General features: G+C 65.4%; 160 protein-coding genes, 1 other RNA gene, 2 pseudogenes and 1 riboswitch. Of the genes and pseudogenes, 95 read left to right on the forward strand and 68 right to left on the reverse strand.

Translation table 11 applies throughout. The features are described 5' to 3' along the window. Positions 1-31: 31 nt before the first annotated feature. The 4 genes and pseudogenes from CH276_RS11295 to CH276_RS28185 all read right to left on the reverse strand — a co-directional run bounded on the left by CH276_RS11295 (position 32) and on the right by CH276_RS28185 (position 3,536). Positions 32-1,021: a DUF3644 domain-containing protein gene (locus CH276_RS11295; RefSeq protein ID WP_094631632.1), complete on the reverse strand. Its 990-nt coding sequence runs from the start codon at positions 1,019-1,021 to the stop codon at positions 32-34. A gap of 203 nt (positions 1,022-1,224) precedes the next feature. After that, positions 1,225-1,651: pseudogene (locus tag CH276_RS28940) on the reverse strand (5,10-methylene tetrahydromethanopterin reductase); the annotation flags it as partial. Positions 1,652-2,137: 486 nt separating this feature from the next. Then, positions 2,138-2,533 carry a hypothetical protein gene (locus tag CH276_RS11300; protein WP_094631633.1) on the reverse strand — a complete coding sequence of 132 codons (396 nt, stop codon included), beginning with the start codon at positions 2,531-2,533 and terminating at the stop codon, positions 2,138-2,140. Between the two features lie 616 nt (positions 2,534-3,149). Then, positions 3,150-3,536 carry a hypothetical protein gene (locus tag CH276_RS28185; protein WP_141214696.1) on the reverse strand — a complete coding sequence of 129 codons (387 nt, stop codon included), beginning with the start codon at positions 3,534-3,536 and terminating at the stop codon, positions 3,150-3,152. Between the two features lie 251 nt (positions 3,537-3,787). Between CH276_RS28185 and CH276_RS28945 the strand changes: the two genes are divergently transcribed. Beyond that, positions 3,788-4,021 carry a hypothetical protein gene (locus CH276_RS28945; RefSeq protein ID WP_254924377.1) on the forward strand — a complete coding sequence of 78 codons (234 nt, stop codon included), beginning with the start codon at positions 3,788-3,790 and terminating at the stop codon, positions 4,019-4,021. Here the strand turns inward: CH276_RS28945 and CH276_RS11305 are convergent. Beyond that, positions 3,934-4,762 (reverse strand): annotated as a pseudogene (locus CH276_RS11305) (LLM class flavin-dependent oxidoreductase); the annotation flags it as partial. The gene CH276_RS28945 and the pseudogene CH276_RS11305 overlap by 88 nt on opposite strands. 170 nt (positions 4,763-4,932) lie before the next feature. On the opposite strand from CH276_RS11305, the gene CH276_RS11310 reads away from it, so the two are divergent. The 4 genes from CH276_RS11310 to CH276_RS11325 all read left to right on the forward strand — a co-directional run bounded on the left by CH276_RS11310 (position 4,933) and on the right by CH276_RS11325 (position 8,327). Further along, entirely contained in the window at positions 4,933-5,940 is a 1,008-nt protein-coding gene (locus CH276_RS11310; RefSeq protein WP_094631634.1) for a methionine ABC transporter ATP-binding protein, read from the forward strand. Further along, on the forward strand, positions 5,937-6,641 hold the full coding sequence (locus CH276_RS11315; protein WP_032394457.1) for a methionine ABC transporter permease: 705 nt from the start codon (positions 5,937-5,939) through the stop codon (positions 6,639-6,641). Before CH276_RS11310 ends, CH276_RS11315 begins: the two co-directional genes overlap by 4 nt. Positions 6,642-6,667: 26 nt before the next feature. After that, positions 6,668-7,555, forward strand: coding sequence for a MetQ/NlpA family ABC transporter substrate-binding protein (locus tag CH276_RS11320; RefSeq protein WP_094631635.1), 888 nt, complete (start codon positions 6,668-6,670; stop codon positions 7,553-7,555). Positions 7,556-7,652: 97 nt separating this feature from the next. Further along, entirely contained in the window at positions 7,653-8,327 is a 675-nt protein-coding gene (locus CH276_RS11325) for a nitroreductase (protein WP_094631636.1), read from the forward strand. Here CH276_RS11325 and CH276_RS11330 read toward each other — a convergent pair. Beyond that, complete coding sequence (locus tag CH276_RS11330) at positions 8,324-8,752, reverse strand: hypothetical protein (protein ID WP_094631637.1); 429 nt, start codon at positions 8,750-8,752, stop codon at positions 8,324-8,326. The two genes, CH276_RS11325 and CH276_RS11330, sit on opposite strands and share 4 nt — an antisense overlap. A 44-nt stretch (positions 8,753-8,796) precedes the next feature. Next, a complete protein-coding gene (locus tag CH276_RS11335) occupies positions 8,797-9,738 on the reverse strand; it encodes an NAD(P)/FAD-dependent oxidoreductase (protein WP_094631638.1) in 942 nt (313 codons plus the stop codon). Between the two features lie 104 nt (positions 9,739-9,842). Here CH276_RS11335 and CH276_RS11340 point away from each other — a divergent pair, with 104 nt between their 5' ends. Beyond that, positions 9,843-11,252, forward strand: coding sequence for an amino acid permease (locus CH276_RS11340; protein ID WP_094631639.1), 1,410 nt, complete (start codon positions 9,843-9,845; stop codon positions 11,250-11,252). Here the strand turns inward: CH276_RS11340 and CH276_RS11345 are convergent. After that, entirely contained in the window at positions 11,249-12,415 is a 1,167-nt protein-coding gene (locus tag CH276_RS11345) for an iron-containing alcohol dehydrogenase (protein ID WP_094631640.1), read from the reverse strand. The two genes, CH276_RS11340 and CH276_RS11345, sit on opposite strands and share 4 nt — an antisense overlap. 88 nt (positions 12,416-12,503) lie before the next feature. After that, on the reverse strand, positions 12,504-13,997 hold the full coding sequence (locus tag CH276_RS11350; protein ID WP_094631641.1) for a CoA-acylating methylmalonate-semialdehyde dehydrogenase: 1,494 nt from the start codon (positions 13,995-13,997) through the stop codon (positions 12,504-12,506). A gap of 112 nt (positions 13,998-14,109) precedes the next feature. Between CH276_RS11350 and CH276_RS11355 the strand changes: the two genes are divergently transcribed. From CH276_RS11355 to CH276_RS11365, 3 genes are all read left to right on the forward strand, one after another. Then, entirely contained in the window at positions 14,110-15,006 is an 897-nt protein-coding gene (locus CH276_RS11355) for a LysR family transcriptional regulator (RefSeq protein ID WP_094631642.1), read from the forward strand. A gap of 191 nt (positions 15,007-15,197) precedes the next feature. Beyond that, positions 15,198-15,323, forward strand: a complete 126-nt coding sequence (locus tag CH276_RS28950; protein ID WP_254924365.1) for a hypothetical protein — start codon at positions 15,198-15,200, stop codon at positions 15,321-15,323. A gap of 46 nt (positions 15,324-15,369) precedes the next feature. Beyond that, positions 15,370-16,338 carry a cobalamin biosynthesis protein gene (locus CH276_RS11365; RefSeq protein WP_094631644.1) on the forward strand — a complete coding sequence of 323 codons (969 nt, stop codon included), beginning with the start codon at positions 15,370-15,372 and terminating at the stop codon, positions 16,336-16,338. On the opposite strand, the gene CH276_RS11370 is transcribed toward CH276_RS11365, so the two are convergent. From CH276_RS11370 to CH276_RS11380, 3 genes are read right to left on the reverse strand one after another with little or no spacing between them, the layout of a single operon-like run. Then, the gene (locus tag CH276_RS11370) at positions 16,279-17,217 is read right to left on the reverse strand and encodes an SURF1 family cytochrome oxidase biogenesis protein (RefSeq protein WP_094631645.1); all 939 of its coding nucleotides are present in this window, start codon (positions 17,215-17,217) and stop codon (positions 16,279-16,281) included. The genes CH276_RS11365 and CH276_RS11370 overlap by 60 nt on opposite strands. 18 nt (positions 17,218-17,235) lie before the next feature. Beyond that, on the reverse strand, positions 17,236-17,709 hold the full coding sequence (locus CH276_RS11375) for a low molecular weight protein-tyrosine-phosphatase (RefSeq protein ID WP_176459219.1): 474 nt from the start codon (positions 17,707-17,709) through the stop codon (positions 17,236-17,238). After that, positions 17,706-18,398 (reverse strand): HAD-IA family hydrolase, encoded by a 693-nt coding sequence (locus CH276_RS11380; RefSeq protein WP_094631646.1) that lies wholly within the window; start codon positions 18,396-18,398, stop codon positions 17,706-17,708. Before CH276_RS11380 ends, CH276_RS11375 begins: the two co-directional genes overlap by 4 nt. A 55-nt stretch (positions 18,399-18,453) precedes the next feature. Here CH276_RS11380 and cobC point away from each other — a divergent pair, with 55 nt between their 5' ends. The 4 genes from cobC to CH276_RS11400 all read left to right on the forward strand — a co-directional run bounded on the left by cobC (position 18,454) and on the right by CH276_RS11400 (position 22,584). Continuing rightward, positions 18,454-19,491, forward strand: a complete 1,038-nt coding sequence (gene cobC / locus CH276_RS11385; RefSeq protein WP_094631709.1) for an Rv2231c family pyridoxal phosphate-dependent protein CobC — start codon at positions 18,454-18,456, stop codon at positions 19,489-19,491. A 14-nt stretch (positions 19,492-19,505) separates the two neighbouring features. After that, entirely contained in the window at positions 19,506-20,627 is a 1,122-nt protein-coding gene (locus CH276_RS11390) for a Nif3-like dinuclear metal center hexameric protein (protein WP_094631647.1), read from the forward strand. Positions 20,628-20,731: 104 nt separating this feature from the next. Beyond that, a complete protein-coding gene (locus CH276_RS11395; RefSeq protein WP_094631648.1) occupies positions 20,732-21,469 on the forward strand; it encodes a zinc ribbon domain-containing protein in 738 nt (245 codons plus the stop codon). Positions 21,470-21,474: 5 nt separating this feature from the next. Further along, positions 21,475-22,584, forward strand: a complete 1,110-nt coding sequence (locus CH276_RS11400; RefSeq protein ID WP_094631649.1) for a bifunctional RNase H/acid phosphatase — start codon at positions 21,475-21,477, stop codon at positions 22,582-22,584. A 17-nt stretch (positions 22,585-22,601) separates the two neighbouring features. Here CH276_RS11400 and CH276_RS11405 read toward each other — a convergent pair whose 3' ends face one another. After that, positions 22,602-23,564 (reverse strand): helix-turn-helix domain-containing protein, encoded by a 963-nt coding sequence (locus tag CH276_RS11405; RefSeq protein ID WP_254924366.1) that lies wholly within the window; start codon positions 23,562-23,564, stop codon positions 22,602-22,604. On the opposite strand from CH276_RS11405, the gene CH276_RS11410 reads away from it, so the two are divergent. After that, entirely contained in the window at positions 23,563-24,261 is a 699-nt protein-coding gene (locus CH276_RS11410; RefSeq protein WP_176459220.1) for an SDR family NAD(P)-dependent oxidoreductase, read from the forward strand. The genes CH276_RS11405 and CH276_RS11410 overlap by 2 nt on opposite strands. 90 nt (positions 24,262-24,351) lie before the next feature. Beyond that, positions 24,352-24,954, forward strand: a complete 603-nt coding sequence (locus tag CH276_RS11415) for a hypothetical protein (RefSeq protein ID WP_141214697.1) — start codon at positions 24,352-24,354, stop codon at positions 24,952-24,954. A 7-nt stretch (positions 24,955-24,961) separates the two neighbouring features. Here CH276_RS11415 and CH276_RS11420 read toward each other — a convergent pair whose 3' ends face one another. Both CH276_RS11420 and CH276_RS11425 read right to left on the reverse strand, forming a co-directional pair. Then, positions 24,962-26,212, reverse strand: a complete 1,251-nt coding sequence (locus CH276_RS11420; RefSeq protein ID WP_094631651.1) for an SLC13 family permease — start codon at positions 26,210-26,212, stop codon at positions 24,962-24,964. Next, positions 26,209-26,733 carry a DUF1697 domain-containing protein gene (locus CH276_RS11425; RefSeq protein ID WP_094631652.1) on the reverse strand — a complete coding sequence of 175 codons (525 nt, stop codon included), beginning with the start codon at positions 26,731-26,733 and terminating at the stop codon, positions 26,209-26,211. The genes CH276_RS11420 and CH276_RS11425 overlap by 4 nt, the downstream gene beginning before the upstream one ends. A gap of 71 nt (positions 26,734-26,804) precedes the next feature. On the opposite strand from CH276_RS11425, the gene CH276_RS11430 reads away from it, so the two are divergent. The 5 genes from CH276_RS11430 (at position 26,805) to CH276_RS11450 (ending at position 30,926) form a co-directional block, all read left to right on the forward strand. Next, complete coding sequence (locus CH276_RS11430; RefSeq protein ID WP_254925919.1) at positions 26,805-27,383, forward strand: TetR/AcrR family transcriptional regulator; 579 nt, start codon at positions 26,805-26,807, stop codon at positions 27,381-27,383. Further along, positions 27,380-28,783 (forward strand): MFS transporter, encoded by a 1,404-nt coding sequence (locus CH276_RS11435; protein ID WP_094631653.1) that lies wholly within the window; start codon positions 27,380-27,382, stop codon positions 28,781-28,783. The genes CH276_RS11430 and CH276_RS11435 overlap by 4 nt, the downstream gene beginning before the upstream one ends. Positions 28,784-28,808: 25 nt before the next feature. Then, an RNA gene (gene rnpB, locus CH276_RS11440) (RNase P RNA component class A) lies at positions 28,809-29,250 on the forward strand. Between the two features lie 60 nt (positions 29,251-29,310). Then, positions 29,311-29,493 (forward strand): hypothetical protein, encoded by a 183-nt coding sequence (locus CH276_RS11445; RefSeq protein WP_045194843.1) that lies wholly within the window; start codon positions 29,311-29,313, stop codon positions 29,491-29,493. 2 nt (positions 29,494-29,495) lie between these two features. Continuing rightward, positions 29,496-30,926 carry an RNB domain-containing ribonuclease gene (locus CH276_RS11450; protein WP_094631654.1) on the forward strand — a complete coding sequence of 477 codons (1,431 nt, stop codon included), beginning with the start codon at positions 29,496-29,498 and terminating at the stop codon, positions 30,924-30,926. On the opposite strand, the gene pip is transcribed toward CH276_RS11450, so the two are convergent. From pip to CH276_RS11470, 4 genes are all read right to left on the reverse strand, one after another. Beyond that, positions 30,916-31,872: a prolyl aminopeptidase gene (pip, locus tag CH276_RS11455; protein WP_094631655.1), complete on the reverse strand. Its 957-nt coding sequence runs from the start codon at positions 31,870-31,872 to the stop codon at positions 30,916-30,918. The genes CH276_RS11450 and pip overlap by 11 nt on opposite strands. Before the next feature lies 1 nt (position 31,873). Then, on the reverse strand, positions 31,874-32,323 hold the full coding sequence (locus CH276_RS11460; protein WP_045194848.1) for a hypothetical protein: 450 nt from the start codon (positions 32,321-32,323) through the stop codon (positions 31,874-31,876). Positions 32,324-32,364: 41 nt separating this feature from the next. Continuing rightward, positions 32,365-33,216 (reverse strand): 3-methyl-2-oxobutanoate hydroxymethyltransferase, encoded by an 852-nt coding sequence (panB, locus tag CH276_RS11465; RefSeq protein ID WP_094631656.1) that lies wholly within the window; start codon positions 33,214-33,216, stop codon positions 32,365-32,367. A gap of 118 nt (positions 33,217-33,334) precedes the next feature. After that, positions 33,335-35,065 (reverse strand): NAD+ synthase, encoded by a 1,731-nt coding sequence (locus CH276_RS11470; protein ID WP_094631713.1) that lies wholly within the window; start codon positions 35,063-35,065, stop codon positions 33,335-33,337. An 80-nt stretch (positions 35,066-35,145) separates the two neighbouring features. On the opposite strand from CH276_RS11470, the gene CH276_RS11475 reads away from it, so the two are divergent. The 3 genes from CH276_RS11475 (at position 35,146) to CH276_RS11485 (ending at position 41,332) form a co-directional block, all read left to right on the forward strand. After that, a complete protein-coding gene (locus tag CH276_RS11475) occupies positions 35,146-36,714 on the forward strand; it encodes an alpha/beta hydrolase (RefSeq protein ID WP_094631657.1) in 1,569 nt (522 codons plus the stop codon). A gap of 102 nt (positions 36,715-36,816) precedes the next feature. Next, positions 36,817-38,157: a type I glutamate--ammonia ligase gene (gene glnA / locus CH276_RS11480; protein WP_032379097.1), complete on the forward strand. Its 1,341-nt coding sequence runs from the start codon at positions 36,817-36,819 to the stop codon at positions 38,155-38,157. A 127-nt stretch (positions 38,158-38,284) separates the two neighbouring features. Continuing rightward, the gene (locus tag CH276_RS11485) at positions 38,285-41,332 is read left to right on the forward strand and encodes a bifunctional [glutamine synthetase] adenylyltransferase/[glutamine synthetase]-adenylyl-L-tyrosine phosphorylase (RefSeq protein WP_032394433.1); all 3,048 of its coding nucleotides are present in this window, start codon (positions 38,285-38,287) and stop codon (positions 41,330-41,332) included. Between the two features lie 9 nt (positions 41,333-41,341). On the opposite strand, the gene CH276_RS11490 is transcribed toward CH276_RS11485, so the two are convergent. The 5 genes from CH276_RS11490 to glnA (CH276_RS11510) all read right to left on the reverse strand — a co-directional run bounded on the left by CH276_RS11490 (position 41,342) and on the right by glnA (CH276_RS11510) (position 46,559). After that, positions 41,342-42,325, reverse strand: a complete 984-nt coding sequence (locus tag CH276_RS11490; protein WP_045194853.1) for a glycine betaine ABC transporter substrate-binding protein — start codon at positions 42,323-42,325, stop codon at positions 41,342-41,344. After that, on the reverse strand, positions 42,325-43,110 hold the full coding sequence (locus CH276_RS11495) for an ABC transporter permease (RefSeq protein ID WP_032394432.1): 786 nt from the start codon (positions 43,108-43,110) through the stop codon (positions 42,325-42,327). The genes CH276_RS11490 and CH276_RS11495 overlap by 1 nt, the downstream gene beginning before the upstream one ends. Continuing rightward, positions 43,107-44,303, reverse strand: coding sequence for an ABC transporter ATP-binding protein (locus CH276_RS11500; protein ID WP_032394431.1), 1,197 nt, complete (start codon positions 44,301-44,303; stop codon positions 43,107-43,109). Before CH276_RS11500 ends, CH276_RS11495 begins: the two co-directional genes overlap by 4 nt. Beyond that, complete coding sequence (locus tag CH276_RS11505) at positions 44,296-44,946, reverse strand: ABC transporter permease (protein ID WP_094631658.1); 651 nt, start codon at positions 44,944-44,946, stop codon at positions 44,296-44,298. Before CH276_RS11505 ends, CH276_RS11500 begins: the two co-directional genes overlap by 8 nt. Positions 44,947-45,122: 176 nt before the next feature. Continuing rightward, complete coding sequence (gene glnA / locus CH276_RS11510; protein ID WP_032368128.1) at positions 45,123-46,559, reverse strand: type I glutamate--ammonia ligase; 1,437 nt, start codon at positions 46,557-46,559, stop codon at positions 45,123-45,125. A 167-nt stretch (positions 46,560-46,726) separates the two neighbouring features. Between glnA (CH276_RS11510) and CH276_RS11515 the strand changes: the two genes are divergently transcribed. Then, the gene (locus tag CH276_RS11515; protein WP_032394429.1) at positions 46,727-47,191 is read left to right on the forward strand and encodes an RDD family protein; all 465 of its coding nucleotides are present in this window, start codon (positions 46,727-46,729) and stop codon (positions 47,189-47,191) included. 39 nt (positions 47,192-47,230) lie between these two features. Here CH276_RS11515 and CH276_RS11520 read toward each other — a convergent pair whose 3' ends face one another. From CH276_RS11520 to sucB, 5 genes are all read right to left on the reverse strand, one after another. Further along, complete coding sequence (locus CH276_RS11520; RefSeq protein ID WP_032394428.1) at positions 47,231-47,986, reverse strand: DUF4191 domain-containing protein; 756 nt, start codon at positions 47,984-47,986, stop codon at positions 47,231-47,233. 61 nt (positions 47,987-48,047) lie between these two features. After that, the gene (gene lipA, locus CH276_RS11525; RefSeq protein WP_176459221.1) at positions 48,048-49,061 is read right to left on the reverse strand and encodes a lipoyl synthase; all 1,014 of its coding nucleotides are present in this window, start codon (positions 49,059-49,061) and stop codon (positions 48,048-48,050) included. A gap of 10 nt (positions 49,062-49,071) precedes the next feature. Beyond that, the gene (gene lipB, locus CH276_RS11530; RefSeq protein ID WP_032394426.1) at positions 49,072-49,857 is read right to left on the reverse strand and encodes a lipoyl(octanoyl) transferase LipB; all 786 of its coding nucleotides are present in this window, start codon (positions 49,855-49,857) and stop codon (positions 49,072-49,074) included. A gap of 21 nt (positions 49,858-49,878) precedes the next feature. After that, the gene (locus CH276_RS11535; RefSeq protein ID WP_032394425.1) at positions 49,879-50,769 is read right to left on the reverse strand and encodes a TIGR01777 family oxidoreductase; all 891 of its coding nucleotides are present in this window, start codon (positions 50,767-50,769) and stop codon (positions 49,879-49,881) included. 149 nt (positions 50,770-50,918) lie between these two features. Then, positions 50,919-52,694 (reverse strand): 2-oxoglutarate dehydrogenase, E2 component, dihydrolipoamide succinyltransferase, encoded by a 1,776-nt coding sequence (sucB, locus tag CH276_RS11540; RefSeq protein ID WP_032394424.1) that lies wholly within the window; start codon positions 52,692-52,694, stop codon positions 50,919-50,921. Between the two features lie 377 nt (positions 52,695-53,071). Between sucB and CH276_RS11545 the strand changes: the two genes are divergently transcribed. Then, positions 53,072-53,413 (forward strand): hypothetical protein, encoded by a 342-nt coding sequence (locus tag CH276_RS11545; RefSeq protein ID WP_032394423.1) that lies wholly within the window; start codon positions 53,072-53,074, stop codon positions 53,411-53,413. 49 nt (positions 53,414-53,462) lie between these two features. On the opposite strand, the gene CH276_RS11550 is transcribed toward CH276_RS11545, so the two are convergent. Beyond that, on the reverse strand, positions 53,463-54,986 hold the full coding sequence (locus tag CH276_RS11550) for a leucyl aminopeptidase (RefSeq protein WP_032394422.1): 1,524 nt from the start codon (positions 54,984-54,986) through the stop codon (positions 53,463-53,465). Between the two features lie 117 nt (positions 54,987-55,103). On the opposite strand from CH276_RS11550, the gene gcvT reads away from it, so the two are divergent. Both gcvT and CH276_RS11560 read left to right on the forward strand, forming a co-directional pair. Then, positions 55,104-56,204, forward strand: coding sequence for a glycine cleavage system aminomethyltransferase GcvT (gene gcvT / locus CH276_RS11555; protein ID WP_094631659.1), 1,101 nt, complete (start codon positions 55,104-55,106; stop codon positions 56,202-56,204). A 41-nt stretch (positions 56,205-56,245) separates the two neighbouring features. Further along, positions 56,246-57,349, forward strand: a complete 1,104-nt coding sequence (locus CH276_RS11560) for a branched-chain amino acid aminotransferase (protein ID WP_032394421.1) — start codon at positions 56,246-56,248, stop codon at positions 57,347-57,349. Here the strand turns inward: CH276_RS11560 and CH276_RS11565 are convergent. From CH276_RS11565 to CH276_RS11580, 4 genes are read right to left on the reverse strand one after another with little or no spacing between them, the layout of a single operon-like run. Further along, entirely contained in the window at positions 57,346-58,107 is a 762-nt protein-coding gene (locus tag CH276_RS11565) for an adenosylcobinamide-GDP ribazoletransferase (protein WP_094631660.1), read from the reverse strand. The genes CH276_RS11560 and CH276_RS11565 overlap by 4 nt on opposite strands. A gap of 2 nt (positions 58,108-58,109) precedes the next feature. Next, positions 58,110-59,201, reverse strand: a complete 1,092-nt coding sequence (cobT, locus tag CH276_RS11570) for a nicotinate-nucleotide--dimethylbenzimidazole phosphoribosyltransferase (protein ID WP_441344237.1) — start codon at positions 59,199-59,201, stop codon at positions 58,110-58,112. A gap of 2 nt (positions 59,202-59,203) precedes the next feature. Further along, positions 59,204-59,773, reverse strand: a complete 570-nt coding sequence (gene cobU / locus CH276_RS11575) for a bifunctional adenosylcobinamide kinase/adenosylcobinamide-phosphate guanylyltransferase (protein ID WP_094631662.1) — start codon at positions 59,771-59,773, stop codon at positions 59,204-59,206. Positions 59,774-59,778: 5 nt separating this feature from the next. Further along, on the reverse strand, positions 59,779-60,438 hold the full coding sequence (locus tag CH276_RS11580) for a DUF3043 domain-containing protein (protein WP_032394419.1): 660 nt from the start codon (positions 60,436-60,438) through the stop codon (positions 59,779-59,781). A 100-nt stretch (positions 60,439-60,538) separates the two neighbouring features. Here CH276_RS11580 and CH276_RS11585 point away from each other — a divergent pair, with 100 nt between their 5' ends. The 3 genes from CH276_RS11585 (at position 60,539) to CH276_RS11595 (ending at position 63,122) form a co-directional block, all read left to right on the forward strand. Then, the gene (locus CH276_RS11585; protein WP_094631663.1) at positions 60,539-61,612 is read left to right on the forward strand and encodes a glycerate kinase family protein; all 1,074 of its coding nucleotides are present in this window, start codon (positions 60,539-60,541) and stop codon (positions 61,610-61,612) included. A 65-nt stretch (positions 61,613-61,677) separates the two neighbouring features. Next, positions 61,678-62,043 carry a HesB/IscA family protein gene (locus CH276_RS11590; protein ID WP_032394417.1) on the forward strand — a complete coding sequence of 122 codons (366 nt, stop codon included), beginning with the start codon at positions 61,678-61,680 and terminating at the stop codon, positions 62,041-62,043. A 104-nt stretch (positions 62,044-62,147) separates the two neighbouring features. Beyond that, on the forward strand, positions 62,148-63,122 hold the full coding sequence (locus tag CH276_RS11595) for a carbohydrate kinase family protein (protein ID WP_032394416.1): 975 nt from the start codon (positions 62,148-62,150) through the stop codon (positions 63,120-63,122). A 47-nt stretch (positions 63,123-63,169) separates the two neighbouring features. On the opposite strand, the gene asnB is transcribed toward CH276_RS11595, so the two are convergent. Then, the gene (gene asnB, locus CH276_RS11600; protein WP_094631664.1) at positions 63,170-65,098 is read right to left on the reverse strand and encodes an asparagine synthase (glutamine-hydrolyzing); all 1,929 of its coding nucleotides are present in this window, start codon (positions 65,096-65,098) and stop codon (positions 63,170-63,172) included. 224 nt (positions 65,099-65,322) lie between these two features. On the opposite strand from asnB, the gene ctaC reads away from it, so the two are divergent. Together ctaC and CH276_RS11610 are read left to right on the forward strand one after the other, a co-directional pair. Next, positions 65,323-66,402: an aa3-type cytochrome oxidase subunit II gene (gene ctaC, locus CH276_RS11605; RefSeq protein WP_032394712.1), complete on the forward strand. Its 1,080-nt coding sequence runs from the start codon at positions 65,323-65,325 to the stop codon at positions 66,400-66,402. Between the two features lie 18 nt (positions 66,403-66,420). Beyond that, entirely contained in the window at positions 66,421-66,837 is a 417-nt protein-coding gene (locus CH276_RS11610; RefSeq protein ID WP_032394414.1) for a cytochrome c oxidase subunit 4, read from the forward strand. Between the two features lie 168 nt (positions 66,838-67,005). Here CH276_RS11610 and CH276_RS11615 read toward each other — a convergent pair whose 3' ends face one another. The 5 genes from CH276_RS11615 to ctaE all read right to left on the reverse strand — a co-directional run bounded on the left by CH276_RS11615 (position 67,006) and on the right by ctaE (position 72,026). After that, positions 67,006-67,281 carry a helix-turn-helix domain-containing protein gene (locus tag CH276_RS11615; RefSeq protein WP_094631665.1) on the reverse strand — a complete coding sequence of 92 codons (276 nt, stop codon included), beginning with the start codon at positions 67,279-67,281 and terminating at the stop codon, positions 67,006-67,008. Between the two features lie 227 nt (positions 67,282-67,508). After that, complete coding sequence (gene qcrB / locus CH276_RS11620; protein WP_094631666.1) at positions 67,509-69,281, reverse strand: cytochrome bc1 complex cytochrome b subunit; 1,773 nt, start codon at positions 69,279-69,281, stop codon at positions 67,509-67,511. After that, positions 69,278-70,486 carry a cytochrome bc1 complex Rieske iron-sulfur subunit gene (gene qcrA / locus CH276_RS11625; protein WP_230596647.1) on the reverse strand — a complete coding sequence of 403 codons (1,209 nt, stop codon included), beginning with the start codon at positions 70,484-70,486 and terminating at the stop codon, positions 69,278-69,280. The genes qcrB and qcrA overlap by 4 nt, the downstream gene beginning before the upstream one ends. Beyond that, positions 70,483-71,331 carry a cytochrome bc1 complex diheme cytochrome c subunit gene (qcrC, locus tag CH276_RS11630; RefSeq protein ID WP_032394411.1) on the reverse strand — a complete coding sequence of 283 codons (849 nt, stop codon included), beginning with the start codon at positions 71,329-71,331 and terminating at the stop codon, positions 70,483-70,485. The genes qcrA and qcrC overlap by 4 nt, the downstream gene beginning before the upstream one ends. An 83-nt stretch (positions 71,332-71,414) precedes the next feature. Then, a complete protein-coding gene (ctaE, locus tag CH276_RS11635) occupies positions 71,415-72,026 on the reverse strand; it encodes an aa3-type cytochrome oxidase subunit III (protein WP_032394410.1) in 612 nt (203 codons plus the stop codon). Positions 72,027-72,177: 151 nt separating this feature from the next. On the opposite strand from ctaE, the gene CH276_RS11640 reads away from it, so the two are divergent. Further along, a complete protein-coding gene (locus CH276_RS11640) occupies positions 72,178-72,654 on the forward strand; it encodes a hypothetical protein (RefSeq protein WP_094631667.1) in 477 nt (158 codons plus the stop codon). 53 nt (positions 72,655-72,707) lie between these two features. After that, on the forward strand, positions 72,708-73,769 hold the full coding sequence (trpD, locus tag CH276_RS11645) for an anthranilate phosphoribosyltransferase (protein WP_094631668.1): 1,062 nt from the start codon (positions 72,708-72,710) through the stop codon (positions 73,767-73,769). A 12-nt stretch (positions 73,770-73,781) separates the two neighbouring features. Here trpD and CH276_RS11650 read toward each other — a convergent pair whose 3' ends face one another. Continuing rightward, a complete protein-coding gene (locus CH276_RS11650; RefSeq protein WP_027497377.1) occupies positions 73,782-74,057 on the reverse strand; it encodes an Lrp/AsnC family transcriptional regulator in 276 nt (91 codons plus the stop codon). Between the two features lie 54 nt (positions 74,058-74,111). Beyond that, positions 74,112-75,911, reverse strand: a complete 1,800-nt coding sequence (locus CH276_RS11655; protein ID WP_094631714.1) for a DEDD exonuclease domain-containing protein — start codon at positions 75,909-75,911, stop codon at positions 74,112-74,114. A 147-nt stretch (positions 75,912-76,058) separates the two neighbouring features. Between CH276_RS11655 and CH276_RS11660 the strand changes: the two genes are divergently transcribed. The 5 genes from CH276_RS11660 (at position 76,059) to CH276_RS11680 (ending at position 81,090) form a co-directional block, all read left to right on the forward strand. After that, on the forward strand, positions 76,059-76,340 hold the full coding sequence (locus tag CH276_RS11660) for a hypothetical protein (RefSeq protein ID WP_032394407.1): 282 nt from the start codon (positions 76,059-76,061) through the stop codon (positions 76,338-76,340). A 115-nt stretch (positions 76,341-76,455) separates the two neighbouring features. Then, a riboswitch (cyclic di-AMP (ydaO/yuaA leader) is annotated at positions 76,456-76,619 on the forward strand. Between the two features lie 16 nt (positions 76,620-76,635). Beyond that, complete coding sequence (locus tag CH276_RS11665) at positions 76,636-77,190, forward strand: C40 family peptidase (RefSeq protein ID WP_032394406.1); 555 nt, start codon at positions 76,636-76,638, stop codon at positions 77,188-77,190. A 382-nt stretch (positions 77,191-77,572) separates the two neighbouring features. Further along, positions 77,573-78,559 carry an NlpC/P60 family protein gene (locus CH276_RS11670; RefSeq protein ID WP_217901427.1) on the forward strand — a complete coding sequence of 329 codons (987 nt, stop codon included), beginning with the start codon at positions 77,573-77,575 and terminating at the stop codon, positions 78,557-78,559. 30 nt (positions 78,560-78,589) lie between these two features. Further along, positions 78,590-79,942, forward strand: coding sequence for a hypothetical protein (locus CH276_RS11675; protein ID WP_094631669.1), 1,353 nt, complete (start codon positions 78,590-78,592; stop codon positions 79,940-79,942). Between the two features lie 23 nt (positions 79,943-79,965). Continuing rightward, positions 79,966-81,090 (forward strand): glycosyltransferase family 4 protein, encoded by a 1,125-nt coding sequence (locus CH276_RS11680; RefSeq protein WP_094631670.1) that lies wholly within the window; start codon positions 79,966-79,968, stop codon positions 81,088-81,090. A 25-nt stretch (positions 81,091-81,115) separates the two neighbouring features. On the opposite strand, the gene CH276_RS11685 is transcribed toward CH276_RS11680, so the two are convergent. Continuing rightward, positions 81,116-82,921: an AMP-dependent synthetase/ligase gene (locus tag CH276_RS11685; protein WP_094631671.1), complete on the reverse strand. Its 1,806-nt coding sequence runs from the start codon at positions 82,919-82,921 to the stop codon at positions 81,116-81,118. A gap of 270 nt (positions 82,922-83,191) precedes the next feature. On the opposite strand from CH276_RS11685, the gene CH276_RS11690 reads away from it, so the two are divergent. The 6 genes from CH276_RS11690 (at position 83,192) to CH276_RS11715 (ending at position 87,878) form a co-directional block, all read left to right on the forward strand. Then, entirely contained in the window at positions 83,192-83,584 is a 393-nt protein-coding gene (locus CH276_RS11690; RefSeq protein WP_082073966.1) for a polyketide cyclase / dehydrase and lipid transport, read from the forward strand. Positions 83,585-83,735: 151 nt separating this feature from the next. Beyond that, positions 83,736-84,170 carry an SRPBCC family protein gene (locus CH276_RS11695; protein ID WP_032394401.1) on the forward strand — a complete coding sequence of 145 codons (435 nt, stop codon included), beginning with the start codon at positions 83,736-83,738 and terminating at the stop codon, positions 84,168-84,170. 29 nt (positions 84,171-84,199) lie between these two features. Next, entirely contained in the window at positions 84,200-85,426 is a 1,227-nt protein-coding gene (locus CH276_RS11700; protein WP_094631672.1) for an ArsA family ATPase, read from the forward strand. Positions 85,427-85,466: 40 nt separating this feature from the next. Continuing rightward, positions 85,467-85,940 (forward strand): hypothetical protein, encoded by a 474-nt coding sequence (locus tag CH276_RS11705; protein ID WP_094631673.1) that lies wholly within the window; start codon positions 85,467-85,469, stop codon positions 85,938-85,940. Positions 85,941-85,995: 55 nt separating this feature from the next. Next, positions 85,996-86,970, forward strand: a complete 975-nt coding sequence (locus tag CH276_RS11710) for an ROK family protein (protein WP_094631674.1) — start codon at positions 85,996-85,998, stop codon at positions 86,968-86,970. Between the two features lie 179 nt (positions 86,971-87,149). Next, positions 87,150-87,878 (forward strand): lysophospholipid acyltransferase family protein, encoded by a 729-nt coding sequence (locus CH276_RS11715; RefSeq protein WP_032394397.1) that lies wholly within the window; start codon positions 87,150-87,152, stop codon positions 87,876-87,878. Positions 87,879-87,899: 21 nt separating this feature from the next. Here CH276_RS11715 and CH276_RS11720 read toward each other — a convergent pair whose 3' ends face one another. Further along, positions 87,900-89,192: a glycosyltransferase 87 family protein gene (locus CH276_RS11720; RefSeq protein ID WP_094631675.1), complete on the reverse strand. Its 1,293-nt coding sequence runs from the start codon at positions 89,190-89,192 to the stop codon at positions 87,900-87,902. A 79-nt stretch (positions 89,193-89,271) separates the two neighbouring features. Here CH276_RS11720 and CH276_RS11725 point away from each other — a divergent pair, with 79 nt between their 5' ends. Both CH276_RS11725 and CH276_RS11730 read left to right on the forward strand, forming a co-directional pair. Continuing rightward, positions 89,272-89,763: a polyadenylate-specific 3'-exoribonuclease AS gene (locus CH276_RS11725; RefSeq protein WP_032394707.1), complete on the forward strand. Its 492-nt coding sequence runs from the start codon at positions 89,272-89,274 to the stop codon at positions 89,761-89,763. Between the two features lie 45 nt (positions 89,764-89,808). Further along, positions 89,809-91,194, forward strand: coding sequence for a class II 3-deoxy-7-phosphoheptulonate synthase (locus CH276_RS11730; RefSeq protein ID WP_032394396.1), 1,386 nt, complete (start codon positions 89,809-89,811; stop codon positions 91,192-91,194). On the opposite strand, the gene pknB is transcribed toward CH276_RS11730, so the two are convergent. Continuing rightward, positions 91,195-93,177, reverse strand: coding sequence for a Stk1 family PASTA domain-containing Ser/Thr kinase (pknB, locus tag CH276_RS11735; RefSeq protein ID WP_094631676.1), 1,983 nt, complete (start codon positions 93,175-93,177; stop codon positions 91,195-91,197). It lies immediately after the preceding gene. 218 nt (positions 93,178-93,395) lie between these two features. Here pknB and CH276_RS11740 point away from each other — a divergent pair, with 218 nt between their 5' ends. Then, the gene (locus CH276_RS11740) at positions 93,396-93,767 is read left to right on the forward strand and encodes an Rv2175c family DNA-binding protein (RefSeq protein WP_032394395.1); all 372 of its coding nucleotides are present in this window, start codon (positions 93,396-93,398) and stop codon (positions 93,765-93,767) included. Here the strand turns inward: CH276_RS11740 and CH276_RS11745 are convergent. The 4 genes from CH276_RS11745 to CH276_RS11760 all read right to left on the reverse strand — a co-directional run bounded on the left by CH276_RS11745 (position 93,764) and on the right by CH276_RS11760 (position 99,191). Further along, complete coding sequence (locus CH276_RS11745) at positions 93,764-94,729, reverse strand: phytoene/squalene synthase family protein (protein ID WP_094631716.1); 966 nt, start codon at positions 94,727-94,729, stop codon at positions 93,764-93,766. The two genes, CH276_RS11740 and CH276_RS11745, sit on opposite strands and share 4 nt — an antisense overlap. Positions 94,730-94,739: 10 nt before the next feature. After that, positions 94,740-96,380 (reverse strand): alpha-(1->6)-mannopyranosyltransferase A, encoded by a 1,641-nt coding sequence (locus tag CH276_RS11750; RefSeq protein ID WP_094631677.1) that lies wholly within the window; start codon positions 96,378-96,380, stop codon positions 94,740-94,742. Between the two features lie 157 nt (positions 96,381-96,537). Further along, entirely contained in the window at positions 96,538-98,121 is a 1,584-nt protein-coding gene (gene crtI / locus CH276_RS11755; protein ID WP_176459222.1) for a phytoene desaturase family protein, read from the reverse strand. An 11-nt stretch (positions 98,122-98,132) separates the two neighbouring features. Continuing rightward, entirely contained in the window at positions 98,133-99,191 is a 1,059-nt protein-coding gene (locus tag CH276_RS11760) for a polyprenyl synthetase family protein (protein WP_094631678.1), read from the reverse strand. A 247-nt stretch (positions 99,192-99,438) separates the two neighbouring features. On the opposite strand from CH276_RS11760, the gene metF reads away from it, so the two are divergent. Continuing rightward, entirely contained in the window at positions 99,439-100,365 is a 927-nt protein-coding gene (gene metF, locus CH276_RS11765; protein ID WP_032394703.1) for a methylenetetrahydrofolate reductase [NAD(P)H], read from the forward strand. A gap of 5 nt (positions 100,366-100,370) precedes the next feature. On the opposite strand, the gene CH276_RS11770 is transcribed toward metF, so the two are convergent. The 5 genes from CH276_RS11770 to CH276_RS11790 are packed head-to-tail and all read right to left on the reverse strand — an operon-like array spanning position 100,371 to position 105,350. Then, positions 100,371-101,540: a glycosyltransferase gene (locus CH276_RS11770; protein ID WP_254924368.1), complete on the reverse strand. Its 1,170-nt coding sequence runs from the start codon at positions 101,538-101,540 to the stop codon at positions 100,371-100,373. Further along, positions 101,537-102,292: an LppM family (lipo)protein gene (locus tag CH276_RS11775; RefSeq protein WP_179272919.1), complete on the reverse strand. Its 756-nt coding sequence runs from the start codon at positions 102,290-102,292 to the stop codon at positions 101,537-101,539. The genes CH276_RS11770 and CH276_RS11775 overlap by 4 nt, the downstream gene beginning before the upstream one ends. Before the next feature lie 10 nt (positions 102,293-102,302). Beyond that, positions 102,303-103,124: a carotenoid biosynthesis protein gene (locus tag CH276_RS11780; protein ID WP_032394392.1), complete on the reverse strand. Its 822-nt coding sequence runs from the start codon at positions 103,122-103,124 to the stop codon at positions 102,303-102,305. Further along, complete coding sequence (locus CH276_RS11785; protein WP_094631679.1) at positions 103,121-104,728, reverse strand: phytoene desaturase family protein; 1,608 nt, start codon at positions 104,726-104,728, stop codon at positions 103,121-103,123. Before CH276_RS11785 ends, CH276_RS11780 begins: the two co-directional genes overlap by 4 nt. A gap of 4 nt (positions 104,729-104,732) precedes the next feature. Further along, complete coding sequence (locus CH276_RS11790; RefSeq protein ID WP_045199645.1) at positions 104,733-105,350, reverse strand: GNAT family N-acetyltransferase; 618 nt, start codon at positions 105,348-105,350, stop codon at positions 104,733-104,735. 196 nt (positions 105,351-105,546) lie between these two features. Here CH276_RS11790 and CH276_RS11795 point away from each other — a divergent pair, with 196 nt between their 5' ends. From CH276_RS11795 to CH276_RS11915, 25 genes are all read left to right on the forward strand, one after another. Then, the gene (locus CH276_RS11795) at positions 105,547-106,002 is read left to right on the forward strand and encodes an SAV_6107 family HEPN domain-containing protein (protein WP_045194895.1); all 456 of its coding nucleotides are present in this window, start codon (positions 105,547-105,549) and stop codon (positions 106,000-106,002) included. A 227-nt stretch (positions 106,003-106,229) separates the two neighbouring features. Further along, on the forward strand, positions 106,230-106,667 hold the full coding sequence (locus tag CH276_RS11800; protein ID WP_094631719.1) for a DUF3040 domain-containing protein: 438 nt from the start codon (positions 106,230-106,232) through the stop codon (positions 106,665-106,667). A 508-nt stretch (positions 106,668-107,175) separates the two neighbouring features. Then, the gene (gene mraZ / locus CH276_RS11805; protein WP_027497352.1) at positions 107,176-107,607 is read left to right on the forward strand and encodes a division/cell wall cluster transcriptional repressor MraZ; all 432 of its coding nucleotides are present in this window, start codon (positions 107,176-107,178) and stop codon (positions 107,605-107,607) included. Between the two features lie 219 nt (positions 107,608-107,826). Continuing rightward, a complete protein-coding gene (rsmH, locus tag CH276_RS11810; protein WP_094631680.1) occupies positions 107,827-108,858 on the forward strand; it encodes a 16S rRNA (cytosine(1402)-N(4))-methyltransferase RsmH in 1,032 nt (343 codons plus the stop codon). Further along, on the forward strand, positions 108,855-109,682 hold the full coding sequence (locus tag CH276_RS11815) for a hypothetical protein (protein ID WP_230596643.1): 828 nt from the start codon (positions 108,855-108,857) through the stop codon (positions 109,680-109,682). Before rsmH ends, CH276_RS11815 begins: the two co-directional genes overlap by 4 nt. Then, a complete protein-coding gene (locus CH276_RS11820; RefSeq protein WP_045194901.1) occupies positions 109,679-111,535 on the forward strand; it encodes a peptidoglycan D,D-transpeptidase FtsI family protein in 1,857 nt (618 codons plus the stop codon). Before CH276_RS11815 ends, CH276_RS11820 begins: the two co-directional genes overlap by 4 nt. 158 nt (positions 111,536-111,693) lie before the next feature. Next, positions 111,694-113,295 (forward strand): UDP-N-acetylmuramoyl-L-alanyl-D-glutamate--2,6-diaminopimelate ligase, encoded by a 1,602-nt coding sequence (locus tag CH276_RS11825; RefSeq protein WP_094631720.1) that lies wholly within the window; start codon positions 111,694-111,696, stop codon positions 113,293-113,295. Beyond that, the gene (locus tag CH276_RS11830) at positions 113,292-114,800 is read left to right on the forward strand and encodes a UDP-N-acetylmuramoyl-tripeptide--D-alanyl-D-alanine ligase (protein ID WP_094631681.1); all 1,509 of its coding nucleotides are present in this window, start codon (positions 113,292-113,294) and stop codon (positions 114,798-114,800) included. The genes CH276_RS11825 and CH276_RS11830 overlap by 4 nt, the downstream gene beginning before the upstream one ends. Further along, the gene (mraY, locus tag CH276_RS11835; RefSeq protein WP_032394385.1) at positions 114,797-115,882 is read left to right on the forward strand and encodes a phospho-N-acetylmuramoyl-pentapeptide-transferase; all 1,086 of its coding nucleotides are present in this window, start codon (positions 114,797-114,799) and stop codon (positions 115,880-115,882) included. The genes CH276_RS11830 and mraY overlap by 4 nt, the downstream gene beginning before the upstream one ends. A gap of 3 nt (positions 115,883-115,885) precedes the next feature. Further along, entirely contained in the window at positions 115,886-117,358 is a 1,473-nt protein-coding gene (murD, locus tag CH276_RS11840; protein ID WP_094631682.1) for a UDP-N-acetylmuramoyl-L-alanine--D-glutamate ligase, read from the forward strand. Further along, a complete protein-coding gene (gene ftsW / locus CH276_RS11845) occupies positions 117,355-118,941 on the forward strand; it encodes a putative lipid II flippase FtsW (RefSeq protein ID WP_094631683.1) in 1,587 nt (528 codons plus the stop codon). The genes murD and ftsW overlap by 4 nt, the downstream gene beginning before the upstream one ends. Next, a complete protein-coding gene (murG, locus tag CH276_RS11850; protein WP_217901423.1) occupies positions 118,938-120,080 on the forward strand; it encodes an undecaprenyldiphospho-muramoylpentapeptide beta-N-acetylglucosaminyltransferase in 1,143 nt (380 codons plus the stop codon). Before ftsW ends, murG begins: the two co-directional genes overlap by 4 nt. A gap of 63 nt (positions 120,081-120,143) precedes the next feature. Continuing rightward, positions 120,144-121,649: a UDP-N-acetylmuramate--L-alanine ligase gene (gene murC / locus CH276_RS11855; RefSeq protein ID WP_045194912.1), complete on the forward strand. Its 1,506-nt coding sequence runs from the start codon at positions 120,144-120,146 to the stop codon at positions 121,647-121,649. Continuing rightward, a complete protein-coding gene (locus CH276_RS11860) occupies positions 121,646-122,440 on the forward strand; it encodes a cell division protein FtsQ/DivIB (RefSeq protein ID WP_094631684.1) in 795 nt (264 codons plus the stop codon). The genes murC and CH276_RS11860 overlap by 4 nt, the downstream gene beginning before the upstream one ends. A gap of 171 nt (positions 122,441-122,611) precedes the next feature. Beyond that, entirely contained in the window at positions 122,612-123,886 is a 1,275-nt protein-coding gene (gene ftsZ / locus CH276_RS11865; RefSeq protein WP_045194914.1) for a cell division protein FtsZ, read from the forward strand. Next, a complete protein-coding gene (gene pgeF / locus CH276_RS11870; RefSeq protein ID WP_032394381.1) occupies positions 123,883-124,650 on the forward strand; it encodes a peptidoglycan editing factor PgeF in 768 nt (255 codons plus the stop codon). The genes ftsZ and pgeF overlap by 4 nt, the downstream gene beginning before the upstream one ends. A 19-nt stretch (positions 124,651-124,669) precedes the next feature. Continuing rightward, positions 124,670-125,425 carry a YggS family pyridoxal phosphate-dependent enzyme gene (locus CH276_RS11875; RefSeq protein WP_094631722.1) on the forward strand — a complete coding sequence of 252 codons (756 nt, stop codon included), beginning with the start codon at positions 124,670-124,672 and terminating at the stop codon, positions 125,423-125,425. 83 nt (positions 125,426-125,508) lie between these two features. Continuing rightward, positions 125,509-126,156, forward strand: a complete 648-nt coding sequence (locus tag CH276_RS11880; protein ID WP_094631685.1) for a cell division protein SepF — start codon at positions 125,509-125,511, stop codon at positions 126,154-126,156. A gap of 82 nt (positions 126,157-126,238) precedes the next feature. Continuing rightward, a complete protein-coding gene (locus tag CH276_RS11885; RefSeq protein WP_032394379.1) occupies positions 126,239-126,526 on the forward strand; it encodes a YggT family protein in 288 nt (95 codons plus the stop codon). Positions 126,527-126,686: 160 nt separating this feature from the next. Beyond that, positions 126,687-127,538 (forward strand): DivIVA-like cell division protein Wag31, encoded by an 852-nt coding sequence (gene wag31, locus CH276_RS11890; protein ID WP_032394378.1) that lies wholly within the window; start codon positions 126,687-126,689, stop codon positions 127,536-127,538. Positions 127,539-127,619: 81 nt separating this feature from the next. Continuing rightward, positions 127,620-127,796, forward strand: a complete 177-nt coding sequence (locus CH276_RS28460) for a hypothetical protein (RefSeq protein WP_032394377.1) — start codon at positions 127,620-127,622, stop codon at positions 127,794-127,796. A 292-nt stretch (positions 127,797-128,088) separates the two neighbouring features. Beyond that, the gene (ileS, locus tag CH276_RS11900) at positions 128,089-131,226 is read left to right on the forward strand and encodes an isoleucine--tRNA ligase (RefSeq protein ID WP_094631687.1); all 3,138 of its coding nucleotides are present in this window, start codon (positions 128,089-128,091) and stop codon (positions 131,224-131,226) included. Continuing rightward, complete coding sequence (locus tag CH276_RS11905; protein WP_094631688.1) at positions 131,223-131,873, forward strand: peptide deformylase; 651 nt, start codon at positions 131,223-131,225, stop codon at positions 131,871-131,873. The genes ileS and CH276_RS11905 overlap by 4 nt, the downstream gene beginning before the upstream one ends. A gap of 62 nt (positions 131,874-131,935) precedes the next feature. Further along, positions 131,936-133,237 carry a DNA polymerase IV gene (locus tag CH276_RS11910; protein WP_441344238.1) on the forward strand — a complete coding sequence of 434 codons (1,302 nt, stop codon included), beginning with the start codon at positions 131,936-131,938 and terminating at the stop codon, positions 133,235-133,237. A 197-nt stretch (positions 133,238-133,434) separates the two neighbouring features. After that, entirely contained in the window at positions 133,435-133,920 is a 486-nt protein-coding gene (locus CH276_RS11915) for a hypothetical protein (RefSeq protein ID WP_176459229.1), read from the forward strand. Positions 133,921-134,016: 96 nt separating this feature from the next. Here CH276_RS11915 and CH276_RS11920 read toward each other — a convergent pair whose 3' ends face one another. Both CH276_RS11920 and CH276_RS11925 read right to left on the reverse strand, forming a co-directional pair. Continuing rightward, a complete protein-coding gene (locus CH276_RS11920) occupies positions 134,017-134,760 on the reverse strand; it encodes a hypothetical protein (protein WP_094631689.1) in 744 nt (247 codons plus the stop codon). Beyond that, positions 134,757-135,719, reverse strand: a complete 963-nt coding sequence (locus tag CH276_RS11925; RefSeq protein ID WP_254924369.1) for a hypothetical protein — start codon at positions 135,717-135,719, stop codon at positions 134,757-134,759. The genes CH276_RS11920 and CH276_RS11925 overlap by 4 nt, the downstream gene beginning before the upstream one ends. Positions 135,720-135,808: 89 nt before the next feature. Here CH276_RS11925 and lspA point away from each other — a divergent pair, with 89 nt between their 5' ends. The 4 genes from lspA (at position 135,809) to dnaE (ending at position 141,712) form a co-directional block, all read left to right on the forward strand. Further along, complete coding sequence (gene lspA / locus CH276_RS11930; protein WP_094631690.1) at positions 135,809-136,441, forward strand: signal peptidase II; 633 nt, start codon at positions 135,809-135,811, stop codon at positions 136,439-136,441. After that, on the forward strand, positions 136,438-137,364 hold the full coding sequence (locus tag CH276_RS11935; RefSeq protein ID WP_032394372.1) for an RluA family pseudouridine synthase: 927 nt from the start codon (positions 136,438-136,440) through the stop codon (positions 137,362-137,364). The genes lspA and CH276_RS11935 overlap by 4 nt, the downstream gene beginning before the upstream one ends. After that, entirely contained in the window at positions 137,364-138,029 is a 666-nt protein-coding gene (locus CH276_RS11940) for a hypothetical protein (RefSeq protein WP_094631691.1), read from the forward strand. The genes CH276_RS11935 and CH276_RS11940 overlap by 1 nt, the downstream gene beginning before the upstream one ends. 146 nt (positions 138,030-138,175) lie before the next feature. Then, complete coding sequence (gene dnaE / locus CH276_RS11945) at positions 138,176-141,712, forward strand: DNA polymerase III subunit alpha (RefSeq protein WP_032394370.1); 3,537 nt, start codon at positions 138,176-138,178, stop codon at positions 141,710-141,712. On the opposite strand, the gene CH276_RS11950 is transcribed toward dnaE, so the two are convergent. Continuing rightward, positions 141,683-141,952: a hypothetical protein gene (locus CH276_RS11950; protein WP_094631692.1), complete on the reverse strand. Its 270-nt coding sequence runs from the start codon at positions 141,950-141,952 to the stop codon at positions 141,683-141,685. The genes dnaE and CH276_RS11950 overlap by 30 nt on opposite strands. A gap of 157 nt (positions 141,953-142,109) precedes the next feature. On the opposite strand from CH276_RS11950, the gene CH276_RS11955 reads away from it, so the two are divergent. Both CH276_RS11955 and ilvA read left to right on the forward strand, forming a co-directional pair. Then, positions 142,110-142,544, forward strand: coding sequence for a nitroreductase family deazaflavin-dependent oxidoreductase (locus CH276_RS11955; protein ID WP_032394369.1), 435 nt, complete (start codon positions 142,110-142,112; stop codon positions 142,542-142,544). Between the two features lie 70 nt (positions 142,545-142,614). Next, complete coding sequence (gene ilvA, locus CH276_RS11960; RefSeq protein WP_094689111.1) at positions 142,615-143,970, forward strand: threonine ammonia-lyase IlvA; 1,356 nt, start codon at positions 142,615-142,617, stop codon at positions 143,968-143,970. 29 nt (positions 143,971-143,999) lie between these two features. On the opposite strand, the gene CH276_RS11965 is transcribed toward ilvA, so the two are convergent. Further along, positions 144,000-144,524, reverse strand: a complete 525-nt coding sequence (locus CH276_RS11965) for a TetR/AcrR family transcriptional regulator (RefSeq protein WP_032394688.1) — start codon at positions 144,522-144,524, stop codon at positions 144,000-144,002. A 132-nt stretch (positions 144,525-144,656) separates the two neighbouring features. Between CH276_RS11965 and CH276_RS11970 the strand changes: the two genes are divergently transcribed. After that, positions 144,657-146,204: an MFS transporter gene (locus CH276_RS11970; protein ID WP_094631693.1), complete on the forward strand. Its 1,548-nt coding sequence runs from the start codon at positions 144,657-144,659 to the stop codon at positions 146,202-146,204. Here CH276_RS11970 and treZ read toward each other — a convergent pair. Genes treZ through CH276_RS11990 form a run of 4 tightly spaced genes read right to left on the reverse strand, consistent with a single transcriptional unit; the run spans position 146,177 to position 154,802 of the window. Continuing rightward, positions 146,177-147,937 (reverse strand): malto-oligosyltrehalose trehalohydrolase, encoded by a 1,761-nt coding sequence (treZ, locus tag CH276_RS11975; protein WP_254924370.1) that lies wholly within the window; start codon positions 147,935-147,937, stop codon positions 146,177-146,179. The genes CH276_RS11970 and treZ overlap by 28 nt on opposite strands. Further along, complete coding sequence (gene treY, locus CH276_RS11980; protein WP_094631694.1) at positions 147,934-150,309, reverse strand: malto-oligosyltrehalose synthase; 2,376 nt, start codon at positions 150,307-150,309, stop codon at positions 147,934-147,936. Before treY ends, treZ begins: the two co-directional genes overlap by 4 nt. Before the next feature lie 3 nt (positions 150,310-150,312). Continuing rightward, positions 150,313-152,610, reverse strand: coding sequence for a glycogen debranching protein GlgX (glgX, locus tag CH276_RS11985; RefSeq protein ID WP_094631695.1), 2,298 nt, complete (start codon positions 152,608-152,610; stop codon positions 150,313-150,315). A gap of 56 nt (positions 152,611-152,666) precedes the next feature. Continuing rightward, a complete protein-coding gene (locus tag CH276_RS11990; RefSeq protein WP_094631696.1) occupies positions 152,667-154,802 on the reverse strand; it encodes an acyltransferase family protein in 2,136 nt (711 codons plus the stop codon). A 293-nt stretch (positions 154,803-155,095) separates the two neighbouring features. Here CH276_RS11990 and CH276_RS11995 point away from each other — a divergent pair, with 293 nt between their 5' ends. Further along, a complete protein-coding gene (locus CH276_RS11995) occupies positions 155,096-156,310 on the forward strand; it encodes an MFS transporter (protein ID WP_094631697.1) in 1,215 nt (404 codons plus the stop codon). 529 nt (positions 156,311-156,839) lie between these two features. Here the strand turns inward: CH276_RS11995 and CH276_RS12000 are convergent. Further along, the gene (locus CH276_RS12000) at positions 156,840-157,637 is read right to left on the reverse strand and encodes a MerR family transcriptional regulator (RefSeq protein WP_094631698.1); all 798 of its coding nucleotides are present in this window, start codon (positions 157,635-157,637) and stop codon (positions 156,840-156,842) included. A 147-nt stretch (positions 157,638-157,784) separates the two neighbouring features. Here CH276_RS12000 and CH276_RS12005 point away from each other — a divergent pair, with 147 nt between their 5' ends. After that, the gene (locus tag CH276_RS12005) at positions 157,785-158,648 is read left to right on the forward strand and encodes a GGDEF domain-containing protein (RefSeq protein ID WP_094631699.1); all 864 of its coding nucleotides are present in this window, start codon (positions 157,785-157,787) and stop codon (positions 158,646-158,648) included. A gap of 9 nt (positions 158,649-158,657) precedes the next feature. Here CH276_RS12005 and CH276_RS12010 read toward each other — a convergent pair whose 3' ends face one another. After that, positions 158,658-159,254 (reverse strand): CHAP domain-containing protein, encoded by a 597-nt coding sequence (locus CH276_RS12010; protein WP_032394360.1) that lies wholly within the window; start codon positions 159,252-159,254, stop codon positions 158,658-158,660. A gap of 47 nt (positions 159,255-159,301) precedes the next feature. Here CH276_RS12010 and CH276_RS12015 point away from each other — a divergent pair, with 47 nt between their 5' ends. After that, a complete protein-coding gene (locus tag CH276_RS12015) occupies positions 159,302-160,078 on the forward strand; it encodes an SIR2 family NAD-dependent protein deacylase (protein ID WP_082073681.1) in 777 nt (258 codons plus the stop codon). A 157-nt stretch (positions 160,079-160,235) separates the two neighbouring features. Here the strand turns inward: CH276_RS12015 and CH276_RS12020 are convergent, their stop codons facing one another. Then, positions 160,236-160,616 carry a helix-turn-helix transcriptional regulator gene (locus tag CH276_RS12020; protein WP_217901424.1) on the reverse strand — a complete coding sequence of 127 codons (381 nt, stop codon included), beginning with the start codon at positions 160,614-160,616 and terminating at the stop codon, positions 160,236-160,238. 62 nt (positions 160,617-160,678) lie between these two features. On the opposite strand from CH276_RS12020, the gene CH276_RS12025 reads away from it, so the two are divergent. The 3 genes from CH276_RS12025 to CH276_RS12035 all read left to right on the forward strand — a co-directional run bounded on the left by CH276_RS12025 (position 160,679) and on the right by CH276_RS12035 (position 163,839). Further along, positions 160,679-161,068, forward strand: a complete 390-nt coding sequence (locus tag CH276_RS12025; RefSeq protein WP_032394357.1) for a hypothetical protein — start codon at positions 160,679-160,681, stop codon at positions 161,066-161,068. A gap of 67 nt (positions 161,069-161,135) precedes the next feature. After that, entirely contained in the window at positions 161,136-163,439 is a 2,304-nt protein-coding gene (gene secA2 / locus CH276_RS12030) for an accessory Sec system translocase SecA2 (RefSeq protein ID WP_094631701.1), read from the forward strand. Beyond that, positions 163,432-163,839 (forward strand): META domain-containing protein, encoded by a 408-nt coding sequence (locus tag CH276_RS12035; protein ID WP_176459224.1) that lies wholly within the window; start codon positions 163,432-163,434, stop codon positions 163,837-163,839. Before secA2 ends, CH276_RS12035 begins: the two co-directional genes overlap by 8 nt. Before the next feature lie 4 nt (positions 163,840-163,843). Here CH276_RS12035 and CH276_RS12040 read toward each other — a convergent pair whose 3' ends face one another. After that, complete coding sequence (locus CH276_RS12040) at positions 163,844-164,431, reverse strand: TetR/AcrR family transcriptional regulator C-terminal domain-containing protein (RefSeq protein ID WP_094631703.1); 588 nt, start codon at positions 164,429-164,431, stop codon at positions 163,844-163,846. Positions 164,432-164,556: 125 nt separating this feature from the next. Between CH276_RS12040 and bioB the strand changes: the two genes are divergently transcribed. From bioB to CH276_RS12055, 3 genes are read left to right on the forward strand one after another with little or no spacing between them, the layout of a single operon-like run. Further along, positions 164,557-165,549, forward strand: a complete 993-nt coding sequence (bioB, locus tag CH276_RS12045; RefSeq protein WP_045194949.1) for a biotin synthase BioB — start codon at positions 164,557-164,559, stop codon at positions 165,547-165,549. A gap of 22 nt (positions 165,550-165,571) precedes the next feature. Continuing rightward, positions 165,572-165,796, forward strand: coding sequence for a biotin synthase auxiliary protein BsaP (gene bsaP / locus CH276_RS12050; RefSeq protein WP_094631704.1), 225 nt, complete (start codon positions 165,572-165,574; stop codon positions 165,794-165,796). Positions 165,797-165,802: 6 nt separating this feature from the next. Then, the gene (locus tag CH276_RS12055) at positions 165,803-166,393 is read left to right on the forward strand and encodes a DUF2567 domain-containing protein (protein WP_094631726.1); all 591 of its coding nucleotides are present in this window, start codon (positions 165,803-165,805) and stop codon (positions 166,391-166,393) included. A gap of 10 nt (positions 166,394-166,403) precedes the next feature. On the opposite strand, the gene CH276_RS12060 is transcribed toward CH276_RS12055, so the two are convergent. After that, entirely contained in the window at positions 166,404-167,102 is a 699-nt protein-coding gene (locus CH276_RS12060; RefSeq protein WP_032394685.1) for an NUDIX hydrolase, read from the reverse strand. Between the two features lie 79 nt (positions 167,103-167,181). Here CH276_RS12060 and nadA point away from each other — a divergent pair, with 79 nt between their 5' ends. The 5 genes from nadA to CH276_RS12085 all read left to right on the forward strand — a co-directional run bounded on the left by nadA (position 167,182) and on the right by CH276_RS12085 (position 171,338). Continuing rightward, positions 167,182-168,240, forward strand: a complete 1,059-nt coding sequence (nadA, locus tag CH276_RS12065) for a quinolinate synthase NadA (protein ID WP_045194953.1) — start codon at positions 167,182-167,184, stop codon at positions 168,238-168,240. Further along, the gene (locus tag CH276_RS12070) at positions 168,237-169,805 is read left to right on the forward strand and encodes an L-aspartate oxidase (protein WP_094631705.1); all 1,569 of its coding nucleotides are present in this window, start codon (positions 168,237-168,239) and stop codon (positions 169,803-169,805) included. The genes nadA and CH276_RS12070 overlap by 4 nt, the downstream gene beginning before the upstream one ends. A gap of 1 nt (position 169,806) precedes the next feature. Then, positions 169,807-170,682: a carboxylating nicotinate-nucleotide diphosphorylase gene (gene nadC / locus CH276_RS12075; RefSeq protein ID WP_094631706.1), complete on the forward strand. Its 876-nt coding sequence runs from the start codon at positions 169,807-169,809 to the stop codon at positions 170,680-170,682. A gap of 33 nt (positions 170,683-170,715) precedes the next feature. After that, a complete protein-coding gene (locus CH276_RS12080; protein WP_032394350.1) occupies positions 170,716-171,090 on the forward strand; it encodes an RNA-binding S4 domain-containing protein in 375 nt (124 codons plus the stop codon). Positions 171,091-171,155: 65 nt separating this feature from the next. Further along, complete coding sequence (locus CH276_RS12085; protein ID WP_094631707.1) at positions 171,156-171,338, forward strand: hypothetical protein; 183 nt, start codon at positions 171,156-171,158, stop codon at positions 171,336-171,338. 49 nt (positions 171,339-171,387) lie between these two features. Here CH276_RS12085 and CH276_RS12090 read toward each other — a convergent pair. Next, positions 171,388-171,876 (reverse strand): HNH endonuclease signature motif containing protein (locus CH276_RS12090; RefSeq protein WP_141214698.1); only part of this gene is annotated, 489 nt, incomplete at its 5' end.

Here is a 171,876-nt window from a genome sequence, read left to right on the forward strand (position 1 = left end):
AGGGCTTGTCACACCAGTGGAGGCACCGGCATCATGAACCTGCCGGACACCGACACGTCAGGTCGTACACAGACCGACACGTGAGGTCGTCCACCGATAACTCTGGTTCATCGGATTTAGATGACGGCCTCCAGTTCTGCTTACGCCAGGCCGCGGCCATTTGGGATGAAGCGCCAAAGCGGTACGGGATGGCCTCAGAAACTTTTTTGGCTACAGCACCAGCTCGGTGCTTGCCGATATTCGACACCGGTACTGTCTTCTGCTTGGTGATCACGTAACCCTTGTCGGCTGAGATCTTCTGCATCACCTGGCGTTCTTCGTCCGTCAGATCCTTGTCGTTAACAAACTGGAGCGACAGATCGCCCTTCCGGTTCCCGCTTTCGAGCAGAATAGTGAGCCGCATGCAGTAGCGGGGATCGCGTGAAACAGCGTCATCCAACCCGGCGTCGTACTCAGCCAGGAACGTCCTCAAGTCTTTGGGGAGGCTCTTGCTGAGTTTGAGTAGGTCACTCTTGCCCTGGTCGGTGAAGCCCCCGATGAACACCGGAAAGTGCAGACGATGGGCCAGGGAGGATTCGACTCCCGCAAAGTCAGTTACGAACTCCTCGTAGTTCAGCAACATGGAGTGGCATTCGCCGTTCACGACAGTCATGAGTGCAACATCCGTGCCGGTGTGCCTGTGCTCGATTTTGTTGCGCAGCTTTATGAAGAACTCCAGGTTTGCGCGTGCTCCGGACTGTTGAGCCGGCCACTCCTCGCCGACGAACCACTCCAAAGGTTGCGACATTCGCTCGCCGTTGATCTGCTTGTAGCGCCGAGGCCTTTCTGACCGCAGTACGTGGTAGTTTTTAACATCACGAAGCCACTTGGACTGAAACGCGTAGAGCCAAGCGATGTGCATGTGGATGATGAAGCCTTCGAGTGCCCGGTCGCGGCCAGGATCGTTGAACAGGCTGACAGCGAGCATCGCCTCTTGCTGAGACGCCCTCAGCAAGAGCTTCCAACGTTGCGGACGTGCCATCTGATACTTGATCTCCAATCGACGCCGAATCGCCCGCCGTGAGCGTCAACTGTGGCGCAGATCAATCCTGCCAGACGACAGACTTAAATCACGAGGATGCTGAGGCGCGTCCGCCGCCGCTAGCCAGCCAAGCAACAGCCTCGGGGGACGGGGTTCGCTGAGGAGACGGCTCAGCCAGCTATTCCCGGCACCGTAAAGTGCTAGCCGCGGTGGCGCATTCGATGGACCTTGGCAGAGTCGGTAAACACCGGTCTCGCGATCACGGACCACGGCATCGTCGTCCCACGACGCCTCTGACAACTTTTAGAGCACCTCGAGAAATTCGTCGGCGTGGTCCTAACGATACGTCGCGCTTCAGCTGATCGTCGGATCCCATGTATTGCGCCGCCGAAGGCGGATAACCGGTGACACGTTCCACTCGATGCGGCCGTTGTCCGATGGTCAAGCGCAAGAGGGAGCGACGTGCGAACGGATACTAATGGTCGATACCGGTACCTGCAGTGATGCCCAAGGCCCCAAATGCTGGGTGACCGCGGCCTGCGCACTGACGAGCAGGAGTGGGTCTGACACCGTTATCCGCGCACCGTGCCGGACGGCGGCGGCGTCACTGCCGCCGTATACGTCGTTTGTACAAGGCCGAACCGTCGGCGACGAAGGCCGGTTCGATGGGTGGTAATCATCAATAGGTAGCGCCGCCTCCGCCTGACTCATCGATAGGAACGAAGATGCTGTTTAGATCACAGGTTATCTCCGCAGGGTCCGTCTCGGGGAATTGGTAATTGGGAAATTCTCTTTTCAATCCGATCGCAGCTTGACGTTCGTTCGCGCAATCGATTGGCGAACTGCTGGTTGGTTCTGCGGGTTCCTGTGTATCATCCTCGCCGGTTGAATAACCGAGAAATCCTGCCCCAGCGAGAAACGCTAGGAACGGGATAGCTATAACACCGGCGAAAGACTTACTCCAGTCGCGGTGTTCCTTCGCTTGGGATACCGGCTGTGGATTCTCGTGTACAACAGTGCCGCTGGAATAGCGGAGGTCATAGACGATCGGTCGCTGCCCAGTCGGTTGAAGTCCTTGGCTTTGGCGTGGTCGACCAGCTAATCGACTGTGGCGGCTCACCGATCATCGTCTCCGCGACCAAGCTGCCGCTGGTGACGCTTTTCGATACTTTTTCTCAACTGGTCGGCGGCCTCTCTAGCGAGACGCGTCTGTACCTCGCTTACCTGCTCGTCTAGTAGGTCATGTTCAAACTTTCTCCGCCTTGTCCTCTCCTGTTGGCGTGAATGCAGGGTAAGCAGTACGGAGTAGATCACCAGTCCTAGGGCGATCGCGATTCCGAAGAAGAAGTAAGGACGCCGGTCGGGGTTCAAGTTGACGTAGGCAATTGTGCTCAGGGACAGTAGAGTTAAGCCGAGAAGGCCGGGAATCAGGAGTAGGTAATTTATGACAGGCATGTACCTATAAGTTGAGCTGTCAGCCGCCCGGTGGTAGTCGGGCTCGTCTTCTTCCATGAAAGGATCGTACTCGATCGTCGGGTGTTCGTCACGAGCTAAGCCTGGTCGCTAACTGCTTGGCGCAGCGCTCGCAACGCTCCCGGCCGACCAGGAATGCTTCGTATTCACGGCTTAGGTGAGATCCGAGGTCGAGTCATACATGTATGTGTCGTGATTCAGGCACGTTGGGTTCTTGCAGTCTTTGCACAGCCTCCTGGCCTGCATGCCGCACTCGCAGTAATCAGTCATGCTCATACCTTGCAGCGCGCTTGCTTTGGTTCGATGTCGTTCGAACAGGCTAACGCCGATTGTTGTTGACAATCCCGTCCAGGTAGTAGAAATTTGAACACAGATATGAATAGAGGTTTTCGCAGCTAGTAAAGATATAAGCCGATGCGTCGGGTTCAGCGCCTAATGCAATCGAGCTATTGGCAAAGCTCAAGAGGCTGCCGACTCGAAGGTCAAGGAGGCCGACGGCCTACTGGTCGCCACCAAGTCTGAGGCGGAAGGCGTCGTGAAGGCTGCTCAGGAAGCTGCCAGGATGGCGCACAGGCCAAACCGACTACTCCGTCGAGGTAGACGCTAGGCCACGACGCAACGCACGAGACCGTCTGATGAGGGCGGTCGTCGTATTTCACCCCGTTATTGTTGCAACTCCGTAGATCTGAATCATGAGTAGCAGTGAGTTTAAAACCCCCAATCCGATCGCCACATTTCTTCCGTGTTTTGACTTTGAAGCGGGGTCTGCCGGATCGGTTATCGTGATCGCAGTAATAAAACCGCCGACGAGAAGAGCGACCACGATAGCAACTATCTTAGTAACGAATGAGTTTCCGTCCGGGCTGAAAAATTTTGTGATGACTCCTGCCCCAACCGCGACACCTGCAAAGGTTAGGGTCTTCGTGGTGACGAATTGATTTGACTGAGTAGTTAAAGTGCTCACCACATTGGACTCGCCGGGGCCATTCCGCTGTACATAGGTCGTAGGAGCTGCAAAGAACTTGCGGATTTTGGTGAGCATGGCGAACCTTCCGTCAGGTTAGAGCCGATGAACCACTGGTGGATGCTGGAGCTTAGCATTCCCAATTGGGGTGGCGTGTGGTTAATTAGAGATAGATAAAGTATTTCGATAGCCATATTAACCTTTTGATCGGAATGGTCCAGATAGCACCGACCCCGGCAACGACTGGGGAGATTTTCAAATTTATTTCTGGTGATGTGACCAGGTTCCAGCCGAACATGATGACCACCCACTTCCCTCCCAATGTCGAGATGCCTACACACGACAACGCGGAGATCGGCTACGTCCGCGCCATCAGCGGCAACGACCTCACCATCACCCGTGCTCAAGAGGGCTCGCTACTCAAGTCTGTCGCTGCAGGCTGGCAGATCATCGGGGGAGTGACAGCGGAGACCCTTCCCGACGTCGAGGAAGCGCTTGGTCCCTCGTCGTGCTTGGCATGGGCGAGTTCGGATGTCTCATCGGTGACGATGGTGAGTAGCTGACAGATCCGTACCGAGTACGATCGCGGCCGGCACGACGGATGTTCAAAACCGTCTGCGCCAGAATTTCGTTGGTGGGCGCGCCGACGAAGATCGCTTCGGCGTTCTGCGCCGCGAACCGAACGCCACGCGGCGACGCCCCGGCCTGAAAGATCACCGGCGTTCGCTGCGGCGATGGTTCGGCCAGATGGATACCCGGCACTCTGAAGTGCTTGCCGCGGTGGCCGATTCGATGCACCTTGGTTGGGTCTGTGAACACGCCGGTCTCGCGATCGCGGACCACCGCGTTCTCGTCCCACGAGGCCTCCCAGAGTTTGTAGAGCACCTCTAGATATTCGTCGGCGTGGTCGTAGCGATCGTCGTGCTTCAACTGGTCGTCGTGGCCCATGTTGTGCGCGCGAACGGATACGGATGCTCGAAGCCGGTACCTGCAGTGATGCCGAAGCCCAGATGCTCGGTGACCGCGGCCTGCGCACAGACGAGCAGGAGGGGGTCCGACACCGGGATCTGCGCGCCGTGCCGAATGGCGGCGTCGTGATTACCGCCGTACACGTCGTACGTGCCGAGGACGTCGGCGACGAACAGACCGTCGAACAGGCCGCGCTCCAACAGCTTCGCCAGATCGGTCCAGTAGCCGAGTTCCTTGTATCGCCACGATTGATCCAGCGGATGACGCCAGAGACCGGGGGACTGATGCGCGACGCAGTTCATGTCGAAGGCATTGAAACGGATCTCGCGTGACACGGGGGAACTCCTTCGGCGGGACGATCTGTCTTCGATATCGACAGCGGTGCGACGCTACCGACGACCTAGGCCGGTGGGAACAGTTCGGATCGTGATGAGTCGATAGCTGGTCATCGAGTCGCCGGTAGCTCATCGTTGCGCCGTCACATCAGCGAAAAGAGCGTTGGAGCATGATCGAAATAGCGCAATTGACCAAGACGTACGGGACGGGGGAGAACACGACCGTCGTCCTCGACCGGCTGGATTTCACGGTGCAGTCCGGCGAGATCCTGGCCGTCGTCGGCCCCAGTGGTGCCGGCAAAAGCACGCTGGCCCAATGTATCAACCTCTTGACGCGGCCCACCTCGGGCTCGGTGATCGTCAACGGGGACGATCTCGCGCAGTTGAACGCCAAGCAGCTTCGGGTTGCGCGCCGGCGCATCGGCACCGTGTTTCAGTCGTCGAGTCTGCTCTCGCGCCGAACCGTGGCCGAGAACGTCGCATTGCCCCTCGACTTCCTGGGGGCGACTAAAGCCGAGACGGCCCGAAGGGTGGGTGAGCTTCTCGACCGAGTAGGGCTGTCCGACAAAGCCGCTCGCTATCCGTTTCAACTCTCGGGCGGGCAACGCCAAAGAGTGGGAATCGCGCGCGCACTGGCGCTCAGGCCGTCGGTGTTGCTGTCCGACGAGGCGACATCCGGCTTGGATCCGCAGACCACCGAATCGGTGGTCGAGTTGCTGCGTGAACTGCGTCGTGATCTCGACCTCGCCATCGTGTTCATCACCCACGAAATGGATACCGTTCTGCGAGCTGCGGATTCGGTGGCCAGGCTCGATCACGGTCGTATCGTCGAATCGGGGAAGCTGGTCGATCTGTTGACCGACCACCGCTCGCGGCTCGGCAACGAGCTGCGCCCTCGGCGTGACGACGCACAGGCTGCAGCCGGCGACGTGCACTGGAAGGTCACCTACGATTCGCCCGATGTTCCGCAGGACTGGATCGGGAGGCTGGGTCAGGATCTGGGCGTGCAGGTCGCGTTGTTGGGCGCGTCCGTGCAGGTTGTGGCCGGAGTGACGGTCGGCAGCGCGTCGATCGGCGTCGGTGGCCACCTGAGTGCACGCGTCCCTGATGCACTCACGGCGCTGGGGTTGTCCGGCTCCGTCGACGGGAATCATCCGGTATTGGAAGTCGCGTCGTGATCGCGGTACTCGCGGCAGGAAACAAGGTTCCGGTCGACGAACTGCCGGCTCTACTGTTGCCCGCGTTGGGCGACACCCTCACGATGGTCGGGATCGTGATGTCCATCGTGGTGATCGTCGGTGTTCCACTCGGAGCGGTGCTGTTCAACCTCGGTCCCGGCGGACTGTTCGAGAACCCGGTGCTGCACACGCCGGTCAGCTGGATCGTCAGCATCGGACGATCGTTGCCGTTCCTGATCCTGATGGCCGCGCTGGTTCCGGTGACCCGATGGATCACCGGAACCAACATCGGCATCGCAGCGGCAGTGGTACCGATGTCGTTGGCAGGCATCGCCTTCTTCACCCGCATCGTGGAGAACTCTCTGCGCTCGGTTCCGACGTCGGTGGTCGACGTCGCTCGGGCATCCGGTGGTTCCACACTGCAGGTCACCACCACGCAGCTGTCCGAGGCGGTTCCGTCGATCATCGGCGGGCTGACCATCAACGTCATTGCCATGATCGAATACTCGGCCATCGCCGGCACCATCGGCGCAGGCGGAATCGGTTATGTCGCAGTTACATACGGATACCAGCGATTCGATCACACCGTCATGATCGCCACGATCGTCATCCTGATTCTCACCGTCGCCGTCGTACAGCTCGTCGGCGATGCACTCGTTCGCTTCACCACACCTCATCAGCGCGCTGTGCGCACTGCCTGAACCACACCCGAAAGGTTCCATCCACCATGACAACGTCCACCGAAGCGCACGGCTTCGAGCTGAAGAACCGCCGGAAAGCGCCCTGGATCATCGCTGCCGTCGTAGTTCTGATCGCCCTCGCCGTGATCGTCCGCATCGCGTTCTTCGGCGACACCGCATCGGCCAACGACACCGAGGGAGCAACACTCGTCGTCGCCACAGCAGAGGGCAATGCGTCCGAACAGGCGCTCGTCGAATTCGTCGCAGACCAGGTTGCCCCCAAATACGGCATCACGGTCGCATTCCGCGGACTCGCAGACAGCAACACCATCAACCGCGCCGTCAGCGAAGGTGAGGTGGCCGCAACCGTCTACCAACACAAGCTGTGGCTCGGTCAGGTCCTCGAAGCGAACCCCGACTTCCAGGAGGAGGCCGCAACGCCGGTGTTCCGGTGGGGATTCGGCCTGTGGTCCGACAAGTACTCGGACCCAGCTCAATTGCCGGACGGCGCAACGGTTTCGCTGTACTCCGACCCGGCCAACGAGGCCCAAGGCCTGTGGGTACTCGAGCGAGCCGGCCTGATCACGCTCGATCCCGCTGTCGACAAGTCGACGGCCACGCAGAAGGACATCGTCGGAAACCCGAAGAATCTGAAGTTCACGCTGCTGGACTTCGCTGCGCAATCGAGGGCACTGCCGGATCTCGATGCGGCGGTGGGCTACACCGAGTACTACCTCGCCGCAGGCATTCCCGTCGAAAAGCAGATCTTCGCCCCGCCGGCACCGGACGAGTTCGCAGGCCAGCTGACCATCGGTAGCCGGTGGGCAGATACGGACAACATCAAGAATCTCGTCGCCGCATTCAAGGACCCGGCGGTGCAGGAATTTCTGGCGACCGACCCGCGTGTGAAGGACATCCTGCTTCCTCTCCAGTAGACCGGGCCGCGCCCGACGGTCCAGCACATGACCGTCGGGCGCAGCCGTGGTGTTACCTTCGACCCGCACCCGACAGCACTGACACGAGGCGGACGACGTGACCCGGTACGACGCGCTGACAGAACTACTCGACGAGCGGTACTCGTGCCGGCAGTTCCTGCCGAAGCCGGTCCCTCACGAGGTCCTCGAGCAGCTACTCACGGCCGCCCAGCGAACTCCCTCCTGGTCCAACACCCAGTCGTGGCAGATCATCGTCACCGAGGGCGATGCCACCCGAAAGTTCTCCGAGGCCTTGGTCGAGCACGTGGCGTCCGGGGCACCGCAACCGGACTTCTCGTTCCCGGCGAACTACAACGCTCTGCACCGAGCCAGACGACGCGAATGCGGTGGCGCACTCTACGAGAGCATCGGGGTGGTCAAATCCGACACCGAGGCAACGACGCGTCAGTTCATCCGCAACTACGAGCTGTTCGACGCACCGCACGCGGCCATCATCACCACCGACGCCGATCTGGGCGTGTACGGGGCCGTGGACTGCGGGTTGTACCTCCAAACCTTCCTGCTTGCTGCGCAGAGTCTCGGTCTCGGGGCCATCGCGCAGGCAGCATTGGCGGCGTACTCACCGTTTCTGCACGAATGGTTCGACATCCCGGACACCCGAAAAGTGGTGGCCGGCATCTCCTTCGGTTACCCCGACGACACACATCCGATCAACGGATTCCGTACCAGCCGAGCGCCTCTGGACGAGACGGTGACATTCGTCAGCAGCTAGGGAGCGAGCTGCGGGCCGAACTTCGTCTCGATCTCGGCGAAGAACGCATCGGCCAATGCGACGAACTGCTTCTCGTCGAGCGCGATTCGATCGCCGACGGTGTATCCGAGAATGCTTTTCGCAGGATCGAGATTTATGGTCGGATCGCTGGTCATGATGTCGTCGGCAGTCGTCATCGACGCCGCCAGGACTCGGACCTCGTTGAGTGGATTGCCGTTCTTCTTCTCCTGGCCGCGCATGCGGTGGAGAAAATAGACCTCGAGCGTCAGGACGAGATTGTTGAAGAAAGCGACGTCGAATGCCTCGTCCACGGCAGTCGTCGTCGTTCGATTCGACGCGACCGCACGGTATGCGGCGAGCTGAGAATCGAGGCGCGATTGGCAGGCGTCGATGTATTCGCGGGAGTACGACTTCACGGACAGCACGCGGGCGATCTTAATCCGGCTCGTGGTCCGACGCCGGGCAAACGTCAGTGCGAAAGGCGGCGCACGAGTTCTCTGCCCACGTCCGTCCCCGAACGCCAGGCGCTCTCGACCCGGGGCACTCCGGATTCGCACCACTGATCGCCGGCCAGTCCGACGAAGCGTCCGTCCCGGTGCTGAAGCTCGAAGTTGGAATCGTGTTGCGCCGCAGGCTTGGCGAATGTCCACCTGTGGGCGTGGGTCCACGCGGGGTCCGCCGAGACGACGGACAATTCGCGTAGCGCGTCGAGAACCGGGGCGATCGCCCCGTCGGGGTTGTCCAGATGCTGCTGCGCGCGCCCCGACGTCGTGTGCACCACGAGAACCGGAGCGCCGTCGCCGCGCCGGGCACCGTCGTCGACGACGAAGTCGATATCGGGATGATCGTTGACGAACGCCGCGTCTCGAAAGGGAATGTCGAGTCCGTCGAATCCACACGCCACCGCGATGACCGGGTCGTAGTCGACGGCATCGGGAACGGCGGTCAGTCGCGTCGCCTGCGGATCCGGCATCGCCACCACGACATGGCCGTCGGGAAGGTCGGTCAGCTCCGTGGAATGTTCGATGTCGAAGCCGTCGAGCATGTTTCGCACCAACGATCGAAGCCCGTTCGGGGTCGCCCAGCGAACCGGGCCGGTCGTCGTGCACGGAACCGTTTCGGGTTTGAGAATGCCGAACGTGTTGGCCCACTGACGCGCCAATCCACCCGACTCCCAGTCGGCCACGACCGTCGCAAATTCTTGATCTCGGACGGTGAAGTAGCCCGCTCCCAGATCGACGCGACGGCCGTGCAACTCGGGCGAGGACATCCGCCCACCCGGAGCGCGGCCTCGGTCGACGATGCGAAACGGTACGTCCGCGTCGCGGAGAACCCGCGCGCAGGCCGCGCCTGCTATGCCGGCACCGATGATGGTGACCGGATCGGAGATGATGTCCGCTTCGGAGTTCATCCGTCCAGTATGCCGGGATTCGTCCGAATATCTCTGTACCACCGGCTGTCTGGACATATCGGTCACCCGCTGCGTCTGCGTTCACTTTGTGTTCGACTACAGGGATGGCCATTACGGAGAAGCCGGATACCGGCGAGAACGGACTCGGCACCAGCCTCAAGCCACGGCACGTGACGATGATCTCGATAGCCGGAGTCATCGGCGCAGGTCTGTTCGTGGGTTCGGCCAACGCCATTGCGACGGCAGGCCCAGCGGTGCTGCTGGCGTACCTGTTCGCGGGAACACTCGTGATCCTGGTGATGCGCATGCTGGGGGAGATGGCGACGGCCAATCCCGACACCGGCTCGTTCTCCACCTATGCCACTCGCGCCCTGGGGCATTGGGCCGGATTCTCGGTCGGATGGCTGTACTGGTGGTTCTGGGTGTTGGTGATCCCGGTCGAAGCCACCGCGGCTGCATCCATTCTCACGAACTGGCTCGGCGGCGCGCAATGGATGTGGGCACTGCTCATCGTCGTTGCCCTCACCGCGACCAACCTGATCAGCGTCGGCAACTACGGCGAGTTCGAGTTCTGGTTCGCCCTGGTGAAGGTCGTGGCCATCATCGCGTTCATCGGCCTCGGGATCGCGGCGATCTTCGGGTTGCTACCCGACTCGGAAGTCAGTGGTGTCGACCAACTCTGGGCCTCGGGTGGTTTCATGCCGGGGGGCTTCGGCGCGGTGATCGCGGCCATGCTGACGACGATGTTCTCGTTCATGGGCTCGGAGATCGTCACCATCGCCGCTGCCGAATCCAAGGATCCGGCCAAGGGAATCACCCGCGCCACCAACTCGGTGATCTGGCGAATCTCGATCTTCTACTTCGGTTCCATCTTCGTCATCGTCGCATTGGTGCCCTGGAACGAACTGGATCCCAACACGGGCTCGTACCAATTCGTCCTGTCCAAGATGGGGATCCCGCACGCCGAGACCATCATGGACATCGTCATTCTGACCGCGGTTGCGTCGTGCCTGAATTCGGCGCTCTACACAGCGTCGCGCATGCTGTATTCGCTCGGCGATCGAGGTGACGCACCGAGGGCGGTCAAGAAGATCACGACGAACGGGGTGCCGTGGGTTGCGGTGATCGCCTCGATGGTGCTCGGGTTCCTCGCGGTGGTCGGAAACTACATCCTGCCCGAGAAGCTCTTCACCTACCTGCTGGCGACCACCGGCGCCGTCGCGCTGTTCGTCTACCTGGCCATCGCCAGTAGCCAGCTGGTGCTGCGGCGTCACCTCGACCGCGACGGCGAACGCCCCGCCGTTCGGATGTGGCTCTACCCGTGGCTGACGTACCTTGCCATCGGGTTCATCGTCTTCGTGCTGGTGATGATGGTGGTGCGGCCGGAGCAGCGGTCGTCCATTCTGCTGTCGGCAGTGCTGGCGGCCGTGACCGTGATCGGTGGAATTGCGGTGCAACGCCGAAATACGCGGCGCGACACCGTGGCCGCCCGAGCATCCGGTTCTCCCGACTAGATTCCCGCGTACACCTGCCGGTACAGGTCGACGATCTGCTCGGCTGTCGGCACCACCGGATTGTTGCCGGGGCTACCCGAGGCGAGCGCCTGCTCGGCCATCAGCGGCAACAGCTGGTCCCACTTCGCCTTCTCGATCCCGAAGGTCTCCGGCGTCGGAACCTCCACCTCACGGCACAGCGTGACGATCGCATCCTGCAACTTGCCACCGGCAAGCTGATCCGAATCGCTTTCCGACGCCGCGCCCAGTGCGCGGGCGCAATCGGCGTAACGCGCCTGGGCCCCGTCGATCGAGAATGCCGTGACGGCAGGCAACAGCATCGCGTTGGAAAGCCCGTGTGCAACATGGAAATGCGCGCCGATGGGTCGACTCATACCGTGCACCAAACAGACGCTGGCATTGGAGAAAGCCATTCCCGCCTGCGTCGAGGCATGCATCATCGCCTCGCGCGCCTGCCGGTCGTCGCCGTCCCGATAGGCCCGCAGCAACGACGTCCCGATCGTGCGAATCGCACTGAGGGCCAAACCGTCGGAAATGGGGTTGGCCTTCTTGCTCACGTACGCCTCGATGGCATGAGTGAGCGCATCGACGCCGGTATCGGCCGTCAAGCGCGCCGGCATCGACATCGTCAACTCGAAGTCGATGATCGAAGCGATCGGCAGAAACGACAGCCCGGGGCACAGCATCTTCTCGTCCGATGCCACGTCGGTGATGATGGTGAACTGAGTTGCCTCCGAACCACTTCCGGCAGTGGTTGGGATGGCGATGATGGGTAGCGCGGGGCCGGTCGACAGCACCGGGGCCTTGAAGTCCCGCATCGTGCCGCCCTGCACCGCGAGAATCGCCAGCGCCTTGGCCGTATCCATCGGACTGCCGCCGCCGAACCCGATGATCGAATCGGCCGAATGCTGCTGCACCGCGTCGAGGCCCGCGACCAACGAATCGGTCGTCGGATCGGGAACGGTGCCCGAGAACAGAGCCGGTGTCTTCCCGGCCTCGGTCATGATCTTCATCAAACGATCCGCCGAGCCGTTACCGGCCATGAACGCATCGGTGACGAGCAAGGGCCGTGACACGTCGAGATCGGTCAGCACCGTCCCCAGCTCTTCGACGGCACCGCCGCCCAGCTTGAGGAACCGAGGAAACGAGATGTTGGAAACCATGGTGTGCTCCTTCGCGAGGTGACCATGTGCGCGGAACTTCGTAGCCTGCTACGAAGTTCCGCGCACATGGGCTGGCTGTTTTCGGAACTCAGCTGTTCTCAGGGAAGCCGAGGTTGATGCCGCCGTGGCTCGGGTCGAGCCAGCGGCTGGTGACGGCCTTTCCTCGGGTGAAGAAGTGCACTCCCTCGGTGCCGTGGGCGTGGCTGTCGCCGAAGAGCGAGTTCTTCCAACCGCCGAAGCTGTAGTAGGACATCGGAACCGGGATGGGGACGTTGATGCCGATCATGCCGACCTCGACCTCGTTCTGGAAGCGTCGGGCCGCGCCGCCGTCGTTGGTGAAGATGGCGGTGCCGTTGCCGTAGGGATTGTCGTTGATCAGCTGCAGTGCGTCGTCGTAGGTGTCGACGCGAACGACCGACAGGACGGGTCCGAAGATCTCGTCGGTGTAGATGCTCATGTCGGGAGTCACGTGGTCGATCAGGGTGGGGCCGAGCCAGAATCCGTCGGTGCCACCGTCGGGCTGGACGGTGCGGCCGTCGACGACGAGGGTGGCACCTGCCGCTTCGCCTGCATCGACGTACGAGGCGACCTTGTCACGGTGTGCCTTGGTGACGAGCGGGCCCATGTCTGCCCCTCGGGTGCCGTCGCCGGTGACCAACGGTGTTGTCCGCTCGGCGATCTTGGCGACGAGTTCGTCGGCGATGTTCCCGACGGCGACGAGGGCGGAGATGGCCATGCAGCGTTCGCCTGCGGAACCGAAGCCCGCATTGACCATGGCGTCGGCGGCGAGATCGAGATCTGCATCGGGGAGGACGACGGCGTGATTCTTGGCACCGCCCAGGGCCTGGACGCGCTTTCCGTGGGCGGTGCCGGTGGCGTAGACGTACTGGGCGATGGGGGTGGAGCCGACGAAGGAGATCGACTTGATTTTCTTGTTCTCGAGGAGCTCGTCGACGGCCACCTTGTCGCCCTGCAGGACGTTGAAGACGCCATCGGGTAGGCCCGCCTCGGCCCAGAGCTCGGCGAGCCAGATACTGGCGCTCGGGTCCTTTTCGGACGGTTTGAGGACGACGGTGTTGCCTGCCGCGATGGCGATGGGGAAGAACCACATCGGGACCATGGCGGGGAAGTTGAAGGGCGAGATGATGCCGACCGGTCCGAGCGGTTGACGGATGGAGTAGACGTCGACGCCGGTCGACGCGTTCTCGGTGTATCCGCCCTTGAGCAGATGTGCCATGCCGCAGGCGAATTCGACGACCTCCTGACCGCGGCCGATCTCACCCAGGGCGTCGGAGAGAACCTTGCCGTGTTCGGCGGTGATGATCGCGGCGAGCTCGTTCTTCTTGGCGTTCAACAGCTCTCGGAAGGAGAACAGGATGGAGGTGCGCTTGGCCAGTGAGGTGTCGCGCCACGCCGGGAATGCGGCTGCGGCGGCGTCGATGACCGCACGGGCATCGTCTGTGTCGGCCAGGGTGAGCGTTCCGGTGACCTCGCCGGTGGCGGGGTTGGTGACGGGGGCGGTCCGGTCGGAGACGCCGGAATAGGTCTTTCCATCGAGCCAGTGCGTGATGACGTCGGTCAACGTTCGATCCTTCCATCGGTGTGTCTCGAGTCTCACTTGTACGGATGCACATGTCAAAGGCCAAAACCGCAGATCGCTGTGCAGAAATGCACACCGGCGATAGTCTCGGTGGGTGTTCAACGCAGACCATCTCCGCTACTTCCTCGAAGTGTCGAGGACCGGGCGTCTGACCGACGCCTCGCACACTCTCGGTGTCGACCACACCACCGTCGGTCGGCGCATCACGGCTCTCGAGAAGTCGGCCGGGCAGCGCCTGTTCGACAGAACGCCGTCGGGTTGGCGACTGACCGAGGCGGGTCGACGCCTCGTCGCATACGCCGAGACCGTCGAGTCGACACTCATCGCGGCGTTCGAGGATCAGACCTCGGACACCGGCTCCCTGCGAGGAACCGTGCGCATCGCTGCCCCGGACGGTTTCGGAGCGTTCGTGCTGACACCGAAACTGGGAGTACTCCGAGACAAGCACCCCGATCTCGACATCGAACTGGTCACCGCCACCGAGCACAACTCGCTGGCCACCAGGGAGTTCGACATCGCAATCACGTTGGAGCGGCCGTCACCGAGGTTCGTCACTACCCGCAGGTTGGCGACGTACTCCTTGGGGCTCTACGCCTCGGCCGAGTATCTCGCCGCGATGGCACCGATCAGGACCGTCGACGAGCTGCGTGAACACACACTGATCTCGTACGTGGACGCGCTGCTCGATGTGGCACCGCTGCGCATCCTGGATGCGATCCTGCCGGAGGGCCGCGCGCAGATTCAGACCAACAACATCACCGGGCAGTGGATCGCGGCAAGATCCGGTGTGGGGATTGCGCCCCTGCCCAGCTATATCGGTGAGCCGGACGGGTCCCTCGTGTCGGTCCTGCCCGGTGTCGTCTCGGTCGAGCGGACGTATTGGACGGTGGTACCGAGAGAGCTGACCGGACTCGCGCGGGTGAAGGCCGTCGACGAATTTCTCCGGTCGGTCGTGACCGACGAACAGCATCTGTTTCCTGTGCCGCAGTAACGACGGGACAAACGCACATCCCGAGAGTGTCGGTGGCCGTTGATATTTGGACGATCCGATGAGACCGACGTCTCGTGACCACGGACACACGTGACGCCGACCTCAAAGGCGTGGGAATCGCCTTACTCGCGGGTAACAATCTGTTACGCCCACATCCGCTCGGCGGATCCACACGAGATTCTGGGGGAATCATGACGATGTTCGTAATGACAGCAGTCGGCTTCGTAGGAATGGCAATCGCCTTGCTCAACGACGGAAGCGACATCGACTTCCGCAACCGTCAACTGGCAGGTGCGTACCGTCACCGCTGGGCCTGACAGTCCGGTGTCCTGAGCCCGGTGTGCAGTTGGCAAGATTCGTGGGATGTGGACACACCCCCGAGCGATCGGCTTACTGGTCGGCTACGGCCTCGATCGAGTGTTCGCAGACCCGAGACGCTGGCACCCGGTCGCAGGATTCGGGACCACGGCACTGCGCGTCGAACGCGCCCTCTACCGCGACAGTCGAGCCTCGGGCGTCGTCCATGCGGCCGCGCTGATCGGCTCGATGACCGCACTCGGCGTCGCGTCGAGTCGCGTGGCCGCCCGTGTGGGTGCACCTGCTGAAGTCGCTCTGGTGGCGGCGGCTACCTGGGCCGCGCTCGGAGGCACGTCACTGTCGAAGGTGGGCCGGCAGATGGCCGACCATCTCGACAACGACGACCTCGAGAGTGCACGCGCACTGCTGCCGTCACTGTGCGGTCGAGATCCGGAACCACTCGACTCCGACGGCCTCGCACGCGCCGCCCTCGAGTCCATCGCGGAGAACACCTCCGATGCGACGGTCGGCGTGTTGGTGTGGGGAGCGCTGGCCGGGGTGCCGGGAATTCTGGCCTACCGAGCGAGCAACACGCTCGACGCGATGGTCGGCTACCGCTCGCCGAAGTATCTGCGCTTCGGTTGGGCCGCAGCGCGAATCGACGACGTTCTTAACCTGCTGCCGGCCCGCGTCACCGGCCTGGCGACGGTCGTCGCAGCTCCGTCGGTGCAGGGTTCGCCCACCCGAGCCCTGAAGATGTGGCGACGCGACGCCGCGCAGCACCCCAGCCCCAACGCAGGTGTCGCGGAGGCGTCGGCTGCCGGGGCACTGGGGCTGCAACTGGGTGGCAGAACGCAGTACCGACACGGCGTCGAGATCAGGCCGACACTCGGTGACGGACACGCGCCGACCGCACGTGATCTTCGCCGATCGGTCGCACTGTCGAGCCGAGTACAAGAACTGTCGGCTTTCGCGTCAGCGATTCTTGCCGTAGCGATCGGCCAGGCGAGGATCCGACGGCGTCGTCTGGCGTGACGCCGCTCGCGCCCTGGCTCGCTTCTCGCGACGCGTGGGCAAGGTGAACTCTTCTTCCTCGTCCGGACCGGCCTTATCCGGACCGGCCTCGTTCTCGCCCTCGGGCTCGGTATCCGGCTCGCCGGGGATCGCGTCCGCGAGTTGTGCACGTGCATTGCGGCGTTCCCGTATCTCCGCGCGAGCGAAATACGCCAGACCCAACGGTGCCATGATGCCGAACGCCAGCCACTGCAGACCGTAGGACAGATAGGGGCCTGCGTCGGTCTGCGGCAGTTCGATCAAGCCGAGACCGCCCGGCTGACCGTCGTCGAGCTGGAGATATCCGTCGATGGCGTCGACTCCTACCGCCGCGCCGATCTGTTCCGGGTTGATGTTGTAGACCTGCAGTCGACCGTCGTCCTCGACGGGCTCGCGCGAGGTGCCCTCGGCTTGTCGTACCCGCGCGTTCAGTGTCACGTCACCGGTGGGGGCCGCCTCGAACTCGGGCGCTCTGGTTCCTTCCACCGGCAGTACGTATCCGCGGTTGACGAGCACGGTGGGCCCGCCGTCGATCACGAACGGGGTGATGACCTCGTATGCGGGCTGATCACGGATGCTGCGCAGCCGCACCAGCACGTCGGAATCTGCGACGTAGGACCCGGGGGCGATGACCCGACGCCACTCGTCCTCGGCCGGAAACCCGTCAGCGGTGAGAACGTCCGAGATCGGTACCGGATCCGCGTCGACGGATCGGGTGATCAGATCGTTGCGCTCGGACGTCGAGGTGTTCTTTCCCAACTGCCACGGAGCGAGCACGCTGAAGCACAGGAACGCGAAGGCCAGCACCACCGCAGCCAGCACCAACCACTTGGGTCGCAGCAAGAACGCTAACTTGTCCACGCCACCACGGTAGCCGGGTCAGCGAGGGAGCCGAGACCGTGCCCAGTCCAGCAAGCCGGGCACGGCACCTTCGATCTGCTCGCGCACCTCGGTGAATGCCGAATCGGATGAGTAGTACGGATCGGCCACCGACGAGTCGTCGGCATCGGGGTCGAACGACCGCAGCAAGGCGACACGATCGGCCGGAGCACCGAGCTGCAGCAGGGCGCGAGCATGGCCGGTATCGAGTGCGACGATCAGATCCGCTGCCAGATGATCCGGCCCGACCTGCGCCGCCGCGTGCTCGCTGTCGTATCCGTGGGCATCGAGCTCGGCGACGGTTCGAGGATCCGCGCCGTCGCCCACATGCCAACCGCCGGTCCCGGCGCTCGAGACGCGCACCGCCTCGCTCAGGCCGGCGTCGCGCAAATGACCAGCGAAGACCTTCTCGGCCATGGGCGATCGGCAGATGTTGCCGGTGCACACGAACGTCACGTGCAGTGGCTCGGTCATCGCACGGCCGCCGTGTTCTGCTCGAGCACGGCGGCCAGCTCGTCCATGCTCGACGCGGTGAACGCGGCGTCGTCGCTCTCGCCGTCGACGCCGTAGCCCCACTCGACGTACACCGTGGGAATGCCGAATCGGGCGGCGCCGTGCACGTCGTGATCACGATCACCGATCATGATCACCCCGGCGGTGCCGCCGTCCGCGGACTCCACCGGGTCGATGCCGAGGTTGGTCAGCGAGTGCGCGATCACGTCGGACTTCGCCCGTCGGGTGCCGTCGTTGCTGGCACCGCCGATGAACTCGAAGTACCGCGACAGGCCGAAGTGGTCCAGAATCCGGACCGCGAATCGCTCCGACTTCGACGTCGCCACACCGAGCCGGACGCCGCGATCCTGCAATCGCGTCAACACCGACTCGATGCCGTCGAACGCGGTGTTCTCGGCCCAGCCCCGCTCGTCGTAACGCTGGAAGTACGCCGCCAGGGCACGCTGCGCCGCATCCTCGTCCAGGCCGAGGCCGCGCAACGTGTCGATCAGTGGTGGTCCGACGACCATCGACAGCTGTTCCTCGGTCGGTTCGGGGGCATCCACCGACGCCAGTGCGTGGCGAAAACCGGCGTGAATTCCCGGTGCGGAATCGGTCAACGTCCCATCGAGATCGAACAGGACAACGGACGCGGGAGCATCGACAGACATGGTCGGAGCCTATCGGTGCGGGCTGTTCGGTGACGGCGCGGCTACGCTCGTCGCGATGTCCGACACAGCTGCCGATCCCGATGCGCTCCTCCGTCACCACGGAGACGTCGAGGTCGATTCCGGATTCGTCGACTTCGCCGTCAACGTACGCGGCGACGGACCGCCGGCATGGCTTCGCGATCGGCTCGGCGCGGCACTGAGTTCGTTGGGTTCGTACCCGAGCGCGGCCGCCGAGACGGCCGCGCGAGAACAGGTGGCCGAACACCACGGCCGCTCACCGGACGAGGTACTGCTGCTCAGCGGCGGGGCCGAGGGTTTCTCGATGCTGCCGCGGCTTCGGCCCCAGCTAGTGGCGACGATCCACCCGTCGTTCACCGAGCCCGACTGGGTGCTGGAGCAGGCAGGCATTGCGGTGCACCGAGTGATCCTGCCGCCACCCTTCGAGCTCGACCCGACGCTCGTACCCGACACCGCCGACATGGTGATCCTCGGCAACCCGACCAACCCCACATCGGTTCTGCACCCCCGTGAGGCGGTCCTGAGTCTGCGTGGATCCGGACGCATGCTGGTAATCGACGAGGCCTTCGCCGACGCAGTGCTCGGGGAGGGGGAATCGGTGGCGTCACAGAGCCTGGACGATGTGCTGGTTCTGCGCAGTCTGACCAAGACGTGGGCGTTGGCGGGATTGCGGTGTGGATACGCACTGGGGCACCCCGACGTCCTCGCGCGACTGCAGTACGGCCGTGCGCACTGGCCCCTGGGGAGTCTGCAGATCGAAGCGATACGCGCCTGCACCGAACCGTTCGCCGTCGATCGGGCACGCGTCGAATCGGAGCGCATCCACCGCGAACGCACCGCGATGACCCAGCGCCTCGAGGCCTTGGGCCTGGACATCACCGGCCCGGCCCGTGCGCCGTTTCTGCTGCTGCGCGTCGACGGAGCCGATGTTGTTCGAGAACGTCTGCGCACGATGGGTATCGCGGTGCGGCGCGCGGACACGTTCCCGGGGCTCGACCGGCACCACCTGCGCGTCGCGGTACGGGACTCGCAGCGGGTCGACATACTGGTGGACGCGTTGAAGACCGTTCTGTGAGGAGAGCAGCGAACATGGCAGTGACACTGGCCGACGTCATCGAGGTGCTCGACGACGCGTACCCACCCCGTCTTGCGGAGAGCTGGGACTCGGTGGGCCTGGTGTGCGGAGATCCGAAAGCTGTTGTGCAGCAGGTCGTGTACACGGTCGACGTCACCGACGCCGTGGTCGACGACGCCATCGCCCGCGGTGCCGATCTCATCGTCGCCCACCATCCGTTGCTGCTCAAAGGCGTCGACACCGTCGCGGCCGACACCGCGAAAGGATCGGTGATCCACCGTCTGATCAAGGCCGACTGCGCGCTGTTCACCGCCCACACCAACGCCGACTCCGCAGATCCCGGAGTCTCCGACGCACTCGCATTCGCGCTCGGGGTGATCGACACCCGGCCACTCGATCCCATTCCGTCTCCCGCACACGACAAGTGGGTGGTCTTCGTGCCCACCGCCGACTCGGCGGCGGTGCGACAGGCCCTGTTCGACGCCGGAGCCGGGCAGATCGGCGAGTACAGCGAAGCGAGCTGGCAGAGTGCGGGTCTCGGCCGATTCCGTCCGGGCCCGAACGCACACCCGACGCTCGGCGTTCTCGGTGAGGTGCACACCGAGGCGGAGGATCGCATCGAGGTCGTGGCCCCCAAAGGGCTACGTGCTCAAATACTTTCGGCGATGCGTCGGGCACACCCGTACGAGGAGCCCGCGTTCGACGTATTCGAATCCGCGGCTCTACCGTCGTGCACCGGCCTGGGCCGCATCGGAAAACTACCGAATCCGATGACAGTGGCCGAGTTCACCGAGGTCGTCCGCGAGGCGTTGCCCGCCACGACGTGGGGAGTACGCGCAGCGGGAAACCCCGCCGCCATGGTTTCGGTGGTTGCGATGTGCGGGGGAGCGGGTGACTCGTTCCTCTCCGCGGTGGCGCGCACCGACGCCGATGTGTACGTCACCTCCGATCTGCGGCACCACCCGGTCGACGAGCACCTGCGCGCCGGCGGCCCCGCGGTGATCGACACCGCACACTGGGCCTCTGAGTTCCCGTGGTGCGCACAGGCGCGAGGCATCGTCGACGCCGCGTTCGGTGACACCGAGGGATGGAACAGCTGGGTCACCGAGGTGCGTACCGACCCGTGGACACTGTGATCATCGAACCCACGACCTGCCATCGAGTGGATCCGGCTCACTCATTTTCCTGCAGCCGGTAGGGTAATCCGAATCAACTTCCATAGTCGCAGGAGTCATCAAGCGTGAACGTCGATCCCAAAGTCCAGGCCTCGCTGCTCGAATTGGCCGGTGTGGATACCGAACTCTCGCAGATCGCCCACCGCCGCAAGAGCCTCCCCGAACAGCAGGAGGTGGACAAGCTCGAGACCGAGCGCACCACGCGCAAGGATGCCGCGGTGACGGTGCAGATCTCGATGGACGACCTCGACCGGGACATTCGCAAACTCGAAGGCGAGGTCGACGCGGTTCGGCAACGCGAAGCCCGCGACAAGAAGATGCTCGAGAGCGGCACCATCGCACCGAAGCAGATGACCGAATTGCAGCACGAGCTCGGCAGCCTCGAACGTCGTCAGGGCATCCTCGAAGAGGAACTGCTCGAGGTCATGGAGCAGCGTGAGGCCAGCGAACGTGACTACGAGCACGCCGGTGCGCAACTGACGCAGATCGAGGACGAGTTGGTCGACGCCGGCCGCCGCCGTGACGACGCCGTCGCAGACCTCGATGTCGCCGAGAAGCGCAGCGCGGAGCGCCGCGAATCGTTGGCCTCGGGATTGCCCGCGGATCTGCTTGCGCTCTACGAGAAGCAGCGAGCGCTCACCGGCCGCGGTGCGGCACTGCTGCAGGCTCGTCGATGTGGAGCGTGCCGAATCGAACTCGATCGCAACGAGATCGCGAGCATTGCCAGCAAGCCCGCGGATGCTCTGATTCGTTGCTCCGAGTGCAACGCAATCCTGGTGCGCACCAAGGAATCCGGAATTTGAGTCAGGTGTCGAGAGTCGTTGCCGAGGCCGACGGTGGATCGCGTGGAAATCCTGGGCCCGCCGGCTACGGCGCGGTGGTGCTCAGTGCAGATCGCTCGCAGGTGCTCGCCGAGCGTCGGGCGTCGCTGGGCGTGGCGACCAACAACGTGGCCGAGTACAACGGACTGATCGCCGCACTGACCGCGGCCCGCGACGTCGGTGCCCGTGAGGTTGCCGTCCGGATGGACTCCAAACTCGTCGTCGAACAGATGTCCGGACGCTGGAAAGTGAAGCACCCGGACATGATTCCGCTTCAGCGACAAGCGGCCGAACTCGCCCGCGGCTTCGATTCCGTCACCTACGAGTGGATTCCGCGTGCACAGAACTCGCACGCGGATGCGCTGGCCAACGAGGCGATGGACGCGGCGGCCGAGGGCGTGGACCTGTCGGATCGGCCCGACGCCGAGCCGGTAGCAGCGAAGCCCGCGTCGCCTGGATGGACCGGTGCGATGGGGGAGCCGACCCGCCTGCTGCTGTTGCGACACGGCCAGACCCCCATGTCGGTCGACCGTCGATACTCCGGCCGGGGCAATCCCGACCTGACCGAACTGGGTCGACGCCAAGCAGATTCTGCCGCAACGGTTCTCGGTGCACGGACGGATATCGACGCCATCGTGGCCTCGCCGCTCGCGCGCGCCCAACAGACTGCTGCGGCGACAGCCGACCGTCTCGGTTTGCCCGTCACCACGGTCGACGGTCTCATCGAAACCGACTTCGGCGACTGGGAAGGGCTCACCTTCACCGAGGCCATGGAACGTCACCCCGAGGTCCACAAGGCGTGGCGAGGCGACACCTCCGTTGCACCGCCGAACGGTGAGAGCTTCGACGCAGTACGCACGCGCATCGAAGCGACCCGCGATCGATTGCTCGCCGAGTACGCCGGGAAGACCGTCCTGGTGGTCACCCACGTGACACCGATCAAGATGCTGCTGCAACTCGCACTCGACGTCGGCCCGTCGCTGCTGTACCGACTGCACCTGGATCTCGCGTCCCTGAGCATCGCCGAGTTCTACCCCGACGGCGGGGCCTCGGTGCGCTTGGTGAACGACACCTCGCACCTGGCCTCGTCGGCCTGAATCGCGGCTAGGTTCCGTTAACGGGATCCGGGCGACAACAGCGACAACAGTCTCGACTCGTCTCGCGAGCCGGGTGCTGCGGTGTAGACGATCACCCGCACGTCGGAGCCGGCAGGCCGAAACACGTCCCCATCGAGGACCATCGACCCAACCAGGGGATGGTCGATGCTCTTGCGTGCTCCCCGGTAGACGGTCGGACGTGCAGAGCGCCAACGATCGGAGAACTCGTTGCTGCGGGCCCGAAGGTCACGGACCAGACTGTCGAGCTCGGCGTCGTCGGGATGCGATATCTGTGCCACACGGAGGTCCCCGACCAGCGCGTCCCGATACTGCTCTCGTTGTCCGGGATCGACCCACATTGACGACGTGTCCTCGGTCATCTCGAACCAGACCTGGTTGCGTGAATGTCCGGACAGGTCCATCGGATCGCCCATCAGCGCGGACCACGCCGCGTTCCATCTCAGCAGCCACCAATCCGCCGCGTACACCGCCGTAGGCCAGTGGTCGGCTCGGGCCAGCAGTCGATCGACACTGTCCGGTACCGATCGATCGACAGCCGACGACGGTGCCGCGAGTCCGGCAGCTCGATACAACACCCCGGCATCGGCGAGGTCGAGACCCAAGGCCCGAACCAGAGCAGCGACCACCGCCGCCGACGGATTCGACGCACGGCCCTGCTCGAGTTGAACCAGATAGTCCACGGAGATCCCGGCGAGGGTGGCGAGTTCTTCGCGGCGCAGACCCGACGAACGCCGAGGTCTGACGGTCGAGTCGGACGGAACGGGTGCGCTGCAGTCACGCCAGCCACGGAGCACCGACGAGAAACCCGCCGGTCGGCGTCCCTGCTGCTCTACGCTCATCTCCCCACTGTGCCACTCGGCCACGTGCGTCTCCTCGACGACGACGTGGGTGGTACCGGCAGACCTACCGACAATCGGCATCTTCTCCATTGGATCGCCGAGCCCTAGCGTCGACGTCATGAGCACAATCACGATGATCACCGGCGGCAACAAGGGAATCGGCCACGAGACAGCACGGCGCCTACAGCGTGCCGGCCACACCGTGATCATCGGTGCCCGCAACCGTGAGCTCGGTCGTGCTGCTGCCGCCGACCTCGGCGTCACCTTCGTCCAACTCGACGTCACCGATCAGGGCAGCGTCGACGCTGCCGCACACCAGGTGCGTGTGGACCACGGACGGCTCGACGTCCTGATCAACAACGCCGGCATCACCGGGGCCTTCGTGCCGCTCGAGGAAGGATCGGCGGACGACGCCCGAGATGTCTTCGACACCAATGTCTTCGGCGTGGTTCGAGTGACCAACGCATTCGTGCCACTGCTGCAGATCTCGAAGAATGCACGAATCGTCAACGTTTCCTCGGGCGTCGGATCGATCCACGACACCATCGAGCAGGGCTGGTTCGACTGGCAGGTGGTGCCGCCGATCTACGCGTCGTCCAAGACGGCACTCAACATGCTCACGGTGAAGTACGCGCACGCACTCCCCACGATGCGAGTCAACGCTGCCGACCCCGGCTACACCCGTACCGATCTGAACGGCGGCAAGGGAGCACACGACGTCGCGCAGGGCACCGACGAGATCGTTCGACTCGCCACGATTGCCGAGGACGGACCGACCGGCACCGTAGGAAACAGTCAGGGTCTGCTTCGCTGGTGAGTCATCGACCGAGAAGGCACTGAGCGCCTTCCGACAGGTGGGGCGTCGGACCGGCATGTCGCTCGGGTCGAGTGGGGGATGATGCGTTGCGTGTTCACTGACGCCGTGCGCGAGCCCATGGCGGCGCGCTGGATGGCAATCGCATCGCCCGCATCGGCCGCCGCAGGGCTGGCAGTTGCCTTCACCTGGCGATACTGCGTGCCCCGGATGTGGATCGATGCCGATGCCCCACCACCTGTGAATCCGGGCGACTCCGGGTACTTTCGCGTGTACGACTACGTGCAGTACGTGTCGGGACCGCCGTGGTGGCCGATCACGTTGGTCGCTCCGGTCGCGGCACTTCTGGTCGGGACCGTCGTCTCGATCACGGTCGGATGGATTCTGCGCGCCCGATCGCACGGCCGGGCGTTGCACATGTCGGCCCCACTCGTGGCGGGAGGCCTCGTAGGCGCGGGGGCAGCATGGTGGGCACGACGTCGACCTCCCGAGATCCGCATCAGGATGGTCGCGGATCCCTACTTCGATGACCTCGGGCCGACCGGCGCTGCACGCCAGGAGATCTACGGCGGACCGCCGCTGTTCGACACCGTGCATGCCGGGCTGCTGTTGCCGGTGGTGGGGGCGGTGGTCGGTGCCGTGGTCTTCGCTGTGGGCTTGGCGATCACGACACTCCGCGTACGGCGCTCGATCTGACCGAGGCTCAAACCTGCAGTGCAAGCCACAGGCCTGCCACCGCACCGACGATCGTCAGCGGTGTCGTGATGACGCCCAACACGGTGAAGGTTCGCAGATCTGCCGGCTCGTCGTTGGCCGATGCGACGCGTCGCCACAGCATGATCGCAAGCGACCCGACGTAGGTGAGGTTGGGGCCGAGGTTCACCCCGATCACCATGGCCAACAACAGTGCCGGGGGAGCGTCGGCCCCGAATGCGGCCAGCAGCAGCAGCGTCGCGGGCAGGTTGTTGACGATGTTCGACGCAACCGCCGCGATGGCGGCCGCGGCCAGCAGCGAGGCGAAGCTGGTGTCGGACGGCAGAATTCGGGACAGCCAGTCGCCGATCGGGCCTGTGGTGACACCGAGAACGACGATGCCGAGCAAGAAGACGAAGCCACAGAACGGTAGATCGGCACCGCGCAGAATGGCGCGAGCACTGGTGTGACGTCCTCGAAGCGCGGGGATGGCCAGTGCCACCGATCCCACCGCGGCCACCCAGAACGGTTCGACGTCGAACAGCCCTGCCACCGCGAAGCCGACGAGTGTCGCGGCGAGGATGACCAGCGTGGTCCGGGGTGCAGGGACGTTCTCGGCGCTCTGCAGGGTCGAGCTCTTCGGCGGTGTGGCGGTGCGAGTCAGATCCTTGCGGAAGAAGATCAGGAACACCGCCAACTCGATGGCCACCGCGAATATCCAGGGCAATGCCATCAGAGCGGTGAAGTGCAGGAAGGTGAGTCCGGTCGCGGCGAAGGCGAGCAGGTTGGTCAGGTTCGATACCGGCAGCAGCGTCGACGCCGAATTGGACAGGTGCGCCGTGGCGTAACTGTGTGGACGCGGCGACATTCTCAGGACGCGAGCCGCACCGATGATGGCCGGCGTCAACAGCACCACGGTGGCGTCGAGGCTCAGTACTGCCGTGGTCGATGCGGCTGCTGCGAACACGAGTGTCAACAGTCTGCGGGGGCTGCCCTTCGCACCTCGTCGCAGCTTCGCCGCGATCCAGGTGAACACTCCGAGCGCGTCCGACAGATGCGCCAGGATCAGGATGAACGCCAGAAACACGACGGTCGGAGCGAGTTCGAGTACCTGCTCGCGTGCGGCGTCGAGGCTGACGAGGCCGACGACCAGGACTATCGCGGCAGCCGGCAGCGCGGCGACGATCTCGGGCAGACCCCGGGGTCGGACGATCGCGAAAACGAGCACAGCTGCGACCAGTGCCGCGGCGAGAACGGTCACGCGAGAATCTTCACGAGAGTGCGCAGATTTCGAGTGGTGGTCGTCGGCTTGAATTTCGCCTTGGCCGTCGCTTTCCCGAAGCGACTCGTCGTCGTGCTCCCCGCGCGGACCTCCCAGTACACGACATCACGTCCGGCAGCGACACGTTCGAGCTCGACATCGAGTTCGTCTGCGAGAGCGGACAATTCGGTCAGATGGGTGGGGTCGGTTCCGAACACCACGTAAGGATGCCACCCTTGCCGTTCGGCGTCGAACGGGTAGCACTCCACGATCGCCCGAAGTGTCGGCACGTCCAGGACGACAACCCAGGCCTGATAGCCGAACGCCTGGGCAAGCGTGTTCTCCACCTGTTCCTTCACGACGACGGAAGTCAGCGGGGAGTTCAGCAGGACATTGCCGGTCGCGAGAACAGTGCGGACATCGGTGAAGCCGGCCGACGTCAGGGCCGCACGAAGATCGGCCATCTTGATGTTGATGCCACCGACATTGATGCCACGCAGCAACACGACCCACTCACTCATGAAGGGAACTGTAGTGAAGCGCTCCACAATCGCCCTTGAGTAAGTAGTTAGTAACCAGTAACTTAATTGTCATGGCGCAGCGAGAACGTATGACCGGACCCGACCGTCGCGAGCAGATCCTGCGGATCGCAGCAGACGAATTCGCTACGGCCGGACTCCACGGCGGTTCGACCGAGGCGATCGCCCGCGCAGCCGGGATCACACAGGCCTACATCTTTCGGATATTCGGAACCAAGAGGGCGCTGTTCTCCGAATTGGTCGTCGCGTCCTTCGACCGGTTGGCGAACGGAATGCGCGAAGCGGCGGGAACGGAAACCGGGCAACAGGCGTTGGCGTCGATGGGGGAGCGCTACTACAGCATGCTCGAGGATCGAACCTCACTGTTGCTGCAACTACAGGGGATCGCAGCATGTGGCGACCCCGAGGTCCGAGACGCGGTGCGGTCCGGCTTCGGCCGGATGTGGAACACCGTCGCGGAGATCACCGGGCTCGATGCCGTGACCGTCAAGGCGTTTCTCGCGTTCGGCATGCTGCTCAACAGTGGTGCGGCCCTGCAGATCGACGACGTCGACGCACCGTGGGCGAACGGAGTCGGCACTCGCATCCAGGCCGGACTGTTCGACCACATCACGAGCGATACGAACCGATGACCGCCGACGCCGAGTGCCGCGACTCGCGACTGCTCGTGCTCGCGTTGGTGTTCGTCGGAGTGGTCGTGGCCGCCGTCGGCAGTCTCGGTGCTCCGTTGATCACCAGTGTTGCAACCACTTTCGATGTCTCGCTGTCGAGTGCGCAGTGGACGCTCACGGTGGCACTCCTGACCGGCGCTGTCGCGACGCCGATTCTGGGCCGTCTCGGATCGGGTCCGCATCGACGAGCGGCAATTCTGGGAACACTCGGCGTCGTCTCGGTCGGTGGACTTCTGACCGCACTGCCATTGCCCTTTTCGTGGCTACTACTCGGCCGAGCGGCCCAGGGAGTGGGGCTGGCGCTGACCTCGATGCTGATGGGCGTAGCGCGAGATCATCTGTCCGACAGGCGCGCTGGATCGACCATTGCGTTGTTGTCGGTTGCATCGACGGCGGGCGTCGGCGTGGGCTACCCGTTGTCCGGGTTTCTGACCGACCACGGTGGGATTCGCGCCGCATACGGCCTCGGTGCCGCTCTGACAGTGATGGCGTCGGCTGTTGCTCTGAAGGTGATTCCACCCTCGCCGCAGAAGTGTTCGACTCGAATCGACGTTCCCGGTGCAGTGCTGCTCGCGCTCGCTCTGTCCCTGGTGCTGATTCTCGTCAGTGAAACGGCGCTGTGGACGAGCCACCCATGGGCGGTGGGGATACTGGCCACAATCGCGGTTGTCAGCGCGGGAATGTGGGTCCGCGTCGAACTCAGGAGCTCGGCACCGCTCGTCGAGCTCCGGTTGCTCCGCCGTAGGGCCGTGGTCGGAGCGAACGGGGCGATGTTCCTGGGCGGCATAGGCATGTATCTCCTGCTCACCATCGTGACGCGATACGCGCAGACACCTTCCGCTGCCGGCTACGGCTTCGGGCTCGATGTCTTCACGGCAGGGCTGGTCCTCGTTCCGTTCTCCGTGTCCGGGTTTCTCGCGGGCAAGCTGGTGCCCCGCGCACTACGTCGGCTGGGGCCCGCCCATGCGCTGACGGTCAGCGCGCTCGTCGTTCTCGGAGCTCTCGCCCTGTTCGCCGGGACCCGCACCAGCGTTCTGGAACTCGGTGCGGCAACGGCAATTCTGGGCTTCGGCGTAGGTAGCTTCTCGGCTGCGATCCCGGCTGTCGTTCTGCCGGTCGTGCCTCCGGCGGAGACGTCGAGTGCCATGAGTATCAACCAGGTGGTGCGCAGTGTCGGGTTCGCGTTCGGTAGTGCGATCGGTGGTCTGGTACTTGCCGCCGGAACGAATTCGGGTTCGACCTCTCCCGCAGAGGGGTCGTACACGTCGGCCGCCTGGGTCGGCGCAGCCGTCACCGCTGCCGCGGCCGTCACGACTGCCACCGTCCTTCGTGGCCGGGCAGCCGCCGAGCCGTCGACGTGAGACGAGTAGAGTACGCAACCGCGAACGAGTTGGCCGGACGGCTGCGGCTCGAAGGACGGGCGAACGAGTGTCGTCGCGCTTCGAGCCGAGGAAAGTCCGGACTCCACAGAGCAGGGCGGTTGTTAACGGCAACCCGAGGTGACTCGCGGGACAGTGCCACAGAAAACAGACCGCCTGCGGATCGGTTCTTCGGAATCGAACGGCAGGTCAGGGTGAAACGGTGCGGTAAGAGCGCACCAGCATCCCAGGTGACTGGGATGGCTAGGTAAACCCCGCCCGGAGCAAGGTCGAAGGCTGCACCCCGAAAGTGGTGCAGCTGCGCAGGTGCTCGAGGGCTGCTCGCCCGAGCCTGCGGGTGGACTGCTCGAGGTACCCGGCAACGGTGTGCCCAGATGGATGGTCGTCGACGTCGAACCCGCGAAAGCAGGAACGGCAGACAGGATCCGGCTTACAGGCCGACTCGTTCGCACTCACTATTTCTTCCGCAGTTCTCCTGCGGTGTCGCTCCATGGGGCACACTGGAAGTCATGACCGACGACGACACCTCCTGGTACTACGACATCAGCACCAAGCAGGTCGTACAGGGCAAGCAGACCAATGCCCTCGACCGCATGGGCCCGTATCCGGACAAGGCCACCGCGGAGCAGGCGCTGAAGATCGCCGCGGCGCGCAACAAGGCCGCCGATTCCGACGACGACTGGAACAACTGACGGTGCTGCTCACCCGGCTGAGGGCCCCGGGCTTCGACTTCGAGGCCATCAGATCCGAGTTCGCACTGAACGAAGCGTTCGACGCAGACGTGATGCGCGAGTCGGTCGAAGCCCGAGACCTGCACGCCGACAGCAGAATCGACCGCACCGACATCCCGTTCGTCACCATCGACCCGCCCGGCTCGAAGGACCTCGACCAAGCCGTACACATCGAGAAGACGTCCAACGGATTGGTGGTGCACTACGCAATCGCCGACGTGGGCGCACTGGTGACGCCCGGGGGAGCGCTCGACACCGAAACCCGTCGACGCGGTCAGACGTTCTACCTTCCCGACGGATCCGTACCGTTGCATCCACGAGAGCTGTCGGAGGGCTCGGGCAGCCTGCTCGAGGGCCAGACGCGTTGCGCCGCGCTATGGACCATCGAACTCGACGACGTCGGCGAGGCGGCCGCGTGGACCGTCACCCGCGCGCTCGTTCGATCGACCGCCCGGCTCGATTACGCCGCAGTGCAGGCCGATGTGGACGCGGGGACACCGCATCCGTCCATCGCAGCGTTGGCCGAATTCGGGGCCCAGCGCGCAGCTGCAGCGAGACGGCGCGGAGCCGTCGACATCACCCTGCCCGAGCAGGAAGTGGTGCCGGACGGGCGAGGCTGGCGCATCGTGCTGCAACCACGCACCGCAGTGGACGGGTGGAACGCCGAAATATCGCTGCTGACGGGAATGTGCGCCGCCAGAGTCATGCTCGACGCCGGAATCGGTATCGTGCGCACCCTCCCGCCTGCCTCGTCCGAATCCGTGGACACACTGAAGAAGACGGCAGCAGCCCTCGGAATCGACTGGCCCGCAGGCGCATCCGCCGGGTCTGTGCTGGCGGGTCTGCCCACCGACGAGCCGTCGACACTGGCGATGATGACCCAGGCGACCGGTTTGTTGCGCGGTGCGGACTACCTCGCGTTCGACCGCACGACGAACCCTGTGGACAGTGATACATCGGTCGAGCATTCGGGAATCGGCGCGCCGTACGCGCACGTGACGGCACCACTGCGGCGGCTGTCCGATCGCTTCGCCACCGAGGTGTGCCTGGCCGTCGTGGCCGGAGTGCCGGTACCGGACTGGGCGGCGCAGGCGCTGCCGGAGTTGCCCGCCATCATGCGTGGATCGGATTCCGCGGCGTCGAAGGTGGACCGGGCCTGCATCGACCTCACCGAGGCGCACGTACTGGAAGACAGAGTGGGCGAGCATTTCTCGGCCGTCGTGCTGCGCGGTGCCGAGGGGAAGCGGGACGCCGAGGTGTTGGTGTCGCAGCCGATCGTTCTCGGCAAGTGCGACGGAGAACCGCCCGCGGGAGAGTCGGTGAAGGTCCGGTTGACCCGGGCCGACACCGACTCGCGCACAGTCCGGTTCGACTACCCGGCCGTCACTGCCTGAAACGATCCGTCGCCTCGACGAGGTGATGCACGATGCCGGGTTCGGCTGCAGAGTGCCCGGCGTCGTCGACGATCACCAGGTCTGCCGAGGGCCAGGCCTTGTGCAGCGCCCACGCGCTCGTCGCCGGGCACACGACGTCGTAGCGGCCCTGCACGATGACACCTGGAATGCCGTCGAGCAAGTGGGCATCACGTAGCAGTTGATTCTCTTCGAGAAAGCAGTTGTTACGGAAGTAGTGGTTCTCGATACCGGCAAATGCCAGGGCGAACCGCGAGTCCGAGTTGTCTTGCACTGCATCCGATTTGGGCAACAGGTAACTCGTCGCCGCCTCCCAGGTGGACCACGCCACCGCGGCTTTCGTAGCGGCCTCGCGGTCGTCGGACGTCAACTGCCGGTGGTATGCCTCGACGAGATTGCCGCCGCGCTCGTCCTCCGGAACAGGTTCGAGAAACTTCTCCCACAGATCGGGGAAGATGTGGCCTGCCCCGCCGCCGTAGTACCAGTCGATCTCCGACGGCCGCACCAGGAAAATCCCCCGCAGAATCAGTCCTCGCACGCGATCCCGGTGCGACTGTGCGTACGCCAGCGACAGCGTCGAGCCCCAGGAACCGCCGAACACCAACCACGTGTCGATGCTCAGATGTTCCCGCAGCTTCTCCATGTCCGAGATCAGCCGGTCGGTGCTGTTGACCGACAGATCGGCGCCGTCGGCGATGTGCGGGGTCGACTGCCCGCAGCCCCGCTGATCGAACAACACGATTCGATAGGCCTGCGGGTCGAAATACCGCCGTTGCAACGGATTGGTGGCCCCGCCGGGACCGCCGTGTACGAATACCACCGGAGCGCCGTCGGGATTACCGGAGACTTCCCAGTAGATCTGTTGTCCGTCGCCGACATCGAGGTGTCCGGTGTCGACAGGATCGATCTCGGGGTACAGAGAACGCATCCTAGAAGCCCACCAGACCGGATGCGAGGTCCGGAATGTCCAGCGAGCGGATGGCCTCGTCCCGCACGTCCGAGCACGTCTCCGTCGTGATGTCGTCGACGATCGCTCGGTTCTGCACCACCTGCAGGTTGATGACGCCGCTCTGCGCCGCCCAGGTCTGCACCAGGATGTTGAGCCCGCCCCGGCCGAGCGTCGGCCCCTGGACGCGCCAATTGGACAGCTGCGCCTCGAGATCGGTGCACAGCTGTTGCTTCTGGGCATCGGTGATCACTGCTTCCGCCGGCGGTGCGGTGACCGTGGTGGTCGGCACGACAGTCGTCGTCGTCGACGACGAACCGGTGTTGGTCGTATCCGTGCTGCACGCACCGATCAGCGTGAGGAGCGCAGCCGCGCCGACTACTGCGACTGCGCTTCTCCGTGCCTCGAAGGTCGAACCTCGTCTGAGTTTCATGGTCCGAGTGTGCCATCCGCACCCGACGGAGACGGTAACGATCAGTAGCTGTGTTCGGGCCCGGGGAAGACACCCGACCGCACCTCGGACAGGTACGTCGTTGCCGCGGTCCGCAAGGAGTCGCCGACGTCGGCGAACTTCTTCACGAACTTCGCGGTCTTACCGTTGGTGTATCCGGCCATGTCCTGCCACACCAGAACCTGCGCGTCGCATTCGTTGCCCGCACCGATGCCGACCGTGGGAATGGTCAGCTTGCGGGTGACCTGGCCGGCAATGTCGGCGGGAACCATCTCCATGACGACGGCGAATGCTCCCGCTTCCTGGACTGCGATGGCGTCGGCCACCAGCTGCTCGGACGCGTCTCCGCGACCCTGAACGCGGAAGCCACCGAGGGTGTTGACACTCTGCGGGGTGAAGCCGACGTGGGCCATCACCGGGATGCCCGCGGCAGTGATCGCGGCGATCTGAGCGGCCACGCGCTCGCCGCCTTCGAGCTTGACTGCGCCCGCGAGACCCTCCTTCATGAACCGGACAGCGGTTTCCAGTGCCTGCTGCGGCGAGGCCTCGTAGGTGCCGAAGGGCAGATCTGCGACGACGAGGGCGTGCGGTGCGCCCCGGACCACTCCGCGGACCAGCGGAAGGAGCTCGTCGACGGTGATCGGCACGGTGGTGTCGTAGCCGTAGACGACGTTTGCCGCCGAGTCGCCGACGAGGAGAACCGGAACTCCGGCTTCCTCGAAGATGCGGGCGCTGGAGTAGTCGTAGGCGGTGAGCATTCCCCAGCGCTCACCGTCGGCCTTCATCTGCAGAAGGTGGTGGGTGCGGGTCTTGCGGGTCAGCGCGGTGGAGGGTGCTTCCTGAGCGGATCCGCCGTACACAGCAGTTTCGGACATCTTTGTCCCTTTCTGGTCCTCGAGGCCCGCTCGGCGGGTCCCCGGGATGGGGTGTGATGACGTGGGCAAGTCTGCCACTGCTCACGACCTGCCGGACCGCTACCGGCAGTGCAATTCGTCACACCCCGCCGCGCGCCGCGTAGTTCCGCCAGCCGTTGGTGATCGGCATGCGGCGGTCACGTCCGAACGCACGAGAGGTGACCTTGGTGCCGATCGGATACTGACGCCGCTTGTACTCCGACGCGTCGACCTTGCGCAGGATGTCCGCGACCACCGCGGCCTCGAATCCGGCCGCCACGATGTCCTCGAAGCCCTGGTCGTGGTCGACGTACCTGAACAGGATGGCGTCGAGCTCGTCGTAATCGGGCAACGAGTCGGTGTCGAGTTGCCCCGGCCTGAGCTCTGCGGACGGCGGCTTGTCGATGCTCGACTCGGGGATTGGAGGAATGTCCCCACGGTCGGCCGCGGACTTGTTTCGCCACCGCGCCAGATCCCACACGAGCGACTTCGGCACGTCCTTGATCGGCGCGAAGCCGCCGACGGCATCCCCGTAGATCGTCGAATAGCCAACGGCCAGTTCGGATTTGTTGCCGGTGGCCAACACCAGATGGCCGAAGCTGTTCGACAGTGCCATCAGCACCATGCCCCGGCACCGCGCCTGGATGTTCTCCTCGGCGAGCCCGGTCAGATGCAGCTGGTCGACGTAGCGGGCGACCATGTCGGCAATCGGCTCGACGCGGAAATGAACACCCGTGCGCGACGCGAAATCCTCTGCGTCGGTGCGAGAGTGAGTCGACGAGTACGTCGAGGGCATCGACACTGCGTGTACCGCATCGTGGCCCAGGGCGTCGACGGCGATCGCGGCGACCACCGCCGAATCGATTCCGCCGGACAATCCGAGAGCCACCGAACGAAAACCGTTCTTGTGCACGTAGTCTCGTAGACCCGTCACCAGTGCGCCCCACACCTGTTCCTCGGTGCTCACGATCTCTGCGAGGAACGGCTCGGCTCGCTGCCAGCCGGTGACCGCCACGTCGGGGAGCGTGACCCGATCGATGGTCCAGCCGGGTACCTCGGCGGCATCCGGATGTGGTGCCGTCGGAGCATCGACGTCGACGATCAGCAGATGCTCGACGAATTGCGGGGAGCGACCCCAGGTGGAGCCGTCCGGACCGACGACGAAACTCGCCCCGTCGAACACCAACTCGTCCTGGCCGCCGACGACGTTCACATAGGCGATCGGAGCGCCGATCTCGGTGGCCCGTCGCAGGGCGATGGAGCGACGCACCTCGTCCTTCCCCTGCTCGAAGGGGCTGGCGTTGAGGCAGAGCAGCATGTCCACCCCGGCCGCGGCATAGGCGGGCACGGACCCGCCCGGTTGCCAGATGTCCTCGCAGACAACGACGCCGAGCCGCAGGCCGTTCACCGTCGTGATGCTCAGGCCGGATCCCGGAGCGAAGTAGCGTGCCTCGTCGAACACTCGGTAGGTGGGGAGCGAGTGCTTGTCGTACCGAGTCGTCACCCGTCCGTCGGTGATCACTGCCGCGCTGTTCCGCGAGCCCTCGGCGTCGCGATCGAGGTAGCCGACCACGACGATGCGATCGCCACACCCGGCAGCGTCGAGGGCTGTCGCCAACTCGGTGAGGCAGTGCGCCGACGCGGCGGCGAACGACGGTCGCAGAGCCAGATCCTCGACGGGGTATCCCGTCAGCGCCATCTCGGGAAACACCACCACGTTGGCACCGTCGTGAGCTGCGCGGACCGTCCACTCGACGATCGCTGCGGAATTCGCTGCAAGATCGCCGACCACGGAGTTGATCTGGGCGAGGGCGAGTCGAAGTGCCTGCACGGCATCCACGCTAGTGCTCGCACGACGTCCCCGCCGGGCAGCGGGAGCGGAGGGTCCGAAAGACCTGGCACGATCGTGCCATGAGAACGCGCACCAGGAGCACGGCCGTGGCACTGTCCACGGTCGCCGTGTTGGCCGTCGGCTGCTCCACGTCCGAGCCGACAGCCACTCCCGAGAACTCCGGTGCGTCGGACAGCTCCTCATCGGCATCCGCCGTCGGCCCGATCCCCTCGGGGCTCGAAACGTTCTACACCCAGACGCTGGAGTGGGAAAGCTGCGACCGGTACAACACCGACGGCAGCGAACTGGGAAGTGCCGTCGAATGCGCGATGGTGACCGTGCCGTTGGACTACGCCGACCCCGAGGGCAGGACGATCGAGGTCGCCATCTCACGGACGAAGGCGACGGGCGAGAAGATCGGATCGGTACTGATGAACCCGGGCGGGCCCGGATCGTCGGGCCTCTACCTCGCCGGGCAGGCCGAAGGCACCGCCGTCGCCGATCGCTTCGACCGCATCGGCTTCGACCCACGCGGGATCGGAGCATCCGAGCCGGAGGTCCGTTGTCTGACGTCCGAGGAGGTCGACCAGGAGCGTCGCGAACCCGATGTGGACGTCAGCCCCGAAGGCATCGCGGCGACCGAGGCCGAACATCGGGACTACGCCGCGCAGTGTGTGGAGCGGACCGGGGCGGACGTGCTCGAGCACGTCGGCACCCGCGAGGTGGTGCGGGACATGGACGTCATCCGCGCAGTTCTGGGCGACGAGAAGCTGACCTACATCGGGTACTCCTACGGCACGCGAATCGGGACCGCGTACGCCGAGGAGTTCCCGTCGAACGTGCGCGCGATGGTGCTCGACGGTGCGCTCGATCCCGACCAGTCACCCGTCGACGAGGCCGTTGCCCAGGGGGCGGCATTCCAGACCGCGTTCGACGCTTTCGCCGCGGACTGCGCACAGACCGAGACCTGCCCGCTCGGAACCGACCCGACGCAGGCCGTCGCGCAGTTCCGGTCCCTGGTGGACCCACTGATCGACCGACCCGCCGACACGACCGATCCCCGTGGCCTCAGCTACGACGACGCGATCACCGGAGCCCAGCAAGCGCTGTACTCACAGCAACTGTGGCGTCTGCTCCGGGCCGGGTTGAACGAATTGCGCGACGGTCGGGGCGACACGCTGCTCCGGCTCGCCGACACCTACTCCGGCCGGCTCGAGGACGGTAGCTACACCAACATCGACGACGCATTCAATGCGGTTCGTTGCGTCGACGGCCCACCGACCACCGATCGCGCAGCGGCCGACGAGGCGGACGCCCGGTTCCGTGCCGCCGCGCCGTACCTGGACGACGGTCGGGCGACGGGCAGCGCGCCACTGGACCTGTGCGCCTTCTGGCCGGTGCCGAACACGAGTGATCCGCACATCGTCGACGTCGAGGGACTGCCGACGCTGGTGGTCGTCTCGACGACCAACGACCCGGCCACGCCCTACCAGGCAGGTGTCGAGCTGGCGGCGCAGCTGCGCGCGGATCTGGTGACGTACGACGGAACGCAGCACACGGTCGCCTTCTCCGGCGTCGACTGCATCGACGAGCCTTTGGTGAACTACCTCGTCGAGCTGGTGCCGCCGGAGGACGGATTGCGGTGTTGACGTGCTGGCTCACGTCCAGCGAAGTGCGCAGAGAGTTTCACGAAGTGAGACCGAATTCACGATGTAACACAGATTTAACTCCGTTTGCTTACTCTCGCGTTCATGGATCGTCAAAAGGAATTCGTGCTCCGGACCCTCGAAGAGCGCGACATTCGTTTCGTCCGCCTCTGGTTCACCGACGTTCTCGGGTACCTCAAGTCGGTGGCCATCGCCCCCGCCGAGCTCGAAGGGGCTTTCGACGAGGGGATCGGTTTCGACGGTAGCGCCATCGAAGGATTCGCCCGCGTGTCCGAGGCCGACACCGTGGCCAAGCCCGATCCGTCGACGTTCCAGATTCTGCCGTGGTCCACCAGCAAGGGGCACCAGCACTCGGCGCGGATGTTCTGCGACATCGCCATGCCCGACGGCTCGCCGTCCTGGGCCGACTCACGCCACGTGCTGCGTCGCCAGCTCAGCAAGGCCGCGGACCTGGGATTCAGCTGCTATGTGCACCCCGAGATCGAATTCTTCCTGCTCAAGGACGCTCCGCAGGACGGCTCACCGCCGACCCCGGCCGACAACGGCGGCTACTTCGATCAGGCCGTACACGACTCGGCCCCGAACTTCCGCAGGCACGCCATCGACGCGCTCGAGTCGATGGGAATCTCGGTCGAGTTCAGCCACCACGAGGCCGCACCGGGCCAGCAGGAGATCGACCTCCGCTACGCCGACGCACTGTCGATGGCCGACAACATCATGACCTTCCGCTACGTGGTCAAGGAAGTCGCCATCGAAGAAGGCGTGCGCGCGACGTTCATGCCCAAGCCCTTCAGCGATCAGGCCGGCTCGGCGATGCACACGCACATGAGCCTGTTCGAGGGCGACGCCAACGCCTTCCACAACCCGGACGACCCGATGCAGCTCTCGGAGACCGGCAAGTCCTTCATCGCAGGCATCCTCGAACACGCCAACGAGATCAGCGCCGTGACCAACCAGTGGGTCAACTCCTACAAGCGGCTCGTGCGCGGCGGCGAGGCACCGACGGCGGCGTCGTGGGGACCGGCGAACCGCTCGGCACTGATCCGCGTGCCGATGTACACCCCGAACAAGGCATCCTCACGCCGAGTCGAGATCCGCAGCCCTGATTCGGCCTGCAACCCGTACCTCGCCTTCGCGGTTCTGCTGGCCGCCGGTCTGCGCGGTATCGAGAAGGGCTACACCCTGCCGCCCGAGGCCGAGGAAGACGTGTGGGCACTGACCTCCGCGGAACGTCGCGCCATGGGATACAAGGAACTGCCGGGCAATCTCGATCAGGCACTGAACGCGATGGAAGGCTCCGAACTGGTCGCCGAGGCACTGGGCGAGCACGTCTTCGACTTCTTCCTCCGCAACAAGCGTCGCGAGTGGGAGGAATACCGCAGCCACGTCACGCCGTACGAGTTGAAGGCCTACCTGGGTCTTTAACAGCACGGCGTCGTCATGGGCTACGTTCTAGTCGATCGTGAATGGTAGTTCCGATGCCGGCGCGGGCACCCTCGCGTCGCATTACAGACGACGGGGTAAAACTGTGGCACGCCGAGGTGGATTCTAGATGGTGCGTCCTCCTACTTCCAGATCCGTCGTTCCCGGACCGGGCCGACTCGGCCTGGTCGAAGAGACTGCGCCGTCCGATCTGCGCACTCTCGGTTGGACGGACGAGGACAGCCTCGAGCTGCTCTGGTCGCTCTCGCGTGCGCCCAATGCCGATCTCGCGCTCCGCACCCTCGTGCGGTTGTACGAGTTGCTCGGTTCCGGTTGGTCGGAGTTCGACACGGCGCTGCGCACGGACAAGGGATTCCGCGGGCGCATCCTCGGACTCGTCGGTGCCTCGAGTGCGCTCGCCGATCACCTCGTGGCCGACGACAGCACGTGGCGTCTACTGCTGACCAAGGAAGGTCAGGGCACCGGGGTCTCGGCGAAGATCGAACTCCCCAGCAAGGCGACATTGGTCGCGGAACTCCTCGAGGTGGTCGGGGCAGAGCCCGAGACCGGACCCAATGCCGCGCCCGACCTGTACCGGGCGTCGATCACCGGACCGCCAGCCGTGATCGCCCTGCGCAAGAAGTACCGCGACCAGATCATGGTCCTGGCGGCGTACGACCTCGCCGCAACCGTCGAGAACGAACCCGTCCTGCCGTACACGGTGGTCGGATCGCAACTGTCCGACATGGCCGATGCCGCGCTCACTGCGGCACTCGCCGTCGCCGTCGCCACCGTGTGCCCCGACGCCCCGTGCCCGACGCGCTTGGCCGTTGTCGCGATGGGCAAATGCGGTGCGCGCGAACTCAATTACGTCTCCGACGTCGATGTCGTGTTCGTCGCCGAGCCTGCCGACTCGCAGGCGAGTCGCATCGCCGGCGAGATGATGCGCATCGGATCCTCGGCCTTCTTCGAGGTCGACGCGGCGCTGCGTCCCGAGGGCAAGCGCGGCGAGTTGGTAAGGACCCTCGACTCGCACGTGGCCTACTACAAGCGCTGGGCCAAGACCTGGGAGTTCCAGGCGTTGCTCAAAGCACGCCCGATGACCGGCGACATCGCGCTCGGCAACGATTACGTCGACGCGGTCAACCCGATGGTGTGGTTGGCCAGCCAGCGCGAGGACTTCGTGCCCGAGGTGCGCGCGATGCGGCGTCGAGTCGAGGAGATGGTGCCGCCGGAGCTCCGCGAGCGCGAGATCAAACTCGGCCGCGGAAGCCTGCGGGATGTCGAATTCGCGGTCCAGCTCCTGCAATTGGTGCACGGTCGAACCGACGAATCGCTGCGCGTACTCGGCACGACCGACGCACTGACCGCACTCACCGAGGGCGGCTACGTCGGCCGCGACGACGCCGCGAATCTGACGGCCTCCTACGAGTTTCTTCGGCTGATCGAGCACCGCCTGCAGCTGCAGCGAATGCGGCGCACGCACACCCTGCCTCCGCAGGACGACGAGGAAGCTCTGCGGTGGCTGGCCCGGTCGGCGCACATGCGACCGGACGGCAACCGCGACTCCCTCGGGGTGCTGAACGCCGAGATCAAGCGCAACGCACAACGCATCAGACGGTTGCACGCCAAGCTCTTCTACCGGCCGCTGTTGGACTCGGTGGTCAAGTTCGACTCGGAGACAGTGCGGTTGACGCCGGACGCCGCGACGCGTCAGCTCGCAGCGCTCGGCTACGCGACTCCCCAGAACGCATTGGGCCACCTTCGTGCGCTCGTCGGCTCGGGTACCCGTCGTGGTCAGATCCAGGCCGTGTTGCTGCCGACGCTGCTGGAGTGGCTTGCCGACACACCCGATCCCGACGCCGGACTGCTCAACTACCGCAGGCTGTCGGAATCGGCGGGGGAGCAGACGTGGTTCCTGCGGGTGCTGCGCGACGAAGGCGCAGTGGCTCAGCGGCTCATGATCGTGCTCGGCTCCTCGGCGTACGTGCCGGACCTGCTGATCAAGGCCCCCGAGGTCATTCGGTTGTTCGCCGACGGACCCACCGGCCCTCGGCTGCTCGACGTCGAGCCGGAGGAGACGTACCGCGCGATCCTGTCGTCCTCGGCCAGGTACGAGGACCCGGTACGAGCGATCAACGCCGCCAGGGCTTTACGACGCCACGAACTGGCCCGGGTGGCCTCGGCAGACATTCTCGGCATGCTCGACGTCCCTCAGGTGTGCCGCGCGCTGTCCTCGGTCTGGGCCGCGGTGATCAACGCAGCGCTCGCCGCTGCAGTGCGAGCCAGCGAGAAGGAACGCGGAGAACCTGCACCGGCAACTCTCGCCGTCATCGGTATGGGACGCCTGGGCGGCGGTGAGCTCGGCTACGGCAGCGACGCAGACGTGCTGTTCGTCTGCGAACCGGTGGACGGCGTCGACGAGACCGTTGCGGTCAAGTGGGCCAACACCATTGCCGACCGCATCCGCAAACTGCTCGGCGCGCCCAGCACCGATCCGCCGCTCGAGGTCGACACCGGTCTGCGGCCGGAAGGCCGCAACGGCCCGGTGGTGCGCACCCTGGCGTCCTACGCCGCGTACTACTCGCAGTGGGCTCAGGCCTGGGAAGTGCAGGCTCTCCTGCGCGCACACCAAGTGGCCGGCGACCAGGATCTCGGCATCCGATTCCTGCTGATGGCCGACAAGGTGCGCTACCCCGAGGGCGGTGTGTCCGCCGATGCGGTCCGCGAGATTCGACGCATCAAGGCGCGCATCGATTCCGAGCGTCTGCCCAAGGGAGCCGACCCATCCACCCACACCAAGCTCGGACGTGGGGGACTGGCAGACATCGAGTGGACCGTTCAGCTGATCCAGCTCAGGTACGCGCACAAGGTCCTCGCGCTGCACAACACCTCGACCCTGCAGTCACTCGACGCCATCGGTGCGGCCGAGCTCATGAGCGAAACCGACGTCGAACTGCTCAGGGAAGCCTGGATCCTGGCGACGAAGGCACGCAACGCGCTGGTGCTGGTCCGCGGCAAGCCCACCGATCAGCTGCCGCGACCGGGAGCTGTGCTCTCCGCAGTTGCGCAAGTGGCGGGCTGGGAGAACGGCGACGCCGGAGCATTCCTCGACAACTACCTGCGCGTGACACGTCGAGCGAAGGCAGTGGTGGAACGGACCTTCGGCGGAAGCTAGTCCCCGTCTCTAGTCGCTGCCGACGGTGACGAACCCCTGCTGAACCATCCAGTCCCGTGCGACGTCCGCGGGCTCGCGGCCGTCGATGTCGACCTGCTTGTTCAACTCGGAAATGGCCTCGTTGGTCAGCGCCGCCGAGATCGGTGCGGTCACCTCGGCGATCTCGGGGTACTGATCGGCGACCTCCTGACGGATGATGACCGTCGCGTTGTAGCGCGGGAAGAATGACTTGTCGTCTTCGAGCACGGTCAGATTCAGCCCCTTGATTCGGCCGTCGGTGGTGAACACCTCGCCGAATCGGCACTGCGAACCGTCCGCGGTCGCCTGATAGATGACGCCGGTCTGCAGGATCTGCACCGGGATGGCGTTGGCGTCGAAACCGTAGGTGGCGGCGAGGCCGGGGAGCCCGTCCTGGCGACTGTTGAACTCGGTTTCGACGCACAGAGCGGCAGCGGCTGGATCGCGGTTCACCAGAGCGGCGTAATCCGAGAGCGTGCGTACGCCGGTCTCCTGTGCTACCTGCTGATTCATGGCCAGGGCGTACGTGTTGTCCATCGGCGCAGGATTGACCCAGTCGATACCGTTGGCCTTGTCGGCGTCACGCACTGCTTCGAACTGTTCGGTCGCATCGGGAATGGGTGTCTCGTTGCCCAAGTAGTTGATCCACCCGGTTCCGGTGTACTCGTAGGCAAGGTCGACCTGGCCGCTCTGCATGGCCAGCCGGACGCTCTGCGAGCCGACGATATTGGTGAGGTCCCGGACGTCGGCACCGGCTGCACTGAGAGCGAATTCGAGGATGTAGCCGAGGATGATCTGCTCGGTGAAGTCCTTCGATCCGACGGTGAACTCGGCACCCTCCAGCCCGGGGAGCGGAGTGATGCTGCCGGCCTCGACCGACAACGGCATAGCGCCGCCGGACTGCAACCCGCACCCCGTCAGCGCGAGAGCAGTGGTGGCGCACAGCGCAGCGAGTCGTCGAGTGGTGCGTCGCATCAGCGGAGTCCTTTCGGTCCGAGGTAAGCCTCGGCGAGTGCGCCCAGCCAATCCACCAGCAGCGCGAGTGCGACCGCGAGAACGGCACCCACCACGAGAATGAGTGGCTGGTTGAGCTTGTAGCCGGTGTCGATCAGGACGCCGAGGCCACCCGCACCGACAAGGAAGCTCAGCGTCGCCGTGCCGACGGCGAGAACCAGAGAGGTACGCAGGCCTGCCAGTATGAACGGCACCGCAAGCGGAAACTCGATGCGGCGCAGAATGCCCATGTTCGACATGCCCTGACCACGAGCTGCATCGATGTACGTCGGTTCGACGGTCTGGAAGCCCAACATCGTATTGCGCAGAACCGGGAGCAGCGAATAGAACGCGATAGGGAGCACGCCGGTCCAGAAGCCCGTTGCGCCCGTCCAGAGGAACAACAACACCAGAAGTCCGACGGCGGGCGCGGCCTGCCCGATGTTCGCGATACCGATGAACAGCGGCGCGGCCTTGCGATACCCGTTGCGAGTCAACAGAATTCCCAGCGGTACGGCGATGACGAGTACCAGCGTCGTAACCACGAAGGTGATCAGTACGTGCTCGAGAACCCGGGTGGAGATCGTGTTGATGTTGATCGTCTCGGCCTGTGTCGCGGTGAGATCTCGGGTCAACGCATAGACCAACAGAATTGCCACGATGAGCAGCACGACGGCCGGTTGGATGAGCAGACGAATTCGCTCTGCGCGTTTGGCTGCGCGCGCAACGTCCTTGGTCTCGTCGCCGGTATCGGCGAGGGTCGTCACGACGGTGTCCCGACGTCTGTGCGCGCCTCGTCGTGATCGTTGGCGTGCTGCGATCGCAGAGATTTGATGGTGTCGATCAGTACGTCGATCGTCACGGTGCCGACGTATTCGCCGCGATTACCGGTGACGGTGGCCGTCGCGTTGCCCTCGGAGAGCAGAGCTTCGAGTGCGTCCTGGAGGGTCGATTGCGTCGAGACCATCTCGCCCATCGGCACACCGACGTCGCGCAGGCTCCCGACTCCGACGAGGTGGCGTCGATCGGTCCACCGAAGCGGGCGCTTGCGCGAGTCGAGGATGATTCCCCACGCCTCGGGATCGGAGCCGAGTGCCGAGTTCATCGACTCCACCGAGTCGTCCTCGCCGAACACCGGCACATCGGACAACTCGATGTCGCGAACTCGCATCAGCGTCAGCTGCTTCAACGCGGCTCCGGCCCCGACGAATCCCGCGACGGTGTCGTCCGCGGGGTTGGCGAGGACGGCCTCGGGAGTGTCGTACTGGAGGATCGTGGACTGGTTCCCGAGTACCGCGATTCGGTCACCGAGCTTGACGGCCTCGTCGAAGTCATGGGTCACGAAGACGATGGTCTTACCCAGCTCGGCTTGCAGGCGCATCAATTCGTCCTGCAGCAGTCCTCGGGTGATCGGATCGACCGCGCCGAAGGGCTCGTCCATCAACAGCACCGGGGGATCGGCGGCAAGTGCGCGGGCGACGCCGACACGCTGCTGCTGGCCACCCGAGAGCTGACGCGGATAGCGCTCGCGGTAGACCGCCGGATCGAGCCCGACGAGATCGAGCATCTCGTCGGTGCGATCGTTGATGCGTTTCTTGTCCCACCCGATCAGCCCGGGCACCATTCCGACGTTCTGCGCGATCGTCATGTGGGGAAACAGGCCCGCCTGCTGGATGGAGTAGCCGATGGTACGGCGCAGCTCGTTGGGGTCGATCGAGAGCGCGTCCTTGCCGCCGATGGTGATGCGGCCCGATGTCGGCTCGATGAGCCGGTTGATCATGCGCATCGTCGTCGTCTTGCCGCAACCCGAGGGCCCGACCAATACGACGACCTCGCCGGCCGGAATCGTCATGGACACGTTGTCCACGGCCGCGAGCTTCTGCCCCGGGTAGCTCTTGGTGACGTTCTCGAGCACGATTTCCGCGCCGGAGACGTTCGATGTACGGGTCGAGTCACTCACGAATACCCCTCGAGGTGGTCAGTTTGCCGATCAACACGTAGATCCCGTCCAGGATCAACGCCAGCAGGACGATCAGGACAGTGCCGGTGAGGGCCTGCGGTAGCGCAGTGGGGCTACCGACTCGGGCGAGACCGGAGAAGAGCAGATTGCCCAGGCCCGGTCCTTTGGCGTATGCGGCGATGGCGAGAATGCCCATGGCCATCTGAGTGCTGATGCGCATTCCGGTGAGAATGGACGGCCAGGCGAGTGGGATCTCGATGCGCCGAAGCACCAGGGTGCGGCTCATGCCGATTCCGCGGGCGGCGTCGGAGACGGCGGGATCGACGGCCGCCAGGCCCACCACGGTGTTGCGGATGATCGGCAGCAGGGAATAGAGGACCAACGCGGTCACCGTGGGTCGAACGCCCAATCCCATGATGGGGATGAGGACACCCAGCAGCGCGAACGAGGGGATGGTCAGGATCGTGCTCGCGAGAGCCGTCGCGATCGCCGATCCAGCGGGGCTGCGGTAGACGAGAACTCCTATCGCGACGCCGATGACCGTCGCTAGCACGACGCACTGCACGACGGCCGAGACGTGCAGATAGGAGTCGATCGCCAACTGTCTTCGCCGTCCGACGATGAATTCCCACAGTGCATCCATGCAGTTGTCGTCCTCTGTTCGCCGTGAGCGGATAAATACCTTTACCCTCCGTGCCAACTATCAAACGCCGACCGGTCCGGATTTTTTGCCGATCTGCACCAGAATTCGGCGGCGAAGAACGCGAAACGCCCGGCCGAAAAGATTCGGCCGGGCGTTGTCGATGAGAAATCAGACGATCACACGTCGTAGTACAGCGAGAACTCGTACGGGTGCGGACGCAGGTTCACCGGAGCGATTTCCTGCTCACGCTTGAGCGAGATCCAGGTCTCGATCAGGTCGGTCGTGAACACGCCACCCTCGGTGAGGTAGTCGTGATCGGCCTCGAGACGGTCGATGACCGCGTTCAGCGAGGTAGGTGCCTGAGGAATGTTCTTGGCTTCCTCGGGCGGCAACTCGTAGAGGTCCTTGTCGACCGGTGCCATCGGCTCGATCTTGTTCTTGATTCCGTCCAGACCGGCCATCATCTGAGCGGCGAAGTTCAGGTACGGGTTACCCGAGGAGTCCGGCGCACGGAACTCGAGGCGCTTGGCCTTCGGGTTGTTGCCGGTGATCGGGATACGAACCGCGGCGGAGCGGTTGCGCTGGCTGTAGACCAAGTTGATGGGGGCTTCGTAGCCCGGCACCAGACGGTGGTACGAGTTGATCGTCGGGTTGGTGAACGCCAACAGCGACGGTGCGTGATGCAGGATGCCGCCGATGTAGTGGCGCGCGAGATCCGACAGTCCGGCGTATCCGGCCTCGTCGTGGAAGAGAGGCTTGCCGTCCTTCCACAGCGACTGGTGCACGTGCATACCCGAGCCGTTGTCGCCGAAGAGCGGCTTCGGCATGAACGTAGCCGACTTGCCGTTCTGCCATGCGGTGTTCTTGACGATGTACTTGAACAGCTGCAGGTCGTCTGCCGCACGAAGCAGCGTGTTGAACTTGTAGTTGATCTCCTGCTGGCCGCCGGTGCCCACCTCGTGGTGCGCACGCTCGAGCTCGAAGCCGGCGTTCTGCAGGTTGGTGGAGATCTGGTCGCGCAGGTCGACGTAGTGGTCGTACGGAGCGACGGGGAAGTAGCCACCCTTGAAACGCACCTTGTACCCGAGGTTCGGGCTGCCGTCGGCCTCGGTCTCGGCTCCGGTGTTCCACCAACCCGAGGACGAATCGACCTCGTAGAACGCACCGTTCGCCTGCGAATCGAAGCGCACGGAATCGAAGATGTAGAACTCTGCCTCGGCACCGAAGTACGCGGTGTCTGCGATGCCGGTGCTGGCCAGGTACTCCTCGGCCTTACGGGCAACGTTGCGCGGGTCGCGGCTGTAGGCCTCACGCGTGAACGGATCGTGAACGAAGAAGTCGATGTTCAGCGTCTTGGCATTGCGGAAGGGATCGACCTGAGCGGTGGCGTAGTCCGGAAGCAGAATCATGTCGGACTCGTGGATCGACTGGAAGCCGCGGACCGACGAACCGTCGAACGCGAGGCCGTCCTCGAGCGTGTCTGCCGTGAACGCCTTGGCGGCGATCGAGAAGTGCTGCTGTGCACCCGGCAAATCCGTGAACCGGATGTCGACGTATTCGATTCCTTCATCTGCGATGAACTTGATGACCTCTTGGGCCGTGGAAAACGCCACGCTTTTGCTCCTTTGTTGAGTCCGTCAACCTGACGGTATGGACTTGGTGTTGCCCGCCCGTCAAGCTCGTGTTTCGCCCGTGTTACGCGTCCTGGCTCACGACTGGCACGGACAACAGTACGTCCAGGTGTTTTCCCGTGTGCCCGACCGCGCCTATCCTGGAAATCATGGCACGAATGACAGGGTCCTGGTTGTCCGGACCGGCCTCCGCGAACCCACGTGAACCCCAGAACTTCCGCGGGGAGGAGTTGGGCCTACCGCAGCAGGGTGTCGGCGCGTTGGCAGGTACCGGACGCCGGGTTCTCGCGTTGGTGCTCGATTGGACGATGGCCACCGGCGTGGCATCGCTCGTTCTCGGTGGATACACCACGAGCGGACTGATCTCGACGATCGTGCTGGCCGTGTGGTTCGGCGTCGGACTGGTGAGCGTCTCGCTGTTCTCGTTCACCCCGGGGCAATTCATCGCCGGTATCCAGGTGGCACGCATCGACGCACCCGCGCGGGTCGGCTTCGTGCGCGCGCTTGTTCGGCAGCTCATCCTGCTGTTCGTGGTGCCGGCCGTCGTCACCGACATGGACGGCCGGGGAATGCATGATCGTGCAACGGGAACAGCCCTGCTGCGAACCCGCTGAGGGTCTGCGCACCAGGGCTGTTCGAGCGGTCGTGAGTTGTCAGCGGCGCTTCATGGTCCGCTGAACGCCCTTCATCTTGGCTCCGCCGGGAATGGGTCCCTTCGGCATGGCAGGTCCACCCTTGGTACCCAGAGCCGAGAGTCGCGACTCGATGGTGTCCATGCGCTTGCCGTCGATGTTCTTCGGCAACTTCGACAGGTACTTCTGCAGACCCGAGAGCGGAATCTGGTTCTCTTCGTTTCCGACGATGATGTCGTAGATCGGAGTGTCGCCCACCAGGCGTGCGGTTTTCTTCTTCTCCTGAGCCAACAGTGACTTCACGCGATGCGGTGCACCCTCGGCAACGAGAATGACACCGGGCTTGCCGATGACACGATGCACGGCGTCGAGGTGGGTGGTTCCGGCGATCGCATTGGTCACCCGCCACGACCCCTGCAGGTTGTCCAGCGCCCATGCAGCCGCGCCTGCCTGCCCGTCTGCCTTCTTGTACACCGACTTCTGCACACGGCGACCGAAGATGATGAACGCAACCAGGACGCCCAGGAGCAGTCCGATGGGGAGCAGGAACCACTGGAAACCGAAGGCCAGGCCGATGAGGAACCCGAGGAGTCCGAGCCCGACCACCGATCCGATCATCAGCGGAAGGAGTGCCTTGTCGTCCTTGCGCTGCATCTGAAACGCCTGCCAGAGCTGCTTGCGCCGTTCCCTCGATGCCTGCTTGCGCGCCGCTTTCGCAGCCGCCTTTGCTTCCTTGCTGGGCTTTGCTGCTTTGCCAGCCTTACTGCCGTTCGCCATACCTCACAGGATACGTGCTGTGCCGACGCTCACGTGCACCGCGCCGGGTTGGCAGACAGGATCAGCGAGCCGCCAGACGCGCCATCAGCGAACTGGCCTCCTGAGAGGCTTCGCCACCGTCGGTCAGGTGACTCATGCTCTCGGGAAGTTCACGGCCGTGATGAGCCATGGCCTGCGCGTAGAGGCGTCCGGCGCGGTAGGAGGAGCGGACCAACGGCCCGGCCAGCACACCCGCGAAACCGATTTCGGTTGCGTAATCGGAGTGCTCGACGAACTCCTCCGGCTTGACCCAACGCTCGACCGGATGGTGGCGCGGCGACGGGCGCAGGTACTGGGTGATGGTCAGGATGTCGCAACCGGCCTCGTGCAGGTCGCGAATGGCTTCCTGCACCTCTTCGGGCGTCTCACCCATGCCGAGGATCAGGTTGGACTTGGTGACAAGACCGTCGTCGCGGGCCGCGGTGATGACGTCCATCGACCGCTGGTATCGGAACGCGGGACGGATGCGCTTGAAGATGCGCGGCACCGTCTCGACGTTGTGGGCCAGCACCTCGGGACGCGACGAGAACACCTCGGCCAACTGATCGGGCTTGGCGTTGAAATCCGGGATCAGAAGTTCGACGCCGGTGTTCGGATTGAGTTTCTTGATGTATCGAACCGTTTCGGCGTACAGCCACGCGCCGCCGTCCTCGAGATCGTCCCGAGCCACGCCGGTGATCGTGGAGTAACGCAGACCCATGGCCTGCACGCTCTCGGCGACCCGGCGGGGCTCGTCACGATCGAGATCCTCCGGCTTGCCGGTGTCGATCTGACAGAAATCGCACCGGCGGGTGCATTGCTCACCGCCGATGAGGAAGGTCGCTTCGCGATCCTCCCAGCACTCGTAGATATTGGGGCAGCCGGCTTCCTCGCACACCGTGTGCAGACCTTCACGCTTCACAAGACCTTTGAGCTCGGTGTACTCCGGGCCCATCTTGGCTTTGGTCTTGATCCAATTGGGTTTGCGTTCGATGGGGGTCTCCGCGTTTCGGATCTCGAGGCGGAGCAGCTTGCGTCCTTCTGGGGCCACAGTCACAGAAACGATGCTACGCGCCGAAGCGAACCGTGGTGAACTGCGGGTTGACAGACGCGCCGTTCGGCGACGGATGCTCGATCTCGTGATCCTGTACGGACAACGATCCGTCCAGCGCGGCAAGAACGGCCTCGGTGACCGCAGCGATGACCTCACCTGTGCCGACCTCTCGGCCGAGCTCCAGCGACAGCGACGTCACACCGGCATCGGCGATGCCACACGGCACGATCGCGTCGAAACCGGTCATGGCCGCGTTGCAGTTCAGTGAGAAGCCGTGCAGGGTGACCCCGCGTTGCACGCGGACCCCGATCGCAGCGATCTTGCGTTCGGGCAGCCACGTTCCGTCGCGGGTCTCGGCGGCGAGCCATACCCCGGATCTACCGTCCACGCGTCCGCAGGAAATACCGTAGGCAGACACCACGGAGATGAGCGCCTCTTCGATGCGACGTACGTATCTGACGACGTCGATGGGCTGCGCCAATTTGACGATGGGATAGCCCACCAATTGACCGGGGCCGTGCCAGGTGATCTTGCCGCCACGGTCCACCTCGACGACGGGCGTACCGTCTCGCGGCATGTCCTCCTCGGACGTGCGTCGACCCGCGGTGTAGACCGACGGATGTTCGAGCAGCAACAGGGTGTCGGACCCGATGTCGTCCGCCCGGGCACCGGCCAGTTCGCGCTGCAGTGCCCAGGCCTCGGTGTACTCGACGGTGCCCAACTCGCGCACCACGACCGGCTCGGTGCTCGCGCGCGCCGATACCGGAACCTGGACCGTAGGAGAGTTCGCGTCACTCATGAATCGAAACGGTACGCCGAGTCACTTACCGACAGCTACCCGCAGTGCCTCCCCGATCGTGTTGTGCTCGAAGGCGTACCCGGCGTCCTCCAATGCCTTCGGGATCGCCCTCGGCCCGGTCAGGATCGCCTCCTCGGCGAACTCTCCGATCACGGCCTTCAACGCGAAGCCGGGCACAACCCATGGGGCCGGTCGATGTACCGCTCGCGACATCGCACTGTTGAACTGGGCGTTGGTCACCGGAGTGGGGCCGACCATGTTGACCGGTCCCCGGAGTGCGTCGTTTTCGATGCCGTGCACGATGGCCCCGATCTCGTCCTCCAACGAAATCCACGGGAAATACTGACGGCCGCTGCCCAACCGCCCGCCGAGGGCGAACAGGTACAGCGGTCGAAGCTTGCCCAGCATGCCGCCGCGCTGCGACAGCACCACACCGCTGCGCAGAAGGATGGTTCGGACACCGGCCTCCGACGCCTTCGACGTTGCGTTCTCCCAGTCGCGACAGACCTCGGCCAGAAATCCCTCACCGACCGGTGCGCTCTCGTCGACCACCCGGTCGCCGGTGTCGCCGTAGAAGTTGACGCCGCTGGCATTGATCAAGGTGGGGACCCCGGCGTCGGCCGCAGCCGCAGCGAGTACCTCGGTCGGGGCGATGCGACTGTCTCGTACCAACTGCTTGTATGCACCGGACCATCTCTTGTCGCCGATACCGACGCCGCAGAGGTTGACGATGGCGTCGGCACCGTCGAGCGTGGCCGCGTCGATGCTCCCGCGCGACGGATCCCACTGGGACTCGTCCGGTCCGGCAGGCGTGCGTCGAACGAGCCGGGTGACGTCGTGGCTACGACCCCGCAGTGCTGCGACGAGAGCGGTGCCGATCAATCCTGATGAACCTGCAATGACTACGCGCATGTGAACGAAAGCCTCCTTGACGCAAACGGGGCATCATTCGCGAACGAATGATGCCCCGGATGCACGGTTCGTGCCCCTCTTTTCGAGACTCCGATGCGAATGTTTCGCGCTCTCACCAGAATACGTGAGCGGCGCGATTCGCCGGTTGCCTACAGGCCGAGATCGGCCTCGAACGATGCAACTTCGAGACGCTGCTTGATCGTCGTGAGGAAGCGACCCGCATCGGCCCCGTCCACCAGACGGTGGTCGTACGTCAACGGCAGGTAGCACATCGAGCGAACACCGATCGACTCGTTGCCCGAGTCGTCCTTGACGACGACCGGACGCTTGACGATCGCTCCGGTGCCCAGCATGGCCGCCTGTGGCGGAACCAGGATCGGGGTGTCGAACAAAGCGCCCTGGCTGCCGATGTTGGTGATGGTGAACGTTCCACCGGACAGCTCGTCGGGCTTGAGTCCACCCGAGCGTGCACGAGTGGCGATGTCGTTGATCGCCCGAGCCAGTCCGGCGAGCGACAGGTCGCCCGCATTGTGGATGACGGGGGAGAGCAGACCCTGCTCGGTGTCCACGGCGATACCGAGGTGGACGTCGGCGTGGTAGGTGATCTCCTTGGCGTCCTCGTTGATGCTCGCGTTGACGTTGGGGTGTGCCTTGAGAGCCTCGACGACGGCCTTGGCGAAGAACGGCAGGTACGTCAGGTTGACGCCCTCGTTCTCGGCGAACTTCGCCTTCGCCTTGGTACGTAGACCGGCGATCTTCGTCACGTCGACCTCGAAGGTCTGCGTCAGCTGTGCGGAAGTCTGCAGGGACTCACGCGTCTTCTTCGCGGTGATCTGACGAATCCGGTTGATCTTCTGCGTGGTTCCGCGAAGATGCGCGAGCTCGGGGCGAACACCAGCGGTCGCCGGGGCAGCGGGCTTCGATTCGGCGGCGGGCGCAGCAGCGGCGGCCGGAGCTGCAGGAGCCTTCTTGGCCTCGGCTGCGGCGAGCACGTCCTGCTTGCGGATGCGGCCACCGACACCGGTGCCCTTCACGGTCGACAGATCGACGTCGTTGTCCGACGCCAGCTTGCGCACCAGGGGAGTGACGTACGGGCTGGAATCACCCGACGGTGCCGACTCCTTGGCGGGAGCAGCCTTGGGTGCCTCCTGCTTGGGCTCAGGCTTCGGCTCGGCCTTCGGGGCTTCCTGCTTGGGAGCCTCCTTCTTCGGCTCTTCCTTCTTCGGCTCTTCGGCCTTCGGGGCCTCGGGCTCCGGGGTGGCCTCGGGCTCGGGGGCCTTCTCGGCGGGCGATCCCGAACCGATGACGGCGAGCTGGCCACCGACGGCGACCGTGTCGTCTTCCTCTGCGGAGATCTCGAGCAGAGTTCCGGCGACCGGAGACGGGATCTCGGTGTCGACCTTGTCGGTGGAGACCTCGAGCAGCGGCTCGTCGACAGCAACCTCGTCACCGACGGCCTTGAGCCATCGAGTCACGGTGCCTTCGGTGACGGACTCGCCCAGCTCGGGCATCGTGACCGGCGTGCCGGATCCGGACGAGTCGGACGATGCACTCGCTGCGGGTGCCTCCTCCTCGGCCTGCGGCTCTGGTTCGGCAGCGGGAGTGGGCTCCTCGGCAGCTTCCTCGGGCGCAGATTCCTCGGCGGGCGCGGAGTCCTCGGCCGGTGCGTCGGACGAGGGGGCCTCGCCTGCGTCACCGATCTGGGCGAGCTCGCCACCGATCTCGACGGTGTCGTCTTCCTGAGCGACGATCTTGGTCAGAACACCGGCTGCAGGCGACGGGATCTCGGTATCGACCTTGTCCGTGGAGACTTCGAGCAATGGCTCGTCGACTTCGACGGTGTCGCCTTCTTGTTTGAGCCACCTCGTGACAGTTCCCTCGGTGACGCTCTCACCAAGAGCTGGCATCTGGACGGAGAAGGCCATGTCTGTTGACTCCTCGACAGTTGTGTGCGGGTGATGTAGTTCGACGACTCGTGGTCGCAGACCATTGTGCTGGCGGAACAGGGTTCATGGACGAGAGTTGCGTGATTCGGTTCGACGGGGGCGCCGGTGCACACGGCACCGATCGAGCTTGCTCGGCTCGACACAGCGCCCACGTAGACACTCCCTCTCGGCAATTCACTTACTCACTTCACGAGCCTTGGTTCACTATCAAGAGAGCTGAACCCTCTAATGTCATCCTTCCATTGTTATCGCCTCGCCGTTCCCCTAGGGCGTGCAACACGCCTGGCAAACTGGCGGGTAACAAAATTCCGGTACCAGAACCGGTGACCCATCGGCCGTACGAAAAGGATGTTCTCGTGGGATTGTTCGATCGACTCAAGCGAAGCGGTGGGGGCGCGAAACGGGCTCCGGAAGGGTCGGTTGCCCAGTACCTGGCCGATTGGACCGACGCGCGAATCGGTGTCGAGGCCTACGTCGAGCCGAAGACGACCGTGACCCCGCTGACCGTCGTACTGGTCGCGAACGACGGCGAATGGACCCGTCGGCCGCTCGATGAAAAATATGTACGAAAGATCGGATCCGACCTGAAGATCCCGGTGTACGACGTGCGCAAGACCGGCTACCCCCAGCGCATGCGCGATCACGACGCCCGCCAGAAGGTCATCAGGAAGCGCGAACAGCAGCAACGCGATCTCTGACCTGGCCCGTGCGTGCGGACGCCGAATCCGCACGCACGGACTCTCGTGATCAGCCGTTCTCGACGATGTCCTCCAGGACCGCGAACATCGTCCGTACGGGAACGCCGGTGCCGCCCTTGCCGGTGTACCCGAAGGGGCCACCGGTGTTGTACGCCGGGCCCGCGACGTCGATGTGAGCCCATTCGACGCCGTCGGCGACGAATTCTTTCAAGAACAAAGCGGCAGCGAGCATTCCACCGGCCCGGCCGTTGGTGACGTTCGCCAGATCGGCCACCTTGGAATCGAGTTCGCGTCGAATCTCCTTCGGCAACGGCATCGCCCATGCGTTTTCGCCGATGGCTTGGGAGATCTCCGCGACGCGGTCGCGGAAGTCCTCGGTGCCCATGACTCCCGGCGTTCGATTGCCGAGCGCGACCACCTGAGCTCCGGTCAGTGTCGCGGTGTCGATGAGGTAATCCGGATCGTCCTCGCAGGCCCGCACGATCGCGTCGGCGAGTATGAGGCGGCCTTCGGCGTCGGTGTTGATGACCTCGACGGTGATGCCGCCGTACTGGGTCAGTACATCGCCCGGACGCTGCGCAGTGCCCGACGGCATGTTCTCGGCCATCGGCACCGTCGCGATGACGTCCAGTGGCAGATCGACCTTCGCGGCCAGGATCACCGTCGCGATGACCGCAGCGGCACCGCCCATGTCCGAGGTCATGTTCTCCATGCCCGCAGCGGGTTTGATGGAGATTCCGCCGGTGTCGAACGTGATTCCCTTGCCCACCAGGGCGACCTTCTTCGCGCCTCGCTTCCCACCCGAGTGCGTCAGGCGAACAAGCCGCGGCAGGCGCGAAGAACCCTTGCCGACGCCGTGAATGCCGCCGTAGCCGTCCTTCTCCAGTGCCTTGTCGTCCATGATCTCGACCTTCAGGCCCGCTGCCGTGCCGAGGGCCTTGGCCTGCGCGGCGAACTCCTCGGGGTAGAGGTGGCTCGGCGGGGTGTTGACGAAATCGCGTGCTACGGCGACGGATTCGGCGATGGCGAGCGATCGTGCCAGCTCGTTCTTGGCGTCCTTGGAGCGGGTGTCGGGAACGAGCAACTCGACGCGCGCGAGTGGGAGCGCGTCGGACTTCGGTGCCGAGAGTGCCGATTTGAACTCGGTGAACTGATACGCGCCGAGAAAGAACCCTTCTGCGGCGGCACCGAGATCGAGCGCCGACAACGTGGTCGCTGCAGTGTCGACCCCCTTGAGCGAGCGTGCCGCGGTACCGGCCGACTGCCGGATCCGCTCGCTGTCGATGTCGGCGGCGCTGCCGAGGCCGACCGCCAGCACGCTGTCCACCGACAGGCCGGACGGCGCCGGAATGCGCACCAGCTCGTCGGCCTTTCCGGTGGCACCGACGGATTCGAAGGCGTCGAGTAGCGCAGCGGCGACGGCGTCGTCGGAAATGTCGTCGGTGATGGCGAGTTCGAGGCCGTCGTCACTGGTGCTCAGCGCGACTACGAGAACGTCGACTTTCTTGCCGAGCTTGCCCGCGAGGACCAGGTCGGGTCCGAGAGTGCGGGAAGGCGTCGAGGGTGAAGGCACGTGGCTGCTCCTGTAGGGGTTGACGTGTACGTACCTCGATCCTAGTGACGACGCGTCGAGGGACGCAGTCGGTCTGCCGGGCCCGCTACGGCCGCGATGTGAGCTAGCGTGACCGCCATGACCGACACCGAGCTGATCGAGGGACCACTTCACGCCGTGCACACCGAATTGGGCGCGACGTTCGCACCTTTCGGCGGCTGGACGATGCCGGTGTCGTACGCCGGAGTCGTCGTCGAGCACACGGCGGTGCGAGAAGCCGTCGGCCTGTTCGATGTGGGGCATCTCGGCAAGGCGTCGGTGACCGGGCCCGGAGCCGCCGCGTTCGTGAACTCCGTGCTCACCAACGATCTGGACCGAATCGATCCGGGCAAGGCGCAGTACACGTTGTGCTGCACCGAATCCGGCGGTGTCGTCGACGACCTGATCGCGTACTACGTCTCGGACGAGAACGTCTTTCTGGTGCCGAACGCAGCCAACACTGCGGCCGTCGTCGCGGCGATGGCCGAGCAGGCACCCGAAGGCGTGTCGGTGGTGAACCAGCACCGAGACTTCGGAGTGCTGGCCGTGCAGGGACCGAAATCGAGCGAGGTCCTGCAGGAGCTGGGCCTGCCGACCGACATGGACTACATGGCGTTCGAGGACGCCACCTGGAATTCGGTGGCGGTGCGGGTCTGCCGGACCGGATACACCGGCGAACACGGCTACGAGCTCGTTCCCCCCGCCGGAGATGTGGAACCTCTCTTTCGGGCACTCGTTGCTGCAGTGCGATCGCGCGGAGGGCAGGTGTGCGGGCTCGGCGCACGCGATACGTTGCGCACCGAGATGGGGTACCCGCTGCACGGACACGAACTGGCACTGGACATCTCGCCGCTCGAGGCGCGCTGCGGCTGGGCGATCGGGTGGAAGAAGGATGCGTTCTGGGGCAAGGAAGCACTGTCCGCCGAGAAGGCGAGCGGGCCGGCGCGCGTACTGCGCGGACTGAAGGCCCTCGACCGCGGTGTTCTGCGCCCCGGTCTCACCGTGCGTGTGTCGGGGCAGGACATCGGGACGACGACCTCCGGAACGTTCTCGCCGTCGCTGAAGATCGGAATCGCCCTCGCCCTGCTCGACGCGCAAGCCGCTCCGGAGGTGGGCACGGAGGTCGAGGTCGACGTTCGTGGGCGAGCGTTGCGCTGCGAAGTGGTCGCGCCGCCGTTCGTCGCAGCGAAGACCAGGTGACCGCGCGAGAGCGCAGCGACCTTGACGATAGTATCTCCGGCATGACAGGTGTTTCCGAGTTCGCGTACGTGCAGCATCCTTCTCCCGCCACTCCGGTGGAGCGCGACGCGGTGCTCGCTGCACCCGGTTTCGGAAAGCACTTCACCGACCACATGGTGTACATCGACTACACCCGTGACGGCGGATGGCACGATGCGACGATCGCGCCCTACGGACCGATCGAGCTCGACCCGGCCGCGATGGTGCTGCACTACGGCCAGGCCATCTTCGAGGGACTCAAGATCTACCGTCAGCCGAACGGCGACCTCTCGACCTTCCGGGTGCACTCCAACGCCGAGCGCTTCCGCTCGTCCGCCCGCCGCCTGGCGATGCCGGAGTTGCCGGACGAGCTGTTCATCGGATCGATCGAGAAGCTTCTCGAATTCGACCACGAGTGGGTCCCCGCAGCAGGCGGCGAAGACGCGCTGTACGTCCGGCCGTACATGTTCTCCACCGAGGCCGGGCTGGGCGTGCGCCCCGCCGACTCGTACCGCTACATGTTGATCGCCTCGCCCGCCGGCGCGTACTTCCCTCGAGGCGTCAAGCCGGTGAGCGTCTGGCTGTCCACCGAATACGTCCGGGCGGCGCCGGGCGGGACCGGTGCGGCGAAATTCGCCGGCAACTACGCCGCATCGCTTCTGGCGCAAGCACAGGCCAGCGACGAGGGATGCGATCAGGTGGTCTGGCTCGACGCCACCGAGCGCCGCTACGTCGAGGAAATGGGCGGTATGAACCTGTTCTTCGTCTTCGGCTCGGGCTCCGATGCCCGCCTGGTGACCCCGTCGCTGTCCGGATCGCTTCTGCCCGGCATCACCCGCGACTCGCTGCTGGCCCTGGCGACCGACGCAGGCATCCCCGTCGAAGAGCGGCGGATCTCCACCGAGGAGTGGCGCAAGGGTGCCGACTCCGGCGAGATCACCGAGGTGTTCGCCTGCGGCACAGCAGCCGTCATCACACCGGTGGGCAGCGTCAAGTCCACCGAGGGCACGTTCGAGATCGCAGGCGGTGAGCCCGGCGAGATCACTCTCGCACTACGTGACACGCTCACCGGCATTCAGCGCGGAACGTTCGCCGATACTCACGGCTGGATGACCACGCTCCGCTAGCTCCCCAGGAGCAGGCCGACCGCGGCCAGTGCGGTGGTGGTCTCGATTCCGGCTCCGAGCACGTCGCCGGAGAGCCCGCCGAAGCGTCGGACGCAGTGACGAGTGAGAATCACCGCGACGGCGAGTGCGGCGATCACCACCAGCGCTCCCTGCCACGGTCGGTCGGGCAAAATGTACGTGAACATGGCCGTTGCCACGCCTGTCCACAACGCCACCACCGCGGTCGACTGAGTGCCTGCCACCAGCGCGCCGAAGCCGCTCGGTGTCGCCGCGTCGATCCCTCGGCGGCACGCGACCACTGCCGACACCCGTGCGATCACCGAGACGCACACGATGGCCCACCACATGTGCAACTGCGCGAGCTGGCCCAGGCTTGCGGCCTGTATCCCCAACACCAGAACGAGTGCTGCCACACCGAACGGGCCTGCACTGCCGGATTTCATGACTTCTCGCGCGCGCTCGGGAGGCCCGTAGCAGCCGAGTCCGTCTGCGGTGTCGGCCAAGCCGTCGAGATGCATACCCCGGGTGAGCAATGCCGAGGCGCCGACGGCGATCAGTCCGCCGAGCAGTGGTGACAGTCCGGCCGCGATCGACACCCACAGCAGCGCGGCGGAGATGCCACCGAGGGCGAGGCCGACGAGCGGCGCGAACGCGATCGCGCGTCCCGCGGAGTGTCTGTCGACGTCCTCCGGGCCGCGCACGGGCAGTACCGTCAGCCAGGAGAACGCGAGCAACACTCCATCGGCGCGCCTGCTCACGGTCAGGGATTTTCGGTACTGCTGTGAGCTTCGCTGTCGCCGGTGCTGACCCCGGCGTCGGCGAAGGTCGCCATCGAATTCAGAGTGCCGACACCCGCACGAACCAGAGACAACGCCGCCAGCGCACCCGAGCCCTCGCCGAGACGCATCTCGAGCTCCACGAGCGGTTCGAGACGCAAGTGCCGCAACGCAAGCGAATGGGCAGGCTCGGCCGAACGATGTCCGGCAACCCACCAGTTGCGCGCTCCGGCCGCTGCATCCTCGGCCACCAGAGCGGCCGCGGTCACCACGAGGCCGTCCAGAATCACCGGGGTTCGCCGATGCGCAGCCTGGGCGAGAAAGCCGGCGAGAACCGCGATGTCGGCACCGCCCGCGACCCGGAGCAGGTCGGTGGGGTTCTTCGCGACCGGACGAGCCCTACGCATCGCATCCCGGATCGCCGCGGTCTTCCTGATCCACCCCGCATCGTCGATTCCGGTGCCGCGGCCGACAGCGGCAACCGGTTCGGTGTCGGTCAGGGTGGCGATCAAAACCGTTGCAGGAGTGGTGTTTCCGATGCCCATGTCGCCTGCGATGAGAAGATCCGCGCCGGCGTCGACTTCCTCGTCGGCGATGGCGGCTCCGGCAGCGACGGCGGCCCGAACCTCATCCTCGGTCAGCGCGTCCTCGCGGTCGATGGATCCGCTGGACCGTCGAATCTTGAACGCGGACACGGAAGAATCGGTATCGGCGTCGACTGCGATGTCGACGACCCGAACCGCCGCTCCGGCGATATCGGCGAGCACGTTCACCGCGGCACCGCCGGCGCGGATGTTCTCGACCATCTGGGCCGTGACCTCGGGAGGGTAGGCGGAGACCCCGTGCGCAGCGACGCCGTGATCGCCGGCGAAGACGACGACACGCACTCGTTCGAGAGACCGCGGCGGGCAGGCGTCCTGGCAGGCCGCGATCCACTCACCGAGCGTCTCGAGGCGACCGAGGCTGCCGGCGGGCTTGGTCAATTCCCGTTGCCGGTCCGCCGCAGCCGATCTGGCCGAGTCCGACGGAGCCGTCACCGGACGAAACGGCGTCGCCGAATCCTCTTCCGAAAGAATTGTCACACTGTGCCTTTCGCGGTTGTGAAGTCCGCCGGAGGTTCCTTGAGGGTCAGCGCGAGTCCCGCAACGACCAGCAGAACCCTGTCACACACTGTCGCGAGCCGAGAATTGAGCGAGCCCAGCTCGTCTCGGAAGAGGCGACCGGAACGGGATTCGGGCACCACGGACAGGCCGACCTCGGGGCTGACGAGTACGAGAGGCGACGCGCATCGCGCGATCGCCCCGACCAGGTCGTCGACTGCCGGTGCGACGGTGCCGCGGGGGAGCTCCCAGGCCTGCGCGTCGTCGAGCATTCCCGTCAGCCACGTTCCGAGGTCGTCGACGACGGTGGTGCCGTCCCACGGCTGCGCGATGACACCGGCCAGTGACGTGACGGTTTCGACGGTGGACCAGTGATTGGGTCTCGACGCGCGATGAAGGTCGATACGGCGTTGCCAGTCCTCGTCGGTGGTGTCCCGCCTACCGGTGGCGAGGTAGCGAACCGGCTCGAGAACGGCAAGCGATTCGGCGTGCCCGGACTTGCCGGATCTGGCCCCACCGAGCACGAGAGTTCGAGTCGGTACGCCCACCGACGTCAGACGGCCTCGCCGGCGCTGACTCGCGGCTTGGGGGCGCGCATCTTGCGGATCTGGGACGCGCGGACGAATGCGTACCACCCGATCTTGAAACCACCGTCGGTGGTCTCGGGGAACCGCACCCGGATCTTGTTGTTGATCATCTTGCCGAGGTAGATGCCCTCACCGACCATGAAGAGCATCATCACGAACATGCCGAGGGTGACGTACTGCTGCACCTGAGGCTGCAGGAACAACGCGAAGATCAAGATCAACGCGAGCGGCATGAACAGTCCGACGAGGTTGCGCCGCGCGTCGACGATGTCGCGCACGTATGCGCGGACCGGACCCTTGTCGCGGGGGAGCAGGTACTTGTCGTCGCCCGCGAGCATGCGTGCGCGACGCTCGGCTGCGGCGGCGCGTCGCTCGTTGGAGGCGGCCTTGCGGTCTTCCTTGCTGCCCTTGTTCGCCTTGCGGCGCTCGCGTGCCTCTTTGCTCGTCAGCGGAGCAGGAGCAACCGGTCCACGACGCCGCGCCTCGGCGTCACGACGCTTGGGGGTCGGTCGGCCCTTACCGAGAGACACCGAAGAGGTCGCGTCGCTCCCGGCCGTCGTCGACTCGGATTCGTTCGAGTCGTTTCCGTCCGAATTGTCAGAGTTTCCACGGCGTAGCAGCTTCACGCACTCAGAGTATGGGATGGCTCGTCGGATTCGAACACCGGCCAGGTCAGCGACGAAACAGCGGATGCCGTTCCGTCGCTGCAGCCCTAGACTTCCGACGATGCGAGTGATGATTGCGCCGGATTCGTTCGGAGACACCCTGACTGCCGCGGCCGCGGCCGACGCCATCGCCAGGGGATGGGCGTCGGTTCGGGAGACCGACGAGCTCGAACTCGCCCCTCAATCCGACGGTGGCCCCGGCTTCGTCGAAGTACTGGCTTCCCGCATCGGCACCGCGCAGTTCGCGGATGTGGACGGGCCGCTCGGTAACCCGGTCCGAGCCGAATGGCTGCTCGACGGCACGGCGGCATACATCGAATCGGCTCAGGCCTGCGGACTGCATCTGCTCGACGGGCCGCCCACCCCACTGTCCGCATCGAAGGCGAGCAGCTACGGCGTCGGCCAGTTGCTCGGCGCGGCACTGGACAGCGGAGCCGAAACGATATTCGTCGGACTCGGCGGAAGTAGCTGCAGCGACGGTGGCCGCGCGATGATTCGTGCGCTGGGCGGACTCGGATCGGCAGTCGCCCGGTTGTCCGACATCGACCTCGTCGCCGCGTCGGACGTGGAGAATCCGCTGCTGGGCGACGCCGGTGCAGCCCGAGTCTTCGGTCCACAGAAGGGTGCCGACGCAGAGACCGTTGCTCGGCTCGAGGAGCTGAACGCCGACTGGGCGGCGGTCCTGTCCGCCGCGGGTCACGACGTGGCGGACCGGCCGGGTGCCGGGGCCGCCGGTGGTCTCGGGGCGGCGTTGTTCGCACTGGGCGGCAGGCAGCAGCCCGGGGCGGCTGTCGTGGCCGAGCGGACCGGCCAGCAAGAACTGTTGGACTCCGTCGACCTGGTGCTCACCGGTGAGGGCAAATTCGACTCGCAATCGCTGCGGGGCAAGCTGGTGACGAGAATGGCTGCCGCGGGCGGCGCGACCGGTATCGACACGATCGTGCTCGCGGGACAGGTCACATTGTCCGAGGACGAACTGGAATCGGCGGGTATCTCCGCTGCGCACTCGATCAGTGAGTTCGCAGGATCGGTGGAGCTGGCGATGTCCGACGCGGCGAACCAGCTCGAACAGCTGGCCGCGCGCGTAGCGGCCGACGTGGACGACACTGCCGTACAACCGAGGCGGCGAGCGTGAGGAATAGAGCCACCGGGAGTACGGTTGAGTAGTTCACGGGTTTGTACGACTGATAGGGAGAGCCCATGACCGTCTCGAACGAGGCCACAACGACCGAAACCACAGCGCACAAGGTCACCATGACGGAGACCGCGTCGACCAAGGCCAAGGCGTTGCTGGACCAAGAAGGCCGCGACGACCTCGCGCTGCGCATCGCGGTGCAGCCAGGTGGTTGCGCAGGACTGCGCTACCAGCTCTTCTTCGACGACCGAAGCCTCGACGGCGACCTCGCGGTCGACTTCAACGGCGTCACGCTCGCAGTCGACCGGATGAGCGCCCCGTACGTGGAGGGTGCATCCATCGACTTCGTGGACACGATCGAGAAGCAGGGCTTCACGATCGACAACCCGAACGCCACGGGATCGTGCGCGTGCGGCGACTCGTTCAACTGAGCTGACTCGTACTCGACTGTGACCGGTACACGCGTGCGTGTATCGGTCACAGTCGTGTCTGCCCAGCAGCTCTCCAGCACTCAAGAACCGAAAGGCCCTCCTTCGTGACTCTCGCGGTATCCGGCTCGATAGCGACCGACCATCTGATGCGATTCTCCGGACGGTTCGCCGAGCAGATAGTCGCCGACCAGCTCTCGAACATCTCGCTGAGCTTCCTGGTCGACGATCTGGTGATTCGCAAGGGAGGCGTCGGCGGAAACATCGCGTACGCACTCGGAGTTCTCGGCGGTGCGCCTCTTCTCGTCGGGGCCGTGGGACCGGACTTCGCCGAATACCGGACCTGGCTCGAGGAGCACGGCGTCGACTGCAGTGGTGTGAGCGTGTCCGCTACCGCGCACACCGCCCGCTTCGTCTGCACCACGGACGAGGACATGGCGCAGATCGCGTCCTTCTACCCCGGAGCGATGAGCGAGGCCCGTGATATTTCCATCGAGACGCTCGCGGCGCAGCACGAGATGGACCTGGTTCTGATCGGCGCGAACGACCCCGACGCCATGACAGCGCATACGGCCCAGTGCCGCGCTGCGGGTATCCCGTTCGCGGCCGACCCGTCGCAGCAGCTCGCCCGGCTCGACGCAGCGCAGGCGACCGACTTGATCGACGGTGCCGCGTACCTGTTCACCAACGAGTACGAATGGGCACTGCTGAAGCAGAAGACCGGCATGTCCGACGCGGACATCGCTGCGAAGGTGGAGCTACGTGTCACCACCCTGGGTAAGCGCGGCGTCGACATCGTGGCCAAGGGCGGCGAACACACCCACATCGGCGTCGTGCCCGAGACGAGCAAGGTCGACCCGACCGGCGTCGGCGATGGCTTCCGGGCAGGTTTTCTCACGGCACACATGGCCGGAGCCAGTATCGAACGCGCAGCGCAACTCGGTTCGCTCGTGGCCGTGCTGGTGCTGGAGACCACCGGCACTCAGGAGTGGGAGCTCAATCGCGACGACGCGATCAAACGTCTGACCGCGGCGTACGGTGCCGACGCGGGCGAGGAGATCGGGGCATTGCTCCCCGTCTGATGCCGATCTCGCCGCCCCGAGCCATCGGGGCGGCGAGGTGACCTCGATCAGATGTTGACCGGGTACTCCGGTTCGGCGATCTTCGGCACGATGCGTTTCTCCACGAAGATTCCGTGCCACACCATGAAGATCAGCAGGGTCCACAGTCGACGGCTGTGATCGGACCGGCCGGCGCGGTGGTCGTCGAGCATTGCGACGACGGCTGCCTTGTTCAGCAGGTGATCGGTCTGCGAGTCGGCGATCTGCTGGTGCGCCCAGTCGAAGAGTTCCGTGCCGCGGAGCCAATGGCGCAGTGGCACCGGGAATCCCAGCTTGGCGCGGTGCAGGACATGACCGGGAACGATTCCCTCGAGCGCCTGACGCAGAGCGTACTTGGTGGTGCTCTTGGTGATCTTCTGCTCGAGTGGGAGCTTCTCGGCAACCTTGTAGACCTCGGAGTCCAGGAACGGGACTCGCAACTCGAGTGAGTTCGCCATGGTGATCTTGTCGGCCTTGACCAGAATGTCGCCACGCAACCAGGTGAACAGATCCAGATGCTGCATGCGAGCCACCGGATCCCATCCCTGCGACTGCGCGTAGATCGGGGCGGTGACGTCCTGGTGGGTCCATTCGGACCGGAACTCGCGCAACACCGAGCGCAACTGCGCGTCGTTGAAACTGCGAGCGTTACCGTAGTACCGCTCTTCGAGGGTCATCGATCCGCGGTTGAGCAGGCTCTTGCCGCGCGTGCCCTCGGGGATTCGCTCGCTCAACGAGCCGGCCGCTCGTCGAAGGAAGGCGGGCAGCGACTCGAACGGCTTCAACGACAGCGGTTCGCGGTAGATGGTGTATCCGCCGAACAATTCGTCCGCACCTTCACCGGACAGCACGACCTTCACGTGCTTGCGTGCTTCCTTGGCGACGAAGTACAGCGGCACCAAGGCGGGGTCGGCCACAGGATCGTCCAGATACCAGACGATCTCGGGAATGGATGCCGCGAATTCTTCGGGCCCCACGACCTTCACGATGTGCTTCGCTCCGATGGCGGCCGCGGACTCCGCCGCCACGTCGACCTCGGAGTAGCCCTCGCGCTCGAATCCGGTGGTGAACGTGATCAGGTCGGGATTGTGGCGAATCGCCAGAGCTGCGATGGCCGTCGAATCGATGCCGCCGGACAGGAACGAGCCGACGGTGACGTCGGCGCGCATGTGTTTGGCCACCGAATCTTCGAGTGCCTCGGCGATTTCCTGGTACCGCGCCTTCTCGGTGCCCGGCGTGAACGGCTGCACCGGGAACTTCGGTGTGAAGTAGCGGGTGATCTTCGGCGTCGTACCGGGGGACAGGGTGGCGTAGCAACCGGACTCGAGCCGCCGAACGCCTGCGTGCAGGGTCTCGGGCTCGGGGACGTACTGCAGAACGGTGTAGTGCTCGATGGCGCGCGGGTCGAGACCGGTGTCGACACCGAGCAACTCCATCAGCTCGAGCACGCTCTTCTTCTCACTACCGAACGCGGTGCCACCCGGACCGGTGGCCAGGAACAGCGGCTTGATGCCGAAGGGATCGCGAGCGACGAACATCTCACGGGTCTCGGTGTCCCAGACGGCGAATGCGAACATGCCCCGAAGCCGCTCCACAGCGGCAGCACCCCAGTAGTGAAACGCTGCGACGATGGACTCGCTGTCACCCTCGGTGCTGAACTCGGCACCGTGGTCGCGTGCCAGTTCTGCGCGCAGTTCCAGATAGTTGTAGATCTCGCCGTTGAAGACGAGCGCATACCGGTTCGGCGACTCCGGCGGACCCCAACGCATCGGCTGATGCGAGTGTTCGATGTCGATGAAGGACAACCGATTGAAGCCGTAGACGACGTCGTCGTCGTGCCAGGTGCCACCGGGCTCGTCCGGGCCGCGGTGTCGCATGCAATGGGTCGCCGAAGCGACGAGTTCGACTCCGGCGGCGGTCGTTCCGTGAGACGTGAGTACTCCGAGCAGTCCACACACGGCGTCTGCTACCTCTTCTCGCAGTTGGGGACAGTGCAGGGGTCCTGGTCTCCGCGAGCGTCGTCAGCGGGACTGTAGATCAGGATCCGAGTATGCCGCAGACACGCTCGGACGTAGGTAACGACCCAAGGGTGGTTCTCCTCCGGCTTTGGTCTACGCTGCGTAGTACTCGGGCATCTCCATGTGGAAGCCCTTATTCTTCAGTGGTGGGCAATCAGGAAGGCGTGAACGTGGCGCAGAGTCGGATCCTTCGGCGAGCGGGGCTGACAGCATTTCTCGGTGTAGCCGCGTTGATGCTGTCGGGCTGTTCCATCAGCAGCGACAACGTACTCAATTTCGGTTTCGCCTCGGGCGTCACCCCTCAGGGGCGACGCATCGGCGACCTGTGGACGTGGTCGGTCATTGCAGCCCTGGTCATGGGCATCATCGTGTGGGTTCTCATCTTCTGGGTGGTGCTGTTCCATCGTAAGAAGAAGAGCTCACCGGAGTTCCCTCGCCAGACGGCGTACAACGTTCCGCTCGAGCTGTTCTACACGGCGGTTCCGTTCGTGATCATCGCGGTGCTGTTCTACTTCACGGTCGTGGTGCAGAACTACGTCGACGAGAAGCAGGCAGATCCCGATGTCCAGGTGGATGTCACGGCGTACCAGTGGAACTGGAAGTTCGGATACCGGACCATCGACCTCAAGGACGGTGCCGCCAAGTACGAGGGCACCGACGAGGAAGAGCAGGCTGCAGCCGAGGCCGCGGCAACCCCGGGCGAAGGTGCCGAGGGCAGCGAGGACGGCGAATTCGTTCCGGGACCGATCAACGGAGCTTCCACGCAGGATCTGTCGTACCTGCACTACAACAAGATCGAAACGGTCGGATCCAGCGACGAGATCCCGGTTCTGGTTCTGCCGACCGGCAAGCGCATCGAGTTCGTGCTCGCGTCCTCGGACGTCATCCACGGATTCTGGGTTCCGGAATTCCTGTTCAAGCGCGACGTCCTCCCGAACCCCGAGGAGAACCACTCCGACAACGTCTTCCAGATCAGCGAGATCGAACGCGAAGGCTCCTTCGTCGGACGGTGCACCGAGATGTGCGGCACCTTCCACTCGATGATGAACTTCGAGGTTCGTGCAGTGTCTCCGGAGCGGTTCGAGCAGTACATCGAGCTGCGCAAGCCCCTGTCCGAGGGCGGAGATGCGCTGACCAATGCGCAGGCACTAGAAGCCATCGGCGAAAGCCCCCTCGCAACGAGCACCTCGCCGTTCTCTACCGACCGCACCCTCCGAACAGCCGCTGTCGCTGAAGGCAACTGACCAAGGAAGCATGCTGATATGAAAATCGAAGCCAAGATCTTCGAAATCCTCACTGTCTTCTTCCTCCTGGTCGGCATCGTGTACACGTTGTTCACGGGCCTGAGCCGCACAGGAGTGGAGTGGGCCGGAGTCACCGCGATCTTCCTGTCGGTGGGTCTGACCCTGATCATCGGTACCTACTTCAGGTTCGTCGCCCGACGCCTCGATACGCGCCCGGAAGACTTCGACGACGCCGAGGTGAGCGACGGTGCAGGCGACCTGGGATTCTTCAGCCCCGGCAGCTTCTGGCCGATCGTGCTGGCAGCCTTTGCAGCCGTCACTGCCATCGGCTTCGCCTTTTTCCAGCCGTGGCTCATCGCTCTGGGCGTCTTCTGTGTCATCGCCGCGGCCGCAGGTTTGGTCTTCGAGTACCACGTAGGTGCCGAGCGCCACTGACTCCACCAGCTCCACCCGACAAGGGCCCTGGTCGTTCTCACGAACGACCAGGGCCCTTGTCTGTTGTACACGCACAGGCCGGTCCGGATGCTCGGCTCACGGCGGCTGTGACGTCGACGGAGCTATGAACTCGGGAGGTGTAAGCGGGAGGCGCACCACGGGGGACAGTCAGGAGACGTCGGCCTCCGAGTGGGTCCGACCGGAACAGGACGTCGAATCGGCAAGAGAGTCGAGGGAGATGTCCAGCGCACCGCACAATGCGGCGACGGTGAAGAACGCCGGCGTCGGAATCCGGCCGGTCTCGATCTTCCTCAGAGTTTCGACCGAGATGCCGGCCTTGTCGGCAACATCGGTCATGGTTCGGCCACCACGGGCAAGACGGAGCGCAGAGCCGAGCCTGGCACCTCGGGCGAGTTCGCCGGGGGTGAGGGGAATGCGGACCATGAGACCGATAGTAATACCGGTTCGTCGAGAACCCGCGAGCCGAGATCGGCCGATACAGCGAGTGGGTCGTCCGCCGGTGGGGGAGGGGAGGGCCGCTCGGGACTCTCGCGGATCCTCAGCCGTCATGCTCAGGACAGCGAGCCCAGGTTTTGGGTCCATGTGTCGGCAGACAAGAAAAGAGGGCGACACCGTTGCCGGTGTCGCCCTCTTTCGGACTCTGTCAGATGTCAGTGTTCTCTGTCGTTGTCACTTCGGCCCGAAGCAATAGCAGCGTCCTCGTCCGAATGGAGTCCATTGCCGTTGCCGTTCGCGTGGCCATTGCCATTGGCATGGCCGTTCGAGTGACCGTTGCCGTTCGAGTGACCGTTCCCGTTCGAGTGGCCGTTGCCGTGAATGCCCGCCTGGTAGTTGCGGAGCATCGTGAGCTGTTCGTGTTCACCCTTGTGGAGGGCATCTTCGAGAGCCTTGCTCTGTGCCACCGGATCCGGACTGAACAGCGATCCCGAGCCAGGCTTTCCGGCCGAGCCGAGCTTGTTCATCTTCTTCGGTACGGGTGCGCCCTGGTAGTCGAGGGGGATCGGGTGTCCGTGATCGTCGACCGGTCCGAGCGGCTGGTGGACTTCCACGTACTGGCCGTGCGGGAGGCGCTTGATGATTCCGGTTTCGATGCCGTGCTCGAGAACTGCCCGGTCACTGCGCTGCAATCCGATGCAGAATCGGTACGCGATGAAGTAGGCGAGCGGAGGCATGGTGAGAATTCCGATACGACCGATCCACGTCATTGCGTTGAGCGAGATGTCGAACTTGTACGCGATGAGGTCGTTGATGCACGAGAGCGTGAGGATCACGTAGAAGGTGAGAGCCATTGCGCCGATCGCGGTACGCACCGGAACGTCGCGGGGACGCTGCAACAGGTTGTGATGCGCAGTGTCTCCGGTGAGACGCTTCTCGATCCAGGGGTAGGCGATCATCACGGTGAAGACGAGACCCATGATCACTGCCACCCAGAACACTGCCGGGATGGTGTAACGCCCAGCGATGTATATCTCCCAGGCAGGCCACAGACGGGCCATGCCGTCGGTCCACATCAGGTAGAAGTCGGGCTGCACTCCGGCCGACACTTGCGACGGGTTGTACGGTCCGAGATTCCAGATCGGGTTGATCTGGAGCAGTCCGCCCATTGCTGCCAGGATGCCGAAGGTGACGGCGAAGAAGGCACCGGACTTGACTGCGAAGACCGGGAGGATACGAACGCCGACGACGTTCTGTTCCGTGCGGCCCGGTCCGGGGAACTGGGTGTGCTTCTGGTACCAGACCAGAGCCAAGTGGGCCGCGATCAGGGCCAGGATGATTGCCGGCAGCAGAAGAACGTGAGCGACGTACAGGCGCGGGATGATGATCGTGCCGGGGAAGTCGCCGTCGAAGATGAGCCAGTGCATCCACGTACCGATGATCGGGATGCTCATCGTGATGCCACCGAGTGCGGCGCGGAGGCCGGTGCCGGAGAGCAGATCGTCGGGCAGCGAGTAGCCGAAGAAGCCCTCGAACATCGCGAGGATGAGCAACAGGCAGCCGATGACCCAGTTGGCCTCACGCGGGCGACGGAACGCGCCGGTGAAGAAGATGCGCATCATGTGCACGATGATCGAGGCGGCGAACATCAGAGCCGCCCAGTGGTGAATCTGTCGCATGAACAGACCGCCACGAACCTCGAACGTGATGTCGAGAGCCGTTGCGTACGCCCTGGACATCGTCACACCGTTGAGCGGGGTGTACGCACCGTCGTACACGACCTCGCTGAGCGAGGGGTCGAAGAACAGGGTGAGGAACACGCCCGAGATCAGCAAGATCACGAAGCTGTACAGCGCGATCTCACCGAGCAGGAAGGACCAGTGGGTGGGGAACACCTTGTTGATCTGGCGCCGTAGCCCAGGTGCCAGGTGATAGCGACTGTCTACGCCGTCGGCCTGCTTGGCGGCGAGGTTTTGCAATGTACTCATGAGTCACGCTCCGGACGACGTTCCCAGAAGGCGGGTCCCAGTGCTTCGGTGAAGTCTCCCGAAGCGACGAGGAATCCCTCTTCGTTGACAGTGATGGGAAGTTGGGGCAGCGCACGCGCAGCCGGTCCGAAGATCGGCTTGCCGTACTCGAGCGCGTTGAACTGCGACTGGTGGCAAGGGCAGAGAATTCGGTTGGTCTGCTGCTCGTACAACGATGTCGGGCAACCCAGGTGCGTGCAGATCTTGGAGTAGGCGAAGTAATCGCCGTAATTGAAGCTTTCTTGACCCTTGCGCTTGACGACGTTGCTGGCGGCGTCCGGGCGAAGGCGGATGAGCATCACCGAGTTGCGAACACCACGCAGGGATACGAGCAGGTCGTGCTCGCTCTCGCGATCCGCTTCGCGGAACGGGAAGACGGTCTCCATGGCACCAGCGTCCAAGTCCTCGGGCCGAACGAGAACGACATCTTCCGGTCGCCCGGTGTCTCGTCGGAGGTAGATGGTCTCTCCATCGTAGCGAGGAGTCCAGCCGGATACCCACAACGGCGAATCTTCGCCCTTCGCCCACGGGTTCTTGATCAGGCCGCCCAGGGGGAGAAGCGCCATCACACCGAGTGCGCCACCACCGAAGACCAGCGACCGCTTGATCACCTTGCGACGACCGATGGTCGACGTGTCGAGGGAGTCACCCAGCTCCGCCACCAGCGTCTTGCGGTCCGTCTCCGACGAACCGCCGTCGTGACGGTCCTGGATGGAGACCTCTTCGGGGATGAACTTCTTGGTGAACTGCACCGCGCCGACACCGACCGCGAGGATCGCCAGACCCATCGTTGCGCCGATGAGCGGGGTGTAGAGCGAGTAGGCAATGTAGTTCTCTTCGCCGATACCGGCGTACTGCCACGGCCAGAACAGGTAGATACCGATGAACGCGACCGCAGCGAGACCGGCGATCGAGAACCAGATGGCGACGCTGCGCTCGGCGCGCTTCTCGGCGCGGGTCCCTTCCACTGCCCAACGGTTGCGGCGGAAAGCGACGTCGACACCGTCGAGGTTGGTGCCCAGTTTGACCAGGTCGTCGCGGCTGAGTGCGGCGAGTTCCTCGTCGGTGTACTTCTTGTCCGCGTTCACGCCTTCGGCACCGGGCGCATCCTTGCGTCCGGATTCGTCGTTGTTCGCGTCCTTACGGCCGGAATCGCCGTCGGTCATGATCTAGCTCCGATCCACAAAGTTGCTCCGACGACGGCGATGATGCCGACCGTCCAGATAGCGATCATCTCGGTACCGGGACCGAAGCCGCCGATGCTCCATCCGCCTGCAGGCAGCGTCTCGGTGGACGACTTGATGTAGGCGATGATGTCGGACTTCTCTTCCAGCGTCAGCTGGCGATCGGAGAACTTCGGCATGTTCTGAGGACCCGTGACCATCGCGGTGTAGATCTCCTGCTCGTTCGCGGGTCCGAGCGGGGGTGCGAACTTACCCGAGGAGAGAGCTCCGCCGAGGCCCGTGAAGTTGTGGCAGGAGGCGCAGTTGAGTCGGAACAACTCGCTTCCGCGTCCGATGTCGTCGCCGCGCAGTGACTCCTGAGCGATCTCGCCGTTCTCGTCGAGGATGACCGTCGGTCCGCCACCGTTGGCCTGGATGTAGGCACCCAGCGCGTCGATCTGCTTGTCGTTGAACTTCGGCGGCTTGCGCAGCGCCTGCGCCTCGTTGCGGACGGCAGGCATGCGGCCGCTCGACACCTGGAAGTAGACAGCCGCTTCGCCGACGCCGATGAGGCTCGGTCCGCGATCCTGAACACCCTGCAGGTTGGCTCCGTGGCACGTGACGCAGGACGTGTCGTAGAGCTGCTTGCCCTCGCGGATCAGCGCTGCCGAATCGGTATCGGCGGTCGCGACCTGCGGAGCCGGCGTCAGAGCCGAGGCGAGGAATCCTGCGCTCAGAAGGCCCATCATCAGAACGAGCGCACCGGTGATGCGTCGGCGCGTCTTACGCTGCCGTCTCGTCTTGGAGGCGGCGTTGTCGTCGGATGCTGCTGGGGGAGATGAACTCATCTTCTATCCCTTGTCGTGTCGGGACGGACCGAACGTCGGGGGCTGAATCCGTTCGCTCGTTATCTTTGGCGTGCTGACTGTCACTAGCGGATGAAGTAGATCGTTGCGAAGAGGGCAATCCAGACGATGTCGACGAAGTGCCAGTAGTACGAAACGACGATGGCGGCGGTGGCCTGTGCTGGCGTGAACTTGCTGACCAACGTTCTGGTGATCAGGAAGACGAAGGCGATGAGTCCGCCGATCACGTGCAGTCCGTGGAAGCCGGTCGTGATGTAGAAGACCGAGCCGTACACGCTGCTCGAGATCGTCGTGCCCTCGTGCACCAGGTGGTAGTACTCGTACGCCTGGCCGGCCACGAAGAACGTGCCCATCATCAGAGTGATGATGTACCAGCGGCGGAGTCCGAAGACGTCACCTCGCTCGGCGGCGAACACACCCAGCTGGCAGGTGAACGACGATGCGATCAGCACCGCGGTCACCGGCACAGCGAGAGCGAGGTTCAGCTCCGTCGGCTCGGGCGGCCAGATTCCATTCGCCTGGGCGCGTGCGACGAAGTACATCGCAAACAGTCCGGCGAAGAACATGAGTTCACTCGACAGCCACACGATCGTGCCGACGCTGACCATATTGGGACGGTTCAGCGAGTGCACGCGTTGGGTGATTGCCGATCCTTGAGTCCCTACAGCGCTCGTCACAAAGAGAAGTATGACCCGTCGTAGTACGGAAGGCATATCCGGGTCCGCTCTTGGCGCGTCGTGTCGGAACGAATCCGGGTCCGTCCTTGTTCCCGTGCTGGTGAGAGCCCCTGTACGGGCCGGTAGGGTCCAGTCGTGCAAGGCTGGCCTCATGGCAAAGCGCACCGAGGGTGGATGGTTTCGGAGACTGTTCTCGCGATCGACGGCAGAACCTCTGGACCCCACCCGTGACGACCTCGTGACAGTGGCGAGTTGCTTCGACGATGCACAGGCGTGTTCGGCCGTGCTCGACGAAGCAGCGAGGACCCAGCCGGTGTGGACGGAATCGGCGGACGTGGTGCTCCGGCATCATCTGGTGTTGCCCTCGGACCAAGTCGAGGACGCTGCGGCGGTCGCGGCTCAGGACGGCTACGAGGTGGGACCGGTCGTCGATCTACCGGAGAGCTCCGGTTACCGCCCTCGGGTCGACGACGGCGTGCCTCTGGTACTGCAACGTGTTCAGGTGCTCGACGCCTTGCACTGCTCACAGGAGCGTTCTCGCATGGCCGGGCTCGCCCAGCGACGAGGGGGAGCGGTACTCGGGTGGGACGCACTGCAGCCTGCGCAGCCCGGGGCAGCGTCTGGCTAAGCTTCCACCGCACCGTACGGGCATCGACGGCAGAAGGGCACGGCACAACCACCATGACCGCACCGACCAGTGACGAGCAGCCGCGAACGTGGCGTCGAATTCTCGGAGCGTTGACCACGTACTCCGACCTGTCGAGCGCCGACACCGGTTGGGTGATGGACGAGATCATGTCCGACAACGCCACAGCCGCGCAGATCGCCGCCTTCGGGGTGGCGCTGAAGATGAAGGGCCCGACGCCTGCGGAACTGGAAGGTCTCGCCGAGTCGATGCTCTCGCACGCCCTTCTCGTCGAGACCGACCGTGACGCCGTCGACGTCGTCGGAACCGGCGGTGACGGAGCAGACACCGTGAACATCTCCACGATGGCCGCCATCGTCGTCGCCGCCAGTGGTGTACGAGTGGTCAAACACGGCAACCGCGCAGCGTCGTCCAAGAGCGGAACGACCGATGTGCTCGAAGCGCTGGGAGTGCACGTGAACCTGGGCGCTGCCGGAGTCGCGTCGAGCGTCGAGCAGGTCGGTATCGGGTTCTGCTTCGCCCCGATCCATCACCCCGCGCTGCGTTTCTCCGGTCCCGCTCGCAAGGAGATCGGGATCCCGACGGCGTTCAATGTGCTGGGCCCGCTGACCAACCCCGGCCGCCCCCGCGCCGGACTGATCGGCTGCGCCTTCGAGAATCTTGTCCCCGTCGTCGCGGGCGTATTCGCCCAACGCGGCAGTTCGGTGCTCGTCGTGCGCGGTGACGACGGCCTCGACGAGATCACCCTGTCCACCACGACCACCGTGCACGTGGTGTCCGACGGGGCCGTCACGGTCGAGACGATCGACCCGGTCGACTACGGAATCCCCCGAGCGCCCATCGACGCACTCAGAGGCGGAGACGCAGAATTCAACGCGGCCGTGGCGCACCGAGTGTTCGCCGGTGAACACGGCCCCGTCCGCGACGCGGTACTGCTCAACGCTGCCGCAGCACTGGCAGCGCACCACGGCGTGTCCGACGACCTCCACGCCCGGATCGAAGCCGGATTGGTCACCGCCGCAAAGACAGTCGATTCAGGCGCGGCAGCACAGCTACTCGCCGACTGGGGTCGATGCACCACCGAACTCGCCGACTGACACCGAACGCGCCTATTCGCCTATCGAGAACCCCGCATCGACATCGGCACTCGAATAGGACTGGAACGCAATGTGAGTGGTGGTGCTGCGCACACCCCTCACTCGATTGATGTGCTTGGTGATCACCTCCGCGATCGAAGCATGATCGCGAACCTTGACGATGGCGATCAAATCGACATCCCCAGCACACGAATAGACCTCCGACACCCCGTCGACATCGGCGACGGCCTGCGCCGCCTCCGGAATCAGATCGGCCTCGGCGTCGATCAAGACGATGGCATTGATCATCTGTGCTCCTCCAGCATCTCGAGCTCGGTGTCCGACGCGAGCTACCCCCAAACCCTAATGGCTGCCATATCCCGAGAGCCGTTCCGCAGGCTCCACTCCTGCCCACACTTGTCGTTCCGCAGGCTCCACTCCTGCCCCGAACGGTCGTTCCGCAGGCTCCACTCCTGCCCTCGCTGCTTCTCTCGCCGTCCGACACCACGACTCCCACGAACCCGCCGACCGTGCCGGGCTGCAGTACCCGCTGCTCGTGCGCACGATCCGGACTCCGTCCGTGCGCAACCACGCCGCGATCAGTCCCACTTCTTCCGGCGGCGCACCGCGAAGCGGCGTCGTATCGGGCAGCACCGTTTCGGCCGACGCGGTGATGGCATCGACGACAGGCATCGGATGCACTCCGCGCGGTGCGACGGCAGCGCCGGCCAGACGGCCGAAGCGCACCACGATCAACTCCCACCCGCCGTCGGCCGTTCGTTTCGCCGCAACGAGTTCGGCAATGGCGGCCACCGCCGCCGATCGGTGCATCCTGCGTAGTGCATCGACGGTGATCGCGATTCGATCACGCAGACGAGCGGCCGTCTCGAACAGCTCCTTGTCCGCGAGCTCGGCGACGCGGCGGCGCATGGAGTACAGCACGGCATCGTCCTGACCGCACACGAGCGCGAGAAACTGCCTCGGGGCATCCGAGTACTCGTCGGCCGTCAACGGGCCGCACAGTGCCGCAGGGCAGCCTCCGACGTCTGTTGCCGGGCACTGGTCGCCGTGTCGAACCGAGCGCGCGAGTCGGCGAGTGCAGGTTCGCAGGCGGCAGAACTCGGCGACGAGCGCAGCGGCCTCTGCGGCGTCGCCGCGAACCGAGAACGGTCCGAGACTGTTCGGTGTCGGTGTGCGGACGATCGACAGGCGGGGGAACGCCTCGTCGGTCAGGGTGATCCACCACCCCTTCCTGGGGAACTTCGAGCGGCGGTTGTACGGCGGGACGTGCGCCGAGAGCAGACGTAACTCGCGGACCCCGGCTTCGAGCGCGTGCGCACACTCGACGTGGTCGACGCGAGTCGCCAGTGCGACCATCTCCTTCATCCGGCCTCTCGTCTCCGAACCGGTGAAGTAGTTGCGCACACGCCGCTTGAGGTTGTTGGACGTACCGACGTACAGCACCTCGTCGGACGGGCCGCGGAACAGATAGACGCCGGGCGTACCGGGAAGGTGAGCAGCCAGCCCGCGTTTGGCGCGCTGGCCGGCCGACACTGCGGGTAGGTAGTCGACCAACTCGGCGTAGCTGTGAACCCCCTGATTGCCCACCCGTTCGATGAGTCCGTGCAGAACGTCGACGGTCGCTCGGGCGTCGTCGAGCGCGCGGTGGGTGGGCCTGGTACCGGATCGGAACAGTGTGGAGAGCGCCGACAGCTTCACCGAAGGTGCCTCGTCGCGCGTCAGAACTCGTCGAGCCAGCTTGACCGTGCACAGCACCTGGAACCGCGGCCATGCGATGTCGAGACGACTGGCGGCGGCTCTGAGGAATCCCGTGTCGAAGCCGGCGTTGTGCGCCACCAGCACCGAACCGCGTGCGAACTCGAGGAAACCGGGAAGAACCCGTTCGATGCGCGGCGCGCCGATGAGCATCGCCGATGTGATGCCGGTCAGTTCCACGATGTACGGCGGGATGGATCTGCCCGGGTCGATCAGGGTGGCGAATTCGCCGAGAATTTCGCCGCCTCGTACCTTGACCGCCCCGATTTCGGTGATGGCCTCGGTATCCGCGCTCCCGCCGGTGGTCTCGAGGTCGACGACGACGAACGTGGTCTCGTGCAGCGGGGTATCGAGTTCGTCGAACGTCAGCTGGATGGGCAGGCTCACCGCGACGACGTTAGGGCCGACCCCCGACAAGAACGTTCATGGTGCCGTCGAACGTCGCCGTGTCACGAAACCTGTCGGTGCCCGTCGCTATCTTTCGCTTCGTCGGCCGATTCGGCCGCCGGAAACCGCAAAGAGACAAGGATCACAATGATCATCGACTGCAGTGACTGCCTGGTCCGTGACATCGCCTGCGCGGACTGCGTCGTGACGGTGCTTCTGGGGGCTCCGGGGATGCCCTCGAGATCGGACGGCCGGTGGGTCGGGCCGCCGTCTCGTATCACGCTCGAGCAGGAAGAACTCGGTGCCATGGGTGTGCTCGCCGATGTCGGCCTCGTGCCCGCACTCAAGCTCGTTGTGAACGATGACGACACCGCCGAGGTTCCTTTGTTATCGACTCGTGACACACCGGGGGATCAGCGCGCCGGCTAGTGAGAATCGAGCCGAATCCGCTCGCCTCGGCGAGTTGGGGTCGACACGGGGGTATGCCATTTCGTAACCTTCCTGAGACCTTGCGGAGTCTCGCCAGTCCAAACCGGAGTGGCGTCGCAAGTCACCGCCTAATCGTTCACTCGCGAGAGTGTTCGTACCGGGAACCCGATATCTACTGGGGTGAATCCCGCTGAGCCACCACACGGTGGCCGGTGGGTAGGGCTGCTCTTCCCAGCCCGAACCCGTCAGCTAACTCGGTCGGCGGACGATAGGAAGAAACGGAGCACCATCTTTCGTGGCGTCACAACTTTCCAACCGATCATTGCGGCGAGTCCTCGTAGCCGGAGCGCTCACTGCAGGCGTGGTCATCCTTCCCGCTGCACCCGCAATGGCGGCCCCCCTCACCATTCCCGGCGTCGGAACCTTCGAGATTCCTGACATCCCGGGCCTCCCTCCCCTCAACATCCCGGGTGTGCCTGCACCGGGTGCGCCGTTGGCACCCCAGGTCACCCCGGCAGCAAAGGCCGTTCAGGCCGCTGAGTCCAAGATCGGAGCACCGTACGTGTACGGCGCTTCGGGTCCGGATTCGTTCGACTGCTCGGGCCTCGTCCAGTGGGCGTACAAGCAGGCCGGCATCAGCCTGCCCCGTACCAGCTACGACCAGGCGGCCGCGGGCACTCCGGTCTCGCGCGACAGCCTGGTTCCCGGCGACGTCGTGTCGTTCTACGGCGGCTCGCACTCGGGTATCTACGTCGGCAACGGCAATGTCGTGCATGCATCCACCTCCGGCGTGCCGGTCAAGGTTGCTCCGCTTGCCTCGATGCCGTTCGACGGTGCTCGCCGTTACTGATTCGAGCGAGCGACGTCCGCTGTGATCGACCGACAGGGTCGAGCCGTCCATCGGCTCGGCCCTGTCGTCGTATCCGGACACCGGCCGCGCGACACGCCGGTCCGGTGGACAGGGAAGCCCCTTGTTCGTAATCTGATCGAGACCTGGTCGATGTTTACTTTGTGACCTGTCACCTCGAATCCCCATCGATTTCGGGCCGTGTTCACGTCCGCGCCCGCAAGAGCATGGGTATGGTTCGGTTTCGGTCCACTTTTCCAACCGTTGCCTCGCTCGAGGCAACACGTGTGAGGACGGAGAGTCGCTTTCCGTGGCCCTATCGAGATCTACCCGAGCGTTGCGGCTGGCCCGCAACTCGGTGGTTGCTGTCGCACTGACCGCGTGCATGGTCGTGGTCCCGATGACGACGGCGACCGCGCAGCCGGGATTCGACTCGGCGTCCGACGCGCAGACCGAACTCGCCGAGCTCTCTCGCCAGTCCGAGCAAACCAACGAAGCTCTGCACAACGCGCAGATCGATCTCGACGCCAAGAACCAGCAGCAACTCGACGCACAGGTCGCCGTCGACCGGAGTCGTGCCGCACTGGAGGCAGCGCAGGCGCAGTTGGCGCAGCTCAAACCGGCCATGGACAAGGTCGCCAACGTCAACTACCAGGGTGCGCGGACCAATCGACTGTTCGCCGTGATGGTCAGCGATTCGCCGCAACAGTTGCTCGACCAGATGTCTGCACTGGACGTGATCTCTGCCGATACCGCCGACCAGGTCGCTCGATTCAAGCAGGCGAGCTCTGATGCCGTGACGGCCGAGCAGGCCGCAACGACGGCCGCCGACCAGGCACGTGTCGCGGCCGAACAGGCCAAGGCCGTCAGCGACGACCTTCAGGCCAAGCAGAGTGAGCTGCAGGGTCAGATAGCCGAGGTCATGGCTGCCTACAGTGCGCTCTCGTCCTCCGAGCAGTTGGCTCTGGCCGGATCGGCCCTGCCCGAAGGATTCGATCCCACCACGATTCTGCAGAATCTGACGCCGGGATCGGGTGCCAGTGCGTTGCAGGCCGGCCTGACGCAGATCGGCAAGCCGTATGTCTGGGGCGGCACCGGTCCGGACGGCTTCGACTGCTCCGGTTTGGTCGTGTGGGCCTACAAGCAGGTGGGCAAGACATTGCCGCGGTCGAGTCAGGCGCAGGCAGCGGGCGGAACGCCGGTGGATCAGAAAGATCTGCAGCCGGGCGACGTCGTCCTGTTCTACCCGGACATCTCTCACGTCGGGATCTATGCCGGGAACGGCAACGTGCTGCATGCCTCCACCTTCGGTGTTCCTGTGAAGGTTCAGTCGATGGCATCGTTCCCGTACTACGGGGCGCGTCGATACTGAGGTGCGCCTCGACGATCGACGAACGCCTGCATGAGTGGCTCGAACCGGCGCTCCGGATTGCGTGTTCTCGCCCGATCGCTACGAGTGCGGTTGCTCGCCGTCGTGCTCGTGGCCGCGGTGGCTGTCTCGGTCGGTCTTGTTCACCGATTCGACAGCACGTCCAGCGCAGGTACTGCCGACTCGACAGTCGAGGGAAACCCACCGACCTACGATCAGCAGCGTCGCGCCGAGGTGACCGTTCTCCTGGACCAGTGGGCCCGTGCGGTTCGCTCCGGCGATCTCGATGCACTGCGGGAGTCGGTGGATCCTCTGGCCGCCCCCGACTTCGTGGAGGCGCAGGTGCGCCGGGCCGCAGTGGTGCCGGGCGTGCCCTTCTCCGAGTTCGACTACGAGTTGGGTGACGAGCCCGAAACTCCGGTGCCGCCGCAGATCGCCGAGGCGCTGGATTCGACCGACGTCTGGGCACCGGCGGTGTATCTGAAGTACGCGGTCGCCGGGCCGGACGCGTCGCCGACGCGTCGGCCGGTCTCATTGGTGGTAGCCGAGCGGGACGGTCGCTGGCGGCTGGTCGACGACGCGGACCTGACCGAATACCGACGCCACACCTGGCGTGGGCCGTGGGATTTCGGGCCCTTGAAGGTGCGCTCGGTGCCCACCGCAGCCGGGACATCGGTGGTCATGGGGCATCCGGACCGCGAGCAGTTCGTCGAGAGCCTGGCCGCCGAACTTCCGTCGGCAACCGCGGCCGTCACCGACTTCTGGGGGGACGATTGGGCGCGCGACGGGCTGGTGTTCGTCGCGTCCTCCGCGGAGGAGTTCGCCGAACTGACGGGGTCCGCGCCGTCCACCGAGGTGGCCGCAGTGACGGTGTCCGACGCGGTGGTGGGCGACGGCTCCCGTCCGACGGGTCAGCGGGTGGTGTTCGGTCCCGACGCCGCGACGCGGTTGACGCCCTTCACCGTGCGCTCGGTTCTGCGCCACGAGTTGACCCACGTGGCGGCGAGGGCGAAGACGTCCGACGGTACCGAGTTGTGGGTGTCGGAAGGGTTCGCCGACTATTCCGGGTATCGAAATTCCGGTGCCGAGTTCGTGCAAGTCGCCCCCACTCTCGCGGCAATCGTGGCGGCGGGCGGGCCGCCGACGGTGCTGCCGAAGAACGAGGACTTCGGTGCAGGCGGGGCCAGATCGAGTGTGGCCTACGAATCGGCGTGGTCGGTGTTCGCATTCGTGGCCGACAGATTCGGGGAGTCGAGGCTGCGCACCCTGTACGAGTCGCTCGCCTCCGACAGCTCCACCGATTCTGTCTTCGCGTCGGTGTTGGGAACGAGCCGCGCACAGTTCGTCGCCTCGTGGGGCGACTGGGTGGCTCGCCAGGCCGGTTGAGACGGGGCGCTACGGTTGTCGCCATGCGTCGTACTCTGCTCGTGACGAACGACTTTCCTCCTCGCCCGGGTGGTATTCAGTCCTATCTCCACAGCTTCGCCTCGCAACTGCCGGCCGACGAGCTGGTGGTGTACGCACCGCGGTGGCGGGGCGACTCGCACGAGAAGTTCGATGCCGCGCAGCCTTTCGAGGTGATCAGGCATCCGACGACCCTGATGTTGCCGACTCCGCTCGTCGCGCGTCGCGCAGCTCGAATCCTGAAGTCCCGAGGCTGCGATTCCGTGTGGTTCGGTGCGTCGGCTCCGTTGGCGGTGATGTCGTCGTACCTGCGCAAGGCCGGGGCCGATCGCATCGTGGCCAGTACGCACGGTCACGAGGTCGGTTGGTCGATGGTGCCGGGCGGGCGTGCGACCCTGCGCACGATCGGCGAGAACACCGACGTGGTGACCTACGTCAGCAAGTACACCCGGGGGCGCTTCAGCTCGGCGTTCGGGCGGACTGCCGCCCTCGAACACCTACCGCCCGGTGTCGACACCGATCGCTTCGTGCCCGACGACGCGGCGCGAACGGACCTTCGCGCGCGCTACGGCCTCGGTGATCGCCCCACCGTTCTGTGCCTGTCCCGGCTCGTTCCGCGCAAAGGGCAGGATTTCCTGATCCGTGCGCTTCCGGGGATCCGCCGGGCCGTCGACGGAGCGGTCCTGGTCATCGTCGGCGGCGGACCCTACGAGAAGACCCTGCGCGAGCTCGTTCGATCCACCGGAATGGAGCAACACGTGGTGTTCACCGGCACCGTGCCGTCGGCGGAGCTCGCCGCCCACCACACCATCGCCGACGTGTTCGCGATGCCGAGCCGCACCCGAGGTGCCGGTCTCGATGTCGAAGGTCTCGGCATCGTCTACCTCGAAGCGTCGTCCTGCGGCGTACCGGTCGTCGCGGGCATGTCCGGGGGTGCGCCGGAAGCGGTGCAGCACAACAAGACCGGTGTCGTCGTCGACGGGACGTCGGTCTCGGAGATCACGGACGCGATCGTGCGAATCCTGTCCGATCGCACGCTGGCAACGCAGATGGGCAATGCCGGCCGCGCGTGGGTGGACGCGGAATGGCGCTGGGACGTGCTGACCGAGAAGCTGCGGTCACTGATCTGACGCGCGTCATCGCGATGCGGTGCACCTACCGGGCGTAGATCGATTCGATCTCGTCGGCGTAGGCGGCGGTGATGACGTTGCGCTTGAGCTTCATGGTGGGAGTCAGCTCACCGCTCTCCTCCGAGAAGTCGTGGGGGAGGAGTCGATACTTCTTGATCGACTCCGCATGTGAGACGGACTTGTTCGCGTCGGCAACGGCGGCGTCGATCTCCGCGACGAGTTCGGGGTCGGTCTGCAGATCGGCTGCGGTGGCGTCGGCGGCCTTGCCGTGGGAGGACTTCCAGCGATCGAACGCATCCGGATCGAGGGTGATGAGCGCACCGATGAAGGGCTTCTGATCGCCGACGACGACGGCCTGGCTGATCAGCGCACCCGCCCGCAATTGGTCTTCCAGTCCGGCCGGTGAGACGTTCTTGCCTCCGGCGGTGACGATCAGTTCCTTCTTGCGACCCGAGATCGTGATGTACCCGTCTTCGTCGACCGAACCGAGGTCTCCGGTGCGGAACCAGCCGTCGTCCAGCGACTCGGCGGTCGCGACCTCGTTGCGCCAGTAGCCGTCGAACACGACCGGTCCGCGGAGTTGGATCTCGCCGTCCTCGGCGATGCGCACGGTGTTGCCGGGCAGTGGACGCCCGACGCTGCCGACGCGTTGGAAGCCGATGGTGTTGACCGCGAACGCCGCGGTGGTTTCGGTCAGGCCGTAGCCCTCGTAGATCGTCACGCCGATGCCCCGGTAGAAGTGGCCGAGACGGGAACCGAGAGGCGCTCCGCCGGAGATCGCGAGCTCGCACTTACCGCCGAGCGCTGCCCGCAGTTTGCCGTAGACCAACTTGTCGAACACGGTGTGCTTGGCGCGCAACACGATTCCCGGTCCACCGGTGTCCTGCGCCTCACTCCACGCCACTGCGCATTCGGTGGCGAGGTCGAAGATCTTGCCTTTGCCGTCGGCGTGCGCCTTCTGTTTGGCGGTGTTGAACACCTTCTCGAACACTCGAGGCACCGAGAGGATGAAGTCCGGTTGGAACGTGCCGAACGTCGCGACGAGGTTCGGGATGTCGTTGGTGTGGCCGAGCGTGACTCCGGCATCGAACGACGCGATGCTCACTGCGCGGGCGAGGACATGCGCGAGCGGCAGGAACATCAGGGTGCTGCGGCCCTGCCTCATCAGTGATTTCAGCGAGGTCTCGCGAATGCCGAGTGATTCGGCGAGCAGATTGGCATGGGTCAGTTGGACGCCCTTGGGACGACCGGTGGTTCCGGAGGTGTAGATCAATGTGGCCGGGTCGGACGAGGCGAGAGTCGAAACACGTTGATGTACCTGATCTTCGGTGAACTCGGATCCGCCGTCGGTCAGGGCCTGCACGGCGTCGGACCCGGCGGAGTTCTCGATCACGAACGTCTGCCGCACCGACGGCGCAGCTGCCACAACGGTTTTCGTTTCCCGCACGTGTGCGTCGTTCTCGAGTATCAGCAGGACGGGCTCGGCGTCTTCGAGGATCCATTCCACCTGCCCGGCGGAGGAGGTCTCGTAGATCGGCACCGTGACACCGCCTGCGGCCCAGATCGCGTAGTCGAGAACCGACCACTCGAATCGCGTCGACGACATCAGGGCGACGCGATCGCCCTGCTCGATGCCGGCGGCGATGAGGCCCTGTGCCACTCCGACCACCAGTTGTTCGAACTCGGCGGCGGTGACGTCGAGCCACTGCCCATCGACCTGGCGGCGGAACACTGTCGCGTCCGGTGAGTTACGGGCGCGGACGAAGACGGTGTCGACAGCCGAGTCGGTGTCCGCGATGTCGTATTTTGCGGCGACGGTGAACTCGCGCACGGGATTACCTCCGGATAGAACGGGGAGAACGAAAGTCGATAGCTCGGCTTCACAGATACTCTAGACCCGGGCTCGCGGCATCGAAATGCGCCCGGAGTGGAGCCTGCAGGAACGACCCGGGAACAGGGGAGTGGAGCCTGCAGGAACGTCCCGAGAACAGGGGAGTGGAGCCCGCAGGAACGACCCGGAAAGAGGGGAGTGGAGCCTGCAGGAACGACCAGGGAAGAGGGGACGCGCACGGCCGGGGAACCGATGTGTGAAGCTCTGTCGATGAGCAGTATTCAAGTTGCGGATCAGACGTTCGTGGCCGCCTCGGGCGAGCGGGTTGCGCATGCGTTCGCATCGCCCGCTCGGTGGCGTCGATGGTGGCCGGATCTGAACCTGACCATCACCGAGGACCGGGGCGAGAAGGGGATCCGCTGGGCGGTGCGTGGTGGTGTGGTCGGAACGATGGAACTGTGGCTCGAGCCTGCGCTCGACGGTGTGATCGTGCATTACTTCCTGCATGCCGAACCTGCCGCAGGCACCGACGTCGCGGCGCACCAGCATGCCCGTCGGGTGGCCGGACGCGCGATGACGTTCGAGCTCAAACGAGAGCTCGAGGCCGGTCGGTCTGCAGGTGAGGCACCCCACCACGTAGCGTCGACTTCGGCTCGTGAATGAACCGCGCGGTACGGTCGGCCGGTTCGCGTTGTGCGGCGGCGGATCGATCGTGTGAGATAGGCCTGCGCGAGTTCGACGGCACCGAAGCGAACCGAGCTGATCGAAGTACCCGAGCTGATCGAAGTACCCGAGAGGAAGCGGACCAGTAGTCATGGCGGAGAAAACCCAGAGGTCGATCGTCGTCGAAGCCCCACCGAGTCGGGTCATGGACGTCATCGCCGATTTCGACGCGTACCCCACGTGGGTGTCGGCCGCGAAATCCGTCGAGGTCCTCGAGGTCGACGAGGACGGCCGTGGTAAGCGCGTCAAGTTCGTGCTCGATGCGGGAATGGTCAAGGACACCTACGAACTCGAGTACGACTGGGCGGCGGACGGCAGTTCGGTCTCGTGGAATCTCGTGTCCGGTGAGATGCAGAAGTCTCAGAACGGCTCGTACACGTTGAAGGAGACCGGCGGCGGCACCGACGTGACGTACGAGCTCACCGTCGATCTGAACATTCCGATGATCGGTCTGTTCAAGCGCAAAGCAGAAAAGGTCATCACCGACACCGCGCTCAAGGAATTGAAGAAGCGGGTCGAAGGCTGACCGACGCTCGCACCGAAGCCCGCACCACGGTGTTGCTGTTCCTCGGCAAAGGTGGCGCGGGTAAGACGACGTTGGCGGCTGCGTCGGGTCTGCGACTGGCTCAGGCCGGTGAACGGGTGCTGATCGCCTCCGTCGACCAGGCGCACTCGCTCGCCGACGCATTCGCGGGGGACGCAGAGGCCGAGGATTCGTCCGGTGTTCGTTCGATCGCTCCTGGTCTCGACATCGTCGAGATCGATACGTTGGCGTTGCTCGAAGCGCGGTACCGGGGGCTGGGCTCGCTGATGGCCGTGGCGTCCGCGGGACACGAGCACGGGGTGAGTTTCGGGGCGATCGAACCGGAGGAGCTGCTCGGTCTTCCCGGAGTCGAAGAGCTGCTCGGCATGCACGAGATCGTCCGTCTCGCCGACGAGAATCGCTGGGACACAGTGATAGTCGATCTTCCCGCATCCGCGGATGCCCTGCGGACGCTGCAGCTGCCCGATACCGTCGCCGCGTACGTCGAGCGGATCTGGCCCCTGCATGCTCGGATGGTCTCGGGCACCGGCTCCGATGTACGTCTGACCCTCGTGGTGGCGATGATCGAGCGAATCCTCGCTCAGGTCGGCTCCGTCCGGTCCCTGATCACCGACTCCGCTCGTACCGGGGCGACCGTCGTCGTCACCGCCGAACAGCTGTCGGTCGTCGACGCGGAGAGAACACTGTCGGCGGCTGCTCTGCTCGGCATCAGAATCGATCGTGTTCTGGTCAACAGAATCCTGCCGAAGCTCACCGCGTCGTCGATCGGTCTCGTGGGCGCTCACCCGGCGGTGTTCTGGTTCGAGAGGTGGCGGGCGACGCAGCTCGACGCGGTCGCCGAGCTGCGTCGACGCGTCGGTACGGTACCGATCGTGGAGGTGGAGCACGCTCCCGGTGAACCGGTAGGGTTGGGGCCCTTGCAAGATGTGGCCGATCGCCTCGAACCGGACTCCCTCGAACGGCGCGCGCCGGGCTGGGGTGAGCAGCCTTCGGTGGTGCTCGAGTCGGGTACCGGACTCGAATCCGTGTACGCGATGAGAATGCTGCTGCCGGTGGCGGATTCGACGACCTTGGGCTTGGGGCGAGTGGAGGACGACTTGATAGTCAGTGCCGACGGGAGGCGAAGGCGCATCACATTGGCGTCGGTGCTGCGTCGGTGCATCGCCGACTCCGCCGAACTCGAAGGACCGTTCCTCGTTGTGCGTTTTCGCCCGAACCCCGACGTGTGGCCACTGTGACTTCGACGACCTCTACGACCCCGACGGCCGGGGTGATTCGATGACCTCGGACCATTCCGAGCTGGGGGCGGACCTGCTGGCCCTGGCGGACACCGTGCTGACGCGACTCGAGCCGATCCTGCGCCGGGTCGCCGAGACGCAGCAGGATCGTGACCAACAGGGATGCAGTTGGTGCCCGGTCTGCGCGCTCGCGGCCCTGGTGCGCGGTGAGCGCCACGATCTGGTCGAGCTCGTGGCCTCCGAGAGCGCCGTGGTGATCGCGCTGTTGCGTCGGTTGCTCGCAGATCACACGACCTCCGGGGCTCCACATTCTGCGACGCAGGCACCCACCGAGTCGCCGTCACCCGAGGCCGCGGCCGAATCCGGACCCGGCAGTGCCGGCATCCCCTCGGACCCGGCAGAGGTCGCGGACGTGTCGATCGACACGAAACTGCAGGATGCCCGCCCCGCGTCGTTCGTTCCGATTACCGTTCGAGTGAAGAATTCGCAGTCGGACGAGCGGGAGCGTCCGTGAGCGGTACGACTCGGGTGCAGGCCGGGTGGGGGACGGTCGAGGAAGGCATGAACGAATGAAGCGGCACCACCAGCGATTGACGGTCGGCATCGACGTGGGCGGGACGAGCCTGCGCGCGTCCGTCGTCGACGAGGACGGTCAGGTACTCGACTCGACTGCCGCTCCTACCCCGCACACTGCTCGCGCCCTCGAACGCGGTCTCGACCGCGCCGTGCAGGAACTGGCCGGGCGACACGACATCGCGGCCGTTGGGCTCGCCGTCGCCGGGTTCATCGACTCCGATCGCACGACGGTTCTCTTCGCCCCGCATCTGCCGTGGGTGAACACCCCCGTGGCGACGGAGATGAGCATGCGCATCGGTCTGCCGGTCCTGCTCGAGCACGACGCCAATTCTGCGGCTTGGGCCGAGTATCGCTTCGGTGCCGCGTCCGGTGGTCGCAACGTGGTGATGGTGGCCATCGGTACCGGCATCGGTGCTGCGCTGCTGATCGACGGCAGGATCTATCGGGGCAGCCACGGGGTGGCACCGGAACTCGGTCACATCCAGGTCGTGCCGGACGGCCGGGCATGCCCCTGCGGCAAGCGCGGCTGCTGGGAGCGGTACTGCAGCGGCACCGCTCTGGTGGACACGGCAGTCGAGTTACTGGCGGCGGACCCGGCGTCGTCGACAACCCTGGCACGCGAGGTGTTCCTCGACCCGGGGTCTCTGACCGGCCGCCGCATCGCCGGCGCTGCGCACGAGGGCGACTCCATCGCCCGCCGCACGATGGAAGACTTCGCGCAATGGCTCGGCGTCGGGCTCTCGATGGTCAGCGACGTGTACGACCCCGATCTGATCGTGTTGGCCGGTGGAGTGGCGACGTCGTCGAGTCAGTTCCTGGCCCGCGCGACCGACAAGTACGCCGAGCTGGTGACCGGTGCGGGGCATCGGCCTTTCGCGCGGATTCGCAGTACTCAACTCGGTGAGGCAGCGGGCATGATCGGGGCCGCGGAGTTGGCCCGTGCGCAGTTCGTCACCGGGGTTCGGTGACTGTTCTTCGCCCGCTTCCTGTGACCTCTGTCCCGGGTTCGGAGATGATGTGGCTGGTGTCATAAACCGTGGGTACAGTTCACTACGCGGCACGGTTCGAGGAGGCACGGCCGCAGTCGATTCGCTCCAGGGCGAGGCGGCACCAAACGATTTCCCGACCATCTTCAGGGAGCATGTCAATGTGGTACTGGCTGGTTAAGTACATTTTCGTCGGCCCCCTTCTCATCGCCCTGGGTCGGCCCACGATCGAGGGTGCGGAGAACATCCCGACGGAGGGTCCGGTCATTCTGGCCAGCAACCACAAGGCCGTTCTCGATTCCTTCTATCTCCCACTCAAGACGCCCAGGCGCATCACCTTCCTCGCCAAGAGCGAGTACTTCACCGGACCGGGTCTCAAGGGTGCGTTCCAGAAGTGGTTCTTCACCGCGGTCGGTCAGGTGCCGATCGATCGCACCGGAGCCGACGCGGCACAGGACGCTCTCAACGCAGGTGTGCGCGTGATCGAAGCAGGCAAGGTTCTGGGTATCTACCCCGAGGGCACGCGTTCGCCCGACGCGCGGCTGTACAAGGGCAAGACCGGGATGGCGCGTCTGGCACTGCAGACCGGGGTCCAGGTGATCCCGGTTGCGATGATCGGTACCGAGAAGATGAACCCGATCGGTTCGCGAGTGTGGCGTCCGGCGAAGGTCACCATCCGAATCGGAAAGCCCATCGACTTCTCTCGCTTCGAAGGCATGGCCGGCAACCGTTTCGTCGAGCGTGCCGTCACCGACGAGGTGATGTACGACCTGATGTTGCTCTCCGGTCAGGAGTACGTGGACGTGTACGCCGCGTCTCTGAAGAAGGCTGCACCCGCGGCGGAGTCGGCTCCGACCGCGCAGCGTATTCCGGATTCCAAGGCAAGCTGAAGCTGCCGGCTCGCTCCGCGATCAGGGTGCGGGACGGGTGTCGGCCTTCGTATCGGTTCGGTCGGTCCTTCCGATCGCAGCAAGCGCGACGATCGACGCGAGAGCCCACCACACGTAGCCCGAGGCCGCGAACTGATCCACGAGCGGCCAGCCGAGGCCGCTCCATCGGCCCTCGCCGAGCTTCCAGTGCGGCGGGTAGAGCATCAACGCCAGCCCGACGGCCACCAGGGTCGCCAGCAGCGCACTGCGGCGGCGATAACCGAGAACGGCGAGCACAACGGTGAACGGGATGGCCCACACCCAGTGGTGTGACCACGAGACCGGCGACACCAGCAGACCGAACATGGCGTTGATCGTCAGCGCCAGCGCAGTCTCGCCTGCGGCAAAAGCTTTCCGCATCGCCACCGCCGCGATGGCGAGCACCACCACCGACAACGCGAGCCAGAGGATCGATCGGGGCACTTCGTCCAATCCGAGCCGTGCGAGCACTCCTGTGATCGACTGGTTGGGTGGGTAGGCCGGGCCGCCGATTCGGTCGGAATCGACGATCGTCTCGGTCCAGTACCTCACCGAGTCGGACCACGTGAGCGCGAAACCGATCGCGGTGAAGACCGCAAAACTCAGCACCGACACCACCGCTGCTCGAAAGTCCTTGCGCAACAGGAAGAACAGTACGAACACCGCGGGCGTGAGTTTGACGGCGGCCACGAGACCGATCAGCACACCTCGGGGCCACGGCGTCTTCTTCGGTAGGCAGTCCAGTGCAACGAACGCCATCAGCACGATGTTGATCTGCCCGTAGTTCAGCGTCGAGGTGACCGGCTCCAGTACGAGCACGGCCACCGCGAACGCGGCACCGGCAGACCACCACATCAGTGCGCGAGGGCGTACCCCGAGCGAGGTGAGAGTGACCACGATCGTCACCAGTAGCAAGAGCATGGACAGCACGGTGACCGCGATCGAGGCGGCGTACAGCGACACCGACGACAGTGGGCTGAAGATCGCCGCGGCGATCGGGGGATAGGTGAACGGCAGCGTGGTACCGGTCGCGATCGGAGGCAGTTGACCGTAGAGATCCCCGCCCTCGGCGAACACCTGACCGCCGAGTCGATACACGTCCAGATCCAGTCGGTAGTGCTCACCGATCGGACGCAGACCCGGGAAGCCGTTGAGATGGAACAGCACGCCCACGACGGCACCGATCAGCACGAGGACCCTGCTCGACGCCACCGCCCAACTCGGCCACCGGCGTCGCGTCGGCGCGGCAGGCTCCGGTGCTTCGGCGACCGGACGGTTGGTGTCGGGCGAGGTCACAACGTTCCCTTTCAGGGCTGTTCGGATCGTGGCTACCGGTACGTGGGGGGCGTGTCCAGGACGCGCTAGGGTGAGCCGCGTGCGCTACTTCTACGACACAGAGTTCATCGAGGATGGTCGCACAATCGAGTTGGTCTCGATCGGTGTGGTGTCGGAGGACGGTCGCGAGTTCTATGCGGTGTCCTCCGAGTTCGACCCCGAGCGCGCCGGCCGCTGGGTTCGACGCAACGTGCTTCCCAAGTTGCCACCGTACTCGTCGCCGCTGTGGATGAGCCGGTCGCGAATCCGGGACGAACTGCTCGAATTTCTCGTTCCGCACTACGGTGCCGAGGTCGAACTGTGGGCGTGGGTTGCGGCGTACGACCATGTGGCGCTCTGCCAGCTGTGGGGCTCGATGACCGAGTTGCCGCGTTCGCTGCCGCGGTTCACTCGTGAGCTGCGCCAGCACTGGGAGGATCGCGGCAGTCCCGAGCTGCCGTCGGTGCCGGACGACGCTCATGACGCCCTCGCCGACGCGCGGCACAATCTGGCGAAGTTCCAGGCGATCGAGGAGCACTCCTACCGCGGGTGAACACCCGTTGTCCTGCGGCTTCGGCGGTGCGAATATCCTGTAGCGGTGAACTGGACTGTCGACGTACCCATCGATCGCTTGCCCGACCTGCCGCCGTTGTCGCCGACGCTGCGCTCTCGATTGGACGATGCGTTGGCCAAGCCGGCTGCGCAGCAGCCGCAGTGGGATCCCGAGCATGCTGCCGACATGCGCAAGGTGCTCGAGAGCGTTCCTCCGATCACCGTCGCCGGTGAGGTGGAGGCGTTGTCGGACAAGCTCGCTGCCGTCGCTCGCGGTGAGGCGTTCCTGCTCCAGGGAGGCGACTGCGCCGAGACGTTCGTCGACAACACCGAGCCGCACATCAAGGGCAACATCCGCACGCTGCTGCAGATGGCGGTGGTGCTCACCTACGGCGCGAGCATGCCGGTGGTCAAGGTCGCCCGTATCGCGGGGCAGTACGCCAAGCCGCGTTCGTCGAACATCGACGCTCTCGGTCTGCAGTCGTACCGCGGCGACATGATCAACTCGCTCGTCGCCGACGAGAGCGTCCGCGGCCACGATCCGTCGCGACTGGTGCGCGCGTACGCCAATGCGAGCGCGGCGATGAATCTGGTCCGCGCGCTCACCGGTGCTGGCATGGCCGACCTGCACAAGGTGCACGACTGGAACCGCGAGTTCGTCGCGCAGTCGCCCGCCGGTGCGCGCTACGAGGCGCTCGCGGGGGAGATCGACCGCGGACTGCGGTTCATGGATGCCTGCGGCGTCTCGGACCCCAATCTGCACACCGCGCAGATCTTCGCCAGCCACGAAGCGCTCGTTCTCGATTACGAGCGTGCGATGCTGCGCCTGGACAACACCGACGATCACCCCAAGCTGTACGACCTGTCCGCGCACTTCCTGTGGATCGGCGACCGCACCCGCCAGCTCGACGGGGCGCATATCGCGCTGGCCGAGCTGATCTCCAACCCGATCGGTCTCAAGATCGGGCCCACGACCACGCCCGAGATGGCCGTCGAGTACGTCGAGCGTCTCGACCCCACCAACAAGCCGGGCCGTCTGACGCTGATCTCACGCATGGGCAACGGCAAGGTGCGCGACATCCTGCCCGCGATCATCGAGAAGGTTCAGGCCACCGGCCACCAGGTCATCTGGCAGTGCGACCCGATGCACGGCAACACCCACGAGGCGTCGACCGGCTACAAGACGCGGCACTTCGACCGCATCGTCGACGAGGTGCAGGGGTTCTTCGAGGTCCACAACGGCCTCGGAACGCATCCGGGCGGAATTCACGTCGAACTGACCGGCGACAACGTCACCGAGTGCCTCGGCGGTGCCCAGGACATCTCGGATCTCGACCTCGCCGGTCGGTACGAGACGGCCTGCGACCCGCGGCTGAACACGCAGCAGAGCATCGAACTGGCATTCCTCGTCGCCGAGATGCTTCGCGACTGATCAGGGCAGCGAGACGACCTTGACCTCGGAGCCCGGTTCCACGCGAGAACCGGCTCCGGGGCTCTGGCTGATGACCAGAGATCCGTCGGTGTCCACCACCTGACGGACGTCGATGGGCAGGCCCAATGTTTCGAGGGTGGTCCGGGCCGAGCCCACCGACCGGCCGAGCAGCGACGGCACGGTGACGGCATTGGACACCTCGAGCACCGCGGTCGACCCGGATCTCACCGTCTCGCCGGCTTCCGGCGTCGTCCCGATCGCCTTTCCGCCGTCGGTGTCCTCGTCGAAGGTCTCTCGAACCTCGCCGACGGTGATGCCGACCGATTCCAGCGTCGTTCGGGCCTGGTCCACGCTCTGCCCACGTACGTCGGGTACCTCGACCGGCGGCGCGCCTTTGCTGCGTAGGACCGTGACCGAGCTGCCGGTGGTCAGGACCGTGCCCGGCGGTGGGTCCAGTGCCGCGACTCCGCCGATAGGTGCGGAGGTACTGAAGGCCTCGCCGCCGTCGACGGGTGTGAAAGTCCGGTCTCGCAATTGCTGTTCCATGTCTTCGACGGATGCGTCCGCGTCGATGGATGGAACCGTGGGGCTACCCAAGGACACCAGGAGAAACACTGTGTCGCCCTTGGCAATTCGCGATCCGCCGGTGGGGTCGGTGCCGATGAGAAGATCGGTGTCCACCGAGTCGGAGTAGGTTCCGCGCACCGCGGCTTCGAGGCCGGCCGCCTCCACGGCGCTGGTCGCACCGGTGGTGTCGAGCCCGTCCACCATCGGGACAGCTGTGTATCGACCGGAGCCCATCCACCAACCGCCGAATCCGACCAAGACGGCGAGCAGGGCGACGACGAGGAGCCAGATGACGATCGCGCGGCGCGATCGTTGGCGATCGGCGTCGAAGTCGGGGAACTCGTAGTGCCGTCGGCCGGTCGGGGGTGGCCCTGGCGGCGGCCCGTCGAACGGTTCCTGGCTGTCATCGACGCCTCGGGACGTGGGCGAGGTGACCACCCGGGTGTGCTGCACCCCGTGTTGCTGGGGCGGGGGCGGAGAATTGTCCACGACCTGGGTGTGAGCGGACGGCGGACGGTTGCCTGCCACCGTCGTCGGTGCTCCGGCCGCGGCCGAGCTCAGGTGCTCGGCCGAGCGTTTGGGTGCGGGCACGCGATACTCGGGCAGTGCGAGCGCCGACGCGGCAGCGCGCAGGGCACGGGCCATGTCGTCGGCATTGCGGTACCGGTGCTCCGGGTCGCGGACGGTGGCCCGTTGGACCACCTCGTCGAACTGCGGGGGAACGCCGGCGATGAGGGTGGAGGGGCGCGGTACGTCGTTGTCGATGCGCTGGTAGGCGATGGACAGTGAGGTGTCGCCGGTGAACGGTGTGCGTCCGGTCAGAAGCTCGAACAACACGACACCGACGCCGTACACGTCGCTGCTCGCGGACGCGGAGCCGGTGGTGACCTGCTCGGGAGACAGGTACGCGGCGGTGCCCAGAATCACACTGCTCGACGTCACGGTGGAGGCAGCGATGGCCCGGACGAGACCGAAGTCGGCGATCTTCACGTCGCCGTCGTCGCTGATCAGGATGTTCTCGGGTTTGATGTCGCGGTGCACGAGGCCGGCTCGGTGGGCGACGGCGAGTGCGTCGAGGACCGGGCGAACGACGGCCGCGGCAGCGTGCGGAGGCATCGGACCGCGCTCGCGCAGCAGTTCACGCAGAGTTCCGCCCTCGACGAGTTCCATGACGAGGAAGGCGTGTTCGCCGTCGCGCCCGTGGTCGTAGACGGCGACGAGGCCCGGGTGGCTGAGCCTGGCCACGGCCCGTGCCTCGAACTCGAAGCGCTGCACGAACTGGGGGTCCTCGGCGAACTTCGGGTCCATGATCTTCACCGCCACGGGGCGGTCGAGCCTGGTGTCGAGTCCGCGGTAGACCGTCGACATACCGCCGCGCGCGATCGGTGCGTCTATTCGGTATCGACGATCGAGCATCGAACCCGGTATCACCGAACCTCCCCTCGTCGTCCACTCGTCTTCCGGCTCGGTCGCCGGACACTGAAGACGATCGTATCGGTGCCGGGGATGCCGACCGACGATCGTGGCTTGTGTCTTCGGACCGGCTGGGTCGGCTGCACAGGAGTGGAGCCTGCGGAACGACCCGGCTGCGACGCTTTTGAAGTCTCGATGCCGGACCCGTTAACGTTACCTGCGTGAGTGCCATTCCCTATGCCGACGACGTGCTCGATCCGTCGGAGTCCGTGCTGCAGTTCGCCGATGTCGCGAAGATCCTCGACGTCCCCAAGACCCGCGTCGAACAGCTCGTCCGAGATCGCCAGTTGCTCGCCCTGAAGCGTTCACGCGTGCCCGTCGTACCGGAACAGTTCCTCGATTCGAGCAAGGGCACCATCGTCAAGGGGCTGCCCGGTCTCCTGGCCGTGCTGCACGACGGCGGCTACGAGGACGAGGAAATCCTGCGGTGGCTGTTCACCGAGGACGAGAGCCTGCCGGGTGCACCCGTCGCTGCTCTGCACGGCGACCTGATGCGCGAAGTGATCAGGCGCGCACAGGCCATGGCCTTCTAGCGAACCGTCGCGCGCTTGAAGCCGGTGACGGCGAACTGCGGCAGCGCTATGCGCGCTCTGGTCCACTGCGGCACCGTCGCGCGTTGGGAGAGCACACGGTAGCCCTGTGACTCGACCTCGTCGAGAATGCGGCCGTACAGAATCGACGCCGTGCGCATCGACGGCCGCACTCGCGGATCCAGCATCTCGATGCCTGCATCGGACGTGCGGTAGATCGAGCGGGTGACGGCGATCAGGTGTGCGAGGGCGCGGGTGACCCTGGCGTCGACACTGCCCGTGGTGTGGCACCACCGGAGTAGTTCTTCGTCGACGCCGAATGCCGCGAGCTCGTCGGTGGGCAGGTAGATGCGGTCGCGATCGAGGTCCTCACCCATGTCGCGGATGAAGTTGGTCAGCTGGAACGCCTCGCCCAGGGCTGCGGCCGGGGGCTCGGCCACGGACCGCTCGACGACGGTTCCCAGGATCGGCAACATCTGCAGTCCGATCACGGCGGCGGAGCCGTACATGTACTCGCGCAACTGCTCCATCGTGCGGTAGCGCGAGACGAACATCGGACTCCCCGGAATGTCCATACGCATCGAGTACATGAACGCGAAGAAGTAGTCGTGCGGAATGTCGTAGCGCGCCACGGTGTCGCACAACGCGCTCAACACCTGATCGGACACGCTGTCGGACAGGGGTTTTCCCGCCAATGCGTCGCGCACCCTGGATTCGATCACGTCGAGTTCGACGATGCGACGGGCGTTGAGCTCGTCCGATCCCACGGCGATGTCGGTGCCTTCGAGGTCGACGATGTCGTCGACCATCCGGGCGAACCCGTACAGCGCGTGTACGCCTGCGCGCTTGTCGGTGGGGAGCAGGCGAGTGGCGAGGAAATACGTCTTGCCGTGTTGGGCGTTGAGTTCGCGGCAGATGCGGTACGCCGCGTGCAGTTCAGGATCGATACCGTCGAGTTCTTTCATCATGCGGCCCTCATGACGTGGATTCGTCTCCGGTCGGTTCCGTTGCTGGGGTCTTGGGCGCGTTCGGCACGGCACGGTGTTCCCTGGATCGGTCCGATCGTAAACGCAGCGGATCGACGCGTGTCAGCGCCAGAGCTGCGACGACCGCGGCGAAGATCGCCAGTGCGACGTGTCCGAAGGTGTACAGGCCGATCGATCCGTCGGGTTGGAAGACGAGCATGAGCCACGTCGACAGACCCGTCAGGATCATCAGGGTCGTGCGCGAGAGGGCGAAGCCTGCGGCGATCGCCAGTGGCCACGAGTAGTACCAGGGCAGGGCTGCGGGGGAGAGCACGACGGTGGCGACCAGGGCGATCAGGATGCCCTTGACCGCATCGCGTTCGGATCTGCGGCCCAACCACCAGGCCACCGCCAGAACGACCACCAGCGCTATCGCGCACAGCAGACGAGTCACATCGAGAACGGGTCCGAGGCGGAGATCGAGGAACCACGACGTGCCGACGGTTACCAGGTGCGCCAGGATCGTGGGCAGCGAGAGCCAGTTGATGATCTTGGCCGATCCGGAAAGAGCGGTCAGCCAACCGATTCCGACTCCGGCGATCACCGACGCCACGGCGAACACGGCAACGAAGACGGAGGCTCCGATGCCGGCGGTCTTGACGAACGCCAGGACGGGCGACATCGGCTTTCGTCCCTCCGCCTGTGCTTTCTCCCGCAGATGGAGCATCCAGATCCACACCAGGAAAGGCAGCGCGAGGCCTGCTGTGGCCTTGATCGCCACCGCGATGGCGACCAGCGCGATGCCGCCCACGTGTCGATGCTCGAGCGTCAGCACGATTCCCGCGGTCATCAGGCCCACCATGAGCAACTCGTTGTGCACCCCGCCGATCAGGTGGATCAGGACCAGAGGGTTGAGGACGGCGAGCCACACCGCGGTGGTCGCTCGGCCGCCGAGGTGCTTCGCCAGCCGCGGAACCGCCCACATCATCAATGCCAGACCCGGCAACATCGTCAGGCGCAGCAACATGGTTCCAGCGATCACGTTGTCGCCGGTCAGGCTGGTGATTCCGCGGCCGAGCAGCAGGAACAACGGGCCGTACGGCGCAGTGGTGGTGGTCCAGACATTGCTGACGTTGTCGAGCAGAACTCCCGGATTGGCAACGGGGCCAACGGCATACGGATCGAATCCGTCGCGGAGCAGAGCGCCCTGCGCCAGGTACGAGTACGCGTCGCGGCTGAACATCGGCACCGACAGCAGTAGTGGTGCGGTCCATGCCGGGACGATCCAGCGCAGTTCACCCACCGTGGTGCGGCCGTGCAGAGTCGCACGCCCGAGCCGAACCCAGGCGGTGATCATCAGCAGTACGCCGACCCAGACGATGATGGTCGACAGGACGAATCCGTGGCCGAATCGCAGCCACGACAGGTGCATCTCCTCGAGCAACGGATCGCGCCTGCGCACACTGCCGGCCCCGAACCCGCCGAACACGATGCACACGGCACCGACCACACCGAGTATCGCGGCCTTGCCCTCGGGACTGCGAAGGAAGTTGCCCGTTGCGGTCAGTCTGGACGGTCGTCGCGAATCCGAGGGCAGGGGGCCGTCCGACGATCGATCCTCGGAGGTGGAGTGCGACGAGATCGAAGACATTGCCGCCTGCTCCTCCTCTGCAACGAGTTGTGGGTCGAGATCCGTACGCCGGCCGATGGTTCACGCCGACCACCGAACGATCATGGTCGCAGCAATGAGCGCGACCGGCAAACGATCGCGCTCAGCTTAGTTGGTCGACGCAGTCAATCGAACGAACCTACCGTCCCGTGCGCCCCGTCACCCGCTCTGCGGCGAGCTTTCCCGACACCAGAACCGTGGGAACGCCCACTCCGGGCGTCGTGCCCGAGCCGGCGAGAACCACGTTGTCGAGCCCGGCGACCATGTTCTTGCGTCGGAACGGCCCGGTCTGCCGAAACACGTGCGCCGACGAGAACGGCGAACCGGAGATCATGCCTTTCTGCGCCCAGGTCTCGGGAGTGTCGATGTGGTCGAGTGTGAATCCGTCGAGTAGACCCTTGTACCCCCGACCTTCCATGGTCGTCAGGATCTCGCGAAGGTACGGCTGCGCCAATTCGTTCCAGGGAAGGGGCGCGCTGTCGAGATTGGGGCACGGTGCGAGGATCGACACCGGCTCGCATCGAACACCGTCACGCACCATCTCGAGTTGGGTATCGCTGACCGACGGTCGGGTGATCAGCAGCGACGGATCGGCCATCAAGGACCCCTTGCCCGCCTTTGCGGTGATCCGGCGGAAGGTCTCGGCCCACTCGTCACCGAAGTCGATGGTGTGATGTGCGCGGGCGGGCCACGTCGCCGTCACGTCGGCGGGAACGGTTCCGTGCGCGACGACCGCCGACGGCGAGACGACGCCGTATCCGTTCCGGCGGCCCTTCTTCGACACCGACGCCCGGTCGAGCAGTCGGTCGACGACGGGCAGGTCCGCGGTGAGAACGAGTGCGTCGCACGCGATTCGACCGCCGGCTGCGGTGATCACGGAGTCCGCACGACCTCGGTCGACGGTGATGTCGACGATCTCGGTGCCGAGTTCGAGCGTGCCACCCGCGGTGACGAACGCGTCGGCCATGGCCCGTGCGATGGCCGCCATGCCGCCTTCGGGGAAGAACACCCCGAGCGAGGTGTCCATGTGTGCGATGGCTCCGTAGACCGCGAGCGCCTTCTGAGGTGCCATGCCGGCGTAGAGCGCCTGGAACGTGAACACGCGGCGCAGGCGAGTGTCCTTCAGGAACTTGTCGACGCGTGGCCCGAGCCGGCCGAAGCCGCCCAGTCTGGTCAGCGTCGCGGTGTCGGAGATCGCAGCTTTCGATCCCATGAGATCGAGCGGTGAATCGAAGTTCGAGTCGATGAAGCGGTCGAACTCGGCGTCGAAGATGTCGGCGAGCCAGCGTCGCAGTTCTCGATATCCCTGCGCCTCGGCCGGGCCGCAGGTTCGCTCGACCTCGGCCGCCATGGCCTCGGGATCGGAGTAGACGTCGATGGACGTGCCGTCGGCATAACGCGTGTGATAGGACGGCGACAGAGCGGTCAGCCGAATCGGCGGCGTGGTCGACTCGAAGTCGGCACCCACGGCGGCGAGCGCCTCGAGCACCAGGTTCGGCATCGTGAGCACGCTCGCGCCGTTGTCGATGTCGTACAGGTGCGTTCCGTCGGCGTCCGATACCGGGTACACCCCGACGCGGCCGCCCACGGTCTCTTCGCGCTCGACGATGGTGACTTTCCTGCCTGCTCCCAGCAGATGCAGACCGGCGGCCAGGCCGGCCAAACCGGCTCCCACGACGACCACGGTGTCGGTGGTGCCGGAGACCGTGCGGATCGAAGACATGACGCTCTCTTTCAGTACTGCCGTTGGATGGCGGCGGTTGCCATGGCGCGCAGGTGCGCGGCAGCGACCGGTTCGATCGAACTGTTGTCGAGGGCGGCAACGGCCCGGGTCCCGAGCTCGTCGATCTGTTTCTCGACCGCGTCCACTGCGCCGAGTTCGACGAGGATGGAACGGATGTCGGCCACTTCGTTCGCGTCGAGTTCGGTTCCGAGGCTGGCCCTGATCGTGGCTGCACGATCCGGCCGGGTCCGGTCGGCTTTCTCCAGCGCCAGCGCGATCAGCACGGTGCGTTTGCCCTCGGTGATGTCGTCGCCCGACGGTTTGCCGGTGACCTCGGGATCGCCGAACACCCCGAGGAGGTCGTCGCGCAGCTGGAACGCGATTCCGATGTCCGCACCGAAGTTGCGGTAGGCCGAGATCAGGTTCTCGTCGGCATCGGCGAGGACTGCGCCGAGATGCAGCGGCCGCTCGACGGTGTAGGCAGCGGTCTTGTATCGGTTGACTCGCATGGCAGCCGCGACACTCTCGTCGGTGCCTGCCTCGGCTTCGATGTCGAGCAACTGGCCGCCGAGAACCTCCGTGCGCATCGCCGACCACACCGGTTGGACCCGTCGTGCGGCATCGGCGTCGATGCCGGACTCGCGCAGGAGATCGTCTGCCCAACACAGGGCGAGATCGCCGACGAGGATCGCTGCCGATTCACCGAAATGGTCCGCGCCGCCGGACCACCCCGCGTCTCGGTGCCGTTGGGCGAACCCGACGTGCACGGTCGGGAAACCGCGTCGGGTACTGGAGGAATCGATGATGTCGTCGTGGATGAGGGCGCAGGCCTGGATCAGTTCGAGCGCCGAGCACGCCCGCAGCACTGCGTCCGCTCGGGCACCGGTGGATTCACCGCCTGCACCGAGCCATGCGGTCCAGGCGAATGCAGGGCGCATGCGCTTGCCACCGCGAAGTACGAAGGCCTCGAGGTCGGCCACCGCAGCGGGATAGCCGCCACCGACGGTGTCGACGACATCTCGGCGTGAGGTGAAGAACTCGGCGAGCGTCGCGTCGACGGCCGTGCGCATCGCCTTCGGGTCGTGCGCGGCGGCGGGAGTGTCGACTACGGGTGAAGAAAAGTCTCCGGACAGGACGATCCTCCAAGGTTGCTGTGGATTGCGTGAATTCTCATTCCACAGTAATGGCCGTGGAAACCCTGGACCGACCTGCAGCGAACATCTGTCGTCAGGGATGCCCGACGGGCTTCGGTGGGCCGCAACCTATGATCTTCGGGTGAGCGAAGATTCCGTCAGGGGGCGGTCGAGTCGAGGATTCGTGACGAGAACACCGTCCATCGTCGACCGACTACGGACAGAACCCGAGGCCAGGATCCCGTTCTCGGTGGAGTTCTCGCCTCCGCGAGACGCGGCCGCCGAGGCCAGGCTGTGGCGGGCGGTCCGTGAGTTCGAACAACTTCAGCCCGCATTCGTGTCGATGACCTACGGCGCGGGGGGCTCCACCCGTGATCGGACGGTGCGTGTCACCGGGCAGATCGCCGAGGAGACCACCCTTCTGCCTGTGGCGCATCTCACTGCTGTCTCGCACAGTGTGGACGAGCTGCGATCCATGGTGGGGTCGTACGCGGACCGCGGTATCACCAACATCCTCGTACTTCGCGGAGATCCCCCCGGAGATCCGCTCGGCGACTGGGAGAAGCATCCGGACGGTGTCGAGTACGCCGAGGAGCTCGTCCGGCTGGTTCGCGATCTCGGCGACTTCCACGTCGGCGTGGCGTCGTTCCCCGAAGGGCACCACCGCGCAGGCGATCTCGAACAGGACACCCGATGCCTGGTCGGGAAGTTGCGGGCGGGAGCGGAGTACTCGATCACTCAGATGTTCTTCGATGTGGACGACTACCTGCGTCTACGTGATCGTGTGTCGGCGTTCGACGCCGAGCAGGGTGCCAAGCCGATCATTCCCGAGATCATGCCCATCACCTCGCTTCGGTCGGTTCGCCGGATGCTCGAGCTCTCGGGCACGACGCTTCCGTCGCACCTGGACGAGAAGTTCACGCGCGCAGCGGGATCCGGCCCCGAGGAGGACCGCGCCGCGGTGCGAGAAGTGGGCATCGAACTCGCGACGAACATCGGTGAGCGCCTGATCTCCGAGGGCGCACCCGGACTGCACTTCATCACTCTCAACTTCGCGCGCGCGACGCGTGAGGTGCTCAGCAACCTGGGGCTTGCAGCCGCGAGAGTGTGAGACGGTCAGGTGTGCGGCGCAGGCATCGGGCGCGACTTCCACGACAGCGAGCCGCGACGCCTGCGCACGTGGGACTCTGCGACGAGTCCGACGAAGGCGAGAATCGAGACCGGGTGCAGCGCGGCGTCGACTACGTCGCCCACCCCGAACCGCGATCCCGTCTCGCGCCGCCGCACGGACATCCGTGACACCGTGCCTGCGAGATAGCCGGCGCAGCCGAGGCGACGCGCGACACCCGAGGAGGTGAGCGCAGTGATCGGGGGCAGCACGTACACGACGGTCAGTGCCAGGGCCGCCGCTACCGAACCGGCCGGTCCACCGAACTCGTTCCACAACCACCTGCTGTAGCCGGACCGCAACTCCGCTGCCGATCGGTACATCCGGCATCGAACGAACCCCGCACCCGACGCCACCGCGGTCGAGAACCCCCGCCGACGCAGAGCGCGTGCCAGATCCAGGTCCTCGGTTGCGCTCGCGGCGACGCAGCCGTGGCCCCCCACGGCCCGGTAGGCGGCGGCGTCGAAAGCCATGAACTGCCCGCAGGCGACCGTCATCGACGGTGCGAGCGTCGCGTTGCCGAGAGGGACGGGAAGCGTGGACATCCACGACCATGCGAGCAGGGGCTGGACCAGTCGCTCGACGGTGCTCTCGGCCAGTTGCTCCGGCCACGGGCACAGCAGGGAGGCACCGCTCCGTCGCAGCATGCGGGCCGCTGCCGCCACGGCCTCCGGTTCCAGGCGCACATCGGCATCGACGAACACGATCAACGACGTCGTCGGGTCGTCCTCGTCGGCCAGTCTCGCGAGCTCGGCGCACGCGGCGGCCTTACCGGTCCAGCCGGCCGGGGGAGCGACACCGGAGGTCACGACGCGAATCCTCGGATCACCGCCTGCAGCCGCGCGGGCAGCGGAGGCCGTTCCGTCGGTCGAGTCGTCGTCGAGGACGATCACTCGCAGATCCGTGCACGATCGTTGCTTCGCGAGATCGCCGATCAGCGCGGGAAGCGTCGCGGCCTCGTTGCGGGCGGGTACACAGACGACGACGCTTTCGGTGACGTCCTGCTCCGGGGAGTGCAGGCTCGGCATGAACCGAGAGTTGAACTCCGACACCGCGGCCGACGCAGCCGCGAGGACGGCAGCGGTCGCCGTCGTTCGCGCGAGCACGCGGTCTTTCACACAGATGTTCTCTCGGTCGAGCTTCCCGGCTCGGTACCGCGCGAGCCGCGGCCCCGCAGCGGTGGATTGCGCGACACCCAGGCCATGGCTCCGACGATGGCCGCGACACCGACCGTCACCCCGCCCACGATGCCGGCCCAGCCGGCGAAGCTTCTGGTGTTGGGATCGGGATAGTTGACCTCGGCGCGCACCGAGGTGACCTCGCCTGCCGGCAACTTCCAGGAGATCGAGTTGTCGCTCTCGCGGGTGCCGTTGGTGGTGCCGATGCGGGCCGGGAACGCGATGGTGAACTGTACGTCCGTGCCCTGAACCGGAACGGAGGACAGATCGGCGTTGCCGGCAAGAGTGACGGTGTCACCCGATCGCTGCAGTGTCAGCTGGAACGATCCGGCCGCGTTCTGGAAGATCGAGCCGAGGGTCTGCACGTCGCCGAACGAGAGATCGTCGAAGATGGCCTGCGATCCGACGTATCCGTCCTGGTCGTACGGCTCGACGCGAACCTTGTCCTCGATCGAGGAGGGAACCACCAGTTCCGGGCCGGTGTCGGAGTCCGATGTCGGCACGCTGGCCGCCACGATCTGACCTGCGACACGGTCGTTCGCCGACACGCCCATCGTGACCTGCACGCGCAGGCAACCGGCCAGCATCGGCGCGACCAGCAGGGCCAGTGCGACCACCGAGAGAACGCGGCGGCGGTGGGTTCGATGAGGTGTTCGCGATGTCGACTGCACAGCGACATCGTGCCAGGGCATCGAGGTGATGTCAGTCGGCAGGGGTTGTCAGCGAGGCGTGTCGGGTGTTCCTGGACAGACGGGCATTCCACAGCAGTGGTATGCCGACGACGCCCATGACGACGAATCCGTACACCGCCGAGAAGCGAAGCTCCGGACCGTCGAGGAACACCGCGTGCGCGAGCGCCGACCCGAGCCACGTCCACAGGAACAATCCGATGGGCACTGCGTCGTCGGACGACCGGGGGCGACCGACGGCGCGGTCGAGCGATTCCATCACCGCAGCCATCAGCGTCGCCACCACCAGCCAGCCGAGGTAGTTGGTCAGCGGAATCGACGGCACACCCGGCAGCCCGACCGAACCGGCGGTCCAGGTCCACTGTCCGTCGGTGACCATCTGTGGATCCAGATAGAGGTCCCAGCCGACCATCCCCACCGCCACGGCCACGATTCGCAGTGCGGTGGCGCGCGCCTGCGTCGTGTCGAGACGGCCGACGACGAAGGTCACTGCACACCAGATCGGGTAGAACCCGGCCGTCCACGCCAGAGGGACCACGACGGGTACCTCGAACAGGCTCGGGCCCAAGCGATTCTGCGCGTAGAAATATTCGCCGAACGGGATCCCGGTGGCCGTGCCGACGAGTTCGGACGCGAACCCGGTTCCTGCGGTCACGACGACGAGAACGGTAGCCCACACGACACCGCGGTTCAGCGCCGCGTGCAGGATCGACGCGAGCGCGAGCAGGGCCACCACCGCCACCGTCACTGCGTCCCTGGTCGATCCCGACACCAGTGGGTAGAGGATCTGGCAGCCCACGGCAGCGGCCGCCACGACGATCGGAACGACCTTCATTCCCGTTTCCTTCCGAAGAACGTGCGACGGCGGGCTGCGCGGGCGTCGGCGATCGCGATTCGGGCCGCCGACCGACCACTGGCCGCGGTGACCCCTCCGCCGGGGTGGGTCGATGCGCCGGTGAGATAGAGCCCGTCGGCACCGGGGACCCGATGCCCGGCCAGTCGAGGATGCGGCCGCCACATCATCATCTGGTCCAACGACATGTCCAGGTGCATGATGTTGCCTCCGATCAGACCGAGCTCACGCTCGATGTCCGGCGGCGATTGAACGAACCGATCCAACACGGACTCGGCGAAACCGGGTGCGTACCGGTCCAGTTCGGCCACGATTCGATCTGCCTCGAACTCGGCCAACGAGCGCTCGCCCGGAACGTCCGATCGCCACTGCCTGCCGTCGGCGAGGGTATGGGGATGCCACTGCGACCACAGTGAGATCTGGTGCTGTCCCGGCGGTGCGATGGTGGGATCGAGTGCGCTGAAGGACATTCCCAGCACGGCCGGGGTGGGCGGCAGGTCGCCGGCCAGGGCGTGCCCGTGTGCCAACCGCAACTGGCTGCGGTCGCGTACCAGCAGCGCCAGACCGTGGGTGCCGTCCTCGATGCGGTCGGCACTCGGGTACGTCGGAAGAGCGTCGGTGGCCAGTCTGACCGCAGTACCGATCCCCGGTCCTACCCGAATCGTGCTGCGCCACGGGGCGATCTGCGCCGAGTCGTGTCCACCGGCTTCGAGAAGGTCGAGGGTGGTCAGGATGTGGCAGCCGGCCACGACGATGCGGCTGTCGATCTCCCGTCCCGACGCGGTCCTGGTGGTCCAGCCGTGCGGGCGGCGTACGAGCGAGGTGACCGCGTCGCCGAGTGTCAGTTCGGCACCGTCGCGTTGCAGCCGAGCGATCATCGCCTCGGTCAATGCTCCGCTGCCGCCGACGGCGCGGCCCGGCGGAAGGGTGTGCATGAGGGCCGCGAAGCCGACCATCGGTGCGGTACCGGGCTCGGACATCGGCGGACCCGACTGAGCGCCGAACCACGCGAGCGCAGCCTTGAGTCGTTCGCTCGAGAACATCTCGTCCAACAGGGAATCGCCGGTGGCGAGGAACTCACGCGAGAGCATGCTTCCGCCGTCGGGGGCACCGAGGCCCCAGAAGGATCGGAGCAGTTTCGGACCGGTGGGCGGCCCACCGAACGCACGCATGGTGCGTTCGCTGCGGGGACCCCAGACGGAGACGAACGTTCGGTAGGCGCGCGCGTCGGCTGCGCCGCAGGCGGCGGCGATGGACTCGCAAGTTCGTTCCAGGTTGCGGTGGAAGACGATTCCGCGTTCGTCGGTGCCGACGGCTCCCGGCGCGAACGCCCAGGGGTCGCAGTCGATGTAGCGCAGTCCGAACTCGGCGAGGCCGAGCTCCTCGATGATGCCTGTGTGCCGAATCATGATGTGTGCCGACGAACCACGGTCCACTCGGTGGCCGGGAAAGCGTTCCACCGTCGAGACCGCGCCGCCGGCGACGGAGTCGCGCTCGAGAACCTCGACCGACATGCCGGCATCGGTCAGGTAACAGGCGGAGGTCAGGGCATTGTGGCCGGAGCCCACCACCACAGCATCGATCACACCCTCAGGCTACTGGCCCGTCGAGGGGCAACCGGCGGCCCAGGACCGCGAAGGGTCGTCGGTCGCCGCTGAAGGTGAAGTCGCGCAGTACGTCCGCGAAGCCGAGCCTGCGGTACAGCCGCCAGGCTCGGTTGTCCTCCTCGGCAACTTCGGGTGTGGACAACATCACGTTGGCCGCCGAGACGCCGCGCAGTAGTCGGCTGCACAGTCGTCCACCGAGACCGTGCCCCTGAGCGCTCGGGAGAACGTGCAACTCGGTCAGCTCGAAGTAGTCCGCGAGCGTGGCTTCGACGGTCTGCGGGGAATGCCCCGTGCGCCGTAATCCGTCGCGAACCTGTTGATGCCACCACTGGTGCGCGGCACCGTGGTAGCCGTACGCGACGGCCACGAGCGAATCGGGCTGTGTCGGATCGGCGTTCGGGAGCAGTGCACCGACGGCTCGCCAGCCCGGGCGGTGCAGGTGTTCACTCCACATCGGGGCTCGGCTCTGTTCGGTTCCACGCGGATAGCCCATGGCCTCGACGTAGATGGACAGTGCCTCGAACAGCCGCTGGCGGAATTCCGGGGGCGTCAGATCGACCAGGTACGGCGTTGTCCGCGCATCGGTGACGACTGTTCTCAACCTTTCTTCGGCAACTTGTCGGTGGGCACGGCTATATTGAATGTGTCGAACGGGTGTTCGACAATCGGGGCCGAGTGCGCCGGTGGCTTCGGCTCGGATGTCGAGTCGGGTTCTTCCGGAGTTCGACTGTAAGGCTTCGCCACGGTTCCGGCCGCGCCAGGTGCGCGCCGGAGATTCGAACTGGAGGTGTTCGAGTATGACGATCACGAAGGCATTCGATGCCGGAGTGCGGTCGCCGGTGTCGCGTCAGGCTCAGATTCTGCTGGGCCGGGCCGATGCTCTGCTGTCCGAGTCCATCGGGGAGAGCGATGCCGGAGATCGATTTCTCGGCAGCTACGCCGCTGCACTGAAAGGCGCGGCAGCTGTGCTGGCGTCGTTGCCGAATTCGATCGGCGCGCGTCCTCGTTCGCGCAGTGCGTGGGTGTTGATGGCAAAGGCGGCACCGGATCTCGCCGTCTGGGCCGACTATTTCGCGTCTTTCTCCGCCACCAGGGCGGCGGTCGAGGCCGGTGCGTCGAGCACGATCGCCGATCTCGATGCCGATGATTTCCATCGACACGTCGGTCGTTTTCTGAACTCGATCGAGGACCGACTCGGCGGGCAGGCTCGATTCGCGTCCGTCGACCCCATGACGGCGCCCCTGTCTGCGTAGCGCACCGAGCTGGACGTCAGGCGACAATCGCCACGTCATCGGGTGTTCGCCCAAGGTTTTCGGGACGTGCGTCTCGAAAACTTCGGTGTTTCTCAGGAACACATCGACCGAGTAGGTGGTAAGCGGCCGATTCAGCTCGTATCATCGACAGCAGGTAGCCGCCAAGGTCAGCTTCCCGTCGTTTCGGAACCGAAATGACCTTCAATATCTGTGCAGGGGGAGGTACCGTGCCACTCTCCGAGCACGAGCAGCGCATGCTCGACCAGATCGAGAGCGCTCTCTACGCCGAGGATCCCAAATTCGCGTCTCATGTGAGGGGCGGTCGCGTACGTGCGGCGTCGAGCAGGAGGCGCTTTCAGGCTGCCGCGCTGTTCGTAGTGGGACTCGTGTTGCTCGTCGCCGGTGTTGCATTGTCGACGAACAGCCTGGCTTTTCTCGTCGTCAGTCTCATCGGCTTTTTGTTCATGTTCGGTGCCGGGGCACTGTTCCTGTTCGGCGGTTCCAGCAAGGGAGCCGCAGCGTCGCAGGACGAGGGCAGCGCATCCAACGATGCTGCCGAGACGTCCGGGCGTAATACCGGACAGAAATCGAAGGGTGGTCGCAAGGGCGGCAGCTTCACCTCTCGCATGGAAGATCGGTTCCGTAAGAGGTTCGAGCAGGACTGAGTCGACCGGGTTTCGCCGAACCGACCCCTATCGGCTCGTCTCCACAACTTCACGCGTCAACGTAGAACAGCATCTCACCTTCGGGTGAGGTGCTGTTGTCGTTTCTGCCCTCGAACGGACGCCGCCCGATCGACTGCAGCCCTCCGCTCCGCGTCGAGGGCCGGTTCGCGTGTTCGCGCGCGGGAGTTCTGGGACGCGTCCCCCACTGTCACCCACGCTCCCCACTTTTCCCCACCCCGGCCCCACCGAGGGGCCGAGATCGACCGTCGTCCACCACCGTAGGTGCTGCGTGCCTGGTCAGGCTGCTTCGATGCTGGACTCGTGCGCCACGGCGTCCGGTTCGAGCCCTCGGAATCGCCCGCGGTATCGCTGACGGCAGCGCCGATCTTCTACGTCTTGACCAGCGCAGACAGTGACTTCTCCAAAGTTTTCCGGCCATGAATGGTTCGAAGTGGGGGAGAGTGGGGTAAAGTGGTCCGCAGCGGAGAGTCGAGGCTGGAGGTGGCGAGTGTTTCTCGGTACCTACACGCCGAAGCTCGACGACAAGGGTCGACTCACGTTGCCGGCCAAGTTTCGGGACGCGCTTGCAGGAGGGGTCATGGTGAGCAAGGGGCAGGATTTCAGCCTCGCTGTCTACACCGCGGCCGACTTCGCGGAGCGCTCTCGGAAGTTGACGGCGGCTTCTCGTGCCAACCCCAAAGCTCGTGCCTACGTTCGCCAGTTCTTCTCGGGAACAGACGAACAGCGGCCGGACGGACAGGGACGCATCACCATCAGTCCCGAGCATCGCCGCTATGCGGGGCTCGAACGAAACTGCGTGGTGATCGGTTCGATGGACTTCATCGAGATCTGGAACGACGAAGCGTGGGCGCGCTACTCCGCTGAGAACGAGCAGGATTTCTCCGACGCTTTCGACGAGTCCCTCGGAGGGATCTTGTAGCCCGACCAGGTCGCCTGCGAGTGCAGCGAGGCCTCTGCCCGATCAGAACCCTGACGTTCTTCCCCAACGCCAGGTTTCGCAGATCAGGACCCTGACGTTCTTCCCCAACGCCAGGTTCCCTATCGGACAGGGACCTCGAAGCATTCGTATCGGCCTCGGTGGGCGACCTGCACGGCCCGGACCCGGGCGAGAAGTACGTACGCGCGACCGGGAGGAACCATGACGGAGGGCACCGGGCCGGACGAGAGCGACTCGTCCGCCGACCGAACCCATCGTCGATCCTCGGGCCCGGTCCACGTTCCGGTTCGTCTCGAGCGAGCCGACGAACTGCTCGGACCCGCGCTCGAATCCACCGGCGATACCCGAGTCATGATCGACGCGACTCTCGGACTCGGCGGTCACTCCGAGCACTTCTTGCGGACCTATCCGCACCTGCACCTGATCGGGCTCGACCGGGATCCCGATGCGCTCGAGTTGGCCGGAGCCCGGTTGGCTCCGTTCGCCGATCGAATCACGTTGGTGCACACGACCTACGACGGCATCGCCGAAGCGCTCGACGAGGCCGGCCTGCCTGCGGTCGGCTCCGTTCACGCCATCCTGTTCGATCTCGGTGTGTCGTCCATGCAGTTGGACGAATCCGATCGCGGATTCGCCTACTCGGTCGACGCCCCATTGGACATGCGAATGAATCCGACCGTGGGTATCACCGCCGCAGACGTCCTCAACACGTACTCGCACGGCGAGATCGCACGGGTCCTGAGCACCTACGGCGAGGAGCGGTTCGCCGGAAAGATCGCCTCCGCCGTTCTGCGTCACCGAGAGCACACGCCCTTCACCACGAGCGGGCCGTTGGTCGAATTGCTCTATGCCGCAATTCCGGCCGCAACGCGGCGCACCGGAGGGCACCCTGCCAAGCGCACCTTCCAGGCCCTGCGTATCGAGGTCAACGGTGAACTGGAGTCGTTGAAGGCGGCGGTACCTGCCGGGCTCGACGCGTTGGCTGTCGGAGGCCGGGTGGTCTTCATGTCGTATCAGTCGCTCGAAGACCGAGTTGTCAAGCAGGAGTTGGCGCCTCGGGTCAAGTCCCGCAGTCCGGAAGGGCTGCCGGTCGAGCTTCCCGGAATGGGTCCGGAGTTTCGGCTCCTGACCAGAGGTGCCGAGCGTGCATCGGATGCAGAAATCGAGACAAACCCACGTTCGGCTCCGGTGAGATTGCGCGCCGCCGAACGGATTGCAAGGAGAGCGGAATGACGGTTCCAGTCACAACCATTGGACCACAACGCAATCGGGTTCCGGCATCGCCCCGCAACGCCGTACGGCAGGCTCCACTCTCGCGGCCCGAACGTACGGGTAAGGGTGGTGGACGGTCCGGTGCTGCACTGCGGGCATACGAGCGCAGGCAGCAGCGGGCGTCGATCCACACCTCGGATTCTGCGCGTGGTTCCGTAGCCGGTGCCCGGGCTTCGCTGAACGGAAGCGCCATCGCGGCGCGAATTCCGTTCGTCGCCTTGATCATCGGCCTGCTCGCCATCGGTCTCGGTCTGACGTTGCTGCTGACCACTCGGTCTGCGGGAGACTCCTACGATCTCAGCGCCGCTAAGGCCGTCAACGCCGAACTGGCTCAGCAGCGGGCCTCGTTGCAGCGTGATGTTGAGTTGGCGGAGTCGGCTCCGGAGTTGGCGCGCAAGGCCGCCGAACTCGGAATGGTCCCGGTCAAGAACTCCGCACATCTGATCGTCGCGCCGGACGGCGGCGTCCAGGTCGTCGGTACCCCGGCTCCGGCCGACGGTGCACCGGTGGCACCGCTCGATCCGGTGTCGCCCGCGGCCGCAGGCGAGGGAACCGTCACGAATCCGAGCACGCAGTCGCCGCAGCAGCAGACGCCGAGAAGCGCGTCGCAGCCGAATCGAACGTCGGGCACGATCGACACCCGCGCCGCCACGCCGAATGCGAGCAATGGAGCTGGAAACACCGCGCTTGCTGAACAATTGGTTCCCATGAGCATCCCCTCGCTCGAAACACCTGCGGTCGAAGCCCCCGAGCCCACCGGCGAAGCATCGGGTGACGGGCAGTGACCAGGCCCTCGCCTGCTCCACGCCGTCGACCACCGAGCCGAAAGCGTCTCGACTCGTCCACCTTTCGGTTTCGTCACGGCACCGGCCGCGTTCTGATGTATCTGGCGCTGGCCGTTGCGGCGGCACAGTTGCTGTGGATTCAGGGATTCGATGCGCCGAGGTTGTCGGCCGAGTCGGCGTCGCAACGCACCACCACTCTCGTCGATCCGGCGCTACGGGGATCCATCCTGGACCGCAACGGCAATCCGATCGCCTTCACGATGGAAGCCAAAGCGTTGACGTTCCAACCGGTTCGGGTTCGCAAGGAACTCGACGAGGCCCGGGCGAAGGACCCGACCGAGCCGGAGACCGAGCAGTACCTCGAGGACATAGCCGCCCGTATCCATGGCGACCTCGGTGATGTGATCAGCGAGAAGGATCTGCTCGCGAAGCTGAAGAGCAACGACGAATTCACCTACCTCGCACGCGGAGTGGACGCCACCGTGGCGTCGAAGATCAGCAAGGATTTCAAGCAGGTCGGGCTGGAGCGTCAGGACATCCGTGAGTACCCGGGCGGATCGCTGGCCGGGAACATCGTCGGTGCCACCGGTTGGGACGGACACGGCCTGCTGGGTCTAGAGGATGCGCTCGACGCGACCCTGGCCGGAACCGACGGTTCGCAGACCTACGACCGCGGATCCGACGGTGCCGTCATCCCCGGAAGCTGGCGGGACAAGCAGCCTGCCGTCAACGGTTCGACCGTCGAACTGACCATCGACGCAGATCTGCAGTACTACGTGCAGCAGCAGGTGCAGTTGGCCAAGGACCTGTCGGGAGCGAAGAACGCCTCGGCGTACGTGCAGGATTCGCACACCGGCGAGGTGCTCGCCATGTCTAACGACAACACCTTCAATCCCGGCATCGGAGTCGGCAACAACGAGCGCACCAAGGAAATGGGCAACCTGCCCGTCACCACGCCGTTCGAGCCCGGTTCGGTGAACAAGATCATCACCGCGGCCGCGGCCATCGAGTACGGACTCACCACGCCCGACGAGGTGCTGCAGGTGCCGGGCAGCATTTTCATGTCCGGTGTGTCGGTCAAGGATGCGTGGGACCACGGTGTCGCGCCGTACACGACGACCGGCGTGTTCGGTAAGTCCTCCAACGTCGGCACGCTGATGCTTGCCCAACGCGTCGGCGAGGACCGCTACGCGGACATGTTGACCAGGTTCGGCCTGGGCCAGCGCAGCGACGTCGGGCTACCGGGCGAGAGCGCGGGCAACGTTCCGAGCCGTGACCAGTGGTCGGGCGGCACGTTCGCCAACCTCCCCATCGGCCAGGGACTGTCGATGACGCTGCTGCAGATGACGGGGATGTACCAGGCCATCGCCAACGACGGAGTACGCATCCCGCCGAGGATCGTCGAGGCGACGGTGGACGCGAACGGTCAGCGGACAGAGACCCAGCAGCCCGACGGTGTGTACGTGGTCAGCCCCGATACGGCGAAGACCGTCCGCAACATGTTCCGATCCGTCACCCAGGACGACACCGGAAACCAGCGCGGTACCGGAGTTGCCGCGGGCGTCGAGGGATACCAGATCAGTGGCAAGACGGGTACGGCTCAGCAGGTCGATCCCGAGTGCAAGTGCTACTCGAACTCGAACTACTGGATCACGTTCGCCGGCATCGCGCCCGCGGACGATCCCCGCTACGTGATCGGAATCATGCTCGACGCCCCGACCCGCAGCGCCGACGGTTCCGGTGGCCAGTCGGCAGCACCGCTGTTCCACAACATCGCCAGCTGGATGCTGCAGCGGGACAGCGTGCCGATGTCCGCCGACCCCGGACCCAAGCTGGTTCTGCAGGCGGACTGAGATCCCAACCCGCCGGTCCGCGAGTCGGGGCGGCGACATCATGATCCCGGACGCCGGTAATCTGACACATCGGCTCGGGCGTGTTCGTTCGGCTGCCGCTGCGGCGTGATCGAGCCGTGGCAGGCGCGCGGCCGGCAGTAGAGAGGAAGGGAGCAGGAGTGACTGTGTCATCGGATTCACAACCGGCTCCGGGTTCACGTCCGGCGCATCCACCGCACACCGAAGTCCGGGAGGTGGCGTCTGCGGTCGGTGCAACGATCGACGAGGGCGACCCCGCCGGTGTGAGCGTGACCGGTATCGATCTGCGCGCACAGTCCGTTGTTCCCGGCGATCTCTTCGCGGCACTGCCCGGATCGTCGCGACACGGTGCCGAGTTCGTCGCAGACGCGGTCGAGCGTGGTGCGGTGGCGGTGTTCACCGACCCGGCCGGACTCGAGATCGTGCGGGGCGCTCTGGCAGGTACCGATCGACAGGTTCCGGTGCTCGTGCACGACCGTCCGCGCCAGGTGTTGGGGACGGTCTCCGCTCTGGTGTACGGCAACCCGTCGTCGAAGATGACCGTCATCGGTATCACCGGTACGTCGGGGAAGACGACGACGTCCTATCTGCTCGAAGCAGGCCTGACCGCAGCCGGTCGTCGGTGCGGTCTGATCGGCACCATCGAGACACGTGTGCTGGGCCGGCACGTGCCGAGCGCGCTCACCACGCCCGAGGCTCCGCAGCTGCATGCCCTGTTCGCGGTGATGGTCGAGGAGGGCGTCGACACGGTGGTGATGGAGGTGTCCTCGCACGCGTTGTCCCTGGGCCGGGTCGACGGCACTAGCTTCGCGATCGGTGCGTTCACCAATCTTTCGCAGGATCACCTCGATTTTCACGATTCTCTCGAGGACTACTTCGCGGCCAAGAGTCGCCTGTTCGCGGCCGACTCGGCGGTTCGTGCCGAGACCGCCGTCGTCTGTGTCGACGACGCGTGGGGCGTGCGGATGGCAGACATCGCTCGATCGGCCGGGTCGACCGTGGTGACCGCGTCGACAGGTGCCGATTCACAGTGGACGGTCTCGAACTGGGCCAAGCACGACGACGGAACGCAGTCGTTCACCGTCGCCGATCCGCAGGGTGCGTCGCTGCCGGTCTCGGTCCGGTTGCCGGGGCGCTACAACGTCGCGAACACCGTCCTGGCGTTGGCGACCTGCGCAGTGGCCGGGGCCGATGTGCGCAGCGCCGTGACCGGGGTCGCGACGGTCGACGTGCCGGGTCGCGTGCAGCGGATCGATCGCGGGCAGAACTTCCTGGCAGTGGTCGACTACGCACACAAACCTGCGGCCGTCGAGGCCGTGCTGGCAACGTTGCGCGAATCCTCGCGTGGACGGATCGCGGTTGTTCTCGGAGCAGGCGGCGACCGCGATACCGCGAAGCGTCCCCTGATGGGTGCCGCCGGAGCGCGCGGTGCCGAGCTGTTGGTGGTGACCGACGACAACCCGCGCAGCGAGGATCCGGCCACCATCAGGGCGGCCGTCGAGGACGGCGCGCTGTCGGTGCCGGACGAGGCCCGCGGCGAAGTACGGAATGTGGCAGGCCGCGCAGCGGCGATCGAACAGGCCGTGGCGTGGGCACGCGAAGGGGATGTTGTGTTGATCGCAGGTAAAGGGCACGAAACCGGCCAAGAAGTAGCGGGCGTGAAGTATCCGTTCGACGACCGAGTCGTACTCGCCTCGGCCATCGATGCGCGCCGGGTCGGCACGAGCGCGGGCGTACGGTGATCCCGCTCTCGATCGACCGAATCGCCGAGATCGTCGGAGGCACGGTGCACGACGTGCCGGATCCGACGGTCGTGGTGTCGGGACCGGTGGAGTTCGACTCCCGCAAGGTCACTCCCGGCAGTATCTTCCTCGCCCTTCCCGGAGCGAAGGTGGACGGTCACGACCATGCCGCCGACGCGGTTGCCGCGGGTGCGGCACTGGTGCTGGCTGCGCGTCCGGTGGGCGTACCGGCCGTGGTCGTGCGTCCCGTTCCGCACGACAGTCGCGCGATGGCACTCGAGAACGACCCGGACGGCTCCGGTGCGGCAGTGTTGACCGCTCTCGGCGCTCTGGCCCGCGCATCGGTGCGCGAGTTGACGGCCGAGCACGGACTGACCGTCGTCGGCGTGACGGGATCCTCGGGGAAGACCTCGACCAAGGATCTGATCTCTGCCGTACTCGAACCCCTCGGTTCGGTGGTGGCACCGCCCGGATCGTTCAACAACGAACTGGGACATCCCTGGACGGCGCTGCGAGCCGATGCCGAGACCGACTTTCTCTGTCTGGAGTTGTCCGCCCGAGGAATCGGCCACATCGCCGAACTGGCCACGCTCGCACCGCCCCGGATCGGGGTGGTCCTGAACGTCGGAACCGCGCACCTGGGCGAGTTCGGGTCGCGCGCGGCCATCGCACTGGCGAAGGGCGAACTGGTCGAGGCTCTGCCGAGTGCTGCCGACGGGGGAGTGGCGATCCTGAACATCGACGATCGACTCGTCGCCGAAATGGCAACTCGCACAACGGCATCCGTCGTCACAGTGGGGCGCAACGCGGATGCGGACATCAGAGCACTCGACGTGCAGGTCGATACCGACGCCAGAGCGTCGTTCACGCTCGACTGCGCAGCGGGTTCGGTACCGATCACCCTGGCGGTGCACGGCGAGCATCAGGTCGGCAACGCTCTCGCAGCCGCCGCTGTCGCACTCGAGTGCGGCGCGACGCTGACGCAGGTCGCCGAGGCGCTCGGGGCTGCCGCACCGACGTCGATCAGGCGAATGGACGTCCGCACCCGCGCCGACGGCGTCACCGTCGTCAACGATTCGTACAACGCCAACCCCGATTCGATGCGCGCGGCACTCAAAGCACTGGTGTCGATGTCGCGTCGCGACGACGGACCCAAACGCCGCAGCTGGGCGGTGCTGGGGGAGATGGGCGAACTGGGTTCGGACTCGGTGGTCGAGCACGACGCGATCGGCCGCCTCGCCGTCCGGCTCGACGTCGATCGCCTGATCATCGTCGATTCCGGCCGTCCTACTCGCGCATTGCACCAGGGTGCGGTCATGGAGGGTTCGTGGGGCGAGGAATCGATGTTGGTGCCCGACCGTGAAACGGCGATCGACGTGCTGCACGAGGAGGTGCGTCCCGGCGACATCGTGCTGGTGAAGGCCTCGCAGTCCGGGGCGATGTGGACAGTCGCGGACGCCCTGCTGGCCGACGCGCCGAGCACCACTGTGGAGGGTGAGCAGTGAGGCAGATCCTGTTCGCCGGAGGTATCGCACTCGCGGTCGCGATCCTGCTGACCCCGGTGCTGATCAAGACCTTCTCGAAACAGGGCTTCGGCCAGGAGATTCGAGTGGAGGGCCCGGCGAGTCACCAGTCCAAGCGGGGCACACCGACAATGGGCGGCGTCGCAATTCTGGTCGGCATCTGGGCCGGCTACTGGGGCTCGCACCTGATCGGCATCGGCTACGACGCGGACGGTCCGTCGGCGTCGGCCCTGCTCGTTCTCGGCCTGACCACAGTGCTCGGTCTGGTCGGCTTTCTCGACGACTTCATCAAGATCCGCAAACAGCGCAACCTGGGCCTGAACGCCACCGGCAAGTACGTCGGTCAGATAACGGCGGCCGTGCTGTTCGCGATTCTGGTGTTGCAGTTCCGGAGCGAGAGCGGGCTCACTCCCGGCAGCACTCAACTGTCGTACGTGCGCGACATCGCCACCTGGTCGATGTCCGCGGTGGTCTTCGTGTTCTTCGTCTGCCTGCTCGTGATCGCGTGGTCGAACTCGGTCAACCTCACCGACGGACTCGACGGCCTCGCCGCCGGATCGATGACGTTGGTACTCGGTGCCTACACCGTCATCACGTTCTGGCAGTACCGTCAGGCGTGCGCAGGACCCGCCGGGCCTGCCCCCGGCTGTTACGACGTTCGAGATCCCCTCGATCTGGCCCTGGTCTGCGCCTCGGCCGCCGGTGCCTGCATCGGCTTCCTGTGGTGGAACGCCGCGCCGGCCAAGATCTTCATGGGCGACACCGGATCCCTTGCCCTCGGCGGTCTGATCGCAGGCCTGTCGGTGGTGACCAAGACCGAGCTGATCATGGTGGTCATCGGTGCACTGTTCGTCGCCGAGGCCGCATCGGTCGTCATCCAGGTCGCGGTGTTCCGATCCAGTCGCCGACGAGTGTTCCGCATGGCACCGTTCCACCATCACTTCGAGTTGGCCGGATGGGCCGAGACGACGGTGATCATCCGATTCTGGTTGTTGGCCGCCATCGCGTCGGCCGTCGGACTCGCTCTGTTCTACAGCGAGTATCTCGCTGCTGTCGGCGGATAGGGCATGGACGAATCTGTGCCCGACTCTCGGACCGATCCGACCTGGTTGCGCGGCAGTTCGGTGCTGGTGACCGGAGCCCGCATCTCGGGACTCGCCGTCGTGCGACCACTGCTCGATCTCGGTGCCGTCGTCACGGTCACCGACTCGAATCGCGCCGCGCTGGACGAGGCGTCGAACTCCGGTGCTGCGGTGGTGCTGCAGGACGACCTGCTCGCCGATCCCGCGGCGCTCGCGGCGTTCTCGCTCGTCGTCACCAGCCCGGGGTTTCGACCCGACTCTCCGGTGTTGGCAGCGGCCGCGAAGCTGGGCATTCCGGTATGGGGCGATGTCGAGTTGTCCTGGCACGTGGACCGGGTCGAGCTGTACGGACCCCGAACTCGGTGGCTGGTGGTGACCGGCACCAACGGAAAGACGACCACCACCTCGATGCTGGCCTCGATACTCGACGCCGCAGGCATCGAGTCGGTTGCCTGCGGCAACATCGGACTCCCCATCGCCGACGCGTTGCGCGGTTCCCCGCATCCGAGTGTGCTCGCGGTGGAGTTGTCGTCGTTCCAGCTGTTCTGGGCTCCCTCGGTGCGTCCGGCTGCGGGGGTGGTGCTCAACATCGCCGAGGATCATCTGGATTGGCACGGCGGTATGGACGGTTACGTTCAGGCCAAGGCTCGTGCGTTGAACGGCGACGTCGCGGTGGTCGGTCTGGACGACTCCCGGGCGGCGGGCCTGTCGGCCGGGTCTGCCGCGTCGACCGTCGTCGGTTTCCGGTTGGGTGAGCCGGCCTCGGGTGAGCTGGGTGTGCGTGACGGGGTGCTCGTCGACAACGCGTTCGGTGAGAACGTCGATCTTCTCGCTGCGGACGACGTGGAGCCGAGCGGTCCGTCCGGTGTCCTCGATGCGCTCGCGGCAGGCGCGCTCGCACGGTCGATCGGGGTTGAGGCAGGCGCTGTTCGGCTGGGGCTGCAGACCTATCGGGTGGGACCGCATCGTGCAGCGGTGGTGCGCGAGCTGGGTGGGGTGACGTTCATCGACGATTCGAAGGCGACGAACCCGCATGCCGCTCGCTCCTCCATCTCGGCGCACGATCGCGTCGTGTGGATCGCGGGTGGGCTGTTGAAGGGAGCGGTGATCGACGATCTGGTGATCGAGATCGCCGATCGGCTGGTGGCTGCGGTCGTTCTCGGACGCGATGGGATGCAGATCGCAGAGGCTTTGGCGCGACACGCGCCCGATGTTCCGGTCGTCAGGCTCCCTTCGGGAGACGATGCTGGTGTGACTCATGGTGCTGAAGATGCTGATGCGGTAATGCGGGCGGTCGTGGCCCACGCGGCCGAACTCGCTGCTCCGGGGGACACGGTCCTGCTGGCCCCGGCTGCCGCGTCACTGGACATGTTCGCCGACTACGGCCACCGCGGCCGTAGCTTCGCCGAGTCGGTCCAGCTCCTCGAAGCCACCGACATCGGATCGCCGCGATCGTGACCGCCGCAGGCCAACCGCCTCGTCCGCCTCGACGCGCCGCCGCTCCACGTACCCGAATCGGCCTGTGGTTCGGCAGGCCGCTCGCGTCCTTCCACCTCATCGTCACGATCGCAGTGCTGCTCACGGTGCTGGGCCTGGTCATGGTCCTGTCGGCGTCGTCCGCCGAATCCTTCGCAGCAGACGAGTCCGGGTACGCCCTCTTCACCCAGCAGCTGATCGGTGTCGCGCTGGGAGTCGTCGCGTTCTACGTCGCTCTCCGGCTGCCGGTTCGGTACCTCAGAAAGCTGTCGTTTCCGCTGTTCCTGGTCTCGATCACCATGCTGATGCTGGTGCTCATTCCCGGTATCGGTGCCGAACGCCAGGGTGCACGCCGCTGGTTCGACTTCGGCGTCGTGTCCTTCCAGCCGTCCGAGCTCGCCAAGGTGGCACTTGTTCTGTGGGGTGCCCACCTGTTGGCCTCGCGCCGCAGCGAACACGGCAACATCAAGTCACTGTTGGTGCCGCTGCTGCCCGCCGGACTGCTGATGTGTCTGCTCGTCGTGCTGCAGCCCAACCTCAGTACCGCCATCGCCCTCGGCATCATCCTGGTGGCTCTGCTGTGGTTCGCAGGCCTCAACGCTCGGCTGTTCGGTGCGGTGCTGATGACCGGTCTGGCGCTGGCAACCGTGCTCGCGTTCACCGCCGGTTACCGCTCCAATCGCGTCAAGGCATGGCTGAATCCGGGTGAGGACACCCAGGGCCTGTCGTATCAGTCCACCCAGGCGAAATACTCGCTGGCCGACGGCGGACTGTTCGGTCGCGGGCTCGGACAGAGCCGCGCGAAGTGGAGTTACCTCCCCAACGCGCACAACGACTTCATTTTCGCCATCATCGGCGAGGAACTCGGGATGATCGGCTGCCTGGCGGTCATCGGTTTGTTCGGCCTCTTCGTCTACACCGGCCTGCGCATCGCCATGCGTTCGGTGGATCCGTTCCTGCGTCTGCTGACCGCAGGTGCCACGTGCTGGGTGTTCGGTCAGGCCATGATCAACATCGGCTACGTCGTCGGGCTGCTTCCTGTGACCGGCCTGCAGCTGCCGCTGGTGTCCTACGGTGGTACCTCGACCGCGATCACGCTGCTGATGTTCGGCATCATCGCGAGCGCCGCCCGACACGAACCGGAGGCGATCGCAGCCCTGCACGCGGGGCAGGAGGGCCGTATCGCGCGAGCTCTGAAGCTGCCGCTGCCCGCCGTGTTCTCGCCCAAGCGAGCCGCGATGGCGCGGTCGAAGTCCACCCGCCCCACGCTGGCGGCGCAGGATCGCAAGCGCATCGAGGCCCGTAAGGGCCAGGGCAAGGACGGGCGTGCAGCGAGAGCTGCCGAGCCCGGACGTGCTCGCACGCGGGTCTCCAGTTCGCGGACCGACACGATGTCGCCCAGATCGACCGCATATCGGGGCGAGTCACCCCGCGGCAACCCCCGTCGGAGCGAGCCCGTCCGGCGAGAACCCGCCGCGGGATCGCGATCGGCATACCGTCCGCGGCCGGAACCACAACCCGGCCGCCCGCCTGTCCGCTCGGGTGAGCGAGGATATCGACGGTGAACCAGACATCTCGACCGATTTCCGTCGTGGTCGCCGGGGGCGGAACGGCCGGGCACATCGAGCCCGCGCTCGCTGTGGCCGACGCCTTGCGTGTCCTCGACCCCACTGTCACCGTCACCGCTCTCGGTAGCAGCCGTGGTCTGGAGACAACTCTCGTCCCGGCTCGCGGGTACGCACTCGAACTCATCCCGCCCGTTCCGCTGCCCCGCAAACCCACCGTCGACCTGCTCAAGTTGCCGCTTCGCGTCGTGCGATCGGTGCGACGCACCCGCGAGATCTTCGCGGCCGTCGAGGCGGACGTGCTCGTCGGATTCGGCGGCTACGTCGCGTTGCCGGCCTATCTCGCGGCCCGTGGTCGATTGTTCGGCCGTGGCGGCCGAATACCTGTGGTCATCCACGAGGCGAACGCGCGAGCGGGCATCGCCAACAAGGTCGGTGCCCGGTCGGCCGAGCGGGTGCTCGCCGCGGTCGCGGGCTCGGGGATCGCCGCGCGCGGTGCTGCCGACGCCGATGTGATCGGAATTCCCGTGCGTCCCACCATCACCGGCCTCGATCGGGCTGCCGTCCGCGCGGAGGCTCGCGCTCACTTCGGCCTGCCCGACAGCGGTCCGGTGCTGTTGGTGTTCGGCGGCTCGCAGGGGGCCCGATCGCTCAACGACGCGGTGTCCGGAGCCTCGGCGGCCCTCGCCGCAGCCGGCATTTCGGTTCTGCATGCTCACGGTCCGAAGAACTCGCTCGACGTCGAGCAACGTGATCCGGACGCGCCGTACGTCGCGGTGCCGTACATCGACCGGATGGATCTGGCGTATGCGGCTGCGGACCTGGCGATCTGCCGGTCCGGTGCCATGACGGTCGCCGAGGTGTCCGCGACCGGTCTGCCTGCCGTCTACGTACCCCTACCGCACGGCAACGGCGAGCAGGAACTCAACGCCCGTCCTGTGGTCGACGCCGGAGGTGGCATCCTGGTATCCGATGCGACACTGACCGAGCAGTACGTGAGCGAGACGGTGGTCTCGCTGCTGGCCGACACCGAACGAATTGCCACCATGTCACGTGCCGCCGCCGGTGCCGGGCACAAGGGCGCAGCGGCTGCCGTCGCGCAGATCGTGCTCGATACCGCGCACGCGGCGCGGCGCTGAGCCCGGCGGCGGCGAGCATGAGAAGAGAACGAGGGAGACGTCCGCGTGACAACTGAGGGTGCGATGTCGAATCTGCCGACAGAGCTCGAACGAGTACACATGGTGGGCATCGGTGGTGCCGGAATGTCCGGCATCGCGCGGATCCTGCTGGCGCGCGGGGGACAGGTGTCGGGTTCGGATGCCAAGGAATCGCGCGGCGTGCTCGCGCTGCGCGCACGCGGTGCCCAGGTCCGCATCGGTCACGACGCCGGTGCCCTGGACATGATCGAGGGCGGACCCACCGTGGTGGTGACGACCCACGCCGCGATTCCCAAGACCAATCCCGAACTCGTCGAAGCGCGTGAACGCGGAATCCCGGTGGTGTTGCGGCCGGCCGTGCTGTCCTCGCTCATGCAGGGATACCGCACGTTGTTGGTCTCGGGAACGCACGGAAAGACGTCGACGACCTCGATGCTGGTGGTCGCGCTCCAGCACTGCGGGTTCGATCCGTCGTTCGCCGTCGGGGGAGAGCTCAACGAGGCCGGCACCAACGCCCACCACGGCAGCGGCGACGTGTTCGTGGCCGAGGCGGACGAGAGCGACGGCTCGCTGCTGCAGTACAGCGCCGACGTCATCATCGTGACCAACATCGAGGCCGATCATCTGGACCACTTCGGCACCACCGAGGCCTACGTTCAGGTGTTCGACGACTTCGCTGCGCTCCTGGGTCCCGGCGGTGTACTCGTGGCGTGCATGGACGACCCGGGTTCGGCGGCGCTCGCTCGACGTGTGGTCGAGCGCGACCTTCCGGGCGTGAAGGTGTTGGGTTACGGGTCCTCGGATGTCGACGCCGGTCCCGTCGAGATGGCCGTTCGACTGCTGGCATGGGAGCCCGAGGACATCGGCGGCGTCGCGCAGTTGCAGATCGCAGGCGAGGACGCGGCCCGCACCGTACGGCTCGGCGTCCCCGGGCGGCACACCGCACTCAACGCGCTGGCGGCGTTCGTCGCGGCGCGTCAGGTCGGTGCCGGAGTCGAGGAACTGCTGGCCGGACTCACCGGTTTCGGCGGCGTGCATCGGCGCTTCCAGTTCACCGGACGTGAGCACGGCGTGCGCGTGTTCGACGATTACGCGCACCACCCCACCGAGGTGCGTGCGGTGTTGACGGCCGCGCAGGCTCTCGTTGCAGGCCAGGACCGTTCGGGTCACGAGCAGGGACGGGTGGTGGTGGTGTTCCAGCCGCATCTGTACTCGCGGACCGCGACGTTCGCCGAGGAATTCGGTGCCGCGCTGTCCCTGGCCGACGAGATCGTCGTGCTCGACGTCTACGGCGCACGTGAGGAACCGTTGCCGGGGGTGACGGGGGCACTGGTTGCCGCTTCGGTGACCAAGCCGGTGAACTATCAGCCGGATCTGTCGTTGGTGGCCAAGCAGGTCGCCCATCTGAGTCTGCCCGGCGATGTCGTCATCACGATGGGCGCGGGTGACGTGACCATGCTCGGCGGACCGATTCTCGATGCGCTTCGCTCGAAGACCGATTTCGGTGCTGCGACCGGCCGCGGGGTACCGAAGGATCGGCCGTCGACGTGAGTCGTCGCTCCGATCGAGTCCGTTCTTCGAGGTCGGGAACAGCTGCAGGAGAAGGTGATTCGTCGGCCGCGGTCACCGACAAGCAGGCACGCGCGCTGGCGCGCGAGCAGGAGCGCGAACGGGTGAAGCGGTCGCGGCGCAAGGCCTTGGCCATCGTCCTGGCACTGGTGGTCGTCGTGGTGGGATCGGTTGCGCTGGTGTACTTCACACCGCTGTTGTCCGTACGCACCATTGCGGTCGCGGGAGCATCGTCGGTGTCCGAGCAGGAGATCCTCGATCGGCTCGACGTACCCGTCGGCCTTCCGCTGGTTCGGGTGGACACGGCGGCTGCGGCGCAACGGGTGGCCACGATTCCGGCGCTGGCCACGGTCCGTGTGCAACGGAAGTATCCGTCCACTGTGCAGGTGACGGTGGAGGAGCGGGTTCCGGTGGCGTTCTTCGATTCTCCGGACGGCACCCATCTCCTCGATTCGACCGGGGTCGATTTCGCGATCGCGCCGCCACCGCCCGGGGTGGTGCGTCTGGTGACCGACAACCCGGTGTTCGGTGATCCGGTGACGAAAGATGCACTGGCGGTTCTCGATACGTTGCCACCGCTGCTGCGCGATCAGACAGGAGAGCTGCGGGCGAGCACGTTGTCCGACATCTCAATCCTGCTGCTCGACGGGCGCACCGTGGTGTGGGGCAGCAAGGACGACTCCGAACGCAAGGCCGCGGTGGCCATCGCCCTGCTGTCCCAGCCCGGCCAGATCTTCGACGTGTCGAGTCCGGATCTGCCCACCACCAAATAGTTTCGACGCGTCGACGGGATTTTCTCGCGCGGCGTCGGCGCGCCTAATGGCGATAGTCGTCGGCGATGAATAGCGTTTCGACCAGTTCAGTACTTGACATAACTCTAAGCCTGTGGTTTAGGTTGAGGGTTTTCCACATTTCACGCAACAATCCACGGAAGGCGAGAGCCCATGACGCCCCCGCACAACTACCTCGCCGTAATCAAGGTCGTCGGCATCGGCGGCGGCGGCGTGAACGCGGTCAACCGCATGATCGAACAGGGACTCAAGGGAGTCGAGTTCATCGCGGTCAACACCGACGCTCAGGCCTTGCTGATGAGTGACGCAGACGTCAAGCTCGACGTCGGTCGCGAACTGACCCGCGGACTCGGCGCTGGTGCCGATCCCGAGGTGGGCCGCCGCGCAGCGGACGACCACAAGGACGAGATCGAAGAGGTGCTCAAGGGTGCCGACATGGTGTTCGTCACCGCAGGCGAGGGCGGCGGAACCGGTACCGGTGGCGCTCCCGTCGTCGCCAACATCGCTCGTAAGCTCGGTGCGCTGACCGTCGGTGTCGTCACCCGGCCGTTCTCCTTCGAGGGCAAGCGGCGCGGTGGCCAGGCCGACACGGGCATCCAGCAGCTCCGTGAGTCCTGCGACACGCTCATCGTCATCCCCAACGATCGACTGCTCCAGCTCGGCGACGCCGCTGTCAGCCTCATGGACGCGTTCCGCAGCGCCGACGAGGTACTGCTCAACGGCGTCCAGGGCATCACAGACCTGATCACCACTCCCGGTCTGATCAACGTCGACTTCGCGGACGTCAAGGGCGTGATGTCCGGTGCAGGCAGTGCATTGATGGGCATCGGATCCTCACGCGGCGAGGGTCGAGCCATCAAGGCTGCCGAATCGGCGATCAACTCGCCGCTGCTCGAAGCCTCGATGGAAGGCGCACGCGGAGTGCTGCTCTCGATCGCCGGTGGATCCGACCTGGGTCTGTTCGAGATCAACGAGGCTGCCTCGCTGGTGCAGGAAGCCGCGCACATCGACGCCAACATCATCTTCGGCACCGTGATCGACGACTCACTCGGTGACGAGGTCCGCGTGACCGTCATCGCCGCAGGCTTCGACGGCGGAACCCCGACGCGGCGTCCGGTGGAAGCGGCCGCCTCCACACGCGGCCCGATCGGATCGGCTCGCTCGGGCGAGGTGTCGTCGCGGTCGAGCGACAGTTCGGACGGTGCGGTGTTCCGCGACCCGGTCGGCGCTCCGAGCGGTAGCAGTCTGCCGCCATTGAACTCGTCGAGTTCGTCCAATCGTGAATCGTCGAGCCGCGAATCCGCAGCCGGTTACGGCCGTGACTCGGCCGGCCAGGGCCGCGAGTCCGTCGGTTCCGGCCGTCGCGTGCCCATCGCCGAGGACGAGGGCGAAGACGACGTCGATGTGCCGTCCTTCATGCGGCGGTGAGTGACACCTCATCCCCAGGTCCGTTTCGGGTCCGACGCGTCTCGACGACGCGAGCGGGTGGCGTCTCGGCACCTCCGTTCGACACGTTCAACCTCGGTGACCACGTCGGTGACGACCCCGCTGCGGTGGAGGCCAACCGTCGACGCCTCGGCGATCGGCTGGGCATGGGACTCGAACGGCTCGTCTTCATGGAGCAGGTCCACGGACGCACCGTCACGGTGGTCGACGGTCCGGTGACCGAGCCGCTACCGATGACCGATGCGTTGGTGACGACGCACCGCGATCTCGGCTTGGTGGTGTTGACTGCCGACTGCGTGCCGGTGCTGCTCTCCGACGAGGAGGCCGGAGTGATCGCCGCCGTGCATGCCGGACGGGTCGGAGCCCGCATCGGCATCGTTCCGCGCGTGTTGGCCGCCATGGTCGAGCTCGGTGCGGTCCCGGCGCGGATCGGCGCGTTTCTGGGTCCGGCCGCGAGCGGTCGCCAGTACGAGGTGCCCGCGTCCATGCGAGCGGACGTCGACAAGCACCTGCCCGGCAGCGCGACGACAACCGTCCGCCACACGCCCGGGCTCGACATTCCCGCCGGTATCCGGGCTCAACTGCTCGCCGCGGGCGTGTCCGCGGTGGCCCAGGATCCGCGCTGCACCATCGAGGACCGGACGTTGTTCAGTCACCGGCGCGAAGGATCGACCGGCCGAATTGCCAGCGTCGTCTGGATGGACAGCACATCCCCAGGTGATCGGCCCGAATCGGCCGATCGGTGAACGGGCAGGGAAGGTTGTCATGAGCGAACTCAGCGGCACTGCGTCGGGTACTGGCAGGGCGCAGGAGATCGAGACGGCGTTGACGTCGGTACGCGAGCGGTTGCATCGCGCGTGTGTCGACGCGGGCCGGTCGCCTGCCGATGTGGCTCTGCTCCCGGTGACGAAGTTCTTCCCTGCGTCGGATGTGCGGATCCTGTACGACCTCGGATGCCGCGATTTCGGAGAGTCGCGGGAGCAGGACGCGTCTCCCAAGGTCGCCGAGACGGCCGACGACTTCAGTGGCGATCTACCGCGGTGGCACATGATCGGACACCTGCAGCGAAACAAGGCCAAGTCGGTCGCCGCGTGGGCGCACTCCATCCATTCCGTGGACAGTGCGCGGTTGGTGACTGCGCTGTCGAAGGCGACAACGGCGGCACTGGACGAGGGTGTGCGCCGGACCGAACTCGACGTGATCGTCCAGGTCAGTCTCGATGGGGACGTGCATCGCGGAGGCGTCGAACGCGACGAGCTGCACGCGCTCGCCGACGCGGTGGCCGACGCGTCCGGGTTGCGGTTGGCGGGGTTGATGGCGGTGCCGCCGCTCGACGCCGATCCGGACGCCGCATTCGCCGACCTCGAGAGTCTGCATCGTCGACTGTCGGCCGATCATCCCGGAGCGCTCGAGCTGTCCGCGGGCATGACCGGAGACCTGGAAGCTGCTGTGCGCCACGGATCGACGTGCGTGCGTGTCGGTACCGCAATACTCGGCGCGCGGCCGATAGCCTCGCAATAACAGTCCATGGATCACATCAGTCACAACAGACACTTGCGAACCTGGAGATGGACAGTAGACACACCGCCACGGAAGGCAGAACGATGAGCACCCTGCACAAGTTCAAGGCGTACTTCGGCATGGTTCCGCTCGCCGACTACGAGGACGACTACCTCGACGATCCGGACACGCGACGCAGCTCCCGTGGTGGTCGCGACAGCTACGACGACATCGACGAGCGTGAGTTCGCGAAGCCGTCCTTCGGTGGATCGCGGCATGCGCAGGTCGAGGACGACTACGACGATTACGAGGCACCCCGTCCGGCGGCAACGCTGGCACCGATCGGTGGACGAGGCCGTGGCGCGGCACCGACCACGCGAGGTGCGGCAACCAGAGGAGCGCTCGCCATGGACACTCGGATGGATGTTCGGGCGGAGACCCGACGCAGCCCGATCGTCGACGACGGCGGCCCCCTCTCGAAGATCACCACGCTGCGACCGCGTGATTACAGCGAGGCTCGCACCATCGGTGAGCGCTTCCGCGACGGCACTCCGGTCATCATGGACCTGGTCGAGATGAGCAACGCGGACGCCAAGCGACTGGTCGATTTCGCTGCCGGGCTCGCCTTCGCGCTGCGCGGTTCGTTCGACAAGGTAGCGACGAAGGTCTTCCTGCTCTCGCCGGCCGACGTCGACGTCTCACCGCAGGAGCGCAGGCGGATCGCCGAGACCGGTTTCTACAGCCAGCAGTGAGACATTTGCTGTTCGGAGCGGTAGTTCAGGGCTGTGACCAGCGCGCTTTGCTCAGCCCGGCGAAGTCAGGCAGAGTATAGCCGTGATCGTGTTCACGGTGATCAACATCGTATTGTTTCTTTTTTGGCTCCTTCTCATCGGTCGAATCATCGTCGAGTTCATCAGGACTTTCGCGAGAGATTGGCAACCGACCGGGTTGGTCGTCATCGTGCTCGAGGCGATCTTCACCGTCACCGACCCGCCGGTGAAGTTCCTCCGGAAGATAATTCCGCCGCTCAACCTCGGTGGAGTGCGACTGGACCTGTCCATCATGGTCCTGCTGTTCGTGGTCTTCATCGCGTGGAATGTGACCAGTGGTCTCGCGGCCTGAGGCCGCAGATGAAATGTTAGAACGCGGGACCCAGCGCATGCTGCGTGTCCTGTGTGACAGAATGGACGCCAGTTACAGTTTGATTGTTCTGCACTCGCGCGGAATGGCATATAACTGAATGCTTGCTCTACCGCCCCAAGACGCGTGAAGGGATCCTTCCATGCCGCTGACTCCAGCTGATGTGCACAATGTCGCGTTCAGCAAGCCGCCCATCGGTAAGCGCGGTTACAACGAAGACGAGGTCGACGCTTTTCTCGACCTCGTCGAGCAAGAGTTGTCGCGACTGATCGAAGAGAACGCCGACCTACGCCAGCGGGTCGGTGAGCTCGATCAGGAGCTTGCGGACGCCAAGAGCGCTGCGCGGCAGAGCCCGCAACCGGCTCAGGCCGCGGCACCGAAGGCCGAGCCGCAGCGCCCGGTGGATCCCCCCAAGCCACCGCCCGTGGTGCAGCAGCCCGCGCCGGTCGCGCCCGTTGCAGCAGCTCCGCAGCAGAGCGGCGACTCCAACATGCAGGCCGCCAAGATTCTCGGCCTCGCGCAGGAGATGGCCGATCGTCTCACCGGTGACGCCAAGTCGGAGTCCGAGCAGCTGCTCGGCAATGCGCGCACCAACGCCGAGCGTCTGGTGTCGGATGCACGGACCCGTTCCGAGTCGATGATGGCCGAGGCTCGCCAGAAGTCCGAGTCGCTGTTGTCCGACGCGCAGACCCGGTCCGAGACCCAGCTGCGTCAGGCCAAGGAGAAGGCCGACGCACTGCAGGCCGACGCCGAGCGCAAGCACACCGAGATCATGGCGACGATCAACCAGCAGCGTTCGGTGCTGGAAGGTCGAATCGAGCAGCTCAAGACGTTCGAGCGCGAGTACCGCGTGCGGCTCAAGTCCTACCTCGAATCGCAGCTCGAAGAGCTCGAGAACCGTTCCTCGGCGCTGCCGGTGGACAACGGGCAGGACAATTTCAACCAGGACAATCAGTCCTCGGGGTACAGCCAGTCGTACGCCAAGGGCAACTGACGCACCACCGACCTCCGACGCTGTCGATCGTTGACAGCGTCGGATCAGGTTGTGGCGTCGAGTGGTGAGCGAGGAATCGGTGTGTTGGTCCTGACTCTCGGCGCGGCTGCGATCGGTTTCGGCTTTCTGGTTCTCGCCCTGATGACGGGATCCGTCGTCTGGGCCTGGGCGTGCATCGCCGTCTGCATCGTGGGTGCTGTTCTACTTCTGGTCGGCGCGCTCACGGGCCGACGGCCACCGCCCGAGCTCGACAGGTAGCATCACGATTCGCAGGTGTCAGATTCAACGGCGTCGATCCGGCCATCACCGGGGAGCTTTCGGAAGAACGACGTCGGTACGAAGCACCCAGGTGCTTGGGAACGGTGTTCAGTAGAACCGAACGGGTGAGCCCGTCACAGCTCGTCTGGAGTGGCGCACTCCGACGATACGGTCGTCGAGAGCGTGCAAGCGGGGTGGTACCGCGGTATCGGGCGTACGAATCGCCCGGATGTCGTCCCCGTGCCAACTTTGCGTCGCGTCTGAGACGTGGCCGGCACGGAGGAGACTTGACATGACAGATGCAACCGAACGTCCGAACTCGGGGTCCTACCCGTTGGTGGACCTCGCCGAGGGCCGCTCGGGCAGTGTCCCGTTCCCGGATCTCGAGCGCATCGTTCTGCACGAGTGGGCCGAGGACGGCACCTTTCGTGCCAGCATCGACAATCGAGCAGGTGCGGACGAGTTCGTCTTCTACGACGGCCCTCCCTTCGCGAACGGTCTGCCGCACTACGGTCACCTGCTCACCGGCTACGTCAAGGACCTCGTCCCGCGATTCCAGACGATGCGGGGCAAGAAGGTCGAGCGTCGCTTCGGGTGGGATTGCCACGGGCTGCCCGCAGAGCTCGAAGCGGAGAAGCAGCTCGGCATCAAGGACAAGTCCGAGATCGACGAGATGGGCCTGGCGAAGTTCAACGCCTACTGCAAGCAGTCGGTACTCCAGTACACCGACGAGTGGCGGGACTACGTCACCCGGCAGGCGCGATGGGTCGACTTCGACAACGACTACAAGACCCTCGACGTCGACTTCATGGAGTCGGTCATGTGGGCGTTCAAGACGCTGCACGACAAGGGCCTGATCTACCAGGGATACCGGGTGCTGCCGTACAGCTGGTACGAGCAGACACCGCTGTCCAATCAGGAGACCCGCCTGGACGACGCCTACAAGATGCGTCAGGATCCCGCGGTCACCGTCACGATGCCGTTGACGGCTCCCGGCTCGCCCCTGGACGGTGCGAACGCGCTGATCTGGACCACCACGCCGTGGACCCTTCCGTCCAATCTGGCGATCGCGGTGCATCCGGAGGTGCAGTACGTGCAGGTGCGTGGCGCGGACGGTGAGCGTTACGTGCTTGCCGCTGCACGTCTTTCGCACTACGCGAAGGAACTGGGGGAGGAGCCGGAGGTGCTCTCGGAGCACACCGGTGCCGAGTTGGTCGGGCTGTCCTACACACCTCCCTACGATTTCTTTCTCGGCCACGAGAACTCGCACCGTGTGCTCGGGGCCGACTACGTCACCACCGATTCGGGCACCGGAATCGTCCACCTCGCACCGGCTTTCGGTGAGGAGGACATGGACGTCGCCACCGCGAACGGTATCGAGGTGGTGCAACCGCTCGACGCGGGCGGAAAGTTCACCTCGCTGGTGCCGCCGTACGAGGGTCTGATGGTGTTCGACGCCAACCCGGTGATCATCAAGGATCTCAAGGCCTCGGGTCGGTTGCTGCGGCACGAGACCATCGAGCACTCGTACCCGCACAGCTGGCGCAGTGGTCAGCCCCTGATCTACATGGCGGTGCCGTCGTGGTTCGTCGCGGTCACCAAGTTCCGTGATCGGATGGTCGAGCTGAACCAGGAGATCACCTGGGTTCCCGAGCACATCAAGGACGGCCAGTTCGGCAAGTGGCTCGAAGGTGCACGCGACTGGAACATCAGCCGAAACCGCTACTGGGGCAGCCCGATCCCGGCGTGGACCTCCGACGACCCGGCCTACCCGCGTCTGGACGTGTACGGCAGCCTGGACGAGCTCGAGCGTGATTTCGGCGTGCGACCGACCGATCTGCACCGCCCGTACATCGACGAGTTGACCCGGCCCAACCCGGACGATCCGACCGGCAAGTCGACGATGCGTCGCGTCCCCGAGGTGTTGGACTGCTGGTTCGAGTCGGGCTCGATGCCGTACGCGCAGGTTCATTTCCCGTTCGAGAACGAGGAGTGGTTCTCCACACACAACCCGGGCGATTTCATCGTCGAGTACAACGGCCAGACGCGAGGCTGGTTCTACACCCTGCACGTGCTGGCGACCGCGCTGTTCGATCGCCCGGCGTTCAAGACCGTTGCCGCACACGGCATCGTGCTCGGTGACGACGGACTGAAGATGAGCAAGTCCAAGGGTAACTACCCCGACGTCAAGGAGGTCTTCGACCGCGACGGCTCCGACGCCATGCGGTGGTTCCTGATGTCCTCACCGATCCTGCGTGGCGGCAACCTCATCGTCACCGAGCAGGGTATCCGCGAAGGCGTTCGCCAGGCATTGCTGCCGATCTGGAATGCGTGGAGCTTCTTGCAGCTCTACGCGTCGAAGCCCGGGCAGTGGCGAACCGATTCGCCGAACGTGCTCGATCGCTACGTGTTGGCCAAGCTGTCGGCCACCCGCGACGCGATCACCGATGCGCTCGAGGGCAACGACATCGCCGGTGCCTGCGACGAGCTGCGCACGTTCTGCGATGCACTGACCAATTGGTATGTGCGCCGGTCGCGTTCGCGGTTCTGGAGCGAGGACGCCGACGCCATCGACACCCTGCACACCGTGCTCGAGGTGCTCACTCGCATCGCCGCCCCGCTCTTGCCGCTGATCAGCGAGGTGGTGTGGCGTGGACTGACCGGTGGCCGCTCGGTGCACCTGACCGACTGGCCCGAGGCAGGCGAACTGCCGTCGGATCCCGAACTCGTCGAGAGCATGGACGAGGTCCGCACCGTGTGCTCCACGGTGCTGGGTCTGCGCAAGGCCCAGAATCTGCGCGTGCGGTTGCCGCTGCCCGAGGTGACGGTCGCAGCCGCCGATGCGGAGCGGCTGCGTCCGTTCGTCGACATCATCTCCGACGAGGTCAACGTGAAGAAAGTCGATCTCACCGAGGACGTTGCCGTACACGGAAAGTTCGAGCTCGTCGTCAATGCCCGTGCCGCGGGCCCGCGTATCGGCAAGGACGTCCAGACGGTCATCAAGGCCGTCAAGGCAGGTGATTGGTCGGAGGACGCCGACGGAGTCGTCAGTGCGGCAGGCATCGCGTTGCTACCGGAGGAGTACACGCGCAAACTCGTTGCCGCCGAACCCGAATCGACGGCACCGTTGCCAGGAAACGCCGGACTGGTCGTGCTCGATTCCGCAGTCACCGAGGAGCTCGAGGCGGAGGGCTGGGCCAAGGACCGCATCCGTGAACTCCAGGACGCCCGTCGCAATCACGGATTCGACGTCTCGGATCGAATCGACATCGTCATCGACGTCCCCGAACATCGGCAGGCGTGGCTCGACACTCATCGCGATCTGATCGCAGGCGAGGTGCTCGCGCTCTCGCTGGTCGACGGACACGTGGGGGACGACGGCAGCGATCTCGGCGAGGGAGTGCGAGCAGCGATCACCAAGTCGTCATGATCGACGGCGACGTCTCGGTCGACGCCGTTCGTGAGCTTCTCGCCGAAGCTCGCGGCGGCGTCGTGCCCATCGTCGCCGCGGGCCACCCGGTTCTGCGGTCGAGGGCCGTGCCGTACGCCGGGCAGCTCGACTCCGAGACTTTCGGGGAGTTGATCGAGGTGATGCGCGCAACCATGCACGACGCGCCCGGTGTCGGTCTGGCTGCCCCGCAGATCGGTATTCCGTTGCAGATCGCGGTGATCGAGGACCTGTACGAGGTGGGAGCGGACGTCGCCCGCGTCCGAGAGCGCACGCCGCTTCCGTTCCGGGTACTGATCAATCCGCGGTACACCCCGGTCGGGCCGCGGACGGCGGACTTCTACGAGGGATGTCTCAGTGTTCCCGGCTACCAGGCGGTCGTCACCCGAGCGGCCGAAGTCCGGCTCGAATGCACCGACGAGACCGGGCGCGCGATCGACGAGGTGGTCAGCGGCTGGCCGGCGAGGATCGTGGCCCACGAGACCGATCACCTCCACGGCACCCTGTACATCGATACCGCCCACACTCGATCGCTGACCACCAACGAGACGTACGGCGAACTGTGGTCGGATCCCACACCCGAACGCGCCGCGCACGCTCTCGGATTCGCCACCGACGACCGTCGTTGACGACCGTGCCCGATACCGCCGACCACACCCTGCGGAGTCGTCGATGGGTGCTGCACCTGGACATGGACGCGTTCTTCGCCTCCGCCGAACAGTTGACGCGGCCCACGTTGCGGGGCCGCCCGGTTCTCGTCGGTGGCGCGGGCGGGCGGGGAGTGGTGGCCGGTTGCAGCTACCAGGCCCGCGCGTTCGGAGCGCGCTCGGCCATGCCGATGCATCAGGCTCGCCGACTGGTGGGGGCCGGGGCCGTGGTGTTGCCGCCGCGGTTCGTTCTCTACTCGGAGCTGAGCCGACGCGCCTTCGAGGCACTGCGGGGACCCATGCCCGTCCTCGAACAACTCTCGATCGACGAGGCGTTCGGTGAGCCGTTCGAACTGGCCGGGGCGACGGTTCGCGAGGTGGAGCAGTTCTGCGCGGGCCTGCGCGCACTGATTCTCGCCGAGACCGGGCTGGTCGCCTCGATCGGTGCCGGATCCGGAAAACAGATCGCCAAGATCGCGTCGGGACTGGCCAAGCCCGACGGCATCACCGTCGTCGCTCCGGGAATCCAGGCCGAGCTGATGGCGGCTCTTCCGGTGCGGAAGCTGTGGGGGATCGGACCGGTGGCGGGAGAGCGTTTGCGGCGCTTGGGCATCGACACCATCGGCAAGTTCGTGGCCACGCCCGAGTCCGAGGTGGCGTCGATCCTCGGGGCCACGATGGGACCGAGCCTGCATCAGCTGGCGCGCGGAATCGACAACCGAGTCGTGGCCGAGCGAGCCGAGGCCAAACAGGTCAGCGCCGAGACGACGTTCGCCCAGGACCTGATCTCTCTCGCGCAGCTTCGCCCGGCCATCGAGTCCATCGTCGACTCGACGCATCGCCGATTGCTGAAGGACGGTCGGGGTGCCAGGACGGTGGTACTCAAACTACGCAAGTCCGACATGAGCATCATCACTCGATCGGCCACGTTGCCGTACGCCACGGTGGACAAGCAGACCATCGTGGCAACGGCGCAGCGGCTTGCCGTCGATCCGGTCGATGTCGGTCCGATCAGGCTGGTCGGGGTCGGATTGGCCGGGCTGTCGGCCGTTCGGCAGGGATCGCTGTTTCCCGAACTGGAGTACGAGCCGGTCGCCGATGCGACCGAGGAGTCGCCCTCCCCGATCGAGGCCGCCGCTGATGTCGTCGTCTCGGAAGGCCCTCGGTGGCAGCCGGGTATGGATGTGCGGCATCCCGACTTCGGCCACGGCTGGGTGCAGGGGGCCGGTCACTCGGTGGTGACCGTCAGATTCGAGACTCGCACCACCGGGCCGGGAATCGCGCGTACCTTCGCGGAATCGGACGAGAACCTGGTCGTCGCCGACGTTCTCGACAGCCTGAAGTGAGTTGTGGCCTGGCTGAGGAAACTCTGTGAGGTTTCACAGGTATGCCGATCGCGTTGTGACTCGGGCGTGTCGAGCTGACATAGTGGACCAGGTCCGAGACGACCCCATTCCAGACGACCGACGAGTCACAGAACGATCGAGATGTGACTCAGAGTGAAAAGGACAAGCACTTGAAGCTTCGCAACACCCGACGGGCAATGGTTGCCGGCATCGCCATCGCCGCAGCGCTCACCATGACCGCCTGCAGCTCGGAAGGCGGTGACGAGCCGACCGCGACCACGACGGCTGTCACCACCTCTGCGGTTGCCGCTCCCGACGCCGGTGCGTACCCCCCGGTTCCGACCGTCGAAGAGCTGAACGCCGAGCTCGCCCGCGGGCTCGATCCCAACGTTCCGGTCGAGGAGAAGGCCGCCCTCATCCAGGGTGCATCCGCCGATCCGGATCTGATCAACCAGGTCGCCGCCGCTGCAGTGGCCAACAACGCCCAGATCGAGATCACCAGCATCGACGATCTCGGCACCGGCGTTCTCAATGCCGGCATCACGATCACGCTCAACGGCCAGGCCAACCCCGGCACCTTCCAGTTCGTCCCCGAGGACGGCGTGTGGAAGCTCTCCAAGGAGAACGCCTGCGGCATCGTCTCGCTCGCTCAGCTGACCAGCCCGGCGTGCCCCGCACCCTGAGTCCTGCCGATCGTCTCTGACCGACAGTAGAACTGCCGGTGACATGTCCCCTCGGGGATGTGTCACCGGCAGTTTTTCGTGGGGCGACCGCCCGGTTCACATGCTCGGTGTCACCGATCGGATGCGCTCGACGGCCGCCTCGGCGACAGCGGTGACCGTATCGGGTTCCAGGCCACTCCGGTCGGAGACGACGATCTGGACGACCGTCGAATCGACCACGGCCACCACCACGTCGGAGATCAAGGTGAACCCTTCACTGCTGGTGGTCAGGCGTACCGAGGCCGATGCGTCACCGACCGACGACTGCTCCCGGCCTGCCAGCGCATAGTCGACGCTCACACCGTCCGCATCCGTACCACTGAACGTCGTGCACCCTGCCCACGCCTGCTGGATCGCCGTGAACGCCTCGGCCGTGCCCGTATCGGAGTAGCTCGCCGCATCCTCGTCGATCGACGAGAAGTTCGGTCCCGAGAAGCGGGCGACTGCGGTCGACGTCGCCCCGCCCCGCTGCTCCGAGATCGGAGCCAGGACAGCGGCGCATTCGGACGGGTCGGTACCGGACCTGTCGGGGGAGTCGTACTCGGGAGCCGGGTCGAGCCCCAGATCCTGGACCGGGTCGGGGATCGAGGAGAACCCGTCCGGGAGGTCGCCGAGACCCAACATCGCCGCGGCCAGGACGCCGGAGTCGGTGATGGGGGTGCCGAGCAGAGGATCGGGCGCGGGGACGGAGCTGGGTGCGGCTGTAGGGCTCGGGGCAGGCTCGTCTGCACCGCACCCGGCCGCGGCGACGCCGACCAGCGCCAGCGCCGCCAGCAGCTGCGTCGTGGTCCGCGCCGTCATCGGGCAGCCCAGCCGATGGAGTCTCCGACGGTCTGGCGCAGCACCGTCGTGCTGTCGGGATCGGTGTACATCTGCTCACCACCTGCTGTGATCGACCCGCCGACGGGGAGTGGACGGGTCAGATCGATCTCCAGCGTTCCCGAGCCGGTGAAGGTGTACGTCGCGATGTTCAGCGTGCCGGCGTTGTCCGGCAGGTTCCATGTAGACGATTCGGGCGTTTGGGTGATCGCGACGTCCAGGGTCGCTCGGTCACCGTCGAGCGCCCGCAGCGTGACAGTGCTGCGCTGGTTCAAGGTGATGCCGCTCAGCACCTGCTGATCGACCGTCCATACCGCGCCCACTCCCACCTCTGCGTCGGGGAAGTCGACGGAGCGGTACACCGCGGCGTTCAACGACCGTTCGATCGCCGCGCGGGCGGTATCGAGCGCGGCGTCGGCGGGGGTGATGTGCAGTGCGGTGATCGCTCCGGAGTCGGTGCTCGCCAGCCGCGCCGTCGAGCCCTCGGAGGCGGCGAGTGCGTCGGTCAGTCCCTCGTCGGGTGACGTCGCAGCTCCGATGGTGAGCTCGACGGATCTGGTCGCGCCGGTAGCAGCGTCGTCGTCCGGCACGGTCTCGGACGTCGACGCGGACAGGGGCACGGTCAGATCGGGACTCGAGAAGTCCTGCGGAGCACCGTTGTCGATCTGCTGCGACACAGTGGATGTGGTGGTCAGGTCCACGGTCTGCTCGTCGGAGTCGGCGGTGTCGAAAGCCAGCACGCGCCGTGGCTCGGCACCGGGGTCGACGACCGTCGTGGTCGTCGGTGTCACGGCGATCGTCACCTCGTTCGAGGACGCGGCCTGATCGGGAGCTGGATCGGAGTCGGCGTCGGTGCTCGAACATCCGGCGACGAGTGCCACTGCACAGCAGGCAGCGAGAAAACCGGAGCGGACGGTGCGGTTTCGATCGGTCGTCTTCACGCGCACCAGGCTACTGACACCGCCCGCGGTGACCGGTGGTGCGCGGCACGGATGAGGACCCACCGCCGTCCATACGCCATGATGGACAGGTGAGTGAAGACCGCGCCGACGATCCGCCAGCCGAGACGAGTAGTGTTCCGGCACCGAACGAGACCGCGGACTCGCAGGTGACCGAAGCAGACAGCGCCGAGATCGGACTTTCGAAGCCGCTCAAGACGCGGTTGCTGATCGTGATCGCGGCCGTGATTCTTCTCTTCGATCTCGTGACCAAGATTCTGGTCGTGCACTACGTCGAGCCCGGCAACCCGATCGAGATCGTCGGAGATGTCGTGACGCTGCGGCTGGTACGCAATCCCGGTGCGGCGTTCTCGATGGCCACCGGAATGACCTGGTTGCTCACGGTGGTGGCCGTCGCGGTCGTCATCGGAGTGATCAAGATCGGTCGGACGCTGCGATCGCCGTGGTGGGCACTGGGATTGGGTCTCGTTCTCGGCGGCGCACTCGGCAACCTGATCGACCGCTTCTTCCGGGCACCCGGCCCGTTCCAGGGACACGTCGTCGACTTCGTGTCGGTGGGCTGGTGGCCGGTGTTCAACGTGGCCGACTCGTCCATCGTCTGTGGTGCCATCCTGCTCGTCGTCCTGAGCCTGTTCGGGTTCGAGCCGAACGGTGAACGAGCCGGCAAGTCGAGTTCCGACGCCGCAGGCGAGGCCGACAAGTGAGGGAATCGCGCTCGATGCCCGTCCCCGACGGCCTGGACGGAATGCGGGTGGACGCCGGTCTGGCTCGGCTGCTCGGGCTCTCGCGTACCGTCGCCGCGACCCTCGCCGAGGAGGGCTCGGTTCTGGTCGATCACGGTGCCGTCGGCAAGTCCGACCGGCTGGCCGCCGGTTCGTGGCTCGAGGTGACGCTGCCCGAGCCCGCCCGTGAGTTGACGATCGAGGCGGAGCCGGTCGAGGGGATGGAAATCCTGTACGCCGACGACGACATCGTGGCCGTGGACAAGCCGGTCGGGGTCGCTGCGCACGCCAGTGTCGGCTGGACCGGCCCCACCGTCATCGGTGGTCTCGCGGCCGCCGGATTCCGTATTTCGACCTCCGGTGCGCACGAGCGGCAGGGCATCGTCCATCGCCTCGACGTCGGCACGTCCGGGGTCATGGTGGTCGCCACGTCCGAGCGGGCGTACACCGTGCTCAAGCGGGCGTTCAAGGCACGGACCATCGACAAGCGCTACCACGCACTGGTGCAGGGCCACCCGGATCCGAGCAGTGGAACTATCGATGCCCCGATCGGTCGACACGGCAGCAACGACTGGAAGTTCGCCGTCCGAGCCGACGGCAAGCCCAGCGTCACCCACTACGACACGGTCGAGGCGTTCCAGGCCGCGAGCTTGCTGGACGTGCACCTGGAAACCGGTCGTACGCACCAGATCAGGGTGCACTTCTCGGCGCTGCGGCATCCGTGCTGCGGCGATCTGACCTACGGAGCCGATCCGAGGCTGGCCGAACGGTTGGGCCTGGAACGGCAGTGGCTGCACGCTCGCTCGCTCGGCTTCGCGCATCCGTCCGACGGCCGCTGGGTCGAGATCGAGAGCAAGTATCCGGCCGACCTCGAGCACGCACTCGAGGTGCTTCGGAAGGCGTGATGCGCAGCAGGGGAGTCTCCGGAGTGCTCGGCGGCGTCGTTGTCGCGGCACTCGTGATCGGGGCGCTCGCCGTGATCGGGCACCTGAATCCGGTACGACAGTCGATCGTGAGTACCGACCGCCTCGGCCCGGACACGGGCGAGCAGGTGGCCGAGTACCTGGCCCGCGCCGAGGAGAGTCTGCGCAGCGACACCACCGAACCTCGATGGGGCTCGGTGTCGTTCGATCGCGAACTCACCGCCGAACAGGTTCGTACCGTCGCCGACGGGGTCCGTATCTCGCAGGTGTTGGTGCGTGTTCCGCTCGACCGCGTGCAGACTCCGATACTCACCGTGGGTGTACCCGGCAGTGAGCGCTCGGTACTGAATTCGACCGCGCGTGCAGCGAGCCTGGCGGCGGCGTCGTTCGGGGTGGGGGACCGGCAGGCGCAGATCGCCGCAGTGTCGCAGCGACGTCTGCTCGACGGGTGCGCCTGTGTGGTGACAGTGGTGGTGCGCGGGACCCCTGCCGAGTTGACCGAGCTGGCCGGCCGGCCCGATGTGCGAGCGGTGCAAGCTCTTCCGCCGGATGCGGTGTCCGGCAAGTTCGCGGTCGAGCCGCTTCTGCCGGAGTACGTCGACGTCGTCGGGCCGCTTCCGGACGACGGTCTCGTGCCGACCGAATGAGGCGATTTCTCGTCGCATCCGTCACACCCGTCACGTCCTCCCAGGACACACCGGCAGCGTGGAAAATCTGTCGGTTCGACCGCTTACAGTGAGTACGTTCGCGGCTCGTACTGTCGACAACGCACGACCTTCAGGAGAGAACCTTCGTGGCCGATTCGTTCGTTCATCTGCACAACCACACCGAATATTCGATGCTCGACGGTGCCGCCAAGATCGGGGCGATGTTCGCCGAGGCGGCGCGGTTGGAGATGACGGCAGTCGGCATGACCGACCACGGCAACATGTACGGGGCCAGCGAGTTCTACAACGAGGCCAAGAAGGCCGGAATCAAACCGATCATCGGCATCGAGGCCTACATCGCCCCGGAGTCTCGCTTCAACAAGAAGCGCGTGCTGTGGGGCGACCGCAGCCAGAAGTCCGACGACGTCTCCGGTAGCGGTGCGTACACGCACATGACGATGGTCGCCGAGAACGCCACCGGAGTTCGCAACCTGTTCAAGCTGTCCTCCCTCGCCTCCATCGAAGGGCAGCTGGGCAAGTGGGCCCGGATGGACGAGGAGATCATCGCCTCGCACGCCGAGGGCATCATCGCCACCACCGGCTGCCCGTCGGGGGAGGTGCAGACTCGCCTGCGACTGGGCCAGGATCGTGAGGCGCTGGAGGCTGCCGCGAAGTGGCGCGAGATCTGGGGGCCGGACAACTTCTTCCTGGAGCTGATGGATCACGGTCTGTCCATCGAGCGACGCGTCCGCGAAGGTCTGCTCGACATCGGCAAGAAGCTCTCGATCCCGCCGCTGGCGACCAACGACTGCCACTACGTCACCAAGGACGCCGCCGAGAACCACGAGGCGCTGCTGTGCATCCAGACCGGTAAGACGCTCAGCGACCCCACTCGCTTCAAGTTCGACGGTGACGGCTACTACCTCAAGTCCGCTGCCGAGATGCGCGAGCTCTGGGACGATCAGGTGCCCGGTGCCTGCGACAGCACCCTGCTCATCGCCGAGCGGGTGCAGCCCTACGACGAGGTGTGGGCACACCGCGATCGGATGCCGATCTTCCCCGTGCCCGAGGGGCACACGCAGGGCACGTGGTTGCGCCACGAGGTCATGACCGGGCTCGAGCGGCGGTTCCCCGACGGCCCGGGCGAGGACTACCTCGCGCGCGCGGAGTACGAGATCAAGGTCATTCTCGAGATGGGCTTCCCGGCGTACTTCCTCGTCGTCGGCGACCTGATCAACCACGCCAAGGCCGTCGGCATCCGCGTCGGGCCCGGTCGAGGCTCGGCCGCGGGCTCTCTCGTCGCGTACGCGATGGGTATCACCAACATCGATCCATTGCCGCACGGTCTGCTGTTCGAGCGATTCCTCAACCCCGAGCGCGTGTCGATGCCCGATATCGATATCGACTTCGACGATCGTCGCCGCGGCGAGATGGTCCGCTACGCCACCGAGAAGTGGGGCAGCGATCGAGTGGCCCAGGTGATCACGTTCGGCACCATCAAGACCAAGGCCGCCATCAAGGACTCCGCGCGCGTGCAGTTCGGCCAGCCCGGGTTCGGAATCGCCGATCAGATCACCAAGGCGCTGCCGCCGCCCATCATGGCCAAGGACATCTCCGTGGCCGGCATCACCGACCCGGCGCACGAGCGCTACAAGGAAGCCGTCGAGGTCAGGGCCCTTATCGACTCCAACCCCGACGTCGCGACCATCTACAAGACGGCCAAGGGGCTCGAGGGCCTGATCCGCAACGCGGGCGTGCACGCCTGCGCGGTCATCATGTCGTCCGAGCCGCTCACCGATGCCATTCCGGTGTGGAAGCGCGCGCAGGACGGCGCGATCATCACCGGCTGGGACTACCCGTCGTGCGAGGCCATCGGTCTGCTCAAGATGGACTTCCTGGGTCTGCGCAACCTCACCGTCATCGGTGACGCCATCGACAACATCAAGGCCAACCGCGGCATCGACATCGACCTCGACGCGCTCCCGCTCGACGATCCGGCGACCTTCGACTTGCTCTCTCGCGGAGACACTCTCGGCGTCTTCCAGCTCGACGGCAGCGCCATGCGCGATCTGCTCCGCCGGATGCAGCCCACCGGCTTCGAGGACATCGTCGCCGTCCTTGCCCTGTATCGGCCGGGTCCGATGGGCATGAACTCGCACAACGATTACGCCGACCGCAAGAACGGTAGGCAAGAGGTCAAGCCGATTCACCCGGAGCTCGAAGAGCCGCTCAAGGTGATTCTCGGCGAGACCTACGGCCTGGTGGTCTACCAGGAGCAGATCATGCAGCTGGCGCAGAAGGTTGCCGGCTACACCCTCGGCCAGGCCGACCTGCTGCGTCGCGCCATGGGCAAGAAGAAGCTCTCCGAGCTGGAGAAGGCCTACGCCGGGTTCCGGCAGGGCATGTTGGACAACGACTTCTCCGAGGCGGCCATCAAGGCTCTGTGGGACACCGTGCTGCCCTTCGCGGGCTACGCGTTCAACAAGTCTCACTCCGCGGGCTACGGCCTGGTGTCGTACTGGACGGCATATCTCAAGGCCAACTACCCGGCCGAGTACATGGCCGGACTGCTCACCAGCGTCGGCGACGACAAGGACAAGGCCGCGATCTACCTCGCCGATTGCCGCAAGCTGGGCATCACGGTGCTGCCACCGGACGTCAACGAATCCGAACTCAACTTCGCGTCGGTGGGCAAGGACATCCGGTTCGGGCTCGGTGCCGTCCGCAACGTCGGTACCAACGTTGTCGCCTCGATCATCAGGGCGCGATCGGAGAAGTCCAAGTACACCGACTTCTCCGACTACCTCGGCAAGATCGATGCGATCGCGTGCAGCAAGAAGGTCACCGAATCCCTCATCAAGGCAGGTGCTTTCGACTCACTCGATCATCCCCGCAAGGGCCTGATGCTCATCCACGCCGACGCCATCGACGCGGTGATGGGCACCAAGAAGGCCGAGGCGATCGGTCAGTTCGATCTGTTCGGCGGCGAGGATGCCGACGAGTCCATCTCCGCCGTGTTCAACGTTCGGGTGCCGGACGAGGAGTGGGAATCCAAGCATCGGCTCGCCCTCGAACGCGAGATGCTCGGCCTGTACGTCTCGGGACACCCGCTGCTGGGCGTCGAGCACATGCTCGCCGCGAAGTCCGACTGCAACATCCCCACCATCCTCGAGGGTGACATCAAGGACGGCACACAGGTCACCGTCGGCGGCATTCTGGCTTCGGTGAATCGTCGGATCAACAAGAACGGCCTGACGTGGGCGTCGGCTCAGCTCGAGGACCTCGCCGGCGGTATCGAGGTGCTGTTCTTCCCGCAGGCGTACTCGGTGTTCGGTGCCGATGTCACCGAGGACTCGGTGGTACTCGTCAAGGGCCGCGTGTCGGTGCGCGACGATCGAATCTCGTTGATCGCCAACGATCTTGCGGTACCCGATCTGTCCGCGATCGGCATCGACAAGCCCCTCGCGGTGAGTCTGCCGACTCGGTTGTGCACGGCGGACAAGGTCGGTGCCCTCAAGCGGGTGCTGTCGAGCCACCCGGGAACCTCGGATGTGCACCTGCGGTTGGTCAGTGGCGACAAGATCACCACGATGAAGCTGGACGACAGTCTGCGCGTCACGCCGACATCGGCGTTGATGGGGGACCTGAAAGCGCTACTCGGCCCGGGCTGCCTGACGGGCTGACGCCGGTCCGGTCGAACCCAGCTCGGTCAGGCGCAGCGTCCACCAGGTGAGTACGGCGACTGCTGCGCCGGCCAGCACTGCTGCGTGCAGGGAGCCGGCAACGACGAGCGTCGCAGTGAACACGATGAACCCGAGTGCGAGGGCCTCGAGCTTGTAGACGGGCCACGCGATGCCCGCCACGTCCACGGTACGTAGGGCCGGAGCGGGTCGACGGCTCACCTGGGTGCTCGTGTAGGTCATCGCGTTCTCCTCTGGTGCCACCGGCAGGTTCGGGTCTCCGCTGCAGGAAGTTCAGACTATACCCACAAAAGATTCGGTGGGCCGAACTTGGGGTCCGGACCTGGCAATGTCGACGATCTCGTGGCGTGCCGACGCCTCGAGGTGTTGACTGAAAGCCATGCCATTGACAGGAGAATACGAACCGAGTTCATCCGACTGGGCCCGCAAGCAGGCCGAGCTGTACGAGAACTCCGGCGGAACCGAAGGCACGACGATGAACGGGATGCCTGTGGTGCTGCTGACCACGAAGGGCAACAAGAGCGGAAAGCTGCGCAAGTCACCGCTGATGAAAGTCGAACACGATGGTGAGTACGCCATCGTCGCCTCCCTCGGCGGTGCCCCGAAGCACCCGGTCTGGTACCACAACGTCAAGGCCGAGCCGCTCGTCGAGCTGCAGGACGGTCCGGACAAGCACGACTACATCGCCCGCGAGGTGACCGGCGACGAGAAGGCAGTGTGGTGGGAACGCTCGGTTGCCGCGTACCCCGACTACGCGGAGTACCAGAAGAAGACCGACCGCGAGATACCTGTGCTCGTACTCTCCCGCGTCTGAAACGCCGTCGGTCCGGTCGTGGAGCGGTCCCGGATGGGCAACCGTTCCACGCTGGTGGCAGCATGTGCTGGTGTCTTCATCCCCTGAACTCGCCTCCCAGCATTCACCCTCGGTAGCCGTCACCGCTGCCGACATCGATGCCGCTGCGGTGCGTATTTCTTCGGTGGTTGCTGCGACACCCCTCCAGCTGTGCGAACGGCTGTCCGCGGAGACGGGCGCGAAGGTCTACCTCAAGCGCGAGGACCTGCAGATCGTGCGGTCGTACAAGATTCGCGGCGCGTACAACCTGATGGACCAGCTGACCGAGGCCGAGCGTGCGGTGGGCGTGGTGACGGCGAGCGCGGGCAACCACGCGCAGGGCGTCGCATTCGCGTGCCGCACGATGCAGGTCCGCGGTCGCATCTACGTTCCGGCCAACACTCCCAAGCAGAAGCGTGACCGCATCCGCGTGCACGGCGGCGAGTTCGTCGACCTCATCGTCATCGGCGACACGTTCGATGCCGCGGCAGCAGCTGCTGCCGAGGATGTCGCTCGTACCGGTGCCACCATGGTGCCCCCGTTCGACGACCCCCGTACCGTCGCCGGCCAGGGCACCATCGCTGCCGAAATAGTCGACCAGCTCGGTGGCGCGCCGGACGTCGTCGTCATGCCCGTCGGCGGCGGCGGATGCATCGCGGGCATCTCGAGCTACCTGCGCGAGCGCGCACCGCAGACCTCGCTGGTGGGCGTCGAGCCGTCCGGTGCCGGATCGATGACCGCCGCACTGATCGCCGGTGGTCCGGTCACGCTCGCCGACATCGATCCGTTCGTCGACGGCGCCGCCGTCCGCCGCATCGGGGACGTGCCGTATGCGGCGCTCCGGTCGTTGGGTGCCACCGTCGTCTCGCACGCGTCGTTGCCATTGCTCACTGCGCCGGTGTTCGACAGTGCGGGTCCCGGTGCGTTCTTGGTCACGCAGATCGACGAGGGCGCGATCTGCACCGCGATGCTGGCTCTGTACCAGAACGAGGGTGTCATCGCCGAGCCCGCGGGCGCACTCGCGGTTGCTGCGCTCGAGCACCTCGACATCGCCCCCGGAAGCACCGTCGTCTGCCTGGTGTCCGGTGGCAACAACGACGTCTCCCGTTACGGCGAGATCCTCGAGCGTTCTCTGGTTCACCTGGGGCTCAAGCACTACTTCCTGGTCGACTTCCCCCAGGAACCCGGTGCGCTTCGCCGATTCCTCGACGAGGTGCTCGGCCCCGAGGACGACATCACGCTGTTCGAGTACGTCAAGCGCAACAACCGCGAGACCGGTGCTGCTCTGGTCGGCATCGAACTCGGGTTCGCGAGCGGATTGAGCCCGCTGCTCGAACGTATGCGGGATTCTCACCTGCACGTCGAGCAGTTGGAGCCGGGTTCACCGGTCTACCGCTACCTGACCTGATCCGGCGCGCCGGGCCTGTCTGTGCGCAGTCACCGGCCGAGAAGGCGATCGACCACCTGTCGGTGCAGGTCGGGGTCGACGCCCGGGAGATCGAGAAGGGCTCCGAGGTAGATGCCGTCACCGACGAGTCGGATGATCTCGGCCTGAACCGGATCGTCGATTTCGGTGCGAAGACCCTCGTCCCACAACCGCATCATCTCGGTGACGGCATCTTGCACCTCGCCGGAATTGCCGTCGACGCTGCGCAACGCGGCCAGGGTCGATCGATACAGGGCGATCTCCTTCTCGGAGATGGAGTCGGGTGGTTGCAGATACCACTCGGCCACCGATGTGCCGCCTGCTGCGGCGTCGGCGCGCTGCTGATCGGCCTGGGCACCGAGTCGTCGCACCATAGCGGCAATCAGCGCGTCCTTGGTCTTGAAGTGATAGAGCAGCCCGCCCTTGGAGACGCCTGCGGCGGCGGCGACGCTGTCGAGGGTCACTTTGGTCAAGCCGTGTTCGATCAGCATCGCTTCGAGTGCGTCGAGTATCCGGTCGCGAGTGTCCGATGACATGAATGTCACTTTACCGGCTGGACGGTTGGAGGTACGCTCGATCACTGTACCGGCTGGACGGTCGGTACTCGTCGTCGCTTCGGGACCAGTTCCGGTCACCGAGCGCAGAACGTAGGAGCAGCAGTGAGTGACATGCGCACCGGTTCGGTGCACGAGGCGACCGGAGCATCCGAGCACCGAGCCACCCCGAAGGACTGGCTGGGTCTGGTGGTTCTGGCATTCGCCGTGTTGCTCATCGCCGTCGACGGCACGGTCCTCGATCTGGCTCTGCCCTTCATCAGCTCCGACCTGGCACCGACCAGCAACCAGCTGCTGTGGATCATCGACGTCTACTCGTTCGTCCTGGCCGGCCTGCTCATCACCATGGGCACACTCGGCGATCGGATCGGTCGTCGTCGACTGCTGCTGATCGGTGCCGCGGGTTTCGGTATTGCCTCGCTCGTCGCCGCTGTCTCGACCAGCGCCGAGATGCTCATCGCGGCCCGGGTGCTTCAGGGCATCTCCGGCGCAACTCTGATGCCTGCGACCCTCGGCTTGATCAGGACCATCTTTCTGAACCCGCGTCAGCGCGTCGCCGCCATCGGAGTGTGGGGCGCAATGGCCGGTGGCGGTGCCGCCGCGGGACCGCTCGTCGGAGGCTGGCTGCTCGAGCACTACTGGTGGGGATCGGTGTTCCTCATCAACATCCCCGTGATGATCGTGCTGATCGCTCTCGGGCCGCTAGTCATCCCCGAGTCCAAGGATCCGAACCCGGGGCGCTTCGACCTGACGAGCTCGGCACTGTCGATGCTCGCCATCGTGCCCGTGGTGTTCGCGGTGAAAGAGACCGCGGCACACGGATTCGACGTGGTCTACCTGCTCTCCGCAGTGATCGGCATCATCGCCGGGTTCGTGTTCGTGCGGCGGCAGCGAACTCTCGCGGCCCCGATGATCGACCTGCGGCTGTTCGCCAACCGAGCGTTCTCGACGGGTGTGGCCACGAATTTCCTGTCGGTCTTCGCCCTCGCCGGGGTGCTGTTCTTCGGTTCGCAGTACCTGCAGCTCGTCCTCGGCAACAGTCCGCTCGAGGCGGGACTGTTGCTGCTGCCCGGCACCGCCGCCAGTATCGTCACGTCGTTGCTGGTCGCGGTCCTGGTTCGGTACTTCAGCGCGGGAACGGTTCTCGGTGTCGCGATGTTCGTCGCGGCTGCGGGCGCAGGCATCTTGGTCGGCTTGGCCACGGACAGTGGTCCGACACTCTTCATTGCCGGATTCGTGCTCGTGGGCGCAGGCGTCGGTGTTGCGCTCACACTGACCTCCGAGTTGGTCGTCAGCTCCGTCGAACCCGAACGAGCGGGAGCTGCCTCGGCAGTGTCGGAGACCGCATACGAGCTGGGCATCGCGTTGGGTGTCGCCGTACTCGGCACGGTGGTCATGGCCATCTTCCGTCGTGGAATCGACGTCACCCAGCTGACCCCCGAGCTCGGAGCCAAGGCAGGCGAAACACTCGGCGGCGCGGATGCCGTGGCTCGTGAATTGCCGGACTCGGTGGCGACGGTTCTGCTCGATTCCGCACATGCTGCCTTCGTAGCGGGCATGCATGTCGCGGCCGTCGCCACCGCGGTGGTTCTCGCCGTCACCGCCGTGTTCGTCCTGGTCAACCTACGCAGGCGTCAGGACTCCAGTACGACGACGGAGTGACCGGGAACCGTGGTGGCAGAGCCGGTCTCGTTCGAGGTCGTCGGCTCCCACTCGAGTAGTGCGGAGCCGCCGACCGGCACCGTCACAGCGGATTCGGACAGGTTGCACACCACGCTGATGCGGCCGCGACGAACGACGATCCACTGCGCGTCCTCGTCGTAGTCCACCTTCACGTGGTCGAGCCACGGGTCGGTCAGTTCGGTCCGGTCGCGGCGCAGCCGCAACAAGTCGCGATAGACGGCCAACAGTCGCGCATGATCGCCGTCGCCCAGCTCCGACCAGTTCAGCTTCGACCGCGTGAACGTCTCGGGATCCTGCGGATCCGGGATATCGCTCTTGTCCCACCCGTGCTCGGCGAACTCCGCCTTGCGTCCCTCTGCCGTGGCCTTGCCCAGCTCGGGCTCGGGGTGCGAGGTGAAGAACTGGAACGGTGTGGACGCTCCCCATTCCTCGCCCATGAACAGCATCGGGGTGTAGGGCGAGGTCAGCACGAGCGCGGCCTTGATCGCAAGCTGACCGGGGGAGAGGTAGAAGCCCGGACGGTCGCCGATCGCGCGGTTGCCCACCTGGTCGTGTGTGGTCGTGTAGGTCACCAGGGAGCTGGCCGGGATGCGCCGGGTGTCCAGTGGTCGACCGTGGATGCGACCACGGAAACTCGAGTACGTTCCGGCGTGGAAGAACCCCTGCCGCAACGTGTTCGCCAGCCCCTGCAGCGAACCGAAATCGCCGTAGTAGCCCTGCCGCTCACCGGAGACCGCGGCGTGGATGGCATGGTGGATGTCGTCGTCCCACTGGGCGTCGAGTCCGTACCCGCCGCCCGACCGAGCAGTGATCAGCATCGGATCGTTGAGGTCGCTCTCGGCGATCAGGGTCAGTGGCCGACCCAGATGTGCCGAGAGACTTCGGGTTTCGATCGACAGCTGCTCGAGCAGGTGCACCGCTGTGTGGTCGACGATTGCGTGCACCGCGTCGAGCCGCAGTGCGTCGATGTGAAACTCGGAGAACCAACGCAGTGCGTTGTCGAGGGCATAGCGCCGCACCTCGCCCGAATCGGCCTCGGCGTAATTGATCGCCTGGCCCCAGCTGTTGGCCCCCTCGGTCATGTACGGGCCGAAGCGGTCCAGGTAGTTTCCGGACGGGCCGAGGTGGTTGTAGACCACGTCCAGAACGACACCGATACCGCGACCATGGCAGGCATCGACCAAGCGCTGCAAGCCTTCCGGGCCGCCGTACTCTTCGTGCACGGTGTACCAGAGAACGCCGTCGTAGCCCCAGTTGTGCACGCCGTTGAACCCGTTGACCGGCATGATCTCGATGAACGTCACGCCCAGATCGACGAGATGATCGAGCTTGCCGACGGCCGCGTCGAACGTGCCCTCATCGGTGAACGTGCCGATGTGCAGCTCGTAGATCGACGAGCCGGGCAGTTGCCGTCCGGTCCAGGCCGCGTCGGTCCACAGCGTCGGATCGACTTCGAAGACCTGCGACAGCTCGTGTACGCCGTCGGGCTGCCGGGGCGAACGCGGATCCGGCAGCGCCTTGTCTGCGTCGTCGAGCAGGAAGCCGTATCGAGAGTTCGGTGCGGCGTCGACGTCGGCGTGCCACCATCCGTTCGAGGATCGCTGCATCGGATGCACCGTGTCGTCGAGCTGGAGGCGGACCGTCTCGGGGGTCGGTGCCCAGACCTGGAACCGACGGGTCGTTGCCGATGATGTCACTGCGGAAGACGTCACTGTGCCACCGTTCCTTCGTTGTCGCGCACCAGAAGTGCGACCGGGAGTGAGGCGAACACCTCGGCCACCGACACCGTGCCGGTGTGTTCGACGTCGGTGATGCGGTCGCGCCAACGGCCGTCGGGCAGGGCGACGGATGTCTCACCCCAACCCTGCTCGGACAGGCCGAGCGAGAGTCTCGTGGCGAGTGCGATCACGTCGGCGTTTCCGGGAACCGGTCCACGCGAGAACCCGACGAGGTGCTCGGCTGCGGATCCGTCCGCGACGATGGGCGTGTAGGTCCCGCCGACGAAACTCTTCGGCCGCTCGCGTCGCACGTGCAGTGCGGCGCGAACGACGGCGAGCTTGGCCGCACCCGTGTCGATCGAGAGCGCAGCGGTGTTCGACGCGGCGAGCATCGACCGACGCACCGAGTAGTCGACGGGCCTTCGGTTGTCGGGGTCGACGAGCGAGTCCTCCCACAACTCGGTGCCCTGGTACACATCGGGGATGCCTGGCCCGGCCAGGTTGAGCAGTTTCTGACCCAGTGCGTCGGAATGGCCGTGCGGAGCGAGCTTCTCGACGAGCATCGACATCGAGCGCGCGACGGCACCGTCGAAGATCGCGTCGAGCCAGCTGTGTACTGCGGACTCGAACTCCTCGTCCGGGTCGGTCCACGTCGTGCGAAGGGCGGCCTCGCGGATCGCCTTCTCCGCATAGGCGTGGACGCGTTCACGCAACGAGGACGTGACCACCCCGTCGGTCGGCCAGACTCCGAACAGGTTCTGCCACAAAAACATTCCGGTGGTGCCATCGGGACTCGGGGTCAGTTCTTCCCAGTCCGTTATACAGCGGGCCCACAGTTCAGGAGTCTGCGACAGCACGCCGATGCGTGCCCGCACGTCCTCGCCTCGCTTGGTGTCGTGAGTCGACAGCGTGGTCATCGCCGCCGGCCAACGCTTCGCGCGGTCCGCATTGGTGAGATGGAAGAACTCGGTGCTGCAACCGAATCGGCTGGGATCACCGCCGACCTCCTGCAACGAGATGAGCCGGTTCGCACGATAGAACAGGCAGTCCTCGACACCCTTGGCCGTGACGGCCCCGCACACCTGATCGAAGCGCACCGGCGATTCGGCACCGCTGATCAGAGCCGTCGTCAACGCGCCGAGGCCGGTTGCCAATTCGGGCTGCTCCTCGCCGATCTCCGCGATCACTCCGGGCAGCACGCGAGCGAGCGGCGCGTAGTCGGTCCGGTAGACGGGGACGGCCGCGACGACGGCGACGATCGCGTCGATGACGGACTCGAGATCGACGGTGGTGCCCGATTCGCGCACGACGGCCCGCGCGAGGCGTCGCACCTCCGGGGACAGATCGCCGCGGGCGACCCCGGTCTTGAGGTCCAGTTCGGTCTCGTGCAGCGTCTCGCTGTCGTAGGCGATGCCCGAACGCACCTGCGACAGAGCGGTGAGTGCATGCACGCCCTCGGGGTCGACGAACACGCCGCCGACCGCGGCCAAGGCGTCGTATCCGGTCGTCCCGTCGACGGGGAGCGATTCGTCCAACGGTTCGCCGTCGGCCAGGATCTTCTCGATGACCAACCACCGGTCGGGGCCGAGAAGTCCGCGGAGCTCGGTGAGGTAGCCGGCGGGGTCGGCCAGGCCGTCGGGATGGTCGACGCGAAGTCCGTCGATCAGACCGTCCTCGATCCAACTTGCCACCTGTCGATGGGAGTCGGTGAAGACGTCGAGGTCTTCCTGCCGGATTCCCGCCAGACCGTTCACCGAGAAGAAACGTCGGTATCCGATCAGCCCGTCGGACCAGCTCACCAGTCGGTACGACTGGCGGTCGTGTACGGCCTGCGCATCGCCGCTGTCGGTGCCGTCGGCGATGGGGAAGCGGTGCTCGTAGAACGCGAGCAGAGGCCGGTCCTCGGAGCGGTCGACGGTCAACTCGCCGACGTCGCTCGCGCTCCCGAGAACGGGGATGGCGATCTTGCCGTCGACGCCGTTGTCGGCTCCGAAGTCGATGTCGAAGTACGTCGCGTACTCGGAGTCACGACCGCGACGAAGTACGTCCCACCACCATGCGTTCTGCCGCGGGTCCTCCACTCCTACGTGGTTGGGCACGATGTCGACGATGATCCCCATGCCCACTTCGGCGGCACGAGAATGCAACTGCGTCAATGCTTCTCGGCCTCCCAGTGCGGCCGAGACCGTCGAGGTGTCGGTGACGTCGTAACCGTGTGTCGACCCGTCCGTCGCCGTCAGGATCGGCGAGAGGTAGAGGTGGGTGACCCCGAGGTCGTGCAGGTAATCGACCACGTCCGAGGCGTCGGCAAGGGTGAAGGCATCGCCCCGCAGTTGTAACCGGTATGTACTGGTGGGCAGCGGCATGTGTCAGGCAGTCTTTCGTAGAACGAGCAAGGAACGAGCGGTGACTTCCACCGGTGTACCCGCTTCGATCGATTTCTCACTTGTCCCGGTTCGCGACGCGGTGTTCAGCGCCACCGTCCACTCCTTGGCGTAATTTCCGTCGGGGGTCACGAACTCGATGGTCTCGTGATGTGCGTTGAAGCACAACAGGAACGAGTCGTCCACCACGCGCTCACCGCGTTGGTTAGGCTCCGGGATTCCCTCGCCGTTGAGGAACACCGTGAGCGACTTGCCGAATCCGCTGTCCCAGTCCTCCGGGGTCATCTCCTCGCCCGCGGGGGTGAGCCAGGCGATGTCTCGAGCCTGCTCGCCGGTTCGAATGGGGCGGCCCTCGAAGAACCGTCGGCGTCGGAACACCGGATGCTCGGCGCGCAGCGCGATCGCGTTGCGGGTGAACTCGATCAGTTCGGCGTTCTTCTCGGCCAACGACCAGTCCATCCAGGCCAGTTCGGAGTCCTGGCAGTAGACGTTGTTGTTGCCCTGCTGGGTGCGCGCCATCTCGTCGCCGTGCGCGATCATCGGTGTGCCCTGGCTCAGTAGCAACGTCGCCATGATGTTGCGGATCTGGCGGGCACGCAGGTCCAGGATCTCCGGATCGTCCGTCGGGCCCTCCACGCCGCAGTTCCACGAGCGGTTGTGACTCTCGCCGTCGTTGTTGTCCTCGCCGTTGGCGTCGTTGTGCTTGTCGTTGTACGACACCAGATCGTTGAGCGTGAACCCGTCGTGCGCGATGACGAAGTTGATGCTGGCACCGGGGCGACGGCCGGTGGCCTCGTACAGATCCGAGGATCCGGTCAGTCTCGATGCGAACTCACCCAGTGTGGCCGGCTCGCCCCGCCAGTAGTCGCGCACGGTGTCGCGGTATTTGCCGTTCCACTCCGTCCACAGGCCGGGGAAGTTGCCGACCTGGTAGCCGCCCTCGCCCACGTCCCAGGGCTCGGCGATCAGCTTCACCTGGCTGACGACCGGATCCTGTTGCACCAGATCGAAGAACGCGCTCAGGCGATCGACGTCGTGCAGTTCGCGCGCCAGGGTCGACGCGAGGTCGAATCGGAATCCGTCCACGTGCATCTCGGTGACCCAGTAGCGCAGCGAGTCCATGATGAGCTGCAGCGTGTGCGGGTGTCGCGCGTTGAGGCTGTTGCCGGTACCGGTGTAGTCCATGTAATGCTCGAGGTCGCCGTCGACGAGCCGGTAGTACGCGGCATTGTCGATGCCGCGGAAGCTGATGGTCGGGCCCATGTGATTGCCCTCGGCGGTGTGGTTGTAGACCACGTCGAGGATCACCTCGATGCCGGCGGCGTGGAACGAACGGACCATGGCCTTGAACTCGGTGACCGCGGCACCGGGGGACTGCAGTGAGGAGTACTCCGCGTGCGGGGCGAGGAAACCGAATGTGTTGTAGCCCCAGTAGTTTCGCAATCCCTTGTCCAGCAGAACCTGATCCTGCATGAACTGGTGCACCGGCATCAGCTCGATGGCCGTGACACCGAGGTGGTTGAGGTGGTCGATGATCACCGGGTGCGCCAGGCCCGCGTAGGTGCCGCGCTCGGCTTCGGGGATGTCGGGATGGTTGATCGTCATGCCCTTGACGTGGGCCTCGTAGATCACCGTCTCGTGATACGGGCGTTTGGGAGCGCGATCGGCCTGCCAGTCGAAGAAGGGGTTGATCACGACGGTGGTCATCGTGTGTCCGAGCGAATCATGCTGGGGGAAGTCGTTGTTCGGCACTTCGTCGTGCGCGACGGGGGCTTCCTCGATGATCTCGTCGTCGGGATCGGCGAGATCGGCGGCGTCCTCGAACGGGACCTCGGCGTCGAGCGAATCCGCGGCTTCCTCGACGATCCGTACCTCGGACTCGGACTCGGGCTCGGGAGCCGGGGCGTCCATGTTGTACGAGAACAGCGATCGGTCACCGTCGAACGTTCCCTCGAACGCCTTGCCGTACGGATCCACGAGCAGCTTGCTCGGATCACAGCGATGCCCGGCGGCCGGATCCCACGGGCCATGAACGCGATAGCCGTAGCGCTGACCCGGTACCACCGTGGGCAGGTACGCGTGCCAGACGTAGCCGTCGGACTCCTCGAAACGGATGCGGGTCTCGGTGCCGTCCTCGGCGATCAGGCACAGATCCACCGCCTCCGCGACCTCGGAAAACAAGGCGAAGTTGGTTCCTGCTCCGTCGTAGGTTGCGCCCAGCGGATAAGCGGATCCCGGCCATACTGCGATGGCAGGCGTGTCGTCGGAGGCTTCGTGCAGCATGGATCAACCCTACTGTGGCGGGTGGGCCCGGGCTTACCGAGCGCGAGCCGCCCCGCTCACGGTCCGGCCCACCAGCCGGTGGCCGATCCGATCTGTCGGCCCAGCTCGGTGGTGAGGGTGCGCACGTAGGTCGCGGTGAGATGGTGTTCGTCACGGTAGATCAGAACGTTTCCCTGCTCGGCGCGGCACACGAAGTCGTCGCACACGGCATCGGACAGGTCGAGCGCAGAGAATCCGCCCAGCTGAAACGACGAGGCCAGGGCCGGATTGACGGGGTCCAACGCGTCGTCCCTCGGAATACCGCACGAGACGGCCGTGCCGCCGTCGGCGAGGCAGTCGATAGCCCGGTAGGCGAGCCACGGGGTGTCTCGGATACCGAGAATCCCGACGCCGTCCGCGGTCAGTTGCTGCCACACCGAGGCGTACCAGGGGGGAGTGAAGTCGCCGGGGGCGTCCTCTCGAGGCCGGGTGGCGGTGGTGAACACGTAGTCCGGCTGCATGTCGGCGATGTCGGAGAGCACGGTCCGAGTCCAGTCCAGGCAATCCGGGTACTCGTTCGGGCCGAGCATCGGCATCGTGTTCACGCTCAGCGGGCATCCCATCTTGAGGAAAGTGACCACCGCGAAGCCGTGTTCACGTCCCAGGGCGTCGAGGGCCGTGACCCAATGCTCGGCGTGCGAGCTGCCCGCCAGCACGATGGTTCGGGTCGCGTCGACGTCGCCGTAGGAGCACGAGATCGCTTCCCGGGTCTCGAAATCCGCGATGCAGCCCTCGATGGTGGTGGCCGGCAGGTCCTCCGGGGCCGAATACAGGGGCGGGATCACGTCGGCGGGGTCCGCACGAATCCCGTCGGTCAACTCGAGCGCGCCCGGGTGGGTCAGCTCGTCGATGGATCCGTTGGCTTGCACGGCGTCGATCGATCGGTTGATGTAGGCGTTCCACCCGATCGAACTCGCGGTGACCGCGATCGCGGCCACCACCGCACACGCGGTCACCGCGATGCGTGCCGGGGTGAACGTGGTCGACTGCGTGGGCCGCTCGACCAGCCGAACGGTGAGGAATGCGAGTGCCACCGAGGCAGCGACGATGCCGAGGCCGCCGAGCATGTCGACGTGGGACCGATCGGTGGCCGAGAGGTAGAAGATCAGCAGCGGCCAGTGCCACAGGTAGAGCGGAAACGCGATGGATCCGAGCCAGGCGAAGAAGCGGTTGGAGAGCGTGGCCGCGACGGCCGTCTCGGAACCGGCGACGATCAGCGCGATGGTGGCCAGCACCGGGATCAGGGCCAGAGGCCCCGGAAAAGCAGCGACACCGTCGACGAGAAAGCCGCACGCGACGATGACACCGATGCCGACAACGGCAAGGGCCCCGCGTGCGGTCGACCACGTTCGGGTGTCACGGGCAGACGGCCCGGCCGCCGGTTTGCCGCTGCGTGCGGCGAACACGGCTGCGACTGCCGCCCCGAGCATGATCTCCCACAGCCGCGCACCGGTGTCGTAGTAGTTCCACGCCTGGTGGCGTCGAACACCGTCTGCCGCGTACACGAAAGACACCACCGCGATCACGGCGAAAATCACCGCGAACGTCACAGGTCGAAGACTCCGTGGGCCCTCGGGTCGCGCGATGCGTCGGACCCATGCCAGACCGAACACGACGGCAATGGCCAGTAGGTAGAACTGGAACTGCACGGCCACCGACCACAGGTGCTGAACGGGACTCACCGAGGGGTCGGCCGCAAGGTAGTCGTTCGCCGTCGTCGCCAGTTGCCAGTTCACGAAGTAGAAGACACCGGCCACCAGTTGATCGCCCAGGTCGGCCCAGCGGGTCCGCGGCAGCAGGAACACCGATGCGACGGCTACCGCGAACAAGGTGATCAGCAGTGGCGGCCCGAGTCTGCGCAGTACTCGCGAGATGCGAGTGATCGGGTTCAGGCTCGCGCCGGACTCGGCCGATCTCAGCAGAGATGCGGTGAAGAAGAAGCCGGACAGGGTGAGGAAGACATCGACGCCGCCCGACACTCGACCCATCCAGATGTGGAAGACGACGACGAGTGCGATGGCGACACCGCGCAGGCCGTTGAGGTCGTGTCGCTGTGGTGGCCGACGCGGTTCGCTCGACGGCGGAGCTGCGTCCCCCTGAGCCGGAACGGCAACTGCTGCCGAGGTATCGGCGCTGCTCTGGGGTACGTGCATGGAGGAGAAGTGACTTCCCGGCTGTGTATCGACCACTCGGTCGGGGGTCGCGGACGGTTGGTACCCGACTCCGGTGAAATCGGGATTCAGGGGGAAACAATACGTGTACGTGAGGTGAAGTACCCCTCGGAGTCTGTCTTGCGGCAATAGTCCCAGTTCGCGGACGGTTTCGGTCCAGCCAGGCATGACCGGCTTGCGCAGGCATGAGGCGTATGCAAGCATTTATCGAGCGCGTGCAACTAAACGCGATAGCTCGATAAATGCGTACGCATCTTCCATTCAGGAGTTCAGACATGCCACTCGGCTTGCTCGCCCTCGCCATCGGGGGATTCGGAATCGGTCTGACCGAATTCGTCATCATGGGCCTCCTGCCCGAAGTCGCGGCCGATTTCGCGGTCACCGAGGCCACCGCCGGCCGGCTCATCACCGGCTACGCGCTCTCCGTCGTCGTCGGGGCCCTGATCGTCACCGCCGCCGTGACACGGTTTCCTCGCAAGAACGTCCTGCTCGCACTGATGTGCCTGTTCATCGTCGGCAATCTCGTCTCCGCACTGTCGAGCAGCTACGAGATGATGCTGTTCGGCCGCGTCGTCGCAGCGCTGTGTCACGGAGCGTTCTTCGGCATCGGTGCCGTCGTCGCGGCGAGCCTGGTCGAACCGGAGAAGAAGGCAGGAGCCATCTCCATGATGTTCGCCGGTCTGACCGCCGCCAACGTCCTCGGAGTTCCGTTCGGGACGTTCCTGGGTCAGAACCACGGTTGGCGCTCGACGTTCTGGGCGATCACGGTGATCGGCATCGTCGCGTTGATCGGAATCGCCACCCTCGTTCCTCGCGATACCGGGGGTGACGAGGTGAGCAATCTGCGTCGCGAGTTGCGCGCGTTCCGGTCGGTGCAGGTATGGCTGTCCATCGCCGTCACAGTGCTCGGGTACGGCGGCATGTTCGGTGCGTTCACGTACATCGCGTTCACGCTCACCGACGTCAGTGGCTTCGCGTCGAGTTCGGTGCCGTGGCTTCTTGTGCTGTTCGGCGGTGGATTGTTCGTCGGCAACTACCTCGGCGGCAAGGCGGCAGACCGCAACCTCACCGGCACGCTGACGATTCTGCTCGGTGCGCTGACCGTCGTACTCGTCTTCTTCGCGCTCACCGCGGAGAGTCGTCCCGCGACTATCGCATCTCTCGTGCTCATGGGTGCGTTCGGTTTCGCGACGGTCCCTGGACTGCAGATGCGGGTGATGTCGTTCGCATCCGACGCTCCGACGATGGCATCCGGCGCGAACATCGCCGCATTCAATCTCGGAAACGCGTTGGGCGCGTGGATCGGCGGTGTGACGATCTCGGCCGGTCTCGGTTACACCTCGCCGATCTGGGCCGGTTCCGTCATCACCGCGCTGGCCTTGACGGTTCTGTTGTTCGCGACCGGTCTGCTCCGACGCGCCGACGCGGATCCGGTCGCGGGAGCGAGCCGACCGAGCGCTGCGACCAGTGCTGCGGGATCGTCCACCTGAAGGCCGAAGGAGTCGGCAGTACCGTCGACCCTCCATCGCTTCAGAGGCGCGGGCACGGTAACCGTTGTGGCACAGGACAGGTCGATGTCGACCGAGGTGCCGTCCTGATTCGGTAGTACGAGTCGGCCGCCGTCGAGAGCCGGCGACGCGACTCCGTAACGGCGGTGGATTCGGGCGGAGACGATGGTCGCTCGGTTCACCGTCGCGACGACCTTCCCGGAGGATCGCAGAGTGAGTGTCGTCGGCGAGAGAACATGAGGATGGACGCGGGCCAGCGCGACCGACGAGGTGAGTACCAGCAGTGACGCCGCCGACAGGGCGGCAACCACTGCACTGATCCACAGCACCGGAATCAGCAGATGCAGAACGGCCATCTCGATGACGGTGACGATGCCGAACATCGCAGGCATGGCAAGGGTTCCACGCACTGCCGGGAACGTTGCGGAGTCCGAGTCGACCGGGGCATGCCGTCCCCGCGCCCACAGCAGCAATGCGTGCCATCGGCCGACCTGGACGGGAGTGTGGACCGTCATCGAGCACCACCGGGGCGGATGGGTTCGCCGGTCTCCAGACGCGCGATGGCCTCGATGATCACTGCGCGCTGAGCGGGATCGGGCACGATGTCGTCGATGCTCAGCGGGCCGCTCTCGTGGGCAGGGACGTCGGGCTCCGTCGAGACGAGAGCGTGGATATCGAGCACCGACGCCAATTCTGCTGCGAGAGAATCGATGTCACCTGCGGCATCGTCGACGCCTCGGCCTTCGAGCGCGCTGAATCTGTGCAGGAGCGCAAGGTACTTCAGACGGGTTCCGGGATCGTCGAGCGTCGCGGTCATCGTCTCGAAGAACGACGTGGGGACGGTGCCCGAGATCGCCATCACCTCGAGCAGGTCACGCTCGCGGAGCAACGCGTCTCGGTCGGTCTCGGCGGCAGTATCGATCAACGCGGCCAGTGTGTCGGCCGCATCTCGCGGCAGGGCCGTCAGTGGACGCTGCTCGACGGCGTCGTCGAGCAGGGCCGACAAACGAGCGTGCCTGTGCGCCAGAGCTTTTTGTTCCGTTTCGATAGCCGCGAGCAGAGCGCGCAGATCGGCGACCACATCGCTCTCGTCCGTAGCGGACCGGTCGAGGGCGGCTGCGATCGCACCGAGGGGCATTCCGGCATCGGCGAGCCAGCGAATTCTCATCAGTCGAACCACGTCGTCGATCGTGTACTCGCGATAGCCGTTCGACAGTCGGCGCGGCTCACCGAGCAGGCCGAGACGGTGGTAGTGACGCACGGTTCGAGGTGTCGTTCCGGCGGCCTCGGCCAGGGATCCGATTCTCATGTGTTCAGTGTGAACCGTGACGCTACGTCAAGGTCAAGATCGGCCGCGCCCTGCTCGTGAGCAGTCCGATACGACCCACCGAGTAGTCTCGGTGGTCCGTGCGATTCGACGTGGCTCGCACAGTTCGAGGAAGAGACCCGGCTGAAGATGGTCGACACCGATCGTTGGTATCGGGAGATGTTCGAGGCCAGCACAGTCGGATTGGCCCTGGCCGACGAGAACGGATTGTTGGTTCTCGCGAACGAGGCGTATGCGGCCATCGTCGGTTGTCCGCGCCATCTGTTGTCCGGCCGGTCCTCGCGTGAGTTCACCCATCCCGACGATCTGGCTCAGCACGCCGCGATGGAACAGATCATGGACGACGCCAAGGCGCGCGGGGAATCGGTTCATGTCGAGAAGCGCTACCTGCATTCCGACGGCACGGTTCGGTGGGGGTGGATCTCGGCCAGTGAGGTTCCCGGCCCCGGGGGCATTCGGTGGACGATGGCCGTCGTACACGACACCACCGACCGGCGGCGCGTCGAGGACGACCTCCGTCAAGCCGCGCAGACCGATGCCCTCACCGGCTTGCTCAACCGACGTGGATGGCGAGATCGGTTGCATCAGTTGACGACACCCCGTGGTGCCGACCTCGCATTGGCTCTGGCGATGATCGACTTCGATCGGTTCAAGTCGTACAACGACAGGTATGGGCACGGACGCGGGGATCGGTTGTTGGTTCGGTTCTCCGCTGCTGCGCAGGACCTTCTCGGTGGCCGGGTCTCCATCGCCAGGTGGGGCGGCGAGGAGTTCGCACTCGCGATGCCCGGGGTGGATTCGACGACCATGTCGGCCGTGCTGGCCGAGCTGTCGGCGGTCGTGCCCGACGGACAGAGCTTCTCGGCCGGTTACACGACCCTGCGCGCGGGGGAGTCCGTCGACGACTGTTTCGACCGCGCGGACATGCTGCTCTATCGGGCCAAACGAGACGGTGGTGCACGCTCGTACGGCGAGGCGTACGAAGCGCCCTGATGACGACCGTCAGCTCTGCAGCCGGCCGAATCCGACGACCCCGGAATCGGATGCGTAGTTCAGTGTGTGCACCCTGATCTTGCCGGCTTCGTTGCCTCCGACGGTGATGGCCTCGCCGCCCTCGACCGCAACGATCACGTTGGTGTGCTGGCCGGCCCAGCTGGCGTTGTCGTAGAGCACCACATCGCCCACCGATGGCGTGTAGTCGCCCACGGCCTCGAATCGGCCCTGCTCCTGGTAAAACTCCTGCAGGGTGTAGACGCCGGGTATGCGCCACGAACCCGAATGAGGATTCGACAGCGGCAGTCCCGCCTCCTTCATGATCCAGCTGACGAAATCGGCGCACCACGCTTCGTCGATGCCTTCGGCGTAGAACGTTCCCGGCCGCTGCAGCTCGTGCTCGGTGCGCAGGAGTTCGACCACCCGGGCCTGATCGGTGGTCAACTCGCCGGCATTCACCTCAGGGAATGCTTCGGTGTCCCATGGGAGGTACCGGCTCGGTGCCAGCCACAGAACACCGACCACCGCGACCACGACGACAGCCGTGCAGGCTGCCACCCACAGCGGCCACCGTCGTCGGGTCCGCGCGGTGGCGTCGATGCTCATGCGACCACGGTAGCGCGAGGTGGCACACCGCTCGGCACAATGACTGTGTGACCACTTCCGAGAATTCGTCGCCCGTTTCCGTTCCTGAGCCCGTCGTGGACGCCGCGAGAGGCGCATCGCGGATCACCGTGCTCACCGGTGCAGGCATGTCGGCCGAATCGGGGATCGCAACATTTCGGGACGCCCAGAGCGGGTTGTGGAAGGACTTCGATCCCAAGGACCTCGCCAGCCCCGAGGGGTGGTCGGCCGACAGTGATCTGGTGTGGGGCTGGTATCGGTGGCGGGCCGAATTGGTCCGACGCTCCGAGCCCAACGCCGGACACGTGGCACTCGCGCAATGGCAGCAGCGGGCGCACGTCGACATCGCCACTCAGAATGTCGACGACCTGCACGAGAGGGCGGGGGCCACGGTTCTCTCGCACGTGCACGGGTCACTGTTCGAGCCGTACTGCAGCGATTGTGGAACGCGGGCGCAGTTCGACGATGCCGCGGACGCACCTGCCGAGGCGGACCAGCGGGTTCCGCCGCCGGAGTGCCCGCTGTGCGGTGGGCTGATCAGGCCGGGTGCGGTGTGGTTCGGCGAATCGCTTCCCGAGGCCGCGTGGGAGGCGGCCGAGGAGGCCGTCCGACATGCCGACCTGGTTCTCGTGGTCGGCACGTCCGGAGTTGTGTACCCGTTTGCCGGGCTGCCTGCGATCGCCCGCAGCGCCGGAGCGACGGTGGTGGAGATCAACCCGGTCGAGACCGAGGTCTCGGACATGGCCGATCACCGGTGGCGCACCACGGCTGCGACGGGGCTGCCTGCGTTGGTCGAGCAGTTGTGAAACGGGGGCCTCGCGCCTCCAAGAGCCAGGAACAGTGACAGCTCACCGAACTGCGCAGCGAATCGCCTGTGTCGGGCCGTCTCGATCGTCGGAAATCGCCACAACTGCCGATTGCAACATCAAACGATTGCAGCTCGACGACTACGGCAACCCCGGGTCAGTCGGTGGTCAATGCCTCGACCAGAGCGCTCATTGCCGATGCTGCACTGTCGGTTTCGCTGGGTCCCAGGGCGGCGAGGCTGGCGATGAGTGCTGCTATCTCGGGGGCGGTCAACCGCACCGGCCGGGGCGCGGCGACGCTTGCCAGTCGAGATCCGCCGTGCACACCCGGTACCGCATCGATGGGAACCCCGGACTCACGCAACCGGGCAAGGTCGCGTTCGACGGTGAGCACGGAAACCCCGAGCCGTTGCGCGAGTTCGGGTGAGGTCAACGGCGCAGCCGCCGACCCCAGCCATTCCACGATCCGCTGCTGACGCGCGACGCGGCGCAAGGTGAGTGCGCTGTCGAGCGATCGGGGCGCGTTGTCCTTCGGCACCGTCCGAATTCTTCCCGATTCCCGACACCGCCCTGACGGGATTGGGTCCTACCGTTGTCGATATGACACCTGACACCGAATCGATCGACAGCTTCTTCGCCCGCTACACGGGGTACTTGACCTCGGGCGATCTCGACGGTCTGGCGAATATCTACAACTATCCGGCTCTGGCCGTCACGGCGCGGGGTTGTGCGGCGATCGCCGAGCCGCAGCAGACCCGAGAGTTCTTTCGGCAGGGGCAGACCTACTATCGGTCGCGCGGAATACAGGGGGTGCGGGCGCGCGACATCGTCACCGAGGCGCAGGTGCCGGGTATCTGGGTTGGGCACCTTCTGCTGGAGAACCTCGACTCCGACGGTTCGCCGGTGGGAACCGAGCGCAACGCCTATCAGGTGGTGACGCTGGACGACGGCACGCGTCGGATTGCGGTGACGACCCCGCTCGATGCCTAGAGCTGGGCGGAGCCGCACTCGGTACTGTGGGTGGGAACGGTTCTTCTTTCTCAGGTAGGGATAACAGATGGCTTTGGGCTCCGACCGATTCTGGCGCGTACTCGGCCGCTCGGCGCAGAAGGCGCAGAGCACCTCGCGTCGACGCGTCGACCGGGCTCAGGAGCATGCGGAATGGGCTGCTGCCCTGAGCGCGAGCGAGTTGGCGACCGAGGCGACCGCGCTGCGGGTCGACAATGCCGACCGTCTCGATGTCCCTCGGTACCTGGCGTTGACGCGCGAGGCGAGCGAGCGTGCCCTGAAGCTCCGGCCCTTCGACGTTCAGTTGCACGGTGCCGTGCGATTGCTCGCCGGTGACGTGGTGGAGATGGCAACCGGCGAGGGCAAGACGTTGGCCGGTGCCATCGCTGCCGTCGGATACGTGCTGTCCGGGCGTTCGGTGCATGTCATCTCGGTCAACGACTTTCTCGCGCAACGTGATGCGCAATGGATGCAGCCACTGTTCGAGTCCCTCGGTATCACCGTCGGTTCCATCGGCGAGTCGTCGACCGCATCCGAGCGGCGCGCCGCCTATGCCTGCGACATCACCTATGCCTCGGTCAACGAGATCGGGTTCGACGTTCTGCGTGATCATCTGGTGAACGACCGAAACGATCTGGTGGCACCCGTGCCGGACGTCGCCCTGATCGACGAGGCCGATTCCGTACTGGTCGACGAGGCGCTCGTTCCGCTGGTGTTGGCCGGTTCGGTCTCCGGCGACGTCTCGACCTCGACGGTCATGGATGCAGTCCGATTGCTGGACAAGGGAGTTCATTTCGACACCGATGCCGAAGGACGCAACGTGTTCCTCACCGACGAGGGCGCACTGCGGATGGAGAAGGAGCTGGGCGGTATCGACCTGTACTCCGAACATCACGTCGGGACGACATTGGTGGCGGTCAACGTGGCACTGCACGCCCAGGTGCTGGTCCAGCGCGACGTCGACTACATCGTCCGTGACGGACGGGTGCAGTTGATCAACGCCTCGCGTGGCCGGGTGGCCGAACTGCAGCGATGGCCGGATGGATTGCAGGCTGCGGTCGAGATCAAGGAGGGGCTCGCTCCCACCGAGACCGGTGAAATTCTCGACACGATCACCGTGCAGGCGTTGATCAATCGATACGCGACGGTGTGCGGTATGACCGGTACCGCCATGGCGGCGGGGGAGCAGCTTCGCACGTTCTACGGCCTCGGAGTCTCGATCATCGAGCCCAACGTTCCCACGGTGCGCGTCGACGAAGTCGACCGCGTGTACGACACGATCGAGCACAAGAACGCTGCAATTGCGCTGCAGGTGAAGGAGATCCACCAGACCGGTCAGCCGATCCTCATCGGCACCCACGACGTCGCAGAGTCCGAGGCGCTGGCCTCGACGCTCACCGCGTCGGGCGTGGAGGTGGTGGTGCTCAATGCCAAGAACGACGCCGAGGAGGCGGCGGTCATCGCTGCGGCGGGCGTACACGGCGCGGTGACGGTCTCGACGCAGATCGCCGGACGTGGAACCGACATCAAGCTCGGTGGTCCCGACGGCACCGACCGCGAACGGATTGCCGAGCTCGGCGGACTGTTCGTTCTCGGCACCGGTCGCCACACCACCGAGCGACTCGACAATCAGCTCCGAGGACGTGCAGGTAGGCAGGGAGACCCCGGCCGGTCGCTGTTCTTCGGCAGTTGGGAGGACGACGTCGTCAAGAACAACATCGGCGACAAGGATGCCCCGAAAGGCATCGACGAGAGCGGCCTCTTCACCTCGGCTGCTGCGGCCGACCGTGTCGATCATGCGCAACGCATCGCCGAGGGCCAGATGCTCGAAATACATTCGCGCACGTGGCGTTACAACCAGCTGACGGCTCAGCACCGTGAGATCCTCGATCGCCGCCGGGCCACGTTGCTCGACTCCGACGAGGCACTGACGCTGCTCGAGCAGCACGCACCGGCGCGCTCGAAGGAGTTGCGCGAGACCGTGTCCGAGGAAACTCTGATCGAGGTCGCCCGCCAGATCGTCCTGTACCACCTCGATCGGTCGTGGTCGGACTACCTCGCGCACCTCGCCGACGTACGGGAGAGCATTCACCTGCGCGCACTGGGGCGGGAGAACCCGCTGGACGAGTATCACCGGATCGCTGTCGAGGCGTTCAAGACGGTGTCCTCCAAGGCGATGGATCTCTCGCACGCGACGTTCGAGTCGGCCGAGATCACCTCGGAGGGAATCGATCTGGACGAAGCCGGCTTGCGTCGACCGACGTCGACCTGGACGTACATGGTGCACGACAACCCGTTCGCGTCCCGCGGAAATGCCGGTGCGGCCGGTCTGGGGCCGATTTTCGGTGGCTGACGCGCGGCGCGCGTTGCTCGCTCTCGCGTTCGGCGCGAGCGTGGTGGCTTCCGGGTGTGCCGACTCGTACGGCGAATTCCCGGCGGGCAAGACGTATTCGTCGGTCGATGCACCCGACTCCTACACGCCGGTTGCCGGAACGACGGTCAGGCTCGAATTCGTCGACGACCGGATCTCGGCCGAGGCGGGGTGCAACAGGTTGTTCGGCACCGTGGACACCTCGCAGGGCAGAATCACCATCGACTCTCTCGGGTCGACGCGCGTGGCCTGCCCGGAGGCGATCATGGAGCAGGACCGGTGGCTGTCGGCGTTCCTGACCTCCTCGCCACGGTGGTCGCGGGACGGTGGAACCATGACCCTGGACAACGGGAGCGAGCGCATCGTCTTCGCCGAATTCTGATCGATCAGCGGCGCATGCGGTTCACCGCGGTGTGGCGTACCCCGTCGAGAAAGAGTTTCAGTCCGAAATCGAATCTGCTCGTCGGATCTGGACTCTCGAAAAGCGGCGACGCGTCGGGCGTGAGGGCTCCGGCGGAATCCATCTGAAGCCGCGCTTGCTCGTCCACGGTCTGACCGAGGATGTAGTACAGCAATGTGTCGGCGGTGAGTTCCGCGTCGCGTCGCGGCAGTCCTGCTCGAATGCACACGGCGGCAATGCGTTCGCGAATGTGGTTGGTGGTCAGCCTCGACGCGTAGGTCGCGGCCACCAATTCGGCACCGTCGCGTCGGGAGAGAAGCGCGTCGCGCAGTCGGTGCGCGATCTGAGCGATCTGTGCGTCCCACGACTCCTCGGTGGACGGTGCATCGGCACCCGAGAGTATGTGGTCGGCGATGGCACCGAGCAGCGTCTGTTTGTTGGGGAAGTGCCAGTACAGCGCGCCCGGCTGGACGTGCAGTGACGTCGCCAGACGGCGCATCGTCAGGTCTGCCAGGCCGTACTCGTCGAGAATGGCGATCGCGCCGTCCAGGACGTCCTGCCTGTTCAGTTGCACGTACTTCCCCCTGTCGTTCGACGCCGCGTCGCTTTGACAGTAGCCGAGCGCGGTGCCTAACGTGAACGCCGTTCAACTTGAACGGTGTTCAATTTCGATGCCGTTCGACGACGAGGGGACCCGGAATGGACATTTTGCGCACGGCGCGTACACAGGTGCTCGGCGACGGCATCGCGCTCGATCGATCTCAGGTTCTCGAGGTTCTCGAGCTCGGTGACGACCGTCTCGAGGAGACGATGCTGTTGGCCCACGAGGTGCGGATGAAGTGGTGCGGGCCCGAGGTCGAGGTGGAGGGAATCGTCAGCCTCAAGACCGGCGGGTGCCCCGAGGACTGCCACTTCTGTTCGCAGTCCGGGCTTTTCGCCTCCCCGGTCCGAGCTGCGTGGCTCGATATCCCCTCGCTGGTGGAAGCTGCGAAGCAGACCGCGAAGACCGGAGCGACGGAATTCTGCATCGTCGCCGCGGTGCGCGGACCGGACGATCGGTTGCTCGCGCAGGTCGCCGCGGGTATCGAGGCCATTCGGAACGAGGTCGAGATCGATATCGCCTGCTCGTTGGGCATGCTCGATCAGGATCAGGTCGATCGGCTCGCGGCAATGGGTGTGCATCGCTACAACCACAATCTCGAGACCTCTCGCTCGTACTTTCCGAACGTGGTGACCACCCATACCTGGGAGGAGCGGTGGAACACCCTGAAGATGGTGCGCGAGGCAGGCATGGAGGTGTGTTGCGGCGGAATTCTCGGCATGGGGGAGACGCTCGGGCAGCGGGCCGAGTTCGCAGCCGATCTCACCGCACTCGAACCCGACGAGGTGCCCCTGAACTTCCTCAACCCCCGGCCGGGAACCCCGTTCGGAGACCTCGACGTGCTGCCGGCATCGGATGCTCTGCGCGCTGTCGCTGCGTTTCGTCTCGCCCTGCCGCGCACGATTCTCAGGTTCGCCGGCGGCCGCGAGATCACTCTCGGTGATCTGGGTGCGAAGCAGGGAATTCTCGGCGGCATCAATGCGGTCATCGTCGGCAACTACCTGACGACGCTCGGTCGTCCGGCCGAACAGGACCTCGACCTTCTCGGCGAGCTGCAGATGCCGATCAAAGCGCTCAACTCGACTATCTGATGGGCGTATTAGGGTGGGTCGAATGACGAGCGAGACCCACTACGACCCGTTCACCGGCCGGCCTGTCGAATCCCGAGCCGAGATGGGCGCGGATTCGTTGTCGGTCGCCGTCCGGCTCGGGCTGGAGCCGCCGCGGTTCTGCGCAGAATGCGGACGCCGCATGGTGGTCCAGATCGTCCCCGATGGGTGGACATCGCTGTGCTCGCGTCACGGTCTCGTCGACTCGGCCGCGACGGGTAGGCGCTAGGTGGTCATGTCGGACGTTCTCGAAGTCGCACCGCGGACCAGTACCGTTCGTGTGCTGTCGGTGGTTGTCGGAGTCTCGGTGGCAGTGTCGGCTCTGGGCGGGATGTTGTGGGGATCCTTGGCACCGGCGCAGCAGCTGCTCGTGGTGGCGCAGGACCGCGGGGCCGCACTGACCGGTGAGAGTCTGCACCGCTTCGACGGCCTCGCGCTCTTCTCCTTCGTGTCCTTGGCCCTGGGTCTCGTCATCCCGATCGGGTGGTGGCTGTGGAAGTCGGAGCGAGGTCCGCGGCTGTTCGGTGCGATCTTCGTCGGCGCTCTCGCAGGTTCGGTCGCTGCTCTCCTGGTGGGCAACGGGATTGCTGCTCTTCGGTTTCCGAAGGCCGCCGACCCTGCAGTCGGGTCGATCGTCACTGTTGCGCCGAGCATCGACACTCCGCTGGTGCTGATCGTTCAGGCGCTGATGGCATCGCTGGTGATCCTGCTGCTGGCGGCGATGAATCCCAACGACAATCTGCACTACACCGATCCCGAACCGGACGACCTCGATGTCGAGTTCTCCCCGCCGCCGCCCTCGTTCGACTCGAATCGGGTCGACTGACCGCAGCGGTTCACGTCTGCGGTGGGCGCAATGCGGCGAACTCGTCGGTGACTCGAATGCTGTTGTCGGCAAAGCGGAACAGTGCAGGCGGTCGTCCACCTGCCTTGCCCGACGGCGCGCGTCGTCCGGTGGGTTCGATGACACCACGCCTGCTCAGTACGCGCTGCAGATTGGTGGCATCGACCTGATATCCGAGTGCGGCACCGTAGATCTCGCGCAGCGAGGAGATCGCGAAATCGACCGGCGCGAGTGCGAATCCGATGTTGGTGTACGAGAGTTTCGCGACCAGTCGATGTCTCGCGTGCGCGACGACGGTTCCGTGATCGAACGACATGTGGGGCAGTGCGGAAACCGGGTGCCATGCCGTGTCGGAGGGGAGTGTCGGCTCGGCCGAGATCGGCACCAGGCCCAGGAAGGTCGACGCGATCCGCCGATCTCCCGGCACACGTTCGGGTTCGCTGAAGACCGACAGTTGCTCGAGGTGTGCCACCGAGCGCACGTCGACCTTTTCCGCGAGCTGACGCCGAGCGGAGGTGGCTAGGTTCTCGTCGTCGCGCAGGGTGCCTCCGGGCAGCGACCAGGTCCCGGCCTCGGGATCGAGCGCGCGCTGCCACAGCAGCACCGCCAATTCCGGGGCATCGGGGTCGGAAAAGGTTCGAACTTGGAACACCGCAATGAGGACTTCGTGGACGGTGCTACGATGAATCATGTTTTCGATCATAGGTCGAAAACTCCCTCGGAGGAAATTCGGTCACCGACGACCGGATGATCGGTGAAGGAGAACCGTCATGACCAGCAGCGCTACCCGGGTGAACACCCTGGACTCGGCATTCGCCGGAGTTCGCGACATCGTCGACGGAGCCGGTGGCTACGGGGGAGTCGAGGCGACGCCGGAATGGGCCGCCGAGGTCCGACGGCTCGCCGATCTGCGTGGTGCGACGCTGCTCGCACACAACTACCAACTGCCTGCGATCCAGGATGTCGCCGATCATGTCGGTGACTCGCTCGCACTCTCGCGCATCGCCGCCGAGGTGTCCGAGGACACGATCGTGTTCTGCGGCGTGCACTTCATGGCCGAGACCGCGAAGATCCTGAGCCCCCAGAAGACGGTCCTCATCCCCGACCAGCGCGCCGGTTGCTCCCTCGCGGATTCCATCACCGCAGACCAACTCCGCGAATGGAAGGCGGATTTCCCGGAGGCCGTCGTCGTCTCGTACGTCAACACCACCGCCGAGATCAAAGCGCTGACCGACATCTGCTGCACCTCGTCGAACGCCGTCGAGGTGGTCGAGTCGATCGATCCGGGCCGCGACATCCTGTTCCTGCCCGATCAGTTCCTCGGCGCGCACGTCAAGCGCGTCACCGGACGCGAGAACCTGCACATCTGGGCCGGAGAATGCCACGTGCACGCCGGTATCAACGGCGACGAGTTGGCCGAGAAGTCTCGCACCCACCCGGACGCAGAACTGTACGTCCACCCCGAATGCGGCTGCGCCACTTCGGCTCTGTACCTCGCAGGCGAGGGATTCGTACCGGCGGACAAGGTGAAGATTCTCTCCACCGGCGGCATGCTCGACGCTGCGCGCACCACGGCGTCCAAGCAGGTTCTCGTCGCCACCGAGATCGGCATGTTGCATCAGTTGCGGATGGCTGCACCCGAGGTCGACTTCCTCGCTGTGAACGACCGCGCATCGTGCGGCTACATGAAGATGATCACCCCTGCGGCTCTGCTGCGCTGCCTGGTCGAAGGACGCGACGAGGTGCACGTCGACCTCGAGACCGCGCACATCGCGAGCAAGTCGGTGCAGCGGATGATCGAGATCGGCACCCCGGGCGGCGGCGAGTGAATCCATCGGTCGCGTGGGAAACCGCGGCCGATCTTGTCGTCGTCGGCGGTGGAATTGCCGGACTCACCGCGGCGCGCACCGCGACGGCCCGCGGCCTGCGGGTGGTGACCGTCAGCAAGGGGCAGTCCACCGACACCGCAACGCAGTACGCCCAGGGTGGAATTGCGGTCGTCGGTCCCGAGCTCGAGGACTCGATCGAATCGCATGTGGCCGACACCTGTGTTGCCGGTGCCGGTTTGTGCGACGAGGACGCGGTGCGCTCCATCGTGTCCGGTGGACGTGCGGCGATCACCTCGCTCGAGGCTGCGGGCGCGCAGTTCGACCTGGCGGCTGACGGCGAGGTGGCACGGACCCGCGAGGGTGGCCACAGCGTTCGTCGCATCGTTCACGCCGGGGGAGATGCGACCGGGGCCGAGGTGCAGCGCACGCTGGACGCGTCGGTGCCCACGGTGCAGTTCGACACGACCGCGCTGCGGGTGCTGACCACCGACGGAGAGGTTGTCGGTCTCCTCGTGCGGGGACCTCGCGGCGTCGGCGTCGTTCATTGCCCGACGGTGCTGCTCGCCACCGGCGGACTGGGGCAGCTCTTCTCGTGCAGCACCAACCCGCCCGGCGCGACGGCCGACGGCATTGCACTCGCACTCGACGCCGGTGCGCGGATCGCGGATCTGGAGTTCGTGCAGTTCCATCCGACGGTTCTGTTCGCCGCCGGGTCGACGGGCCGCCGCCCGTTGATCAGCGAGGCAGTGCGAGGAGAGGGAGCCCGCTTGGTCGACGTCACCGGTCGTGCGTTCATGGCGGAGGTGCACCCGCTCGGCGATCTCGCGCCACGCGACGTGGTGTCCCGCGCCATCGCCGAATTGCTGCACAGCAGCGGTGACGACCACGTACTGCTGGACGCCCGCACGGTCGAACGCGTCCACGAACGGTTCCCGACCGTGACCGCCTCGTGCCTGGAGGCCGGCTTCGATCCGGCGACGGACCTGATTCCGGTGGCACCGGCAGCGCACTATTCGTGCGGGGGCGTGGCGACGGATACGGCCGGACGTACCTCGGTTCCCGGCTTGCTGGCCGCGGGCGAAGTGGCGCGCACCGGCTTGCACGGTGCCAACAGGTTGGCGTCGAACAGTCTGCTCGAGGGTCTCGTCGTCGGTGAGCGTGCGGCCTATGTGGCTGCCGAACGGGTCGGCCGCACCGGCAGCATCTCGGATATCGCACTGCCCACCTACCGCCGTATCGACCGCGCGGTGCTGCAGCGCACCATGACCGCCGAGGTCGGCGTCGTACGGGATGCAACGGGTCTTGCTGCAGCGCAACGTGTTCTGGAGCACGGCGTGGTATCGGAACCGCCCGTGGATGCGCGCGCGGTCGAGGACGCAGCGTTGACCGCTGCGGCGGAGGTGATCGTGCTGACCGCGTCCGAGCGGCGCGAGAGCAGAGGGTGTCATACCCGACGCGATGCGCCGGAGACCGATCCGGCGCAGCGCCGCAGTCTGTTCGTCGAACGAGATCTCGATGGACGGTTGACGATAGTGAACGACGATGTGATGACGGGAGCACATTGACATGACCGATTCCCCGAACGAGGTGAACCCGGGCGTCGACCGAGACGAGGTTCTCGCACTGATCAGGACCGCCCTCGACGAGGACCTGCGGTACGGACCCGACATCACCACGCTGGCAACGGTTCCCGAGAACGCCGTCGCCACCGCGTCGGTGGTCTCGCGCCAATTCGGCACGGTGGCCGGAATCGATGTCGGCCTCCTGGTTCTCGACGAGGTGATCGGAAGCGGCGGATACTCCGTCGTGCATCGCATCGAGGACGGATCCGAGGTCGAACCGGGACAGGCCGTTCTGACGGTCGAAGCCCCGACTCGAGGACTGCTCACTGCCGAACGCACGATGCTCAACATCGTCTGTCATCTTTCGGGAATCGCCACCGCGACGGCAGGCTGGGTCGCCGAGGTCGCCGACACCGAGTGCAAGATCCGGGACAGCCGAAAGACGTTGCCGGGACTGCGTTCACTGCAGAAGTACGCCGTTCGCGCCGGCGGGGGCGTCAATCACCGGATGGGTCTGGGAGATGCCGCGCTCATCAAGGACAATCACGTGGCGGCAGCCGGTTCGGTCGTCGCTGCGTTGAACGCAGTGCGGGCCGCGGCTCCCGACATCGCATGCGAGGTCGAGGTCGACAGCCTCGAGCAACTCGACCAGGTACTGGCGGAGAACGTCGAACTGGTTCTGCTGGACAACTTTCCGCTCTGGCAGACACAGATGGCGGTGCAGCGCCGAGACACGTTCGCGCCGCAGACGAAGCTGGAATCCTCGGGTGGCCTGACCGTCGACGTGGCACGGGACTACGCGCGTACGGGGGTCGACTTCCTTGCGGTTGGCGGTCTGACACACTCGGTGACTGTGCTCGACCTCGGCCTGGACATGTAGTCGAGCCTCGCAATGTGAGGAATTTTTTCGAAGATGGAAGTTCAGAGCGTCCGCCTCGACAGTTGGATCTGGGCGGTTCGGTTGTTCAAGACGCGGTCTGCGGCGGCTGCTGCCTGCCGCGGCGGGCACGTCCGCGTCAACGGAACTCCCGCCAAACCCGGGCATCGCATCGGCCCGGACGACGAGATCAGACTGCGGGCCGACGGAGTCGAGAAGATCGTCGTCGTGGTGCGGGCCATCACCAAACGAGTAGGCGCAGCGGTCGTTCCCGAGTGCTTGATCGATCGCAGTCCGCCGCCGCCGCCGAAAGAAGTTCTGGCCTCGGTACCGAGGCGTGATCGCGGGGCAGGCAGGCCCACCAAGCGCGATCGTCGTGAGATCGACCGACTGCGGGGCCTTGGCCTCTAGTTCGCCCGGCTCCTTTCAGTTACCTTCGGTAACGACACGTAGTTCGTACGCGCAAGGAGGTGGGCATGGACTCCGTCCTGTGGACTCCACGTTTCGCAGCAGTGTATTTCCTGGCAGCAGCGCTGCTGCTCGTTGTGTTTCTGGCCATCGACGCTTCCCTCACCATCGCAGCTCCACTGCTGGTGATACTGGTGGGGCTCGGAACAGCTGTTCTGATTCGCCATCGACAGCGTCAACCGGCCCGCTGATTCGGGCCGCTTCGACGGCAGGGCTGTGCCCTGACGGTGATATGGGTCGTCAGGCGGGTTGTCGTGGTTCTTCGTCGCCGGTGTCGTTGTGGTTGTCGGGTGGGTAGAGGACCTCTTCGGGGTGGTGTGCGTGGTTGATGAGTCCGCGCCGCTTGGGGTCCATCCCCGCCGGTGGATGCCACAGGGTGCGACCCGGATAGCGATGTCGGGCTCCGGTTTTGGTGGTCGCCCACTCGCCTGGTCCGGTGCCGACGAGTGCGTGGTGCATGTCGCAGCCGAAGGTGAGGGAGTCGATGTCGGTGTTGCCGCCATCGATCCAGTCGGTGACGTGGTGGGCTTGGCACCACGTTGCGGGGCGGGTGCAGGAGGGGAAGCTGCAGCCGCGGTCGCGGGCGATGAGCACGATGCGTTGGTCGGCGGAGGCGATGCGTTTGGATCTGCCGAGGTACAGGGCTCGGCCGTGGTCGTCGAAGATGGTCAGGTAGTGGTGGGCGTGCGAGGCCATGCGGATCGCGTCGCGGATCGACACCCGTGAGCA

Source organism: Rhodococcus sp. 06-470-2, assembly GCF_002258235.1.
GTDB lineage: Bacteria > Actinomycetota > Actinomycetes > Mycobacteriales > Mycobacteriaceae > Rhodococcoides.

Excerpts from the sequence above, each read along its gene's own strand:
- CH276_RS11295 (WP_094631632.1), bottom strand. The coding sequence starts at position 1,021 with ATGGCACGTCCGCAACGTTGGAAGCTCTTGCTGAGGGCGTCTCAGCAA.
- CH276_RS11300 (WP_094631633.1), bottom strand. The coding sequence starts at position 2,533 with ATGGAAGAAGACGAGCCCGACTACCACCGGGCGGCTGACAGCTCAACT.
- CH276_RS28185 (WP_141214696.1), bottom strand. The coding sequence starts at position 3,536 with ATGCTCACCAAAATCCGCAAGTTCTTTGCAGCTCCTACGACCTATGTA.
- CH276_RS28945 (WP_254924377.1), top strand. The coding sequence starts at position 3,788 with ATGCCTACACACGACAACGCGGAGATCGGCTACGTCCGCGCCATCAGC.
- CH276_RS11310 (WP_094631634.1), top strand. The coding sequence starts at position 4,933 with ATGATCGAAATAGCGCAATTGACCAAGACGTACGGGACGGGGGAGAAC.
- CH276_RS11320 (WP_094631635.1), top strand. The coding sequence starts at position 6,668 with ATGACAACGTCCACCGAAGCGCACGGCTTCGAGCTGAAGAACCGCCGG.
- CH276_RS11335 (WP_094631638.1), bottom strand. The coding sequence starts at position 9,738 with ATGAACTCCGAAGCGGACATCATCTCCGATCCGGTCACCATCATCGGT.
- CH276_RS11340 (WP_094631639.1), top strand. The coding sequence starts at position 9,843 with ATGGCCATTACGGAGAAGCCGGATACCGGCGAGAACGGACTCGGCACC.
- CH276_RS11345 (WP_094631640.1), bottom strand. The coding sequence starts at position 12,415 with ATGGTTTCCAACATCTCGTTTCCTCGGTTCCTCAAGCTGGGCGGCGGT.
- CH276_RS28950 (WP_254924365.1), top strand. The coding sequence starts at position 15,198 with ATGACGATGTTCGTAATGACAGCAGTCGGCTTCGTAGGAATGGCAATC.
- CH276_RS11365 (WP_094631644.1), top strand. The coding sequence starts at position 15,370 with ATGTGGACACACCCCCGAGCGATCGGCTTACTGGTCGGCTACGGCCTC.
- CH276_RS11375 (WP_176459219.1), bottom strand. The coding sequence starts at position 17,709 with ATGACCGAGCCACTGCACGTGACGTTCGTGTGCACCGGCAACATCTGC.
- CH276_RS11380 (WP_094631646.1), bottom strand. The coding sequence starts at position 18,398 with ATGTCTGTCGATGCTCCCGCGTCCGTTGTCCTGTTCGATCTCGATGGG.
- cobC (WP_094631709.1), top strand. The coding sequence starts at position 18,454 with ATGTCCGACACAGCTGCCGATCCCGATGCGCTCCTCCGTCACCACGGA.
- CH276_RS11390 (WP_094631647.1), top strand. The coding sequence starts at position 19,506 with ATGGCAGTGACACTGGCCGACGTCATCGAGGTGCTCGACGACGCGTAC.
- CH276_RS11410 (WP_176459220.1), top strand. The coding sequence starts at position 23,563 with ATGAGCACAATCACGATGATCACCGGCGGCAACAAGGGAATCGGCCAC.
- CH276_RS11405 (WP_254924366.1), bottom strand. The coding sequence starts at position 23,564 with ATGACGTCGACGCTAGGGCTCGGCGATCCAATGGAGAAGATGCCGATT.
- CH276_RS11425 (WP_094631652.1), bottom strand. The coding sequence starts at position 26,733 with ATGAGTGAGTGGGTCGTGTTGCTGCGTGGCATCAATGTCGGTGGCATC.
- CH276_RS11430 (WP_254925919.1), top strand. The coding sequence starts at position 26,805 with ATGGCGCAGCGAGAACGTATGACCGGACCCGACCGTCGCGAGCAGATC.
- CH276_RS11435 (WP_094631653.1), top strand. The coding sequence starts at position 27,380 with ATGACCGCCGACGCCGAGTGCCGCGACTCGCGACTGCTCGTGCTCGCG.
- CH276_RS11445 (WP_045194843.1), top strand. The coding sequence starts at position 29,311 with ATGACCGACGACGACACCTCCTGGTACTACGACATCAGCACCAAGCAG.
- pip (WP_094631655.1), bottom strand. The coding sequence starts at position 31,872 with ATGCGTTCTCTGTACCCCGAGATCGATCCTGTCGACACCGGACACCTC.
- CH276_RS11460 (WP_045194848.1), bottom strand. The coding sequence starts at position 32,323 with ATGAAACTCAGACGAGGTTCGACCTTCGAGGCACGGAGAAGCGCAGTC.
- panB (WP_094631656.1), bottom strand. The coding sequence starts at position 33,216 with ATGTCCGAAACTGCTGTGTACGGCGGATCCGCTCAGGAAGCACCCTCC.
- CH276_RS11475 (WP_094631657.1), top strand. The coding sequence starts at position 35,146 with ATGAGAACGCGCACCAGGAGCACGGCCGTGGCACTGTCCACGGTCGCC.
- glnA (WP_032379097.1), top strand. The coding sequence starts at position 36,817 with ATGGATCGTCAAAAGGAATTCGTGCTCCGGACCCTCGAAGAGCGCGAC.
- CH276_RS11485 (WP_032394433.1), top strand. The coding sequence starts at position 38,285 with ATGGTGCGTCCTCCTACTTCCAGATCCGTCGTTCCCGGACCGGGCCGA.
- CH276_RS11490 (WP_045194853.1), bottom strand. The coding sequence starts at position 42,325 with ATGCGACGCACCACTCGACGACTCGCTGCGCTGTGCGCCACCACTGCT.
- CH276_RS11505 (WP_094631658.1), bottom strand. The coding sequence starts at position 44,946 with ATGGATGCACTGTGGGAATTCATCGTCGGACGGCGAAGACAGTTGGCG.
- CH276_RS11515 (WP_032394429.1), top strand. The coding sequence starts at position 46,727 with ATGGCACGAATGACAGGGTCCTGGTTGTCCGGACCGGCCTCCGCGAAC.
- CH276_RS11520 (WP_032394428.1), bottom strand. The coding sequence starts at position 47,986 with ATGGCGAACGGCAGTAAGGCTGGCAAAGCAGCAAAGCCCAGCAAGGAA.
- lipB (WP_032394426.1), bottom strand. The coding sequence starts at position 49,857 with ATGAGTGACGCGAACTCTCCTACGGTCCAGGTTCCGGTATCGGCGCGC.
- CH276_RS11535 (WP_032394425.1), bottom strand. The coding sequence starts at position 50,769 with ATGCGCGTAGTCATTGCAGGTTCATCAGGATTGATCGGCACCGCTCTC.
- sucB (WP_032394424.1), bottom strand. The coding sequence starts at position 52,694 with ATGGCCTTCTCCGTCCAGATGCCAGCTCTTGGTGAGAGCGTCACCGAG.
- gcvT (WP_094631659.1), top strand. The coding sequence starts at position 55,104 with ATGACCGACACCGAGCTGATCGAGGGACCACTTCACGCCGTGCACACC.
- CH276_RS11560 (WP_032394421.1), top strand. The coding sequence starts at position 56,246 with ATGACAGGTGTTTCCGAGTTCGCGTACGTGCAGCATCCTTCTCCCGCC.
- CH276_RS11585 (WP_094631663.1), top strand. The coding sequence starts at position 60,539 with ATGCGAGTGATGATTGCGCCGGATTCGTTCGGAGACACCCTGACTGCC.
- CH276_RS11590 (WP_032394417.1), top strand. The coding sequence starts at position 61,678 with ATGACCGTCTCGAACGAGGCCACAACGACCGAAACCACAGCGCACAAG.
- CH276_RS11610 (WP_032394414.1), top strand. The coding sequence starts at position 66,421 with ATGAAAATCGAAGCCAAGATCTTCGAAATCCTCACTGTCTTCTTCCTC.
- CH276_RS11615 (WP_094631665.1), bottom strand. The coding sequence starts at position 67,281 with ATGGTCCGCATTCCCCTCACCCCCGGCGAACTCGCCCGAGGTGCCAGG.
- qcrB (WP_094631666.1), bottom strand. The coding sequence starts at position 69,281 with ATGAGTACATTGCAAAACCTCGCCGCCAAGCAGGCCGACGGCGTAGAC.
- qcrA (WP_230596647.1), bottom strand. The coding sequence starts at position 70,486 with ATGACCGACGGCGATTCCGGCCGTAAGGACGCGAACAACGACGAATCC.
- qcrC (WP_032394411.1), bottom strand. The coding sequence starts at position 71,331 with ATGAGTTCATCTCCCCCAGCAGCATCCGACGACAACGCCGCCTCCAAG.
- CH276_RS11640 (WP_094631667.1), top strand. The coding sequence starts at position 72,178 with ATGGCAAAGCGCACCGAGGGTGGATGGTTTCGGAGACTGTTCTCGCGA.
- trpD (WP_094631668.1), top strand. The coding sequence starts at position 72,708 with ATGACCGCACCGACCAGTGACGAGCAGCCGCGAACGTGGCGTCGAATT.
- CH276_RS11650 (WP_027497377.1), bottom strand. The coding sequence starts at position 74,057 with ATGATCAATGCCATCGTCTTGATCGACGCCGAGGCCGATCTGATTCCG.
- CH276_RS11660 (WP_032394407.1), top strand. The coding sequence starts at position 76,059 with ATGATCATCGACTGCAGTGACTGCCTGGTCCGTGACATCGCCTGCGCG.
- CH276_RS11670 (WP_217901427.1), top strand. The coding sequence starts at position 77,573 with ATGGTCGTGGTCCCGATGACGACGGCGACCGCGCAGCCGGGATTCGAC.
- CH276_RS11675 (WP_094631669.1), top strand. The coding sequence starts at position 78,590 with ATGAGTGGCTCGAACCGGCGCTCCGGATTGCGTGTTCTCGCCCGATCG.
- CH276_RS11680 (WP_094631670.1), top strand. The coding sequence starts at position 79,966 with ATGCGTCGTACTCTGCTCGTGACGAACGACTTTCCTCCTCGCCCGGGT.
- CH276_RS11690 (WP_082073966.1), top strand. The coding sequence starts at position 83,192 with ATGAGCAGTATTCAAGTTGCGGATCAGACGTTCGTGGCCGCCTCGGGC.
- CH276_RS11695 (WP_032394401.1), top strand. The coding sequence starts at position 83,736 with ATGGCGGAGAAAACCCAGAGGTCGATCGTCGTCGAAGCCCCACCGAGT.
- CH276_RS11705 (WP_094631673.1), top strand. The coding sequence starts at position 85,467 with ATGACCTCGGACCATTCCGAGCTGGGGGCGGACCTGCTGGCCCTGGCG.
- CH276_RS11710 (WP_094631674.1), top strand. The coding sequence starts at position 85,996 with ATGAAGCGGCACCACCAGCGATTGACGGTCGGCATCGACGTGGGCGGG.
- CH276_RS11715 (WP_032394397.1), top strand. The coding sequence starts at position 87,150 with ATGTGGTACTGGCTGGTTAAGTACATTTTCGTCGGCCCCCTTCTCATC.
- pknB (WP_094631676.1), bottom strand. The coding sequence starts at position 93,177 with ATGCTCGATCGTCGATACCGAATAGACGCACCGATCGCGCGCGGCGGT.
- CH276_RS11745 (WP_094631716.1), bottom strand. The coding sequence starts at position 94,729 with ATGAAAGAACTCGACGGTATCGATCCTGAACTGCACGCGGCGTACCGC.
- CH276_RS11750 (WP_094631677.1), bottom strand. The coding sequence starts at position 96,380 with ATGTCTTCGATCTCGTCGCACTCCACCTCCGAGGATCGATCGTCGGAC.
- crtI (WP_176459222.1), bottom strand. The coding sequence starts at position 98,121 with ATGTCTTCGATCCGCACGGTCTCCGGCACCACCGACACCGTGGTCGTC.
- CH276_RS11760 (WP_094631678.1), bottom strand. The coding sequence starts at position 99,191 with ATGCGCACGGCCGTCGACGCGACGCTCGCCGAGTTCTTCACCTCACGC.
- CH276_RS11775 (WP_179272919.1), bottom strand. The coding sequence starts at position 102,292 with ATGCCCTGGCACGATGTCGCTGTGCAGTCGACATCGCGAACACCTCAT.
- CH276_RS11780 (WP_032394392.1), bottom strand. The coding sequence starts at position 103,124 with ATGAAGGTCGTTCCGATCGTCGTGGCGGCCGCTGCCGTGGGCTGCCAG.
- CH276_RS11795 (WP_045194895.1), top strand. The coding sequence starts at position 105,547 with ATGACGATCACGAAGGCATTCGATGCCGGAGTGCGGTCGCCGGTGTCG.
- rsmH (WP_094631680.1), top strand. The coding sequence starts at position 107,827 with ATGACGGAGGGCACCGGGCCGGACGAGAGCGACTCGTCCGCCGACCGA.
- CH276_RS11815 (WP_230596643.1), top strand. The coding sequence starts at position 108,855 with ATGACGGTTCCAGTCACAACCATTGGACCACAACGCAATCGGGTTCCG.
- murD (WP_094631682.1), top strand. The coding sequence starts at position 115,886 with ATGGACGAATCTGTGCCCGACTCTCGGACCGATCCGACCTGGTTGCGC.
- murC (WP_045194912.1), top strand. The coding sequence starts at position 120,144 with ATGTCGAATCTGCCGACAGAGCTCGAACGAGTACACATGGTGGGCATC.
- ftsZ (WP_045194914.1), top strand. The coding sequence starts at position 122,612 with ATGACGCCCCCGCACAACTACCTCGCCGTAATCAAGGTCGTCGGCATC.
- CH276_RS11875 (WP_094631722.1), top strand. The coding sequence starts at position 124,670 with ATGAGCGAACTCAGCGGCACTGCGTCGGGTACTGGCAGGGCGCAGGAG.
- CH276_RS11880 (WP_094631685.1), top strand. The coding sequence starts at position 125,509 with ATGAGCACCCTGCACAAGTTCAAGGCGTACTTCGGCATGGTTCCGCTC.
- wag31 (WP_032394378.1), top strand. The coding sequence starts at position 126,687 with ATGCCGCTGACTCCAGCTGATGTGCACAATGTCGCGTTCAGCAAGCCG.
- ileS (WP_094631687.1), top strand. The coding sequence starts at position 128,089 with ATGACAGATGCAACCGAACGTCCGAACTCGGGGTCCTACCCGTTGGTG.
- CH276_RS11905 (WP_094631688.1), top strand. The coding sequence starts at position 131,223 with ATGATCGACGGCGACGTCTCGGTCGACGCCGTTCGTGAGCTTCTCGCC.
- CH276_RS11910 (WP_441344238.1), top strand. The coding sequence starts at position 131,936 with ATGGACGCGTTCTTCGCCTCCGCCGAACAGTTGACGCGGCCCACGTTG.
- CH276_RS11915 (WP_176459229.1), top strand. The coding sequence starts at position 133,435 with ATGGTTGCCGGCATCGCCATCGCCGCAGCGCTCACCATGACCGCCTGC.
- CH276_RS11920 (WP_094631689.1), bottom strand. The coding sequence starts at position 134,760 with ATGACGGCGCGGACCACGACGCAGCTGCTGGCGGCGCTGGCGCTGGTC.
- CH276_RS11940 (WP_094631691.1), top strand. The coding sequence starts at position 137,364 with ATGCGCAGCAGGGGAGTCTCCGGAGTGCTCGGCGGCGTCGTTGTCGCG.
- CH276_RS11950 (WP_094631692.1), bottom strand. The coding sequence starts at position 141,952 with ATGACCTACACGAGCACCCAGGTGAGCCGTCGACCCGCTCCGGCCCTA.
- CH276_RS11955 (WP_032394369.1), top strand. The coding sequence starts at position 142,110 with ATGCCATTGACAGGAGAATACGAACCGAGTTCATCCGACTGGGCCCGC.
- CH276_RS11965 (WP_032394688.1), bottom strand. The coding sequence starts at position 144,524 with ATGTCATCGGACACTCGCGACCGGATACTCGACGCACTCGAAGCGATG.
- CH276_RS11970 (WP_094631693.1), top strand. The coding sequence starts at position 144,657 with ATGCGCACCGGTTCGGTGCACGAGGCGACCGGAGCATCCGAGCACCGA.
- treY (WP_094631694.1), bottom strand. The coding sequence starts at position 150,309 with ATGCCGCTGCCCACCAGTACATACCGGTTACAACTGCGGGGCGATGCC.
- glgX (WP_094631695.1), bottom strand. The coding sequence starts at position 152,610 with ATGCTGCACGAAGCCTCCGACGACACGCCTGCCATCGCAGTATGGCCG.
- CH276_RS11990 (WP_094631696.1), bottom strand. The coding sequence starts at position 154,802 with ATGCACGTACCCCAGAGCAGCGCCGATACCTCGGCAGCAGTTGCCGTT.
- CH276_RS11995 (WP_094631697.1), top strand. The coding sequence starts at position 155,096 with ATGCCACTCGGCTTGCTCGCCCTCGCCATCGGGGGATTCGGAATCGGT.
- CH276_RS12000 (WP_094631698.1), bottom strand. The coding sequence starts at position 157,637 with ATGAGAATCGGATCCCTGGCCGAGGCCGCCGGAACGACACCTCGAACC.
- CH276_RS12005 (WP_094631699.1), top strand. The coding sequence starts at position 157,785 with ATGGTCGACACCGATCGTTGGTATCGGGAGATGTTCGAGGCCAGCACA.
- CH276_RS12010 (WP_032394360.1), bottom strand. The coding sequence starts at position 159,254 with ATGAGCATCGACGCCACCGCGCGGACCCGACGACGGTGGCCGCTGTGG.
- CH276_RS12025 (WP_032394357.1), top strand. The coding sequence starts at position 160,679 with ATGACACCTGACACCGAATCGATCGACAGCTTCTTCGCCCGCTACACG.
- secA2 (WP_094631701.1), top strand. The coding sequence starts at position 161,136 with ATGGCTTTGGGCTCCGACCGATTCTGGCGCGTACTCGGCCGCTCGGCG.
- bioB (WP_045194949.1), top strand. The coding sequence starts at position 164,557 with ATGGACATTTTGCGCACGGCGCGTACACAGGTGCTCGGCGACGGCATC.
- bsaP (WP_094631704.1), top strand. The coding sequence starts at position 165,572 with ATGACGAGCGAGACCCACTACGACCCGTTCACCGGCCGGCCTGTCGAA.
- CH276_RS12055 (WP_094631726.1), top strand. The coding sequence starts at position 165,803 with ATGTCGGACGTTCTCGAAGTCGCACCGCGGACCAGTACCGTTCGTGTG.
- CH276_RS12060 (WP_032394685.1), bottom strand. The coding sequence starts at position 167,102 with ATGATTCATCGTAGCACCGTCCACGAAGTCCTCATTGCGGTGTTCCAA.
- nadA (WP_045194953.1), top strand. The coding sequence starts at position 167,182 with ATGACCAGCAGCGCTACCCGGGTGAACACCCTGGACTCGGCATTCGCC.
- nadC (WP_094631706.1), top strand. The coding sequence starts at position 169,807 with ATGACCGATTCCCCGAACGAGGTGAACCCGGGCGTCGACCGAGACGAG.
- CH276_RS12080 (WP_032394350.1), top strand. The coding sequence starts at position 170,716 with ATGGAAGTTCAGAGCGTCCGCCTCGACAGTTGGATCTGGGCGGTTCGG.
- CH276_RS12085 (WP_094631707.1), top strand. The coding sequence starts at position 171,156 with ATGGACTCCGTCCTGTGGACTCCACGTTTCGCAGCAGTGTATTTCCTG.